Origin of the sequence: Nocardiopsis sp. NPDC049922, assembly GCF_040660275.1 — a bacterium.
In the GTDB taxonomy this organism is placed as follows: domain Bacteria; phylum Actinomycetota; class Actinomycetes; order Streptosporangiales; family Streptosporangiaceae; genus Nocardiopsis.
The window spans coordinates 1-162,905 of record NZ_JBFAME010000011.1; the positions used below are offsets into that span (position 1 = coordinate 1).

The window sequence follows — 162,905 nt, forward strand, 5'->3', positions numbered from 1 at the left end:
ATGCGCCCCGTCGAACTCTCCAGTGACAGGCTCACCCTCCGCGAACTGCGCCCTGCCGACGTCGACGACCTGCTCCGGGTCTACGGCGACCCGGAGGCCGTCCGGCACCTGTCGTTCACACCGCGCACGAAGGAGCAGTGCGCCGCCATCATCGAGGCCGCGGTCGCCGACGCCGAGCGGGAGGACAGGAGCGTGTACATGCTCGCTGTCGCGCGCCAGGACCGTCTGGTCGGCAGCGCCCGCCTGGGGGTGGACGAGCGCCCCCACAGCGCGCAGATCGGGTTCGCCCTCCGGCCCGACATGTGGGGGCAGGGGCTGGGCGACGAGCTCGTCGGACTTTTGCTCCGGTTCGGCTTCGAGGATCTGGGGCTCAAACGGATCTGGGGTGCGCGGTCACCGGAGAACCATGCCTCCGAGCGCGTCATGCTCAGGGCCGGAATGGTGGAGGAAGGACGGATCCGTCGGCACCTGTGGACCCGGGACGCCTGGCGCGACTCCATCGTCCACTCGATCCTGGACGACGAGTGGGCTCCGAGCTCACCGACACGCAAGGTATAGGTCGCCCAGAGCCCCTGCCCCGGACCGAGTGACGGGAGGTGATCCCGGCACGCACCAGAACCTCCCCCCTCTCCACAGAACGCAGAGATCACCAGCAGTCGGTCAGAGCCACTTTTCATACGACGTTGGCAACGGCCACATGCGGCCAGGGCAATCCAACACGAGGTGTATCCGGGCGGCCACTAAACTACGCTCTGGTGTCGCTTCGACGGTTCCGTCCTGAGGGGCAACGGCACGAGCCGACCCTGGCGGGGCTCCTCCCGAGCCGTTCTCCGGCCCGCCCTCCCTCTCCACTGAAAAGGTCTCCATGCAACTCCAGCCCCCACAGCCCAGCCCGACCACCTATCCCGAGCGCTTCCCCGCCCCTGGGCCGGTGCGGGGCCTGGCCGTTGTGCTCTGGATCTCCGCCGCCATCTCGTTGGCCGTGCTCGTCATCAACATGGCCACCGCGCCCATGTTCGACGTCGAACCCGGGTACGCGTTCGGTTACTCGCTGCCCCATACCCTCATCGGCGTGCTCCTGGCCGTGACCGCCGTCCCGATCACCCGTGGCCGTTCCTGGGCGCGAACCATGGCCAAAGTCGTCCTCATCATCCAGATCGTCCTACAGTCGATGATGTTGATCAGCGGAACCAGTCCCTTCTGGGCGTTGTTCCTGCTCCCGCTGTCCATCACCGGGGTGATTCTGCTGCACCGGCCCATGTCCCAGTGGTTCTTTTCGGTCCACCAGCGGGCTGCCAACCAGGAGTACACGCAGCAGTACGCGGCCCACCCCCCGCACCAGCAGGTGGGTCAGGGACACTACCCGTCCCAGCAGTACCCGCAGCAGACCTACAAGCAGCAACCGCCTCAGAACGGCTCCTGGGACCAGTATCCCCACCAGCAGTAGTTGTACGGCGGAGGCTCGGCCACCCGCACAGAGTGGCCGAACCTGCTGTTTTCCGGGCAGAGCAGTTCGCCGCGACAAAGAACCAAGCACAAGTCTTACATCGACATCGTTCTGGACGATGGCTGGAACCCCGACAGCCCCTTTTGGAGCCCAGCCCAACCGGACGAGCTTCGACTGCCGGATCGGCCCTGTGAAAGGCTCCCTCGCTCCCGCGTGCCCGCTCATCCAGGCTGCCGAGTTCCACGAGGAGATCCCTTCCACGGTGACCGGCTCAACCGGGAGAGAGCCCTCCCCACCCGTGTCTACCCCTGTTCTGGGGAACCGTCGACCACCTCTTCGAACACGAGCCGGACGTCAACGCCACCCCTCAAGAAGGAATGAGAAGATAGGTACAGCGGCAGCCATAGTCCGGTGAACAGCGTGAGGCAGGACGTTCTCACTGTCGGGGGTCACAGAGCCCAGCAACACCTCAGCGACCGGAGGCGTAACAGCAGTGAAGGCGAAGGCCGCCTCAAAAAGGGTGGCCGATCGCGGTACTGCGGCCGTATCCAGGACAGGGCACCACCGCCGACCCACGACCGGCAAGAACCCCGCGAGGTGCCATCGGACGCCGCCCACCCCGTTTCGTGCTCCACAGTTATGGACTGACACGACACCCAGCGGCACCACACGGCCCCAGACGGCACTACGGATCGGATGGGGTGACACGAAATGGTACGTAGCGACACGTAGCTTTACGTAACCAGCGAACTTCCAATCCGATGGCAGCGGTAGTGCCCTGGTGCACCCCTGCGGGTGCACCACATCGGCCGGGAACGTGCACCCGGAGGGTGCACACCTCCCAGCGGAACGCGGGGCAACGCGGCACAACCAAGGGACCACCTCCCCCACAACCTGCGGATTCTCGTGTTTTCGCAGGTCAGAACACTTATCGACCGCAGTTCAAGTCCCGTCACTCACCCCAGAGCCGACAAGGCCCTGACCAGCGAAAACGTTCGCTGGTCAGGGCCTTTCGCGTTGCCGGGGGTGCATCGGAGGAACCGTCCCGGCGTCTCCGGACCGGTCGGCCCCGGGTCAGATCAGACCGCCACGCGACGCGGCGTGCACCGCCGAGGCCCGGTCGACGGCCCCGAGCTTGTCGTAAATGTGCAGCAGGTGAGTCTTCACCGTCGCCTCGCCGATCCGCAGACGGCTCGCGATGGCCCGATTGGTCATGCCCGTGGCCACCAGCCGGAGCACCTCGGTCTCCCGGGGGCTGAGCACCGACCCGGTCTCCTCCGACACCGGGCCGCTGAGCGCCGCCAGGGCGGCGGCCGTCAGCACCGGACGGCCCTGGGCGACCTCGTGGACCGCCCGGACCAGTTCTTCCCGAGCCGCGTCCTTCAGCAGGTAGCCATCGGCTCCGGCTCGCATCGCCTCCCGAATGTCGCGGTCGGTGTCGTAGGTCGTGAGCACCAGGATCCGGCAGCCCTGGGGGTGCCGCCGACGCAGTTCCCGGATCGCGTCCACACCGGACCCGCCGGGCATCCGCAGGTCCATCACCACCACGTCGGGTTTGGTGTGTTCGGCCATGGCGATCGCCTCCACGCCGTCCCCGGCCTCCCCCACCACCGCCAGGCCGGGCTGGGCGTCCAGGAGCCCGATGAGGCCGTCGCGGACCACCGGATGGTCGTCGACCACCAGCAGCGTGATCGGGTCGGGGTTCATCGGGGCACCACCGCGCTGACCGTGCACCCCTCTCCCAAGCGCGACTCCACCGACCACTGTCCGGCTACCTCGGCCACCCTCGCCGCCATCCCCGCCAGCCCGTGCCGCTGGCTGTCCGGTGCCTTCACCAGGCGGTCGTGGTCGAATCCCACGCCGTCGTCGTACACGTCGACCATGACCATCTCCGGCGGCCAGCTCAGGGACACCGTGACCTGGCAGTCTCCGGCATGCCTGGCCACGTTGGACAGCGACTCCTGCACCACCCGCAGCACCACGTGGTCGTGCTCGGCCGCAGGGCCCGGTGAGCCGTCCACCACCAGCTCGGACTTCAGTCCCGTCCGCTTCGACCAGAGCTCCAGCTCCTCCCGCACCGCGTCGGAGAGCCCCTGGCTCTGGAGCTGGCGCGGCGCGAGGGCGACCACCGCCCGGCGGGCCTCGTCGAGACAGGTGTGCGCGCTGGCCTCCGCCAGTTCGAGCCGCTGCCGGGCGACTCCCCCGAGCTCCGTGTCGGGGATGGCCTGAAGCTGCCTGATCACCGCCACCAGCCCCTGGGCGACCGTGTCGTGGATCTCCCGGGACAGCCGGGCCCGCTCCAGCGACACACCGGTTTCCCTGGCCTGGTCCAAGAGTTGCCGGTGGAGTCGGAGATTGCCGCGATGGGCGGCCGCGAGTTCCTCAGCCACCCGTTCCCGCCTTCCCACCTCTGTCTCCCGTGCCTGCTCCAGCCGCAGAATCGTCTGGGAGATGACCAGGTTGACCAGCGTCAACACCAGCACGACCCAGGGCCCGCTCCACAGCCCGGCGAGTCCGCCCGCCTGCCCGAAGGCCGAGAGCACGCTGGTCGCCACCACGACCGCGACGGTCCACCCACCGTCGAACCAGCGCCGGGCGTCGAAGTAGCCGACGAAGGCGTAGATGGCGAGGTATGGATTGAGCGCGGTGGCCAGGAGCAGCAGCACGGTGTGGAACACGATGCCGGTCTTCAGTACCAGCCCGCTGACCGAACTCTCCCCGTACCGGAGGAGCGCCAGCCTCATCATGATCAACGGCAGCGTCAGGAGCGCCGACCACAGCAGCCATTCGTGTGGGAGCAGCCCTGGCGGCAGCCAGGCCACCGCATGGGACAGCAGCAGCAATCCGATCGGGGCTGGGGGCCAAGGCATGGAGCGATTATGGCCCGCCTCTGGAGCGGGAGCCACCTCACCGGTATCCACCGATCGGTGGATGGACGCCGTCCAGTCGGTTGATGCCCGCGTGTGGCGCCGAACCCTAGCGTCGAGGGCATGAGTCAGGACACCGTCGCCCCCGACAGCTCGACCGCTGACACGAGCGTCCGCCTCCACGGACTCGACGCCCTGCGAGGCGGGGCGCTCCTGCTCGGCATCGTGTTGCACGCGCTGTTGCCGTTCCTCCCCGGAATGCCGTGGGTGGTCACCGACCCCACCCCCACCTTCGCCGTGGCCGTGCCGATCTTCGTGATCCACCTGTTCCGGATGGTGCTGTTCATGGCGCTGGCCGGATATTTCGGCGCCATGGTGCTCGGGCGCCGCGGCCCGTGGCGCTACCTCAAGGACCGTGTGACACGGATCCTGCTGCCGGCGGTCGTCTTCTGGCCGGTGTCCGTGGGTTCTCTGGCCCTGTTGGCCATCGCCAACACCGCGTGGCGCGGTGCACCGGCGCCGGAGGCACCGGACGCCGCGACGGGTGGACAGAGTCTTCTGATGCTCTTCACCCCGGCTCAGCTGTGGTTCCTCTGGACGTTGACGCAGATCGTGGTCAACGCCCTGGTCGTCCGGGCCGTCGCACACCGGTTGTTCGGCCCGGAGCGGGTGCGGCGCGTGGTCGCACGCGCGGGCGATGTGCTGTCCTCACCGGGCGGAGTGCTGCTGGCCGCACTCCCCTATCTGGCGGGGCTCGTGATCCAGGGGGACCTCACCGGCGGGGGCATCGATGCCCCGATGACGATCGTGCCCGAGGCGAGCTCGCTGGTCCCCTACCTGGGCGCCTTCGCGGTGGGCTGGGCACTGCACTCCAGCGGGGCAGCTCTGCCGCGCCTGTCCGGTCACTGGGTCCCGTACCTGGTGGTGGCGGTGGCCACCACGGCCGCGGCGCTCCTCGCCATGGACGGGTGGGCGCTTCCACTGCCGGTCGAGGCCGCGCTCATCGCGGTGGCGGGATGGACCTGGACCTACGGCCTCCTCGGCGTGTGCGTGCGGCACCTGACCCGGGAACGGCCGACCGTGCGCTATGTCGCGGACGCCTCGTACTGGGCCTATCTGATGCACATGCCGCTGCTGATTCTCGGGGAGATCCTGGTCGCCGACCAGCCCTGGCCCGTCCTGGTCAAGCTGGGGGTGGTGCTCCTCGCGACGTGCCTGGTGCTGCTGGTGAGTTATCACCTGCTGGTGCGCTCGACCCCGCTCGGACGGTGGCTCAACGGCAGACGGTACCCGTTCCGGCCCCATCCGATCGCCCCGGTCGGCCGGGAGGAGCCCGACGGGTCGACGCACGCGGGGGCGGGCGCCGTCTCCTCCGCCGCCCCCGGCACACGCACCGCGGCCCCCTGACCGTGGCGATCACCGGTGAGGGCGGCACCGGCAAGAGCCAACTGACCGCCCAGATCGTCGCCGAGGTCTCCGACCGCTTCCCCGACGGCCGACTGGAGTTCGAGCTGTACGGAGGCACCGAGCACGAGGGCTCCGCGCAGTCCGGACCGCCCCCGCGGGGCGGGTTCGCCCTCGTGCAACGCCTCAGCCGCTCCCTGCGCCGCGGCGGATCCGGTTGGTCGCGGCGCGGATCCACGGACGACGGATACCGCGACCCCGACACCATCGCCTCGGTGCAGCGCGAACCGCGCCGCCCCCAGGACGTCCTCACACAGATGCTCACCACGATCGGTGTCCGTGTGCCCGGGGGCACCTCCCTGGACGAACTGAACGTCCTGTGGAAGACCGAGACCGAGGAGCGCCGACTCCTCATCGTCCTCGACAACGCCAGGGACTACGCCCAGGTCGAGCCGCTGCTGCAGAGCGGGCGCGGCTGCGCGGTCCTCATCACCAGCCGCGACGGTTTCCCCGACGCCCCGCATCCCGTGCTCCGCCGCCGACTGGACACCCTGTCGCACGACGAGGGCCTGGAACTGCTCAACCGACGCGTGAACACCTCCCCCGTTCCCTGTCCGAGGACGACCGTGCCGCGCTGCCCGGTCTCGCGGCCGCCTGCCACGGATTCCCCAGGCCCTCTGCCTGGTCGCCAGCCAGATCACGCAGGAACGCGGTCTGAGCGCCGCCGCCGTCCTCCGCCACATGGAGGATCCCGCCCTCCGGGTGGAGATGCCCGGGCCGAAGGCCATCGCCGCCTCCCTCGCCTCCAGCCTGCGACGCTGCGCACCGCGCGAACGGCTCCTGCTCAACCGCCTGGCGGGCGCCGGGCTGACCACCTTCACCGCGTGGTCGGCCGCCGCCCTGCTGAGGGTCTCCGAGGACGAGGCCACACCGGTCCTGTTGGAGATGAGCCAGCGCCACCTGGTCACCCACCTGTACGAGGCGGGCGGATTCGACCGGTACCAACTGCACGACCACGTCCGCGAGACCCTGCTGCTGAACGGTCCGCACAGGCTCGGCGTCCCGGAGGAGGAGCTCCCGGACTGGTTCACGGGAGGAACTCGAACGCGCGGTGGAACGGCTCCTGCGCGCGTTCGACCGGCTCGCGACCGAGGCCGCCCGCCGTGCCGCGCCGCGTCAGTGGAGTTTCGGCGGCGACCTGTACCGCCCCGACCTCCCCTCGGAGCCTTTGTGGAAGCCGGAACAGTCCGGCCTTCCTGAGAAGACCGACCCCATGACCTGGCTGGACACGGAACACCGGAGCTTCGAGACCTGCTTCCGGTGGACGCGGCCGAGCGGCGAGGGGTCCCGGTACACCGGGGCGCGGCACCGTCGGCATCAGCGCGCGATCGGGTACGGATGGCGGTTGCGCCGTGCCTTCTCCGTCCTCTGCCAGGCCGGACACACCCGGTGGGAAGCCATGCGGGAGGCGACCCAGGAGGCGGCCGAGCTCGCCCTCGAGATGGGCGACCCCCTCGCCTACGCGATCTCCCAACTCGACCGCGCCGAGGTCGCCAGCGGCCAGGGCGACCACGACACAGGACACGAACGCGCCCTGACCGCGCTGTACGTCCTGGACCACCTGGAGGACGTCGACGACCGGTGGCTCGCGCGGGCACACCGCGCGGCGGGGGCCAACCTGTACCGGCGCGGCGATCTCGACGACGGCCGCGCCGAGATCGAGACGGCCGTGCGGATCTTCACCGACCACGAGGACCGCTGGTGGCAGGTCCGGGCGCTGTGCAACCTGGCCGAGGTCTACCGGTTCCAGGGACACCACGTGCGCGCCTTCGACCTGCTCGACAACGCGCAGGACCTCCTCGTGGGGTCCCAGAACGTCCCCGAGCAGTGGGCCAGGGTCCAGCTCCAGATCGGCGAGGTCCTCCGCCTGCGGGGGTTCGCGCTCCACGCCTGGTTCGTCCTGGAGGCGGAGCGGGAGTTCACTCGGATCGGCGACGACTGGGGGCGCTGGCGCACGTGCCTGGTCCTGGGCCAGGTGAGGATGGCCCACGACCGGCGACTCGGCAAGGAGGAGATGCTGAGGGCCGCCAAGGGGTTCCTCGCCCTGGGGACACGTGGTGGCACGCCCGCGCCCACCGACTGGCGGCGGAGTCACTCCAGAAGGCGGGACGGCTCAACGAGGCGGAGGAGCTGGCGAGAGTCGCGGTCGAGGGGTACCGGGGACCGCACCACCGTTCCGGGCAACTGCGGGCGGTGAAACTCCTGGCGGAGACGCTGCTCCTCCTAGCCGAGACGCTCTTCCACCGCGATCGGCTGGCGGCCCTGCGCACGGCCCAGGAGGCCGTGGAGCTGGTGGAACTGGCGGAGCACGACGTCCGGTCGGGGGCGGTGCCGAACGCGCTGTTCCAGGAACTGCGGGAGACGACGAGGGAGACCCGCAGGCTCCTGCGAGCGATCCACGAAGGGCACGACTGACCACCGGGGATCGGGGCGACCACGGAAGGAACGCCCCGGACGGACGCCCACGGACGCACTCGGGGAAGGGAACGCGGCCCCTGGGAGACCATTCGGTGAACTCCGGACTGAGGTTGAGCCAACGCCCCACCTGTCGGCTTTGTCCACCCACCGGGCAACGGCAACATAACGGAATGCGCCCGAATCTCGTGTGGCGTGCGACGCCACCAACGACCCCCCGACCGGGAGACGGAGCCGAACACCCGCCCCCCGTGTCCCGGGGCGACCGCCGCTTCCGCCCCGAGGTGCAGGGGCTGCGCGCCGTGGCCGTGCTCCTGGTCCTCGTCTACCACCTGGACCCGCGGCTGCTCCCGGGCGGCTACGTCGGCGTCGACGTGTTCTTCGTGATCTCCGGCTTCCTCATCACCTCGCTCCTGCTCCGCGAGGCCACGGAGCACGGCCGGGTGGCGCTGCGCCGCTTCTACGTGCGGCGCGTGCGACGGCTCCTGCCCGCCTCGACCGTGGTGCTGGTGGCCACGGGCGCCGCCGCGCTCGTGCTCCTCCCGGTCACCCGGCTCGCCGACACCGCGTGGCAGCTGGTGGCCTCCGCCGCCTACGTCGAGAACCTCTACCTGGCCGACCAGGCCGTGGACTACCTGGCCGCCGAGGCGCCGCCCAGCCCGGTGCAGCACTTCTGGTCGCTGTCGGTGGAGGAGCAGTTCTACGTCGTCTGGCCGCTGCTGTTCCTGGTGTGGGCGCTGGCCCGGCGGCGTCTGCGCGCCTCCACGGGGCTGCTGGTCGCGATTCTCGGCGCACTGTTCGTCCTGTCCCTGGCGACGTCGGTCCTGCTGGCCCTCGAGGGCACCGCGGCGGCCTACTTCCTGCCCACGACCCGGGCCTGGGAACTGGCGGCGGGTGGGCTGCTCGCGGTCGCCCTGGCCAGGGGGAGCCTGCCCGTCCGGCTTCGGCTTCCGCTGGGCTGGCTGGGCCTGGTCGCGATCGCGGCGGCCGCCGTGCTCTACGACGAGGGCACGGTCTTCCCCGGGTGGGCCGCGGCCCTGCCCGTCCTCGGCGCGGTGGCCGTGATCGCCGCCGAGGACTCCCCCGGTCCGCCCGCCGCGTCGGCGGTGCTGGGGACGGCGCCGGCCAGGTTCGTCGGCGACATCTCCTACTCGCTGTACCTGTGGCACTGGCCGCTGATCATCCTCACCCTGGCGGTGACCGGGCGCGAGCGGTTGGGCGTGCTCGACGTCGTGCTCGTGGCCGCGCTGTCCCTGCTGCTGGCGTGGGGGACGAAGGTCTGGGTGGAGGACCCGGTACGCGAGCGCGGCCTGGTACCGGACGGGCGCGGGGCGCTCACCGTCGCCCTGGCGGGCCTGCTGGCGGTGAGCGCCGTGGCCGCGGTGGGTCTGGTGCGGGTGGAGCGCTCCGGGTCGGTGTCCTTCGACCCCGACGTGCACACGGGTCCGGCCGCGATCGGCCAGTCGGCGCCCTCGTCAGGAGAACTGATGTATCCGGCGCCGCTGGACGCCGCCGAGGACCTGCCCGCGGTCTACGACGACGGTTGTCAGGCCTCCCAGGAGGCGACCTCACCGGACACCTCGTGTGTGTACGGCGTCGAGGACGCGGAGCGGACGGTCGCGGTCGTGGGCGACTCGCACAGCGCCCAGTGGATCCCGGCCCTGGAGGAACTGGCGCTGGAGCGTGACTGGCGGCTCGTCGTCCTCACCAAGTCCGCGTGCGCGTTCACGGACACGATGACCGCCCAGGGGGATTCGGGTCCGTACGAGGAGTGCCGGACCTGGAACCGCGCCGTCGTCGAGGAGCTGCTCGACCTGCGTCCCGACCTGGTGTTCACCAGTTCGTCCGCCATGGCCGACCCCGCCGAGGACGTGTCCGGAAGGGACGCGGAGGCGCTGATGGCCGAGGGCATGAGCCGGTTGTGGGACCGGGTGGGCGAGGCGGGGATCGACGTGGTCATGATCCGCGACACCCCCCGGACGCGGGAGGACGTCCTCGAGTGCCTGTCGGCCAACACGGACGACCTGTCCCGTTGCGACCAGTCCGAGGATGAGGCGCTGCGGCTCCCCGATCCCCAGGAGACGGCCGTCCGGATGATCGACGGCGACGCCGCGCTCATCGATCTCAGCGACCGTTTCTGTGCGCGGGGCACGTGCCCGGCCGTGGTCGGGAACGTGGTCGTCTACCGGGACTCCCACCACATGACGGGGACGTACTCGCGGATGCTCAGCACGGACCTGGGCGAGCGGGTGGACGCGGCACTGGACTGAGGGGCGGCGGACCGCGCTACCCCGGGTACGGGGGGTCGTGCGGGTCGCCGTCGGCCTCCGCGACCTCGGGGAACAGGCCGCGCAGTCGGCTCGCGACCTGCGTGAACCCGCCCCGTTCGAGGACACGTACCTGGTCCCGCGCGAAGACCGCGCGCTCGTCCTCGTCCCGCGCGGAGTCGATGAGACCGCGGAGGATGGCCACCTGGACGTCCTGTTCGACGGCGTGGGAGCCGGTGCGTTCCTCGGCCGGCCACCAGTAGCTCTCGTACCCCTCGCCGTCGACGTCGCCGCCCGGCCCGGGCGGCGGGGAGTCGTCGGGGCCGTCGAAGGGCGCGAGCTCCTCGTAGTAGGCCGCGTCGTCGGTCGGATCGGGTGCGACGCGGCCCGTCGGCGGCGTCGACGGGGGTGGGGGCAGCAGCGCGGTGAGGTCCTCCTCGGCCTCGCGGATGGCCTCCCGCAACGTGCGGTCCTTGCGCAGGGCGGCCATCCGACCCAGGCGCTCGGCGTCCTCGTCCGTTGGGCGCAGGCGCACGTCCTCCGCCCACACGACGATTCCGGAGCCGGTGACCGCCCGCTCGACGGCGAGCAGCGCCCCCAGTTCGGCCTCGGCCAGGCCGTGGTCGACGGGGTCGACGTCCCGGGCGAGTTCGGCCGCCCTGGTCACCACGGCGTGCACGGCCGGGCCGGTCGGGTTGCGCAACCGCAGGTCCACGTGGCCGTCCCAGCGCCAGTGCACCAGCGCGGAGAAGTCGAGCCGGTGGTCCTCGACGGCACTGGGCAGAGCGACCGTCCGCACCCGGGCCCCCGGCGTCCGCCCATCGTCCGCACCCGGGGACATCCGTCCTTCGGGCCCGGTCCCCTCCGCGCCACCCGTGCCGAGCACGTCCGCGCCCGCCGGGGGACGCGCCAGGACCGCGACGGCCAGGAGGACGGCCGGTACCCACAGCACGGCCCACACGGGTGGCAGGAGGTACACGGCGCAGGGGACGGCGAGGGCGACCGCGGCGACCGCCATGACACGCGGTTGGAGGACGGGGGACACGTGGTGCGTCTCCTCTCGCGGTGCGGCGTCGGGGAGCGGAGCCGTGACCGAGGGGGGATTCGGTGCGGTACCGCCTCACGACAGTGTGCCCGAGTCGGAGAGCGGTGGGGCACGAAACACCCCCGAGCGACGGGACGGCGCTGCTCCGGGGCTCGGTGACCGGGTCGAGGGCGAACCCCCGAAAGCGAACGTGCCCGAGGGGGAGTCCCCTCGGGCACGCGGTGGCCGGTCGGTTCAGTGACTCGGGGCCGCCTGCGGGTTGGCGCGGTGGAAGGCCTGTTGGGCCTGGCTGTCCCGCTCCCAGCGGACGAAGCGTTCGCTCTCGCCGAGCAGCATCGTGGTGAGCCACACCGCGACACCGACGTCGTCTGCGACCCCCAGCACCGGGATCATCAGTTCGGGCAGGAAGTCGATCGGGGAGATGATGTACAGGAACAGGGCCAGCATCCCCGCCAGCTTGGCTCCGCTCAGTTCCGGGTACCGACCGCTGAGCCGGGCCCCGACCATCCTCGGCACCGCACCGGCGCGCCGCCACACGGAGATACGGCTGTCGGTGTTCTGGATGACCTGCCAGGCGGCCGCTCCGGCCGCGGCACGGTTTTCCTTGCGCATCGCTCGTCTCCTCCGGCAAGGGGGCTTCTCACGATATGACGCGAATCCCGTCTGATTCGTTCCCGCTGACCTCGACCACGAACCCCCGACCTCAGACGCCCGCCGTCTGCGGCTCCGGCTCCTCGGCCTCCACCACAGCCGACGAGGGGGACGACTCCTGGACCCGGGTACGCCGCCCGAGCAGCGGGGACAGGGCGATCAGCACCCCGACCAGGGCCACCGAGGTGACGAAGATCAGGCCGGGCTGGAACTGTTCGAGCATCTGGGCGGCCCCGCCGCCGGCACCCTCACCGGTCGCGTGGTCCACCGCGATGGTGGCGGTCGTGACGGCGAGGACGAGCGCACCGCCCACCTGGGCCGAGGTCTGCACGAGACCGGCCGCCAGCCCCTGCTCGTCGTCCGCGACGCCCGCGGTGGCCTGCACGTTGATCGCGGGGAAGGCGAGCGCGAAGCCGACGCCGAGCAGCAGCGCGGTCGGCAGGAGCATCGGCAGGTAGGAGAACTCGGCCTCCACCCGTAGGAACAGCAGGTATCCGGCGGACAGGGCGACCAGGCCCCCGACGATGAGCGTGGGCGTGCCGAAGCGGTCGATGAGGCGGTCGGCGAACGGTGCGCTGAACGCGACGAGCAACCCGGCGGGGAGCAGCGACAGCGCCATCTGGAGTGGGCTCTGCTGCAGGGCCTGCTGGAGGAAGAGCGTCAGCAGGAACTGGAAGCTGATGAAGGAGCCCATCAGCGCCACGGCGCCGACGTTGGCGCGGACGAGCGTGCCGCTGCGCAGGATGCCGAGGCGGACCAGGGGGAAGCGGACCCGGCGCTCGACCCACACGAACAGGGACAGCAGTGCCGCGACGCCGACGAACGACGCCAGGGTGATCGGGTGGCCCCATCCGGTCTCGGGCGCGGTGACCACGGTGTACACGAGCAGCAGCATGGTCGCGGTGAGGGTGGCCGCGCCCACGAGGTCGTAGCCGCCGCGGGCGTCGGGACGGTCCTTGGGGATGAGGGCGAACCCGGCGACCAGGGCCAGCAGAGCGAAGGGAGCCCCGAAGAAGAAGGTCCAGCGCCAGCCGAGGGACATGAGCAGTCCGCCGAACAGCAGACCGGAGGAGAAGCCGCTCGCGCCGAAGACGGTGTAGACCGACAGGGCGCGGTTGCGCTGGCGGCCCTCGGCGAAGGTCGTGGTGAGGATGGACAGCCCGGTGGGAGCGGTGAAGGCGGCCGCGATGCCCTTGACGAAACGGCTGGCGACGAGCAGGGCGCCGCTGTCCACCAGGCCGCCGACGACGGAGGCGAGGGCGAAGACGCCCAGGGCGACGAGGAACACCCTGCGACGGCCGAGGAGGTCGGCCGTGCGACCGCCGAGCAGGAGGAAGCCTCCGAAGCCGAGGACGTAGCCGCTGATCACCCACTGGAGGGTGGCGGTGGACAGGTCGAGTTCGGCCCCGATGGAGGGCAGGGCCACGGCGACCATCGACACGTCGAGGCCGTCGAGGAAGAGGGCGAGCGACAGGACGATGAGCAGCGCCCACAGCCGGGGCGACCACCGTTCGTCGTCCCGCGTGGTTCGGGAGGTGCTGTGGGTCTGTGGAGAGGTCATGTGCCGAGACATTACATGCACACGCATCTAATGTCTACGCATTAGATGTCATTGCATGAAGCGTCACCGCGTGTTAGGATCCCGACCATGCCCCTGACACCGGACGGCGAGCTGTGTGAGCGGTGGCGGCAGCTGATGACCCGCTACCACGACATCTCGTGCGCGCTGGAACGGGCCCTCAGCCAGCAGCACGACCTGGGGATCAGCGAGTTCGAGACACTCGATCTCCTCGTCAAGTCCCCGTGCGGCAAGCAGTTCGTCCACGAACTCCAGGCGAACATCCACCTGAGCCAGAGCGCGCTCTCGCGAACCGTCGCCCGACTGGAGAAGCGCGGCCTGGTCACCCGGGCGATGTGCACCGACGACCGGCGCGCGGTGTCCGTGACCCCCACGGAGAAGGGCCGCCGGCTCCACGCCGAGGCCGCGCCCACGCACGCGGCCATCCTGTCCGAGCACAGGGGCGAACTCCAGCCGCAGGGGTAGGGCGTGTGCCGCGGACACATCCACGGTGGGCGGACCGGGAGCGGAGTTGTCCACAGATCGCGAGAGGCCGTTGAGACGGCCATCGGTGTGCGGCATCCTCGAAGGTGAAAGCACTCCGACATCCACACCGCCAGGATCCCGCCCCACGCGGGTCCACCCCGTGAACGGCTAGCGGGCATCCACCCTTTTTGTCTACGCTTTGACCACATGCGGTCACCCCGCGTGTGGCGCGTCCGGCGGTACCCGACCCCATCAGCCACGACGCGATCCACCTCGGCCAGCGACGGAGCGCCATCCGCCGACCGGCGCTCCCGCGACGCTCGCCCTCCCGTCCCCGGACCCGCCTCCACCCCGTGTCCCACGGAGCGAACGCGAGGTCTCCCCCGCCCACCCACACATTCGTTACGATGCGACCGAGTGGCACCTTCGGCGCGGGACGCCGCTCCCGTCCCGAAGGACCCACATGCGCAGAACCGATGGAGCTTGCTCAGTGTCCCATGCCCTACCTCGGTCGACCACGACCGTCGCCCTGTTGGCGGACATCCCGAGCACGGGCCACGTGGGCGAGGTCCGGGCACGACGGTTCCCGATGCACGGCGACGGTATCGGCGAGCGCAGTGCGGCGTTCGTCGCCTTCGCCCGCGAGGAGGTCGCGGCGGGCCGCAAGGTCGTCGCCCTCCTACCCGCCTGGCAGGCCGCGGACGCCGAACGGGCGGTCAACTTCGCCCGTGCGTCCCTGCGCACCGACCACGTCGCCGGGATCACCGTCGATCTCTCCCCCCTGGCCCTGTCCCTGATCGCCGACCAGCTCGCCTATCTCGCCCCCTACCTCCCCCCGGGGATGGTCGCCGCGCTCTGTGCGGAGCTGCCCCGGCACGTGCTGGCCGGAGCGTGGCTGCGCACCGTCTCCGGCCTGTCCACCATCCCCACGTCCTTACGGCAACATGTGGGGTCCTTCGCCCCGTCGGTGTCCTTCCTCGCCTACTGCGCGCCCACCCCCCGGGTGGGACGCCTACGCCCCGCCGACGTCGCGAGCGGTCTCCCCTTCCGGCCCGTCCCACCGGTCCAGCTGCTGTGCTCCACCCCCGACCCCGGGATCACCGGAGTCTTCGACGACCACCTCCCCCCGGCCATCCAGCCGGTGGCCACCCGGTCCCTGCCCGCCCAACCGCTCGGCCCCACCTACTGGGGCACCGGCAAGTACGTCGAGTTCGTCGCGTTGAGCGCCCACCCCCAGGCCCTCGCCTACGCGGCCAGCGCGATCCGCGCCAGCGCCTGCTCGTGGTGCGGCGAACCCATGGCCGCGGAGCGCTGCCCGTTCTGCTCCGCCACCGCGCTCCGTGCCCCCTCACCCCAGACGTCCCCCAGACCCTCGGCCCCGCCCACGCACCACCCCCCGCCACCGGGGAACCGACCCACCGGTGAGCCCCCGTTCGAGGACCAGGCGCCCCAACCCGACACCCCGAGCACCTACTCCCGCTAGCGCCCTCCCCCGCACGCGCGGACCGCCCACGACCACACAGGAAACGGAACGACTCCTATGAACCCCCGTCAGCGACGAGGCGTCCTCCTCATGATCGTGGCGGCGATCGGTGCCGTCGCCGTGTTCGCCTCCGTGTTCACCTACCTCACCTCCCAACAGGAGCGGCTGGGCGACACCGCGACCGTACTGCGACTGGCGGAGGACGTGGGCGCCTACCAGCCGATCGGCGAGGACTCCGTCGAGCGCGTCCAGGTGCCCAGCGTCTACTTCGATCCGGAGGTCTTCATCACCGACCTCGGCGAGATCGAGACCCCCTCCGACCAGCAGCTGGTCGCGGCCTCGTTCATGGAGGCGGGCGTCTTCCTCCAGCGCGGCATGGTCATGCCCCAGCCGACCCTGACCACGGGCGAACGGGAGATCGCCATCATGGTCGACGCCGAGACGGGCGTGGCGGGCAAGGTCCAGCGCGGCTCCATCGTGGACATCTACGGCACGTTCGAGGCGCGTGACCACGGCGAGGCGTGCGCGGTGCGCGTCATCACCGAGGTCGAGGTCCTCGACATCGGCGAGCTGCGCACACAGGAGAACGCGGCCGGCGGCGTCGCCGGGGTCGTCCCGGTGACCTTCCGGCTGGAACCTCAGGACGCGCTCCAACTCGCCTACGCCGAGGACTTCTCGACCAAGCTGCGCCTGGCCCTGGTCAGCCCCGACGGCGGAGGCACACCGGGCGAGGCCGAGTTCTGCAGCGGCGACTTCGCCGACATCGTCGGCACCCGGGAGCAGGAGGACGACACCACCACGACGAACCAGCGGCGCGCGCCGCGGGGGGAGTAGACGTTGAGCTTCCGAGTCCTGGCCGGGATGCCCAACTCCGAGGCGGAGATGGTCCTGGCCGCGCGCTTCGAGGAACTGGGCACCGCCGATCTGGTGGCCACCCGGCCCACCACGTCCGCCCTGCTGGACGCGGCCGGCGAGTTCCCCGAACTCGACGTCGTCCTGGTCCACCAGGACCTGGGCCCGGCGCCGGTGTTCGACGCGATACGGGACCTGTCCCACCGCCACCCCCAGCTGGCGATCCTGCTCGTGTCCACCACCATGGACCCCGACACGTTCACCGGCGCCATGGAGGCCGGAGCGCGCGGCGTGCTCTCGGAGGACGCCGGCATCGCCGAGCTGGAGTCCCGCGTGGCCAAGGCCGCCGAGTGGTCACGGACGCTCCGCCGCCATCTGGAGTCGGCCTCCCTCGACCTGCCCGCGTCGGGCGTGCGCGGCCGCATCGTCACGGTCAGCGGAGCCAAGGGCGGGGTGGGCACCACCACCTGCGCGGTGCACCTGGCCATGGCGTCCGCCGGGGCGGGGCGGGTGGTCTGCCTGGTCGACCTCGACCTCCAGACCGGTGACCTGCCCGCCTTCCTCAACCTGCGGCACCGGCGCTCGATCAGCGACCTGGTCGACGCCGGAGACGACATCACCCCGGGCATGCTGTCGGAGACCCTGTACGTCGACCCGCGCGGCCCGCACGTGCTGCTCGCCCCCGAGCACGGAGAGCGCGGTGAGGACGTCGACGCCCGGGCCACCCGACGGGTCCTGTCGGCCCTGCGCTCCCGCTACGAACTGGTGATCGTGGACTGCGGGTCGATCATGAACGAGGCCACGGCCATGGCGGTGGAGCTGGCCGACACCGCCGTGGTCGCCGTCACCCCGGACGTCCCGGCGATGCGCGGCGCCCAGCGACTGATGGCGATGTGGGATCGCCTGCAGATCCGCACCCAGGACTCCGTGTTCTCCCTGGTCACCCGGCACAGCCGCAGGAACGAGGTGCAGCCGGACTTCCTGAGGCAGCTCATGGGCACACGGGTCCTGCGCACCCCCGTCCCGGCCAACTACCGCGCGTTGGAGCCGGGCGAGAACAACGGCGACCCGACCAAGGTCACCGACGAGGCGCTGCGCAGGGCGTTCGCGCGCCTGGCCGGAGAGCTGAACCTGCTCAACGCGCCTGACGGGGGCACAGGCGGCGGGAAGGGCGGGGTTCCCGTCCAGCCCGGCGGAGTAGGCGCCCCCGTGCGTCCCGTGCGCCCCTCCAGGGACGGTTCCCCCTCCACACGCGACGTGTCCGGCTTCCTCAACGCCACGACACCCGACACCGCGCGGTCCCCGTCCGGGGGCCACCCGGCGCCGCCGGGGGTGTCGGGGAACGGCTACCGTCCCGGCTCCGGGGTGCCCGGAGGATCCGGTGGGTTCCGTGGGTGACGTAGCGGTCGGCCCGGGTGGTCAGGGGGGTCGACGTCGAGGACAAGCCGACCGTCCCCGGCGGCACCGCGCGTGGTGCCGCCGGGGACGGCGTCGGGCGGAGGCCGGTGCGCACCCGCGCCACGGTGCGGACGAACACAGGAGCAACGGCCGAACGCAAGCCGGTGCGCGCCCACGCCAGAGTGCGTGTGTTCGACGGAGGGCGGAGAGCGGTGCGCGCCCGCGTCGCGGCGTGGACGGTCGCGCGCGCCGTGACGATCACGGCGGCGTCATCGTGGAGTTCGCCGCCGTCGTGCCGTTCCTCATGCTGGCCCTGGCCCTGGTGTGGCAGGTACTGCTGCTCGGGATCACCTCCATGTACGCCTCGCACGGCGCGGCCGAGGCCGCCCGTCAGGCGGCGGTGACCCCCGACGACCTCGAACGCATCGACGCGGAGGCCCGGCGGCGGGTCCAGTCCCCGTGGAACGGGGAGGACGTGCTCACCGTGGCCATCGTCGAGCGGGACGGCGCCCGGTACGCCCAGGTCACCATGGCGATGCCGGTGTTCCTGCCGGGGACGGACGGCCCCTGGGACGTCACCGCCGAGTCCCGGGTCGTGACCGAGGTCGAGCCCATGGGGGTGACACCGTGATCCGGGCGTCCGCGCGGGCACGGCGCCCCCCACCCGCGCGGATCGCGGGGACGGCCACCGGCCCGTCGTCCGCGCGGGCACGGCGCCTCGTTCTGGGAGACCGGCCCCGCCGCGACTCCGACCGGGGCGGACCGCTCCTGGAGTTCGCCGCCATGTTCCCGATCCTGCTCCTGGTCTGCGTCATGGCGATCGAGGTCTTCCTGGCCTTCGTCGCGGTCGAGCGACTGGAGTCGGCGGCCCGTGCCGGGGCACGCGTGGCCGGCGCCGAACAGTTGGCCGGGGCCGAGCGGGCGGCCCGCGCGGCGCTGCCGACGTGGCTGGACGACGCGACGATCACCAGCGGCACCAACGACAGCGACGGCTACTACGTGGAGGTCTCGCACCCGGTCCCGATCGTGTTCTCGTCCGTGGGCTTCGACCTGACGCTCACCCGCCGCGTGGACATGCCCAATGTCTGACTGGTGCCCGGCACGCGGCCGCCCCGCCGCACGGAACCCCCAGGGAAGGAGTGGAGAGCCGTGGGTCTGAAGGACCGGCTCGAGGAGGACCGCGCCAATGAAGGGCGCGGCGACCGCGGGAGCGTGACGCACTGGCGGCGGCGCCTGCTCGAGGAGATCAACCTCGAGGACCTCACCCGCCTGACCCTGGCGCAGCGCCGCGTGCGGCTGGAGAAGGTCGTCGGGCACATCCTCTCCCGCGAGGGGCCGGTGCTGTCCGACCGCGAGCGGTCGCTGCTCATCCGGCGGGTGGTCGACGAGGCGCTCGGGCTGGGTGTGCTCGAACCGCTGCTGGCCGACGAGACCGTCACCGAGATCATGGTCAACGGCCCGGACAACGTGTTCATCGAGCGCGCGGGTCGGATGCAGCGGGTCGACGCCGCGTTCAACGGCGAGGAGCAGCTGTACCAGACCATCGACCGGATCGTCTCCCTGGTCAACCGGAGGGTGGACGAGTCCTCTCCGATGGTGGACGCCCGCCTGCCCACCGGCGAGCGGGTGAACGTCATCATCCCGCCGCTGTCCCTGTCCGGGCCCATCCTGACCATCCGCCGGTTCCCCAAGCCCTACCCCATCGACGAGCTGGTCCGCATGGGGAGCCTGGACTCGGCCACCGGCATCCTGCTGTCCGCGATGGTCCGGGCCCGATTCAACATCGTGGTGTCGGGGGGCACCGGCAGCGGCAAGACCACCTTCCTCAACGCCATGTCGGCGTTCGTGCCGACCAGCGAGCGCATCGTCACCATCGAGGACTCGGCCGAGCTCCAGCTCATGCAGGACCACGTCGTACGCCTGGAGTCGCGTCCGGCCAACATCGAGGGCCGGGGCGAGATCAGCATCCGCGACCTGGTCCGCAACGCGCTGCGGATGCGGCCGGACCGGATCATCGTGGGCGAGGTGCGCGGCGCGGAGACCATCGACATGCTCCAGGCGATGAACACCGGCCACGACGGGTCGCTGGTCACCGTGCACGCCAACTCCGCTCACGACGCGATCCACCGCCTCCAGACCCTGGCGACCCTGGGTGAGGGCCTGGTCCCCTACGACGCGATCCGCGACCAGATCAACAACGCCGTGGACGCCATCGTGCACCTGGGCCGGTGGCCGGACGGATCGCGCCGGGTCAACGAGGTGTCCGTGGTCTCCTCCCGAAGGCGCGAGGAGTTCCGGTTGGACACCGTCATGAAGTTCGAGGCGCTGCCGATGGCCGCCAACCGGGCGGTCGAGGGCGAGTTCCGGCACCTGCCGCTGCCCCGGCACGTCGCCGGGCGGATCTACCAGGTGGGCGAGAGCGTCCCGGCCGCGTTCGGCGTGGTGCCCGACGACCGCCCCAGGGGCGAGCGGTGAGCCGCCCCGCGCTGCCCGCCCGGGCACACGCGTCCCGTCCACTCCGAAGGGAGCCCCGGTGACCTGGCAGTTCCTGGCCATCCTCGGTGGGTTGGCCATCGTGCTCGCGCTGGCGCTGTGGGCGCTGTGGGAGTTCGTGGCCAGCGCCGAGACGCGGCGGCTGATCGCCGAGCGCAGCGCGCTGGCCCAGGCCGAGTACGAGGCGTCGACGCTGTCGGCGCGGTTGGACCTGGCGATCCACCGCACGCAGTGGGGCGCCCGGCTGTACCGGCGGATCAACCGCTCCGGCGCGCAGGTGCGGCTGTCGACCTTCGTGGTCGCCCTCGTGGGCGGTTCGCTGCTCGCCGTGATCGTGGTCTGGCAGGTGCTGGCCCCCGTTCTCGGACTGCTCGCGGCGGGCGGTGTGGCGTTCCTGTTCTTCTCCTACCTGAACCGGGCCGAGGCCAAGCGGCGCGAGGAGTTCACCGCGCAGCTGCCCGACGTGGCGCGGGTGCTGGGCAACGCCACCTCGGCGGGGCTGGCGCTGCCGACGGCGGTGTCGATGGCCGCCGAGGAGCTGGACGGCCCCGCGGGTGAGGAGTTGGGCCGCATGGCCGAGTCGATGAAGGTGGGCGCGAGCTTCGAGGAGGCGGTCTCCGAGCTGCGCGAGCGGATGCCGTCACGGGAGCTGGGTGTGCTGCTGTCGACGCTGGTCGTCGCCTCCCGCTCCGGTGGCTCGCTGGTCACGGCGCTGCGCAACATCTCCAGCACGCTGGAGAACCGCAAGGAGACACGGCGCGAGGTGCGGACCATTCTCAGCGAGACGACGAGCACCGTCTGGGCTCTGGGGTTCATGTCGGTGGGCGCCCTGTTCATGATCAACGCCATCGAACCCGGGATCCTGCGGACGATGACCACCTCCCCCTCGGGGGTGGCGGTGCTGCTGGTGGTGGCCGCTCTGTACACCGTGGGCTTCCTCCTGGTCGCCCGGATCACCAAATTCGACCTGTAGAGGGGCTGTCCGATGAGTGGCGTGTACTCCCTGGTGCCCTTCGCCGCGGCGCTGGCGTCGACGCTCGTGGTGCTGACGGCCTGCTACGGCGCGTACCTCACGCTGTCCCAGACCCGGGTCCGGGTGGACGACCCCACCGCGCTGGTACCGCGCGCCCGGCCGGACCGGACGTTCGTGCTGCACCGGATCACCGAGGCGATCGGGCGGCCGTTCTCCCGGTCGGTGCTGGCCTCGCTGGGCGAGCGGCGACGCGCGTCGATCAACGAACGGATCGACACCGCGGGCCGTCCCGAGGGGCTCACGGTGGAACGCTACGTGCGGCGCAAGATCGGCGAGGTGGCGCTGTACGGCGGGGTCGGCGTGCTGATGCTGCTGTCGGGCAACGCCCTCATGGCACTGATCGTGTTGGCGTTCGCCGGGCTGACCGACCTCAACCTGTACCTGGAGGGGCAGGAGCGCTCGGACCGGGTGCAGTCCCAGTTGCCGGACTTCCTGGACGTGCTCGCGGTGACGGTGAGCGCGGGTATGTCCTTCCGTGCCGCGGTGGCGCGGGTGGCCGAGTCGATGCCCGGCGTACTGTCCGACGAGTTCTCACTGGCGCTCCAGCAGATGGAGCTGGGGACCTCGCGCCGGGAGGCGTTCGAGGCCCTGCGCAGACGTAACCGCAACGAGTCGCTGAGCAAGTTCGTGACCGCGATCCAGCAGGCGGAGGAACTGGGCGCCCCGCTCAGCGACACCCTGGTGGACATCAGCCAGGACATGCGCCGGGCCGACGCCCAGTACATGCGGCGCAAGGCCCAGCGGATGAACCCGAGGGTGACGATGGTGACCGCGGTGACGCTGTTGCCGGGCCTGTTGATCCTCGTCGTGGGCTCCATGTTCCTGGGCACCGAGGTCAACCTCGGCGCGATCCTCGGCGGGTGACCGCGTCCCCCGCGCGACGGTCGCGCGGGGGACGCGGTCACCGGAACCGGTCCTCCGTGATCACCGGGCGGGGGCCGTCGGCGGGAACGGGATGGCCGCCAGGGTCGGGAAGAGTTCGGTCTCCTCGTAGTCCAGATGCGTCTCCAGTTCCTCGGACATCCGGTCCAGCTCGGCGCGGAACCGCACGGGATCGGCCGCGGACAGGTCCCCGAGCAGCGCCTCCAGCTCCCCTCGGAGCCGTTCGACCGTGCGGTGTTCGGCGCGCAGGCGCTCCAGGGCCTCCTTCAGCCGGGGGTCGCTCCTCTCCAGGTGGGGGAACATCGTCTCCTCGCCGTCGTGGTGGAAGCGCAGGGACTCGCAGAAGGCCAGGCAGTGCTGACGCAGTTGGAGGCTGAGCCCCAGCGGCGCCGACCCGCCGTTCTCACGGTCGGCCAGGTACGCCTCGGCCTCGGCCCTCACGTGGGCGAGCTGGGAGCGCAGCCAGGTGTGCACCTCGACGAGCTTGTCCGCGAGGGTGGCCACCTCCCCCTCGGCGAACGGGCGCTCCAGGGCCACGACCGGGATCACGCGGTCCGTCCGGGCCTGGTAGTCCCCGTAGCCGGGAACCCGGGCGACGATCTCGGCGAACGCCCGGTCCCGTTCCTCCCCCTCCAGGGGCACGGCGACGACACCGAACTCCTCGGTGCCCAGTTCCACCCGCACCATCGGGTGGGCGAGCACGTTGTGGTACCAGTCGGGATGGCGGTCGGCGCCGGCCGCCGAGGCGACGACGTACAGGCGGTCCCCGACGCGCACGAAGCCCAACGGGGTGGTGTGCTCCCGGCCGGACCGGGCTCCGACCGAGGTGAGGAGCAGCAGGTCGCCGCCCTCGAACATGCCGCCGACGCGGCCGCCGTTGGCGCGGAACTCCTCGATGACGGGGACGTTGACGTCGCTGACGCGGGGTTCGGATCGGACCTGGGGGTTCTGTGACATACGGATCTCCTTCGACGATGGTGGTGCGGTGCGGCGACCATCCCCGAAGACGCCCTCGGCACCCCGGGCGCACGGGTCGCGGGGCAGGGCCGTCCAGGGCCGGAGCACCCGTGCGGCTGAGCCGGGCGGGTCCGGGTGGACGTGACAGGGATCCGGGCATGCCGGTGACGGTTCGGGGAGGTCGCGAGGGTCGACGTCATGGGCGTGGCGATGGCCTACGCCGCCGGGACGGACCTCAGACGCTGTACGCGCTGTGTGCTCTGCTCACGGCTGGCTCCCCAGAACTCAAGGTGCCTCCATACCGTCCGACCGGCCCACTGCTCTCTGGTCGGCGGCACGTGACACGGCGGGCAGCCTACCGGACGAGGAGCGGGTAGGGCCAGCCCCACCCGAAAGCGGCTGCCCAGCCGGATGGGACGCCGTCGTCCCGCTCCGTAGCGTTCCCCGGGAACGGTTCGAGCGGAAGGACGACACCATGAACCGCACCCCTCCGGATGTCCGGACGCCCCCCCTCCCCACCCCGCGTGCTCGCCCCCGACCTCGCCCGGGGTTTCATGCTGCTGTTCATCGCGTTGGCGAACGCCCAGTTCTTCCTGACCGGAACCGACCTGGTGCGCTCGGCCGCCGACCAGGCGGTGGCGTTCGTGCAGGGCGTGGCGGTGAACGGACGCGCGATCCCCCTCTTCGCGTTCGTGTTCGGGTACGGCATGACGCAGATCCTGGCCCGGGTCCAGGGCAGCGGCGGCGGGTGGGTCCGGGCACGGGTCCTGCTGCGCCGACGCGGCTGGGTGATGCTGGCGATCGGTTTCGCGCACGCCGTCCTGTTCCTGCCCGTGGACATCGTCGGCACCTACGGACTGACCGCGCTGCTCTTCGTCGGAATGCTCCGGGTGAGGGACTCGGTCCTCCTCTGGACGGCGGGGTCGATCGCCGTCCTCACGACCGCCGTCACGACGGTGGTGGCCCTGCTGGTGTCGTCGGGCGGAGAAGGGGCGTCGATCGCTCCCCCGTCCCTGACCCAGGAATCGTTCTGGATCGCCGCCGGTGAACGGATCCAGGAGTGGCTGCTCTACACGCCGCTCACGATGCTGCTGGTCACCCTGCCGATGATCCTGGTCGGCATGTGGGCGGCGCGGCACCGTGTGCTGGAGGAGCCGGGCGCGCACCTCGGCCTGCTGGCGCGCACGGCCGTGGTCGGTCTCGGGATCGCGGTGGCCGTCGGGCTACCGGACGCCCTGGTGACCGCCCAGCTGGCACCGGCTCCGTCTCCGTTCACCACGGTGATGCTCGCCGCGGCCCATGACACCGCCGGTTGGGCGGGCGGGCTGGGATGGGCGTCCGTGATCGCCCTGGTCGCGTGGCGGATCGGTGAGCGTCGCGGCCCGGTCGTGTCCGCCGTGGCCGCCGTCGGCGAGCGCTCGCTCACCTGCTACCTGCTCCAGTCGGTGGCGTTCACGCTGGTGTTCGCCCCCTACGGCCTGGGCCTGGGCGCGACGCTGAACTACACGGGAGCGGCGGTGGTGGCCGTCGGCACGTGGCTCGGAACCGTGGTCCTGGCGTGGGCCCTGCACCGGGCGGGCAGGCGCGGTCCCGCCGAGGTGCTGCTGCGTCGCCTCACCTACGCCCGGACGGCACACGTTCCGAGTCAGTGAACGGGAGGGGTGCGGCATCCCCCCAGGGGTGCCGCACCCCTGGTGCCGGGGCCGTGGGCTAGGAGACCGCCTCGGCGGCCTCCTCCGGGCTCCGCGCGGCCTTGCGGTGACGCCTGCGGAGAACGACGAGGCCGACGTAGAGGCTGACCAGCATGACGACGCCCATGAAGGCGAGCATGCCCAACGCGCCCACCTGGGGACTGACGATCAACGGGATCGCCGCCGCGGTGATCAGACCGCCGCCGAAGAACGGCTCGAAGATCAGCTGCTTGTAACCGAACGCCGGGTAGGCGGGGGTGCGCATCTCCGGGTCCACCACGCGCATGAGCACGAGACCGGTCGCGGTGACGCCGAGGGACTGGCCGAATTCGCCGATGCCCCGCTCGAACCAGTGGGTGGGCATCATCCGCGGGGCCAGCACCAGGAAGGCGAACAGGCACCACAGCAGACCGGCGATCGTGAGCAGGGCGAACGCGAGGAAGTTCTCGGCGATCGCGCTCAGCGAGAGTGTGGCCATGGCCGCGATGACGAGGAGGTCCAGGGACAGCCCCTGGATCCGCTCGATCGTGTGGTGGTCGACGATGCCGTTGCGGTCGAACCGGTCGATGAACAGCTGGAGCACGATGCCGCCGATCATCGCCATCGGGAAGAGCGGCACGTAGGCCATGATCTCGATCTGGTCCGCCCACAGGACCTGCTCCAGGGCTTGGAGGCCCATGAGGAGTAGTTGGCCGATGAGTACGGCGAGGGCGATGAGGCCGAAGTGCAGGGTGAGGGGGTCCATGGAGGACGGGTGGATCGTCATGATCGACCCTGAGGTGCGCTTGTCCCGCTCGACCAGACCCGCCTGCTCGTTGCTGGTCCCCTTGGTCTGCGAGCTGATCACGGTCGTCTTGCCGCGCCGGGCTCCCCAGTTGATGAGGATGACGCCGACGATGATGCCGGACAGGAGTCCGACGGTCGCCATGCCCAGGGCGAGGTCCTGTCCCTCGGCCCAGCCGACCTCCGCGAAGGTGTTCCCGAGCCCGGCCGCGGTGCCGTGTCCGCCGATGAAGCCGATCTCGATGAGTGCTCCGGCGACCGCGGGAACGTCGAGGAAGGGCACGAGGACCAGCAGGGCGAGCGCGATGCCGATGACGTACTGGCCGCTGGCGACGGTGACGCCGAAGGCGAGGTTGGGCCCGGCGAGGCTGGCGGCGTCACGCAGGCGGGGCATGCGTTTGCCCAGGAAGAGCCCGGCGAAGACCACGGAGATCAGCAGTCCGGGCAGGGACGACCACACCGCCATCACGTCGACGCCGAACAGCCCGCCCTCGGCCGCGCGCCCGGTGAGACCGACCGCCACGCCGCGGTCGGCGAGCAGCGCCATGAGTCGCCCGAAGACATCCGGACCAAGGAGCAGAGCGATCCCGCCGCCGATGATCGACCCGGGCAGATACAGCCTCTGCGTCAGCTTCCACTTGACCCGGACGAGCTTCGAGACCAGCAGCAACACCCCCAGCAGGAGGAGTGCGAGGCCAATGGTGTCAGGGGACATCTCTACCTCTCATGGTTTCACGTACCGCGCGAGGAGGTGGGAGTCCGGCGCCGCCGTGGGGAACGGACAGGCGCGTCGGTCCGGGACCTCGCGAGGAGGCGGCGATCGCAGGCGGGGTGACAGGGTCACGGTGAACGCCCGGGGCAGCCTATACGCCGTGACCGCGTGGTGAGCACAGAGTGAACATAACGTCGAGCATCGGCACCGGGTACCGAAAGCGCGCCGCCACGGGACTCCGGACGCGGTGAGGGCGGTTCGTGGTCCGGGGAGCGGGCGTCGGCTGTGTCGGGCCTCACGGAGGGACGGCGGCTCCCCCGGTTTTCGGCGAATCGACCCCGCACCCGGCGCCTTCTCCGCATAATGGCGAACGGACGCGGAACCGCTGCGTCCCTCCCCTGACGGGACCGCGCGCCGCGCCCCGGAGCGTCCAGTCCCCGGCCCCGACCGCACCACGAGAGGAGCGTGAGTGAAGAGAGTCACGTCGGACCGGACGGGTGTGGACGAGCACGGAACCATCACGCACGAGGGCGTGCCCTTCACCGGCGAGTCGATCTGCATCGGTGCGGACGGCCGACTGGAGGAACTGGTCACCTATCGCGACGGTCGCGAGCACGGGCCGTGGCTGGAGTGGTACCCGGACGGCACACCGCGCGCCCAGGGCGAGTGCGACCAGGAGCGCGGGGTGGTCAACCTGTGGCGTGAGTGGCACGCGAACGGTCGCGTCTCGCTGGAGGAGGTCCGCACCCCTGAGGGGCACCTGGCCACCAGCCGGGAGTGGGACGACGACGGCTCCCTGATCCGGGACGCGTTCTCCGTCCACTCCCCCAGCGGCCGGACCAGGGTGTCCCGCGAAGAACTGGAACAGGGACCGGACGGCGTGCTCGTCGCGGGCGTCCCGTTCACCGGCGAGGCGTTCGCGACCGACACCTCCGGCCTGGTCGTCGCCCTGACGTGCTACGTCGACGGTGCGGTGGAGGGTCCGCGGTACACCTGGCATCCCAACGGCCTGATCCGGTCCGAGGAGCACGTGCGCTCGGGGTCGACGGTCGGCGGGCGACGACGGTGGGAGCCCGACGGGCGGCGCGTCTGCGAGGAGGAGTCCGACGATCCGGCGCACCCGGACCGGCGACGGGTCGACTGCGACACACCGTGAGGGAGCCGCCGCGCGGTCACGCCTCAGGTGCGCGGACGTCGGATCGCCACGGAGCCGCCACCGCGACGGAACAGCAGGAGCGCGGCGGCCGCCAGCCCCACGCCCAGGGCGGAGCCGAGGAGGTGCGCCAGCAGGTCCCCGGCGTCGGGGATCCGTTCGACCGACAGAACCGGTCGCAGCAGCTCGATCCCGACCGACAGGACCGGGCCGTAGAGATACCGGGGCGCCCACGACGAGAACGCCAGGAAGGCCACGGTTCCCACCGGGACGTACAGCAGGGTGTCGAGGATGGTGGCCTCGGTGACCTCACCCGGGGTCTGGAGGTCGAGCCGTACGTCGTCCCACAGGTCCGCCAGACCGCGCCGCTCGGGCTCGTCCGCTGTGTCCACCGCCAGGACGGCCACCTGCCCCGGCAGGGGACGCGCCTGATCGGCGACCTCCGTGGCCGCCTCCGGTTCGACGCCCTCGCCGCCGACCCCGAGGACGACCACGGCGCCCCAGCCCCCGGGGTAGGCGAAGTAGTCCAGGTCCTCCAGGCGGAGCCCGGTCCCGCGCATGGGCGCGACCTCGCCACGACCGCCGCCCACCGCGCGGATGTCCTCGGGGGTGGGCGCCTCCCTCGTGTAGAAGGCGTGCTCCCCCGTGGTCAGGGTGATGCTCCGCCCCTCACCGGCCTGGACCGCCCAGGGCGCGTGCGGCGCCCCCGCCCAGGACTCCCGGAGCACGCTCCAGGGCTCCCACCTCTCGTCCGACGTCGGCCCCGCGAGCCCGTCCCAGACGCCGATCGGCATGGCCAGGACCAGCACGTAGACGAGGGTCGCGGCGGCCAGGACGCCCCGGAGACACACCCGGGCCACGCCGGGGCGGCGCGACCGCCACCACGCGCACAGAACGGCGAGGAGGGCTCCGGCGGCGGTGGCGAGGGCCACCGTCGCGGGTGTCACGTAGAGCAGGACCTGCGACATGGTCTCATCCAGGGGTCGGGGGAGGTCCCGGGCCACGACGCGCGCCCGGGCGCGCGTCGATCAGGTCCAGCAGCGGGCGAACGGAGTCGCGAACACGCCCCGATGACTGATGTGCGTGAGTCCGCGCACCCGCGGTCCCCGGTGGAGGCCGAAGGTGTGGCTGAGCGTCTGACCGACGGAGCCGCCGTGGGTCCGCGCGGCCCGCCGGGGCAGGAGGGATCGGCTCACGTTCACGTCCTTCGGGGATGGAGGTTGTTCACGTGTCACGGCGGCCGCGACGGGGCCGTCGGAGCGGTGTGACCGTCGCCTCCTGCTCTGACGAACGCCCAAATCCCCAAGAAACTACCATGGGAGACGATTCGACCACAGAACATGGACAAAGTTGGCCAATCTCGGCCACTCACCCTGCATGAATGCCATTGACGGACAGAAGTTCCGATCACCGCACGAAACCCCAAACCGACTCACCTGACGGGACTCGGTCCACAACGGGGCCGGGACGCGCTCAACGCCCCTCACGGCGTTCGGTCATCGCCGCTCCGCGCGCCCCGACACGCGAGGACGCACGCCGGCAGCCCGGGGAACCCGCCCTCCAGCTCCACGTCCTCGACGGCGGGATGCGTGTGCTCCCCGGGGGCCAGGGCACACCTCCTCGTGCTGGCCCGGCGACGGCCGGACGGGATGTGGAACGCGGCCGGGAAAGAGTGTAACTTCGATGTTCGTCGAACATCGAACGTGCACGCCCGTCGAGACCGGACCATGTGGTCCCCTCACGGGTGCGCACCGCAGGAACCGCTCGTTCGCCGGGGGAAGTAGGGCCACCATGTCCAGAGTCGCGCTGTCCGTGCTCGACCACGCCACGATCATCGAGGGCGCCAACCCCGGGGACTCGCTGCGCTCCGCCCGCGAACTCGCCCAACACCTGGAGACCTGGGGTTACACGCGCTTCTGGCTGTCCGAGCACCACAACATGCGCGCCATCGCGAGCGCGGCCACCTCGGTCGCGCTCGGGTTCATCGCCGAGGGCACGTCCACGATCCGCGTCGGCGCGGGCGGGGTCATGCTCCCCAACCACTCCCCGTTGGTGATCGCCGAGCAGTTCGGAACGCTGGAGTCGCTGTACCCCGGGCGGATCGACCTCGGTCTCGGTCGGGCGCCGGGAACCGACCCCCGCACCATGCGCGCGCTGCGCCGCGACCGGACCGCCTCGTCGACCTTCCCCGACGACGTCCAGGAGCTGCGCGCCTACTTCGAACCGGCCGAGCCGGGCCAGCCCGTCCGCGCGGTCCCGGGCGAAGGGTTGCGCGTGCCCCTGTGGATCCTGGGCTCCAGCCTCTTCGGCGCCCAGCTCGCCGCGCAGCTCGGCCTGCCGTACGCCTTCGCGTCGCACTTCGCGCCGGACGCCCTGTACGACGCGCTCACGGCCTACCGGGCGGACTTCCGCCCCTCCGAACAGGCGAGTGAGCCGTACGCGATGGCCGGGGTGAACGTGGTCGTCGCCGACACCGACGCGGAGGCCCGACGCCTGTTCACCTCGATGCAGCAGCAGTTCCTCGGCATCGTGCGAGGTGACCGCGGCCTGCTCCGACCACCCGTGGAGAGCCTGGACACGCTCTGGCGGCCGGGGGAGAAGGAACGCGTCGACGGGACACTGCGCTACTCGTTCGTGGGGTCACCGGAGACCGTGCGCGCGGGACTGGAGCGGTTCCTCGCCGACACCGGGGTGGACGAGCTGATGGTGTCGACGATGATCTACGACCAGAAGGCGCGACTGCGGTCGTACGAGGCGCTGGCGGACATGTTCGACCTGGCGGGGCCCGGCGTGGACCTGGCCTGACCGGAGGGGAGCGCGCGGACGGTCGGGTCGGTGCGGGTGGCCGAGCCGACGCGGATGAACGGGGCGGTTGCCGACCCCCGCCCATGGCGTTCGGAGAGACCGCGTGCGATCATGGTCACTCGCCGAGCACTCGTCGTCACCCCGGACGGCAGGACCGTGATCGAGGCCCGACGCGCGCAGCGACGCACCACCAGGCCGCACCCGGCCTGTGGACGGTGTGTGCCCGTGGCTGGCCGGGGGAATCATGAACCTGCGTGGCCACATCCGGCCAGGGGGCGCGCCCGTGCCCGGTCACGTGCCGGATAGTGGGACCGGGTGAGTGAGCACCCCCACGCTCGAACCCCGGTGGCCCCGTGTGAGCCGTCGTTCCCCGACAAGCAAGAGACCACGCCGACGTGGTGACAAGACCCTCTCCCCCTAGGAGCCACCTCCATGAGCAGTCTGACGAAGCTCTGGGTAGTCCTCAGTGCCCGCGTCTCCCCATCCCCCCGGAGGGACGACAGGGGTGGCGGAATGGTCGAGTACGCCGCCATCATCATCCTCGTCGCGGCGATCGCGTTCGCGGTCTACCAGTTGGGACTCGCCGAGAGCATCAGCGGAGGGATTCGAGGAGCGATCGACGGAGTTCTCCGAGGCCCAGCCGAGGCTGGCTAGCCCCAGGGTTCCCTCGACGGAATGAGGCAGCTGACAGAATCAGGGCATCTCACTCTCAGAAAACCAGAAAATTGAAAGTAAGAAATACCCCTCCACTGGGAGCGACAAAGCGGAGGCCCGGACTCGCCGGTTCCACAGCAGTCGTCGTTCTACTTCTCACCACTGGCTGCGTTGTCAGCCCGGAATCCGCTAACTCGCCAGGCGGTGAGACCTCCAGACAATCCGGCAACACCGACACCAGCCCCTCAGAATCCCAAAACGGGAACGAAGTCGAGATCATCGCCAGCAGCACAACGTCCTCCACTGCCATCGGCGCTGACTACCAGATCGACATCTACGCCCTCGAAAGAGTTGGCAGCAGCCTACTGCGCCTCCGACTCGGTGTCACCAACAATTCCACCTCCAGCTACTTCCTACAGGATGGTTTGAGCGACTTCAACAACCCTTACACGGCGAACAGAATTACTCTGCTCGATCCAACGAACCAGACCAGGCATCTGAGCATGAACCAGGTCAACGGCTCATGTTTCTGCTCGTCTCTGGAGGAGAACATCCCAGCGGGCGGCACTGCGGACATGTGGGTGATCTTCCCCGAACCACCCCCCGACGTCCAGGCCATGACCGTTACAACCCCCCTCACACCACCGATGCTCGATGTCCCTGTGACCGATTCCACTGAATCGGTGGAGAACTCTGGCCTCGCAGATCCGGAGATCATCCCTCTGACCATGATCTCGGACAGCCTGGAAGACAACACAGCCCGCACTGAGAACAACGAGGAAGTCAGCATCATCCTGGCCTCGGATGTCCTCTTCGGAAGTGGAAGCGCCGACCTCAACGCCGACGCCCTTGATATCCTCGAACAGGTAGCGCTCGAGATCGATGACGCGAGTTCCACAGTTGTCAGCATCGACGGATACGCGGACAACACCGGCAATAACTCCGTCAATGTTCCACTTTCGCAGGAGCGCGCAGAGGCCGTGGAGGGCCAACTCGTAGACCTGGTGACGAGAGGTGGAGTTGAATTCGAGGTGGCGGGCCATGGTTCCGCTGACCCCATCGCGGACAATGACACCGAGGAAGGGCGCGAAAGAAACCGTCGAGTTACGGTCACATTCGAAAAGTAAAGGAGGTCACAACAAATATGGGCCATCGCCACCTTGGGACCTTCTCACTGGCAACCATAGTTGCCTTCTCAATGTCAACAGGCATCAGTGCCGCAACTCCGATGCCAATCACCGGGGACCTCGAGTCCCTTGGAACCGGCCAGAGCAGTGCGCCAGTGTCAGCCAACCTGATAGCCGAGGTCCACTGGGCAGAGCGCGATGACTCTGGATCCTTCCTTTCAGTAACCTGGAGCATCGAGAACATCGGAAATGGGCAGGAAGGACTCGCATGGCTCCGAGACGGGGCATACCTGTACGATGGTCAGGGTTTTTCCGGTGTTAGCACCGTAGACCCGGGAGAAGGCACGAGATATCACCCAGTCATGGACGGCACCGGGTCCTGCCTCTGCTCGGGAGAAAGGAACAATGAATTCATCGCAGCGTTGAACCCAGGCGAACAGGTCGCCTACTGGTCGCTCTTCTCCGTTCCCGCCGACCTCGACAGCGTGACGGTGGAGATCCCGAACTTCGATCCGATCGAGGACGTCCCCATCTCCTGAAACCCCTTCCCCACGGCTCCCACCCGACGACTGGAGACGGCGTTGCCCACCCCCCACGGCCCCGCGCTCGGGGACACCCGGCGGCCCACCCCCACCGGACCGCCCAGGCGCTCCGGCGACCGCAGCGGCCCACCGCGTGTGCGGAGCCGTCTGCGTGCCCTCCTCCACGCGGCGCGCCCGCCGCACGGACCCGGCGCCGATCGGGGAGCCGCCTTCGTGGAGGTCGCGGCGGTCACGCTCCTCGTCGCGGCGATCATGCTCGCCGTCTACCAGTTGGAGCTGAGCCGGACCTTCAACGGGACCGTCCGGCAGATGGTGTGCCTCGTCGAGGGGCCCGACTGCGGTGACGAGACCTGGGTGGAGAACCAACGTCCGGAGGAGCCGAGCCAGTACGAGTGGACCGGCGACTCCTCCAACGCCATCGACAACCAGGCGATCGGGCTGAGCCAGGCCGAGAGTCGGGGTTGGGCCGGCCAGGAGTGGGACTGCCTGGACAACCTGTGGTCCAACGTCTCGGGGTGGGACCACACGCTCGTCCACCCCGACAGCGGTGCCGTCGGCATCCCCGGGTTCCTCGCCGGCCAGCACGGCGCGATGCCGCCGGAGTTCGCCCAGAGCGCGTCCGCGCAGATCGCGTGGGGCATCGACCACATCGACCAGACCCACGAGACCCCCTGTAACGCGTGGAGCTACTGGCAGGGCACCGGCTCGTACTGACGCGCGTCCCGCCTCGTGTCCCCGTGCCACCCACGTCCTCCTCGGTGAGCGTGGCGTGAAAGGGTCGCAAAGGGCCCACAGTGCGCGGCAAACCTTTCGGCACGTCTCCCGAAATCACTTATTTCGCCACAAATACCCCCATAACCTGATCCTTCACCCGCCCGTCGACCGCGGTCGGGTTCTGTTCACGCGTCCACGGAAGCGTCCGAAACCGGGACGGCGGAGCACGGTGGGGACACGGACACCTCGGGGGAAGCGGTGAAGATCGCCTATCTGATCAACGACATGTACGGCATCGGCGGCACCGTCCGCACGGTCGCCAACCAGGCGGCGGCGCTGTCCGCGCGGCACGAGGTCGAGATCGTCTCGGTGTTCCGGCACCGCGCCGAACCCGCCCTGCCCGTCCCCGCCCAGGTCCGTCTGCGGCCCCTCGTCGACGTGCGCCAGCACTCCGGCGCCACGGGGGTCGGCGGGCGTCCGCTGTACGAAGGATCGGAGAGGGCCGGGCTGCCACCGCTGCTGTTCCCCCCGGAGGACACCCGCGGAGCCGCCCACAGCCGGCTCACCGACGACCGGCTCGAGGAGTTCCTCGCCACCACCGACGCCGACGTCGTGGTGGGCACCCGACCCGGCCTCAACGTCGCGATCGCCCGCGCGGCCCCCTCCCACGTCGTGAAGGTGGGCCAGGAGCACCTGACCTACGAACAGCACTCGCTCCCGCTGCGCCGGGTCATGGAGCTGGAGTACCCGAACCTGGACGCGTTCGTGACCGTCACCGAGGCCGACGCGCGCACCTACGCCGTCCGCATGCCGCTTCCCGGGGTCGAGATCCTGTCCATCCCCAACGCCGTGCCCGCCCCGCACTTCACCGCCGACGGCCACGACTCGCGCACGATCGTCGCCGCGGGCCGACTGGCCCCCAGCAAACGCCACGACCTGCTGGTGCAGGCCTTCTCCATGGTGTGCGACGAGTTTCCCGGCTGGACGCTGCGCATCTACGGGCGCGGCGGTCTGCGCGACACCCTGGCCCGACTCGTGGGTTCTCTGAGCCTGCAGGACCGTGTGTGGCTGATGGGACCGCACCCGAGGGTCGAGGAGGCGTGGGCACAGGGGGCGTTCGCCGCCGTGACCTCCAGCGAGGAGCCGTTCGGGATGACGATCGTGGAGGCGATGCGGTCGGGGCTCCCGGTCGTGAGCACCGACTGTCCGCACGGCCCCGCGGCCATCATCCGCCACGGTGAGGACGGGATCCTGGTGCCGAACCGGTCCGTCCAGGGCATCGCGCAGGGCCTGGCGGAGCTCATGGCCGACGACGGGCTGCGCGACCGGATGTCCCGCGCCGCGCTGGCCGACTCGGTCCGGTTCGATCCGGCCAACGTGGTGCGCGAGCACGAGCGCCTGTTCGCCCACCTGTCCGGGGAGCGGCTGCCCACCGCGTCGCTGGTTCCCGCGTCCCGGCCCGAGCCCCCCGCCGCGTGCCGCGTGCGGGCGTCCGCGGCGGACGGGCGGGCGGTGCTGTCCTTCACGCACCCGCCGGAGCAGCTCGTGTTGGAGCGGCCCGGCGAACGCGTGACGCTGGCCCCCGACGAGGACGGGAACGTCGTGGTGGACGCCGACGCGGACCACCTGTCGACGCGCACCTGGGACGTGCTGCGCGTGGACGGCGGTCGGGAGGCGCCGATCCTCGATCTGGAGATCCGTCAGGACGGGTACCCGCTCTCCGCCGGTGACGTGGACCGCCTGTGCCTGGTGCTCCCCGACCGATCGCCGAAGGGGCGGCTCGTCCTCCACGTGCGACGGGCGGCGCGGCACGCCGAGGTCGAGCACGTGGAGGTCGCCGACGGCCTGATCACCGTGCAGGGGAGGGTCGTCGGACGCCGGGGAGCCGACGCCCGGGCCCGCCTCGCGGTGCGCGACCGGGCGGCTCCCAGGGTCCTGCGGGAGTTCTCGGCCCCGGTGGCGGCCGACGGGCACTTCACCGGTGTCATCGACCCGGAGACGGTGGTCCGCGGGCGGCACGGCGATGCGGAGAAGTGGGAGCTGCGCCTGGTGCTGTCGGACGGCTCCGAGCACACGGTGGGGCGTCACCTGACGGGGGTGGCGGGCTACCAGAGGATCATCCAGTACCCCGCGCACCACGTGGCGGCCCGTCGCGGGTACGGCTCTCGGGTCCGGCCGTACTACACGGTCAACGACCGGTTGGGGCTGCGCACGTCGCCCGCCGCGCCGACCCTGGGCGTGGACGAGGTCCGGGTTCACCCGGTGGGCCGCCACCGGGACCGGCTGCACTTCGACGTCCGCCTGGACACGGCTCCGCCCGAAGGCATGGAGTGCGCGGTGGAGGTCGTGCGCGGCAGTGACGCGGGCCAGCGGTTCCCCCTGCACGAGACGGCGACCTCGTCCGGGGGCAGGCTCGTCGGGAGTCTGCCGCTGTTGGACCGTGCCGAGTACGGTGCGACGTCGGTGCTCCGGGCCGTCTGGCAGCTCAGGCTGCTGATGGGGCCGCCGGGTGCGCTGGGACGCGTGGGGGCACGGTCGATTCCGCAGCGGACCGCGCGCCGCTGGTGCCACGGGCCGTTCGTCCGGTCGGTGACCGTGGGACCCCAGGGCGGTGGGGACCTCACCGTCACCGTGGCCGACGTGCACGTGGTGGAGGCCATCAACCGCCGTCTGCGCTGATCAGCCACCCCTGAAGCCGCCCGTGCGCCCCGCGTCGCCGCTCGGGGCGGGCGGTCGTGCACGCGCACAGCTCCCAGGCCCGCACGGGCGTTTCCCGGGCTGTCCACAGACCCTACCGATCACGGACAGGGGTGGATAAGCTACGCGGGAGGACCGCCCACCCCCGGGGCGTCTCCGCGACCGAACCGCCCCGGTCTCCCCGCGCCCGCGGTGCGGGACCCCTCCCCCACGGAAATCAGTCATGCGACTGCGACGGACCTCCCCGAACGCGGCGCCTCCCGCGCGACGCCCCCGCCATCTCCAGGGCCGCGACGACCGCGGTCAGGCCAACATCCTGCTCATCTTCGGCCTCACACTGGCCCTGCTCGCCCTGACCGTGCTGTTCGTGCGGGTCGGCGCCGCCAACGACTCCCGCTCCCAGACCCAGACCGCGGCGGACGCGGCGGCGCTCGCGGCCGCCAGCGCGCTCCAGGACAGCGCGGCCGAGGACCTGCTGGCGGGCGAGTACCCGATGCCGTGGTTCGACGAGGAGATCGCCGAGGCACGCGCCGACGAGTACGCGCGCGCCAACGGGGCCGTGCTCACCGACATCCGCGCCAGCGACAACTCCATGGGGCGCAGCGGCAACATCATCCGGGTGGAGGTGCGCGGCGCCCTGTGCCAACGGGAGTTGGCGGAGGACGGCTCCAGGGCGTGGAACGACGTGGTGTGCGACGGCTCGGAGGAGGAGGCCGAGACGACCGTGGGCAACGCCGCGGCCATCGCGATCGTCGAGCCGCCGTACGAGTGCTCCCGGGACGATGGAGGGGTCTCGTGCGGCGGGAACTCCCCCGGGAGCATCGACGAGGCCCGGGCGCTGATCGACGTCCACCTCGTCGACCAGGAGGGCCAGTTCAGGTTCGACCCCACCATCGCCTACTCCGGAGGAGCCATCGTGGACTGTCCCTCGTTGGGTCAGCTGCATCCGACCATGTGCGCCGTACACGAGACACTGCAGGAGGAGTTCGGCGGTTTCTACCTGACGGCGGGGGGCAGGCGCAACGAGCCCGGCAGCGACCACGGCCAGGGGATGGCGGTCGACTACATGATGTCCGGGCTCGGCTCGACGCCCACACCCGAGATGCACGCCACGGCGATCACGGTGATCAACTGGGTCATCCAGAACGCGCGGACCCTGGGGGTCAAGGGACTCATCTACGACCACCACATCTGGAACGCCTCGCGGGACCCGGTGGGACCGTGGGAGCAGGTCAGGCGGTTCCACCAGGACACGGGGAACAACACCCAGGACCACGTCGACCACATCCACCTGGCCGCGGGTCCGGGGCGCATGCTCTGAGGTCCGGTTGTCCACAGGTTCGGATGGGGTCTTGTCCCCAACGGCCCCGCCCTCGAACCTGGAGGTATGACGCAACGTGATGAACCGCTCCCCGACCGTTCCCTCCTGCTGCGCACCCTCCGTTCCGTTCTGGCGCTGATCTCCGCCGACGCGGTGGCCTGCGACGTCACGGCCGCCTACGTCTGGGGGGTCGACCTCCTTCCGAGCGGCGCCCGGGTCACCAGGTCCCGCCTGCACGTGGCCGTACCCCGGGGCGTCGCGGGCGTCGGGCGCCAGGCCGTCATCCCCCACCGGGAGCCGCTCCCGGCCTCGGACCGCGACCTGGTGGACGGCGTCCAGGTCACCACGCCGGTCCGCACCGCCTGCGACGTCGCGGCCCGTGCCCCCTCGCTGTTCGTGGCCACGGCGCGACTGGACGCCTTCCTCACGAGAGGTCTGGTCGGCCGAACCGAGCTGCGCGGGGCCGCGCACCGTCCCAGACCCCGGGTACAGCGTGACCGTCTGCTGTCGGCGCTCCGGCTGTGCTCCGAGCGCAGCCAGTCCCCGGCGGAGACCTTCCTCCGGGTCCTCCTGGACCTGGCCCGGCTGCCCGCCGCCACACCGCAGTGCCCGGTGCCGACCATCGAGGGGACGTTCCGCGCCGACCTGGGATGGCCCGAGTACCGGGTGGCGCTGGAGTACGACAGCGCCGAGCACCACTCCGACCGGCCCGCCCTGCTCCGGGACGAGTGGCGGTACGCGGTGATGCGCGACCAGGGCTGGCGGGTGCTCTCGGTCCGCGCCCACGACCTGCGTCGATGTCCGGACGGCCTGCTCTCCCGGATCGCGGGTGAACTCACCGCGCGTGGTTGGCGTTGCACGGAGGAGCAGCGACGTCACGTTCAGCGAACCATCCGGCGGTACGGCCGAAGGTCACCGCCCCTGTTCGAGTGAGGGTCAATCCGTGCGGCGTGCGCACGACGCGAGGGAGGGTGCGTCCATGGAGCCCGCGCACGAACTGGTGATCGTCCGTCTCGTGCGTCCGGTGGCGGCCGGAGCGCACGGGGCAGGGGACGCGGTCGGACACGAATCCCCAGGACGGCTGGCCGAAAGCCCGAACCGACACGCGGCCACAATCGGCCAGAACCCTGACACCGAGAGCGATCGACCACCGGGGGTGACGACCGGACCCGTGCCGGACCGGAGGTGGACCAGGAGTGGACCAGGGGCACGGACGTGCACGGAAACGCCGCGGGAGCGCGGCCCGACCCGTATCTTCGGTGTTCTCGGACGCCTACCCAGAGCACGTCCCGGTCACGGAACGTACCGTTTCGTGGCAGCAGGGGGTCTCCCCATCCGTGCCACCATCGAACAGAACAACGGGTCACCACATCGGACACCACGTACACACGACCCCGGCGTCAGGCGACGACGGTCCGCAGTAACCCCCCGCGGCCGCACCGGCCGTTCACCGAACCGCAGAAACGAGGCCGAGCCCGTGTCGATGTCGATACCGGACACCTCACCAGTCGAGGACGTCCCGGAGCAGGAACCGCCCCTGGCCGGTGCGCGCCCGAACTGGTGGGTGTCCCTGGCCGTGGTCCTGGTCTGCCTCGCGGTGATCGCGACCGGGTGGGTGGTCACCAAGCTCGCCGTGGGCGACGGGTCCCGCCCCCGGGACCTCGCCGACGGCACGGGACCCATGACCGTCGCGTCGGCGCCGTCCGTCGAGGGTGTGGACCCCGAGGACGCCGGTACCTTCATCGGTGTGTCCACAGAGCTCGTGGAGAGCGCGTCCATGTTCCGCATCACCTTCTCCGTGTACGAGATCGAGACGTCGGGACGGTCGGGCGGCGAGGGGACGACGGAATCCGACGCCGCGAGATCCACGGGGTCGAGTGGCGGGAGCACCACCGGGGCCGACGGGACCGCATCGGCCGGGGAGGAGGGCACCGGGGCTCAGGAACCGGACGGCGCGGGCGCCGCGACGTCCGGTGACGGGGGTACCCCGGAGGCGGACGACGCGGGGAGCCCCGACTCCGACTCGGTCCTCGACAGCGACGTGGTCGAGTCCACCCTGGGCGAAGGGCAGGTGGTCTACGACACGGGGAAGAACCCGAAGTTCGAACACGTCTTCCGCACCCCCGACGGCGCGAGGGTCGACCGCTACCAGATGAGCGCCGGCCAGCTGGTGATGACCGCTGACGTCGGGGTGCCCGGTCTGGTCGTCTTGGACCCGCCCGACGAGGCCGACCGCTACCTGTGTTCCAACGCGTTCGCCACCGCTCACCTGCGCGAGGTGTTGTCCACCTCGACCGACCTCACGTTCGTCGGGCGTGAGCGGGTGGAGCTGAGCGGCGCGGAGGAGACGGTCGCCCACAGCACATACCTGTACACCGGCACCTTCACCTCCCTGCGGGGCGGCTACGACACCACGACGGGCGACAACACGCTCACCTCGGTGGCGGGTACGGAGTTCAGACTGTGGATCGACGAGCTCGGATACCCGCGAAGACTCGTCCTGCGGTCACGGGACGGGATCGGCGAGACCCACGAGTTCCACTCGTTCGGCTGACACTCCGCACCGGCGCCAGGCCGGAACACCCACGGCGCACGCGTTCGACCCCGTCAGCTGGCACCCGCGCCCTCGATGACCAGGTCGGGGACGGTGACGGTGTCGTCCGGCTCGTACGCGTAGGGCGGGTCCGGCACCTCACCGCGCAGCTCGGGCTGTTCGGAATCGACGAGCAGGTTGCCCCTGGTGACCAGGTTTCCGGGCTCCTCTCCCGCACTTGACGCCGACAGGGTCGTCCCCTCGAAGTAGTTGCCCTCCACCAGGACGTTGGCGTCGAGGAGCGAGGTCACCCCGTACTCACCGTTGTCACGGAAGTAGTTGTTGAACACGTGCACGTGTTCGGCGTTGCGGGCGCGCGGGTTCCGGTCGGAGGTCCCGTCGAAGAAGTTGTGGTGCAGCGTGACGCGGAGCGCCCCCGCCTCGTCGTCCTCGCCCCCGATGTCCACCGCGGCCTCGGCGTCGCGGAAGCGGTTCCAGGACAGTGTGACGAGATCGGCTCCCCCGGTGACCGAGACCAGCGCGTCCCCGTCGCCGCCCTCGAAGGTGGAGTTGTCCACCCACACATGCCGTGCGCCGCCCCGAACGGTGAGGGCGGTCCCGTCGACGGTCATCTCCAGGTTGGACAGGACGACGTTGGTGGACCCGTCGACGACGAGTCGCCCTCCGGTGAGCGCGGCGCCTCCGTCGACGCCCACGAGTGTCTTGTCGGAGCCCACCGCCATCGTGCCGTCGAGGTCGATCTCCCCGGTCACCTCGATGGTCAGGGGTTCCTCGGCCGTGAGGAGGTCGGCGAGTTCGTCGGTGTCGGAGGCCGTGACCGTCTCCCCGTCCGCGCCTCCGCTGACGCCCGGAAGCCCGTCTCCGCCCGTGGTCAGCGGTTGGGCGGCCCACCCCACGGGGGTGCGCATCAGCGCCGCCTCCTCGGCCTCCCCCGGCGCACTCGACTCGTCCGCCCCGTCGGTCTCGGACGATCCCGACGAGGACGCGTCGGCCTCCGGCTCGGCGGCCGCGCCGACGGGGGGTTCGGCGGCGTCCTGGGCGGGTTCCTCACCGCTCGTACACGAGGTGAGTACGGCGCACATCAGCGCCGCCGCGCACGCGGCGGCGAAGGGGTGAAGTCTCATCGAGGGCTTTCCAACGAACGGAACCGGGGGGTCTCTCGGACGTGAAGAGACTGTCACAGCCGAGCTGAGAGTCCCAACCCGAGCCCCCCTCGGGGATCGGAGCACGAGGTCGGCACCTCCCTCCGGCCACCGCCCAGCGCGCTGACCACGCGTCCGGTGACCCCACGGCGACGGGCGCCGACCCCCTCTCGGGGGCCGACGCCCGGGTGCTCACCGTGTCTCGGCGGTCACGTGCCTACTCGGCGGCCCAGCCGATGTCCTCGTAGACGTAGCCGGAGGCCAAACCGAACTCGCCCCAGTTGTGCAGGGTCTCGTCCAGCACGTAGAGCCCGGGGCGCTCGAACATGGGGATGGTCAGGACCTCCTCCCAGATGGCGGCGTCGAGCTCGTTGGCGATCTCGGCGTAGCGGTCCGGGTCGGTCGCGGCCTGGAGCTCGTCGAACATGTCGTTGATCTCCGGGGTGGAGTGGAAGCTGAGGTTGTTGCCCCAGTCCGCGTCCTCGCCCTCGCCGCTCACCGGGCCGCCGTAGTTGCCCGAGGCGTCACCGGCGTAGGGGTTGGAGCCGACGAGCACGAAGGTGGCCAGCTCGTAGTTGCCGGGAACGATGTACTCGGGGAACAGGGCGTTGCCCGGCACCTGCTGGACGTCGACCTCGACGCCGATCTCGGCGAGCATCTCGCGGCCGATGTCGGCCTCGTTCTGCGCCAGGGTGAAGTCGTCGGAGGCCACCCAGGTCAGCGTGAGGGTGTCGCCGTCCTCGTTGGTGCGGAACTCAGCGCCCTCCTCCAGGGCCCACCCGGCCTCGTCGAGCAGCTCGCGGGCGCGGTCGGGGTCGTAGCCACCGAGCTCACCGCTGTTGTCCTCGAAGCCGTACTGGGTCGAACGGAGCAGGCGGTTGACCTGGCCGGTGATCGGCCACTCGATCGGGCCGAGCGCGGCCTCGGCGAGCGTGTCGGTGTTGATGCCCAGGGCCAGGGCTTGGCGGACGCGCACGTCCTCCAGTTCCGGGCTGCCGGCGTTGACCGAGACGAAGCGGTGGCCGTGGTTGACGGCGCGGGTGAAGTAGGCGCCGTTGCCCTCGCGGTCGCGCAGCAGGTTGAAGCCCGCGGCGTCGTAGCCCAGATAGAAGCCGTCGATCTCACCGTTGTCGAAGGCGGTCGCCATGCCGTCGATCGCCATGGAGTCGAAGATGATCCGGTCCAGCTTGGCGGGCTCGCCCCACCAGTCCTCGTTCCGGTTCACGGTGATGCGCTCGGTGGTGGCGTCGAACTCCACGTCGCCGAACGGGCCCGCGGTGACCGGGTAGTCGTTGAAGTAGCCCTCCTCGAAGAGCTCCTCGTCCTCCATGTACTCCGCCGGGTACAGCGGGGAGAACAAGGACGGCCACTCCGCGTAGGGCTCGGCGAAGACCAGGGTGAACGAGTACTCGTCGTCGCCCTCGACGAACTCCTCCACCAGGTCGTACCCCGTGGTGGAGCCGATCTCGAACTCGCCATCGCGCTCGCCCGACCAGGTGAGGTACTGGGCCTCGTAGTCGGCCGAGGTGATCGGCTCGCCGTCGGACCACACCGCGTCCGGGTTCAGCTCGTAGGTGACCTCGAGGCCGTCCTCGCTGACCTGGGCGTCCTGGACGTACTCGGTGATCGGCTCGGGCAGACCCTCGGCGTCCCAGCGGAACGCGTTCGGCAGAACGGCGGCGGAGATGCGGCGCACGTCGGCCAGGTTGCCCTGGGTGTGCGCCATGTTGTGCTGCTCGTAGTATCCGCTGATGGCCCAGACGAAGTCGCCGCCGTCCTCCAGGTCCTCTCTGGGGGCGGGGTTGAGGTCCTGGGCGGGTAGCGCCGCCAGCTCCTCCTGGGCCTGCTCGGTGTCGTTCTCGTCGCCACCGCCTCCGCCGCACGCGCTGGCGACCATCACCAGGACGGCGACGGGGGCGAGGTAACGCGCCTTCCCGATTCGCATGGGGATCTTCCTCTCAGGGGTGATAGAGCCAGCGCGCGGGGTGGCGCTGGCCGTGCCGTGTCGGACCGTCGTCAGACGACCTGCCGCCCCTCGGCGAAGTGGCAGGCAGCACCCTGGTCGCCACCGTTGGTGGGCAGGATCTGCGGCTCGACCGTCATGCACTGCTCCTGTTCGTGATCGGAGAGCGTGATGAACTTCTGGCACCTGGTCCGGAACCTGCAACCCGAAGGGGGGTTGGCGGGGCTGGGCAGGTCTCCGTCCAAGACGATGTGCGTGCGTGCCCGTTCCTTCTCCGGGTCGGGGATGGGGATGGCGGACAGCAACGCCTGGGTGTAGGGGTGCGAGGGCTGGGTGTAGATCGAGTGCGTGTCGCCGATCTCCACGATTCGGCCCAGGTACATGACGGCGACGCGGTCGGCGATGTGCCGCACCACGGACAGGTCGTGCGCCACGAACAGGTAGGCGAGACCGAGCCGGGCCTGGAGCTCCTCCAGGAGGTTCACCACGCCCGCCTGGATGGACACGTCCAGGGCGGAGACCGGCTCGTCCAGGACCAGCAGCTTGGGTTCCAGGGCCAGGGCACGGGCGATGCCGATGCGCTGGCGCTGGCCGCCGGAGAACTCGGCGGGGAAGCGCGTGGCGTGCTCGGTGTTGAGGCCGACCAGGTCGATGAGTTCGTACACCCGCCGAGTGACCTCGGAGGGGGACCCTCCGTGCGTGCGCAGCGGTTCGGCGATGATGTCGAAGACCGGCATGCGCGGGTCGAGCGAGCTCATCGGGTCCTGGAACACGATCTGCATGTCCCGCCGCAGGGCGAACCGGGCGGACCGGCTCAGTCCGGCCGTGTTCTGACCCATGACCTCGATCGTGCCGCCCTGGGGCCGCTCCAGCCCCATGATCTCCATGAGAGTGGAGGACTTGCCACAGCCCGACTCGCCGACCAGGGCGAGGGTCTCACCCTCGCGGATGTCGAAGTCGATCCCGTCCACGGCGTAGACGGTGCCCACACGACGCCGGAACACGGTGCCCTTGGTGAGCGGGTGGTGCTTGGTCAGGCCGTCGACCCGCAGCATCTCGGCCCGGTCGTCCCGGCGCACGGAGGAGACGGGGGTGTCGGGGATCTCCGGCACCGGGTAGATGTCCCGGGCCGTCCACTCGTTCGCGGCGATCTCGCCCGAACGCACGCACGCCGACCGCTGCACCCCGGTGTCGTGGACACCTTCGGAGTCGGGGGCGGGTGTGCCCTCGTGGACGGCTCGGATGACCTCCGCGGAGGGCTGATCGCCGATCGGCAGGAGGTCGGGCTCGGCGAGCTCGCACTCGGGCTGGGCGATCGGGCACCGGGGCGCGAAGGGGCAGCCCGGCGGCAGGTCCGACAGCGAGGGCGGGGTCCCCTTGATGGGGACGAGCGCGCCCTGCCGGTCGAGGTCCATCCGCGGCACGGCGCCCAGCAGGCCCATGGTGTACGGCATCCGGCTGCCGTAGTAGATCTCGTCGACGGTGCCCATCTCGACGGGTCGACCCGCGTACATGACCAGGACGCGGTCGACGAACCCGGCGACCACGCCGAGGTCGTGGGTGATCATCACGATCGCCGCGCCGGTCTCCCGCTGGGCGGTGCGCAGCAGTTCCAGGATCTGCGCCTGGATGGTGACGTCCAGGGCCGTCGTGGGCTCGTCGCAGATGATGACGTCGGGGTCGTTGGCCATCGCCATCGCGATCATGACGCGCTGGCGCATACCGCCGGAGAACTCGTGCGGGAACGAGCGGTACCGCTGCTCGGGGTTGGGGATGCCGACCAGTTCGAGGAGTTCGACCGCCCGCGCCCTCGCCCTGTCCTTGGACGTCTTCGGGGCGTGGACCAGCACGGCCTCGGCGAGCTGGTCGCCGACCGTGTACACGGGCGTGAGGCCGGACAGCGGGTCCTGGAAGACCATGGAGATGACCCGGCCGCGCTTGCGCGCCATGACACGGTCGTCCAGACCCAGGATCTCCTCACCGTGCAGGCGGACCGACCCGGTGATCCTCGCGTGGTCGGGCAGCAGCCCCATCGCCGCCATGGAGGACACGGACTTGCCGGAGCCGGACTCGCCGACGATGCCCAGCACCTCGCCTCGGCGCACCGCGTAGCTGACGCCGCGGACGGCGTACACGTCGGGGTTGTTGTTCAGGCCGGGGAAGGTGACGGTGAGGTCGGTGACCTCCAGGACGGGGGCGTCGTCGCCGCGCTCGGCGCTCGTGGCGTCGGTGGTCGTCACGGTGTCGGTGCTCATGTGTGTCTCCCCCTAGGACCGGCGCGACTTGGACGACGGGTCGAGGGCGTCGCGCAGCCCGTCCCCGATCATGTTCACGGCCAGCACCATCACGACCAGCAGCATCGCGGGGAACGCGAACATCCACCAGGCGGTGGTGGCGAACCGCGAACCGGCGGCGATCACGACGCCGAGGCTGACGTCGGGCGCCTGGACGCCCAGGCCGAAGTAGCTGAGCGCGGTCTCCCCGATGATCGCGGCGCTGACCATGATGGTGGCGTCCGCGATGAGCAGGGAGGACATGTTCGGCAGGATGTGGCGCAGGATGATCCGGTGCGGGGGAACGCCCATGAAGCGGGCGGCGTGGATGTACTCGCGTTCGCGCAGCGAGATGGTCATGCCCCGGACCATCTTGGAGGTGACCATCCAGCTGAACACGGCCAGGAGGATGACCAGGACGAACCAGCCGCCGTTTCCGGCGAAGTGGGTGGACAGGATGGCGAGGATGACGAAGTTGGGCAGGACCAGGGCCAGGTCGGCGACCCACATCAGTCCCTTGTCGACGAGACCGCCGAAGTAGCCCGCGAAGGAGCCGACCAGTGCGGCGAACCCCGTCGTGATCACGGCGACGAGCAGACCGATCAGCAGGGACTTGCGCAGACCCGCCGTGGTCCGGGTGAAGATGTCCTGGCCCGTCTCGTTGGTCCCCATCCAGTGCTCGGGGGACGGCGCGCCGAGCATGTCGGTGAAGTCGCGCTCACCGACCTCCCAACCGCTGAGCAGCGGGCCGACGAAGGCGAACAGCGCGAGGAGCGCGAGCAGGACGAGGCCGACGATGACGCGCCGGGTCCCGAGGAGTTGGCGGCCCAGGTCCTTGAGCCGGTTGGGAGCCGGGGGCACGGTCGGTGCCTCCAGGGGCTCCTTGCTCACGTGGGTCGTGCTCATGGCGTGGTCTCCAGCAGGGATGCCGCGTGGGTGCGGGGTGGTACGTGGCTGATGGGCGGGTGCGGGGTCGGTGTCACGGTCAGACCCGCACCCTCGGGTCGAGCCAGGCGTAGAGGATGTCCGAGAGGAAGGACGCCGCCATGATCGTGATCGCCATGAACCAGGAGACGGCCGCCACGACGTGGACGTCCTGGCTGAAGATGGAGTCGATCAGCCAGGCGCCCATGCCGTGCCAGCCGTAGATCTTCTCGGTGAAGGTCGCACCGGACACCAGGGCGCCGAAGGTGAACGTGAAGTAGGTGATGGTGGGGATGAGCGCGGTGCGCAGGGCGTGCTTGAACAGGGCCGCTCTGCGGGTGAGCCCCTTGGCCATCGCCGTGCGGACGAAGTCGGAGCCGAGCACGTCCAGCATCATGTTCCGCTGGTACCGGGCGAAGGCGGCGAACAGCGCGACCGCCAGCACGAACGTGGGCAGGATCGCGTGGTGGATCCGGTTGAGCAGCAGCTCCCATCCGTTGCCCTGGAAGCCCGCCGAGTACTCACCGGAGTAGCGCAGCAGCTGGAACCCGAGGAGGTCGTTGATGCCGTTGGCCCCGACCTGGACGGCGAGCGCGATCACGACGGTGGGCACCGACAGCACGAAGAACGCGGCGGCCGTCGACACCTTGTCGAATCTGCGGTACTGCCGGACGGCGGCGTAGGCGCCCACGGCGATGCCGATGGCGCTGCCGAGGATGGTGGCGACGGTGATCAGGCGCAGGGTGACCCCGGCCTTCATCCACATCTCCTCGGTGACGTCACCGCCCTGGATGGTCTGGCCGAAGTCTCCGACGACGACACCGCTCATCCAGGTGACGTAGCGCTGGGCGATGGGTGTCTGGTCGTTGAGGTTGAGCGCGTCGAGTTGGACGTTGACCGCCTCCGGGGAGGGCGGTGGCTGCATCTGCTCGAAGTACCCGCGCGGATACAGGTTGGCGGCCGCCAGGAGGTAGGCGAAACTCGTCGCGAGAAAGATCAACACGACGTAGTTCAGCAGCCGCCTGGCCAGGAACTTGCCCAAAACTATCTCCGAACCTCGCACCGAGCCCGGCGCTCGTCACCAGTTCCGCCGTTGGTCACCGGGGGTGTCCGCGGCACCGGGGGCGCGCCGCTCGGGTGGGTCCCACCGCTGAGCGTTCGCGATCCCGGGACCACGGGCGGGGTAACACCCAGTGACCGACGAAACACGCTTCCTTCCGATTCACGGTCCGTGACCGGAATGTCAAGAGTCTGCGGGACCGCTAGACACTCGGAGGTCACCGCTCCATCAAGAAAAGACAACGGTGCCCTCATGAGGGTCAATCACCAACCGAATTGTCAAGGCTTGTACTCACAGTAAGAGACACACGGCACTACGCCACCATGCACCACACTGACCTGCGAAAACTTCCTCGTACACCATGGAGCGGTCGACGCCGACCCTCCATATCGGCCAAACTTCACAAAACGGTGCAATGACGAAAAAACCACGAAAAATACTCGAAACATGCACGTCACCGGCCCCACCCGGCGCACGCCGCGAGCACCGCTCCCCCTCCAGAGAGAGTCACCAATTGTACTTATACCGCGACCGAATATCGTCACTGAGAGTAGTCAATGTTAACGGCTGCTAACGAGCGAGAGCGGCCTCTCCCGCACGTCCGGAGCCCCTCCCCGAGGACGGACCGAGGACCGTGCCGCCCGCACCGCCGTCGGCCGCGCGCCCGGCGTCAGGGGCGCCGGCGAACCCGAGCTCGCCACCCCCCACCAGGTGCCCAGGGAACGCGCGGCGTCCCCGGCCATCCCCAGGACGGTCCAGCCCACCGGGCCCACCATCGCCACACCCCGACCCCGGTGCCAGGCCCCCAGGTGCGGCAGCGTCAGCGCCGCACCCGCGGCCGCCGCGATCCACCGCGCGCGCCCGAACCGGCTCGCGGCTCGGAGTGCTCCGCATCGGACGCCGACCGAGGAGGATGGGGACACCGCCCGGCGGCCCCCCGGCGTCGACCGTTCCCCGGTCCCCGACCGCCGACGCGCGACCGCTCCCGCCCCGACCGCCACGGCCGCCAGCACCGGCCACCACGTCCCCCGGACCCAGCGGCCGCCCACCCTGGCGGTGTACGCCAGGTCCCGCCCGGTCAGCCGCAGCGCCTCGGGCAGCGTTCCCGGCGACGTCCGGGACAGTCTCCGGGCCGTGTCCGCCGTCCCCAGCGCGACCGCGCCCGCGGCCAGCGCCGGATGTCCGGCCGCGGCCAGGCCGAGAGCGACCGAGCTCGGCCAGGGGAGGTCCGGTCCGGCCACGCGCTCGCGCCGACTCCGCGCGAGCGGCCCGGCCGCCGCGCCGCGCGCGAAGCACGCGCGCAGGTACCCGCCCAGGTCCGTGATCGGGGGGTTCCACACCCGCGACCTGGGCTCGTAGCGCACCGACCACCCGCGTTCCGCCAGCCGCCAGAGCGCGTCGAGTTCGGCCCCCGCGCCCAACCCGGGGTCGAGGCGCTCGACGGCCGCCCGCCGCAGGACCAGGGTGTTCACCGGGCTGAGGGGGTCGGCCTCGGTGTGCTCGTTGGCCGTACCCGGCAGCCCCCGTCCACCGGTTCCGCGGCCCCACGGCAGGACCGGGGCCGGGTCGGCCCCGCGGTCGGCTCCGGCCCGGACGGCGGCGACGGCGGCGATCGTCATCTCCCCGTACGTGGGGGCGTTCGGCCGCGCGGTCAGCACGCGCGGCAGGACGGCCGCCACACCGGGGTCGGCGAAGTGGCCCAGCGCCGCCTCCAGCCAACCGGGGCCGGGGCGCGCGCCCGCCTCCAGCAAGGCCAGGAGCGGCGCGGAGCACGCGTCGAGCGCGACGGCCCGGGCGGCCGCTCCCCCGGGCGGACCCGGGACGAGCCGGGCGCCACGGGCCCGCGCGACCCACGCGCACGCGCCGGTGGCGCCCACCACGACGGGGCGCAGCGCGGGGTGGTCGGCGGCGAGGTGGTCCAGGGTACGGGCCAGGGCCGCGGACCCGGCCTGGCCGACGACGGCCACGTCCACCGTGCCCCGCTCGGCGGGGACGGCGTCACGCTCGGGCCGCGGATGGGCGAGCCCGGCGTCGACCAGGCGCCGGGCGAGGAGCCGTTCGACGCGGCCGACGGGCGAAGCTCCGCTCCACCAGCGGATCAGCGCGCTGACCTGGTCGGTCGTGAGGCGGAGGGCGCGCGGAGGACATCCGCCCACCAGGACGTGGCCCTCGTCGGAGAAGCGCACGGCACGATCGATCTCGACCCCCAGACCAGGAGGCAGAGGGGACGGGTGGGGGTACCGCGCCGCAGGCGTCCGTTGGGGGAGACCCACGTCCGCGTGAAGCGGCCCCTGCGCGGTGGAGGGTGGCGAAGAGGGCTGGAGCCGCGGGTTCTCGTTCGAGGGCGATGGAGGGCGACGGGAGGCCATGCGACATACCCTGTCGCTTCGGACATACAGGGCGCAAGATCGCGCGAAGCACCAGAATTCAGACGAGCTTCATCGAATCGTTACTCAACCCCGCGCGTCCCATCAGTCACGGAACGCCGCCGCCGCTCGCCCGAGATCCTTGTCACGACCTGGCCGGAACCCCCTTTATTCCAGGTCAGAGCTGGATATCCTGTCCAGGCCAGGCCGACCGGGTTTCGGGGGAGGTACAGAGCGTATGCTGAGCGCGAATACGCCCTCCAGTGTCGTGGGGCACATCCCTTACCAAACATGATCATCCATCACGGGCCACCCCTAGGCCCCACCCCCTCCCAGCGGGGAGCCGCACGGCTTCCCCCGCTCCACTCGCCGATCCCCACACACCGCGCGCCCCGTGGCACCAGACCACTTCCCTCCCTGACCCAGGGGGCACCGATCCGTGTGTCCATTCCGCGCCGTGACCCGCTTCGTCGGGCATGGACGCCACGAGGGCCCGGCGCACCTTGCCCCGCCCGCCGCGCACACGCCCTCGGGAAGTGAAACCCACCATGTGTGATATCACAGCAGCCCAGGGTCCCCTGGTCATCCGACACGCCCTCGATCCAGGGGCCGTTCCCCCACCGCCGGACCCGTTTCCGACCTCGCCCCCCACGTCCCGTCCGTCCCAACGTCCGGCGAAAACCATGGAAGAGCCCACCCCGACCAGTACCTCCACCGCGACGCGACCGGTCAGACGCCGGTTCCCGGGCCTGCCGAGCCAGATCGCCTACGCGCGCCGGTTCGTCGAGCGCCAGCTCTCGGCCTGCCCGGAGCTGACCACGGCGACCCTGCTCACCAGCGAGCTCGCCACCAACGCCATCACCCACAGCGCGTCCGGCCGCGCGACGGGCAAGTTCGAGGTCTGCGTCCACCAGGCACCCGGCTGGGCCCGGGTCGAGGTGCGCGACCTGGGCAACCTCGCCGAGTCGCCGCGCCCCCAGCACCGGGACCCCTACGACACCGAGGAACACGGTCGGGGCCTGGATCTGGTCGAGGCGCTCTCCAGCGCGTGGGGCACCGAGCCCCGCGGCGACGGCATGGGGCGCAGGGTCTGGTTCGAGTTGGTGTGGGAGCGCGACGGCGATCCGCTCTGAGGACGGGACGAGAGTCCCGACGGTCTCGACGGTACGCCGCCGCGCCTGATCCGTGCGTCGCCGTCACTCCGTCGTGGGCGCGTCCGCGCCGCCGGTGTCGGAGGTCGCGGGCAGGCGGAAGCGCTCGTACAGTCGTCGGGCGTAGTCCTTGGCCTCCTGGGACGGTTCCTCGCCCAGCTCGTCGCGGACCAGGTCGTCAAGGCTCTTGTTCGATTCGTCCATGAGACGCAGACTGCCTGGAGTGCCCGGAGAGCACAAATCAACGCCCCGGTGACCGCGTGAAACACCAGCCTGGCCCGCCCGGCGGGGCCCGGCGACGGCGGGCGGGCGCCCCGCACCGTGTGCGGACCGCCCACCCGTGCATGGCTGCCGGTCGTCCGGAGGGATCGGCGTCGTCAGCGCCCGACGGGTTCACCCGTGGGCTCGTCCGATCCACTGGTTCCGTTGGGCCCGGCGGCCCCGTTCATCTCCGGTACGGACCGGACGACGCGGTCGCCGCCCCGCTTGGCCGCACGCCTGGCGCGGCGGGCCGCCCGCTTGCGCGCGCGCCGCTCCTTGCCCGCCTCGACCAGCTGGTAGAGCACGGGGACCAGGATCAGCGTCAGCAGGGTGGACGAGACCAGACCGCCGATCACCACGATCGCGACCGGGCCGGAGACGAACGCCCCACCGCCGGTGAGACCGGTGGCCAGCGGCACGAGCGCCGCGATGGTGCCCGCCGCCGTCATGAGGATCGGCCGCAGGCGGTGCCGGGTGCCCTCGACGATCGCCTCGCCCAGCGGCATGCCGTTGGCCCTGTTCTGGTTGATCAGGTCCATGAGCACGATGGCGTTGGTGATCACCACGCCGATGAGCATGAGCATGCCGATCATGGCCGCCGCGCCGAGCGGGGTGCCGGTCAGCACGAGCAGGCCCAGCGAACCGGTCGCCGCGAAGGGCACCGACACCAGCAGCAGGAGCGGCTGGATCAGGCTCTTGAACGTCGCCACCATGATCAGGTAGCAGATGACGATCGCCGCGAGCAGCGCCATCAACAGCTGGAGGAGGCCCTCCGTCTGGTCCTCGCTGACCCCGGCCAGCGCCGCGGTGGCGCCCGAGGGCAGGTCCAGCTCGTCCAGGGCCTGACCGATCTCGGCGCTCACCGCGCCCAGGTCGGAGGCGGTCGGGCTGGCCGACACGGTGGTGCTGGTGACGCCGTCGATCCGGGTCAGCTCCGGGGGCTGCACGACCTCCTCCACGTCGGCGACGCGGTCCAGGCTCACCTCCTGCCCGGTGGGCGTGGTGAGGGTCAGGTCCTCCAGCTCCCCACGGGTCTCCGGCGCCTCGTCGACCATCACGACCACGTCGTGCCGGACGTCGTCGACGGTCGCGGTGCCCGCGCGCTGACCGTTGAAGGCCGCGGCGACGGCCTGGCCGACCATGGCCTCGCTCAGGCCCAGTTCGGCGGCCTCCTCGGCGTCGACGTGCACCTCCAGCGCCGCCTGGGAGGCGGACACGCCGTTGACCACGTCGTCGGCGCCGTCGATGTCGCGCAGGGCCTCCTCGACCATGCCCGCCGCCTCGGCCAGGGTTTCCTGGTCCTCGGCCGTGACCCGGACCTCCAGGGCCGAGCCGCCCATGCCGCCCGAGGCGTCGAGCCGGGGCTCGTACTCGGTGTCGAGGGCGGCGAACTCGTCCCGCAGCACCTCGCGGTTGCGCAGCTGGTCGCTGTCGGGGTCGGCGGTGATGGTGTAGCTGATCTGGTCGGCGCCGGCGGCCATCATCGGGTTGCCGTTACCGCCGACGCTGACCTGGTAGTCGTCCACCCAGGCCATGCCGTCGAGCAGCTCCTCGACCTTGGCGGCCTCGGTGTCGGCGGTCTCCAGGGAGGTGCCGGGCTCCAGGTCCTGCACCGCCATGTAGGTGTTCTGCTCCGCCTCGCCGAGCCAGTCGGTCTCCATGGTGGTCGCCATGTACACCGTGCCGCCGAAGATGATCGAGGCGGCCACCAGGACGACGGCGGTGGCGCTCTTCCGCCTGGTGGTGATCCAGCGGATGATCGGGACGTACACCCGCTGGAGCGGCGTACGCAGCTCGGCCCGGCTCTCCTGGCGCTCGATCTCCTCCTGTGTGCGGTCGCCGACCTCCCTGGGCCGCATGAACCAGTAGCACAGGACCGGGGTGAGGGTCAGCGCGACGAGCAGCGAGGCGCCGAGCGCGAGCGAGCTGGTCACGGCGAACGGCGTGAAGATCTCGCCGACCTCGCCGCCGACGAAGGCCATCGGCAGGAACACGGCGATGGTGGCGAACGAGGAGGAGGCCACCGCGGTGGCGACCTCGCGGACGCCGTCCTTGACCGCCGCCATGCGCTCCTTGCCGTAGCCCATGTGGCGGCGGATGTTCTCCAGGACCACGATCGAGTCGTCGACCACCCGGCCGATCGCGATGGTCAGGGCCGCCAGGGTGAACATGTTCAGGGTGAAGCCGAACACCTGCATGCCCAGGAAGGTGACCAGGATCGACACCGGGATCGACACCGCGACCACGAGCGTGGAGCGGATCGACAGCAGGAAGACCAGGATCACGACGACGGCGGCCGCCAGACCCATCAGGCCCGCGTCGAACATGTCCTCGATCGACTCGTTGATGAACGGCGCCTGGTCGAAGACGGGCGTGATGTGGATGTCGTCCCCGAGCAGGTCGGCCTGGTCGTCCAGGACCGACTCCACACCCGCCGAGATGTCGACGGTGTTGCCGTCGGGGGTGGGCATGACCATGAGCATCACGGCCGGTTCGCCGTTCACGCGGGAGATCTCACTGGACTCCCGCGGCACCAGCTCCACGTCGGCGACCTCGGAGAGCTGGACCGGCTCGGCGGGGGCCGGGGCGCCGGGCATCGCCGCTCCGCTCTGGGCGGGCCGGATCCACACGTCCTCGATCTGCTCGAGGCTGGTGCGCTGCTCACCGGTGGTGACGCTGAGCGTGCGGTCGTCCTCGTCGATCGTGCCGCCCGCCTGGAGCAGACCGCTGCCCTCCAGCGCCTGGGCGACGTCCCGCGCGGTGAGACCGGCCGACTCCAGCTCGTCCTCGTCCGGGGTGACCTCGACCCGCTCCTGCTCGACGCCGACCAGGACGGCGGTGCGCACGCCGGAGACCGACTCGATCTCCGGGATGAGGACGGTCTCCACGGTGGAGGCCATGTCCCGCTGTTCCAGGGCGTCGCTGCTGACCGCGAGGACCTGGGCGGGCAGCATGCTGGAGCTCATGGACGAGACGCTGGTGTCCACGCCCTCGGGCAGGAGGCTCTCGAACTGGTCGATCGCGACCTGGACCTCGCGGACCAGCTCGGCCTGTTCGATCCCGTAGTCGAACTCGGCCTGGATCGTCGCGGTGCCGGTGCCGCTGGTGGACGTGACGGCGGTGATCCCCTCGACGCCCTGGACGGCCTGCTCCAGGGTTTCGGTGACCTGGCCCTGCACGACCTGGGGCGTGGCCCCCTCGTAGGTCGCGGTGACCATGACCATCGGCAGTGAGAACTCGGGGAAGAGCTCACGCTTGGCGCTCATCGCGGCGAGCGCGCCGAAGACCATGACCGCGAGGGTGATGAGGAGGATGAGCGCCCGGTTCCCGAGGGAGACGTTCGACAGGCGGTTCACGTGTGCGTCCCTTCCGTTCCGTGGGCCGGGGTCCCCGTGGGGGGTCGACCCGCGGCACGGATCGTTGTCGCCGATCTGGACATGAGGGGTTGTCGCTCCTAGTTCGCTGCCGTGTGGTGGTCTGATCGCCCCGCCTGGCCGCGCGAGCGCACACCGGTGACACCGGCCGGTCGGGCCGGTCGTCGGGTGTCGCGGGGGTCGTGGTGGTCTTCCGAGGGCGGGCCCGGTGGTCGGGCGTCCGCGGCCGTCGGGCGCACCACTCACCATACGTCGCGTTATATCGGGACCCGTGCTTTCCCGACCCACTTCAGGGATCTCTCAGGGAGACGTCAGTCTTACGTCAGGGTCGGCACCCGACGAAAGTCAGGCGCACGGGAACGCGTGCGTCGGACGCGCGGCTCAGGCCACGGAGGAGCGCTCGTCGACCGGGACGTGCGGCTGCGTCGTCCCCCACACGACACGGAGCAGGTCGTCCAGGGCGTGGGCGAGGGAGGCGTCGACCAGCTCGTAGCTGACCTGGCGCCCTCGGGCCTGGGTGCGGACCAGGCCGCAGTCGCGCAGGCACGCCAGGTGGTTGGAGACGTTCTGGCGGGTGAGCCCGAGCTGGTCGGCGAGGCCCGCCGGGTAGTTCGGGCCGTCCAGGAGGGCCAACAGCAGGCGGCAGCGGGTGGGGTCGGACAGGGCGCGCCCCAGGCGGTGGATGGCGGACAGGCGCTGCTCGGAGGTCAACATGAAAATCATTGTACATAGGTTGCTGTATAGACAGCTTCGGCTGTATAAACAGTGGTGACTGAATCATTCGTCGGCGCCGGAGCGAACCCGCCGACACGTCCGCACACGAGAGGGGTACGCGATGGGTGCCGGACACGGGCACGGGCACGGCACGATGACCGCCGGGGCGGCCAACAGCAGGCGGTTGGCCCTCGCCCTGGGACTCATGCTCACCGTCGCCGTCATCCAGGTGGGCGGCGCCCTCGTCAGCGGCAGCCTCGCCCTCCTCGCCGACGCCGGACACACCGCCACCGACTCCTTCGGGGTGGCCCTGGCCCTGGCCGCCGTGTGGATCGCGACCCGGCCCGCCACCACCAAGCGGACCTTCGGCTTCCAGCGCGCCGAGATCCTCGCCGCCGCCGTCAACGCGCTCGCGCTCTTCGCCCTGTGCGGCTTCATCGTGATCGAGGCGGTCGACCGGCTGCGGTCACCGGCCGAGGTGTCCGGACCGGGGGTCGTGCTCGTGGCCGGTGTCGGCCTGGTCGCCAACATCGTCGCGCTGCTCGTCCTGCGCTCGGGGGCCGAGGAGAGCCTCAACGTCCGGGGCGCCTACGTGGAGGTGATGAGCGACGCCCTGGCCTCGGTCGGCGTCATCGTGGGCGGCGTCGTGCTCTGGCTGACCGGGTGGAGCCGCATCGACACGCTCATCTCCCTCGCCATCGCCGCCATCATCGTGCCCCGCGCGTGGTCGCTGCTCAAGGAGGCCGTGCACATCCTGCTGGAGGCCACCCCTCGCGGGATGGACCTCGGCGAGGTCCGCGAACACCTGCTCGGCCACCCCGCCGTCGTCGACGTCCACGACCTGCACGCGTGGACCATCACCTCCGGCGTACCCGTGATGTCGGCGCACGTGGTGGTGGACGAGGAACGGCTCCGGGACAGCGGGCGGATGCTCGACGAACTCCACACCTGCCTGACCGGACACTTCGACGTGGAGCACTCGACCCTGCAGCTGGAACCGCCCGGCCACGCCGACCACGAGGGCGCCAGACACGCCTGAGCACCGACGACGACCCGCGTTCGGTGACGCGTTCGGTCCGAACCTGATGGCAGAATCGTTCAGGTCCGGACAAGGCGTACGTGGAAACTCGGGTGGAAACGGGATCATGGGGTGGGTTCCCGATGGGGCGCGCGCGAGCGCCGCGCAGACGGCCAGCGTGACCCGGCGGCTCTTGGTCCGCCTCCTGCACCGGATCCCGCTGATCGCCCGGCGCGAAGCGTCCGACCAGCGCTCGCCGTACCGGCCGCGCAGCGCGTGGGGCAAGCCCGCCCGCGCCTTCCTGCTCATGTTCGTGGCCGCCGACCTCCTGGGCGCCGGGCTGCTGATGACGCCCGCGGCCTCGACCGACGGTGAGGGGCTGGACTTCGTCGCGGCGGTGTTCACCTCGACCACCGCACTCGCCGTCTGCGGCCTCTCGGTCATCTCGATCGGCGGCGACCTGTCCGTCTTCGGCCAACTCGTGCTCACCGCTCTGATCCAGGTCGGCGGCATCGGGATCATGACCCTGGCCTCACTGCTCGGTTCCGCCCTCGTGCAACGGTTCAGCCTGCGCATGCAGCTGAACGTGCAGGCGGAGAACCGCGCGCTCGCGGTCGGGGACGTCCGTGGGATCGTCAGCCGCGTGGCGCTGGTCTGCCTGGTGATCGAGGCCGGGACGTTCGCGGTCATCATGCCCGCGATGTGGCTGCGCCACGGCATGGGTTTCGGCGAGGCCGCCTACTCGGCCTTCTTCCACTCGGTGTCGGCGTTCAACAACGCGGGCCTGTCGCTGTACGACGACAGCCTCACGCGCTTCTCCGGGGACGCCGTCATCCTCGGCACCGTGGCCGTCGCCGTCATCCTCGGCGGCATCGGCTTCCCCGTGCTCCTGGAACTCCGCCGCCACTGGCGCGTCCCGAAGCACTGGAGTCTGCACACCCGGCTGACCATCGTCACGAGCGCCGTCCTGTTCGCGGTCACGGGTGTCCTCGTGATCGCGATGGAGTGGGGCAACCCCGACACCCTGGGCGGGCTGCACTGGTGGGCGCGGATCACCGACGGGTTCTTCCACGGCGTCATGCCCCGCAGCGGCGGCTTCAACGTCACCGACACCGGGGCGATGAACGACTCCACGCTCCTGCTCACCATCATGATGATGTTCGTGGGCAACGGCAGCGCCGGAACGGCGGGCGGCATCAAGGTCGCCACGCTGGCGGTGCTCTTCCTCGTCCTGTGGTCGGAGGTGCGCGCACACGACCGCGTCCACGTCTACGGCCGCCGTCTCCCCTCGGACATCATCCGGCAGGCCCTGAGCCTGACCTTCCTGTCCATGACGGTGGTGGCGGTGACGACCGTGTTCTTCCTGCACACCACGGCGTTCACCTTCATGGAGACCCTGTTCGAGGTGGTCTCGGCCGTGGGCGTGGTCGGCCTGTCGATGGGGATCACGCCCGAGCTGCCGCCGTGGGCGCAACTGCTGCTGGTCGTGCTGATGATCGCGGGACGCATCGGTCCGGTCACGTTCGTCACCGCCATCGCCTTCCGGGAGCGCAAGCGCCGGTACGACCTGGCCGAGGGCCGGACGATGATCGGTTGAACACCCGTACACGTAGTCACCGGAGGAAGGCCCCGTGCCGTACACCAAGAAGGAATCCGACAGGCGCATCCTGGTCATCGGGCTGGGCCGGTTCGGCAGCTCCATGGCCCTGGAGCTGGTCAATCACGGCTGGGAGGTGCTGGGGATGGACTCCAGCCCGCGCCTGGTGCAGATGTTCGCCGACGCCCTGACGCACACCGTCATCGCGGACGCCACCGACGACGAGGCGCTCCGGCAGATCGGCGCCGCGCAGTTCACCCACGCGGTCGTCGCGATCGGCTCGCACCTGGAGGAGAGCATCCTCGCCACGTCGCAGCTGGTCGACCTCGGCGTTCCCGACATCTGGGCCAAGGCGGTCAGCCGCCGCCACGGCCGCATCCTCGAACAGGTGGGAGCGCACCACGTGGTCCTGCCCGAGCACGACATGGGTGAGCGGGTCGCGCACCTGGTGTCGGGGCGGATGCTGGACTACGTCGAGTTGGAGGAGGGGTTCTCCCTCGGCAAGACGAAGGCGCCCAAGGAGCTCATCGGCAGGCCGCTGGCCGAGACCAGGGTCCGCCAGAAGTACGGGATCACGGTGGTGTCGGTCAAGCACCGGGGCGCGGCCTTCACCTACGCCAGCCGGGAGACCGTGCTGAGCAAGGGGGACGTGATCGTGGTCGCGGGCCGCACCGAGGACGTGGAGCGGTTCGCCGAGGCGGACTGAGGGACGCGTGCGCCGCCCCGGGCGGGGATCGGGACCTTCCTCACCAAGAAGACAAATTGACAACCGTTTTCATTGTCCCCATGATGGACCCATGCGAACTGGGACAACCGTGCGGGCCGCCGCCCTCGGCGCCGCGACACTCATGATGGTCACCGCGTGCGGCGGCGGCGAGGGCGGGGCCGACAGCACGGAGGACGCCGAGCTGAGCCTCGTCACCGGCGTCTACCCCCTGGAGTGGCTCGCCGGGCGGATCGGCGGCGACCGCGTCGCCGTCACCCAGCTCACCGAGCCCGGCGCCGAACCCCACGACCTCGAACTGACCGGCCGCCAGATCGGCGAGGTCAGCGAGGCGGACATCGCCTTCTACGTCTCGGGCCTCCAGCCCGCCGTGGACGAGGCCGTCGGGCAGGAGGCCGCGGACGCCGCGCTCGACGTCGCCGACGTGGTCGAGCTCCACCCCGTCGGGGACGACGGAGGGCACGACCACGAGGGCGAGGAGGAGCACGCCCACGAGGAGGAGCACGCCCACGAGGAGGGGCACTCCGAGGAGGAGGGGCACTCCGAGGAGGAGGGGCACTCCGAGGAGGAGGGGCACGAGGACGAGCACGCCCACGAGGAGGAGGGCGACGAGGAGGCCCACGCCGAGGAGGAGGGGCACGAGGAGGGCGACGGGCACGACCACGGCGACCTCGACCCCCACTTCTGGCTCGACGTCGACCTGATGGCGGAGGCCGCCCACGCCCTCGCGGACCGGATGGCCGAGCTCGACCCGGACGGCGCCCAGACCTACGAGGACAACGCCGAGGCCGTCACCGCGGAACTGGAGACGATCGGCCAGGAGTACGACGCGGGCCTCGCCGAGTGCGCGCACCGCGAGGTGGTCGTCGGGCACACGGCCTTCGCCTACCTCACCGAGGCCCACGGCCTGGAGCAGATCGGCGTCAGCGGCGTCGACCCCGACACCGAGCCCTCCCCCACGCAGATCGCGGCGATCACGGACATCGTCTCCGAGCGCGGCATCACGACGGTGTTCACCGAGCCGCTGATGCCCCCCGCGACCGCGGAGACCATCGCCGCGGAGACCGGCGCCGAGGTGGCGGTCCTCGACCCGCTCGAGGGCGTGACCGACCGGTCGCCCGGCGACGACTACCCGTCGATCATGCGGGGCAACCTCGCCGCGCTGACCACGGCCCTGGACTGCGGCTGACCGAACAGGACCATCTCCCTCCCCTCCCCGAGCCCCACCGGCCACCCGGCCGGTGGGGCTCACCCGTGTCTGGCGGGGGTCCTCCGGGCTCCGGGAAGGCCCCTCGTCCCGCGTGTTCTGTCGCCTTGTCAACGCGTTTGTCCGGCCCTTCGACGCTCCGCGGAAGGCGGCCGATTACATGGCGCTTACATCGCGCGAAAGCCTGGGACAAGTGGCCCCGGTCACGCTAGTCTTATGAATCGCGACAGTGCTGATGCACGTGCATATGTCAGTGCATCGGCACGGCACTTCCCCTCGAACGACAAAGGAGCAGCAGAGCACATGACCGCACACAACGGCATCACCGCGACCGAGCTCACCGGTGTGGCCTGGCAGAAGGCGAAGCGCAGCAACTCCCAGGGCGCCTGCGTGGAGATGGCGCGACTGGGCGACGGCTCGATCGCCGTGCGCAACTCGCGCTTCCCCTCCGGCCCCGCGCTGGTCTACACCCAGGAGGAGATCGACTGCCTCATCCTGGGCGCCAAGGACGGTGACTTCGACAACCTGCTGAGCTGACGTCCGAACGACCCGACGGCGCGGTCCGAGCTTCCCCTCGGACGGCCGTCCACCCGAGCGGCCGCACCGGGACTCTCTCACCCTGGTCGGGGGCCGCGACACCTGGGGGCTCCGCCGCCGTGACGGAGCCCCCGGGACCGACGGGTCGGCGCGCGACCGCGGAATCACCGAACGCGCGGCGTGGGCGGCGACCGAGACCGCCGAGTCGCGCGACCCGTGCCGGATCCGGGCACACGCGTACCCGGGCACACGAGTACCGCGCCGCTCGGGCACGTGACCTCAGTCCCTCTCCAGGTCCGCCAGCATCTCCTTGAGCATCTCCAGCGTCTCGTCCGGCGTGGCCGCGGCGACGCTCAGCCTGGTCATCGCCTTGGTGTAGGCCTCCACCACGCTGCGGCGGTCGACGATCTCACCGTCGGTCAGCTGTTCCAGGTAGAGCAGGTCCGCGAGCTCGAAGTCGGAGTAGCGGAGCAGGGTGAACGATCCCGCCTCGGCGGCGTGCGCACCCACCACGAAGGGGACGATCTGGAGGGTGATGTTGTCGTAGTCCCGGCAGAACTCGATCAGCCGCCGGATCTGCCCGCGCATGATCTCCCGACCGCGCGTCTTGCCGCCGATGGGTCGGCGGACGGCCGCCTCGTCGAGGATGACCCACATGCGCATGTCCTTGTCGCGGTCCAGCCGCTGCTGTCTGCGCAGTCTGGCCTCGATCCGCTGCTCGGTGACCATGTCGGTCTCGACGCCACCGGAGATGATCTCGCGCGCGTACTCCTCGGTCTGGAGCAGACCGGGCACGAACTGGGACTCGTAGATCCGGATGTGGTCGGCGGCCTCCTCGAAACCCACGTAGCGGACGAACCACTTGTGCAGGGAGTCGCCGTACTCCTTCCACCAGCCCGGCTTGTTGGATTCGCGGGCCACTTCGAGGAATTGTCTGACGACCTTACGGTCGGTGACCCCGTACATCTTGAGGAGGTCCTCGATATCCCGGAGCTTGAAACCGACGCGGCCCAGTTCCATCCGGCTGATCTTGGACGCGGACGCGCGAATCCGGTTGCCCGCGTCCTCGCGGGTGATACCGCGCTGTTCGCGGTACTGCCGAAGCTCGTGCCCGAGGAGCATGCGACGCACGGTGGGGCCACTCCCCTTGCGCAATCGAGCGATATCCACCTTCGCCGCCTCTCTGACTCATTCCCCGAACAAGGGTATCCTGACCGATCGGACACCTTTGCCGCGCGGTCAGGACACTACACGTACACGATATAGCCAATGCGTCCGTACGCACGGAGCCACATCCGGTCACCGGACCGCCCCAGCGGCCCCTTCGACCGGTCGCGGGCACGGACGGCGGTGGGGCGGCCGTCCGCCGGGCCCCGGGGCGCCTCACACGAATTGCGCCCAAACGAACTTTCCGCTGGGGGGTGTCGGAATCACTCCCCACTCTCGCGCGAAAGCACTCACGAGTGCAAGCCCTCGCCCGCCTTCGAGGGTCAGGTCCGGCTGCCTTCTCCGCGGCCACCGTTCTCCGCCGTCGCGAACCGCGCAGATGAATTCGCGGCCGCTGCGCATGAGGGAGAGCTGAATACCGCCCCCTCCCCTCCTGGCCGCCGACAGCGGTGCGCCGTGGCGGACCGCATTGGTGACCAATTCGGAAACGACGACCGAGACATCGTCGGACAAGTACCCCATCTCCCATTCACGGAGAAGGGCCTCGGATATCTCCCGTGCGGCGCCCACGGCGTCCGGCCTGGGCTCGAAGGCCCACGTGACGGCGTCGTGGCGGTCACCGCACACGGGCGTGTTCCAGCGGCTGGAACCGTGCTTCAGGACTCTGAACCACCAGCCGCCGGCCGGTTCCGCCACCGCCTCCGCACATTCCATGCCTTCCACTCCTCCCCGGCGCCTGTGCCACGAACCCGCTCCTCCGGTCGCACGCTTTCGGATATCGACGGGAGGTCCGCGATGGGGATCGGCGCGACGACCCCCTCAGCGCGTGCCGCTGCACGGTTCGAATGCACGTGCACCCTGGCCTTGGAGGCAATCGTAGGCCAAGGGATGACAATGTGCAGGGAAACCGGGACACCCATCGCGAAGGAGAATGACGGCGCACGTCACGAGCCCGTGGAGAACTTCCGTATTCGCCGCCCCGACGACCTACCGACCGGTAGGCATGGCGGTAGGATTCCCCCGCGCCCACCCGTGAACCTTGGAGGTAACACCATGTCCCCAACACCCCGTGTGGCCATCGTGACCGGCGCCGCCCGAGGGATCGGCGCCGCCACCGCCGAGCGGCTGGCGCGAGAGGGCCGGGCCGTGGCCGTGCTGGACCTGAAGGAGACCGACGCCCAGGAGGTCGTGGACCGGATCACGGCCGAGGGCGGTCGGGCGCTCGCGGTCGGCTGCGACGTCTCCGACGCCGAGCAGGTGGCGTCCGCCGTCGACACGGTCGCCGAGCGGCTGGGGCCGCCGCAGATCCTGGTGAACAACGCGGGGGTCCTGCGCGACAACCTGCTGTTCAAGATGTCGGTGGAGGACTGGGACACCGTGATGAACGTGCACCTGCGGGGCGCGTTCCTCATGAGCCGGGCCGCCCAGGCGCACATGACCGAGCAGGGGTGGGGCCGGATCGTCAACCTGTCCAGCTCCTCCGCACAGGGCAACCGCGGACAGGCCAACTACTCCGCGGCCAAGGCGGGCCTGCAGGGGTTCACCAAGACCCTCGCCATCGAGCTGGGCAAGTTCGGCGTCACGTGCAACGCGGTGGCGCCGGGGTTCATCGAGACGGACATGACCCGGGCCACGGCCGAGCGGATCGGCGTCGACTACGCGGCCATGAAGGAGTTCAAGGCGGCCGAGATCCCGGTGCGGCGCGTGGGGGTGCCGGAGGACGTCGCCAACACGATCGCCTTCCTCACCGGTGAGGGCGCGGGCTTCGTGTCCGGGCAGGTCATCTATGTCGCGGGCGGTCCACTCGACTGAGGGCGCCCGGAACGGTCAGGGAGACGGTCACCCGATGGCCGTCTCCCGGCCCCCGGGTCCCACGGGGCCGCCCGGGGCCTCGATCTCCCCGATCACGACGGAGACCAGCTCCTCGACCAGGCCGACGCCCGAGACGTAGTCGGGGTGGTCGTCGGAGAGCACGGCGATCAGGTACTCCCGGTCGGGTCCGACCACGTAGCCGACGCTGTTGATGTTCCACAGGCCGCCGTTGCTCTGGCGCGGGACCCAGCCGTTCTTGAGGCCCACGGTGTCCACGGGTCCGGCCGCGGCGCTGACCCCCCACGCCTGTTCGGGGGCGACCGACTCCATCAGCGCGCGCACGTAGGCGCGGTCCTCCTCCGACAGCGGGCCCTCGTCGGTGTACAGGGCGCGCAACAGGCGGATCTGGTCGGAGGCGGTGGTGCGCGTGGCTCCCCACCTCCCGCGCGGGTGCGGTTCGGTGCCGGTGAGACCGAGCCTCCGGGCGCCCCGCTCGAACCCCTCGGTGAAGCCGGCGCGCAGGTAGAGGCCGTCGGTGACCGTGTTGTCGCTGTGGCGGATCATCCGCTCGACCCGCGCGCGCTCGGAGGCGGTCAGCTCGCGCCCCTCCTCGTCGGCGCGCAGGAGCAGCAGGGTGAGGATGGTCAGCTTGACCGCGCTGGCCGTGTGGAAGGGGTCCTGCGGCGCGTGGCTGAACGTGGTGCCCGTGCGCAGGTCATGCACGGCGATGCCGCAGCGCACACCGTGGTCCTCGATGATCGACGCGACCCGTGCGGCGAGTTCGTCCCTCTGCTCCGGTGTCAGCACGGAGCCGCCCGCGAGGGGTGCGCCGTCCTGCGGCGCGGGTGCGACCACGGCTGGGAGAGCGTCACCGGCCGCGACGCCCGCCGGTTCGGGGATCCCGCGCACGGCCGTGCCCGCCCCCGGCAGGGCGAGGGCCATGGCCACAGCCACCGTGACCGCCGCGAGCACGCGCGGCCAGGTGCGTGAGTCGGCTGGAGGACGCCGCGGCACGCTATCACCGGTCCGTAAGCGGGGTGGATTGGGCTGTTTTGCCCATTATCAACCCACGGACCGGAATCCGATCCAGCCGATATTCAATCGAAATGGCCGGTGACGGACCCGTTCCGGATGTTTCTTACCGTGAGCGGCGCGTCTCCTCGTCGATACCGCGGGCCACGAGCGCCTCACCGGTCGCGTCCGCCATCCGCAGCAGCTGGACGATCACCGGCACCACGAGCAGGTACGGGCGCCCGGACAGGCCCCGGGCCTGGTAGCCCTCGCGGGCGGACCGCCAGGCCACCTGGACCATCGGCACGGAGCGGACGGTCAGGGCCAGGACCAGGGCGACGCGGTCGGGGTTGACCCCCACGCGGGCCAGCGGCCGGGCCATGCGCTCGAAGAGTTCGAGCATGGCGTGCACCCGCGTGGTCAGCGTGACGGCGTTGGCCAGCAGCACGAGCGCGGCGAGCTGCGCGCAGAGCCGCAGGGCCGTCTGCCAGTCCCCGAACAGGGTCTGGAACACCCCGATGACCAGTAGGAACGGCGACAGGGCGCGCAGTGCGCCGAAGGCGTGGCGCGGGGGAAGGCCGACCGCCGGGTACAGGACGAGGGCGGCGGCCAGGACGCCCACCGCCAGCCAGTGGTGGGAGGCGACGATCAGGGCGACGCCGACGACCACCAGGGCCAGCAGTTTGGGTCCGGCCGGGACCCGGTGCAGCGGTCCCGTCCCCGGCACGTAGAGGCCGATCACCGATCGGCCCCCTCGACCATGCGGTCGGTGTAGAAGGACACCGCCGTGCCGGGGTCTCCGTCGAAGACCACGCGGCCGTCGTCGACGACCAGGACGCGGTCGAAGTCGGCGAGCAGGTCCAGGTCGTGGGTGAAGAGGACGACCTGCTGGTCGAGGCCCTCCAGCGTGCGGTGCACCATGCGGGTGTTGCGCAGGTCGAGCAGGGTGGTGGGCTCGTCGCAGACCAGCACGTCGGGTTCGGTGACCAGGACCGACGCCAGGGCCAGGAGCTGCTTCTGGCCCCCCGAGAGCAGGTGTCCGGGGTGGTCGCGGTGCCCGTCCAGGCCGAACCGCTCCAGGATCCGGTCGACCCGGCGGGCGGTCTCCTCTGCGCCCAGCCGCAGGGAGCGCAGCCCGATCTCCACGTCCTCGACGACCGTCGGCATGATGATCTGGTTCGCCGCGTCGGAGAAGACGAACCCGACCCTGCGGCGGATCCGTTTGGCGTGCCGCCGGGTGTCCCACTCCCCCAGCGACACCGTGCCCGTGTCCGGGACGACGAGGCCGTTGAGGGTCCGGGCCAGCGTGGACTTGCCGGACCCGTTGGCCCCGATCACGCCGATGCGGTGCTCGGCGAGATCGAGGGTGACGTCGCGCAGCACGGCGCGGCCGTCGTAGGAGTGGGACACCCCCTCCAGTCGGAGCATCAGGCGGCCTCTTCGAGGACCGGGCGTCCGGCGGGCGGGATCGGGTAGGCGCGGTACACGGTGGCCGCGATGAGGGCGGTGACCACGGCCTTGGCCGCGTCACCGGGCAGGAAGGCGAGCATGGAGTACCCGGCGGCGAGGACGCCGTCGCCGAGGGCGACGGCCATCCACGGCACGCCGATCGCGTAGATGACGAGGATGCCGCCGACCACGTTGATCCCCAGGCCCTTCCAGAAGGAGTACCTACCGCCGCGGACCATGAGGTCGGTGAGCACGCCGATCACCAGCGCGGCGAAGATCCAGCTGACGATGAAGCCCGCGGAGGGACCGGCCAGGACGGCCAGGCCGCCGCGACCGCCCGCGAAGAGGGGGAGCCCGGCGAGGCCGAGGGCGAGGAAGGCGGCGACCGCGAGGGTGCCGCGCTTCCAGCCCAGGAGGCTGGGGGCGAGCATGATGCCGAGGGTCTGGAGGGTGATCGGCACGGGGGAGAAGGGGATGGGGATCGCCACGGAGACGCTCAGGGCCGCGATGAGGGCGGCGAAGACGGCGATGAGCGACAGGTCGCGGGCGGTGAGGCCCTTGTAGCGAACGCGGGTGGTCGTCGGGGTGGACATACGGGGATTCCTCGGGGAGATGTCGGGGGTGGACAGGCACCATTGTCCGTTATGTCCATTACGCCGAGGTAGACCGGGACACACAGAAGGGCACGCCCCGGTGTTGTGGGACTCCGACTGAGACGCGCGTCACTCCGCGCGGGAGGCGGAGTCCGTACGGAGGGAGGTCAGCAGGGCGGTCCAGTCGGCCCGGGGGAAGGACAGATACCCGAGGGGGCGGTTCTGGGTATCGCGGACGTGGACCCCGGAACTCGCGTCCGCGACCTCGACACAGGCTCCGGTGTTCGAGCTGTACGACGACTTGCGCCAGTGTGAGAGGAACGATCCCATGACTGCCGCCTCCTTGTACCAGGGGGTGAATTCAGCGGCTACTGGTCAAGGCCATCCCTGCGGAGGGAGGTCAGCAGGGCGGTCCAGTCGGCCCTGGGGAAGGACAGATACCCGAGGGGGCGGTTCTGCGTGTCCCGGACGTGCACCGACCGGGCGGTCTCCGCGAACTCGACACAGTCACCCCCCTGGTTGCCGCTGTAGCTGGACTTACGCCAGTGAGAAGGGGTCGATCCCACGGCTGTGCGCCTCCTTGTATCGGGAGATGAAGTCAAGGGACTCATCCGGAGCGAGTGACAGTGACTGTAGCGCCCCGAACCGCTGTGAGCACAATTCCACTTCCTCAGCATCTGTGAGGACACGGCCGCTACCGGGGATTTCGGCGTAAACCATATGTTCGCCGTTGCTCATGTCGAGAACCTTGAACGAACCGTCCATCGCGGGGTGCGCACCCCGCGCGAAGGGCAGCACCTGAAGCCGGATATGCGACCTTCCACCGAGCTCCACGAGGTGATCGAGCTGGGCCATCATGATGTGCCGGGAGCCAACGGGTCGCCTCAGCACACCCTCGTCGATGACCACCCACAGCAAGGGCGCAGGATCGCGCTTCAGCAGATCCTGACGCGCCATACGAGCCGTCAGCAGGCGTTCCGTCTTCTCGTGGTGGTTCGGAGGCCAGCCCGCCCCGAGCACCGCGCGGGCGTAGTCCTTGGTCTGGAACAGCCCGGGGACAGCATCAACCTGGAAGTCGCGGATAGCTCTCGCCTCGGCCTCCATGTCCACGTAGTGCCGGAACCAGGTGGGGTAGCTCTCCTTGGCACCCGGACGCAGACGCGCGAGTGCCCCCTTCGCGCCGAGTTCCTTGTCGGCGCACTCGGCGAAAGTCTTACGGGGCGCGCGCTCCGCTCGCTCGATGGCCCCGAGCATCTGGTGTGAGATCAGGGTTCTCTTCGCGAGTTCACGCTGGGAAAGGTCCGCTGCCTTCCTCAGCCGCTGGAGCTCCTGACCGAATTGCACCAATGCCGCCTTGTGGGCGGTCTTCTGCGCGTCACCCATGCCTACATCCGACCACACATGACAACGCTGCGTTACGGAAACCCACAAGAAAATGCTTCTGATGGCCACCACGGGAGATCCGCCGCCCTACGTGCCACCGTGGCCGAGGAAAGGCACGGACCGGCTCCGACCTTCACGGAAACGGCCCTGACCGGTGCGCGAACACCGAACCAGGGCCTTGGCCCACAACCTGAGTAGGCAGGTGCGGACTCATGTCCAAACGTACCGAATTCACCCCCGAACCGCGTCGTCGACTGCCCCTGCGGCGGTGCTCCTTCCGGTTCGCCGGGCGGCCCGAAGGCGTCCGCGAGGCCCGCTACTGGCTCGACCGGCGGATCGCCTTGGCGGACGCCCCCGAGGAGGTCGCCGACACCGCACGCCTCCTCCTCTCCGAGCTCGCCACGAACAGCGTCCAGCACTCCCCCGCCCGCCGGGGCGAGCGCGGCGGCTTCCACGTCCGCGCCTTCTTCTTCCACGGCTGGCTGCGGGTGGAGGTCCGCGACACGAACGGGCGTCCCCCGACCCTGCGAATCATCTCCCCCGACGCCATGGCCGAGGGCGGCCGGGGCCTCGTCCTGGTCAACGCGCTCGCCTCGCGCTGGGGGCGCTTCCGGTCGATCCTGGGGCCGGGCATGTTCTTCGAACTGCGCTGGGACGTCCCCGAACCGCTGGCCCCCGTGGTCCCGTTGCCGAGGCGGGAACGGTGACCGCGCTGACCGCGCCACCGGAGAACCCCGGGGTCTCGGCGGCTCGGGAGGTCCACCGCCTCCAGGCCGCCTACCGGCGGCGCGGCTGGACCGTCTGGCACGGTCGGTGGACCGGCCAGTACTGGGCCGCGCACACCGGCAGGATGATCCTGGTCTGCGGTGACGGCGTCCGGGACCTCGTGGCGCGGATCGAGAGGGTCCAGCCCAGCGGTTGGTCGGTGCCCCGACCGCGTCGGTAAAGCATGTGACACATGGCTGTGGCCCGGGGCGGAACGGCCCCGGGCCACGGGCATGCGAGCAAGGGAAGGCCCTGACCGAACGACCGACCCCACAAGAACCGCCCTGGGAGTGCCTCGACGAGCCGGAGGACATCGCGGACGGCGCGGTCATCGAGGCTCGCGCCGATGAGGAGACAGTCCCCTTCCGCCCCGAGGACTACGCGTGAACGGGACCTACTCGCTCCGCTGGATCCGGCGGAGTGGCACCGGGAGCACGCAGACCGGGTCGGGCACAGCCAGACGGTGACCGGTGTCCTCGGGCACACCGGTGCGGGGGTCGATCCGCAGGGACAACAGGCAATCCCCGTTCTGCGCGGCGACGACGATGTGGTCGGGGTCGCCGTGGTGGCCGCGCACCACGGCGAAGTGGCGCGGCCACGCGCCGACGGGTGTGTCGGCCAGGTGCTCCAGGCGGGCCCCGGCGTCGCGGACGGCGAAGGTGGACAGCACGTCCGCGCCCCGGTTGGCCACATACACGCGGTCGCCATGGACGGCGATCTCGGCGGGGAAGTTGGTCCCGACCGCCTCGTGCGCGGTGGCGGGAACGGAGCCCAGGTGCTCACCGGTGTCCGTGGCGTGGTCCCACCGCACGACGTGCACGCGCGAGTCCAGCTCACCGGTGACGTACAGGTGGGCCACGAACTCGTCCGCCTGGTACACGACGGCGTGGCGGGGGCCTGTCCCCGGCGGCAGCGCGACCGCGGAGGGCGTGCCCTGGCCAGAGTGGAACCGGCGTCGACCGTGGTCGAGCGGCGTCGGCACCGCCATCCCCGACCGGTGGACGCGCAGTTCGTCGGTACCGAGGTCGGCCACCAGCCAGGTGGTGACGAGCTCGTGCTGCTCCAGCCGGGCCAGGGCGGTGGCGCTGTGCGCGTGCGGGCCGTCCTGGCGATCGGTGACCGGGCCACCGCCGGTGTGCTCGAACCGCGCGGCGCGCTCCCCCAGGGAGCCGTCCCGGGCCAGGTCGTGGAAGGTCACGACGCCGTCGGCGTAGTTGCTCACCGCGATCGCCGAACGCGTGGAGCGCACGTGGCACGGGGAGCCGCCGCCGGACGGCACGGAGCCCAGTTCGGTGAGCGTGGCGTCCCCCGACACCCGGAAGGCGGTGAGCGTACCCTCGGCACGCTCGTTGACCGCGTACACCGCGTACCCCTCGGCGCCCTCGGCCGCGGTGTTGAGCGCCAGGAAGGAGGGGCCGGGGGTGCGGGCGGCGACCCCGCCGTCGGTCATCTCCCCGGTGGCGGGGTCGAACCAGACCCTGTGGATGCCCTCACCCCGGCCGGGCGGGTCGGAGTCGGGCGTGTAGGTGCCCACGAAGAGGAGACGCCGCCGCTGGTCCACCGAGCAACCTCGTTTCGTCGATTCGGGCGCATCCTACCGTCTACTGGAAGGATTGTTTCCAGTGAGGTGCCTCGAAGCGTCAGGAACGGCCCGCCCTGACCGCCTCCACGGCCTTCATGATCCGCTTGTCCGACACCGGGTAGGCGGTCCGGAGCTCCTGCGCGAACAGGCTGATCCGGTACTCCTCCAGCATCCAGCGCAGCTCGACCACGTCCGCGTCGGCCGACCGCCCGGCCGGGAGCGCGCCGACCACCTTCCGCACGGCCTGGCGCATCTGCTCGACCTTGGCCATGTTCACCTGGTCCCGGCGCGGGTTCTCCGGCAGCTTGGTCAGCCGGTACTCCACGCCCCGCAGGTAGCGGTGCAGGTCGTCGACGCGGGACACGCCCGTGCGGGTGACGAACCCGTCGCAGACCAGGTCGCCGAGCTGTCCCTGCACGTCGTTGAGGGACGGCAGCACCGCGAGGGACGTGGTGCCCTTGACCTTCTTGGACACCTTGCGCCACAGCACGAGCGCGCGGGCCACCCCGCCGAGGAGGTCGGCGAGGGTGTCCCCCAGGTCGGCGCGGACCCGGTCGGCGAGCTTGGCGAAGTCGTCCGCGTTCCACACCGGGCCGCCCTCGCGGGCGAGCAGGTGGTCGACGGCGGCGGACTCGCAGTCGGCCATGAGCTTCCTGACCGACCCGTGCGGGTTGTCCGCGAGGGCGAGCTTGTCCGGGTTGTTCAGGCCCTTGCTCACCACGAGCGCCGGGGAGGGGACGGTGAGCAGGAGGAGTCGGCGGGTGCCCGCCCACATGGCGGCGCGCTGCTCGGCCTGGGTGTCGAAGATCCGCACGGCCACGCTCTCGCCCTCGTCCACCAGGGCCGGATACCCCTTGACCTTGGGACCGAGGGCCTTGCGTTCCAGGGTCTGCTCCAGCGGACCGAAGTCCCAGGAGGTGATCCCCTTCTTCTCCACGCCCTTGGCCTCGGCCGAGATCGCCTCGCGGAGTCGGGGTTTGAGCTTGGCGCGCAGCCGCTCCAGGTCCTTGTCCTCGGCCAGCGACCGGTTCCTCCCGTCCACCGCGCGGAAGGTGATGCGCAGGTGGTCGGGGACCCTGTCCAGCTCGAAGGCGTTCGCGGGGACCCTCTCCCCCGCCATGCGGGTGAGTTCGGCGGCCAGGGCGTCCACGAGGGAGCCCTCGTAGGGGACCAGCCCGGCGATGGCCCGGGCGGCGTTGTCCGGGACCGGGACGAAGTTGCGGCGCAACGGCTTGGGCAGGGAGCGGATCAGCGCGGTGACCAGGTCGTCGCGCAGGCCGGGGATCTGCCAGTCGAACCCGTCGGCCTCGACCTGGTTGAGCACCTTGAGCGGGATGTGCGCGGTGACGCCGTCGGCGGCGCTGCCCGGCTCGAACTGGTAGGTCAGCGGGAACGTGAACGGCCCCTGACGCCACACGTCGGGGTAGTCGTCCTCGCTGACGTCGCCCGCGCCGTCGTTGATCAGCTCGTCGCGGGTGAAGTCGAGCAGCGTGGGGTCGGTGCGGCGCTCCTTCTTCCACCAGGAGTCGAAGTGCGCGGCGGAGACGACGGTCTCCGGGACGCGGCGGTCGTAGAACGCGAAGAGGGCCTCGTCGTCGACGACGATGTCGCGCCGGCGGGCGCGGTGTTCGAGGTCCTCGACCTCCTCCAGGAGCTTGCGGTTGTCGTGGAAGAAGTGGTGGCGGGTGTCCCAGTCCCCCTCCACGAGCGCCCGCCGGAGGAACAGCTCGCGCGAGAGCGCCGGGTCGATCCGCCCGTACTGCACCTTGCGCTGCACGACGATCGGCACGCCGTAGAGGGTGACGCGCTCGAACGCCATCACGGCGCCGCGTTTGCGCTCCCAGTGCGGCTCGCTGTAGTTGCGTTTGACGATGTCCCCGGCGAGCTCCTCCGCCCACTCCGGTTCGATCTTGCCGACCATCCGCCCCCAGAGCTTGGAGGTCTCCACGAGCTCGGCGGCCATGACGAAGCGCGGCTGCTTCTTGAACAGCGACGACCCCGGGAAGATCGCGAACCGCGCCCCGCGCCCGCCCAGGTACTCGTGCTTGTCGGGGTCCTTGAGGCCGATGTGCGACAGCAGCCCCGCCAGCAGCGACATGTGCACGGAGCGGGTGTCGACGGCGTCCTCCGGGAGCCGGGGCACCTCGACGTCCATGGACCGCAGCACCTGCTTGAGCTGTCCGTGGATGTCCTGCCACTCGCGGACGCGCAGGTAGTTGAGGAACTCCTCGCGGCACAGCTTGCGGAACTGGTTGCCCGACAGCTCCCGCTGCCGCTCGCGCAGGTACCGCCAGAGGTTGAGGAAGGCCAGGAAGTCCGACTCCTTGTCGACGAACCTGGCGTGCGCGGTCTGCGCCTGCTGCTGCTTGTCGGTGGGCCGCTCGCGCGGGTCCTGGATGGACAGCGCCGACGTGATCACCAGGACCTCGGCCAGACAGCCGCGTTCCTCGGCCTCCAACACCATGCGGCCCAGACGGGGGTCGATCGGCAGCTGGGCGAGGCGGCGGCCCATGGGGGTGAGGCGGCGTCTGCTCCCGGATGGGTCCGGATGGAGGGCGCCGAGCTCGGTGAGGAGGTTGACGCCGTCCTTGATCTGGCGGTGGTCGGGTCCGTCGACGAACGGGAACGCGGCCACGTCGCCCAGACCGAGCGCGGCCATCTGGAGGATGACCGAGGCGAGGTTGGTGCGCAGGATCTCGGGGTCGGTGTACTCGGGGCGGGAGAGGAAGTCCTCCTCCGAGTACAGCCGGATACAGATGCCCTCGGACACGCGGCCGCAGCGACCCTTGCGCTGGTTGGCCGAGGCCTGGGAGACCGCCTCGATCGGCAGCCGCTGCACCTTGGTGCGATGGCTGTACCGGGAGATGCGGGCGGTGCCGGGGTCGATGACGTACTTGATGCCCGGGACGGTCAGCGACGTCTCGGCGACGTTGGTGGCCAGCACGATCCGGCGTCCGCGGTGGGAGGCCCACACGCGTTTCTGCTCGGCCACCGACAGGCGCGCGTAGAGCGGGAGGACCTCGGTGTTGGGAAGCCTCTTCCTCTCCAGGGCCTCGGCGGTGTCGCGGATCTCCCGTTCACCGCTGAGGAAGACGAGGACGTCGCCGGGGGCCTCGCGGCCCAGCTCGTCGACGGCGTCGAGGATCGCCTGGGTCTGGTCGCGGTCGGTCCCGCCGCCCGGGTTGCGCTCCTCCGGGTCGAGGATCTCGTCGGAGATCGGCCGGTAGCGGACCTCGACGGGGTAGGTACGGCCGGAGACCTCGACGATGGGGGCGTCGTCGAAGTGGCGGGAGAAGCGTTCGGGGTCGATGGTCGCCGAGGTGATGACGACCTTGAGGTCGGGGCGTTTGGGCAGCAGCTGCCTCAGGTACCCGAGGAGGAAGTCGATGTTGAGGCTGCGCTCGTGGGCCTCGTCGATGATGAGCGTGTCGTAGGCGCGCAGCATGCGGTCGTGCTGGATCTCGGCGAGCAGGATGCCGTCGGTCATGAGCTTGACCAGCGTGCTGTCGCCGGAGGAGTCGGTGAAGCGCACCTTGTAGCCGACGGTCTCGCCGAGCGGGGTGCCGACCTCGTCCGCGATGCGTTCGGCGACCGTGCGCGCCGCGAGGCGGCGGGGCTGGGTGTGGCCGATGGTGCCCATGACGCCGCGACCGAGTTCGAGGCAGATCTTGGGCAGCTGCGTGGTCTTGCCGGAGCCGGTCTCACCGGCGACGATGACGACCTGGTGGTCGCGGATGGCCGCGGCGATGTCCTCGCGGCGGGCGCTGACCGGGAGGTCCTCGGGGTAGCTGAGCTCGGGCACGGCCTCGCGGCGCAGGTCCACGCGCAGGACGGCCTCGTCGATGTCCCGGCCGATCTGCTCGGTCACCGAGGCACGACGGCGCTCGTCGCGGATCTTGGCCAGGCCGTCGATGCGGCGGCGGATCCGGTGCCGGTCCGTCGGCATGAGGTCGCGCAGCCGGGATCGGAGTGTGTCCGCGCCGGGCGCGGGCGTGGTGGTGCTCATCAGTTCACTAGGTTATGAGGGTGGGCAACCGGTTTTCTCCGCTCGGTCGCGGCGCCGCCGCGCGGGCGCGCCGCGGCGGTGCCGGTCGCGGAGGAGTGGGTGGGCCGTTGGGGCAAACACCGGTCCTGCCGCGATTGTTCCGCGCCCGCGCCGCCCACACGCGACCGACGTCGCGCGCAGCGACCGCCTCTGGGGCGAGAGCGCCCGCCTCGTCGGCCTGGACCCCCGACGGAGACGGGCTTCCCGCGCGCTGTGCCAGGATGGTCCGCATGCCCAAGGACACGCGCACCGCTCTGGTGGCCTCGGCCAGCGCCCTCCTGGACGCGGGCGGGATCGACGCGGTCACGCTCCGGGAGGTCGGCCGGCTGAGCGGGGTGTCCCCCATGGCGGCCGACCAGCACTTCGCCGACAGGGAGGCGCTGCTCGCCGCCGTCGCCGCACGGGAGCTCGAACGGCTCGGCGAGGTGGTCGACGACGCCGCGCGTCAGTCCCGCACCTCCCAGGAGGCCCTGCGCACGGTGCTGCGCTCCCACACCGCCTGGGCCCTCGACCACCCGGCCCGGTTCCGGCTGGTGTTCGGCGCCTGGGCGCGCCCGCGGGCGGACCTGGACCGGGCGGCCGGTCGCGCCCGGTCGGCGCTGACGGCCGTGGTGGGCCAGTGCCAGCGCGACGGGGTGATCCCCGGAGGCGATCCGGAGCGGCGCGTCGCGCTGCTGCTCGCCGTGGTGCACGGCGCCGTCGACCTGCACCTGGCCGGGCACACGGCACGCGAAGGCAAGGGCCGGGCGGACCCGGACGACGTCGTCGACGACCTGCTCGACCTGCTGCGCGCCGCCGCCGGGTGATCCGGTGAGGGGCTTGACGGGGTGTCCCGCACCACACCGGATCGTTGACACCCTGTCCGCTTCCGTGCGGCGACCACCGGGCTAGGGTTGCGTGCCATGACGACGAACCACCAGGCCAGCGCCCCCTTCGCCCTCCACATCGCCGACGCCGAGCTGGAACCGGAGCCGCTCGACCCCGAACAGATCGTCTCCGGCGACCCCGTGGTGACCGGCACGGTGCTGTGGGAGTCCGCCGACGGCACCCAGATCCGCGGCCTGTGGCAGATCACGCCCGGCGTGGTCACCGACACCGAGGCCGACGAACTGTTCGTCGTGGTGAGCGGACGCGCCACGATCGAGGTGGACGGCGGCCCCACCCTGGAGGTCGGCCCCGGCGACGCGTGCGTCCTGCGCGAGGGCGACCGGACCACCTGGACCGTCCACGAGACGCTCCGCAAGGCCTACCACATCAGCCTTCCCCGGGCCTGAGTCCGACCGCGCCCCAGCTGCCGATCAGCCGCAGGGCCTCCTCCGACGGCGACCCCGGTTCGGCGTGGTAGGCGATGAGGGACTGGTAGGGGTCGTGCGGCAGCGTGAACGTCTCGTAGGACAGGGTCAGCTCCCCGACCACCGGGTGCCGGATCCGCTTGGTCCCGTACCCCTTCTCCTTGACGTCGTGCGCCGCCCACAGCCGCCGGAAGGCGTCGCTCTTCATCGACAGCTCACCGACCAGGGCCGCCAGCTGGGGGTCGTCCACGTGGCACCCGGCGTCCATGCGCAGATGGCTGACGATGTCGGCCGCCTTGGTGTCCCACTCCACGAACAGGTCCCGGTAGTCCGGGCGCAGGAACACCAGCCGTGCCCAGTTGCGCTCCTGGGGCGGCAGCGCTCCCCAGTCCCCGAACAGCGCCGTGGCCGTCCCGTTCCAGGCGAGGATGTCGGAGCGGCGGCCGATCACGTAGGCGGGCACGCCGGTCAGCGCGTCCAGCAGCTGGCGCAGGGAGGACCGGACCTGCTGGGCGGACGGGGTCGGCTTCTTCCTGTTCCGCTTCGGCTGGGCCAGGTGCGTCAGGTGGGCGTGTTCGGCGGCCGTCAGCCGCAGGGCGTGCGCGATCGAGTCCAGCACCTCCGTGGACACGCCCTGGCCCCGGCCCTGCTCCAGCCGGGTGTAGTAGGCGACCGAGACCCCCGCCAGCTGGGCGAGCTCCTCCCGGCGCAGCCCCGGCACGCGCCGGTACCGCCCGAACTCCGGCAGGCCGACGTCCTCGGGTTTGATCCGCGCGCGACGGGTGCGCAGGAACTCGCTGAGCTCCACGCGCCGGTCGAGCGGCGGTTCGGTGGGCGGCTCGGGCGGGGCGGGCGGACCGATCCGTTCGCCCCGGGCTCCGGGCTCCGTTCGGGGGGCCGCGCTCCCCTCGGCTGGGTGCTCGTCCATGTTCCCAGTATCACCGATCCTGTTCCCCCGAGGCTGACCCCGCCAGTGGTAGGCACGCCCGTCGTACGTTGAACGGAGGTCTGGGTGACCCGCGCGCCGCTCGGCAGACTCGGTGGTGCGTCCGCCCGTCAAGGAGGGCCGGACGGCAGTACGATCCCGAGGAGAACCCTCCGATGACCACCGTCGCCGCCTACGCCGCACCCGCCGCCAAGGCACCGCTGGAGCGCACCACGATCGAGCGGCGCCCCGTCGGCGCGACCGACGTCCGTATCGACATCACGTTCGCGGGCATCTGCCACTCCGACATCCACCAGGCCGAAGAGGGCTGGGGAGAGTCGATCTTCCCCATGGTCCCGGGCCACGAGATCGCGGGCGTGGTCGCCGAGGTCGGTTCCGGGGTGACCCGGTACCGGGTCGGCGACCGCGTGGGGGTCGGCTGCTTCGTCGACTCCTGCCGCGCGTGCGAGTACTGCGACCAGGGCCTGGAGCAGTACTGCGTCGAGGGCATGACCGTGACCTACAACGGCCTCGACCGCCGGGGCGAGCCCACCCACGGCGGCTATTCCACCGGCATCGTGGTGGACGAGCGCTACGTCCTGCGCATCCCGGACTCCCTGCCCCTGGACGCGGCCGCGCCGCTGCTGTGCGCGGGCATCACGTCCTACTCCCCGCTGCGCCGGGCCGAGGTGGGTCCCGGCTCGAAGGTCGCCGTCCTGGGGCTGGGCGGACTGGGTCACATGGGCGTGAAGTTGGCGCACGCCATGGGCGCGGAGGTGACCGTGCTCAGCCAGTCGCTGCGCAAGCGCGACGACGGGCTGCGCATGGGCGCCGACCACTACTACGCGACCAGCGACCCGGCCACCTTCGAGAACCTGGCCGGGACCTTCGACGTGATCCTGTCGACGGTGTCGGTGGCGCTGGACTTCGACCGGTACCTCGCCCTGCTCAAGCCCGGCGGCGTGCTGGCCAACGTCGGCGCCCCGGACGACCCCGTCTCGCTGAACCTGTTCTCCCTGATGACGGGTGGTCGCAGCCTGGTCGGGTCGATGATCGGCGGCATCCCCGAGACCCAGGAGATGCTGGACTTCTGCGCCGAGCACGGCATCGGCGCGGAGATCGAGGTCATCCGCGCCGAGGAGGTCAACGAGGCGTGGAAGCGCGTCGTGGCCAGCGACGTGCGCTACCGGTTCGTCATCGACACCGCCACGATCTGAGCGACCGCTCGACGGTCCGACGGGCGCTGGGGTGCCACCGGCACGATGAGGGTACCCCGCGCCCGGGGCAACCCTGCGAAAACCCTGGAACTCCCGGCCTTGAGGGGGCTCGGAAGGAGTCCTAGGATCCACCCATGGCCGAGCAGACCAGCATCACCACCGACATTCTCGACTATGTGCGGAGCGTGTCACTTCGCGACGACGCGATCCTCTCCGGGCTGCGTGAGGAGACGGCCGAGCTCCCCGGGGGAACGGCCATGCGGGTCATGGCGGAGGAAGGACAGCTACTGTCCCTCCTCGTCGGCCTCACGGGTGCCAGGTCGGTCCTGGAGATCGGTACGTTCACGGGGTACAGCGCCCTGTGCATGGCACGCGCGCTCCCCACCGACGGACAGCTCGTCACGTGCGACATCACAGACCGTTGGGCGGATCTCGGCCTCCCCTACTGGGAACGGGCAGGGGTGAGCGAACGGATCGAAATGCTGGTCGGCGACGCCTCCGAGACCCTCTCCGGACTCCTCGACAAGAGGGGCGAGGAGATCTTCGACCTCGTCTTCATCGACGCCGACAAGAAGAACTACCCCACGTATTTCGAGTACGCCGTTTCGCTCACCCGCTCAGGCGGCCTCATCGTCATCGACAACACCCTGATCTCCGGGCGCGTGGTCGACGCCGAGGCGCGGGACCCGGACACCATCGCGATCCGGGAACTGAACGCTGCCCTGCGCGACGACGAGCGCGTGGAGATCTCCATGCTGGTCATGGCGGACGGGATCACCCTCGCCCGCAAACGGTAGGAGTCAGCGCCCCGATCAGGCCAGATCGACGGCCTCGACGCGCATGGTGGCAGGAGCCTCGCGATGCTCGGAGACCAGGTGCAGGCGCTGGACGTCGGCCCCCGACGGTCGGGGGACCGCGTCGCGGCACGCGCACGGCTCCTCCGTGAAGCCGGCGAACCGATAGGCGATCTCCATGATCCGGTTGCGGCCGGTCGGCCTGAAGTCGGCCACCAGGTGGACCCCGGCCCGGGCCGCCTGGTCCACGAGCCAGTTGAGGACGGCGGCCCCCACCCCGAAGGACACCACTCGGCAGGAGGTCGCCAGTAGCTTCAGATGCCAGACCGCCGCGCACTTCTCCACCAGCGCCACCCCAACCGCACCATGCGGACCGAAACGGTCGGTGAGCGTGGTGACCAGGACCTCGTGTGCGGGGTCGGTGACCAGGGAGCGCAGTGTCGCGTCCGAGTAGTGCACTCCGGTGGCGTTCATCTGACTGGTGCGCAGGGTCAGCTCCTCGACCCGCGACAGCTCCTCGACCCCGGCACGGCCGATCCCCATCACCAGATCCAGCGACCGCAGGAACCCCTCGTCCGGCCCGCCGAACTCCGACCGGGCGGCGTCGCGTTCGAACCCCGCCAGGTACATGTGCCTCCTGTGCCGCGCGTCCACCGTCACGACCTCAGGGCTGAATTCGGGCAACTCCGGCAGCGAGGCGGCCTGTTCGGCGGTGTAGCACCGCACCTCGGGCACCCCGTACTCGACCTCGGCGCGCTCGATCGGCTGGTCGTCGATGAACGCGACCGCGCCGTGGGCGAAGTTCAGTCGGTCGGCGATCGCGCGCACCGACTCCGACTTGGGCCCCCAGCCGATGCGCGGTAGGACGAAGTACTCGGCCAGGCCCAGCCGTTCCAGCCGCGCCCAGGCCTGGTCATGGTCGTTCTTACTGGCCACGGACTGGAGAACGCCTCGTGCGTCCAACTCCAGGACGACGTCGCGGACCTCGTCCGGCACGCGCACCTCACCGTCCTCCAGCAAGGTGCCCTTCCACAGGGTGTCGTCGAGGTCCCAGACCAGGCACTTCACGAGGGTGGGGCGACCGTCACCCGGGTCTGCGCTCACGTTTCCTCTCCCGTTCGTTTCGGCGTCCGGCTCAGTCCACGGTGGCCAACACGTGGTCAGCCAGGATGAGCGTGCACATCTCGCTGCTGCCCTCGATCATCTCCATCAGCCGAGCGTCACGGTGGGCGCGCGCCACGGCGTGCCCGTCACGCGCCCCGGCCGACGCCAGGACCTGAAGCGCCGCGCTGGCCCCCGAGACGGCGTGCGTGGCACTGACGTGCTTGGCCAGGACGGTGGCGGTGACCATGTCCGGCGAGCCGGCGTCCCAGCGGTCGCTGGCGTGTTCGCAAGCGCGGGTGGCGATCCGTTCGGCGGTGTAGATCGCGGCCAGGTGGCGCGCGACCAGTTGGTGCTGGGCGAGCGGGACCCCGAACTGTTCGCGGTTCCGCGCGTGCCTGGTCGCCTCCGCCAGACAGGACCGGAGGATGCCCACGCACCCCCAAGCCACCGACATGCGGCCGTGCGCCAGAGCAGCGGTGATCAGGAAGGGCAGGGGGAGTCCGGTGCCGCCGAGCACGGCGTCGGCTGGCACGCGGGCACCGTCGAAGATGAGGTCGGCGTGCCCGGCAGCCCGGCAGCCCAGCGGTTCGGGGATCGGCTCGACGATGACGCCGGACGTGTCGGCGGGGACCATGACCGCCGCGGCCGCGTCCCCGAACCGGCCGAACACCAGGAAGAGGTCGGCGTAGACGGAGGTGGTGATCCACGTCTTGCGGCCGTCGATCACCACCGTGTCGCCCTCGGCCCGGATGGTCGTGGCCATGGCCGAGAGATCACTGCCCGCACCGGGCTCACTGAAGGCGGCCGCGGCGATCTCCCCGCCCGCCAAGCACGGCAGGTACCGGGCGCGCTGGTTCTCATCACCGAGCCGTTCGACACTGCCCGCGACCATCTGCTGTGAGGTCATCACACTGCGCACCGAGCTGCACAGGCTCCCCACGTGCGCCGTGAGCTCTCCCCCGTCCCGACTGTCCAGGCCCAGCCCTCCATACCTGGAGGACGTCTGCGGGCACAGCAGGCCTTCGATGGCGAGCGCCCGCAGGACCTCACCGGGCAGCCGCCCGACACGGTCCCACTCGGCGGAGCGATCGCCGATGACCTCACTGACCCGCGCCGCCAGGTCCGTCACGTCGTCAGCCATCGGTGTCCCCGTCGGCCCTCAGGCGGAGAACCAGGTCGGCCATGGTCCTGACGGTACGGAAGTTGTCGAGCTTGAGGTCAGCGCCGCGGATGGACACACCATGGGTCTGCTCCAGGTACACGACGAGTTCCATGGCGAACATCGACGACAGCCCGCCGGTGGCGAACAGGTCGACGTCCTCGTCCCACGACGCCCGGGTCCGGCTCTCCAGGAAGGCGACGAGTTCGGTCGTGATCTCCCCGTGTCCCTGGGATTTCTGGGTGGGCGCGGTCATGACAGTTGCTCCGTCCGTTCGTAGGTGAAGAATCCCCGGCCGCTCTTGCGACCGAGGTCTCCCGCCCCGACCTTCGCCAGTAGGAGGTCGCAGGGGCGGCAGCGCTCGTCGCCGGTGCGCTCGTGCAGCACCCGCAAGGAGTCGACGAGGTTGTCGAGGCCGATCATGTCCGCGGTACGCAACGGACCCGTCCGGTGGCCGAGGCACCCGACCATGAGGGCGTCGACGTCCTCCACGTTCGCGACACCCTCCTGCACCACCCTGGCCGCGTCGTTGATCATCGGGTGGAGGAGACGGCTGGTGACGAAGCCGGGCGCGTCGGCGACGACTACGGACTCTCGGCGCAGCGCGTCCAGCAGCTCGTACAGCGCGTCCAGGGTGCGCGGAGCGGTCCGCGGCCCCCGGACGACCTCCACGGCGCGAATGAGGTACGGAGGGTTCATGAAGTGGGCGCCTACCAGATCCTCGGGGCGGGGTGGGTACGCGGCGAGGTCGTCCACGGGAATGGACGAGGTGTTGGTGACCAGGGCCGTACCCGGCTTGGTCCGGGAGCCCACGTCGGTGAGCAGGGCGGCCTTGAGGTCGAACCGCTCGGTGATGGCCTCGATGACGATCGTGGCCTCGGACACGGAGGACAGTGAGGTGGTGGTGCTGAGCCGACCTGGGGCGACCCCCTCGGGCACGGCTCCCATCAGGTGGGCAACGCGCGTCTGGTGGTCGACCCTGGCGCGCGCCCGGTCGAGGGCGGCCTCGTCGACATCGACCAGGGTCACCGGCACTCCATGGACCAGCGCGAGGGAAGTGATCCCAGCGCCCATGGTTCCGGCCCCGAGTACCGTGATCCGGTGCTCGTCATGGCGTGGCCGTACCGCTTCCGTGGACATCGTGGTCTCCTGCGTCATGTGGAGGGACGGGGTGTGTCGGGGGTTGGGGGCACTCACAGTCCGCGTTCCGCCAACCAGTCGTGCAGGACCCGGGCGACAATGTCGGCGTGCTCCTCCAACATCGTGAAGTGGTCGCCGGGAACGGTGATCCGTTCATGCGGAGGCTCCCAGCTGAATGGGGGGATGGGGGCACCGTCCCGGTCGGTGATGGTGTCTTCGGGACGCAGCACCACCGAGGGCGCCTCGATGCGACCGGGGCGCACCTCGGCGAACAGTCGCATGTACCGACCCATCGCGGTCAGGCGAGCACCGTCGACGATCCCCAGGGCACCGCCCCGCTGGAGCATCTGGGCCTCCGTGGTCGGCAGGACCGCCTCGTCGTCGGGGTGGGGCGGGTCCAGGAGCGCCACAGCCGCGGGGTGCACTCCGCGCTCCTCCAGAAGCTCGGCCACGGCGTGCGCCACCGGCCCTCCGGAGGAGCGGGAGACGACCACGAAGGGGCGCCCCGCAGCGCAACGGGCGACGGCGTCGGCCTGCGCGGCGAGGACCGCCTTCAACGTGCCCGGCAGCGGCTCACCCTCCCGGAAGCCCGGGTGCGGGACGACCGCGACCTCCCGCAGCCCGCGCACGCCCGCGGCGAACCTCGCGAACTCCTGGGGTCCCGAGGCCAGCACGATCGACGGCAGGCAGACCAGGAGGGAGGCGTCCGCCTCCTTGCTCGAGAGGACGACGGGACCGCGCGCCGAGACATAGCCCTCGTCCTCGGAGAAGCCGGGCCGCACCGACCCGGCCATGTCCAGCAGCTGCATCCCCTCCGCGGTCCTCCCCTGACGGCAGAACTCCTCGAAGAGCGTGGTCAAGCTATCCGGCGTCGTCGGCCCACCGGTCCAAGGGCCCTCCTCCGCCGACGTCCGCGGGACCGACCGATCGGCGCCGACCAGGCGGTCCAGGAGGAAGCGTGCCAGGGCGTCGGGGGTGGTGTGCTTGAACACCAGCCCGGCGGGCAGGCGCAGACCGGTCAGGGAGCTGAGTTGGTTGCGCAGTTCGACCGCGGTGAGCGAATCGAAACCGACCTCCAGGAAGTCCCGGTCGACCGCCACGTCCTCCGGAGCGGAGTGGCCGAGCACCTCGGCCGCGGCCTGCCGAACGAAGTCGAGGACCAAGCGGTGCCGTTCCGCGGCGTCCGCTCCGCCCAGGCGGCTGCGCAGCCCCGCGTCGTCCGTCGAGCCCGCCGCCGTGCGGCGTGGTCGGCGCACGAGTCCGCGCAGCATCGTCGGGACGTCGGCGCCCTTCATGCTCCGTGCGGACATGGCCGCGATGTCCAACGGCACCGCCAGCACGTGCGCCTCGTCCACCGCGAGGGCCTCCTCGAAGAGTTCCGCCCCTCGCTCGGTGGCGATCTGCTCAACCATGCCCATGCGCGCGTAACGGTGCAGGTCGGTGTCGTCCAACCGCACGGTGAGTCGGCTGCGCTCCGCCCACATGCCCCATCCGATGGTGGTGGCCGGAAGTCCCTGGGCACGTCGCCGGGAGGCCAAGGCGTCGAGGTACGCGTTGGCCGCCGCGTAGTTGGCCTGTCCCGGGTTGCCCAGTGTGCTGGCGGCCGAGGAGAACAGGACGAACTCCCGCAGGTCGAGGTCGCGCGTGAGCTCGTGCAGGTTCAACGACGCGTCGACCTTGGGGCGCATGACGTGATCGACGTGTTCGGTGGTCAACGCCGTGAAGACGGCACCGCCGACGGTGCCCGCGATATGGACGACCGATCTCAGCGGCCGTCCGTCCGGAACCGAGGCGATGACGTCGCGCAGGGCGTCGCGGTCCCCGGTGTCGCATGCGGCGAAGGAGAGGGTGGCGCCGAGGTTCCTCAGGTCGGCCTGGAGCTCGGGGCTGGTGCCCGCCTGACCCCTCCGGCTGACCAGGAGAAGGTGGCGTGCCCCGCACTCGGCGACCAGGTGACGGGCGATCACACCGCCGACCGTTCCGTTGGCCCCGGTGACGAGCACGGTGCCGTCCGACCCCACGTCCAGGGTCTCCCTCTCCTCGGGGACAGCGCGCACCAGTCGCGGAACCAGCGCCGCACCGTCGCGCACGGCGACCTGGGGCTCACCGCTGGCCAGAACCGCGTCGAGGTGCGCCGGTAGGGCGTCGGGAGCGTCCACGTCGACGATGACGCACCGGCCGGGGAACTCGATCTGGACGGTGCGGGCGAGCCCCCACACAGGCGCGTGGTCCAGGTCCGGGACGTCGTCGCCCTCCCCGGCGCTGAGGGCCCCTCGTGTGAGAAGGAGCAGGGGCAGGTCCTCGCAGCGATCGTCGAGAAGCCAACCCTGGATCCGGTCAAGCGCCCGGTGGGTGGCGGTGTGGGCCGCCTCCGCGGTGCCCTCGGGTTCGGGCGCCATGCACGGCACCACCACCGCGAGCGGGACAGGGGCACCAGCGGCCAAAGAGGCGTGCAGCGAGTCGGGATCGTCGTGGTATCCGACCGTGTGTCCGGCCGAGGCGAGGCTGGCGGCGACGCCCAAGGGATCGGGGCCCAGGACCGCGACGGGTGGGGCTTCACCGACTCGGGAGGTCGTCCCGGCGAGCTGGGTCCATGCCAGGTGGAACAGATCGTCCCCTCCCGTGCGGGTCGCGGCCGCCAGCTGCTGGGGACTGATCGTGCGCAGGGCCAAGGCGCCGACGCAGGCGACGGGGCGACCCGACGGGTCGGTGATCCGCAACGAGACCGCGTCGTCCTCCGTCGGGGCCACGTGCACTCGGACATGGGTGGCCCCGACGGCGTGGAGAGTCACGTCGGACCAGGTGAAGGGCAGCCCGGCCGCCTCGGCGAGGCTGGGACCGCCGCGCGGGCCGAGGACGTGGGCGAGGGCGAGGGGATGCTGTGAGGAGTCCATGAGGGCCGGGTGCATACCGAACCGGGCCGCGTCGGTCTCCGTCCCCTCCGGCAACCGGACCTCCGCGTACAGCTCGTCTCCGTCCCGCCACACCGCGCGCAGGCCCCTGAAGACCGGGCCAAAGGCGTTGCCCATCTCGGCCATACGGGCGTAGAAGTCGTCCACCGGCACCGGTTCCGCCCCAGCGGGTGGCCAGGGTCCCTCGCGCTCTGGGGTTTCGCGGTCCGGACGAGGCTGTGCGACCCGTCCGCTGACGTGCTGGGTCCAGGCACCGTCGTCATCCCCGGAGGTTCTGGAGTACACGGTGAGCGTCCTGCCCCCGCTGGCGTCCGGTGGCCCGACCCTGAGTTGGACACGGGCCCCGCCCCGGTTCGGCAACCGCAGCGGCGTGTGCAGGACCAACTCCTCGACGCGCGGACAGCCGACGCGTTCGCCGGCGTGCAGGGCGAGTTCGAGGAAGGCGGTCCCGGGGACCAGGACCGTGTCCAAGACGACATGGTCGGCCAGCCAGGGTTGGCTGTCCAGGCCGATCCGTCCCGTGAAGAGGTACTCGTCGTCGGCGGCGAGTGAGATGGCCGCGCCGAGCATGGGGTGGTCGGCACAGGTGAGACCCGCGGCGGTGACGTCCGCGCCTCCGGTTCCCTCGGTGGCCCAGTAGTGCCGGCGCTGGAACGCGTAGGTTGGCAGGTCGACCTCCCGACGGCCGCCGAACACGGGACGCCAGTCGACGGCGACCCCGTGCACATGGGCCCGCGCAAGCGCGGCGAGGAAGCGGTCGTCACCGCCGTCGTCCCGGTGCAGGGTTGCCAAGACCACGGCGTCGTCAGCTCCCGCGTCCTCACAGGTGTCCTGGATCGGCGATCCGAGAACCGGGTGCGGCGAGACCTCCAGGAAGATGCCGTGACCGTCGTCCAGCAACGCCCGCACGGTCTCCTCGAACCGGACCGGCTGGCGCAGGCCCCGGTACCAGTAGCCCGCGTCCATGGGTGTGTCGCCCAGGGGACCACCCGTCAGCGGCGAGTAGACGGGGACGTCCGGGTGCCGGGAGGTGACGCCGGCCAGAGCGGTGACGATCCGCTCACGCAGACGCTCCACGTGCGGTGTGTGCGAGGCGTACTCGACCGGGACGAGCTGGGCCCGCACACCGTGGGACTCGTACTCCTTGACCAGGTGGCGGACCGCTTCGGAGGCCCCCGCGACCACGGTGGCGGCGGGGCCGTTCACAGCGGCGACGTGCACCGATCCGGCGAACCCGGGCAGACGCTCACGCACCTCGTCGGCGCCGTGCCGAACCGAGGCCATCGCTCCGGTGCCCGCGAGGTCGACAATCGCCTGGCTCCGCAACGCCACGACCTTGGCGGCGTCCTCCAGGGACAGCACTCCCGCCACGCACGCCGCCGCGATCTCCCCCTGGGAGTGGCCGACCACGGCGGACGGCTCGACCCCGTGGGAGCGCCACAGAGCGGCGAGCGAGACCATCACCGCCCACAGCACCGGTTGGACGACGTCGTCCCGGTCGAGTGCCGGTGCTCCGTCCTCCCCCCTGAGCACGGCTGTCAGCGACCAGTCCACGAACGGGGACAGCGCTCGTTCGCAGTCGGCCATCCTGCGCGCGAACACCGGTGAGGAGGCCATCAGGTCGACGGCCATGCCCTCCCACTGCGAACCCTGGCCGGGAAACACGAACACGGCGCTCTCGCGAGCGACGGCCCTTCCCTGGTGGACAGCGGCGTCCGGAGCCCCCTGGGCGAGGGACCGCACGCCCCGAAGGAGACCGTCCCGGTCCCGCGCCGCCACGGCCGCCCTGTGTTCGAACGCCGTTCGGGTGGTGGCGAGGGACCAGCCGACATCGGCGGGATCCAGGTCGGGCCGCCGCACGAGGTGGGCGTGCAGCCGGGCGGCCTGGTCGCGCAGCGCGGCCGTGGACCGGCCGCTGAGCAACCACGGAACCGTGCGGGATCGCGCCGGCGTGGGATTGCTCCTGACCGGTTCCGGATCGGAGTCGTCCGGAGCCTCTTCGAGGACGACGTGGGCGTTGGTCCCGCTCACTCCGAACGACGACACGGCGGTGCGGCGAGGGCGGTCGGTTCGAGGCCACGGCGCGGACTCGGTCAACAGCGCCACCGCCCCGGACTCCCAGTCCACGTGCGCGCTGGGCTCGACCACGTGCAGTGTGGGGGGCAGGGTCCTGTGTCGCAGCGCCATGATCGCCTTGATCACACCGCCCACACCCGCTGCCGCTCCCGCGTGGCCGATGTTGGACTTCAGCGACCCCACGCCGACGGGCCGGTCCGCGGGCCGGTCCCGCCCGTAGGTGGCCAGGAGGGCGTTGGCCTCGATGGGATCGCCCAACGTCGTTCCCGTTCCGTGTGCCTCGACCATGTCGACGTCCCTGGCGGTGAGCCGGGCGTCGGAGAGGGCGTCCCGGATCACGCGCTGCTGGGCCAGGCCGTTGGGGACCGACAGTCCGCTGCTGGCACCGTCCTGGTTGACGGCGGTGCCGCGCAGCACGGCGAGGACGCGGTGGCCGTTGTCGCGGGCGGAGCTGAGCCGCTCCAGGAGGAGCATGCCCACCCCCTCCGACCAGCTCGTGCCGTCGGCGGTCGAGGAGAAGGCCTTGCACCGGCCGTCGGGGGCCAGTCCGCGTTGGCGGCTGAACGCGATCCAGGGCCCCGGGCTGGTGTACACGCTGACGCCGCCGGCCAGGGCGAGGTCGCACTCCCCCTCGCGCAGGGAACGGGTGGCCAGGTGGAGGGCGACCAGGGAGGAGGAACAGGCGGTGTCCAGGGTCAGCGTCGGCCCCTCAAGTCCGAGGCTATAGGCCACACGTCCGGCGGCCACGGCGGGCATGACACCGGTGAGCAGGTAGCCCTCCAGTTCCTCGCCTGCCCGCCGGATGGCCGGGCCGTATGGCTGGCCGACCATGCCTAGGAACACCCCGGTAGGGGTGCCGCGCAGGGTGGTCGGGTCGATGCGCGCGTGTTCGACGGCCTCCCAGGACGCTTCGAGCGCGACCCGCTGCTGCGGGTCCATGGCGACGGCCTCACGGGGGCTGATCCCGAAGAATTCGGCGTCGAACCGCCCGGCCCCGTGCAGGAAGCCGCCCTTACGCAGGTAGCTCGTTCCAGGGGTGCCAGGGTCGGTGTCGAAGAGGGTGTCCAGTTCCCACCCCCGGTCTGTGGGAAAGTCCGTCAAACCCTCCCCGCCCCGCTCGACGAGGTCCCAGAGGTCGTCAGGGGAACCGACCTCCCCCGGGAAACGACAGCCGATGCCGACCACCGCGATCGGTTCGTGCCGCCGACCCTCCAGTTCGTCGACGCGGCGCCGCGCGTGGCGCAGATCGAGCGCCAGTCGACGGGCCAGTTCCTGGAACTTGTCCTCATGCGTCATGAGCGACCAACCTCGGGTTCGGGAGCCGACGTCGGCTAGGAGATTCCGAACTCCTTGCCGATGAGCTCGATGAGATCGTCATCCCTCGCGCCTTCCAGTTCCTCGGTGCCTTCCGCCGTTGCTCCCTGACCGATGGAGAACGCCTCCAACAGGTCATGGAGCCCCGCCACCACCTCGTCCCGTTCCGCCGTGTCCAACACCGTGGCCTTCAGCGCGAACCGAAGCTGGTCCAGAGCGGCGATCGGATCGTCGTTCGCGGTGTTCCCGGAGCAAAGCAGGAGGGAGAGTAGGTGCCGGGCGAGGGCGAGTGGTGTGGGGTGGTCAAAGGCGACGGTCACCGGGAGTTCCAGCCCCGTGGCCGCGCTCAGGACGTTGCGCAGGCGTACAGCCCCCAATGAGGTCCCGCCCGCGTCCAGGAATCCCCGATGGACGTCGACCTGTTCTTCCTCGGAGAAACCGAGCACGGCCGCCACGTGCTCGCGGACGAGTGCGAGCACGGCCTCCTCCCGGTCACGGTCGGACAAGTGCGGCAGCGTGGACAGACCTCCCCGTGGCGGTCTCCCGAGCACTGTGGGTACCTCCCCCGGTTCGCCGCTCGACGCGAACCGAGAGGGCCGCGGCCGGGCGTCCAACCAGTAGTCCCGGCGTTGGAAGGGGTAGGTGGGCAGGTCGACCACGCGTGGCGCGTGAGCCGCGAAAACCGACGACCAGTCCGGCTCGGTCCCGCACACCCACGCCTCGGCGAGAGCCGCCAGGAACTCCCGGGGACCACTGGTCTCGCCGTGGAACGCCCCGAGGACGGCGGCCTCGTCACCGCTCCGGTCGGCGGCCTCCACGGTCTGCTGGATCCCGATCGTCAGGACCGGCCGCGGACCCATCTCGACGAACGTGCTGAACCCGTCGGCCGCCATCGCACGCACGGTCGTCTCGAATCGAACCGTCTGGCGGATGTTCCGGTACCAGTAATCGGCGTCCATGGTGGTCCCATCGATCTGGGCGCCGTGCACCGAGGAGTACAGACGAAGGTCCCCCGGGCGCGGCCGGATCCCGTCCAGCGCGGCCAGGAGCTCCTCACGCAGAGCATCGACTTGGGGAGAGTGCGCGGCGAAACCGGCGGGGACCGGGAAGGCGAGGACACCCGCGTCGGCGCACCGTTCGGAGAGTTCCGTGAGCGCGTCGGTGTCCCCGGCGACCACCACGGTGCCCGGCCCGTTGTGAGCGGCGACGTCCAGTCGCCCCTTCCAGTCGTCCAGCGACGGAGGCTCCTGCCCGGGCCGCAACTGGAGCGCCAGCATCCCGCCGGCGCCCGCCAGAGGTACGACGAGTCGACTGCGGAGGGCCACCACTGCGGCCGCGTCATCCAGCGTCAGGACGCCTGCGACGTGCGCGGCGGCGATCTCCCCCTGGGAGTGGCCGACCACCGCGGAAGGTTCGACTCCGTGGGACCGCCACAGTCGGGCAAGAGCGACCAGGAGCGTGAAGAGCAGTGGTTGGGCCACGTCGGGCCGACTCACGTCCAGGGTGTCGGAGCGACCGCGCAGCGCGGCGGTCACCGACCAGTCGAGATGGGGTGCGAGCGCTCGCTCACAGTCGTCGACGGCCTCGGCGAAATCCGGGTGGGCGTCGATGAGGGAGCCCAGGTCCAGGTGATCGCCGAGCGCTCCCTGCCCCGGAAACACGAACGCGATGCGGGGCTCGGCCACAGAACGGCTTCGAATGACGCCGGGAGCCGGACGCGCGTCGGCGAAGGCGTCGAGGGCCTCGATCACCTCGTCCCGGTCACGGGCCAGGAGAGCGGCCCGGTGCGCGAACCGGGAGCGGGTGGTGGCCAGTGACCAACCCACGTCCTCGAGGGCGGTCTCCGGGCGTCGGCGCAGCCGATCAGCGAGCTGGGCCGCCTGCTCCCGCAGCGCGGTCTCGCTACGCGCTGACAGCACCCACGGGATGGGGCCCGTCCCCTTGACCGGTCTCTGCCCCGACGGCGAGGTCTCGGACGCCTGTTCCAGGATCACGTGCGCGTTGGTGCCGCTCATACCGAACGAGGAGACTCCGACGCGTCTGGGGCGGCCGGTCTCCGGCCAGGGCATGGCCTCGGACAGCAGCCGGACACCACTCCCGTCCCAGTCCACCAGGGGTGACGGCTCACCCACGTGCAGTGTCCGCGGCAGGACGCCGTGCCGTAGGGCCATGACGGACTTGATGACGCCGCCGATCCCGGCCGCGGTCTGGGCGTGGCCGATATTGGACTTGAGCGACCCCAACCAGAGAGGACGGCCCTCCGGGCGATCGCGACCGTAGACGGCGATGAGCGCCTGCGCCTCGATCGGATCGCCCAGCCTGGTACCCGTGCCGTGCGCCTCCACCATGTCGATGTCGGTCGGAGCGAGACCCGCGTCGTCCAGAGCCCGTGTGATCACGCGTTGCTGCGAGGGTCCGTTGGGCGCCATGATCCCGTTCGATGCCCCGTCCTGGTTGACGGCGCTGCCGCGCACCACCGCCAGAACCGTGTGTCCGTTGCGCCGGGCGTCGGAGAGCCGTTCCAACAGGATCATGCCCGTACCCTCGGCCCAGCCCGTTCCGTCGGCCTTGGCGGAGAAGGCCTTGCAGCGGCCGTCGGGGGCGATCCCGCCCTGCCGCGAGAACTCCGTGAACACCCCCGGGGCGGCCATGACACAACTGCCCCCAGCCAGGGCGAGCGAGCACTCTCCGACGCGCAGGGACTGAACCGCCTGGTGCAGCGCGACCAGCGAGGCCGAGCACGCTGTGTCCACCGTTACGGCCGGACCAGTCAGGTCCAGTGTGTAGGACACTCGGCCGGAGGCGACGCTGGGCAGGGACCCGGTGAGCGCGAAGCCGTCCGCGGAGGCGTCCGTCAGCCGGGGTCCGTACTCCTGAGGCATGGTGCCGACGAAGACGCCGGTCTCGGATCCGGCCAGGGACATCGGATCGATCCCGGCTCGTTCGATCGCCTCCCAGGCGGTCTCGAGGAGGAGCCGCTGTTGGGGGTCGGTCGCGAGCGCCTCGCGTGGGGAGATCCCGAAGAACTCGGCGTCGAAGGCGGCGGGACGGTCGAGGAAGCCACCCTCGCCGGTCGCCGAACGCGGTGCTCCGGATGTCCCCCCAAGAAGATCCTCCAGGTCCCATCCCCGGTCGGTCGGAAAGGGGCACACCACGTCGCGCCCCTCGGAGACGATGTCCCACAGTCCCTCGGGCGTATCGGCACCCCCGGGGAACCGGCAGCCCATACCGATGATGGCGATCGGTTCGGGCAGGGTCGAACGGTCCAACTCCTCGCGCAGCCGCACATTCTCCTTCACCGCAGTCCTGAGGGCCGCGACCAGGCGTGCGTCGTTATTGGTCAACTGCCGTCTCCTGTCCAGCGTGGTGAGGATCCTGACGCTTGCGGAGGGCCAGCGTGACGAGCTCGTCCACCCCCATCGCGTCGATACTGGCGTCCTGGTACTCCATGCCGGCACTGACGAGGGTGTCGGCCCCCTCGTTCAAGGCCTCATCCTGACTGGGGAGTTCCGTTGGGAAGAGCAGGTCCCGCAGGAACGCCGCCAGGGCGCGCGGTGTGGGGTGGTCGAAGATCGCGGTGGCCGGCATCCGCACGCCGGTGGCACCGCTCAGGCGGTTGCGCAGCTCGACTCCGGTCAGGGAGTCGAGTCCGATCTCGGTGAACGGCCGGTCGGGGTTGATGGGAGACGGCCCGGTGCTGGTTCCGTGACCGAGAACGACCGCGGTGTGCGTGCGGACCGCCGCCAGGACGGCACGCTCACGCTCGGCCAGGGGCAGGTCCGCGAACCCCTCCGGCGGAACGTCGCCGGTCTCCTCGGTCGATCCCCTGCCTCCCGGGTTCCCCGACGTACCCGGGGAGGCGAGACCGCGCGGGAAAGGCGCGGCGCCACCGTCCTCGATGTCCAGCAGCGCGGGCACACCGTTGACGAGCTCCCAGAACAGGGCGGTGTCGAATGTGGCGAGCGCCTCCTCGGGAGGCATCGGCGCGAGTCCGCCTCGCCGGAGTGCGCCGAGGTCGGTGTCGTCCAAGTGCTTGGTCATGCCCGTGGGTTCGGCCCACAGCCCCCAAGCGAGCGACGTCGCGGGAACTCCGTTCTCCCTACGGTGGTGGGCCAGGGCGTCGCAGAAGGCGTTCGCGGCGGCGTAGTTGCCCTGCCCCGGATTGCCCAACACACTCGCCGCCGACGAGAAGAGCACGAACGCGCCCATGTCGACGTCGGCGGTGAGCTCGTGCAGGTTCCAGGCGGCGTCGACCTTCGGCCTCAGCACCCGGTCGATCTGGCCCCAGGTGAGAGAGGTGACGGTGGCGTCATCGAGCACGCCGGCCGTGTGCACCACAGCACCGAGAGGCCGGTCCTCCGACGGTCCGGCGAACAGATCCTCAAGGGCGGAGCGGTCGGCCACGTCACAGGCCACCACCCGGACTCGGGCTCCGAGCCCCTCAAGTTCCGCGGTGCGCTCATCCTGTCCCTCTGCGTCAGGGCCGCTCCGGCTGACGAGAAGCAGGTCGCGCACCCCGTATCCGATGACCAGATGGCGGGCCACCTGGTGTCCCAGGGTTCCGGTCCCGCCGGTGATGAGGGTCGTGCGTTCCTGTGGGAACGGTGCGGGCACGGTCAGCACCAGCTTGCCGACGTTCTCCCCCCGCTGCAGAGCGCGCAGGGCGTCCTGGGCGTGGCGGAGGTCGTGGACGGTGATCCGGGGCAGTGTGAGCACACCCGTGGAGAACAACTCCATGACACGGTCCAGCATCTGGCCGATCCTCTCGGGGGGCACGTCCGTGATCTGGAACGGGTCGTAGCCGCGCCCGGGGAAGGCCGCGGCGACATCCCGTACGTCGCGAATGTCGGTGAGCCCCATCTCCACGAACCGACCGCCCGGGCCGACACCATCGCCCGGAGAACGCAACAGCCGCAGTGAGGCGTCCACGAACTCTCCGCTGAGCGAGTTGAGGACCACGTCCATCCCACGCCCGTCGTTGGCATCCCTCAGGCGCTGCTCGAACTCCAGGTCGCGGGAGGAGGCCAGCCGGTCCTCATCGATCCCGTAGGCCGCCAGCCCCGCCCACTTGCGCCGACTCGCCGTGCCGAACACGCGGGCCCCCATGTGTTGGGCGAGCTGCACGGCCGCCGTCCCCACGCCCCCCGCCGCGGCGTGCACCAGGACACTCTCGCCTGGACGCAGCGCCGCCAGATCCACCAGAGCGTGGTAGGCGGTCAGGAAGGCGACGGGAACCGCCGCGGCCTGTTCGAACGTCCAGTCCTCGGGGATCCGGACGAGCTTGCGGCCGTCGGCGACCGCGATCGAACCGAAGGCTCCTTCGAACATGCCCGCCACCCGGTCACCCCGGGTCAGACCCGTGACCTCCGCACCGATCTCCAGGACGATCCCGGCCCCCTCGAGCCCGATCCCGGTCTCCCCCTCGACCATGCCGAGCGCGACCACCACGTCCTTGAAGTTCACGCCGGCGGCACGAACGGCCACACGGACCTCGTGGGGGCCGAGGGCTCCTCCCACGTCTGGCGCCGGCACCAACTCAAGATTCTCCAAAGAGCCGAGACGTCGAGTGTCCAGGCGCCACGGCGCGCGCGGGGGTGTGAGCCGCCGACCGGCGTCGGCCCTGACCAGTCGGGGCACCAGGACCGTTCCCGAGCGCAGCGCCAACTGAGATTCGCCCAGGTCGACCGCACCGGCCATCATCCGAAGGGAGTCCTCGGAACCGTCGGAGTCCACGAGAACGAGGCGGTCGGGGTACTCTCGCTGAGCTGCCCGCAGCAAGCCCCACACCGGGGCCGCCGCGAGCCCGGTGAGCCGACTGCCCGGGTCCGTGGACACCGCGCGCCACGTCACCACGACCAGTCGCGCATGTTCGGTACGGGGATCGGTCAGCCAGGCGCGGATGGTCTCCAGAACAGAGTCCAGCCCTCGGCGGACGGACTTGGGCACCGAGGCGTCCTCGGCGTAGACGGCGCTGGCGGGCAGCTCCGTGTAGACCACCGGCGGCACCGTGCCGTCCAGGTCGAGTCCCTCCAGGTCCGGCAGACCTGTGGGAACGACGGGCGATGGGGCGGGGGCGGTGGCCCTCTCCCACACGAGCTCGTACAGACCCGGAAGTTCGGAGGGATCGCGCTCGGGGAACGCGTCCTCGTCGAGCCGACGCATAACCAACTCGTCGACGGACACGACCAGCTCACCCGACGCGTCCGCGACGTGGAGCCGGAACCGGTCGGCTCCGAGTTCCGTGGCGCGGACGCGCAGTCGGCCTGGCGTCGGCGCCCCAGCGGTGGCACGGACGCGCACCCCCGACCACGTGAACGGGACCATCAGTCCACGTCCGCCGGTCCCGCCGTGGAGCAGGACGGCGTGCAGGGCCGAGTCCACCAGGGCCGGATGGGGACCGTGGAAGGGACCGCCGGTGTGGGGTGTGTCGGGCAGTTCGATCTGGGCCAGGAGGTCGTCCCCGAGTCGCCACACCCCCCGCAGGCATTGGAAGAGGGAACCGTACGCGTAGCCGCACCGGGCCAGGCGGGCGTAGTCGGGCCGGACGGCCACCGACTCGGCGTCAGCCGGGGGCCACTGTTCATCCGGTGCGAGGGCACCGTCGGCCTTCCAGTGCAGGGGACCCTCGACCAGGGCCCCCGACGCGTACCGGGTCCAAGGGGCGTCCGCCGCGGCGTCCTCGCGCCGCGCGTGGACGTGCACCTCTCGCCGGCCCTGGTCATCGGGTGCGTCCACCGTGACCTGGAGCCAAGCACCCACGCCGCGCGCCAGCACCAGTGGCGCCTCCAAGACCAGGTCGGCCACAGTGGACGCGCCGACCCCGTCGGCCGCGTGCGCGACCAGGTCCACCAACGCTGTGCCCGGCACGACGACCCTGCCCAGCAACACGTGATCACGGACCCAGGGTTGTCCGTCGAGGTCGACGCGGCCGGAGAACACGGTGCGTCCGTCGGCCAGAGCCAGTGGGTCGCCCAGCAACGGTTCGGCGGCCGTCTCCCGGACGGCGTCGACTGGTGCGGACGGAACCACCCAGTGGCGTTGGCGCCGGAAGGGGTCGACGGGGACGGTGACCGGGGCGCCCTCGTCGGCCACGCCCTCCAACACCACGTGTGCGTTGGTACCGCTGATACCGAAGGAGGACACGGCCGCCCGGCGAGGACGACCGGTCTCCGGCCACTGCTCCGCCTCTCGAAGCAGGCGCAGTCCGCTCTCCTTCCAGTCGATCCTGTCGGAGGGCTCATCCACGTGCAGGGTGCGGGGCAACCGCCCGTGCCGCAGCGCCTCCACCGTCTTGATCACCCCGGCCACTCCGGCGGCGGCCTGGGTGTGCCCAATGTTGGACTTGAGCGACCCCACGCGCAGATCCGCGCCGTGCTCGCGCTCGCTGCCGTACACCGAGATCAGCGCGCGCGCCTCGATCGGATCACCCAACCTGGTCCCGGTCCCGTGGGCCTCGACTGCGTCCACCTCGTCTGGTCGCAGGCCAGCCGACTCCAGCGCTTGCCGAATCACCCGTTCCTGGGCTTCCCGGTTGGGCGCGGTCAACCCGTTGCTGGCCCCGTCGGAGTTGACGGCGCTGCCCCTGACCAGGGCCAGCACGGGCCGTCCGTGGCGGCGTGCCTGTGACGCGCGCTCGAGCAGGAGCATCCCCGCGCCCTCGGCCCAGGCGGTCCCGTTCGCGCCGGCGCCGAAGGCACGGCAGCGCCCGTCGGGAGACAGGCCGCGCTGGGCGGAGAACTCCAGGAACATGCCGGGAGTGGCCATAACCGTGGCGCCGCCCGCCAGGGCCATCTCGCACTCACCGCGCTGGATCGCCGCCACGGCTTGGTGCAAGGCGACCAGGGAGCCCGAGCAGGCGGTGTCGATGGTCAGCGCCGGGCCTCGCAGCCCCAGGACGTAGGCGATGCGGCCCGACGCGACGCTCAGGGTACTGCCGGTGAGGCGGTATCCACCGTCGTTGCTCACGCCCGGGTCCGCCAGTCGCGGACCGTACTCGGTGGGCATCACACCGACGAACACACCGACCTGGTGTTCACGAAGGTCGACCGTATTCAACCCGGCACGTTGGATCGCCTCCCAGGAGGTCTCCAGCAGGAGCCGCTGCTGAGGATCCATGGCGTCGGCCTCGCGAGGACTGATACCGAAGAAGTCGGCGTCGAACATGTCGGCGTCGTACAGGAATCCGCCGGAGCGCGTGTACGTGCGTCCCGGGGTGCCCGGTTCGGGGTCGTAGAGGGCGTCGAGGTCCCAGCCGCGGTTGTCGGGGAAGGCGCCGATCGCGTCCACGCCGTCCTCGACGAGCCGCCACAACCGCTCGGGAGATCGCACTCCGCCCGGCAGCCGACAGGCCATCGCAGTGATCGCGATCGGATCGTCGTCAGGGGTCGGGGCTGAGGCCACCACGGGCACGACTGGGGCCGGGACGGACGATATCGCCGATCCGGAGGCGGTCTGATCGGGCCCGGACATCTCTTCCCCCACCTCACCCACGAGGAACTCCGCGAGCGTGGAGGGGGTGGGCTGATCGAACACGGCGGTGTCCTCCAGGCGAACCCCGGCCTCCCGCGACAGCGCACGTACGAGCTGGAGCAGCATCATCGAGTCGAAGCCGAGGTCACGCAGGGCGCGATGCTCATCCGACGCCGACAGGGACGACCGGCCGAGGATCCGTGCGACGTGCTCGCGGACCAGTTCACGGACCCCGCGCGCATCGCTCCCCGACACCGTCGTCGACGCGTCCCACTCCACGTCCGCTGTGGTCCGCCCGCCCGGCCAGTAGCGGCGCCGTTGGAACTGGTAGGTCGGCAGGTCGACACAACGTGCCCCGGTCCCCCTGAACAGCGCGGCCCAGTCGATGTCGACCCCGGCCGTGAACGCTTGGCCGGCCGCGGTCAACAACTGCGCCTGGTCCCCCGCTCCCCGGCGAAGAGTCGGCAGCACCTGGCCACGCGCACCAGCTGAGTCGAGCACTCCCTGCACACCGAAGGAGAGCAGAGGGTGTGGACCGACCTCGATGAACGTCCGCCATCCGGAGCTGATGGCGGTCTCCACCGCCGAGGCGAACCGCACCGTGCCGCGCAGTCCGGAGTACCAGTACTCGGCGTCCAGCCGCGGACCGTCAGGGCCGAGTTCGGTTCCGGTGAACGTGGAGATGAACGGAACCCGGGCGGGACGGGGGTCCACGTCGCCGAGCCGCTCACGCAGGTCCGCTCGGATGCGCTCGACGTGGGACGAGTGGGACGCGTAGTCCACGTCCACCAGGGCCGCGTGGACACCGTGCTCGACGCAGTGTTCCACGGCGCGGCGTACCGCCGCTCGACCTCCCGAGACCACGACCGACTCAGGTCCGTTGACCGCGGCCAGACACAGGTCCGCGTCGCCCTCGACGAGCGCCTCGGCGCGTTCACGGGACAACCCCAGCGACGCCATCCCACCGGTCCCGGCCAACGCGGTCAGTGCCTGGCTGCGGAGAGCCACGATCCTCGCGGCGTCCTCCAGCGACAGGATCCCGGCCACGTACGCAGCGGCGATCTCCCCTTGGGAGTGACCGATGACCGCCGCAGGCTCGACCCCCATGGCCGACCACACCCTGGCCAGCGAGACCATGACCGCCCACAGCACGGGCTGGACGACGTCCACCCGCGCCCCGGCCCCGATGAACGCCGGAGACTGGGGTTCCCCGCGCAGTACCTGGAGGAGCGACCAGTCCACGTGGAGGTCGAGGGCTCGCTCGCACTCCAGCAGCTGCCGGGTGAACACCTGGGAGAGTGGCCCGTCGTCGTTGAGAAGTTCACGGGCCATCCCCGCCCATTGGCCTCCCTGCCCTGGGAAGAGCAAGACGGGTCGTCCCTGTGTCCCGTCCACCGGCAGTGACGCGGGTGGGACCGACTCGAGTTCACGGGCGGCCCCGCCGACCGACGCGAGGATCACCGCGCGGTGCTCGAACACCGAGCGGGTGGTGGCCAGTGACAGGCCCACGTCCTGAGCTCGCAGCCCCGGACGGGACGAGACGAAGAAGTGCAGGGACGACGCCTGGGCGCGCAGAGCCTCCTCGGACCGGGCCGAGAGCACCCACGGAACCGGGTCGAGAACCCCGTCGCCCGTTCCGGTTCCGGGGCGGTCGGCCTGGACCGCAGGCGGCGGCCCCAGCACGAGGTGGCAGTTGGTACCGCCCACTCCGAAGGAGGACACACCCGCCAACGGGGCGTTCACGGGCCAGGGACCGCGCTGGATCTGCGGGCTCAGCCGCAACGCCTCCAGGTCGATGTCCGGATGCGGCTGCGCGAAGTTGCGCGTGGGCGGAATCTGCCGGTGGGAGAGGCTGAGCACGGTCTTGACGAGACCGACGACGCCAGCGGCGCCCTCCAGGTGTCCGACGTTGGTCTTGGCCGAACCCACACGCAGAGGCTCCTCGCGTCCGTCCGCGAACACGGCTCCGAGCGCGGCCGCCTCGACCGGGTCGCCAGCGGGCGTGCCCGTACCGTGGAGCTCGACATAGGCGACCTGTGCCGGGTCGACCGCCGCCCGGCGGTACGCCGCCCGCAGGACCTCCTCCTGTCCGAGGGTGTCCGGGCGGGCGAGGTAGGAGGTCTGGCCTGAGTTGTTCACGGCACCGCCCCGCAGGACCGCGTGAACGGGGTCCCCGTCGGCCAGGGCCTGGTCGAGCGGCTTGAGCATGACGACGGCCCCGCCCTCGCCTCGTGCGTAGCCGTTGGCCCGCGCGTCGAAGGTGTAGCAGCGCGCGTCCGGCGAGAGCCCCCCGAAACCGATGAGGCTCTCGGTACTCTCGGGCGCCAGGATGAGGTTCACCCCGCCGGCTAGAGCCGTACCGCACTCCCTGCGGCGCAGGCTCTCCATCGCCATGTACACGCTGACGAGGGACGACGACTGGCCGCTGTCCACGGTCAGGCTCGGCCCGGCCAGACCGAGCGCGAAGGAGACCCGATTGGCGATCATGCCGCGCTGGGTGCCCATGAACGTGTGGTGGGTCTGGCCGTCCTGTCCGGCACGCTGCTGGACGAGGGCGAAGTCGGAGCTGATCGCACCGATGAACACACCGGTGTCCGTGCCGCTCAGAGAGTCCGGTGCGATGCGTGCGTGCTCCACGGCCTCCCAAGCGAGTTCGAGCATGAGACGCTGTTGGGGATCCATGGCCGCGGCCTCGCGCGGGGAGATCCCGAAGAAGTCGGCGTCGAACTCCTCCACCCGGTCGAGGTACCCGGCCCAGTACTGGTCGCGTGAGGCGGAGTCGACTCCGAGCCGCTCCGGAGGCGCGGAGATCGACTCCCGGCCCTCGCAGAGCAGCCGCCAGTAGGCGTCCGGAGTCGACGCGCCCGGGAGTCGGAGGGAGATCCCGATCACGGCGATCAGTTCACCGGCTTCTGGAGGTGTCCGCACACCCGTCACCATCGTCGTCTCCGATCTCACGTCACCCGACGTCGTTCCGCACACCGCAGGGACCGCCTTCGTCAGCGATCTTCCAGTGCAAATGCACGGTCAGTCCATTGTTTGTGCAGGTCAGGAATGATCGATTAGTGGCTCGTGCCCACCACGCAGCGGTCCGGGACGCGGGGGCTCCCCTGGGGGACCGGAGAGGAGTGGGGAAGGGCACGACCAGGGGACGTCGCGTACCTCGCCACCGACAGAAGACTCACCGCGGCGTCAACGAATCAGTCGTGGAAAGACAGATCGGACCTCAGGCAACAAAGACCCCACCACTCACCATGTAACGCTTTCGGACACCAACGTGAAGGATCGTACCCGCAGCTCGCAGCCTGTGACAACGAAAACTCCCTTTACGGACATTGCCTTCCTGATTTCGGACTGAGTACGTAATCGCCCGGTGACACCCCAGAAAGCGCCTGAGTCCGGTGTCCACGAGGACACCGGACTCAGGGCGCCGGGGCGTGCGCGCCTCAGTCGCCATGCCGTGCGCGCACCTCGGCCACGTACTTGGCGGCCAGATCCGGGTTCAGCAGCCACTTCCCGTAATCCGGCGAATAATCCCACCCCTGGATCCAACGGTCCGAGACCTCGCGGTACTTGATGGCGGCGGACAGCAGGTCAAGCATTTCGGGAGGCATGTCGCCCTGGTCCCACCATGTCGAGCACATCTCGGACCACTGCTGGTTGTACAGACCGAATTCCCAGAAGCGATCGAAGGCACCGACCAGGAACTCCTCGTCGAAGGGTCGGTCACCGTGCTCGATGATGGCTTCCAGATAGGCCTTGGCGCACCGCGTGGAGTTGTTCCAGCTCTGACCGACGTACGGGTCCATCGTCACGACCACGTCGGCCATACCCAGGACTCGACCGCCGGAGGGCAGAACCCCCACGGGGTTACGGACCTGGGGCGTCAGATCCTCGATCAGCGTGCTCCTGCGACCGTCGATCAGGACCGCGTCCTTGACGCGCTCGAAGTACTCCGGGGCGTACTGCCGGAGCAGGTCCTTCATACGCCGCAGCTGCTCCTCGGGACCGGGCCGGTCGGGCCACGCGTCCATCGGGCCGCCGCGCCTGTCCACCATGAGCAGGTTGTGGGCCGGCCCGTCCTGCGTGAGGATCGGCATGAAGATGATGTTGCCCGCCTCGGCCGCGGACGCCGCCCAGCTGATGTTCTCCTCGCCGTCCGTGTCCGGCCAGACGTCGTAGACCTGCGCCTGGGCGATCGACCGCGGCCTGGCTCCGGAGAACCTGCTCTCGTCGTAGTCGAAGAGCTGCCCGAGCTCCCCGTGCCCGACGGCGACGATGATCAGTTCGAACATGCGGGTGAAGTAGTCCAGATCCGTGACCGTGACGCCGTGGATCACGACCTTGCCGCCCCGGTCCTCGAAGTACTCCAGCCAGTCGGCCATCTTCACGCGCCTGTCGACGGACACGGTGTAGTCGTTGCCCTCACCGGTCCTGCCGGTGAAGGACATGCACACGCCCTGGCCGGGGTACAGATGCACCTTCTGCTCCCTGATCTGGGGCGACAGGGCACTCCACAGGTCGAGGTCGTGCTCACGCTCGTAGTTCAGGGCCGTCGGGAAGGTGAACTGGGAGATCGACGCCTTCCCGGTACGGATCTCCATCGACGACTGCCCCGTGATCACCGTGACGTCGTAGCCTTCGGTCAGCAGCCCATGGGCCAGGTGCAGACCAGCGTGGCCCGCGCCGACGATAAGGATCTTGCGCATCTGTCGCTAACTTTCCTGGGGAATCTACGGGGGCGGTGGGGTCGCCGGGCGGCTCCCCACCCGTCAGCCGACGGGCTCGCTGGCGCGGTTGTGCTGGAGCGCGTACCGGAGCAGCGTCTTGAGGACGTCGCCGCCGGAGTTGCGCTGGCGGGCGTCGAAGTCGATGATCGGCACCTCGGGACTCACCTCCAACGCCTCGCGGACCTGCTCGGACGTGTAGTCGAGCCGCCCCTCGAACTTGTTCAGCGCGACGATGTAGGGGATGCGCCGGTTCGTCTCGAAGTAGTCGACCGCGTCGAAGGAGTCCGCGAGCCTCCGGCAGTCGACCACGACGACGGCACCGACCGCGCCGCGCACGAGATCGTCCCACATGAACCAGAAGCGCGCCTGCCCGGGCGTGCCGAACATGTACATGACCAGCTCGTCGTCGATGGTGATGCGACCGAAGTCCATCGCGACGGTGGTCGTCGTCTTGTCGGGTGTGATCGAGGTGTCGTCATGGCCGATGCTCGCCTCGGTCATGATCGCCTCAGTCGTGACCGGTGGAATCTCGGAGACCGAGCTCACCAAGGTCGTCTTGCCGGCGCCGAAGCCACCGGCGATGACGATCTTGCTCGACATCTTCTTGCGATTCGACCTGTTGTCACTGGAAAAGTCGTTCGAGACCACGAAGAGCCCTCTCCAGAACCTGGTTTTCCGATGGACTGCTGCCGGTGATGGTCGGGTGGATGTACACGAGGTCCTGCTCGGCCAGATCGCTGACCAGGACCTGGGTGACCCCCAGAGGGATGTTCAGCTCCGCCGACACCTCGGCGAGCGACCGTGTCTCCCGGCACAGTCTGTAGATGTTGATCGACTCCGGCATGAGGGTGCTCGGAGGTTCGTGCCCGGGCTCGGAGGTCGAGACCAGGGTCTGCACCATCAGCGGATGCCGCGACCGCGTCCGCCCGCCCGTGAAGGTGAACGGGCGGACGCGGTTACTCCTTCGCCTGCGGAAGCTCATGTCAGTGGCAACCTTCTCGTGATCCCTGTCGAACCGCTACGGGTCGCCGTGCTCAGTTCTGGATGACTTCGCGCAGTTGCGATCGCAGCTGGGGGGTGAGCACGTGCGCGACGTTCTCCACGAGCTTGGTCATCTGGAACCCGATGAGCTTGAGCTCGCTGCCCGGGGAGGTGAGGACGGCCATGCACGAACCGTCGCTGATGGCCATGATGAACAGGTGGCCCTTGTTGAACCGGACGAGGAGCTGCTCGCACTCGCCGCGCTGGAAGAGCGACGCGCCGCCGACGGCCAGACTGTGCAGGCCGCTGGCGATCGCCGCGAGCTGTTCGGCGTGTTCCTCGGGGAAGTCGCTGGAGTGGGTCAGCACCAGACCGTCGGACGAGACGACCACGGCGTGCTCGACTCCGCGGACGTCCCGGACGAACCGGTCGATGAGCCAGGAGAAGTTCTCAACGCTTTCGTTCACGTGTTCGGTCATCGCTCTACCTGCCTGGGCCGAGGGTCGTTACGGGGGTTCGGGGGGTGCGTGTCGGCACCCGGGGGACGTGCCGGGGAGAGAGGGGGATCACGTGGCCTCTCCGTCCGACGTGTCCTCGAGGGCTTCCCGTTCGCCTTCGAGGAAGTCTCCGAGCTCGTCGCGGATCTGCTCGGCCCGCGCCTCTCCCGTCAGCCTGGGCGGAGCGTCGGACGGCGGCTCGGCCTTCGCGACGTGGTCCGGGGGGGGCATCATCCGCAGCGGCGATCCGTGGGGCGTCGCGCTGCGGCGGGGCAGTCCCGCGGAGGTGACGGCGGAGCTGCCGCCGCCGAGGGGCTTGTGGGCGGAACCGCCGTTCACGCCGTTGGTTCCGGTCACGGGCGGGGTGGCCATGGGGGCCCTGGAGGCCGTCGCCGAGGGCACCGTCGAGGTACGGGCCTGCCCCGGGATCGGGGGCGTGGCCACGCGCAGGAGGTCCTTGGGGATGATGGCGTAGGCGTTGACGCCCCGGAAGGAGCGCGACTCCAGGCGGGCCTCCAGACCGTGCCTGCGCGCGATCCGGCTGGCGACGTACAGACCCATGTGCCGGGGCACCTCCTCGTCGAGGACGGGGGCGCCGGCGAGCCTGCGGTTGAGGTCCACGAGCTGGGACTCGGGGATGCCCACGCCCTCGTCCTCGACCACGATCATGAGTCGGCCGTCGTCGAGCTCCCGAGCGCTGACCACGACCTGGGAGTGCTCGGGCGAGTTGGCGGTGGCGTTGTCCAGCAGCTCGGCGAGCAGGTGGCTGATGTCGTCGGCGGCCATACCGGTGATGGACGTCTGCGGGAGCTTGCCGAGGCGCACCCGAGGGTAGTCCTTGATCTCGGAGGTCGCGGCGCGGGCGACGTCCAGCAGCGGCACGATCTCGTCGTGGGCGTCGGACTCGCCGCCGTCGTGGCCGGTCAGCACCAGGAAGTTCTCCCCGTTGCGCCGCATACGGGTCGCGAGGTTGTCGATCTGGAAGAGCTTGTCGAGGAGGTCGGGGTCCTGGGCGTCGGTCTCCAGTTCCTCGACCGTCTCCAGCAGGGCGTCGACCAGCGACAGGTCGCGCATGGCCAGTCCGGCGAGCGCCTCGTTGAGCAGGCCCTCGCGGTCCGCGGCGCCGATGGGCTCCTCCTGGTCCGCGGCGGCGTCCTCGGCCGCCGCGGCCTCGGATGCCTCGTCCACGGCCGCGGACGCGTCCCGCGCACCCGCCTCGGCGGCGGCCTCCCGCGTGCCGGGGGTCTCCGGTTCGGGGTCGCTCGCGGGCTCGACCCGGTCATCGACCGGAGCGGGGACGCGCGTGCGGTCCTCCGTGTCCGGGCGGTCGGCGTACGTGGCCGGTTCGGCGGTGATCACCTGCGGCGCCTGGCCCGAGGTGAGCACGATGACGTGCTGGACCGGCTGACCGTAGGGCGGGAAGTGGCCGGGGACGACCACCGGCTGTCCCGGATACACGTAGCCGGGCGGCTGGTAGGGCGCCGGGTAGGAGACCACCGGCGGAGCGTAGGCGTAGGCCTGGTACCCGGGCCCGGCCGGGTAGCCGTACGCCCCGTGGAGGGCGAGCTGGTGCCCGGAGTGCGGCTGGTGACCCTGCTCGTGGGCCTGGGGTACGTGCTGTCCCCGGTACCCGGTGTACGCCGAGGGGGCGAACTGCCCCTGGTACGAGGGGAGCCCGTGGGAGGCCTGGGGCCCCTCGTCCCCGACGCGCGCGTCCTGGCCGGGATGCGCCGCGGAGCCCTGAACCGCCTGGTGTACGGGGTTCCCCTGGTACGCCGGGGTCCCCTGCGAGGTCTGGAAACCCGGGAGCCCCTGGTGCGCGACGTGGCCGTGGTCGGTGATGGGCCCCTGGCCGGACTGCTGTGCGGGGGGAGCGAACTGGCCCTGGTACCCCAGGGGCGCCGCAGCGCCCTGAACCGGCTGGTGTACCGGGCTCCCCTGGTACACCGGGGTCCCCTGCACGTGGTACCCGGCATACCCCTGGGCAGCCGCCTGCCCCTGGGCCCCGGGGTACGCCATGGAGCCGTGGTGCGCTGCGGATCCCGGTGCGGGCCGGTGACCATCGTGGGCCGGGGAGTCCTGCTCAGCCCGGGGTCCCTGGCCCTGGTCTCTCCCGGAGTGGGGCCGTGACTGGGCCCCCCGCCCCTGGGGAGCCGGGACCGGGGACGCGTCCCCCTGCGGCGCGGGCGTCGGGCCGCCCTCCCCGGAGGCTTGGGCGCCCCCGGTCGCGGCGGGTGCCTGGTGCGCGTCCTCCCGCGCTCCGGCCGGTTCGGGCGCCGCCCCCGCCGACGAGCCGGGAACCTCGGCCTCGGGCAGGACGGCCTGTGGGCCGGTGGTCGGATCCGGGATCCGGGATCGCGCTGTCCCGTACGGGTTCGGCTGGTCGTCCATGCGCGAACCTCCCTCCAGGGGGTCGGCCCCGTGCTGCCCGGTCGCTGACGCCTGCCGGTCCGGTGCGCCCACGGGATCGGGGGTCGCGGATGCGGTCTGGCCGGTCTCGCCGGTGCGCGGGGGGTGGTCGGCACGCGTGTCGTCGGACCCCTGGTGGGAGGTCCGGTGGGTGGGGGGCTCCGAGGTGTGCCGGGGTGTGTGGGTGTCGCGCTCGGCGTCGGTCGCGGAGCGCGCCGGGGCGGCCGGTTCTCGCCGGTCCTTGGCGGCGGAGTCGGTCGGCCCGGTCTCGGAGCCGGGGGCGGGGCGCGGTGTGGCGCCCGTGGTGGAGTCGTTCATGAGAGGGGAGTTCGGGGTCCTGGGTCGGCCGCGCGGGTCGGGCTCGTCGAGGCCCACGCCGCGCCATTGACCGACCGGGTGGGCGCCGGGGTCGACGTCGTCGACCTCCAGACGCCGAGTGGTGTAGGGGTTCGGGACACTCGTGCGCGTCGCGGGACGGTAGCCCTTCTCCGCCGAGGCGGAGAACGGGCCGACGGGCCGGTCGGACCGTCCGTCCTTGGCCCTGGAGGCGGAACCAGAGGAGTCCTGGCCGCCCTCCCGGTCGGCAGGCCGCGAGTGCGGATGCACGGGCTGATGCACGGGATGTCCTCGCTCGGTCTCCGATGACGGAGGGTCCTGGGACTTGACCATCCGGGAGATGGCCCGGCGGAACCGTCCTCCTCGCCCGTCCTCCGTCGACTTCATCTCGGCCAGGGGGTTGCCATCGCGTTCGTGCGGTGACGGGGCCTGTGCCACAGTCTCGTCTCCTCGCATCAGGTGGGCGGATCGGCGGTGGCCCCGCACCACCGCCCTGACCAGGGAGGTGCCGCCTCGTGGACCGCGCGGGGACCCCGTGGCGACGGGCGTCCCGTACGCCGGGGGAACGCCGGAACGGGATCCACGGCGGAGGGGGCACGCACGATCGGATACCCAGACAAGGAGCGTAACGCCCTATCCGGAGACAAGTATCCACGTCCGACACAATTCCTGTACATCCACCGAGAACCGTCGTTCGGATCGTCAGACTAACAAAGGCCCTGCCGCTTGGCAGGAGAATCCAAGAAGCATCGGAAAAGACCTCTAAGCACCCGTCGCGACGTGCGACAACACAGACTGCGTCATTTTATCCTATAAGTCTTGATTGTCCCAATTGTCACGCTCAAGACCTTCGACACCAGCACTGATTCGTGTGCTCCAAGTCACACAACAAACTGTGGTCACCCGACTCGCATCCGGTACATGAGGGGCGGTGCCGCGCGACCCCGCCCCTCATCCGTCACCGGTCCCCACCGGCGCCCGGGTCACTCCGAGCTGGGAGTCAGGTCGCCCTGGATCAGCGCGAGCATGATGTGGTTGTCCTGGTACATCTGGTTGGCGTCCATGGGGAGCTCGGCGCCGAACCCCCTGACGCGCTCCCCCTCCAGCGCCGGGGCCAGGTACCGGTACGTCCAGATCGGGATCCGCGGGAGCAGCTCGTTGAAGACCGTGGCCATCGTCAGCAGCGTCTCGCGCTGTTCCTCCAGCGAGTCCGCCTGCTTGGCCTCCTCGACGAGCGCCGCCAGGTCCAGCTCTCCCAGCGACGGGCTCTCCACGTCGAGGTCGAAGGACTGCCCCGGTGAGTCCTCGGTTCCGGCGTTCTCCAGCAGGAAGTTCATCTGGAAGGCGCCCCAGTAGTCGGGGATCTCGGGGTTGCCCCAGTGGCGCACCGCCACCTCGAAGTCGCCCGCGCCCCAGATACCCCACGGGTTGTCCGAGGGCACGTTGGTCGCCGTGGTCGGGATCCCGAAGCTGTTCCAGGCCTCCTCGACCTGCGCGGCGGTCAGCTCGAAGTCGCTCCAACCGGAGACGCCGATCACCTCGAAAGCGGCCTCCTCACCACTGGGCAGCCGCCAGGTCCCGCCCTCCAGGGTCCACCCGGCCTCCTCCAGCAGCTCGGTGGCGCGGTCGGGGTCGTACCCGTAGTGGGTGAACCGCCCCAGTTCCTCCTCCGTGAAGATCTCCTCGGCCTGGACGTCGACCATCCCCGCGTAGTACTGGACCCCGCTGTAGGCCTCCCCGCGCGCCACCCGGCCGATCGTGTCGGAGTCGAGGATGTGCGCCAGCGCCTGCCGCACGCGGACGTCCCGGAGCTCGGGCTTGGCCGCGTAGTTGAACATCAGCCCGCAGCCGTCGTAACCGGTGTGCTCCACCCAGCGGAACCCCTCCACGCTCTGGAAGGCCTGCTGGTCGGCGGCGGAGGGGGCCAGCGAGGAGTAGTCGATCTCGCCCTGTTGGAACAGCAGCGCCGCCTGGCGGTTGTCCCCCCGGTGGATCACCACCTCGTCGAATCCGACCTCGGTGCCCCGGAAGCCGTTCTCGTTGCGCACCAGCGTGATACGGGCGTCCGACATCTGGGCCCGGTCGAACATGTACGGCCCGCTGCACACGATCTCGTCCGGGTTGAACTCGATGAACTCGGCGTTGAACTCGGCGTGCTCGTCGTCGCCCTGGCGGACCCCGGAGTTGACCAGTTCGACCGCGCGCGGACCGAAGTCGGCGTAGGTCGCCTTGCTCACGAAGCGGCGTTTGAGGATGCTGCGCTCGATGTTGACGAAGGGGTCGTCGAAGGCCAGCCGGACACTGCGGGAGTCGAGCTGTTCGAGCTCGGTGACCTGGGGGAAGCCGACGGACCACGGAGGCGTCTCCAGGATCGCCATCGCGTAGGTCTGGATGACGTCCTCGGCGTCGAGGTCGCTGCCGTCGCTCCACCGCAGCCCGGGACGCAGCGACACGATGAGGTCGTCCCCGTCCCACTCCGAGCCCTCCAGCAGAAGGTACTCCCACGTGTGCTCGCGCCAGTCGTACATGGCGCCGGTGGTGAGGAACAGGTCCTCGTAGACGGAGTTGAGCAGGAGCGCGCCGTCCTCGACCGCCATGTTGCGGGTGTTGGAGTCCAGGTCGTAGTCGTAGACCCCGGTGAACTGGACGGCGCCCGACGCCTCTCCGCCTCCGGAGCAGGCGGTCAGGGCGCCGGCGCCCGCCGCCCCCGCCGCGCCGAACCCGACCGCCTTGAGCAGTCGGCGGCGGCTGAGGTCCCGCACGAGAGTCTCCGGTGAGGGGGTGGGTCTCATTCTTGTCGCTTCCTTTCCAGTAGGACGGCGAGCAGACCGAGGACGACGACGAGCAGGCCGACACCGACGGTGACGACGCTGATCACGAACTCGGCCGTGCCAGGGGGGTTGAGGAGGGCCGTGAGGGTGCTGGCCAGGGCGAGGAAGGCGCCGACGACGAGGCCGAAGCGGCCGAGGAACGGCATCCGCTCATCCCCTCGTGACGACGTGGCAGGACAGCAGCCGGTCCTCGTGGCGGACCAGCGGCGGGCGCACGGTGTCGCAGCCGCCCGCCTCGTGGAGCGGGCAGCGCGGATGGAAGTCGCACCCGGGCGGCAGGGCGGTCAGGTCCGGGACGTCGGCCGACCGCAGCCGGAACCGCTCACCGCCGTGGGCCAGGTCGGGGTCGGGCTCGCACACCGCCGAGATCAGCGCCCGGGTGTAGGGGTGGCGCGGATCGTCGACGACGCGCGGGGTGGGCCCGTGCTCGACGATCCTGCCCAGGTACATGACCGCGATCTCGCCCTCCCAGGCGAAGTACTTGGCCACGGCCAGGTCGTGGGTGATGAACAGGAAGCCCACCCCGAGTTCGTCCCGGAGCCGCCCGAGGGTGTTGAGCAGGCTGACCCGGATCGACACGTCCAGCATCGACGTGGACTCGTCGGCGATGACCACCTCGGGCCTCATCGCCAGGGCGCGGGCGACGGCGACGCGCTGCCGCTGCCCGCCGGACATCTGGTGCGGGTACGCGTCCAGGTAGTCCTCGGCCGGGGAGAGGTCGACCCGCTCCAGGAGTTCGGCGGCGGCCCCGCGCGCCTCGGCCCGGCCGCGGACCATCCGGTGGCGGCGGAGTCCCGCCGTGACCGTCGACCAGACCGTGCGCACCGGGTTGAGCGAGGCGTAGGGGTCCTGGTGGATGTACTGGACGGAGCGGCGGAACCCGGCGCGCTCCTCCTCGTCCATCGCCGCGACGTCGCGCCCGCGGAAGAGCACGGACCCGCCGGAGGGGGCGGTCAGTCCGGCGGCGGCCCGGGCGGTGGTGGTCTTGCCGCAACCCGACTCGCCGACCAGGCACACCACCGAGCCGGGGCGCACCTCCAGGTCGACGCCGGACACGGCACTGATCCGACCGCGGGGGGTGTCGAACTCCTGCCGCACGCCGCGCAGGCTCAGCACGGGGGACGCGGCGACCTGGCCGCCGCCGTGGACGGACGCCGTTTCGGGTGCGGGCGACGTGCGGGCGGGGTCAGTCACGGATGACCTCCTCGGCGAAGAGTGCGGTGTCGGTCGAGCGCAGGCAGGCCGCGGTGTGGCTGAGCCCCCGGTCGCGCTCGTGGAGCAGCTCCGGTGCGGGCAGCGCCCGGGAGCACCGGTCGAGCGCGTGGGCGCAGCGCGGCGCGAACGCGCACCCGGGCGGCAGGGCGGCCAGGCTGGGCGGGCCGCCGGGCAGGGACCGCGGGACGGTGCGGTCGCCCGAGACGGGGGGCACGGAGCCGATCAGCGCCGCGGTGTAGGGATGGCGCGGCCGGTGGAAGATGTCGCGCGTCGTCCCGGTCTCGATCACCCGCCCGGCGTACATGGTGGCGACGCGGTCGGAGAGCTCCGCGGCCAGGCCGAGGTCGTGGGTGATGAAGACCATCGCGAATCCCAGCCGCTCCCGGAGCTCCGCCAGGCGTTCGACGATGGCGCGCTGGGTGAGCACGTCCAGCGCCGTGGTGGGCTCGTCGAGGATGAGCAGCTGCGGCTCCAGGGCCAGCGCCAGCGCGATGAGGGCGCGCTGGCGCATGCCGCCGGAGAGCTCGTGCGGGTGGGCGCGCAGGACGCGGGCGGGGTCGAGCTGGAGCATCTCCAGCAGTTCGGCGGAGCGTTCCAGGATCCGCGCCCGGGGTCTTCGGCCGCGCCCGTTCTCGTGGGCGCGGAAGGTGTCGGTGAAGTGGTCCTCGATCCGCAGGACGGGGTTGAAGGCGTTCATCGCGCCCTGGAAGACCATCGCGGCCTCGTTCCAGCGGAACCGGCGCAGGTCCTCCCTGCCGAGGGAGCGCACGTCCACGCGCTCGCCGTCCTTGCGGCGGAAGAGGATCCGCCCGGCGCGGACCCGCCCCGTGCGCGGGAGCAGGCGGAGCAGGCCGAGGCCGAGGGTGGTCTTGCCGCAGCCCGACTCCCCCACCAGGGCCAGGGACTGGCCTGGGTACAGGTCGAAGGAGACGTCGCGGACGATCGTGGTCCCGGTCCGCCTACCGGTGCGGTAGCCGATGTCGACTCCGCTGACGGACAGCAGGGCTCCGGACGGGTCGGTGCGGTGGTCGTTCACTGGGATCACCTGTCCCGGAGTCGGGGGTTGAGGGCCTGCTCCAGGGACCGGGTCATGGTGACCAGGCCGATCTGGAAGAGCATGATCATCACCATCGGCGCGACGAGGAAGGGCATGGCCGTGGGCAGCAGGAAGGCGTTGTTGTTCCAGGCCTGCTGGATCATCAGGCCCCAGTTGTCGGCGGTGCTGGGGAGCAGGCCGAGCAGGTACATGCCGACGACCGCGTAGATCGCGTTGGTGATCGCGATGATGAAGTTGACGAAGATGTAGCCCGCCATGTTGGGCATGACCTCGACGAAGAGGATGCGGGCCGTCCCCAGGTCCTGGAGGCGGGCCGCCTCGACGAACTCGCGTTCGCGCAGGGTGAGCACCTGGGCGCGGATGGAGCGCATGAGGTGGGGCCAGGTGACCAGGCCGATGATGAGCGCGACGACGACCGGTGAGGCGGTGCGGTAGAAGGACGCGATGACCAGCATGAGCACGATGAACGGGATGGTCATCGTGATGTCGGTGAGCTGGAGCAGGACGTGGTCGACCCGGCCGCGCACGTACCCGGCGATCCCGCCGAGGACGACGGCGACGGCCACGGTGATGACGGCGGCCAGGACACCGACCCAGATGGGTTCGCGTCCGCCCAGCACGAGCTGGACGAAGGTGTCCTTGCCCTCGTGGTTGGTGCCGAGCCAGTGCTCGGCGTTCATCGGCCCCCAGATGAGGGTGACGTCCGTGGGGTTGTCCGTGTCGACGACCAGCGGTCCGACGAAGGAGAACAGCAGGACGCCGACGACGAGGCAGAGGCCGACGAACCCGCTCGTGCTGTGGGTCAGGCCCCGCCAGATGCTGCCCCAGACGCCGGCGGCGGGGTTCGGCGTGGTGACGGTGGTCATGGTCGCGGCCCTCCCGGGCGTGTGTCGCGCGTGGATCGGTACACGCCCTAGTTCCGGATGCGCGGGTCGAGGCGGCTGTAGAGGAGGTCCGCGACGAGGTTGGCGAGGACCACGCACGAGGTGATGATGACCAGCAGGCCCTGGAGCAGCGGGTAGTCGCGGTAGTTCACCGCGTCCAGGAGGAGGCCGCCCACCCCCTTGTAGACCAGGACCTCCTCGACGAAGATCGCGCCGCCGACGAGGACGCCGAACGAGATCGCGATCTGGGCCACCAGCGGAAGGATGGCGTTGCGCCCGACGTAGGCGGAGGCGATGCGGGTGTCCCGCAACCCCCGGGCCCGGGCGACGGTCACGTAGTCCTCGCTCAGGACCTCGGTGGTGGAGGCCTTCATGATGAGCATCCAGACGCCGATGACGGCGAGGACGTAGGTGAGGATCGGCAGGAGCGCGTGGAGGAAGGCGTCGCCGACGAACTCGGCGGTGAACCCGGGTTCGACCCCGGGGCTGAGCGTCCCGCGCAGGGTGATCGGGTCGAACCAGCCCAGGTACATGCCGCCCCCGGCCACGAGCACCATGGCGATGAGGTAGTTGGGGACGGCGCCGAGCACGGAGGCGACGACGCTGAGCACGTGGTCGAGGAACCGGTTGCGCCAGTAGGCCATGACCATGCCCAGGACGAGGCCCAGGACGATGGCGATGAGGGTGCCGGCGCCGATGCTGAACAGCGTCCAGGGCAGGTAGGCGGCGATCGCCTCCATGACGGTGACGCCGGGCCGGTTGATGGTGTCGCCCAGGTCGAGGGTGACCAGGCCGAGGAGGAAGTCCCACCACTGCTCGTGCAGGGGCGCGTCCACGTCGTAGGCCAGGGAGTACGTGGCGATCGTCCGGGCCTCCTCCATGCTCATCCCGCCCTGGGTGAGCCGTCCGGCCATGACGTCGATCGGGTCTCCGGGCATGGCGCGCCCGAGGAAGAAGGTCACGTTGGCGACCACGAACACGACGGTCACGGCCTTGCGGACCTTGACGACGGCGTAGTGGCGCCAGATCCGGCGCCAGAGGGGGGTGGCCCCTGGTCGGGCGCGTGCGGGTCCGGCGGGCGGCGACGGTGGTGGGGAGGCCGCGGTGTCCGTGGTCACGGGGCTCCTTCGGGCGGGGGGTGAGCCGTGCGGTGGAAACCGTCCATGAATTATTAGGAAAGTTTCCTAATAGAAGATCACCGTAGTTTCCCGCGTGTGTCCCGCGCCACCCTTGTGACCAAACGGCGTCTTCAGCGCGACCCGATCAGGTCCACAAACAACCACATAAGTGGACGTTCGCTCACAAATCAGCCTGTCCACATCCGGCCAACCCACGAGCCCACAACTTTGGTCGGTGTTGCCCCGCGTCGTCCGGTTCGTACGGTGACGGCTCCGACGACAGCCACCCGAGCACCCCCACGGCTCGGGCGAAGAGCGGAGGCGACCCGTGCGCGGAACACGCACGATCACCACGTCAACCGTGGGCGTCCTCGTGGGCGCCCTCACCCTCACCCTCGCGTCGGCCCTCCCGGCCGCCGCCGAACCCACCGCCCCCGCCGATCCTCTCGCCGCGTTCCACGACCAGGAGGTCGCGTGGGCGCCGTGCGGGGAACCCCTCCTCGAAGGGCTGGAGTGCGCCGACGTCGAGGCGCCCCTGGACTACGCCGACCCCGCCGGCGAGCGCGTCACCATCGCGATCAGCCGCAGGGCCGCGGACGACCCCGACCGGCGGCGCGGGATCCTGCTCACCAACCCGGGCGGCCCCGGCGGCACCGGCCGCGTCCTCCCGGTGACCCCCGACCCGGACCGCGGTATCGGCTTCGGTCTCGGCGGCGAGCGCGTCGCCGAGGTCTACGACGTCATCGGCATGGACCCGCGCGGCAGCGGCGCCTCCTCACCGCGTCTGGACTGCGGTGTCGACGACATTGGCCTGTCCAGCCCGCCCCGTCCGGACGACGGGGAGTTCGGCGGCATCACCCGGGCGGCGATCAACGCGGAACGCGCCTGCGACCGAGCGGACGGCGACGTCCGACCGTTCATGACCACGGCGAACACCGCACGGGACATGGACGTCATCCGGGCCGCCCTGGGGGAGGACACGCTCAACTACCTGGGCTACTCCTACGGAACCTACCTCGGCGCGGTCTACGGCGCCCTCTTCCCCGACCGGCTGGACCGCAGTGTCCTGGACTCCGCGGTGCGGCCGGAGGGCGTCTGGCGCGGTGTCTTCACCCAGATGGCCCCCGCCTTCAGCCGCAACGTCGAACGCTACACGCCCTGGATCGCCGAGCACGACGACGTGTACGGTCTGGGGTCGACGTCCGCCGAGGTCCTGGCCGCCTTCGAGGAGACGTCCCGCGAGCTCGAGCGGACACCGCGCACCGACGTGCCCGGATACCCCGACGGATACGCGTTCACCGACGACGACTTCGACGTCCTCGTCGGCCAGTCCGCCCGGTTCCAGGGCGAGTGGGACGTGACCACGGGCCTGCTGGCCTACTTCGTGCACGACGTCCCCTTCCCCCCGGCGGCGGCCCTCGCCGAGGAGGAGCCCGACTACCAGGCGTTCAACCCGAGCCTGACCATCGCCGTGATATGCGAGGCGGAGTGGCCCGACCGCCTCTCCGGCTACTACGCCGACATGCGGAGGGTCCGCGAGGAGCACCCGTTCGGTGTCGGCGCGGCGTGGCACGCGCCGACACCGTGCACCTTCGCCGCGGACGAACCCGTCGAACCGCTCGTGGAACCGGAGCGCGACCGGTACCCCGTCGGCCTGGTCGTCTCCGGGGAGTTCGACACCCAGACCCCCTACGCGGGCGGCGTGGCCATGTCCGAGCGCCTGGGACACCGCCTGGTCAGCGTCACCGACGAGGGCGGGCACGGCTTCTACGGCATGCCCGGCATGTCCTGCGTGACCGACGCGGTGGACGCCTACCTGGTGGACGGCGCCGCTCCCGAGGACGTCACGTGCGCGGGTCGTCCGCGACCGGCGGCGGCCACGGACGAGCCGTTGGCGTCGGACGAGATCGCCGAGTCGCTGTCCGAGACGCGGGAGTCCGCGCGGGGCGGCCTCCCGATCCCGGCACCGCTTCGGTAGGACACCCGCCCGAACCGCGACACGGCCCGCACCGGGAACCTCCGGTGCGGGCCGTGCGCGCGGGCGCGTTCAGCGGCGGGCGCCCTCCAGGCTGCCGGTGGCCCGCTCACCGCTCGTCTCGTAGATCAGGCAGAGGATCTCGCGGTCGTCGGCGTCGTTCCAGCCGCTCTCGGTCGGGAACAGCAGGGTGAAGCCCAGTTCGGACTCCCCCGACGGAACACCGACGAAGGAGTCGAACTCCTCCTGGCACCGCTCGGCGGTCATGTCGACGATCTCCTCCCGCCCGGGGAACTCCCCGTCCTCGAGGTCGCCGACGTAGTAGACCTCGTAGTCGTGCGGTTCGCCGCAGTCGATGACGGGCACCTCGGAGACCGCCTCGTCGGCTCCGTAGTCGTTGAGGCAGTCGCCCAGGTCGAGGCTGAAGACGTTGACGTCCGTGGGACCGACCGGCTCGGTGGGCTCGGGCTCTGGTTCGGGGGGTTCCGGCGTGGGGGTGGGCTCGGGGTCGACGGGTTCGGGCTCGACGGACCCGCCGTCGATGAGGGCGGGCGGAAGCAGGGGGAGGGGGCCGCACGCCGACAGCGCCAGGGCGGCGCCGACGGCCAGGAGGCCCAGGGCGGTTCGGCCGGGGATCGGACGACGCGTCTCGGACACCACGGTGACTCCACGGGATCGTCGTGCTCGCACCGACGGGGATCGGTGACACCTGTGCAGACGCGCGAGAGGCACGAAACGTTCGGTACGTCACCGGATCGATAGGTTCCGGGGCGACTGCCCGCACACCGTGCACGGGAGCACCACCGGACACGGCGAGGGGCGGGGCCCGTGCTGGGCCCCGCCCCGGGGATCACGCGTGCGCGTGCGACTAGCGGTTGGCGCCCTCGAGGGTGCCGGTGACCAGCTCGCCGGTCTTCACGTAGCAGATCACCTCGCGGTCGCCGATCGTGTTCCACCCGTCCTCGGTCGGGGTGAAGGCGTCGATGAGGAACTCCGAGTTGGCGTACTCGACACCGATGAAGTCGGTGAACGCCTGGCCCGCGCAGGTCTCGCTCACGTCGGCGCTCACAGCCTCCTCGCCGGGGTACGTGTCACCAGCGATGTCGTACGTGTAGAAGATCTCGGAGTCGTGCGACTCGGCGCAGTCGAGGATCGGGACCTCGGAGACGTCTCCGCTCATGAAGGCCGTGTTCAGGTCTTCCTTGATGAAGCAGTCACCGATGTTGAGCTGGAACACGTCCGTGTCCGTGGGGCCCTCCCCGCCCTCGGCAGGGGTCTCCAGGTCCACATCGGGAACCTCGATGGAACCGCCGCCCAGGATGTCGGCGATGGGGGCACAGGCGGACAGCGCCAGGGCGGCGCCGGCGGCGAGACCGCCGAGAGCGACTCGGCCAAGGATCGTCTGAGGCTTGTCGGACAGCATCGGTACTCCAGAAAATGGGGATTCACGTCCCGACCCCGTGCGGGTCGAGGGTGGGCGCACCTGGACCAGACGCGCTCGGCTGGGGGTTGGTTCTGGCTGGTCCGGAACTTGTCGGACCGTGCCGGGACCGTGACAGACGGCACCCGGCGACCGCGGCGCGGCGGTCGGCCGGGTGGCGGCGACGGGCCGGGGTCGGGGCCCGCTCGCGGGGGGACGCACGCACACGTCCCCGAACGGCTAGCGGTTGGCGCCCTCGAGGGAGCCGGTGATCATCTCTTCGGTGAACACGTAGCAGACGACCTCGCGGTCGTTGAGCCCGTCCCAGGTCTCCTGGGTGGGGGTCAGCGAGCCGACGAAGATCTCCGAGTCCGCGTAGGCGACGCCGACGAAGTCGGTGAACACCTGACCCTGGCAGGTCTCTTCAGCCTCGGCCCAGGCGGCGTCCTGACCGGGGTAGGTGTCCCCCTCCATGTCGTACAGGTAGTAGATCTCGGCGTCATGCGACTCCGCGCAGTCGACCAGGGGGACGTCGGAGACCTCCGAGCCCGTGCCGAACATCTCGTCCCCGACGAAGCAGTCGCCGACGGCGAGTTCGAAGGCGTTGCCGCCGCCGAGCGCGGAGATCAGCGCGCCGCAGCCGCTCAGGCTGAGCACGGCGCCGGCGGCCGTCGCGGACACCAGGGCGGCACGGACGATGGGGGAAACGGAAGGCATGAGGGTACTCCGGGGTTTTTCAGGGATGGTCCCGCGCAGAGGGGGTGGCGGGAATCGTAGAGTTCACCACCGACCATGGATGTGTCAATCCGGATTAAAGAAAACAGCGAATTGCGCAACCACGACTACTCTCCGCTGTTGTCGCAGGTCATCGCGGATGAGAAATCCACGGTCAGGAGCATGGCAACTCTAAACCACGGCTATGACAGAACCGGGTGACGAGGGCGCGGCAGGAACGGGGACCCGGTCCCGGAAGGAATTCGCCGCACGGAGAATCCGGAATCCGTTGCCTCGTGGGACTTCCGGTGTTCGACGGCGCGACCGCCCCGACCAGAACGGCCACGGTGGTCAGGGGAGGGCGCGGCGCGTGGCGGTGGTGGGAATCACACCCTGAAACCACAGAAGCCCTGGTCGATCGACCAGGGCTGTGTTCTGTGCGTCGTCAGGGACTCGAACCCCGGACCCGCTGATTAAGAGTCAGCTGCTCTGCCAACTGAGCTAACGACGCCTGCTGTTTCGGAGGCCGTCCCGGCCGCCGTTCCAACGGAGTTCACTCTACCGGAACTCCGCGGTTCCCCGGACCGCGTGCGGCGTTCTGTGGGCCATGCCACCAGGGTGAACGCACGCGGCGTGACGGGGCCCATGCCGACGCGAACCCCGCGGACGCGAATGACCCCGGCCCGGAGGTGTGGGCCTCCTGGCCGGGGTCGTCCCGCTGTGCGTCATCAGGGACTCGAACCCCGGACCCGCTGATTAAGAGTCAGCTGCTCTGCCAACTGAGCTAATGACGCTCGCCGTTTCCCAGGGCGGCCGGTGGGCCGTGCTCCCTGGCGACAACGACAACCTTAGCAGGACCTCGGAGCGGCCGCGAACCGGTTCTCCGGCCGCCCCGACGAGGCCCGCGCCCGACGCGGAGTCGGTGGAGTCGCCCCGCGCGACGAACGGGCGCCGTCCACCGGAGGAGTCCTCTCCCTAGGTCAGGGCGAGGAAGAGCGCGATGGCGACGGCGATGACGAGCACCACGCCGACACCGGCCAGGACGAGCGGGAGGATCGGGCGGCGCGCGGGCTCGTCCGTCACGGGGTTCTCATCGACGAAACGGCGGAAGTGCTGGGTGTTCCCCGCCGGGTCGAGGTTGGATTCGTTGTTCTGTGTCATGTGATCGACACTAGCGACTCGTTTGCCCCGTGAGCACCCCCGAGAACCGATCCAGCCGAGATCACAACCACCACTTGGGTTTCTCACGGCACAGTGAGGTGCTCTTCTCCCCCACGGTCACGGAATCTCACCTGCGCGAAAGCCGGACGTAAGGCCGCGGCCCGACACTCGTCTCCGGTGGGTCAGGTCCGGCCGGTACTTCCCCGCGGCCGAGACGGCCCTCCTCGGGCCCGGCGCGCAACACCGCGGCCATCCGGGCCGCGGGTGTCGTCCCGCGTGCCGGGTCCACCCCCTCCGCCACCCGCACCAGGTCCGCCGCCGTCCGGTCCGGGTGGGTGTCCAACCACGCGACCGCCATGCGCAACGGCAGCGGCAGGCACCCCGCAAGACCGGCGAGCCGCTCCAGCTCCCCACGTGAGCAGCGGGCGGGGTCGACGAGGGAGCCCAGGAGCCCGACCGCCTCGTCCGGCTCCAGCGCCCCGATCGGCAGCACCCGCAGCCCGTCCCGCACGAGCAGGTCGGTCAGCCAGAAGCGGCTCGTGACGACCGCCGCGCAGCCGGTACCGCCGGGCAGCAGCGGACGCACCTGCCGCGCGGAGGCCGCGTTGTCGAGAACGAGCAGGACGCGTCGGCGGGCCGTGAGCGTCCGGGCCCGCGCGGCCGCCTCGTCCGCCCCCAGGCCGGGAGGGACCTCGGCGCCCCCGGACAGGGAGCGCAGCAGGCGGCGCAGCACCTCGGCCGGTTCACGCGGCCGGCCGTCCTCGCCCCGGAGGTTGACGTAGAGCTGTCCGTCTGGGAAGTGCGACGCGGCGGTGTGCGCCCACCGCACGGCGAGGGCGCTGCCGCCCGCCCCGGCCGGACCGCGCACGAGCACGCTGCCCGGGGTGAGGCCGCACGGGTCGACCATCCGGTCGAGTTCGGCCAGGGCTCGCTCCCGGCCCACGAGCGGCGTCACCGCGGCGGGCAGCTCGGCGGGGACCGCCATCGCGTCGGTCCGGTCCGCGGACCGCCCGGCGTCCCGTTCCGGTCCCGCCGCACCGCGCCGCCCGGCCGTCGCCGGTCCCGCCGCGTCCGGGCCGGACCCGGCACGGGGGCGGGGAACGCGCGGCACCGCGTCGAGGTCGCCGCGCAGGACTCCGTGGAAGGTCTCCCGGAGATCGCGGCCGGGGTCCGCCCCCAGGCGTTCGGCCAGGACGGTGCGGGTGCGCGCGTACACGCGCAGCGCCTCGCTGGGGCGGCCGCTCCGGTAGAGGGCGACCATGTGGATGCGGGCGAGGGGTTCGCGCTCGGGGTGGGCGGCGGCGACGGGGGCGATCCGGCGCGCGACCTCCTCGTGGCCGCCGCGGTCCAGGGCCGCCCCGAACCCGTCCTCCGCGACGCGCAGCAGCTCCTCGTGCAGGGGCGCGACGTCGTGTTCGTGCAGGGCGGGACTGACGACGTCGCCCAGGACGGGACCGCGCCACAGGGCCAGCGCGTCGGCCAGCAGGGCGGCGCGGACGTCCGGTGCGTCGGCGGCGTCGGCGCGGCGCACCAGGGCACGGAAGGCGAGCAGGTCGGACTCGGACTCGGCGAGGTCGATCCGGTAGCCGCCGTCGCCGCCCCGGATGAGCGGACGGCCGCAGTGCGCGTCGAACAGGGCGCGGGCACGGGCCACGTGGACCTGGAGGGCGCCGCGGTTGGCCGGGCCCGGTGGCACCCCCCACACGCGATCGACGAGGTCCTCGACGGAGAGCGTGCGCCCCGCGCCGAGCAGGAGGGCCGCCAGGAGGGCGCACCGCTTGCCGCCGCGCAGCGGGAGGGCGGTCCCGTCGACCTCGACGCCGAGGCGGCCGAGGACGGTGACGCGCAGGGCCCGGACCGGGCGCCCGTCCGGGGGTGGGTCCGAGGCTCGGACGTCGGCGGCCGTGGCGTGCCGACCTACCGCCGGGTCGCGTGGCGACACAGCACCATCCCCCCTGCCTGACGGCGCCGACGTGAGCGGGTGGCCGCGGCGCCCCGCCCCCAGGGTGCCCACTGAGCTGGGATTTCGCAATCGCCACCCCGGTACTTGCCGCCAGCGGGGTCCCTTGTCATCCTTGATTCTCCCGCTTTTTCCCTTCCTCGCGTTGACTCTGCACCACGACCGAAAGAAACTTTCCTCCATGGCGCAAATTCCGAAGCCCAACGGCGACCAGACCAACGGGGACGCCGTCGCCTCCGCCGTTCCCACCACGGTGCTGCGCATCCGGTCGCTGATCCCCTCCCTGGCCCCGGCCGAGCGGCGGGTCGCCCAACGGGTCGTGGACGACCCCGAACGGGCCGCGGCGTCGTCCATCACCCAGCTCGCCAAGGACTGCGCCACCTCCGAGGCCACCGTGATCCGGTTCTGCCGGACCATCGACTTCAGCGGCTACCGCGAGCTGCGCCTGGCCCTGGCGACCGAGGCCGGTCAGGCGCGCGGCGCCCGGTCCGCGGCCCCCGAACTGGCCAGCGACATCGACCCGGACGACACCCTGGTCACCGTGGTCCAGAAGATCGCCTACACCGACGCGCGCGCCGTGGAGGAGACCGGCGCCGCGCTCGACGTCGACGCCCTGCGCACGGTCATCGACGCGATGGCCGCCGCCCGCCGGATCGACGTCTACGGGGTGGGGGCGAGCGCCTTCGTCGGCGCCGACCTCCAGCAGAAGCTGCACCGGATCGGGATGACGTCCTTCGCGTGGGCGGACGCGCACGTCATGCTGACCAGCGCCGCGCTGCTCGACGCGCGCGACGTGGCCATCGGCATCTCGCACAGCGGCACCACGATCGACACCGTGCAGGCGCTGGCCGAGGCGGGACGGCGCGGGGCGCGGACGGTGGCGATCACCAACTTCCCCCGCTCCCCCATCGGCTTCGCCGACCACGTGCTCACCACGGCGGCGCGCGAGACCACGTTCCGTTCGGGGGCGACGGCCAGCAGACTCGCGCAGCTGACGGTCGTGGACTGCCTCTTCGTGGGGCTCGCCCAGAGCCGGTACACCGAGAGCCGCACCGCCCTGGAGACCACCTTCGAGGCCGTGCGCGGCCTGCGCATCAACGACGACCGAAGACGCCGCCGAAGCGGAGAGGCCGCCGACGCCACGGACGCCGGCGACGACTGATCCGAGCCTCCCCGGCCGCCGTGGCGGCGCCGGGGCGACCACCGACGGAAGGGAACGGCTGCCGGTGCGGACCGAACAGGAGAGCGCTGTGCACAGCGGTACGGACGACGGGTCCACGGGGGCGGGCACCGCCACCCGTCCACCGGGGGGCGGTGACACCGTGATCGTCCGCGCCCCCACCGAGGCCCGCAACTCGGGGACGCACGACATCGACCTGCTTCCGTCGTTGGACGTCCTGCGGCAGATCAACGCGGAGGACATGACCGTGCCCTCGGCCGTGGCCGCCGTCCTGCCGGAGCTGGCGCGCGCCGTCGACCTGGGCGTGGCGGCCCTGGAGTCGGACGCGGCCATCCACTACTTCGGAGCCGGGACCTCGGGCCGCATCGCCGCCCAGGACGCGGCGGAGCTGCCGCCCACCTACGGCGTGCCCGCGGAATGGGTGGTGGCGCACCACGCCGGGGGCGGCGGCGCCCTGGTCCGCGCGATGGAGGGGATCGAGGACGACTGGGAGTCCGGCCGGATCGACGCCGCGGGCGTGGCTCCGGGGTCGCTCGCCGTGGGGTTGGCCGCGAGCGGCCGCACCCCGTACGTGGGCGGCGCGCTGGAGGCCGCCCGGGAGCGGGGGGCGGCCACGGTGCTGATCAGCGCGAACCCGGCCGCGCCCCTGGCCGGGGGCGTGGACGTGCACGTGGGGATGGACACCGGAGCCGAGGTGATCGCCGGGTCCACCCGGATGAAGGCGGGGACGGCGCAGAAACTGGCGCTGAACGCGTTCTCCACGGCCGTGATGGTGCGGATGGGACGGACCTACTCGAACCTGATGGTCGGCGTGGACGCCTCCAACAGCAAGCTGCGGGGGCGCGTCGTCACCATCCTGACCCAGACGACCGGGTTGACCGAGCGGGTGTGCGAGGAGGCGCTGACGGCGGCGGACGGCGACACCCGCGTGGCGCTGGTGTCGCTGCTGGCCGACGTGGATCCGCAGCGGGCGGCGCGGGCGCTGTCCGCGGGGAGGGGACGCGTCCGCGCCGCACTGGCCGAGCTGGGGGTTCCCGACCCGCCCGTGTGACCGTGCTTCTTTGGGCCTCCGCTTCGCTTCGGCCCGTGTTCGGGCGCCCCAAGGCCAGGGATGCTTCCTCCTCGTCTTCGCCTGACGCTCGTTCCTCGCTAGCGGCTCGACTCGTCGTGCAGCACCCTGGCGGCGCCCGAACGGTCACCCCCTCGAGTGACCGCTCCGGGAACTCCGCCTAGCCGTCGAGGGCCTTGCCGATGAGGCCGAGCGGCGGCGAGCCCAGGTCGAGCAGGGCCCGGTGGAACCGGGCGAGGGAGAACCCGTCGCCCCACCGTTCCCGGGCCCGCTCGCGCAGGGCGAGGATCTCCAGCTTGCCCCAGGTGTAGCGGCCGTAGGTGGGGTCGAAGGTGGCCCGGTTGGCCTCGGACAGGGCGGCCGGGCCCTGGAGCGGGGTGTCCGCCGAGAAGCGGGCGGCCGCCTGCTCCACGGTCATCCCTCCGGTGTGCACGCCGACGGCGACGGACAGGCGGGTGACGCGGATCAGCGCCTCCAGCCACACGCCGATCTCGTAGTGCGTCGCGGTCCACTCCGGATCGCCCAGCCGCTCGGCCGCGTACGCGCCGAAGCCCTCCTCCAGGCACATCTCCTCGGCGTAGTGCGCCCAGCCCTCCGCGAAGGTCATGGAGTGCAGGGCGCGGCGGACCGCGCTGGGCGCCCGGCGCAGGGCGCGGCCGTGGGAGTAGTGGCCGGGCGCCACCTCGTGGACGCTGACGGCGGGCAGGGTGGTGTGGCTGAACATCTCCAGCCACTCTGCGGCCTCCTCCTCCGACCAGTCCGCGTCGGGCGGGGTGATGAAGTAGAAGGACGGGGTGTCCGCCTCCCACGGGCCCGACCAGGCCATCATCGCGGTCGCCCACCGCTGGGACGGCGGGGAGACGTCCACGCTGCACTCACCGTCGCCGTACGGGGCCAGATCGCGCTCGGCGGTGAAGTCCAGGGCGAGGCCGGTCCAGCGGCGCGCGGCGTCGAGGACGCCCTCGGCGTCCGGGTGCCGCCGGGTCAGCTCCCGGCTGACCTCCATCGGGTCGCGGCCGGGCGCCAGTCGTCCGGTGGCCTCGGCCAGCCGGTCGCGCAGGCGGTCGCGTTCGGCGTCGGCCCGGGCGGCCAGGGCGGCGAGGTCGACGGTGACGGCCTCCTGGACCCCCATGAGCCTGCTGAGGTCCTCAGCCCCGAGCGCGGCGCTCGCGGGCCCGGACCCGGCGGCCTCCTCGACGTGCGCGACCAGCCGGGCGTGGGCCACCAGGGCGGCCGCGCGCACGTCCTCCGGGACGGTCGCGGGCACCCCCTCGGCGGCGCCCCGGACGGCGCCGAGGAGCGAGCGGGCGACGGGCGCGGAGAGGCGGTCCAGGGCGGCGATCGCGTGGTCCACGACCTCGGGCCACCGTCTGAGGTGGTCCACCCGGGCGCGGTCCCGTTCCTCCCGCGGGGCGTAGGCCCGGTCGTAGCAGGACAGGTCCAGTTCGCCGAGGTGGTACAGCGGGTTGGCGCGGTGCAGCTGGAGTTCGCCCAGCTCCACGCGGAGGCCGTCCTCGAACGCGGACAGGTGGGCCTCGTCGTGGGGGTCGTCCAGCGGGTCGCCGCCGAGGGCGGCCAGCCCCGTGCGGACGCCCTCCGGGGACAGGTCGGCGACGACGCCGTCGTACTCGTGCATTCCGGCGCCCTCGCGCATCCCGCCGGGCAGGAGGTCGGCCAGGGCGCGCAGGCGCGGCGTGAGTTCGTATTCGTCTGGCATCCGGTGACTCTAACCACCGCTCCCGCGTCCCCGCGAGGCGAGCGCCGTGAACAGCGCGAACACGAACACGGAATGAATCCGGAACCTGACAGCCCGTCGACTCGTCTCCCCGGGTGTGACGACTTCCGACACCACGCCCCCGGACTCCACCTCCGCCGAGGACCGCCGCGACACTCCCCACGCCCGCGAGGACCGGGACACCGCCCCCGGACGCGGGAGGCTCCCCTGGCGCCGGATCCTCGGCGTCCTGGCCGCGGCCGCCGTCCTGGCGGGTTGCGCGCCGTTCGTGTGGTCGCTCGTGTCCACCGCCGAGGACCGCCACACCGCCGTGACCGTGCCCGACCGCCCGGTGGCCCTCGTGCTCGGCGCGGGCGTGCGCCCGGACGGCGTCCCGACGCTGCTGCTGGCCCGCCGCCTGGACACCGCCGCCGACCTCTACTTCGACGGCCGGGTGCGGGCGATCCTGGTCAGCGGGGACAACAGCGTGGACCACTACAACGAACCCGACACCATGCGGGAGTATCTGATCGCCGCCGGGGTCCCCGGCGACCGCGTCGTCACCGACTACGCGGGCTTCTCCACCTGGGACTCCTGCGCCCGCGCCCGCGAGGTGTTCGGGGTCGAGGCGGCCACCGTCGTCACCCAGGACTTCCACCTGCCACGCGCCGTGGGGCTGTGCCGGACGGCGGGGATCGACGCGGTGGGCGTGGCCGACTCCAGTCTGCGGGAGCGCACCACCGCGACCGTCTACGGCTGGTTCCGGGAGGTCCCGGCGACCGCGGCCGCCTTCCTCACGACGGTGTTCCGCCCCGATCCCGTCTTCCTCGGCGAGTACGAGTCCGGGGTGGACGACGCCCTGGCCGCCGCCGAGGCGGCCGACCAGGGCTGACCGTCACCGGCGGCTACCGGCCGCCGAACAGGCGTCCGAACAGGCCGCCGCGCTCGGTGTCGGGGCCCCGCGTCCCGGGCGCCGGGGTCGCGGGGGCCTCCGGTTCCTCGGGCTCGGGCTCCGCGCCGACCAGCTCGCAGAACTCGGTGTGGTCCTCCGGCAGCGCCCAGGCGCGCAGGGTGGCGGCGAACTCCTCGTCCGCCCAGGCGGAGGCGGGCAGTTCGGCGATCGCCCACAGGACCTTGAGCGTCTCCTCGCCGTACTCGGCGTGGGAGTGCTCCTCGGCGGTGAACCCCCGCGAACGGGGGCCGAGGACCATCTCCAGCCCGACCCCGGTGACCAGGGCGCGCGATGCGTCCTCGCCCTTGATCAGGCCGGGCAGCATGTCCAGGCGCAGGCGGCGGGCGCGCGCACCGGCGCGGCCGAGCGCCAGGAAGCCGAGGACCTGCGGGGAGCGCGTGCCGCAGTGCGGCCAGGACTCGTTGAACAGGCCCTCGTATCCCATACCGGTGCCGCCGCCGCGCCCGATGCGGCGCAGCCCCTCGCGCGGGGTGTTCTCCCCGTGGATGAGCACCATCGCCACGGATGCGGCGAAGGAGTTGTAGAGGTTCCCCCCGCCCATCTCGTGGGTGAGCGCGACGGTGGTGTCGACGTCCTCGGGGCTGGCCAGCAGGCCGAGGGCGAACAGTTCGGCGGGCAGCGGCTCCCCGTTGTCGTGGCCGCCGCTCATCACCTCGGTCAGGGACGCGGGCGCCTGGGGCGCGCCGCGCAGGTCCTTGGCGAGGAGGAACTGGGAGGCGCCGGTGATCTCCGCGGTGATCAGCTCGGCGTCGTCGTGGAGGAAGGCGAGCACGTAGCTCACCCACTCCCCGGCCCGGTCCAGCCCGCCCCGGTTGCCGCCGCCCCGCAGGAGGGTGACCAGGTCGGGCACGCGGGCGCGGATCGCCTCGTAGGTGTCGAGTTCGGCCTGGAGGAGGGCCGCCCCGTCCGGGGAGCCCATGACGGCCAGCCGGTGGCGCATGCGCCGGTGGTGCTGTTCGTCCGGGGCCTCCTCGGCCCAGGTCCGGTACTGCTCGCGGACCTTCTCGGCGTCGTTGGAGTTCGCCCAGGCCACCTCGTCCCGCCACTGCTGGAGGTCGAGCGGCTCGGGGAAGCGGTCCTCGGCGTTCCCGCTGACCAGTTCGAGGAGGAGGCTGAGCGGCCGCCAGCGGTCGGTGACCGGTGTGTCCGGGGAGCAGGCGACGTCGACGAGGACGTCGACGGCCCTGGGCGCGGCGAGGTGTCCCGGCGCGGGGAAGTGGACGATGTCGTGGAGTTCGGAGAGCGCGGCGTCGCTTCCGGCCAGCGTCTCCAGGAGTTCGGGGATCCGCTCGCCCCCCTCAGGGGCCAGCGCGGCCCAGTCCACGTCCCGCGCGCCGTCGTGTGGGCTGTTGGTCGCGTTCATGTGTGTTCGTGGGTGTGGACCGCCCGTCCTTGGCGGGGAGGCAGCACCCACCTCCTTCCTGCCTGGAGCCTACAAACAAGCTGCTGGAAGGTGGGAAACGAAGGGGACGCGTCACGGCTCCGCGCGCGCCGGGGCGGGGCGGGGCGGAGGGCCGCGTCGCGCAGTGCCTTGACGGCGGCGCCGACCTCGCGCGCGTAACCGACGACGGTGGAGCGCCGCCGGGCGCCCAGGCTCGGGTCGCCGACGCCGACGGCGTCGATCCCGGCGGCTCGGGCGAGCGCGACGGTGCGCGGCAGGTGGAAGGACTGGGTGACCATGGTGGCCGCCTCGACGCCGAAGAGGTCGCGGACCCGGACACAGGTGTCCCAGGTCCGGTAGCCGTGGCGGTCGGCCTCGATCCGGTCGGCGGGGACGCCGTGGGCGACGAGGTAGTCGGTCATGGTGTCGGTCTCGCGGCGGGAGACCTCGCGGTTGTCGCCCGAGACGATGATCCGGCCGACCCGGCCGTCCTCGATCAGGCGCACGGCGATGTCGAGTCGGCGGGCGAGCAGGGGCGAGGGGCCGTCGTTCCAGGCGGCGGCGCCCAGGACGACCGCGACCGGCCGGCGGGGCACGGTCCGGAGGGTCCTGCGCCGGCCCGCGCTGGCCAGGTACGTCCACGCGAACGGCGCCAGTGCCAGGACGGGCACGCCGGCCCCGATCGCCACGATCCACACAGCCACCCCGGCCGCCCTCCTCCTCCGACGCTCGTGCGCACCCCCATCATGGCGTACCGGTGGAGCACGGGAGCCGGGGCGGCCGACCGCGCCCACCGGCGCATCGGTGCGGCCGCGAACGGAACCGTTCGAGGGCACCGACCGTCCATCTGTCGTACCCCTCAGCGATGATGGGGCTCGCCCGGTCGCACGGACCGGGCGGCGGGACTCGCCACCAGCACGAGGTTCCCGGGCTCGGCGCGCTTTGACGGCGCCCGGGACTGGGTACCGCTTCTCTAGGGTGGTTGAGGACTCTGCCGGGGTAGGACGGACCCCGGCAGAGTCCTGAACCACGCGTCGGCCGCGTGCTCCGTGCCGTACACGATCTCGCGCGTCGGCTCCCCCGCACAGAGAGTGTCCGGATCCGGCCACATCGTCAGCGGCGCGGCCGCTTGCGTCGGCGCCTCCCGCGTCCCACGAGTCCCGGTCCCCCGCCGCCCGCCCGGTCACTCCGCGTCCCCGGTTTCGGACGTTCCTCTCCCGCAGTCCCGGAACACCGCACGCTCCCCACCGTCCTCGCTCGGAACAGCGCCGCGAACGCCAGGAGGTCGGGTTTCGGACATGCATGTAATCGGCTTTCGGACACAGATGTCGCACGAAGAACCGCAGGTCACGGACCCCCTCGGAACGGAGTCGGGAAATGCCGGTCGAACGCCTCGAACTGACTTCCGTAATCAATGCCGTGACCTGCACGAACAGAGAGACCGACGCCCACCTCGAACATGCCGAGAATCGCCTCGCGAGCGGCGTTTGCCGGAATTCCTGCGCGAGCATCCTTCACCTAGAGCGACGGCCGTCCGGCCGACGTCCCCGACCGCCACCGTCCGTTCCGACCACCCCCCGTACCACCCCACGACACCTGGTCGACGACCGGAGGAAATCACGACGTGTCCGCCCTTGCGATCGCCCCGACGTTTCTCAGCGACTTCTCCCGCCTCACGCCCGACGTCCAGCTCCTCGCGCTGACCGCGATGCGTGCCTACCAGGCAGGCGACCACCCCGCGCTGGAGTCCGTCGAGGGCGCCGCCGACCCGAGCGTCCGGGTCGTCAGCATCGCCCCCGACTGGTCCGGCGTGGTCCTGCCCGACGACGCCGAGGAGCACACCCGCGCCGACCACCCCGAGGACGTCACCCCGCGGTACCGCCTCATCGCCGTGCGCCCCCACGACGAGGCCCTGCGCCTCGCCCGCGATCTGCGCCCGGACACCCCGACCGTCGCCGGTCCCGGCGGCGTCGACCCCACGCCCACCGGTCCGCCCGAGCTGACCGGGGCCCTGCGCGCGCCCTTCGACCAGTGGCAGATCACGCTCCACCCCGACCAGCACGCGCTGGCCGAGGCGCACTTCAACGGATCCACCCAGATCACCGGGGGCCCGGGCACCGGCAAGACGGTCCTCGCCCTGCACCGCGCCGCCCACCTGGCCCAGCGCGACGCCGCCGCGCGCCCCGACGACCCCCGCGAGTCGGTCCTGCTCACCACCTACAACCGCGCTCTCGCCCAGACCCTCTCCGAGCGGCTCGACCAGCTGCTGCCCGACCCCGACACGCGGGCCCGGGTGCGGGTGGTCACCGTCGACGGCCTCGCCCGGTCGGTCGTCCAGGCGCACGCGAGCGTGGCGCCCCGCCTGATCGGCAAGGACGAGCTGGCCCGGCGCTGGCGCGCGGTGGCGGTCGCCGACGGGCTCCCGTTCTCCGGCCGGTTCCTGGTCGACGAGTGGGAGCAGGTCATCCTCGCCCAGGACCTGGAGCTGCTCCCGCAGTACATCCGCTGCGAGCGCAGCGGCCGGGTCCAGCACCTGGCGCCCGAGCACCGCCGTCAGGTGTGGGAGACCGTCCGCCGGTACGTGGGGGCGATGCGCGTCGAGGGACTGTGGTCGTACCCGCAGCTGGCGGCGGAGGCCGCGCGCGTGCTGGGTCGGAGCGGTCCGCTGTTCCGCCACGCCGTGGTCGACGAGGCCCAGGATCTGCACCCGGCCCAGTGGCGGATGCTGCGCGCGGCCGTCCCGGAGGGACCGGACGACCTGTTCATCGTCGCCGACCCGCACCAGCGGGTGTCCGACAACCGGGTCTCGCTGGCCTCGCTCGGCATCAACGTGCGCGGGCGCGGGCACCGGCTGCGGGTCAGCTACCGGGTCACCCAGGAGATCCTGGACTGGACCATGCCCATCCTGGGTCGCCGCGCCGCCCTCGGGATGGACGACGACGCCGACACCCTGGCGGGGTACCGCTCGCTCCTGCGCGGTCCGGCGCCGGTGGTGCGCGAGTGCTCCAACCGGGCCGAGGAGCTGTCCGCCCTGGGTGAGTGGGTCCGGGTGTGGTTGGAGGCCGGGGTCAACCCGAGCGAGATCGCGGTGGCCGGGCGCAACCACTGGGTGGCGCGGGGGGTCACCAAGGAGCTGGAGGCCCGGGACGTGCGCACCGCGCCGTTGGAGGGTCCCGGCGGGGGCGAGGCGGTGCGGGTCGGCACGATGCACCGGCTCAAGGGGCAGGAGTTCCGCTGCGTGGCGCTCGTGGGCCTGGGCGACCACCTGCTCCCGCCCAAGGCGGCCATCGAGGCGGCCGACGGCGACCAGGTGGCGCTGGAGCACACCCTCCGGCGCGAGCGGACGCTGCTGTTCGTCGCCGCGACCCGGGCCAGGGACGCGCTGTACGTGTCGCACGTGGGGCGGCCGAGCCGTCTGATCGCGGACTCCTGGTGACCGCCGCCCGGCGGTGAGACCGGCCGGTGGGTACGCCCACCGGCCGGGACCACCGGCCCGGCCGCTCAGGCCCCGTCGTACCGGCCGTCGAAGCCGGGGATGGACATGCTGTCGGTTCCGGCCATGGGGCTGGCCACGTCGACGTCGGTGACGATCATGTACGGCAGCAGCAGCGGGGGCGGGAAGTCGGGCGTGAAGGTGAGCGGGATGCCGAGGATGCGCACGTGCATGCGGGTGACGTGCATCTCCACGTCGCCGTCCATGATCAGGGTCGGCAGCCCGAGGCTCATCCTGGCCCCGGCGTCCTCGAACCACAGTTCCGCGCCGCGCAGGTCGGCCCTGCGCATGGTGAGGCGGAGATAGCGGCGGGGACCGTCCTCGGTGGGGCACTCCACGACGCCGCCGAAGCTCGCGCCGCTCATCGTGAGCCGGTCCGCCGTCAGTCCGGAGGTGCGGACCGATCCGCGGAAGCAGTCGTAGGCCTCGTCGACCGCGACCTCCGGGAGTTCGCCCTCCTGGTCGGCGGCCTCGCAGGCGCGGACGGCCGACAGGAGTTCCTCCTCGGTCTCGGCCACGCCCGTCCCGCCCGTCAGCAGGGGGCAGTCCGCCGGGTCGGCGGCCTCCTCCTCGTCGTCGCCCGTCCCGTTCGCGCCTTCCCCGTCCTCCGCCTCGTCCGCGTCGTCCCCGTCCCCCGGTTCGGCGGGGTCGCCGCGGTCTCCGGGGGTCCCCGGCCCGTCGTCGGGGTCGCTCGGCCCGGCGGTCGGGTCCGCGGAGGGGCCGTCGGACGGGCTCTGCGAGGGACTGGCGCCGTCCGAGGGCGGGTCGGAGGGGCGCTCCTCCTCGTTCCCCGGCGGGAACAACCAGTCCCAGGGCCAGTCGGCGGGCGCGTGGACGGCCTGAACGGTCAGGACGAGGGCGAGCGGCAGCGCCAGCGCGGCCAGCGGTCGGGTGCCGGGCGGGGCGGCGGCCCCGTCGCCGCCGTCCCCGTCGGCCTCCCGGGCCCGGTCGCCTGGGGCGTCGCCGTCCCGACCGGTGGCCCCGTCGCCGCGTCGGAACCGTGTGCGGCGGCGACGGGGAGCGCGCCGCCGCACACGGGAACACCACGCGAAGACGAGCGAGCCTCCGACGATCCCGAGCAGCATCCCGATGACGAACCCGCCGAAGTTGGACGTCACGAACGACACCAGCGCCAGCAGGAGCCCGACCAGCCCGAAGAAGGTGTGCTGGGCCGGCTGGAGCCAGGCGAGCACGCCGATCGCGATCAGCAGCACCCCGATGAGCGTGCCCGACACACCGGCGATCCCGGCGTAGATGATCAGGTCGATCGGCAGGATCAGGCTCTGCGCGGCCGGGGCGACCAGGAGCTCGACACCGGCGGCGGCGAGCAGCAGGCCGCCCCAGAACGGCCGGGTCCGCCGCCAGGAGCGGAACCCTCCCCGAGCCGCGCGGAGCGCGTCGAGTGCGTGGGACATGGGATCAGAAGCACTCGTGGTCGCCCGGGCGGACCGCGAGGTTGAGGCCGCTGAGCCGCAGGCTGCCGGAGGTGACCGCCCAGGTGGTCAGCTCCACGTCCGAGACGGTGATCGTGTCGGCCTGGAGACCGAAACCGCCCGCCGGGCCCTGACCGCCCTCGGCCTTGTCCAGGGTGCTGGCGTCGCGGCCGATCTCGATCTCGCTGAACTCGGCGTCGCCGCGCAGCTGTTCCAGGTCGAGCACCAGGTCCGTGCCCTCGACCGGGTCCGCCTGGCCGGCGGTGATCACCAGTGTGGCCTCACCGATGCCCAGGTCCCACAGCGACGACATGCACAGGTCGTCGAGGGTGGCGGTGTTGACCGTGGACAGGCCGACGGGGCGACCCGTGCCGTCGACGGACTCGGCGACGTCGCCGTACTGCGTGAAGCCCTGGCCGACGAGTCGGTCGGCGGACATCTTGAAGCTGTCACCGGAGACGGCGAACGACGCGGCCAGCAGCCCCTGCGTCGTCATTCCGCCGAGGACGGCGGCGGCCGTCAGTCCGGGGACGACGATGAGCGCGAACCGCCGCCAGCGCGTGCCTCCGGTGCCTTCGTGCCGCTCAGACATGTCCTGGGACGCCCGGGGCGTCTCGTCGGAAGGCTTGGGCATCTGCGACCTCCAGGTTTCGCCGCCCGCGGGGGCGAGGGGGAACGTGTGTTGCGCCGACACGCGCCTCGCGTGTTACATGGAACACACCTACTCGGCGGTAGTGACGAACGTTACAATAGAAAATGTCACATTTCTAGATGGCGTATTCGATGTTGCCGACTCGTATCCGGCGCACCACGGGTCGCGACACCTGACCTTGGAAAGAGACCCTCCGTGTCCGCAGAGCGCAACACACCCCCATCCGCCGCTTCCCCCGCGGAGCCCGCCGACCGGCACGACTACGACGTCGTCGTGGTCGGATCCGGCTTCGGCGGCTCGGTCAGTGCCCTCCGCCTCAGCGAGAAGGGGTACCGCGTCGGCGTCCTGGAGGCCGGACGCCGTTTCACCCCGCAAACCCTGCCGTCGTCCTCCTGGGACCTGCGCAACTTCCTCTGGGCACCGCACCTGGGCATGTACGGCATCCAACGGATCCACCTCCTGCGCGACGTCATGATCCTCGCCGGGGCCGGGGTCGGAGGCGGATCGCTCAACTACGCGAACACGCTCTACCACCCCATGGACCCGTTCTTCGAGGACCCCCAGTGGCGGCACATCACCGACTGGAAGTCCGAGCTGGCCCCCTTCTACGACCAGGCCCGACGCATGCTCGGCGTGCGCACCAACCCCACTGTCACCCCCTCCGACGTGCACCTGAAGGCGGTCGCGGAGGACATGGGCGTGGGCCACACCTTCCGTCTGACCCCCGTCGGCGTGTGCTTCGGCGACGGCGAGGACGGTGACGGCGCCAAGGGCGCGCCCGGGGAGTCCGTCGGCGACCCCTACTTCGGCGGCGCGGGCCCCGAGCGGCGGGCCTGCGTCGAGTGCGGCGAGTGCATGACCGGCTGCCGCCACGGCGCCAAGAACACGCTCACCGAGAACTACCTGTACTTCGCCGAGCGCGCGGGCGCCGAGGTCCACCCGCTGACCACCGTCGAGCGCCTGCGCGAGCTCCCCGGCGGCGGGTTCGCGGTCGACACCGTGCGCACCGACGCCCCGCGCCGCAGGGAGAACGCCCGCACGTTCACCGCCGGTCAGGTCGTGGTGGCCGCCGGAACGTACAACACCCAGACCCTCCTGCACCGGATGCGCGACTCCGGGCTGCTGCCCCGGCTGTCCCCCCGTCTCGGGACGCTCACCCGGACCAACTCCGAGGCGCTCGTGGGCGCGATGAGCCGCCACGTGCCGCCGCCCGAGGACCTGACCCGGGGTGTGGCGATCACCTCCTCCATCCACCCCGACGAGAACACCCACATCGAACCGGTCCGGTACGGCAAGGGCTCCAACGCGATGGGGCTGCTCACCACGATCCAGGTGCCGGGCGGCGGGAGGGCGCCGCGCTGGCTGCGCTTCCTGGGGCGGGCCGTGCGCCACCCTTACGTCTTCGCGCGCAGCCTGTCCACCCGGCGCTGGTCGGAGCGGATCATCATCGGACTGGTCATGCAGTCCCTGGACAACTCGCTGACCACCTCGGTCCGGCGCGGACTGCTCGGCGGCCGCAAGCGCCTGACCTCGCGCCAGGGCCACGGGGAGCCGAACCCGACCTGGATCCCGGAGGGCCAGGAGGCGGCGACGCGGCTCGCCGAGCGGATCGACGGCTACCCGGGCGGCACCGTCGGCGACGTGTTCAACATCCCGATGACCGCGCACTTCCTGGGCGGCTGCCCGATCGGCGACGGGCCGGACCACGGGGTGATCGACCCCTACCACCGGTTGTACGGGCACCCGGGGATCCACGTGGTGGACGGCGCCGCCGTCACCGCCAACCTGGGCGTGAACCCGTCGCTGACGATCACCGCCCAGGCCGAGCGCGCGATGTCGCTGTGGCCGAACAAGGGCGAGGCGGACACCCGGCCCGAGCAGGGCGCGCCCTACCAGCGACTGAAGCCCGTGTTCCCGCACTCCCCCGCCGTCCCGGCCGGAGCCTTCGCCGAGCTGCGCCACACCGTCCCGCTGCCGCTGTCGGTGGTCGGGGGCGCGGGGGCCGGGAAGACCCCCGGAGAGGGCGTGACCGCCGGAGCCGGGGCCGACGCGGACTCCGCCGAGCGCGGCGGCTGACCGTCCCCGCGGTGTGTCGGGGCCCGCCTGATCCGGGTGCGGCCGTGCCCGGATCAGGCGGGCCCCGCGGGGCCGTCCTCCTGGGGGTGGGCGCCCGACTCCCCGCGCAGGTGCTCCATCGCCAGGGCGAAGTGCTCGCCCATCACGTCGTTGATGTGCTCGGCCATGGCCTGGGCCAGGACCGCGTCCACGGCCTGCTGCGCGAGCGGGCGCACGCGGCGGATCAGTTCGGCGATCTCGGCGACCTCCTCGCTGTTGGTCTGTATCACCGTCAGCGGCGCGTACGTCGCGAGGATGTGCTCGGCGACCACCCGGACCATGTGTTCGGCGACGTCGCCGACCTTGTCGCGCAGGTTCTCCGCGATGTCGAGGACCGAGTCCACGCTCATGCCCATGCGGACCAGTTCGGCCCCGGCGTGCAGCAGGCGCGGGCTGGGGACGCGGAAGCGCAGCCCGTCGCGCTCGATGAACCTCAGGTCGACGGCGCGCTTTATGGTTCTGGGCGTCACCTCCTTGCCGAAGAGGTCGCGCAGCTCGCCGATCGTGACGTAGTCGGCGATCTCGTCGCTCCAGGCGTCCCCGATGGCCGACTCGAAGCCGAGGATGTCGGAGAGGTCCCCGCCGCGCTCCCACACCTGGAACATCTCGCCGATGTTGGCGAAGGTGTACCCGCGCCGCAGCAGCTGGCCGATCAGCCGCAGACGTGCCAGATGCGCCTCCGAGTAGATGCCCACACGCCCCTGCTTGCGCGGCGGGGCGAGCAGCCCTCGGTCCTGGTAGACCCGGACGTTGCGCACAGTCGTGTCCGCGAGCCTGGCGAGTTCGTCAATGCGGTATTCGGCCATGGCACAAGCCTAGAGACCGTCGCACCCGCTGTCGGCCGGTTGCCGGGGCACGGGGCCCACCGGGGCGTTCCTTCGCGCACCGCGAAGCTACCCGCAAGTAGATTTTCCTTCCCACCCCATTGCATTGTGACAATGCTCGTTGTAACGTTCCGGCAATGACTGCGGAGGAGATCACATGACGACCCCCCTGCCACGCCACCTGCGGCGGCTTCCCGGCCAGAACGCCATCGTCACCGGTGCGTCCGGCGCGTTCGGCGGCGCCACCGTGGCCGTCCTCCGGCACCTCGGGGTGAACGTCGTCGGCCTCGACCGCAAACCCGCCCCCGGCGTCCTCGGCTGCGACATCACCGACGACGCCCAGGTCCGCGCCTCCGTCGCCGAGGCCCTCGACCAGCTCGACGGACGGCTCGACCTGCTGATCCACTACGCGGGGATCGGCCCGGCGGTCGACATCGGCACGGAACCCGACGTCCACGTCCACCAGGCGCTGGAGGTCAACCTCCTGGGCGCCTGGCGGGTCACCTCCGCCGTCGTGCCCGCGCTGCTGAGGAGCCGGGGCCGGGTCGTGCTCACCTCGTCACTGCTGGCCAACCTCCAAGTCCCCTTCGCCGGGGCCTACACCGTCTCCAAGCGCGCCCTGGTCGCCTACGCCGACTGCCTGCGCGCCGAGTACGGCACCCACGTCGGAGTGACCACCGTCTACCCCGGCTACGTCGACACCCCCATCCACGAGAGCTCCCGAGCCACCGGCGTCGCCCTGGACGGCCTCGTGCCCGCCGAACGCGAACGGGACACGGTCATGGCGGTGGTTCGGGCCGCCGGAGCCCGGAGGGCGCCGCGCGACGCGGCCTCCACCGGCCTCGGGACGGTCGCCCTGCACCTGACACGGCACTTCCCCGGCACGACGGAACGGATCGTGTCGCTCCAACTGGGTCTGCTCCTGGCGGACGGCGCCTTCGGCGACGCGGAGATCGCCCAGGGAATCCACGCCCGTCACGTCGGCGCGGCCCCCCGGCCGAACGCGTCCTGAGGAGGACCGAGATGACCGTTCAGACCACCGCGAAACCCAAGCTCACCGACCGTGAGGACATCGCCAGGCGCCTCCTGCGCGGTTCGGCCAAGGCCTCCTTCGACCCGCTCGTCGAGATCGACTGGGACGCCCCCGTGGACCCCGACATGTGGGCCCTGCGCCCCGAGCGGATCTCCCTCTACGGCACCCCCCTGTGGGACCGGCTCAGCGAGGAGAAGCGCAAGGAGCTGAGCCGCCTGGAGGTCGCCTCCGTCGCCACCGTCGGCATCTGGTTCGAGACCATCCTCATGCAGATGCTGGTGCGGCACGCCTACCACAACGACCCCACCACCAACCACGTCCAGTACGCCTACACCGAGATCGCCGACGAGTGCCGCCACACGGTCATGTTCGCCAGGATGGTCGGCAAGCTCGGGTGGCACGCGCACCGCCTCGACCCCGTGGCCTACCACCTCGGGCGGGTGTTCAAGGCGATCGCGCACGGGCCGCTGATCTTCGCGGGGGCGCTGTTCGTCGAGGAGGTCCTCGACCAGATCCAGCGCGAGGCGGTGACGGACGAGCAGATCCTGCCCCTGGTGCGCTCCGTGTCCCGCATCCACGTGGTGGAGGAGGCGCGGCACATGCGCTACGCCCGCGAGGAGTTCGCGCGCGACTGGGCGCGGCGCGGCGCCCTGAACAAGGCCTACAGCCGCCTCGTCCTCGGCCTGGTCACGTACTACTCGACCACCAGGCTGATCAACCCGAAGGTCTACGAGCAGGTCGGGCTGGACCCCAAGGAGGCCTACCGGGCCGCGAAGGCCAACCCGCACTGGATCGACACGAAGACCTGGGCGGCCCGCAAGGTCGTCGGGACCCTGACCACCGCCGGCGCCATCTCCGGCCTGGGTCGGCACTTCTGGAGGAAGGCCGGACTGCTCGGCCGTTGACGCCGAGCCCGTGAACGCCGTTGTCGGCGGGCGGAACGCGCCACGCCCGCCGACAACGGCTCCCCCCCGGGGGCCCGCTCCCCCCGACTCCCCCGACCCCGCGGGGCCGGTTCGGTTCGCACGAAAGGGACCCCACCTTGACCGAGGAACCACCGCACTTCCGGGTGGCCGTCATCGGGACCGGTTTCGCCGGGATCGGCATGGCCGTCCGGCTCAGGCAGGCCGGCCTGGAGGACTTCGTCGTCCTGGAACGCGCCGACGACCTGGGCGGCACGTGGCGGGACAACTCCTATCCCGGAGCCGCCTGCGACGTCCCCTCGCACCTGTACTCGTTCTCGTTCGCGCCCAACCCCGGCTGGAGCCGCTCGTTCTCCCCCCAGCCCGAGATCTGGGAGTACCTCAAGCGCGTCGCGGGCGAGTACGGCGTCGACCGCCACGTCCGCCACCGCCACGACGTGACCGCCGCGCGGTGGGAGCCCCGGCGCAACCGGTGGCGGATCGAGACCACCGGCGGAACGGTCACCGCCCAGTTCCTGGTCAGCGGCGCGGGGCCGCTCGCCGACCCGTCCTTCCCCGACATCAAGGGGCTGGACGCCTTCGAGGGGACGATGTTCCACTCGGCCGACTGGGACCACGACCACGACCTCACGGGCCGCCGGGTGGCCGTGATCGGCACCGGGGCGTCGGCGATCCAGTTCGTCCCCCGGATCCAGCCGAGGGTCGGGTCGCTCAGCCTGTTCCAGCGCACCGCGCCCTGGGTGATGTTCCGCCACGACCGCGACATCACCGGGCTGGAGAGCTGGCTGTTCCGCAACCTCCCCCTCACCCAGAAGATCGCCCGCACGAGCATCTACTGGGGTCGGGAGAACTACGTGTTCGGCTTCGCCAAGAACCCGAGACTGCTCTCCGTCGTCGAACGTCTCGGTCGGGCCAACATCCACCGCGGTGTCAAGGACCCCGAGCTGCGCGCCAAGCTGACCCCGGACTTCCGCGCGGGCTGCAAGCGCATCCTCATGTCCAACGACTACTACCCGGCGCTCGCACAGCCCAACGTCGACGTGGTCACCGACGGCATCGTCGAGATCCGCCCGCACGCGGTGGTCACCCGCGACGCCTCGGGCCGCGAGGTCGAGCACGAGGTCGACACGATCATCCTCGGCACCGGCTTCCACGTGACCGACCCGCCGATCGCCCATCGGATCCTCGACGCCGACGGAGTGTCCCTGGCCCAGCACTGGGGCTCCACCGCACAGGCCTTCCGCGGCACCACGGTCGCCGGGTACCCCAACGCCTTCGTGCTCGCGGGGCCGAACACCGGCCTGGGCCACACCTCGCAGGTGTTCATGATCGAGGCGCAGATCCGGTACACGATGCGGGCGCTCACCTACGCCTGCCGCAACCGCGTCGACCGTCTCGCCGTCAGGCCCGAGGCCCAGCGCGCCTACAACCGGATGGTCGCCCGGGCCATGGAGGGCACCGTGTGGGTGTCCGGGGGCTGCGACAGCTGGTACCTGAACGAGGAGGGCCGCAACACCACGCTGTGGCCCTCGTTCACCTGGAGCTACGCGCTGCGGACCCGCTGGTTTGACCCGCACAACTACGACCTGCGCCTCAACCGCGCGGGGGCGGCACGGTGAGCGGGTTCGACGACGAGGAGGAGTACCGGGGGGCGGTGACCGTCGTCCTGCCCGACGAGGAGGTCGAGGTCGACGCCCACCTCGCGGGGCACTTCTCGCCGCTGACCGGCGACTACCGGTGGAAGGGGCGGTTCTCGGCCCACCCCGCCCTGAGCGCGGCCTTCGCCCGGGGCGTGCGCACCGTCCGGGTCCGGACCCCCGAGGGCCACGAGGGCACCGGCGACCTGGACGAGCCCAACCTCTGGGGCGGACATCCGGTCAGCGGAACGGGCGCCCCGCCCTTCGCGGTCCCCGACGTCACCATCGACGACTGAGCGTTCCCCCGATCGAGAGGCACCCCCGATGGCAACCCGACACCTGGGCCAGGCCCGGGAACTCACCGTGCGTTCCGCCGACCGCACCCGGCTGCACGTCGAGGTGCGCGGTCCCGAGGACGGTCCGACCGTGGTCCTCGCCCACTGCTGGGCCACGTCCCTGGCCTCCTGGGGTCCGGTCGTCCGCGCACTCGACCCGGGCCTGCGCGTGGTCCTGTACGACCAGCGCGGGCACGGGCGCAGCCAGACCCCGATCACGAGGGCCGGGTACGGCACGGACAAGCTCGCCGACGACCTGTGCGCCGTCCTGGAGGCGACCCTCCCCGACGGCCGACGGGCCGTCGTCGCCGGTCACAGCATCGGCGGGATGACCGTGATGGCGGCCGGTCCGCGCCCGGCGTTCGCCGACCGGGCCGCCGCCGTGCTGCTCACCAACACCGGGTGCACGCAGCTGGTGCGGAAGTCGACGGCCTTCCCGCTGCCCGGAGCGCTCGGTCACCTCGGCGGGCAGGCGTTCCTGCGCGCCACGCTGCCGATGGGCCCGGCCAACCCGGTCTCCGCCGCCGCGCTGAGGTACCTGGTCCTGGGCAGGAGGGCGGACCCGCGCGCCAGGCGCCTCACGACGCGCATGGTGCACGCGTGCGAGCCCGTGGCGCGCGGTCGTTGGGGAGCGGTGCTGGCGTCCCTGGAGCTGGACGACCCGGCACGCCGGATCACCGCGCCGACCGTGGTCGTCGCCGGCGCCGAGGACAGGTTCACGCCGCCGTGGCACGCGCACCACATCGCGTCGTTGCTCCCCCGCTGCGAGGAGGTGCGGGAGGTGCCGGGGATCGGGCACATGGGCCCGTTGGAGGCGCCCGGGGTGTTGGCCGAGCTGCTGGAGAAGCTGGCCGCCGACCACCTGAAGGCGGACCCGGCGAGGAGGGCGAACAGGGCCCCGTGACCTCCCCGGCGCGTGCGCGCCGGTCTCAGGCGTTCCCCCTCGTCAGCGTCGGCACGACGTGCTCCGACACCTCCGAGTGCACCTGGTGCAGCCGCGTCTGCACCGCCCTGCGCAGCTTCGCCAGGCACTCGACCAGCGTGATGTCGTCGCCGACCAGACCCCCCTTGGCCACCACCGGTGTGCCGTCCAGCGGCCCACCGCTCAGATGCCCGTGCACGGCCAGCGGCACGACCTCGCCGCCGACGTCCACGGCGTGCACGTCCAGTTCGTCCAGGAGGCTCGCGGTGAGGTCTCCCCCGGTCAGGTACAGCCCGCTCGGCAGAGCCTGGGCCCCCGTCGTGTCCGCGATGTCGTTGACGACGTCCGCCACCAGGCGCGCGATCCGCCCCGGCAGCTCCGCCCGGGCCTGGACCGGCAGCTCCCGCACGCGTTCGGCGGTGGTCACCACGCGCACCACGCACAGATCCGGGAAGCCCGTCGACGTCAACTGCTCGGTCAGCTCCTCGGCGACCGTGTCCGCGTGGTCGCTGTCCGGATCACTGAGCGCCACCGCGTCGAGATCGACGAACCGCACCGCCCCCGTCCGCGCCACCGTGGCCAACTGGCGACGCGTCAGATCCGTCGTACTGCCCGCGACCCCGAGCAGCGCGCCACGGGAACCGGCCTGGCCGCGCAGGCGCAGCGCGTAGGCGAGCAGCGCCCCCGTGGGCCCCGGGTCGACCGACACCCACACGACCCCCTCCTCGTGGTGCGCCTCGGCCGCCGCCTCCGCGATGTCGTTCAGGTGCTGCTCCGAGCTCGCGTCGCACACCACCACGGGTTCGTCGCCCGCGAGCAGCTCCGCGGTGAGCATCCTCTGCGTGATCTGCCGGACGGGCACGTGCCGCACCGGCAGCTCGGTCTGCGCGGCGAGGATGTCGGCCACCACGCTGGTGGTCATCGGGTTCAGGGGATCGAGTGCCAGGTCGGTGCGCTCCAGCGGCTGCCCGTTGAGCAGCTGCACGCCGTCCTCCGTGATCCGGCCGGAGCCGGGGAACGCCGGGGTGAACAGGACCCTGACCCGGGTCCCGGGCGGCACCCGCTCGCGCACGGCGTCGTAGGCGGCCTCCAGTTCGGCCCCGACGTTCCCCCGCAGGGTGCTGTCGGTCCGCTTGACCACCAGGCCCACCGGCCACACCGCCTCGACCACGTCGGTCACCAGGTCGGCCGCCTGTTCGGGGGGCACGTGGCGGCTGTCCAGGTTGGCCACGACGACGTCGTAGTCGGCCTCCACCCGGCTCACGTGCTCAGGGGTCACCGTGGCCACGCGCATGCCGGTGCGCGCGAACCGGGCACCGGTGGCGTTGGCTCCGGTGAGGTCGTCCGCCACCACGAGGACCTGGGCCACGGCACTGCTCCTTCGGACGAAACGCTGGGGTAACCTCCCTCCAACATAGGGCCAAAGGCCGGTGCGCGGGGCTCCGGCTCGGGCGTCCCGTCCGCGTCGTTCCCGATTCCGGCAACCAACCGGTTGGCTTAATCTGTCACCATGCGCAACGCCACCCGCACCGAGACCACCCGTGCCCGCCTCCTCCAGGCCGCGAGGAACGAGTTCGCCGAGCACGGCATCGCCGGGGCGCGCGTGGACCGGATCGCCGAGCGCGCCGGGGTCAACAAACAGCGCATCTACGCCCACTTCGGCGACAAGGAACAGCTCTTCCGCTACGTCGTCGTCCAGGCCCTCAACGAACTCTCCCAGGCCGTCACCGTCACCGACGACCGCGACCCCGCCGCCTACGTCGCCCGCTGCTTCGACTACCACCGCGAGCACCCCGACCTGCTGCGGCTGCTGCTGTGGGAGTCCCTGCACTACGGCAACGCCCGCCTGCCCGCCGAGGAGGAGCGCGCCGAACTCTACGACGCCAAGGTCGCCTCGCTCTCCGACGCCCTCGGCGACACCGCCGCGGCGTCCGACACCCGGCAGCTGCTCCTCACCCTGATCGGCTTGGCGGTCTGGCCCCAGATCGCCCCGCAGATCGCCCGCCTCGTCCTGGGGCCCGACGCGGCCACGGACGCCGAGCAGGAGCGCCTGCGCGAGTTCCTCGTCGACTTCACCCGCACGGCCCTCGGCAACCCCCCGGCCGCCTGACTCACGCCTCGCGCAGCGGAACCACCTCGCCCGTCCCGGCACCGCGCCGGGCGGCCTCGATGACCTCCAGCCCGTGGATCACCTCGTGCGGGTCGACCGGCAGCGGCTCACCCTCACCGACCGCGTCCCGCACCGCCGTGTAGAACTCCGGGTAGGCCCCCCGCGCGCTGGGCACCCGACGAACGTCGCCCTCCGCCCCGAGCGTCCCCCACGCCTCTTCCGGCACCACGCCCCAGTCCCGCGCGTCCGGCCGCTCGCCCGCGCCCAGCCGGTCCTCCTGACCGTCCAGACCGTGGCTGGTGTACGCTCCCGCGTCGCCCAGCACCCGGAACCGCGGCCCGTTCTGGGCCGAGAGCGCGCTCATCCACAGGTGCGACCGCGTCCCCCGCTCGTGCGTGAGCGCGAGGAACACGTCGTCGTCCGCCCCCACCCCGGGGCGCAGCGCGTCCACCTCGGCGTAGACCGAGGCCACCGGGCCGAACAGGTTGACCGCCTGGTCGATCAGGTGCGGCCCGAGGTCGTACAGGATGCCCGCCCCCTCGGCCGCCGATCCGCTGTCGCGCCACGTGCCCCTGGCCTCGGGACGCCATCGCTCGAACCGCGACTCGAACCGGTGCACCCGCCCCAGCGCGCCCTCCTCCACCAACCTCCACAGCGTCAGGAAGTCCGCGTCCCAGCGGCGGTTCTGGTACACGGTGAGCACCCGCTCCAGCCGCTCCGCCGTCCGCGTCAACTCCCGCGCCTCGTCCGCGGTGAGCGCGAACGGCTTGTCCACGACCACCGACAGCCCCGCCTCCAGGGCGGCCCGCGCGAGCGGCGCGTGCGTGTGGTTGGGGGTGGTCACGACCGCGATCTCGTAGCGGTCGGCGTCGGCCCACAGGTCGGCCGGCGTCCGGTAGACGGTGACGCCGGGGTAGCGCGCCTCGGCCGCCGCCCGCCGCCGGGGATCGCTCGTGACCACGGCGGACAACCGCAGGCCCGGCACCGCGTCGATGATCGGGGCGTGGAAGACCTCGCCGCCCTTCCCGTAGCCGACCAGCGCGACGTGCAGCTCGGGGCCGGCGTGAGTGCCCAGCTCAGGGTGGTGGGATACGTCAGACATGCGCCCAATCTACGGCCCCCGCGACACCGGGCGGCCCGCCCGCCCCGCGCCTCGGGCGACCCCTCACGCTCACCCGCCCCGCAGCGCGGTGCGCGCGGCCTCCAGCGTCGTCGTCCGGTACGCGGCCCCGAACAGGCACACGTGCACGAGCAGCGGGTGCAGTTGGTGCAGCGCCACCCGCGACCGCCAGCCGTCCGCCAGCGGAGCCACCTCGTTGTAGGCGTCCCGCACGCGGTCCAGGAACGGCAGGCCGAACAGCGCGAGCATCGCCAGGTCGGCCTCCCTGTGCCCGCCGTGCGCGGCCGGGTCCACCAGCACGGCGTCGTCCGCCCGCCAGATCACGTTGCCGTTCCACAGATCGCCGTGGACGCGGGCCGGGGGCTCGGGCGTCCCGGCCAGGTCGGGCACGGCGTCGACCACCCGCTCGACGATCCGGGCGTCGGCGGGGGTGAGCGCGCCCTGGTCGACGGCCTGGCGCAGGTAGGGGCGGAGCCGCTGTTCGGCGTAGAAGCGCGTCCAGTCCGGCGAGGGCGTGTGGTCCATGGGCAGCGGCCCGATGTAGCCGGGCCAGTCCGCGCCGAAGTGGTCGGCGCCGGTCAGGTGCATCCCGGCGAGCTGGCGGCCCAGCCGTTCGGCGGCGGGCGCCGACGGTTCGCGCTCCCCGACCCACGGCAGGACCAGGATGCGCTCGTCCCAGGCCACGACGTCGATCGCGGGGGACCCCAGGCCGCGGCCGAGCCAGTCGAGCCCGCGCGCCTCGGCGGTGAGCACCCCGCTCGCCGGGGCGCCCCGGGGCAGGGACTTGACGAACAGGCGCGTGCCGTCGGTCAGCTCGGCGTAGGAGATCTCCCAGTCGTGGCTGGTCCCGGCCCGGGCGGCGCGGCGGACGCCCTGCCCGAGCAGCGCGGTGAGGCGCTCGGCCATGGTTCCGGTGACGGGGTCCCGGCGGCGGCCCCCGCGGGTCCCGTCGCCGTCGTCACCGCCGACGGGGCACACGATCGGGTCTCCGTCCACCGGCGCTATCCACGCAGCCGCACGACGAGTTCGCCGGTCAGCCCCTTGGCGGCGGCCTCCACCATGTTGAGGACGGCGGTGAAGCCGTCGTCGCCGCCGTAGTAGGGATCGGGCACCTCGGGGTTGGGTCCCGCACCCGGCGCGAAGGACCGGAACAGGCGCAGGCGGTCGGCGGAGAAGCCGAACTCCGCGCCGCGCTCGTCCACGACACCGCGCAGATCGGCGAGGTTGTCGAGGTCCAGGGCCAGGACCAGGTCCCGTTCGGCGAGCAGCGAGGCCTCGAACTGCCTGGCCGTGTGGTCGGTGAGGTATCCGTGGACGCGCAGGGTGGAGGCGGCGCGCGGGTCCATGCCGCCGCCGACGTGCCAGTCGCCCGTGCCGAAGCTGTCCACCGCCACGAGATCGCCCAGCCCCGCCCGTTCCAGGTCGGCGGCCAGGACCTTCTCGGCCATGGGTGAGCGGCAGATGTTGCCCAGGCACACGAGGCTGACCCGGTACGGCCCGGCGGGGTCACGCGGTTCCGGCAAGCTCATGCCCCCTACGGTAACCAATAACCGCGCAGCTCACCCGTTCCACCTGCCGGGAGAGACCGAACGGGTACACGGTTCGGCCGCACGGGCGGACGGCGGCGTCGGGGGCCGCCGAAGGGCGGCCCGGGGCGGTGAGGGGAGGGCGGGCCGGTCAGCCCTTGGGCAGGCGCACCACGGTGACGAAGAAGTCGTCGATCTGGCGGACCACCTTGATGAACTGCTCGAAGTCCACCGGTTTGGGCACGTAGGCGTTGGCGTGCAACCGGTAGCTGCGCAGCACGTCCTCCTCGGCCTCGGAGGTCGTCAGCACCACGATCGGGATGTGGGCGAGCTCGTCGTCCGCCTTGACCTCCTCCAGGACCTCCCGACCGTCCTTACGGGGCAGGTTGAGGTCGAGCAGGATCAGGTGCGGGCGGGGAGCCTCGGTGTACTCGCCCTCGCGGCGCAGGAACCGCAGGGCCTCCACACCGTCCGAGACCACGTGCAGGCGGTTGCCCAGCTTGTGTTCCTCGAACGCCTCCTTGGTCATGAGGACGTCTCCGGGGTCGTCCTCGACCAGCAGCACCTCGATGGGATGCACCAACATGACCTCGCTCAAGCTTCCAGACCCCTGGTATCAGGGCCCCGCCCCGTCACCGGGGGGAACCGTACCGCCATCGGTGACGGACCGGGAGGAGGACACCGTGTCGGGCCGTTCGTCCGGCTCGGCGCCGTCCCCTCCGGGAGCGTCGGTGTCCGTCGACCGCCGCGCGGTCTCCGGCGTCGTGTCCGCGTCCGTGTGCGCGGTCGCGTCCGCGGCGTCCTCCGCCCCCTCGTCCCCGATATCGTCGCCGACGTCCGCCACGGTTTCCGTGTCGGCCGTCACGCCCTCATCGGGGTCGGCGGGCAGTGACCAGCATATGCGCGTTCCGGTCCGGACGGCGTCCTGCGACCCGTCGTCGGTGTCCAGCCAGATCCGGCCGCCGTGGAACTCCACGATCTTCTTGCACATCGCCAGGCCGATGCCCGTTCCCGTGTACTTGTCGCGGGTATGCAACCGCTGGAAGATCACGAAGATGCGCTCGGCGTACTGCGGTTCGATCCCGATCCCGTTGTCCGTGCAGCAGAACACCCACTCGTCACCGCGGCGCTCGACGCTGATGTGGACCCGTGGGTCCTCCTCGGCGCGGAACTTCACGGCGTTGCCCACCAGGTTGAAGAACACCTGGGTGAGCAGGGTGCGGTCGCCCTGGACGGTGGGCATGGGGTCGCCCGTGACATCGGCGCCCGCCTCCTCCAGGCGGGTCGACAGGCTGCTCAGCGCGTCGCCGAGCGCCACGTCCAGGTCCACGGACGCGAAGTCCTTGGTCCGGCCGACCCGGGAGAAGGCGAGGAGGTCGTTGATGAGGGTCTGCATGCGCTTGGCCCCCTCGACCGCGAAGTCGATGTAGGAGTCGGCGCGCTCGTCCAGCTGCCCGTGGTAGCGGCGTTGCAGCAGCTGGCAGAAGCTCGCCACCTTGCGCAGCGGCTCCTGGAGGTCGTGGGAGGCGACGTAGGCGAACTGCTCCAGCTCCAGGTTGGAGCGGCGCAGCTCCTCGGTCTGGTGCTCCAGCAGGGTGGACTGCTCCTGGAGCGCGCGGCGCGCGTTGGCCACCTCGTCCAGGTCGTGCACGATCCGCTCGCGCATGGCGTCCACGTCCTGGCCCAGCCGCACGATCTCCGGCGGGCCCTGGAGGGTGATGCGGTGGGCGTAGTAGCCCTCCGACACCTGGCGCATGTGCCCGGCCAGGTCCTCCAGGGGGCGCAGAACCCACTGCTGAAGCATGACCCACAGGAACACCGACAGGAACACCACGACCAGGCCGACCAGGACGAGCAGAGCGACGACCTGCTGCGTCGCCAGCGTCAGCCCCGTGCGGGCCTGCTCGATCTCGCTCTGGAGCTGCTGGTTGGTGGCGTCGCTGACCCGGTTGAGCTCCAGGAAGAGCACGCGGCCGCGCTGGAGGTCCTCCTGGGAGGGGCTCTCGCCGTTGCTCACCTGTTCCAGGACGGGCTCGGCGAAATCGCCGGTCCACACCTCCCCGGCGATGAGCAGGTCCTCGACGTTGGAGGCCACCTCGGGGTTGTTCTCGGCCAGCCGTTCGAGGTCGGCGCGGTTGTCCAGCAGGGTCACGTTGCCCTCGACGTAGGGCTCCAGGAACTCGCGGTCCTGCGTGAGGATGTATCCGCGCAGGGCGTGGTCCTGGCTGAGGTAGGCGGCGCGCGTCTGCTCGACGGCGTTCACCGCCGGGGTGAGGGAGTCCACCTGCAACGTGAGCGAGTCGCGCGCGTTGAGCGCGGCCAGGGTGATCACCGACACCGCGGTCACGAGCACCACGGCGACGACGGTCAACAGGCTGGTGACGCGGCGGCGCAGGCTCCAGGGCGCGCGCGGGCCGACCAGTCCGCGCGGTACCCCGTCCGCGAACAGGACACCTCCGACCGGGCTGCCCGCGGTCCGGCGGGGTTCGGTCTCCTCGGGCCGCACGGCCGCCTCCTCCGCACGGCTCACGCGTCGTCCCCGTTCACACCGTGCTCGATGAGCAGCATCGCCACGTCGTCCTGGAGCGGGCCGCCGTTGCTGCGCTCGGCCTCGTCCACCACGTGTTCGGGCAGGCGCCTCAGGGAGACGCCCTGGTCCAGGACGCCGCTGACCATGCGGCGCAGCCCGGCGACCTCCAGCCGCGCGGGCGGGCCGCCGTCGTAGGCGTCGACGAGACCGTCGGTGTAGAAGAGCATGCTCGCGCCCACCGGCAGGACGACCTCGTCCGCGGCGGTCTCCTCGACGGGGAACACGCCCAGCGGGGGCTGCGGGGACGCCTGGGTCTCCACGACCGATCCGTCCTGGATGACCAGGGGCGGCGGGTGGCCGAGGACGCGCACGCGCACGCGGTCGGCGCCGGTGTCCAGGCTGGCCATGCACAGCGTGGCGTACATCTCCTCCTGGGCCCGCTCGCTGACCAGGATCTCCTCGAGGTTGGGCAGCACGCGTTCCTCGGCGACCCCGGCCATGACGAGGGTCCGCCAGGCGATCCGCAGGCTCACGCCGAGCGCGGCCTCGTCGGGGCCGTGGCCGCTGACGTCGCCGATGATGACGTGCGTGGTGCCGTTCTTCTCCACGGCGTCGTAGAAGTCGCCGCCGACCACGGCGCGCTTGCGGCCGGGGCGGTAGTAGGCGCGGTGGCTCAGCGGCGAGCTCTGGAGGAGGACCTGGGGCAGGAGGCCGCGTTCGAGGCGCGTGTTCTCACGGGCGCGCATCCGGGCCTCGTGCAGCTGCCGGGCGTTGTCGTCGGCGCGGCGGCGCTCCAGCGAGTAGCGCAGGCTCCGGCCGAGGAGCGAACCGTCGACCTGGCCCTTGACGAGGTAGTCCTGGGCGCCGGCGGCGACCGCGGCCACGCCCTCGTGTTCGTCGTCGAGGCCGGTGAGGACGACGACGGCGGCCGAGGGCGCGCTCTGGAGCACCTCGCGCAGGAGGTCCAGGCCCTGCGCGTCGGGGAGGTTGAGGTCGAGAAGGACGCAGCCGCGGAAGCCCTTCAGGGCCGCGCGGGCGTCCGCGAGCGTGGGCACCCACGTGATGCGGGTCGTCAGAGGGGTGTCGGCGAGCAGTTCCTCGGCGAGGAGGGCGTCGCCCGGGTCGTCTTCGACAAGCAGGACGTCGACCGACTCGACGGCGGCCTCCACGCGGTGGGCCGGGGCGAGGTCGTCACCGAGGACGGCGCCGTCATGCGCGGCGGCGCCGTGTGTGGTGACGGCACCGGCCGCCTCGTCGCCGATCACCGTCACGGGATCGTGCCCTGTTCTCCTGGTATCCACTCATCGCCTTTGGTCTGCTGGTCCGTGGGGCGCTGTCGCGCCGCGTGTCCCGAGGTTGGACACCTCGGGTCTTCCCGGCGGTTCGGACCCGCACGACACCCAAACGATAAACGCCATGGCGACCTGTTGACCAGCGCGCGTGACGAGACACATCCAACGTCGGTGACCGCGGCGGGCGTTCCTCCGTCGCACGTGGGAGCCGCCGCGACCGCTCGGTGGTGCATGTGCAGGCCCGCTGCGACCGTTTTCCGCACGCGCAGCCGCTCATGCACGGGCACGTGCGGAATGTGATGTTCGGCTCGATTCACGGGTGTGTCGGCAATTTTTTCGACAAGGTGTCATATCAAACTTGACACCGGATCCCATGTTGATGACATCATGTCATGAAATACCCGAAGCGGAAGGCGGACAGCTCGGATGAGCGCGACGGCCCAGGCCCCCACATCCCCACCCGCCGAGGTCCCGTTCTCCGAACGGCTCAAGGCGGCCACGTGGGGCGACCACGAGGCGGCGGAGTACCACGGCTTCACCCGGGCGCTCATGGAGGGCACCCTCCCCCTCGACGGCTACACCGCGATGGTCGCCCAGCACTACTTCGCCTACGTCGCCCTGGAGAACCTGGGTCGGGCCCTGATCGACGACCCCGTCGCGGGCCGCTTCCACCAGCCCGAACTCCTGCGCGTGCCCGCGCTCGTCCGCGACCTGGAACACCTCCTGGGGCCCGACTTCCGGGACCGGATCTCCCCCAGCTCCGCCACGCGCACCTACGTGGCGCGCATCGAGCAGATGGCCGACCACCCCGAGGGTTTCGTCGCCCACCACTACACGCGCTACATGGGCGACGTGTCCGGGGGCCAGTTCATCCGCCAGGTGGCCGCCAGGACCTACGACCTCACGCACGAGGGCCTGTCCTTCTACGTCTTCGACGAGCTCGGGAGCCTGCCGCGGTTCCGCTCCGGCTACCGCGCACGGCTCGACTCCCTGGACCTGACCCCGGCCGCGGCCGACCGGCTCGTCCGGGAGACCCGACTGGCCTACCAGCTCAACACCGAGGTCCTCGCCGACCTCGGACGCCACCACGCCCCCGACGCCCAAGGCGGCTGACTCCGTGCTCCGGTACGGTGACCCGGAGTCGCCGACCGGTGCCGCCCGGTCGGTCGGCGTGACACCATAGGAGGATGCCCAAGATCACGGCACCGACCATCGCCGCGCACCGTGCCCGCACACGGGAGCGCATCATGGCGGCCGTCGACGAGCTGATCCGGTCACAGGGGATCGACCGCGTCTCCATGACCCACGTGGCCAACGCCGCGGGCATCACCCGCACGGCCCTGTACAACTACTTCCCCGACAAGGCGACGCTGCTCCTGGCCTTCACCGAGGAGGTCAGCAGCGCGTTCGTCGACCAGTACAGGCGCGAACTCCCCTCGGGCGTGTCCGCCGCGCGCAGGGTCTCCGCGTTCGTCCGTCTCCAGCTCGAAGGCATCGTCGCCCATCCGCACCCGCCCGCCGCCGAACTCGGGGCCAGCCTCGGCCCCGACGCCTACCAGGCGCTCGCCGCGCACGTCGCGCCCATGCAACGCCTGCTCACCGAGATCCTGGAGGAGGGTACGGCCGCCGGGGAGTTCGACCCGCTGCCCGCCGAGGCGACCGCCCGGCTCACCCTGTCCATGGTGGGCTCCCAGCGCATCCCGCTCGTGAGCGGGGAGATCGACCTCGACGAGACCCACGCGCTGGTGACGCGGTTCGTCCTCCGCGCTCTGGGGGTGGCGGCCGAAACCGTCGACACCGTCCTGCCGAAATCCACCCGGACCGTGACCCACGGCGCGAGCGCGTGAACAGGGTGCGATAAGGGCGGGCCCGTAACCCGCGCGGTGGGCCCGTCCCGGGCGGACGGAGTCGCGGTGCGTCGGCGGCGTCGGTGAGAATCGGGCTGCCCGCCCCTCCCGGGCAGCCGACCACCCGACCGAGTCGTGAGGCCCTCACCGACGTGTCCCTCGTCCTGCTGCTGTTCGGCGCCGCGCTGGTGTCGCTCGCCCTGTTCAACAAGGTGCCCCGCTACGTTCCGGCGGGCCGCCTCCCGACCGCGCGCCGGGGCGCCGCGGCCCGCTCCGGGTCCGCCGCCCCGCGCGGCGGCACGGCCGCCCGCCCGAGGGCGGGCGCCGGCTCCGTCGGCACGCGCGCACGCGTCGAGCTGACCTCCGCGCGGCTCACCGAGCAGGGGCGCGCCCTGTGCACGACGGTCGGCGGGAGCGCGCTGATCGTGGCCTTCTTCCTCACCCTCTCCGGCCTCTGAGGCCGCCGGACTCGCCCGCCATGCGCACCAGCAGACCGCCGACCGCCGTGGCGGCCACCGTTCCCGTCACCGCGGCCACCGCGGCCATCCGCGCGCGCAGACGGGTGTCGCGGTGGGCGGCCAGCTCCGCCCCGGCACGCGATCGGTCGTCGAACGCGCCGCCGCACAGGTCGGGGTCCAGCTCCACCCTCCGCCAGCACGACGGCCAGGGACGGAGCGGCCCGAGGCCGCCGGGGCCCCCGCCCGTGCGCGGTTTCCACCGCACGGAGGTGGCCGCGACCCGCGCGCCGGAGACCGGGAGGGTCCTCGGCTCGGGGCCGTCGTAGCGCAGTTCGCCGGGGGCGTTGGCCAGCAGCTCGGCGAGCAGCTTGGCGCAGGCCCGGGCGTCGCCGAGCGCGGTGTGCTGCCCGGTCGGCCAGTCCCCGCTGAGCGCGTGGGAGGCGCGGGCGAGGGAGTAGCGGCGCAGGTCGAGCTGGGAGCGCAGGGCGCGCAGCGTGCACAGGCCTGACTGGCCCCGGGGCAGCCCGGCGGGGACCAGCTCGGAGGCCAGAAAGCGCTGCTCGAAGTCCAGGTTGTGACTGACCACGACCGCGCCGGAGACGAGTTCGGTCAGCTTGGGCACCAGCTGGGCGGAGGTGGGGGCGCCGACGGTGTCGCTCTCGCCGATGCCGTGGAACTCGCGTCCGCCGACCTCGGTGCGCGGGTCCACCAGTGTGTTGAACTCCTCGACCACCGTGCCGTCGCCGCGCAGGCGCACCACGGCGACCTCGACGACGCGGGCGCCCGTGCCCGGATCCAGCCCGGTCGTCTCCGTGTCGAGCACCGCGTACTCCAGGTCCGCCGCCCGCGGGCCGACCCGCCTCCGGGTCAGCGAGCCCAACCGCAGCGTTCCCATCGCGTGCTCCACTCCCTCGTCACCGCCGGTCCACCGGTGTCCGGCCCGGTCCGTACCCGAACCGACCTTACTCCCCGTGCGCGACACCGAACCGCCGCGTGCGCGGCCTCCCGCCGACCGTGCGCGCACGGTGCGGGTCCTCCACGCGGGTGATCGGAGGCCGGGGTGGCTGATCCCACCCCAGCAACGGAAGAAAGGTGCATTATGTAACGTTCTTAGTCGTGTCCACAGAAACATGGACACTCCCCGCGCACCCAACCTCAACGGCGAGGAGAGCCCGCATGCCCGACACCCCGCAGCCGACGCTGAGCCCGCACCCGGAGTACGTGCCCCTCGCGGAGGTCACCCGCTCCGGCATGCGGGAGAGCGTCCACTACGGCGCGGTGGTCGCCCTGTCCCCGACCGGACGGATCGCCCTCGCGCGCGGCCCCGTCCACCAGCCCATGTTCCCCCGCTCGGCCGCCAAGCCCTTCCAGGCGCTGGCCATGCTGCGCGCGGGCGCCCCGCTGGAGGGCAGCTCCCTCGCCATCGCCGCCGGCAGCCACGGCGGCGAGGACATGCACGCCGCCGAGGCCGAGCGGATCCTCGCCAAGGCCGGACTCACACCCGACGCCCTGCGGTGCCCCGAGGACATCCCCGGCGGGCGGGCGGCGCGCCGCGCGTTCCTGCGCGCGGGCCGCGCACCCGAGCGCCTGCTCATGAACTGCTCGGGCAAGCACGCGGGCATGCTCTCCGCCTGCGTCCAGCGGGGCTGGAGCACCGACGACTACCTCGACCCCGAGCACCCCCTCCAGGTCCTGGTCCGCGAGACCGTCGAGGAGCTGACCGGCGAACGCGTCGCGCACACCGCCGTCGACGGCTGCGGGGCGCCCCAGCTCGCCGTCTCCCTGGTCGGGCTCGCCCGGGGACTGTGGCGCATGCGCACCGCCCCCGACGGCAGCCCCGAACGCGCCGTCACCGACGCCATGAGCGCCCACCCCGAGTACGTGTCGGGCACCGACCGGATCGACACCGAGCTCATGACCCGCGTCCCGGGGATGGTGGCCAAGATCGGCGCGGACGGGGTGCACCTCATCGGCGCGCCCACCGGCGAGACCGTCGCGGTCAAGATCAGCGACGGCGACGCCGAGGAGCGGGCGCGTACCCTGGTCGCACTCGACGCCCTGCGCACCATCGGTGCGGACGTCTCCCCCGTCCACGACCGGCTGCGCGTCGAGATCCACGGCGGCGGCGCGCCCGTCGGGGAGGTCCGCGCGCTGTAGCTCGGTCCGCTGACCCCGGCGGACACGACCCGACCCGACATCGGAAGGGCACCACAGTGCCGGACACCCTCAGCGACATCGTCATCGTCGGCGCCGGAATGGCGGGGCTGCACACGGCGGAGTCCCTGCGCGAGCAGGGGTTCGACGGGCGGATCACGCTGGTCGGCGAGGAACCGTACCGCCCCTACTCGCGGCCTCCGCTGTCCAAGGAGGTCCTCACCGGGGTCGGCATGGACCCGTCGAACGGCGCTCCCGGCTGGCTCGTGGGCCACCGCGCCCTGCGACTGCGCGACGACGCCGCGGTGGACGCCCTGGACCTGGACTTCCGCCCGAACACCCGCGCCGTCGGGCTCGACACCCGGGCGCGCGAGGTCGGCGTGAGGGGTCCCGCGGGCTCGGGGACGGTGCGCTACGACGGCCTCGTCATCGCGAGCGGCGCCCGGGCGCGGCGGCCCGACACGACGCTCGCGGGCGTGCACGTGCTGCGCACCCTGGACGACGCCGAGGCCGTGCGCGCCGCCTTCGACTCCGGCGGCCGCCTCGTGGTCGTCGGAGCGGGCTTCGTCGGCGCCGAGGTGGCGGCCAGCGCCCGCGCGGTGGGCATGGAGGTGACGCTGGTGGAGGCGGCGCCGACGCCGCTGACACGGGTGATCGACCCCAGGATCGGGCGGGTCCTGACCGAGCTGCACCGGGAGAACGGCGTCGACGTGCGCCTCGGGGCGGGGGTGACCGGGTTCGAGGGCGCCGGCCGCGTGGAGCGCGTCCGACTGGCCGACGGGTCCGCGATCGAGGCGTCCCTCGTGGTGGCCGGGCTGGGCGTGAGCCTGAACACCGAGTGGCTGCGCGGATCCGGTGTGGAACTGCTCCCCGACGGCTCCGTGGCCTGCGACGCGTTCTCCGAGACGTCCGTGCCCCACGTGTACGCCGTCGGCGACCTGGCGAACTGGCCGCACCCGCGCTACGGCGGTCGGATCCGGCTGGAGCACTGGACGAACGCCAGCCAGCAGGGGGAGGCGGCGGCCCGCAACCTCCTCGCGGGCTCGGGACGGACGCCCTTCACCCCGGTCCCCTATTTCTGGTCGGACCAATACAAGATGAAGATCCAGCTGCTGGGACAGGCCGCACCCGCCGATGAGGTCGCGTTCGTGCACGGGTCTCCGGAGGACCGGAAGTTCGTGGCCTTCCTGGGCCGCGACGGGATGCTCACCGGGGTGCTGGGGTTGCGGTCAACGCCGCGGACCATGCGCTACCGGGGTCTGCTGGAGGAGCCCACGACATGGGACGAGGCGCTGACCGCCGCGGAAGCTACTCCTTCACGGTGATGGCCTGCTTGGGGCACAGGCGCGCTGCCTCACGCACCTTCCCGTGCAGGTCGGCGGAGGGTTCCTCGGTCAGGACGTTGAGGAAGTCGTCGTCGCGGACCTCGAAGACCTCGGGGGCCGCCCCCATGCACAGGGCGTTGCTCTCGCACCGGTCGAAATCGACCTCGACTCGCATGGCTGTCCCTTCGTCGCGCGGATCACGGGTGCCTCGACTCTAGGACGTCCGGACTCCAGGGCGTCCGGGTTCCGGGAGGTGCGCGTCCCGGAACCCGGACCGTCGCTAGCGCGCGAAGCGGTCGGTGGCCTCGATGAGCCGGTCGAGGATCCCGGGCTCGTTGAACGCGTGCCCGGCGTCGTCGACGACGTGGAACTCCGCCTCCGGCCAGGCCTTGTGCAGGTCGTAGGCAGTGTGGACGGGCGTGCACACGTCGTAGCGCCCCTGCACGATCACACCCGGGATGTCGCGGATCTTCTCGGCCCCGTCGATGAGCTGGTTCGGGGTCAGGAAGCCGCGGTGGGTGAAGAAGTGGTTCTCGATCCGCGCGAACGCCAGCGCGTAGTCCTCGTCGGAGTGCTGGGCGCGGATCTCGTCGTTGGGCAGCAGGGTCACCGTCGACCCCTCCCACACGCTCCACGCGCGGGCCGCCGCCAGGCGCACGGCGCGGTCGGGGTCGCCCAGCCGCCGGGCGTAGGCGGCGATGAGGTCGTCGCGCTCCTCGGCCGGGATCGGCGCGAGGTAGGACTCCCACAGGTCCGGGAAGAGCATCGAGGCGCCCTGCTGGTAGAACCAGCGCAGCTCCTCGTCGCGCAGGGTGAAGACGCCCCGCAGGATGAGTTCGGTGACCCGCTCCGGGTGGCGCTGCGCGTAGGCCAGCGCCAGGCAGCTGCCCCAGGAGCCGCCGAACACCTGCCACCGCGACACACCGATCATCTCGCGCAGCCGCTCGATGTCCTCGACCAGCGTCCACGTCGTGTTCGTGGACAGGTCGGAGTCCATCCGGCTGGCGTGCGGCGTGGAGCGTCCGCAGTTGCGCTGGTCGAACAGCAGGATGCGGTACCGCTCGGGGTCGAAGAGCCGACGGTGGGTCGGGGTACAGCCGCCACCGGGCCCACCGTGCAGGAACACCACGGGCTTGCCCGCGGGGTTGCCGCACAGCTCCCAGTAGACGCGGTGTCCGTCGCCGACGTCGAGCATCCCCGAGTCGTACGGCTCGATGGGCGGGTACAGGGTGCGCAAAGCGGATGGCCTTTCCAGTCGCGGACCGCCGGGCGGTCGCCCGGCGGGGGGAACGGACCCGGAGCGCGGAACGATCGTCCCGGTCACAGGCGTCCGAGGAGCTCGGCCTTCTTGGCGCTGAACTCCTCGTCGGTGAGCAGCCCCTCGGTGTGGAGCCTGCCCAGCTCACGAATGGTGGCGAAGATCGTCTCCGCGTCCTGCTCGGCCGACGCGGCCGGCCCCGCGCCGGGCAGCGCCGCCGGCGCGTCCCGTTCGGCGGTCGGGGCGAGGTGGGCGTTGATCGTCGCCGCCATGAGCAGGCTCTCCTCACTGCCCTTGGAGCCGTGGGAGGCGAGGGTGAAGAAGTCGTGTTCGGGGTCGGTGGCCTCCGAGACGCTCACGCCGCGCAGTTCGATCCGCAGCAGGCCCTCGGTCAGGTCGACCGGCGGGAACCACCGGGCCTCGGCGATCTCGGTGAGCCGGAACTCCCGCGCCTTCTCCTTCTCCTTGGCCGAACCGGCCATCAGGCCGTCCCACTGGAGACGGACGCGGGTGCCGTCGAAGGTGGCCGTGCCCTCGGCGGTGCGGGCCTGGAAGGGAGGCCGGGCGACCAGCGACCGGGCCACCTCGCGCGGGTCGACGGAACCGTCGGCGATCTCCCGGGCCAGGCCGGCCGCGGAGGTGAGCTTGTCCGCGACGTACTCGGCGACCAGCTCCCTGTCGTGCGGGCCGGTGAGCAGCAGCGGTGTCGTCGCGTCCCGGCCGTGCACGCCCAGCTCCGTGTACGGGTCCGCACCGTCGACCAGCCGGATCCGCAGCCGCCACCCGCGCTTGCGGTCGCCGCGGTCGAACTCGACCTCGCGCACCGCCGCCAGCGGAACCGCGCACTCGCCCAGGTGCTTGAGCAGGGTGGGGACCTTGCGCCCCGAGCCGAACCCGATCCGGACCGTCTCTTCGTCGATTCGCCAGGTTCCGTGATGTCCGCGCAGTTCCTCCATGCGCCCCATGGTAGGGCTCGCGGGCCGGAGGCGTCGCCCGCGCGCATCCCGGGTAGGACCTGCTGCGCACAGCCGTATCCACCGCCCCACGCGGGCCAAGAACCCGGACGGTCCGGCCCGGCCGCCGTCCCCGACCCGGAGGTCGCCGAGGATGTCCAAAGAGACGGCCGCGGAGGGCGCGGCGGAGTTCCGGGCCGCGCGGGACCTGCTGCTCCGGCTCCGTGAGGACCAGCCCAGGGCGCACCGGGAGTTCGCCTGGCCCCGGCCCGAGCGGTTCAACTGGGCGTTGGACCACTTCGACGCGCTGGCGGAGTCCATCCCCGACCGGACGGCGCTGTGGATCGTGGAGGAGGACGGGAGCGAGGCCAAGTACACCTACCGCCGCCTGTCCGAGCGCTCCAACCAGGTGGCCAACTGGCTGATCGGCCAGGGGGTGCACGCGGGCGACCGGATCATGCTCATGCTCGGCAACCAGGTCGAGCTGTGGGAGACCACCCTCGCGGCGATCAAGCTCGGCGCGGTGGTCAGCCCGGCCTCGCCCATGCTGACCGAGAGCGACCTGGTCGACCGGCTGGAACGGGGCGAGGTCGCGCACGTGGTGTGCGACCCCACCGAGACGGAGAAGTTCGCGAGCCTGCGCGGCCACTGGACGCGGATCTGCGTCGGGTACATGGACGGCTGGCTCAGCTACCCCGACTCCGAGCACGCGGCCCTGGACTTCGCGCCCCCGCACATGCCCGCCGCCGACGACCCGCTCCTGCTCTACTTCACCTCCGGCACGACCTCCCGGCCCAAGCTGGTCTCCCACTCCCAGCGCTCCTACCCGGTCGGCCACCTGTCGACCATGTACTGGTTGGGCGTCCAACCGGCCGACATCCACCTGAACATCTCCTCCCCCGGGTGGGGCAAGCACGCCTACAGCAGCGTGTTCGCCCCGTGGAACGCGGAGGCGACCGTCCTGGTGGTCAACCAGGCCAGGTTCGACGCCGAACACCTGCTGGACCAGGTCGTGCGCTGCGGGGTGACCACCATGTGCGCGCCGCCGACGGTGTGGCGGATGCTCATCCAGACCGACCTGCGCTCCTGGCGCGTGTCGCTGCGCGAGGCGGTGGCCGCGGGAGAGCCGCTCAACCCGGAGGTGGTGGACCGGGTGCGCGACGCCTGGGGGATCACCGTCCGTGACGGCTTCGGCCAGACCGAGACCACCATGCTCGTCGGCAACGCGCCCGGCCAGACCGTCGTGCCGGGGTCGATGGGCCGCCCGCTGCCCGGGTACGACATCGTGCTCGCCGACCCGACCACGGACGAGCCCGCCGAGACCGGGGAGATCTGCGTGGACCTGTCCGGAGACCCGGTGGGGGTGATGACGGGGTACGCCGACGGCGCGGACCTGACCCGCGAGGTCACCCGGCGCGGTCTGTACCACACCGGCGACATCGCCACCCGGGATTCACGCGACCACATCACCTATATCGGCCGGATCGACGACGTGTTCAAGGCGTCGGATTACCGCATCTCACCATTTGAACTCGAAAGCGTGCTCGTCGAGCACGAATTCGTGGCCGAGGCGGCGGTGGTTCCCTCGCCCGATCCGCTGCGGCTGGCGGTCGCCAAGGCCTACGTCGCCCTGGCCGAGGGCGTGCCGCCGGACGCGGACACCGCCCGCACCATCCTCGCCTACGCCCGCGAGCGCCTCTCGCCCTACAAGAGGGTGCGCCGCCTGGAGTTCACCGAGCTTCCGAAGACCGTCTCGGGTAAGATCCGACGTGTACAGCTACGCCGGGCCGAGGCCGAACGCGGCACGGTCACCGGTGGCGAGCGCAACCCGCGCGAGTTCTGGGAAGAGGACCTTCCGGGGCTGAAGGACTGATCTCCGGCGCCCCGGGACGGAATGGATCCCGGAATGGTCGTCCCACATGGCGAGACGATTCTTTCGGCGTCACGGCCGTTGTGGCGTTTCCCATCCCGCGACCCGCGCCACAACCCCACGCGACCGCGTCCGACCGACCCGGACCGCGCTACTGTCAGTCGCGGCGACAGCCAGCACCGACCGAGGGACCGAGGGGATCACGATGCCGAGCACCAACGACACACGGGTGGCGAGTTACCAGCCGCTCATCGCCCCTCAGGACCTGCTCAGGGAACTTCCCCTGGGCCATGACCGCAACACCCTGGTGGAGCAGTCGCGCGCCGAGGTCAAGCGCGTGCTCGACGGGGACGACGACCGCCTGCTCGTCGTCGTCGGCCCCTGCTCGGTCCACGACCCCGAGTCCGCGATGGACTACGCGCGGCGCCTGCTCGGCCTCATCCCGTCCCTGCGCGACGACCTGTGCGTCGTCATGCGCGTGTACTTCGAGAAGCCGCGCACCACCGTGGGCTGGAAGGGTCTGATCAACGACCCCCACCTGAACGACACCTACGACGTCCACCACGGCCTGCGCATCGCCCGCCAGCTGCTCCTGGACATCAACTCCCTGGGGCTGCCCGCGGGCACCGAGTTCCTCGACCCGATCACGCCCCAGTACATCGCCGACGCCGTGACCTGGGGCGCCATCGGCGCCCGCACCACGGAGAGCCAGGTGCACCGCCAGCTGGGCAGCGGCCTGAGCACCCCGGTCGGCTTCAAGAACGGCACCGACGGCGACGTCCAGGTCGCCGTGGACGCCGTCGGCGCGGCCGCCGCCTCGCACACGTTCTTCGGCGTCGACCCGACCGGCGCCGGGTCCGTCGTGGTCACCGAAGGCAACCCCGACTGCCACGTCATCCTGCGCGGCGGCCGGGTCGGCCCGAACTTCGACGCCGAGTCGGTCGACGCCGCGCTCGACGTCATCGGCGAGGCGGGGCTGCCGCGCCGCCTGATGATCGACGCCAGCCACGCCAACAGCGGCAAGGACCACACCCGCCAGCCCGGCGTGGCGTCCGCCATCGCCGAGCAGATCGCCGAGGGCCAGACGGGCATCATCGGCGTCATGCTGGAGAGCTTCATCGTGGGGGGCGCCCAGAAGCTCAGCGACCCGGCCGCGCTCACCTACGGCCAGTCGATCACCGACAAGTGCATGGGCTGGGAGACCACCGAGGACGTGCTGACCCAGCTGGCCGAGTCCGTGCGCCAGCGCCGCAAGAGCGTGGCCTGAGCCCGAAGCTTCCGCCCACCGCGAGAACACCGCGTGGGGCCCGGCAGCGCGCCGGGCCCCACGCCGAGCGCGGCGAACGGGAGCCGGGTGGACCGCCGCCCGCCGGCGGCTCAGCGGGCGGCCTCCGGCGGCAGCACACCCAGTTCGACCAGCAGCTCCCGGCCGATCCGCTCGCACGACTCCAACTGCGACCCGTCCTCGACGTACACCCGCAGGGCGAAGGTGTGCACGTCCTCCCCGTGCTCGACCCAGCCGACCCACCAGCCCGGCGAGGGCTCCACGGTCGCGCCCCACCCGGTCTCGGCGAACAGGGCGTGGTCCCCGATCCGGTCGACCCGCGCGATCTCGCGCACGGCGCCCAGATGCCGGTCCTCCACCGGCAGCTCCGCGCGGGCGAGACTGGCCAGGAACGCGGTCTGCTCCATCGGGGAGACCTCCAGCGGACCCTCCGACCAGAACCGGTCCACCCGCTCCTCGTCGCCGATCGCGCGGTTGCCGTAGTCGAACCGGTCCACCCACGCCGCCATCCGGTCGTGGCCGACCCGGCGCGCGATCTCCCGGTACACCGGCGCGTTGGACGCGGGCAGGGCCTCGCGCATGCTCATGCCCCGCTCCCGCCCGGGGACCGGCTGGGGCCCACCGCCGTGGGGCACCACCTCGTCGACGTCGGCGACCGCACCCGTCTGGAGCGCGATCACCGAGCTGACCAGCGTGAACGTGGACGCGGGCACGGTACGCCGACGGGCCTGTCCAGGGGCGACGACGGTCGCCGAGCGCTCACCGGTGTCGAAGAGGACGAAGGTGCCCTCCACACCCGCCTCCTCGAAGACCGCCTCCAGGTCCTCGCGCTCCTCCGAGGGGACGTCACCGCCGACCCGGTCGACGAGGCGCGCGTCGCCCCGGACGTGGTCGGCCACCTCCGGCGCGGTGCCCGTGCACGCGGCCCCCACGAGCACGGCCAGCACCACGCCCGCGACGGCCCACAACGTCGCCCCGCGGCCAGGCGCCGCCGGTCGTCTCCCCCGCCCGTCACCGGTGACCACTCGTGCCCCCTCCGCACGTCGCCCCGTCCGTCGCATCCACGCTAACGGTTCGTCACCGTCCGTACGGCGTTTTCCACAGGCGCGGCGGACGGGAGGTCCACCACCCTTGGGAGCCGACGATCGCCGCTGCTAGTCTGATGGTGTTGCTGACCCCGTACGGGAGAGTGCCCGCGTAGCCAATGTGGGCCGCCGAAGGAGCAATCCCTCCCCGATGACAACCTCTCAGGCACAGTGGACCGTACGGGCGAGACCACTCTGGAAAGCAGGGACCGCCGTCCCTCGCCGAAGGTGCAAACCACGCCGAGCGCGCGGTGAAGCTCTCAGGCACAGATGACAGAGGGGGAGGATGGCAACGCCACGCACGACAGACGCCCATCCTCTCGGGAGTGCCCATGTCAGAGCCCGCGTCCGCGCCACGCGCGACAGCGCTGCGCGAGATTCACGAACAGTCCGGGGCCACCCTGGTCGACTTCGCCGGATGGCTCATGCCCCTGCGCTACGGCAGTGAGACCGCCGAGCACACGGCGGTCCGCGAGGCCGCCGGGCTCTTCGACCTCTCCCACATGGGTGAGATCCGCCTGTCCGGGCCGCAGGCCGCCGAGGCCCTCGACCACGCCCTGGTCGGTCACCTGTCCAAGGTGAAGGTCGGCCGCGCCCGCTACACCATGATCACCGCCGCCGACGGCGGTGTCCTGGACGACCTCATCGTCTACCGCCTCCGCGAGGAGGAGTACCTCGTCGTGGCCAACGCGGCGAACGTGTCCGTGGTCGCCGACGCCCTCACCGAACGGGCCCGGGGCTTCGACGTCGAGGTCGCCGACGAGTCCGCCGAGTACGCGCTCATCGCCGTCCAGGGCCCGCGCGCGGTGGACATCCTGGCTCCGCTGACCGACGCCAAGCTCGACGAGATCCGCTACTACGCGGGCTACGAGCACACCGTGGCCGGGGAGCCCGTGCTGCTCGCCCGCACCGGGTACACCGGCGAGGACGGCTTCGAGATCTTCGTCCGCCCCGCCGAGCGCGCCCCGCACGTGTGGAAGGCCCTCATGGAGGCGGGCGCCGAGCACGGTCTGGTCCCCGCCGGACTCTCCGCGCGCGACACCCTGCGCATGGAGGCCGGGATGCCGTTGTACGGGCAGGAGCTCACCGCCGACCTCACCCCCTTCGACGCCGGGCTCGGCCGCGTGGTCAAGCTCGACAAGCCGGGTGACTTCGTCGGCCGCGCCGCCCTGGAGGAGGCCGCGCGCACCGCCCGCGAACGCCGCCTCATCGGCCTCGTCGGCCGCGGTCGCCGCCCGCTGCGCAGGGGCCAGGAGGTCCTGCGCGACGGCGCCGTCGTCGGCACCCTCACCAGCGGCGCGCCCTCGCCCACCCTGGGCCGCCCCATCGCCATGGCCTACGTGGACGGCGACCTCGACACCACGACCGGCGCGTTCACCGTGGACGTGCGCGGACGCGGCGAGGACGTCGACGTGGTCGAGCTGCCGTTCTACCAGCGGCGGTCGTGACAGCGGGCCCCAACACCACGGGGCCCACTCGCCCCACGGCCGGATCCCCGATCCGGGGACCGGCACGGACGGGGCGTGACCAGGCGTAGGCCGGGCCGGGGCGCCGTACCGGCGCACGGCAGGATGCACGAATATCTCCAAGGAGAGTCGAAGTGAGCGTTCCCACGGAGCTGGGTTACACCGACAAACACGAGTGGGTCCGGATCGAGGACGGTGTCGCGACCGTCGGGATCACGGCGTACGCCGTGGAGTCGCTGGGCGACATCGTGTTCGTCGAGCCCCCCGCGGTCGGCACCGAGGTGACCGCCGGGGAGACGTGCGGCGAGGTGGAGTCCACCAAGGCCGTCAGTGACGTCTACTCGCCGGTGAGCGGTGAGGTCGTCGAGGTCAACGAGGCGTTGGAGGACGAGCCGGAGTCGGTCAGCTCCGACCCCTACGACGCGTGGCTGTTCCGGGCACGGGTCTCCGAGGAACCCTCCGACCTGCTCTCCGCCGAGGAGTACAAGGCTCTGACCAAGGAAGAGGAGTAGCCCACCGATGGCGACCGACAAGACCCTGCTCAACCAGAGCCTCAGTGAGCTCGACCCGGAGGTGGCGGCCGCGGTCGACGCCGAACTGGGGCGCCAGCGCGACACCCTGGAGATGATCGCCTCGGAGAACTTCGCTCCGCAGGCGGTCCTGGAGGCCCAGGGCACCGTCCTGACCAACAAGTACGCGGAGGGCTACCCCGGCCGCCGCTACTACGGCGGCTGCGAGCACGTCGACGTCGTCGAGCAGCTGGCGATCGACCGCGCCAAGGAGCTGTTCGGGGCCGAGCACGCCAACGTGCAGCCGCACTCGGGCGCCCAGGCCAACACCGCCGTGTACTTCGCGCTGCTCAAGCCCGGTGACACGATCCTGGGCCTGGACCTGGCGCACGGCGGGCACCTCACCCACGGCATGCGGATCAACTACTCGGGCAAGATCCTCAACGCCGTGGCCTACCACGTGCGCGACTCCGACGGCGCCGTCGACTACGACGAGGTCGCGGCGCTGGCCAAGGAGCACCAGCCCAAGATGATCGTGGCGGGCTGGTCGGCCTACCCGCGCCAGCTGGACTTC

131 protein-coding genes, 2 tRNA genes, 2 pseudogenes and 1 riboswitch are annotated in these 162,905 nt (G+C 71.3%); of the genes and pseudogenes, 62 read left to right on the plus strand and 73 right to left on the minus strand.

Annotation, left to right across the window (positions count from 1 at the left end; all coding sequences use genetic code 11):
• A partial coding sequence (locus AB0I72_RS20320) for a GNAT family N-acetyltransferase (protein ID WP_358570867.1) occupies positions 1–558 on the plus strand: 558 nt, incomplete at its 5' end.
• A gap of 307 nt (positions 559–865) precedes the next feature.
• Positions 866–1,447, plus strand: a complete 582-nt coding sequence (locus AB0I72_RS20325; protein WP_358570870.1) for a hypothetical protein — start codon at positions 866–868, stop codon at positions 1,445–1,447.
• A 1,074-nt stretch (positions 1,448–2,521) separates the two neighbouring features.
• Here AB0I72_RS20325 and AB0I72_RS20330 read toward each other — a convergent pair.
• Together AB0I72_RS20330 and AB0I72_RS20335 are read right to left on the minus strand one after the other, a co-directional pair.
• The gene (locus AB0I72_RS20330) at positions 2,522–3,154 is read right to left on the minus strand and encodes a response regulator transcription factor (RefSeq protein ID WP_358570873.1); all 633 of its coding nucleotides are present in this window, start codon (positions 3,152–3,154) and stop codon (positions 2,522–2,524) included.
• Entirely contained in the window at positions 3,151–4,317 is a 1,167-nt protein-coding gene (locus tag AB0I72_RS20335) for a histidine kinase (RefSeq protein WP_358570876.1), read from the minus strand. Before AB0I72_RS20335 ends, AB0I72_RS20330 begins: the two co-directional genes overlap by 4 nt.
• A gap of 120 nt (positions 4,318–4,437) precedes the next feature.
• On the opposite strand from AB0I72_RS20335, the gene AB0I72_RS20340 reads away from it, so the two are divergent.
• The 5 genes from AB0I72_RS20340 (at position 4,438) to AB0I72_RS20360 (ending at position 10,463) form a co-directional block, all read left to right on the plus strand.
• A complete protein-coding gene (locus AB0I72_RS20340) occupies positions 4,438–5,721 on the plus strand; it encodes an acyltransferase family protein (protein ID WP_358570879.1) in 1,284 nt (427 codons plus the stop codon).
• Positions 5,722–6,459: 738 nt separating this feature from the next.
• On the plus strand, positions 6,460–6,978 hold the full coding sequence (locus tag AB0I72_RS20345; RefSeq protein WP_358570882.1) for a hypothetical protein: 519 nt from the start codon (positions 6,460–6,462) through the stop codon (positions 6,976–6,978).
• A 13-nt stretch (positions 6,979–6,991) separates the two neighbouring features.
• On the plus strand, positions 6,992–7,975 hold the full coding sequence (locus tag AB0I72_RS20350) for a hypothetical protein (protein WP_358570885.1): 984 nt from the start codon (positions 6,992–6,994) through the stop codon (positions 7,973–7,975).
• Positions 7,972–8,193 (plus strand): hypothetical protein, encoded by a 222-nt coding sequence (locus AB0I72_RS20355; RefSeq protein ID WP_358570888.1) that lies wholly within the window; start codon positions 7,972–7,974, stop codon positions 8,191–8,193. Before AB0I72_RS20350 ends, AB0I72_RS20355 begins: the two co-directional genes overlap by 4 nt.
• Before the next feature lie 173 nt (positions 8,194–8,366).
• Positions 8,367–10,463: an acyltransferase family protein gene (locus AB0I72_RS20360; protein ID WP_358570891.1), complete on the plus strand. Its 2,097-nt coding sequence runs from the start codon at positions 8,367–8,369 to the stop codon at positions 10,461–10,463.
• A gap of 16 nt (positions 10,464–10,479) precedes the next feature.
• On the opposite strand, the gene AB0I72_RS20365 is transcribed toward AB0I72_RS20360, so the two are convergent.
• The 3 genes from AB0I72_RS20365 to AB0I72_RS20375 all read right to left on the minus strand — a co-directional run bounded on the left by AB0I72_RS20365 (position 10,480) and on the right by AB0I72_RS20375 (position 13,717).
• Complete coding sequence (locus AB0I72_RS20365; RefSeq protein WP_358570894.1) at positions 10,480–11,505, minus strand: hypothetical protein; 1,026 nt, start codon at positions 11,503–11,505, stop codon at positions 10,480–10,482.
• 234 nt (positions 11,506–11,739) lie between these two features.
• Complete coding sequence (locus tag AB0I72_RS20370) at positions 11,740–12,117, minus strand: YkvA family protein (RefSeq protein ID WP_358570897.1); 378 nt, start codon at positions 12,115–12,117, stop codon at positions 11,740–11,742.
• 91 nt (positions 12,118–12,208) lie between these two features.
• On the minus strand, positions 12,209–13,717 hold the full coding sequence (locus tag AB0I72_RS20375) for an MFS transporter (protein ID WP_358570900.1): 1,509 nt from the start codon (positions 13,715–13,717) through the stop codon (positions 12,209–12,211).
• Positions 13,718–13,804: 87 nt separating this feature from the next.
• On the opposite strand from AB0I72_RS20375, the gene AB0I72_RS20380 reads away from it, so the two are divergent.
• The 9 genes from AB0I72_RS20380 to AB0I72_RS20420 all read left to right on the plus strand — a co-directional run bounded on the left by AB0I72_RS20380 (position 13,805) and on the right by AB0I72_RS20420 (position 22,323).
• Positions 13,805–14,200: a MarR family transcriptional regulator gene (locus tag AB0I72_RS20380; RefSeq protein WP_358570903.1), complete on the plus strand. Its 396-nt coding sequence runs from the start codon at positions 13,805–13,807 to the stop codon at positions 14,198–14,200.
• Positions 14,201–14,690: 490 nt separating this feature from the next.
• A complete protein-coding gene (locus AB0I72_RS20385; protein WP_358570906.1) occupies positions 14,691–15,683 on the plus strand; it encodes a hypothetical protein in 993 nt (330 codons plus the stop codon).
• A gap of 57 nt (positions 15,684–15,740) precedes the next feature.
• Positions 15,741–16,517, plus strand: a complete 777-nt coding sequence (cpaB, locus tag AB0I72_RS20390; protein WP_358570909.1) for a Flp pilus assembly protein CpaB — start codon at positions 15,741–15,743, stop codon at positions 16,515–16,517.
• 3 nt (positions 16,518–16,520) lie between these two features.
• A complete protein-coding gene (locus AB0I72_RS20395) occupies positions 16,521–17,933 on the plus strand; it encodes an AAA family ATPase (protein WP_358570912.1) in 1,413 nt (470 codons plus the stop codon).
• Positions 17,934–18,207: 274 nt separating this feature from the next.
• Positions 18,208–18,564, plus strand: a complete 357-nt coding sequence (locus tag AB0I72_RS20400) for a pilus assembly protein (RefSeq protein WP_358571223.1) — start codon at positions 18,208–18,210, stop codon at positions 18,562–18,564.
• A 92-nt stretch (positions 18,565–18,656) separates the two neighbouring features.
• Entirely contained in the window at positions 18,657–19,022 is a 366-nt protein-coding gene (locus AB0I72_RS20405) for a TadE/TadG family type IV pilus assembly protein (RefSeq protein WP_358571226.1), read from the plus strand.
• Between the two features lie 60 nt (positions 19,023–19,082).
• Positions 19,083–20,408, plus strand: coding sequence for a CpaF family protein (locus AB0I72_RS20410; protein WP_358570915.1), 1,326 nt, complete (start codon positions 19,083–19,085; stop codon positions 20,406–20,408).
• A 58-nt stretch (positions 20,409–20,466) separates the two neighbouring features.
• Complete coding sequence (locus AB0I72_RS20415; protein WP_358570918.1) at positions 20,467–21,399, plus strand: type II secretion system F family protein; 933 nt, start codon at positions 20,467–20,469, stop codon at positions 21,397–21,399.
• A 12-nt stretch (positions 21,400–21,411) separates the two neighbouring features.
• Positions 21,412–22,323 (plus strand): type II secretion system F family protein, encoded by a 912-nt coding sequence (locus AB0I72_RS20420; protein ID WP_358570920.1) that lies wholly within the window; start codon positions 21,412–21,414, stop codon positions 22,321–22,323.
• Between the two features lie 60 nt (positions 22,324–22,383).
• Here the strand turns inward: AB0I72_RS20420 and AB0I72_RS20425 are convergent, their stop codons facing one another.
• Positions 22,384–23,298, minus strand: coding sequence for a nitroreductase/quinone reductase family protein (locus AB0I72_RS20425; RefSeq protein WP_358570923.1), 915 nt, complete (start codon positions 23,296–23,298; stop codon positions 22,384–22,386).
• Positions 23,299–23,822: 524 nt separating this feature from the next.
• On the opposite strand from AB0I72_RS20425, the gene AB0I72_RS20430 reads away from it, so the two are divergent.
• Positions 23,823–24,950: a DUF418 domain-containing protein gene (locus AB0I72_RS20430; RefSeq protein ID WP_358570926.1), complete on the plus strand. Its 1,128-nt coding sequence runs from the start codon at positions 23,823–23,825 to the stop codon at positions 24,948–24,950.
• A gap of 58 nt (positions 24,951–25,008) precedes the next feature.
• Here the strand turns inward: AB0I72_RS20430 and AB0I72_RS20435 are convergent, their stop codons facing one another.
• Positions 25,009–26,487 (minus strand): sodium:glutamate symporter, encoded by a 1,479-nt coding sequence (locus AB0I72_RS20435; RefSeq protein ID WP_358570929.1) that lies wholly within the window; start codon positions 26,485–26,487, stop codon positions 25,009–25,011.
• A 466-nt stretch (positions 26,488–26,953) separates the two neighbouring features.
• Between AB0I72_RS20435 and AB0I72_RS20440 the strand changes: the two genes are divergently transcribed.
• Positions 26,954–27,640, plus strand: a complete 687-nt coding sequence (locus AB0I72_RS20440) for a hypothetical protein (protein ID WP_358570932.1) — start codon at positions 26,954–26,956, stop codon at positions 27,638–27,640.
• 23 nt (positions 27,641–27,663) lie between these two features.
• On the opposite strand, the gene AB0I72_RS20445 is transcribed toward AB0I72_RS20440, so the two are convergent.
• Complete coding sequence (locus AB0I72_RS20445; RefSeq protein ID WP_358570935.1) at positions 27,664–28,605, minus strand: hypothetical protein; 942 nt, start codon at positions 28,603–28,605, stop codon at positions 27,664–27,666.
• Positions 28,606–28,665: 60 nt separating this feature from the next.
• Positions 28,666–28,833 carry a hypothetical protein gene (locus AB0I72_RS20450; RefSeq protein ID WP_358570937.1) on the minus strand — a complete coding sequence of 56 codons (168 nt, stop codon included), beginning with the start codon at positions 28,831–28,833 and terminating at the stop codon, positions 28,666–28,668.
• A 595-nt stretch (positions 28,834–29,428) separates the two neighbouring features.
• On the opposite strand from AB0I72_RS20450, the gene AB0I72_RS20455 reads away from it, so the two are divergent.
• From AB0I72_RS20455 to AB0I72_RS20495, 9 genes are all read left to right on the plus strand, one after another.
• Complete coding sequence (locus AB0I72_RS20455; RefSeq protein ID WP_358570940.1) at positions 29,429–30,442, plus strand: LLM class flavin-dependent oxidoreductase; 1,014 nt, start codon at positions 29,429–29,431, stop codon at positions 30,440–30,442.
• Between the two features lie 432 nt (positions 30,443–30,874).
• Complete coding sequence (locus AB0I72_RS20460; protein WP_358570943.1) at positions 30,875–31,096, plus strand: hypothetical protein; 222 nt, start codon at positions 30,875–30,877, stop codon at positions 31,094–31,096.
• 425 nt (positions 31,097–31,521) lie between these two features.
• Positions 31,522–32,223 carry an OmpA family protein gene (locus AB0I72_RS20465; protein ID WP_358570946.1) on the plus strand — a complete coding sequence of 234 codons (702 nt, stop codon included), beginning with the start codon at positions 31,522–31,524 and terminating at the stop codon, positions 32,221–32,223.
• 17 nt (positions 32,224–32,240) lie between these two features.
• Positions 32,241–32,762: a hypothetical protein gene (locus tag AB0I72_RS20470; RefSeq protein ID WP_358570949.1), complete on the plus strand. Its 522-nt coding sequence runs from the start codon at positions 32,241–32,243 to the stop codon at positions 32,760–32,762.
• Positions 32,763–32,804: 42 nt separating this feature from the next.
• Entirely contained in the window at positions 32,805–33,479 is a 675-nt protein-coding gene (locus AB0I72_RS20475; protein WP_358570952.1) for a hypothetical protein, read from the plus strand.
• Positions 33,480–33,737: 258 nt separating this feature from the next.
• Entirely contained in the window at positions 33,738–36,158 is a 2,421-nt protein-coding gene (locus AB0I72_RS20480; RefSeq protein ID WP_358570955.1) for a glycosyltransferase family 4 protein, read from the plus strand.
• Between the two features lie 241 nt (positions 36,159–36,399).
• Entirely contained in the window at positions 36,400–37,497 is a 1,098-nt protein-coding gene (locus AB0I72_RS20485; protein WP_358570959.1) for a pilus assembly protein TadG-related protein, read from the plus strand.
• Positions 37,498–37,563: 66 nt separating this feature from the next.
• Positions 37,564–38,430, plus strand: coding sequence for a hypothetical protein (locus AB0I72_RS20490; protein WP_358570962.1), 867 nt, complete (start codon positions 37,564–37,566; stop codon positions 38,428–38,430).
• Positions 38,431–38,980: 550 nt separating this feature from the next.
• A complete protein-coding gene (locus AB0I72_RS20495; protein ID WP_358570965.1) occupies positions 38,981–40,051 on the plus strand; it encodes a hypothetical protein in 1,071 nt (356 codons plus the stop codon).
• Positions 40,052–40,104: 53 nt separating this feature from the next.
• Here the strand turns inward: AB0I72_RS20495 and AB0I72_RS20500 are convergent, their stop codons facing one another.
• From AB0I72_RS20500 to AB0I72_RS20525, 6 genes are all read right to left on the minus strand, one after another.
• Positions 40,105–41,175: a right-handed parallel beta-helix repeat-containing protein gene (locus AB0I72_RS20500; protein ID WP_358570968.1), complete on the minus strand. Its 1,071-nt coding sequence runs from the start codon at positions 41,173–41,175 to the stop codon at positions 40,105–40,107.
• A gap of 235 nt (positions 41,176–41,410) precedes the next feature.
• Entirely contained in the window at positions 41,411–43,138 is a 1,728-nt protein-coding gene (locus tag AB0I72_RS20505; RefSeq protein ID WP_358570971.1) for an ABC transporter family substrate-binding protein, read from the minus strand.
• A 71-nt stretch (positions 43,139–43,209) separates the two neighbouring features.
• Positions 43,210–45,411, minus strand: a complete 2,202-nt coding sequence (locus tag AB0I72_RS20510; protein ID WP_358570974.1) for an ABC transporter ATP-binding protein — start codon at positions 45,409–45,411, stop codon at positions 43,210–43,212.
• Positions 45,412–45,423: 12 nt separating this feature from the next.
• Positions 45,424–46,335, minus strand: coding sequence for an ABC transporter permease (locus tag AB0I72_RS20515; protein ID WP_358570977.1), 912 nt, complete (start codon positions 46,333–46,335; stop codon positions 45,424–45,426).
• A gap of 79 nt (positions 46,336–46,414) precedes the next feature.
• Positions 46,415–47,395, minus strand: coding sequence for an ABC transporter permease (locus tag AB0I72_RS20520; protein WP_358570980.1), 981 nt, complete (start codon positions 47,393–47,395; stop codon positions 46,415–46,417).
• A gap of 578 nt (positions 47,396–47,973) precedes the next feature.
• Positions 47,974–49,599 (minus strand): family 2 glycosyl transferase, encoded by a 1,626-nt coding sequence (locus AB0I72_RS20525; RefSeq protein WP_358570983.1) that lies wholly within the window; start codon positions 49,597–49,599, stop codon positions 47,974–47,976.
• Positions 49,600–50,462: 863 nt separating this feature from the next.
• Between AB0I72_RS20525 and AB0I72_RS20530 the strand changes: the two genes are divergently transcribed.
• Positions 50,463–50,912 (plus strand): ATP-binding protein, encoded by a 450-nt coding sequence (locus AB0I72_RS20530; protein ID WP_358570986.1) that lies wholly within the window; start codon positions 50,463–50,465, stop codon positions 50,910–50,912.
• A 63-nt stretch (positions 50,913–50,975) separates the two neighbouring features.
• Here the strand turns inward: AB0I72_RS20530 and AB0I72_RS20535 are convergent, their stop codons facing one another.
• The 3 genes from AB0I72_RS20535 to AB0I72_RS20545 all read right to left on the minus strand — a co-directional run bounded on the left by AB0I72_RS20535 (position 50,976) and on the right by AB0I72_RS20545 (position 55,279).
• Positions 50,976–51,134: a hypothetical protein gene (locus AB0I72_RS20535; RefSeq protein WP_358570989.1), complete on the minus strand. Its 159-nt coding sequence runs from the start codon at positions 51,132–51,134 to the stop codon at positions 50,976–50,978.
• Between the two features lie 173 nt (positions 51,135–51,307).
• The gene (locus AB0I72_RS20540; RefSeq protein ID WP_358570992.1) at positions 51,308–54,547 is read right to left on the minus strand and encodes an efflux RND transporter permease subunit; all 3,240 of its coding nucleotides are present in this window, start codon (positions 54,545–54,547) and stop codon (positions 51,308–51,310) included.
• Between the two features lie 399 nt (positions 54,548–54,946).
• Positions 54,947–55,279 (minus strand): metalloregulator ArsR/SmtB family transcription factor, encoded by a 333-nt coding sequence (locus tag AB0I72_RS20545; RefSeq protein ID WP_358570995.1) that lies wholly within the window; start codon positions 55,277–55,279, stop codon positions 54,947–54,949.
• Positions 55,280–55,400: 121 nt separating this feature from the next.
• Between AB0I72_RS20545 and AB0I72_RS20550 the strand changes: the two genes are divergently transcribed.
• The 5 genes from AB0I72_RS20550 to AB0I72_RS20570 all read left to right on the plus strand — a co-directional run bounded on the left by AB0I72_RS20550 (position 55,401) and on the right by AB0I72_RS20570 (position 60,362).
• The gene (locus AB0I72_RS20550; protein ID WP_358570999.1) at positions 55,401–56,318 is read left to right on the plus strand and encodes a cation diffusion facilitator family transporter; all 918 of its coding nucleotides are present in this window, start codon (positions 55,401–55,403) and stop codon (positions 56,316–56,318) included.
• 286 nt (positions 56,319–56,604) lie between these two features.
• Positions 56,605–57,894, plus strand: a complete 1,290-nt coding sequence (locus AB0I72_RS20555) for a potassium transporter TrkG (RefSeq protein WP_358571229.1) — start codon at positions 56,605–56,607, stop codon at positions 57,892–57,894.
• 34 nt (positions 57,895–57,928) lie between these two features.
• Positions 57,929–58,600 (plus strand): TrkA family potassium uptake protein, encoded by a 672-nt coding sequence (locus AB0I72_RS20560; protein WP_358571002.1) that lies wholly within the window; start codon positions 57,929–57,931, stop codon positions 58,598–58,600.
• A gap of 91 nt (positions 58,601–58,691) precedes the next feature.
• Positions 58,692–59,807, plus strand: coding sequence for a metal ABC transporter substrate-binding protein (locus AB0I72_RS20565; RefSeq protein WP_358571005.1), 1,116 nt, complete (start codon positions 58,692–58,694; stop codon positions 59,805–59,807).
• A gap of 321 nt (positions 59,808–60,128) precedes the next feature.
• Positions 60,129–60,362, plus strand: a complete 234-nt coding sequence (locus AB0I72_RS20570; protein WP_358571008.1) for a DUF397 domain-containing protein — start codon at positions 60,129–60,131, stop codon at positions 60,360–60,362.
• Between the two features lie 279 nt (positions 60,363–60,641).
• On the opposite strand, the gene AB0I72_RS20575 is transcribed toward AB0I72_RS20570, so the two are convergent.
• Both AB0I72_RS20575 and AB0I72_RS20580 read right to left on the minus strand, forming a co-directional pair.
• Positions 60,642–61,484, minus strand: coding sequence for a helix-turn-helix transcriptional regulator (locus AB0I72_RS20575; RefSeq protein WP_358571011.1), 843 nt, complete (start codon positions 61,482–61,484; stop codon positions 60,642–60,644).
• A gap of 261 nt (positions 61,485–61,745) precedes the next feature.
• Positions 61,746–62,243, minus strand: coding sequence for an ATP-binding protein (locus AB0I72_RS20580; protein ID WP_358571014.1), 498 nt, complete (start codon positions 62,241–62,243; stop codon positions 61,746–61,748).
• A gap of 339 nt (positions 62,244–62,582) precedes the next feature.
• On the opposite strand from AB0I72_RS20580, the gene AB0I72_RS20585 reads away from it, so the two are divergent.
• Positions 62,583–63,341 (plus strand): SDR family NAD(P)-dependent oxidoreductase, encoded by a 759-nt coding sequence (locus AB0I72_RS20585; protein ID WP_358571017.1) that lies wholly within the window; start codon positions 62,583–62,585, stop codon positions 63,339–63,341.
• 27 nt (positions 63,342–63,368) lie between these two features.
• Here the strand turns inward: AB0I72_RS20585 and AB0I72_RS20590 are convergent, their stop codons facing one another.
• The 7 genes from AB0I72_RS20590 to AB0I72_RS20620 all read right to left on the minus strand — a co-directional run bounded on the left by AB0I72_RS20590 (position 63,369) and on the right by AB0I72_RS20620 (position 67,777).
• Entirely contained in the window at positions 63,369–64,355 is a 987-nt protein-coding gene (locus tag AB0I72_RS20590; RefSeq protein ID WP_358571020.1) for a serine hydrolase, read from the minus strand.
• Positions 64,356–64,479: 124 nt separating this feature from the next.
• Positions 64,480–65,094: an energy-coupling factor transporter transmembrane protein EcfT gene (locus AB0I72_RS20595; RefSeq protein ID WP_358571023.1), complete on the minus strand. Its 615-nt coding sequence runs from the start codon at positions 65,092–65,094 to the stop codon at positions 64,480–64,482.
• Positions 65,091–65,780, minus strand: coding sequence for an energy-coupling factor ABC transporter ATP-binding protein (locus AB0I72_RS20600; protein ID WP_358571026.1), 690 nt, complete (start codon positions 65,778–65,780; stop codon positions 65,091–65,093). The genes AB0I72_RS20595 and AB0I72_RS20600 overlap by 4 nt, the downstream gene beginning before the upstream one ends.
• Entirely contained in the window at positions 65,780–66,394 is a 615-nt protein-coding gene (locus tag AB0I72_RS20605; RefSeq protein ID WP_358571029.1) for a biotin transporter BioY, read from the minus strand. Before AB0I72_RS20605 ends, AB0I72_RS20600 begins: the two co-directional genes overlap by 1 nt.
• A gap of 129 nt (positions 66,395–66,523) precedes the next feature.
• Complete coding sequence (locus AB0I72_RS20610; RefSeq protein ID WP_358571032.1) at positions 66,524–66,724, minus strand: DUF397 domain-containing protein; 201 nt, start codon at positions 66,722–66,724, stop codon at positions 66,524–66,526.
• 38 nt (positions 66,725–66,762) lie between these two features.
• The gene (locus AB0I72_RS20615; RefSeq protein ID WP_358571035.1) at positions 66,763–66,960 is read right to left on the minus strand and encodes a DUF397 domain-containing protein; all 198 of its coding nucleotides are present in this window, start codon (positions 66,958–66,960) and stop codon (positions 66,763–66,765) included.
• Positions 66,932–67,777, minus strand: coding sequence for a helix-turn-helix transcriptional regulator (locus AB0I72_RS20620; RefSeq protein ID WP_358571038.1), 846 nt, complete (start codon positions 67,775–67,777; stop codon positions 66,932–66,934). The genes AB0I72_RS20615 and AB0I72_RS20620 overlap by 29 nt, the downstream gene beginning before the upstream one ends.
• 212 nt (positions 67,778–67,989) lie before the next feature.
• Between AB0I72_RS20620 and AB0I72_RS20625 the strand changes: the two genes are divergently transcribed.
• Positions 67,990–68,484, plus strand: coding sequence for an ATP-binding protein (locus AB0I72_RS20625; protein WP_358571041.1), 495 nt, complete (start codon positions 67,990–67,992; stop codon positions 68,482–68,484).
• Entirely contained in the window at positions 68,481–68,723 is a 243-nt protein-coding gene (locus tag AB0I72_RS20630; RefSeq protein WP_358571044.1) for a hypothetical protein, read from the plus strand. Before AB0I72_RS20625 ends, AB0I72_RS20630 begins: the two co-directional genes overlap by 4 nt.
• 213 nt (positions 68,724–68,936) lie before the next feature.
• Here the strand turns inward: AB0I72_RS20630 and AB0I72_RS20635 are convergent, their stop codons facing one another.
• Together AB0I72_RS20635 and hrpA are read right to left on the minus strand one after the other, a co-directional pair.
• Complete coding sequence (locus tag AB0I72_RS20635; RefSeq protein WP_358571047.1) at positions 68,937–70,103, minus strand: lactonase family protein; 1,167 nt, start codon at positions 70,101–70,103, stop codon at positions 68,937–68,939.
• Positions 70,104–70,182: 79 nt separating this feature from the next.
• On the minus strand, positions 70,183–74,130 hold the full coding sequence (gene hrpA / locus AB0I72_RS20640; RefSeq protein ID WP_358571050.1) for an ATP-dependent RNA helicase HrpA: 3,948 nt from the start codon (positions 74,128–74,130) through the stop codon (positions 70,183–70,185).
• Between the two features lie 269 nt (positions 74,131–74,399).
• Between hrpA and AB0I72_RS20645 the strand changes: the two genes are divergently transcribed.
• Together AB0I72_RS20645 and AB0I72_RS20650 are read left to right on the plus strand one after the other, a co-directional pair.
• Entirely contained in the window at positions 74,400–74,975 is a 576-nt protein-coding gene (locus tag AB0I72_RS20645; protein WP_358571053.1) for a TetR/AcrR family transcriptional regulator, read from the plus strand.
• A 96-nt stretch (positions 74,976–75,071) separates the two neighbouring features.
• On the plus strand, positions 75,072–75,443 hold the full coding sequence (locus AB0I72_RS20650; RefSeq protein WP_358571056.1) for a cupin domain-containing protein: 372 nt from the start codon (positions 75,072–75,074) through the stop codon (positions 75,441–75,443).
• Here the strand turns inward: AB0I72_RS20650 and AB0I72_RS20655 are convergent.
• Entirely contained in the window at positions 75,424–76,389 is a 966-nt protein-coding gene (locus AB0I72_RS20655; protein WP_358571059.1) for a helix-turn-helix transcriptional regulator, read from the minus strand. The genes AB0I72_RS20650 and AB0I72_RS20655 overlap by 20 nt on opposite strands.
• A gap of 173 nt (positions 76,390–76,562) precedes the next feature.
• On the opposite strand from AB0I72_RS20655, the gene AB0I72_RS20660 reads away from it, so the two are divergent.
• Positions 76,563–77,603, plus strand: coding sequence for an NAD(P)-dependent alcohol dehydrogenase (locus AB0I72_RS20660; protein WP_358571062.1), 1,041 nt, complete (start codon positions 76,563–76,565; stop codon positions 77,601–77,603).
• A gap of 134 nt (positions 77,604–77,737) precedes the next feature.
• On the plus strand, positions 77,738–78,400 hold the full coding sequence (locus AB0I72_RS20665; protein WP_358571065.1) for a class I SAM-dependent methyltransferase: 663 nt from the start codon (positions 77,738–77,740) through the stop codon (positions 78,398–78,400).
• Between the two features lie 15 nt (positions 78,401–78,415).
• Here AB0I72_RS20665 and AB0I72_RS20670 read toward each other — a convergent pair whose 3' ends face one another.
• The 18 genes from AB0I72_RS20670 to AB0I72_RS20755 form a co-directional block, all read right to left on the minus strand.
• Positions 78,416–79,501: an HAD-IIIC family phosphatase gene (locus AB0I72_RS20670; RefSeq protein ID WP_358571068.1), complete on the minus strand. Its 1,086-nt coding sequence runs from the start codon at positions 79,499–79,501 to the stop codon at positions 78,416–78,418.
• 31 nt (positions 79,502–79,532) lie between these two features.
• Positions 79,533–80,642, minus strand: a complete 1,110-nt coding sequence (locus AB0I72_RS20675; protein ID WP_358571071.1) for an acyl-CoA dehydrogenase family protein — start codon at positions 80,640–80,642, stop codon at positions 79,533–79,535.
• The gene (locus AB0I72_RS20680) at positions 80,635–80,916 is read right to left on the minus strand and encodes an acyl carrier protein (protein WP_358571075.1); all 282 of its coding nucleotides are present in this window, start codon (positions 80,914–80,916) and stop codon (positions 80,635–80,637) included. The genes AB0I72_RS20675 and AB0I72_RS20680 overlap by 8 nt, the downstream gene beginning before the upstream one ends.
• Complete coding sequence (locus tag AB0I72_RS20685; RefSeq protein ID WP_358571078.1) at positions 80,913–81,818, minus strand: 3-hydroxyacyl-CoA dehydrogenase family protein; 906 nt, start codon at positions 81,816–81,818, stop codon at positions 80,913–80,915. The genes AB0I72_RS20680 and AB0I72_RS20685 overlap by 4 nt, the downstream gene beginning before the upstream one ends.
• 35 nt (positions 81,819–81,853) lie before the next feature.
• Positions 81,854–88,084, minus strand: coding sequence for a type I polyketide synthase (locus AB0I72_RS20690; protein ID WP_358571080.1), 6,231 nt, complete (start codon positions 88,082–88,084; stop codon positions 81,854–81,856).
• Positions 88,085–88,119: 35 nt separating this feature from the next.
• Positions 88,120–91,446: a beta-ketoacyl synthase N-terminal-like domain-containing protein gene (locus tag AB0I72_RS20695; RefSeq protein WP_358571083.1), complete on the minus strand. Its 3,327-nt coding sequence runs from the start codon at positions 91,444–91,446 to the stop codon at positions 88,120–88,122.
• Positions 91,436–99,511 (minus strand): SDR family NAD(P)-dependent oxidoreductase, encoded by an 8,076-nt coding sequence (locus AB0I72_RS20700; protein ID WP_358571232.1) that lies wholly within the window; start codon positions 99,509–99,511, stop codon positions 91,436–91,438. Before AB0I72_RS20700 ends, AB0I72_RS20695 begins: the two co-directional genes overlap by 11 nt.
• Positions 99,512–100,017: 506 nt before the next feature.
• Positions 100,018–101,280 carry a styrene monooxygenase/indole monooxygenase family protein gene (locus AB0I72_RS20705; protein WP_358571086.1) on the minus strand — a complete coding sequence of 421 codons (1,263 nt, stop codon included), beginning with the start codon at positions 101,278–101,280 and terminating at the stop codon, positions 100,018–100,020.
• Positions 101,281–101,343: 63 nt separating this feature from the next.
• The gene (locus AB0I72_RS20710; RefSeq protein WP_358571089.1) at positions 101,344–101,901 is read right to left on the minus strand and encodes an ATP/GTP-binding protein; all 558 of its coding nucleotides are present in this window, start codon (positions 101,899–101,901) and stop codon (positions 101,344–101,346) included.
• Positions 101,902–101,923: 22 nt separating this feature from the next.
• Entirely contained in the window at positions 101,924–102,283 is a 360-nt protein-coding gene (locus AB0I72_RS20715; RefSeq protein WP_075928189.1) for a DUF742 domain-containing protein, read from the minus strand.
• Positions 102,284–102,335: 52 nt separating this feature from the next.
• On the minus strand, positions 102,336–102,761 hold the full coding sequence (locus tag AB0I72_RS20720; protein WP_075928190.1) for a roadblock/LC7 domain-containing protein: 426 nt from the start codon (positions 102,759–102,761) through the stop codon (positions 102,336–102,338).
• Positions 102,762–102,848: 87 nt separating this feature from the next.
• The gene (locus AB0I72_RS20725) at positions 102,849–105,806 is read right to left on the minus strand and encodes an ATP-binding protein (protein WP_358571093.1); all 2,958 of its coding nucleotides are present in this window, start codon (positions 105,804–105,806) and stop codon (positions 102,849–102,851) included.
• Between the two features lie 701 nt (positions 105,807–106,507).
• Entirely contained in the window at positions 106,508–108,316 is a 1,809-nt protein-coding gene (locus tag AB0I72_RS20730; RefSeq protein ID WP_358571096.1) for an ABC transporter substrate-binding protein, read from the minus strand.
• Positions 108,313–108,501, minus strand: coding sequence for a hypothetical protein (locus AB0I72_RS20735; RefSeq protein ID WP_358571099.1), 189 nt, complete (start codon positions 108,499–108,501; stop codon positions 108,313–108,315). Before AB0I72_RS20735 ends, AB0I72_RS20730 begins: the two co-directional genes overlap by 4 nt.
• Positions 108,502–108,505: 4 nt before the next feature.
• Positions 108,506–109,471: an ABC transporter ATP-binding protein gene (locus AB0I72_RS20740; protein ID WP_358571235.1), complete on the minus strand. Its 966-nt coding sequence runs from the start codon at positions 109,469–109,471 to the stop codon at positions 108,506–108,508.
• Between the two features lie 70 nt (positions 109,472–109,541).
• Positions 109,542–110,606 (minus strand): ABC transporter ATP-binding protein, encoded by a 1,065-nt coding sequence (locus AB0I72_RS20745; RefSeq protein WP_358571102.1) that lies wholly within the window; start codon positions 110,604–110,606, stop codon positions 109,542–109,544.
• A 5-nt stretch (positions 110,607–110,611) separates the two neighbouring features.
• A complete protein-coding gene (locus tag AB0I72_RS20750; RefSeq protein WP_358571105.1) occupies positions 110,612–111,493 on the minus strand; it encodes an ABC transporter permease in 882 nt (293 codons plus the stop codon).
• A gap of 47 nt (positions 111,494–111,540) precedes the next feature.
• Positions 111,541–112,629: an ABC transporter permease gene (locus AB0I72_RS20755; protein WP_358571108.1), complete on the minus strand. Its 1,089-nt coding sequence runs from the start codon at positions 112,627–112,629 to the stop codon at positions 111,541–111,543.
• A 328-nt stretch (positions 112,630–112,957) separates the two neighbouring features.
• On the opposite strand from AB0I72_RS20755, the gene AB0I72_RS20760 reads away from it, so the two are divergent.
• Positions 112,958–114,607 (plus strand): alpha/beta fold hydrolase, encoded by a 1,650-nt coding sequence (locus AB0I72_RS20760; protein ID WP_358571111.1) that lies wholly within the window; start codon positions 112,958–112,960, stop codon positions 114,605–114,607.
• Between the two features lie 69 nt (positions 114,608–114,676).
• On the opposite strand, the gene AB0I72_RS20765 is transcribed toward AB0I72_RS20760, so the two are convergent.
• From AB0I72_RS20765 to AB0I72_RS20795, 7 genes are all read right to left on the minus strand, one after another.
• Positions 114,677–115,261, minus strand: a complete 585-nt coding sequence (locus tag AB0I72_RS20765; protein ID WP_358571114.1) for a septum formation family protein — start codon at positions 115,259–115,261, stop codon at positions 114,677–114,679.
• 211 nt (positions 115,262–115,472) lie between these two features.
• Positions 115,473–116,027, minus strand: a complete 555-nt coding sequence (locus AB0I72_RS20770; RefSeq protein ID WP_358571116.1) for a septum formation family protein — start codon at positions 116,025–116,027, stop codon at positions 115,473–115,475.
• A 237-nt stretch (positions 116,028–116,264) separates the two neighbouring features.
• Positions 116,265–116,741, minus strand: coding sequence for a septum formation family protein (locus AB0I72_RS20775; RefSeq protein WP_358571119.1), 477 nt, complete (start codon positions 116,739–116,741; stop codon positions 116,265–116,267).
• A gap of 435 nt (positions 116,742–117,176) precedes the next feature.
• Positions 117,177–117,249, minus strand: a tRNA-Lys gene (locus AB0I72_RS20780).
• Between the two features lie 210 nt (positions 117,250–117,459).
• Positions 117,460–117,532, minus strand: a tRNA-Lys gene (locus AB0I72_RS20785).
• A gap of 181 nt (positions 117,533–117,713) precedes the next feature.
• Positions 117,714–117,899, minus strand: coding sequence for a hypothetical protein (locus AB0I72_RS20790; RefSeq protein WP_358571121.1), 186 nt, complete (start codon positions 117,897–117,899; stop codon positions 117,714–117,716).
• A gap of 127 nt (positions 117,900–118,026) precedes the next feature.
• Entirely contained in the window at positions 118,027–119,748 is a 1,722-nt protein-coding gene (locus tag AB0I72_RS20795) for an AfsR/SARP family transcriptional regulator (protein ID WP_358571238.1), read from the minus strand.
• A gap of 292 nt (positions 119,749–120,040) precedes the next feature.
• On the opposite strand from AB0I72_RS20795, the gene AB0I72_RS20800 reads away from it, so the two are divergent.
• Together AB0I72_RS20800 and AB0I72_RS20805 are read left to right on the plus strand one after the other, a co-directional pair.
• Entirely contained in the window at positions 120,041–121,021 is a 981-nt protein-coding gene (locus AB0I72_RS20800; protein ID WP_358571124.1) for a MurR/RpiR family transcriptional regulator, read from the plus strand.
• A 64-nt stretch (positions 121,022–121,085) separates the two neighbouring features.
• Positions 121,086–122,090: an N-acetylmuramic acid 6-phosphate etherase gene (locus AB0I72_RS20805; protein WP_358571127.1), complete on the plus strand. Its 1,005-nt coding sequence runs from the start codon at positions 121,086–121,088 to the stop codon at positions 122,088–122,090.
• Between the two features lie 178 nt (positions 122,091–122,268).
• Here AB0I72_RS20805 and AB0I72_RS20810 read toward each other — a convergent pair whose 3' ends face one another.
• On the minus strand, positions 122,269–123,825 hold the full coding sequence (locus AB0I72_RS20810) for a DUF885 family protein (RefSeq protein WP_358571130.1): 1,557 nt from the start codon (positions 123,823–123,825) through the stop codon (positions 122,269–122,271).
• A gap of 115 nt (positions 123,826–123,940) precedes the next feature.
• Between AB0I72_RS20810 and AB0I72_RS20815 the strand changes: the two genes are divergently transcribed.
• Positions 123,941–124,714 carry an ElyC/SanA/YdcF family protein gene (locus AB0I72_RS20815; RefSeq protein ID WP_358571133.1) on the plus strand — a complete coding sequence of 258 codons (774 nt, stop codon included), beginning with the start codon at positions 123,941–123,943 and terminating at the stop codon, positions 124,712–124,714.
• A gap of 13 nt (positions 124,715–124,727) precedes the next feature.
• On the opposite strand, the gene AB0I72_RS20820 is transcribed toward AB0I72_RS20815, so the two are convergent.
• Both AB0I72_RS20820 and AB0I72_RS20825 read right to left on the minus strand, forming a co-directional pair.
• Positions 124,728–126,158: a hypothetical protein gene (locus AB0I72_RS20820; protein ID WP_358571136.1), complete on the minus strand. Its 1,431-nt coding sequence runs from the start codon at positions 126,156–126,158 to the stop codon at positions 124,728–124,730.
• 134 nt (positions 126,159–126,292) lie between these two features.
• Positions 126,293–126,880, minus strand: a pseudogene (locus AB0I72_RS20825) (ElyC/SanA/YdcF family protein); the annotation flags it as partial.
• 920 nt (positions 126,881–127,800) lie between these two features.
• On the opposite strand from AB0I72_RS20825, the gene AB0I72_RS20830 reads away from it, so the two are divergent.
• Entirely contained in the window at positions 127,801–129,612 is a 1,812-nt protein-coding gene (locus AB0I72_RS20830; protein WP_358571139.1) for a UvrD-helicase domain-containing protein, read from the plus strand.
• A gap of 65 nt (positions 129,613–129,677) precedes the next feature.
• Here the strand turns inward: AB0I72_RS20830 and AB0I72_RS20835 are convergent, their stop codons facing one another.
• Together AB0I72_RS20835 and AB0I72_RS20840 are read right to left on the minus strand one after the other, a co-directional pair.
• Positions 129,678–131,084: a DUF6114 domain-containing protein gene (locus AB0I72_RS20835; RefSeq protein ID WP_358571142.1), complete on the minus strand. Its 1,407-nt coding sequence runs from the start codon at positions 131,082–131,084 to the stop codon at positions 129,678–129,680.
• Positions 131,085–131,088: 4 nt separating this feature from the next.
• Positions 131,089–131,736 carry a DUF6230 family protein gene (locus AB0I72_RS20840; RefSeq protein ID WP_358571145.1) on the minus strand — a complete coding sequence of 216 codons (648 nt, stop codon included), beginning with the start codon at positions 131,734–131,736 and terminating at the stop codon, positions 131,089–131,091.
• 291 nt (positions 131,737–132,027) lie between these two features.
• Between AB0I72_RS20840 and AB0I72_RS20845 the strand changes: the two genes are divergently transcribed.
• On the plus strand, positions 132,028–133,830 hold the full coding sequence (locus tag AB0I72_RS20845; protein WP_358571241.1) for a GMC family oxidoreductase: 1,803 nt from the start codon (positions 132,028–132,030) through the stop codon (positions 133,828–133,830).
• A gap of 53 nt (positions 133,831–133,883) precedes the next feature.
• Here the strand turns inward: AB0I72_RS20845 and AB0I72_RS20850 are convergent, their stop codons facing one another.
• Complete coding sequence (locus tag AB0I72_RS20850) at positions 133,884–134,675, minus strand: MerR family transcriptional regulator (RefSeq protein WP_358571148.1); 792 nt, start codon at positions 134,673–134,675, stop codon at positions 133,884–133,886.
• Positions 134,676–134,850: 175 nt separating this feature from the next.
• On the opposite strand from AB0I72_RS20850, the gene AB0I72_RS20855 reads away from it, so the two are divergent.
• From AB0I72_RS20855 to AB0I72_RS20875, 5 genes are all read left to right on the plus strand, one after another.
• Positions 134,851–135,705, plus strand: a complete 855-nt coding sequence (locus tag AB0I72_RS20855; RefSeq protein ID WP_358571151.1) for an SDR family NAD(P)-dependent oxidoreductase — start codon at positions 134,851–134,853, stop codon at positions 135,703–135,705.
• 11 nt (positions 135,706–135,716) lie between these two features.
• The gene (locus AB0I72_RS20860) at positions 135,717–136,631 is read left to right on the plus strand and encodes a diiron oxygenase (protein WP_358571154.1); all 915 of its coding nucleotides are present in this window, start codon (positions 135,717–135,719) and stop codon (positions 136,629–136,631) included.
• A gap of 137 nt (positions 136,632–136,768) precedes the next feature.
• Positions 136,769–138,268, plus strand: a complete 1,500-nt coding sequence (locus tag AB0I72_RS20865; protein ID WP_358571157.1) for an NAD(P)/FAD-dependent oxidoreductase — start codon at positions 136,769–136,771, stop codon at positions 138,266–138,268.
• Positions 138,265–138,582 carry a DUF4873 domain-containing protein gene (locus AB0I72_RS20870; RefSeq protein ID WP_358571160.1) on the plus strand — a complete coding sequence of 106 codons (318 nt, stop codon included), beginning with the start codon at positions 138,265–138,267 and terminating at the stop codon, positions 138,580–138,582. The genes AB0I72_RS20865 and AB0I72_RS20870 overlap by 4 nt, the downstream gene beginning before the upstream one ends.
• Before the next feature lie 28 nt (positions 138,583–138,610).
• On the plus strand, positions 138,611–139,525 hold the full coding sequence (locus AB0I72_RS20875) for an alpha/beta fold hydrolase (protein WP_358571163.1): 915 nt from the start codon (positions 138,611–138,613) through the stop codon (positions 139,523–139,525).
• Between the two features lie 25 nt (positions 139,526–139,550).
• On the opposite strand, the gene AB0I72_RS20880 is transcribed toward AB0I72_RS20875, so the two are convergent.
• Positions 139,551–140,912, minus strand: coding sequence for a four-carbon acid sugar kinase family protein (locus tag AB0I72_RS20880; protein ID WP_358571166.1), 1,362 nt, complete (start codon positions 140,910–140,912; stop codon positions 139,551–139,553).
• Positions 140,913–141,053: 141 nt separating this feature from the next.
• Between AB0I72_RS20880 and AB0I72_RS20885 the strand changes: the two genes are divergently transcribed.
• Positions 141,054–141,653: a TetR family transcriptional regulator gene (locus AB0I72_RS20885; protein WP_358571169.1), complete on the plus strand. Its 600-nt coding sequence runs from the start codon at positions 141,054–141,056 to the stop codon at positions 141,651–141,653.
• Between the two features lies 1 nt (position 141,654).
• Here AB0I72_RS20885 and AB0I72_RS20890 read toward each other — a convergent pair whose 3' ends face one another.
• From AB0I72_RS20890 to AB0I72_RS20915, 6 genes are all read right to left on the minus strand, one after another.
• Positions 141,655–142,755, minus strand: coding sequence for a Gfo/Idh/MocA family oxidoreductase (locus AB0I72_RS20890; protein ID WP_358571172.1), 1,101 nt, complete (start codon positions 142,753–142,755; stop codon positions 141,655–141,657).
• A 69-nt stretch (positions 142,756–142,824) separates the two neighbouring features.
• Positions 142,825–143,769 (minus strand): fructosamine kinase family protein, encoded by a 945-nt coding sequence (locus AB0I72_RS20895; RefSeq protein ID WP_358571175.1) that lies wholly within the window; start codon positions 143,767–143,769, stop codon positions 142,825–142,827.
• A 5-nt stretch (positions 143,770–143,774) separates the two neighbouring features.
• On the minus strand, positions 143,775–144,302 hold the full coding sequence (locus AB0I72_RS20900; protein ID WP_358571178.1) for a low molecular weight protein-tyrosine-phosphatase: 528 nt from the start codon (positions 144,300–144,302) through the stop codon (positions 143,775–143,777).
• A gap of 148 nt (positions 144,303–144,450) precedes the next feature.
• On the minus strand, positions 144,451–144,885 hold the full coding sequence (locus AB0I72_RS20905) for a response regulator (protein WP_075925808.1): 435 nt from the start codon (positions 144,883–144,885) through the stop codon (positions 144,451–144,453).
• 30 nt (positions 144,886–144,915) lie between these two features.
• Positions 144,916–146,748: an ATP-binding protein gene (locus tag AB0I72_RS20910; protein WP_358571244.1), complete on the minus strand. Its 1,833-nt coding sequence runs from the start codon at positions 146,746–146,748 to the stop codon at positions 144,916–144,918.
• Positions 146,749–146,825: 77 nt separating this feature from the next.
• Complete coding sequence (locus tag AB0I72_RS20915; protein ID WP_358571181.1) at positions 146,826–148,100, minus strand: fused response regulator/phosphatase; 1,275 nt, start codon at positions 148,098–148,100, stop codon at positions 146,826–146,828.
• A 447-nt stretch (positions 148,101–148,547) separates the two neighbouring features.
• On the opposite strand from AB0I72_RS20915, the gene AB0I72_RS20920 reads away from it, so the two are divergent.
• The 3 genes from AB0I72_RS20920 to AB0I72_RS20930 all read left to right on the plus strand — a co-directional run bounded on the left by AB0I72_RS20920 (position 148,548) and on the right by AB0I72_RS20930 (position 150,426).
• Complete coding sequence (locus AB0I72_RS20920; protein ID WP_358571184.1) at positions 148,548–149,234, plus strand: biliverdin-producing heme oxygenase; 687 nt, start codon at positions 148,548–148,550, stop codon at positions 149,232–149,234.
• Between the two features lie 74 nt (positions 149,235–149,308).
• Entirely contained in the window at positions 149,309–149,968 is a 660-nt protein-coding gene (locus tag AB0I72_RS20925; protein ID WP_358571187.1) for a TetR/AcrR family transcriptional regulator, read from the plus strand.
• Positions 149,969–150,120: 152 nt separating this feature from the next.
• Entirely contained in the window at positions 150,121–150,426 is a 306-nt protein-coding gene (locus AB0I72_RS20930) for a hypothetical protein (RefSeq protein WP_358571246.1), read from the plus strand.
• Here the strand turns inward: AB0I72_RS20930 and AB0I72_RS20935 are convergent.
• A complete protein-coding gene (locus tag AB0I72_RS20935) occupies positions 150,407–151,321 on the minus strand; it encodes a 3'-5' exonuclease (protein ID WP_358571190.1) in 915 nt (304 codons plus the stop codon). The genes AB0I72_RS20930 and AB0I72_RS20935 overlap by 20 nt on opposite strands.
• A gap of 281 nt (positions 151,322–151,602) precedes the next feature.
• Between AB0I72_RS20935 and AB0I72_RS20940 the strand changes: the two genes are divergently transcribed.
• Together AB0I72_RS20940 and AB0I72_RS20945 are read left to right on the plus strand one after the other, a co-directional pair.
• Positions 151,603–152,583, plus strand: coding sequence for an asparaginase (locus AB0I72_RS20940; protein WP_358571193.1), 981 nt, complete (start codon positions 151,603–151,605; stop codon positions 152,581–152,583).
• Between the two features lie 56 nt (positions 152,584–152,639).
• Positions 152,640–153,905: an FAD-dependent oxidoreductase gene (locus AB0I72_RS20945; RefSeq protein WP_358571196.1), complete on the plus strand. Its 1,266-nt coding sequence runs from the start codon at positions 152,640–152,642 to the stop codon at positions 153,903–153,905.
• Here AB0I72_RS20945 and AB0I72_RS20950 read toward each other — a convergent pair.
• The 3 genes from AB0I72_RS20950 to AB0I72_RS20960 all read right to left on the minus strand — a co-directional run bounded on the left by AB0I72_RS20950 (position 153,889) and on the right by AB0I72_RS20960 (position 156,119).
• The gene (locus AB0I72_RS20950) at positions 153,889–154,080 is read right to left on the minus strand and encodes a ferredoxin (RefSeq protein ID WP_358571199.1); all 192 of its coding nucleotides are present in this window, start codon (positions 154,078–154,080) and stop codon (positions 153,889–153,891) included. The genes AB0I72_RS20945 and AB0I72_RS20950 overlap by 17 nt on opposite strands.
• Positions 154,081–154,185: 105 nt before the next feature.
• Positions 154,186–155,142, minus strand: coding sequence for a prolyl aminopeptidase (pip, locus tag AB0I72_RS20955; protein ID WP_358571202.1), 957 nt, complete (start codon positions 155,140–155,142; stop codon positions 154,186–154,188).
• An 83-nt stretch (positions 155,143–155,225) separates the two neighbouring features.
• Positions 155,226–156,119: a DUF4429 domain-containing protein gene (locus tag AB0I72_RS20960; RefSeq protein WP_358571205.1), complete on the minus strand. Its 894-nt coding sequence runs from the start codon at positions 156,117–156,119 to the stop codon at positions 155,226–155,228.
• Between the two features lie 151 nt (positions 156,120–156,270).
• Between AB0I72_RS20960 and AB0I72_RS20965 the strand changes: the two genes are divergently transcribed.
• Positions 156,271–157,989: an AMP-binding protein gene (locus AB0I72_RS20965; RefSeq protein ID WP_358571208.1), complete on the plus strand. Its 1,719-nt coding sequence runs from the start codon at positions 156,271–156,273 to the stop codon at positions 157,987–157,989.
• A 202-nt stretch (positions 157,990–158,191) separates the two neighbouring features.
• Complete coding sequence (locus AB0I72_RS20970) at positions 158,192–159,253, plus strand: 3-deoxy-7-phosphoheptulonate synthase (protein WP_358571211.1); 1,062 nt, start codon at positions 158,192–158,194, stop codon at positions 159,251–159,253.
• A gap of 110 nt (positions 159,254–159,363) precedes the next feature.
• On the opposite strand, the gene AB0I72_RS20975 is transcribed toward AB0I72_RS20970, so the two are convergent.
• Positions 159,364–160,239 carry a penicillin-binding transpeptidase domain-containing protein gene (locus AB0I72_RS20975; RefSeq protein WP_358571214.1) on the minus strand — a complete coding sequence of 292 codons (876 nt, stop codon included), beginning with the start codon at positions 160,237–160,239 and terminating at the stop codon, positions 159,364–159,366.
• 204 nt (positions 160,240–160,443) lie between these two features.
• Positions 160,444–160,545, plus strand: a riboswitch (glycine riboswitch).
• A gap of 143 nt (positions 160,546–160,688) precedes the next feature.
• On the opposite strand from AB0I72_RS20975, the gene gcvT reads away from it, so the two are divergent.
• The 3 genes and pseudogenes from gcvT to AB0I72_RS20990 form a co-directional block, all read left to right on the plus strand.
• Positions 160,689–161,804: a glycine cleavage system aminomethyltransferase GcvT gene (gcvT, locus tag AB0I72_RS20980; RefSeq protein WP_358571217.1), complete on the plus strand. Its 1,116-nt coding sequence runs from the start codon at positions 160,689–160,691 to the stop codon at positions 161,802–161,804.
• 152 nt (positions 161,805–161,956) lie between these two features.
• Positions 161,957–162,334: a glycine cleavage system protein GcvH gene (gene gcvH, locus AB0I72_RS20985; protein ID WP_358571220.1), complete on the plus strand. Its 378-nt coding sequence runs from the start codon at positions 161,957–161,959 to the stop codon at positions 162,332–162,334.
• Positions 162,335–162,341: 7 nt separating this feature from the next.
• Positions 162,342–162,905: pseudogene (locus AB0I72_RS20990) on the plus strand (serine hydroxymethyltransferase); the annotation flags it as partial.

Excerpts from the sequence above, each read along its gene's own strand:
- AB0I72_RS20325 (WP_358570870.1), top strand. The coding sequence starts at position 866 with ATGCAACTCCAGCCCCCACAGCCCAGCCCGACCACCTATCCCGAGCGC.
- AB0I72_RS20330 (WP_358570873.1), bottom strand. The coding sequence starts at position 3,154 with ATGAACCCCGACCCGATCACGCTGCTGGTGGTCGACGACCATCCGGTG.
- AB0I72_RS20335 (WP_358570876.1), bottom strand. The coding sequence starts at position 4,317 with ATGCCTTGGCCCCCAGCCCCGATCGGATTGCTGCTGCTGTCCCATGCG.
- AB0I72_RS20340 (WP_358570879.1), top strand. The coding sequence starts at position 4,438 with ATGAGTCAGGACACCGTCGCCCCCGACAGCTCGACCGCTGACACGAGC.
- AB0I72_RS20345 (WP_358570882.1), top strand. The coding sequence starts at position 6,460 with ATGGAGGATCCCGCCCTCCGGGTGGAGATGCCCGGGCCGAAGGCCATC.
- AB0I72_RS20350 (WP_358570885.1), top strand. The coding sequence starts at position 6,992 with ATGACCTGGCTGGACACGGAACACCGGAGCTTCGAGACCTGCTTCCGG.
- AB0I72_RS20360 (WP_358570891.1), top strand. The coding sequence starts at position 8,367 with ATGCGCCCGAATCTCGTGTGGCGTGCGACGCCACCAACGACCCCCCGA.
- AB0I72_RS20370 (WP_358570897.1), bottom strand. The coding sequence starts at position 12,117 with ATGCGCAAGGAAAACCGTGCCGCGGCCGGAGCGGCCGCCTGGCAGGTC.
- AB0I72_RS20375 (WP_358570900.1), bottom strand. The coding sequence starts at position 13,717 with ATGACCTCTCCACAGACCCACAGCACCTCCCGAACCACGCGGGACGAC.
- AB0I72_RS20380 (WP_358570903.1), top strand. The coding sequence starts at position 13,805 with ATGCCCCTGACACCGGACGGCGAGCTGTGTGAGCGGTGGCGGCAGCTG.
- cpaB (WP_358570909.1), top strand. The coding sequence starts at position 15,741 with ATGAACCCCCGTCAGCGACGAGGCGTCCTCCTCATGATCGTGGCGGCG.
- AB0I72_RS20420 (WP_358570920.1), top strand. The coding sequence starts at position 21,412 with ATGAGTGGCGTGTACTCCCTGGTGCCCTTCGCCGCGGCGCTGGCGTCG.
- AB0I72_RS20425 (WP_358570923.1), bottom strand. The coding sequence starts at position 23,298 with ATGTCACAGAACCCCCAGGTCCGATCCGAACCCCGCGTCAGCGACGTC.
- AB0I72_RS20435 (WP_358570929.1), bottom strand. The coding sequence starts at position 26,487 with ATGTCCCCTGACACCATTGGCCTCGCACTCCTCCTGCTGGGGGTGTTG.
- AB0I72_RS20445 (WP_358570935.1), bottom strand. The coding sequence starts at position 28,605 with ATGTCGCAGGTCCTGCTCTACGTGACACCCGCGACGGTGGCCCTCGCC.
- AB0I72_RS20455 (WP_358570940.1), top strand. The coding sequence starts at position 29,429 with ATGTCCAGAGTCGCGCTGTCCGTGCTCGACCACGCCACGATCATCGAG.
- AB0I72_RS20460 (WP_358570943.1), top strand. The coding sequence starts at position 30,875 with ATGAGCAGTCTGACGAAGCTCTGGGTAGTCCTCAGTGCCCGCGTCTCC.
- AB0I72_RS20470 (WP_358570949.1), top strand. The coding sequence starts at position 32,241 with ATGGGCCATCGCCACCTTGGGACCTTCTCACTGGCAACCATAGTTGCC.
- AB0I72_RS20485 (WP_358570959.1), top strand. The coding sequence starts at position 36,400 with ATGCGACTGCGACGGACCTCCCCGAACGCGGCGCCTCCCGCGCGACGC.
- AB0I72_RS20490 (WP_358570962.1), top strand. The coding sequence starts at position 37,564 with ATGACGCAACGTGATGAACCGCTCCCCGACCGTTCCCTCCTGCTGCGC.
- AB0I72_RS20495 (WP_358570965.1), top strand. The coding sequence starts at position 38,981 with ATGTCGATACCGGACACCTCACCAGTCGAGGACGTCCCGGAGCAGGAA.
- AB0I72_RS20500 (WP_358570968.1), bottom strand. The coding sequence starts at position 41,175 with ATGAGACTTCACCCCTTCGCCGCCGCGTGCGCGGCGGCGCTGATGTGC.
- AB0I72_RS20505 (WP_358570971.1), bottom strand. The coding sequence starts at position 43,138 with ATGCGAATCGGGAAGGCGCGTTACCTCGCCCCCGTCGCCGTCCTGGTG.
- AB0I72_RS20510 (WP_358570974.1), bottom strand. The coding sequence starts at position 45,411 with ATGAGCACCGACACCGTGACGACCACCGACGCCACGAGCGCCGAGCGC.
- AB0I72_RS20515 (WP_358570977.1), bottom strand. The coding sequence starts at position 46,335 with ATGAGCACGACCCACGTGAGCAAGGAGCCCCTGGAGGCACCGACCGTG.
- AB0I72_RS20530 (WP_358570986.1), top strand. The coding sequence starts at position 50,463 with ATGGAAGAGCCCACCCCGACCAGTACCTCCACCGCGACGCGACCGGTC.
- AB0I72_RS20535 (WP_358570989.1), bottom strand. The coding sequence starts at position 51,134 with ATGGACGAATCGAACAAGAGCCTTGACGACCTGGTCCGCGACGAGCTG.
- AB0I72_RS20545 (WP_358570995.1), bottom strand. The coding sequence starts at position 55,279 with ATGTTGACCTCCGAGCAGCGCCTGTCCGCCATCCACCGCCTGGGGCGC.
- AB0I72_RS20550 (WP_358570999.1), top strand. The coding sequence starts at position 55,401 with ATGGGTGCCGGACACGGGCACGGGCACGGCACGATGACCGCCGGGGCG.
- AB0I72_RS20555 (WP_358571229.1), top strand. The coding sequence starts at position 56,605 with ATGTTCGTGGCCGCCGACCTCCTGGGCGCCGGGCTGCTGATGACGCCC.
- AB0I72_RS20565 (WP_358571005.1), top strand. The coding sequence starts at position 58,692 with ATGCGAACTGGGACAACCGTGCGGGCCGCCGCCCTCGGCGCCGCGACA.
- AB0I72_RS20570 (WP_358571008.1), top strand. The coding sequence starts at position 60,129 with ATGACCGCACACAACGGCATCACCGCGACCGAGCTCACCGGTGTGGCC.
- AB0I72_RS20575 (WP_358571011.1), bottom strand. The coding sequence starts at position 61,484 with ATGCTCCTCGGGCACGAGCTTCGGCAGTACCGCGAACAGCGCGGTATC.
- AB0I72_RS20580 (WP_358571014.1), bottom strand. The coding sequence starts at position 62,243 with ATGGAATGTGCGGAGGCGGTGGCGGAACCGGCCGGCGGCTGGTGGTTC.
- AB0I72_RS20585 (WP_358571017.1), top strand. The coding sequence starts at position 62,583 with ATGTCCCCAACACCCCGTGTGGCCATCGTGACCGGCGCCGCCCGAGGG.
- AB0I72_RS20600 (WP_358571026.1), bottom strand. The coding sequence starts at position 65,780 with ATGCTCCGACTGGAGGGGGTGTCCCACTCCTACGACGGCCGCGCCGTG.
- AB0I72_RS20605 (WP_358571029.1), bottom strand. The coding sequence starts at position 66,394 with ATGTCCACCCCGACGACCACCCGCGTTCGCTACAAGGGCCTCACCGCC.
- AB0I72_RS20610 (WP_358571032.1), bottom strand. The coding sequence starts at position 66,724 with ATGGGATCGTTCCTCTCACACTGGCGCAAGTCGTCGTACAGCTCGAAC.
- AB0I72_RS20620 (WP_358571038.1), bottom strand. The coding sequence starts at position 67,777 with ATGGGTGACGCGCAGAAGACCGCCCACAAGGCGGCATTGGTGCAATTC.
- AB0I72_RS20625 (WP_358571041.1), top strand. The coding sequence starts at position 67,990 with ATGTCCAAACGTACCGAATTCACCCCCGAACCGCGTCGTCGACTGCCC.
- hrpA (WP_358571050.1), bottom strand. The coding sequence starts at position 74,130 with ATGAGCACCACCACGCCCGCGCCCGGCGCGGACACACTCCGATCCCGG.
- AB0I72_RS20645 (WP_358571053.1), top strand. The coding sequence starts at position 74,400 with ATGCCCAAGGACACGCGCACCGCTCTGGTGGCCTCGGCCAGCGCCCTC.
- AB0I72_RS20650 (WP_358571056.1), top strand. The coding sequence starts at position 75,072 with ATGACGACGAACCACCAGGCCAGCGCCCCCTTCGCCCTCCACATCGCC.
- AB0I72_RS20655 (WP_358571059.1), bottom strand. The coding sequence starts at position 76,389 with ATGGACGAGCACCCAGCCGAGGGGAGCGCGGCCCCCCGAACGGAGCCC.
- AB0I72_RS20660 (WP_358571062.1), top strand. The coding sequence starts at position 76,563 with ATGACCACCGTCGCCGCCTACGCCGCACCCGCCGCCAAGGCACCGCTG.
- AB0I72_RS20665 (WP_358571065.1), top strand. The coding sequence starts at position 77,738 with ATGGCCGAGCAGACCAGCATCACCACCGACATTCTCGACTATGTGCGG.
- AB0I72_RS20675 (WP_358571071.1), bottom strand. The coding sequence starts at position 80,642 with ATGGCTGACGACGTGACGGACCTGGCGGCGCGGGTCAGTGAGGTCATC.
- AB0I72_RS20680 (WP_358571075.1), bottom strand. The coding sequence starts at position 80,916 with ATGACCGCGCCCACCCAGAAATCCCAGGGACACGGGGAGATCACGACC.
- AB0I72_RS20685 (WP_358571078.1), bottom strand. The coding sequence starts at position 81,818 with ATGACGCAGGAGACCACGATGTCCACGGAAGCGGTACGGCCACGCCAT.
- AB0I72_RS20690 (WP_358571080.1), bottom strand. The coding sequence starts at position 88,084 with ATGACGCATGAGGACAAGTTCCAGGAACTGGCCCGTCGACTGGCGCTC.
- AB0I72_RS20700 (WP_358571232.1), bottom strand. The coding sequence starts at position 99,511 with ATGGTGACGGGTGTGCGGACACCTCCAGAAGCCGGTGAACTGATCGCC.
- AB0I72_RS20705 (WP_358571086.1), bottom strand. The coding sequence starts at position 101,280 with ATGCGCAAGATCCTTATCGTCGGCGCGGGCCACGCTGGTCTGCACCTG.
- AB0I72_RS20710 (WP_358571089.1), bottom strand. The coding sequence starts at position 101,901 with ATGTCGAGCAAGATCGTCATCGCCGGTGGCTTCGGCGCCGGCAAGACG.
- AB0I72_RS20715 (WP_075928189.1), bottom strand. The coding sequence starts at position 102,283 with ATGAGCTTCCGCAGGCGAAGGAGTAACCGCGTCCGCCCGTTCACCTTC.
- AB0I72_RS20720 (WP_075928190.1), bottom strand. The coding sequence starts at position 102,761 with ATGACCGAACACGTGAACGAAAGCGTTGAGAACTTCTCCTGGCTCATC.
- AB0I72_RS20730 (WP_358571096.1), bottom strand. The coding sequence starts at position 108,316 with ATGAGACCCACCCCCTCACCGGAGACTCTCGTGCGGGACCTCAGCCGC.
- AB0I72_RS20735 (WP_358571099.1), bottom strand. The coding sequence starts at position 108,501 with ATGCCGTTCCTCGGCCGCTTCGGCCTCGTCGTCGGCGCCTTCCTCGCC.
- AB0I72_RS20750 (WP_358571105.1), bottom strand. The coding sequence starts at position 111,493 with ATGACCACCGTCACCACGCCGAACCCCGCCGCCGGCGTCTGGGGCAGC.
- AB0I72_RS20770 (WP_358571116.1), bottom strand. The coding sequence starts at position 116,027 with ATGCTGTCCGACAAGCCTCAGACGATCCTTGGCCGAGTCGCTCTCGGC.
- AB0I72_RS20775 (WP_358571119.1), bottom strand. The coding sequence starts at position 116,741 with ATGCCTTCCGTTTCCCCCATCGTCCGTGCCGCCCTGGTGTCCGCGACG.
- AB0I72_RS20790 (WP_358571121.1), bottom strand. The coding sequence starts at position 117,899 with ATGACACAGAACAACGAATCCAACCTCGACCCGGCGGGGAACACCCAG.
- AB0I72_RS20800 (WP_358571124.1), top strand. The coding sequence starts at position 120,041 with ATGGCGCAAATTCCGAAGCCCAACGGCGACCAGACCAACGGGGACGCC.
- AB0I72_RS20810 (WP_358571130.1), bottom strand. The coding sequence starts at position 123,825 with ATGCCAGACGAATACGAACTCACGCCGCGCCTGCGCGCCCTGGCCGAC.
- AB0I72_RS20820 (WP_358571136.1), bottom strand. The coding sequence starts at position 126,158 with ATGAACGCGACCAACAGCCCACACGACGGCGCGCGGGACGTGGACTGG.
- AB0I72_RS20835 (WP_358571142.1), bottom strand. The coding sequence starts at position 131,084 with ATGTCCCACGCACTCGACGCGCTCCGCGCGGCTCGGGGAGGGTTCCGC.
- AB0I72_RS20840 (WP_358571145.1), bottom strand. The coding sequence starts at position 131,736 with ATGCCCAAGCCTTCCGACGAGACGCCCCGGGCGTCCCAGGACATGTCT.
- AB0I72_RS20850 (WP_358571148.1), bottom strand. The coding sequence starts at position 134,675 with ATGGCCGAATACCGCATTGACGAACTCGCCAGGCTCGCGGACACGACT.
- AB0I72_RS20855 (WP_358571151.1), top strand. The coding sequence starts at position 134,851 with ATGACGACCCCCCTGCCACGCCACCTGCGGCGGCTTCCCGGCCAGAAC.
- AB0I72_RS20860 (WP_358571154.1), top strand. The coding sequence starts at position 135,717 with ATGACCGTTCAGACCACCGCGAAACCCAAGCTCACCGACCGTGAGGAC.
- AB0I72_RS20875 (WP_358571163.1), top strand. The coding sequence starts at position 138,611 with ATGGCAACCCGACACCTGGGCCAGGCCCGGGAACTCACCGTGCGTTCC.
- AB0I72_RS20885 (WP_358571169.1), top strand. The coding sequence starts at position 141,054 with ATGCGCAACGCCACCCGCACCGAGACCACCCGTGCCCGCCTCCTCCAG.
- AB0I72_RS20890 (WP_358571172.1), bottom strand. The coding sequence starts at position 142,755 with ATGTCTGACGTATCCCACCACCCTGAGCTGGGCACTCACGCCGGCCCC.
- AB0I72_RS20900 (WP_358571178.1), bottom strand. The coding sequence starts at position 144,302 with ATGAGCTTGCCGGAACCGCGTGACCCCGCCGGGCCGTACCGGGTCAGC.
- AB0I72_RS20905 (WP_075925808.1), bottom strand. The coding sequence starts at position 144,885 with ATGTTGGTGCATCCCATCGAGGTGCTGCTGGTCGAGGACGACCCCGGA.
- AB0I72_RS20920 (WP_358571184.1), top strand. The coding sequence starts at position 148,548 with ATGAGCGCGACGGCCCAGGCCCCCACATCCCCACCCGCCGAGGTCCCG.
- AB0I72_RS20925 (WP_358571187.1), top strand. The coding sequence starts at position 149,309 with ATGCCCAAGATCACGGCACCGACCATCGCCGCGCACCGTGCCCGCACA.
- AB0I72_RS20935 (WP_358571190.1), bottom strand. The coding sequence starts at position 151,321 with ATGGGAACGCTGCGGTTGGGCTCGCTGACCCGGAGGCGGGTCGGCCCG.
- AB0I72_RS20940 (WP_358571193.1), top strand. The coding sequence starts at position 151,603 with ATGCCCGACACCCCGCAGCCGACGCTGAGCCCGCACCCGGAGTACGTG.
- AB0I72_RS20950 (WP_358571199.1), bottom strand. The coding sequence starts at position 154,080 with ATGCGAGTCGAGGTCGATTTCGACCGGTGCGAGAGCAACGCCCTGTGC.
- AB0I72_RS20960 (WP_358571205.1), bottom strand. The coding sequence starts at position 156,119 with ATGGAGGAACTGCGCGGACATCACGGAACCTGGCGAATCGACGAAGAG.
- AB0I72_RS20965 (WP_358571208.1), top strand. The coding sequence starts at position 156,271 with ATGTCCAAAGAGACGGCCGCGGAGGGCGCGGCGGAGTTCCGGGCCGCG.
- AB0I72_RS20970 (WP_358571211.1), top strand. The coding sequence starts at position 158,192 with ATGCCGAGCACCAACGACACACGGGTGGCGAGTTACCAGCCGCTCATC.
- gcvT (WP_358571217.1), top strand. The coding sequence starts at position 160,689 with ATGTCAGAGCCCGCGTCCGCGCCACGCGCGACAGCGCTGCGCGAGATT.